This window comes from Angustibacter sp. McL0619 (assembly GCF_049994355.1).
Classification (GTDB): Bacteria; Actinomycetota; Actinomycetes; order Actinomycetales; family Angustibacteraceae; genus Angustibacter.
Map to the genome: position 1 here is coordinate 3,804,054 of NZ_CP188257.1, position 224,033 is coordinate 4,028,086.

General features: G+C 71.3%; 225 protein-coding genes (2 of these 225 cut by a window edge). 116 read left to right on the forward strand and 109 right to left on the reverse strand.

Going from position 1 to position 224,033, the window contains the following annotated elements; translation table 11 throughout:
* Positions 1-964, reverse strand: partial view of a hypothetical protein gene (locus ACPPVT_RS17645; RefSeq protein WP_426562527.1) — the 5' portion only. Its footprint begins 56 nt before the window's first position; only the first 964 of its 1,020 coding nucleotides appear in the window; the start codon lies at positions 962-964; the stop codon falls past the left edge of the window.
* Positions 965-1,237: 273 nt separating this feature from the next.
* The gene (locus ACPPVT_RS17650) at positions 1,238-1,816 is read right to left on the reverse strand and encodes a hypothetical protein (protein WP_426562529.1); all 579 of its coding nucleotides are present in this window, start codon (positions 1,814-1,816) and stop codon (positions 1,238-1,240) included.
* Between the two features lie 251 nt (positions 1,817-2,067).
* On the opposite strand from ACPPVT_RS17650, the gene ACPPVT_RS17655 reads away from it, so the two are divergent.
* The 4 genes from ACPPVT_RS17655 (at position 2,068) to ACPPVT_RS17670 (ending at position 5,642) form a co-directional block, all read left to right on the forward strand.
* Entirely contained in the window at positions 2,068-2,778 is a 711-nt protein-coding gene (locus ACPPVT_RS17655; RefSeq protein ID WP_426562531.1) for a response regulator transcription factor, read from the forward strand.
* A 200-nt stretch (positions 2,779-2,978) separates the two neighbouring features.
* Positions 2,979-3,359 carry a cupin domain-containing protein gene (locus ACPPVT_RS17660; RefSeq protein WP_426562533.1) on the forward strand — a complete coding sequence of 127 codons (381 nt, stop codon included), beginning with the start codon at positions 2,979-2,981 and terminating at the stop codon, positions 3,357-3,359.
* Entirely contained in the window at positions 3,356-3,769 is a 414-nt protein-coding gene (locus ACPPVT_RS17665) for a hypothetical protein (RefSeq protein WP_426562535.1), read from the forward strand. Before ACPPVT_RS17660 ends, ACPPVT_RS17665 begins: the two co-directional genes overlap by 4 nt.
* Before the next feature lie 49 nt (positions 3,770-3,818).
* Positions 3,819-5,642: a hypothetical protein gene (locus ACPPVT_RS17670; protein ID WP_426562537.1), complete on the forward strand. Its 1,824-nt coding sequence runs from the start codon at positions 3,819-3,821 to the stop codon at positions 5,640-5,642.
* Positions 5,643-5,931: 289 nt separating this feature from the next.
* On the opposite strand, the gene ACPPVT_RS17675 is transcribed toward ACPPVT_RS17670, so the two are convergent.
* A complete protein-coding gene (locus ACPPVT_RS17675) occupies positions 5,932-7,482 on the reverse strand; it encodes an acyl-CoA carboxylase subunit beta (protein WP_426562539.1) in 1,551 nt (516 codons plus the stop codon).
* Positions 7,479-8,669, reverse strand: a complete 1,191-nt coding sequence (locus ACPPVT_RS17680) for an acyl-CoA dehydrogenase family protein (protein WP_426562541.1) — start codon at positions 8,667-8,669, stop codon at positions 7,479-7,481. Before ACPPVT_RS17680 ends, ACPPVT_RS17675 begins: the two co-directional genes overlap by 4 nt.
* Before the next feature lie 58 nt (positions 8,670-8,727).
* Between ACPPVT_RS17680 and ACPPVT_RS17685 the strand changes: the two genes are divergently transcribed.
* Positions 8,728-9,120, forward strand: coding sequence for a MerR family transcriptional regulator (locus ACPPVT_RS17685; RefSeq protein WP_426562543.1), 393 nt, complete (start codon positions 8,728-8,730; stop codon positions 9,118-9,120).
* Positions 9,121-9,163: 43 nt separating this feature from the next.
* Positions 9,164-10,987 (forward strand): acetyl/propionyl/methylcrotonyl-CoA carboxylase subunit alpha, encoded by a 1,824-nt coding sequence (locus tag ACPPVT_RS17690; RefSeq protein ID WP_426562545.1) that lies wholly within the window; start codon positions 9,164-9,166, stop codon positions 10,985-10,987.
* Between the two features lie 23 nt (positions 10,988-11,010).
* Here ACPPVT_RS17690 and ACPPVT_RS17695 read toward each other — a convergent pair whose 3' ends face one another.
* Positions 11,011-12,087, reverse strand: a complete 1,077-nt coding sequence (locus tag ACPPVT_RS17695) for a histone deacetylase family protein (protein ID WP_426562547.1) — start codon at positions 12,085-12,087, stop codon at positions 11,011-11,013.
* Positions 12,088-12,134: 47 nt separating this feature from the next.
* Here ACPPVT_RS17695 and ACPPVT_RS17700 point away from each other — a divergent pair, with 47 nt between their 5' ends.
* Complete coding sequence (locus tag ACPPVT_RS17700) at positions 12,135-13,223, forward strand: P1 family peptidase (RefSeq protein WP_426562549.1); 1,089 nt, start codon at positions 12,135-12,137, stop codon at positions 13,221-13,223.
* On the forward strand, positions 13,210-15,138 hold the full coding sequence (locus tag ACPPVT_RS17705; RefSeq protein ID WP_426562551.1) for a CocE/NonD family hydrolase: 1,929 nt from the start codon (positions 13,210-13,212) through the stop codon (positions 15,136-15,138). The genes ACPPVT_RS17700 and ACPPVT_RS17705 overlap by 14 nt, the downstream gene beginning before the upstream one ends.
* Positions 15,139-15,173: 35 nt before the next feature.
* Here ACPPVT_RS17705 and ACPPVT_RS17710 read toward each other — a convergent pair whose 3' ends face one another.
* Positions 15,174-17,099 (reverse strand): alpha/beta hydrolase, encoded by a 1,926-nt coding sequence (locus tag ACPPVT_RS17710; RefSeq protein ID WP_426562553.1) that lies wholly within the window; start codon positions 17,097-17,099, stop codon positions 15,174-15,176.
* 2 nt (positions 17,100-17,101) lie between these two features.
* Positions 17,102-18,280 carry an aromatic ring-hydroxylating oxygenase subunit alpha gene (locus ACPPVT_RS17715; protein ID WP_426562555.1) on the reverse strand — a complete coding sequence of 393 codons (1,179 nt, stop codon included), beginning with the start codon at positions 18,278-18,280 and terminating at the stop codon, positions 17,102-17,104.
* Between the two features lie 50 nt (positions 18,281-18,330).
* Here ACPPVT_RS17715 and ACPPVT_RS17720 point away from each other — a divergent pair, with 50 nt between their 5' ends.
* Complete coding sequence (locus tag ACPPVT_RS17720; protein WP_426562557.1) at positions 18,331-18,936, forward strand: TetR/AcrR family transcriptional regulator; 606 nt, start codon at positions 18,331-18,333, stop codon at positions 18,934-18,936.
* A 7-nt stretch (positions 18,937-18,943) separates the two neighbouring features.
* Here ACPPVT_RS17720 and solA read toward each other — a convergent pair whose 3' ends face one another.
* Both solA and ACPPVT_RS17730 read right to left on the reverse strand, forming a co-directional pair.
* Positions 18,944-20,107: an N-methyl-L-tryptophan oxidase gene (gene solA, locus ACPPVT_RS17725; protein WP_426562559.1), complete on the reverse strand. Its 1,164-nt coding sequence runs from the start codon at positions 20,105-20,107 to the stop codon at positions 18,944-18,946.
* Positions 20,104-21,225, reverse strand: a complete 1,122-nt coding sequence (locus ACPPVT_RS17730) for an aromatic ring-hydroxylating oxygenase subunit alpha (protein WP_426562561.1) — start codon at positions 21,223-21,225, stop codon at positions 20,104-20,106. Before ACPPVT_RS17730 ends, solA begins: the two co-directional genes overlap by 4 nt.
* Positions 21,226-21,527: 302 nt before the next feature.
* Here ACPPVT_RS17730 and ACPPVT_RS17735 point away from each other — a divergent pair, with 302 nt between their 5' ends.
* Entirely contained in the window at positions 21,528-23,468 is a 1,941-nt protein-coding gene (locus tag ACPPVT_RS17735) for a hypothetical protein (RefSeq protein WP_426562563.1), read from the forward strand.
* Between the two features lie 114 nt (positions 23,469-23,582).
* Here the strand turns inward: ACPPVT_RS17735 and ACPPVT_RS17740 are convergent, their stop codons facing one another.
* Genes ACPPVT_RS17740 through ACPPVT_RS17760 form a run of 5 tightly spaced genes read right to left on the reverse strand, consistent with a single transcriptional unit; the run spans position 23,583 to position 29,323 of the window.
* Complete coding sequence (locus tag ACPPVT_RS17740; protein WP_426562565.1) at positions 23,583-24,620, reverse strand: ABC transporter ATP-binding protein; 1,038 nt, start codon at positions 24,618-24,620, stop codon at positions 23,583-23,585.
* Entirely contained in the window at positions 24,617-25,585 is a 969-nt protein-coding gene (locus ACPPVT_RS17745) for an ABC transporter ATP-binding protein (protein ID WP_426562567.1), read from the reverse strand. The genes ACPPVT_RS17740 and ACPPVT_RS17745 overlap by 4 nt, the downstream gene beginning before the upstream one ends.
* Complete coding sequence (locus ACPPVT_RS17750) at positions 25,585-26,505, reverse strand: ABC transporter permease (RefSeq protein WP_426562569.1); 921 nt, start codon at positions 26,503-26,505, stop codon at positions 25,585-25,587. The genes ACPPVT_RS17745 and ACPPVT_RS17750 overlap by 1 nt, the downstream gene beginning before the upstream one ends.
* Positions 26,502-27,530, reverse strand: a complete 1,029-nt coding sequence (locus ACPPVT_RS17755) for an ABC transporter permease (RefSeq protein ID WP_426562571.1) — start codon at positions 27,528-27,530, stop codon at positions 26,502-26,504. Before ACPPVT_RS17755 ends, ACPPVT_RS17750 begins: the two co-directional genes overlap by 4 nt.
* Complete coding sequence (locus tag ACPPVT_RS17760; RefSeq protein ID WP_426567197.1) at positions 27,527-29,323, reverse strand: ABC transporter substrate-binding protein; 1,797 nt, start codon at positions 29,321-29,323, stop codon at positions 27,527-27,529. The genes ACPPVT_RS17755 and ACPPVT_RS17760 overlap by 4 nt, the downstream gene beginning before the upstream one ends.
* A 75-nt stretch (positions 29,324-29,398) precedes the next feature.
* Here ACPPVT_RS17760 and ACPPVT_RS17765 point away from each other — a divergent pair, with 75 nt between their 5' ends.
* From ACPPVT_RS17765 to ACPPVT_RS17785, 5 genes are all read left to right on the forward strand, one after another.
* On the forward strand, positions 29,399-31,567 hold the full coding sequence (locus ACPPVT_RS17765; RefSeq protein ID WP_426562573.1) for a S9 family peptidase: 2,169 nt from the start codon (positions 29,399-29,401) through the stop codon (positions 31,565-31,567).
* 4 nt (positions 31,568-31,571) lie between these two features.
* Positions 31,572-32,792: an aminomethyltransferase family protein gene (locus ACPPVT_RS17770; protein ID WP_426562575.1), complete on the forward strand. Its 1,221-nt coding sequence runs from the start codon at positions 31,572-31,574 to the stop codon at positions 32,790-32,792.
* Entirely contained in the window at positions 32,789-34,411 is a 1,623-nt protein-coding gene (locus tag ACPPVT_RS17775) for a phytoene desaturase family protein (RefSeq protein WP_426562577.1), read from the forward strand. The genes ACPPVT_RS17770 and ACPPVT_RS17775 overlap by 4 nt, the downstream gene beginning before the upstream one ends.
* Positions 34,412-34,486: 75 nt before the next feature.
* Positions 34,487-34,987, forward strand: coding sequence for a RipA family octameric membrane protein (locus ACPPVT_RS17780; protein WP_426562579.1), 501 nt, complete (start codon positions 34,487-34,489; stop codon positions 34,985-34,987).
* 13 nt (positions 34,988-35,000) lie between these two features.
* On the forward strand, positions 35,001-36,056 hold the full coding sequence (locus tag ACPPVT_RS17785; protein ID WP_426562581.1) for a toll/interleukin-1 receptor domain-containing protein: 1,056 nt from the start codon (positions 35,001-35,003) through the stop codon (positions 36,054-36,056).
* Between the two features lie 15 nt (positions 36,057-36,071).
* On the opposite strand, the gene ACPPVT_RS17790 is transcribed toward ACPPVT_RS17785, so the two are convergent.
* From ACPPVT_RS17790 to ACPPVT_RS17810, 5 genes are all read right to left on the reverse strand, one after another.
* A complete protein-coding gene (locus ACPPVT_RS17790; protein ID WP_426562583.1) occupies positions 36,072-37,616 on the reverse strand; it encodes an alpha/beta hydrolase in 1,545 nt (514 codons plus the stop codon).
* 83 nt (positions 37,617-37,699) lie between these two features.
* Positions 37,700-38,125 (reverse strand): DUF1810 domain-containing protein, encoded by a 426-nt coding sequence (locus ACPPVT_RS17795; RefSeq protein WP_426562585.1) that lies wholly within the window; start codon positions 38,123-38,125, stop codon positions 37,700-37,702.
* Positions 38,126-38,149: 24 nt separating this feature from the next.
* Positions 38,150-38,644 carry a hypothetical protein gene (locus ACPPVT_RS17800; protein ID WP_426562587.1) on the reverse strand — a complete coding sequence of 165 codons (495 nt, stop codon included), beginning with the start codon at positions 38,642-38,644 and terminating at the stop codon, positions 38,150-38,152.
* A gap of 113 nt (positions 38,645-38,757) precedes the next feature.
* The gene (locus tag ACPPVT_RS17805; RefSeq protein WP_426562589.1) at positions 38,758-39,579 is read right to left on the reverse strand and encodes an IclR family transcriptional regulator domain-containing protein; all 822 of its coding nucleotides are present in this window, start codon (positions 39,577-39,579) and stop codon (positions 38,758-38,760) included.
* Positions 39,580-39,587: 8 nt separating this feature from the next.
* Positions 39,588-41,009 carry an amidohydrolase family protein gene (locus tag ACPPVT_RS17810; protein ID WP_426567198.1) on the reverse strand — a complete coding sequence of 474 codons (1,422 nt, stop codon included), beginning with the start codon at positions 41,007-41,009 and terminating at the stop codon, positions 39,588-39,590.
* A gap of 345 nt (positions 41,010-41,354) precedes the next feature.
* Here ACPPVT_RS17810 and ACPPVT_RS17815 point away from each other — a divergent pair, with 345 nt between their 5' ends.
* From ACPPVT_RS17815 to ACPPVT_RS17840, 6 genes are all read left to right on the forward strand, one after another.
* Positions 41,355-42,548 (forward strand): CaiB/BaiF CoA transferase family protein, encoded by a 1,194-nt coding sequence (locus tag ACPPVT_RS17815; protein ID WP_426562591.1) that lies wholly within the window; start codon positions 41,355-41,357, stop codon positions 42,546-42,548.
* Positions 42,541-43,380, forward strand: a complete 840-nt coding sequence (locus tag ACPPVT_RS17820) for a citryl-CoA lyase (RefSeq protein ID WP_426562593.1) — start codon at positions 42,541-42,543, stop codon at positions 43,378-43,380. Before ACPPVT_RS17815 ends, ACPPVT_RS17820 begins: the two co-directional genes overlap by 8 nt.
* Positions 43,380-44,243 (forward strand): extradiol ring-cleavage dioxygenase, encoded by an 864-nt coding sequence (locus ACPPVT_RS17825; RefSeq protein WP_426562595.1) that lies wholly within the window; start codon positions 43,380-43,382, stop codon positions 44,241-44,243. Before ACPPVT_RS17820 ends, ACPPVT_RS17825 begins: the two co-directional genes overlap by 1 nt.
* Positions 44,240-44,602: a hypothetical protein gene (locus ACPPVT_RS17830; protein ID WP_426562596.1), complete on the forward strand. Its 363-nt coding sequence runs from the start codon at positions 44,240-44,242 to the stop codon at positions 44,600-44,602. The genes ACPPVT_RS17825 and ACPPVT_RS17830 overlap by 4 nt, the downstream gene beginning before the upstream one ends.
* Before the next feature lie 2 nt (positions 44,603-44,604).
* The gene (locus tag ACPPVT_RS17835) at positions 44,605-45,564 is read left to right on the forward strand and encodes a zinc-binding dehydrogenase (protein ID WP_426562598.1); all 960 of its coding nucleotides are present in this window, start codon (positions 44,605-44,607) and stop codon (positions 45,562-45,564) included.
* Positions 45,565-45,636: 72 nt separating this feature from the next.
* Positions 45,637-47,271: an alpha/beta fold hydrolase gene (locus ACPPVT_RS17840; RefSeq protein ID WP_426562600.1), complete on the forward strand. Its 1,635-nt coding sequence runs from the start codon at positions 45,637-45,639 to the stop codon at positions 47,269-47,271.
* Here the strand turns inward: ACPPVT_RS17840 and ACPPVT_RS17845 are convergent.
* From ACPPVT_RS17845 to ACPPVT_RS17855, 3 genes are read right to left on the reverse strand one after another with little or no spacing between them, the layout of a single operon-like run.
* Positions 47,243-49,042, reverse strand: a complete 1,800-nt coding sequence (locus ACPPVT_RS17845) for an SLC13 family permease (RefSeq protein ID WP_426562602.1) — start codon at positions 49,040-49,042, stop codon at positions 47,243-47,245. The genes ACPPVT_RS17840 and ACPPVT_RS17845 overlap by 29 nt on opposite strands.
* Before the next feature lie 9 nt (positions 49,043-49,051).
* Positions 49,052-50,713: an AbgT family transporter gene (locus ACPPVT_RS17850; RefSeq protein WP_426562604.1), complete on the reverse strand. Its 1,662-nt coding sequence runs from the start codon at positions 50,711-50,713 to the stop codon at positions 49,052-49,054.
* Complete coding sequence (locus tag ACPPVT_RS17855; protein WP_426562606.1) at positions 50,713-52,230, reverse strand: leucyl aminopeptidase family protein; 1,518 nt, start codon at positions 52,228-52,230, stop codon at positions 50,713-50,715. Before ACPPVT_RS17855 ends, ACPPVT_RS17850 begins: the two co-directional genes overlap by 1 nt.
* Before the next feature lie 167 nt (positions 52,231-52,397).
* Here ACPPVT_RS17855 and ACPPVT_RS17860 point away from each other — a divergent pair, with 167 nt between their 5' ends.
* The 3 genes from ACPPVT_RS17860 (at position 52,398) to ACPPVT_RS17870 (ending at position 54,952) form a co-directional block, all read left to right on the forward strand.
* The gene (locus ACPPVT_RS17860; protein ID WP_426562608.1) at positions 52,398-53,075 is read left to right on the forward strand and encodes a hypothetical protein; all 678 of its coding nucleotides are present in this window, start codon (positions 52,398-52,400) and stop codon (positions 53,073-53,075) included.
* Positions 53,072-53,611 (forward strand): RDD family protein, encoded by a 540-nt coding sequence (locus ACPPVT_RS17865; protein ID WP_426562609.1) that lies wholly within the window; start codon positions 53,072-53,074, stop codon positions 53,609-53,611. Before ACPPVT_RS17860 ends, ACPPVT_RS17865 begins: the two co-directional genes overlap by 4 nt.
* A gap of 285 nt (positions 53,612-53,896) precedes the next feature.
* Positions 53,897-54,952 (forward strand): zinc-dependent alcohol dehydrogenase family protein, encoded by a 1,056-nt coding sequence (locus tag ACPPVT_RS17870; RefSeq protein ID WP_426562611.1) that lies wholly within the window; start codon positions 53,897-53,899, stop codon positions 54,950-54,952.
* A gap of 76 nt (positions 54,953-55,028) precedes the next feature.
* Here ACPPVT_RS17870 and ACPPVT_RS17875 read toward each other — a convergent pair whose 3' ends face one another.
* The 3 genes from ACPPVT_RS17875 to ACPPVT_RS17885 form a co-directional block, all read right to left on the reverse strand.
* On the reverse strand, positions 55,029-55,397 hold the full coding sequence (locus ACPPVT_RS17875) for a VOC family protein (protein WP_426562613.1): 369 nt from the start codon (positions 55,395-55,397) through the stop codon (positions 55,029-55,031).
* Positions 55,398-55,489: 92 nt separating this feature from the next.
* The gene (locus ACPPVT_RS17880) at positions 55,490-56,065 is read right to left on the reverse strand and encodes a hypothetical protein (protein WP_426562615.1); all 576 of its coding nucleotides are present in this window, start codon (positions 56,063-56,065) and stop codon (positions 55,490-55,492) included.
* A gap of 106 nt (positions 56,066-56,171) precedes the next feature.
* Positions 56,172-57,602: an NAD(P)H-quinone dehydrogenase gene (locus ACPPVT_RS17885; protein WP_426562617.1), complete on the reverse strand. Its 1,431-nt coding sequence runs from the start codon at positions 57,600-57,602 to the stop codon at positions 56,172-56,174.
* A 31-nt stretch (positions 57,603-57,633) separates the two neighbouring features.
* Between ACPPVT_RS17885 and ACPPVT_RS17890 the strand changes: the two genes are divergently transcribed.
* The gene (locus ACPPVT_RS17890; RefSeq protein WP_426562619.1) at positions 57,634-58,083 is read left to right on the forward strand and encodes a gamma-glutamylcyclotransferase family protein; all 450 of its coding nucleotides are present in this window, start codon (positions 57,634-57,636) and stop codon (positions 58,081-58,083) included.
* A gap of 21 nt (positions 58,084-58,104) precedes the next feature.
* Here ACPPVT_RS17890 and ACPPVT_RS17895 read toward each other — a convergent pair whose 3' ends face one another.
* The 3 genes from ACPPVT_RS17895 to ACPPVT_RS17905 are packed head-to-tail and all read right to left on the reverse strand — an operon-like array spanning position 58,105 to position 60,729.
* On the reverse strand, positions 58,105-59,142 hold the full coding sequence (locus ACPPVT_RS17895) for an NAD(P)/FAD-dependent oxidoreductase (RefSeq protein WP_426562621.1): 1,038 nt from the start codon (positions 59,140-59,142) through the stop codon (positions 58,105-58,107).
* On the reverse strand, positions 59,139-59,657 hold the full coding sequence (locus ACPPVT_RS17900) for an isoprenylcysteine carboxyl methyltransferase family protein (protein ID WP_426562623.1): 519 nt from the start codon (positions 59,655-59,657) through the stop codon (positions 59,139-59,141). Before ACPPVT_RS17900 ends, ACPPVT_RS17895 begins: the two co-directional genes overlap by 4 nt.
* A gap of 7 nt (positions 59,658-59,664) precedes the next feature.
* Positions 59,665-60,729: a type III polyketide synthase gene (locus tag ACPPVT_RS17905; RefSeq protein ID WP_426562625.1), complete on the reverse strand. Its 1,065-nt coding sequence runs from the start codon at positions 60,727-60,729 to the stop codon at positions 59,665-59,667.
* A 36-nt stretch (positions 60,730-60,765) separates the two neighbouring features.
* Between ACPPVT_RS17905 and ACPPVT_RS17910 the strand changes: the two genes are divergently transcribed.
* The 11 genes from ACPPVT_RS17910 (at position 60,766) to ACPPVT_RS17960 (ending at position 71,957) form a co-directional block, all read left to right on the forward strand.
* A complete protein-coding gene (locus ACPPVT_RS17910) occupies positions 60,766-61,596 on the forward strand; it encodes a UbiA family prenyltransferase (protein ID WP_426562627.1) in 831 nt (276 codons plus the stop codon).
* A gap of 53 nt (positions 61,597-61,649) precedes the next feature.
* A complete protein-coding gene (locus tag ACPPVT_RS17915; RefSeq protein WP_426562629.1) occupies positions 61,650-64,289 on the forward strand; it encodes an AAA family ATPase in 2,640 nt (879 codons plus the stop codon).
* A 76-nt stretch (positions 64,290-64,365) separates the two neighbouring features.
* Positions 64,366-64,623, forward strand: a complete 258-nt coding sequence (locus tag ACPPVT_RS17920) for a DUF4242 domain-containing protein (protein WP_426562631.1) — start codon at positions 64,366-64,368, stop codon at positions 64,621-64,623.
* Positions 64,620-64,916, forward strand: a complete 297-nt coding sequence (locus ACPPVT_RS17925; protein ID WP_426562633.1) for a hypothetical protein — start codon at positions 64,620-64,622, stop codon at positions 64,914-64,916. Before ACPPVT_RS17920 ends, ACPPVT_RS17925 begins: the two co-directional genes overlap by 4 nt.
* 133 nt (positions 64,917-65,049) lie before the next feature.
* Complete coding sequence (locus tag ACPPVT_RS17930) at positions 65,050-66,165, forward strand: ABC transporter substrate-binding protein (RefSeq protein ID WP_426567199.1); 1,116 nt, start codon at positions 65,050-65,052, stop codon at positions 66,163-66,165.
* 53 nt (positions 66,166-66,218) lie between these two features.
* Complete coding sequence (locus ACPPVT_RS17935) at positions 66,219-67,016, forward strand: ABC transporter permease (protein ID WP_426562634.1); 798 nt, start codon at positions 66,219-66,221, stop codon at positions 67,014-67,016.
* A complete protein-coding gene (locus ACPPVT_RS17940; RefSeq protein ID WP_426562636.1) occupies positions 67,013-67,828 on the forward strand; it encodes an ABC transporter permease in 816 nt (271 codons plus the stop codon). Before ACPPVT_RS17935 ends, ACPPVT_RS17940 begins: the two co-directional genes overlap by 4 nt.
* Complete coding sequence (locus tag ACPPVT_RS17945) at positions 67,825-68,883, forward strand: ABC transporter ATP-binding protein (RefSeq protein ID WP_426562638.1); 1,059 nt, start codon at positions 67,825-67,827, stop codon at positions 68,881-68,883. The genes ACPPVT_RS17940 and ACPPVT_RS17945 overlap by 4 nt, the downstream gene beginning before the upstream one ends.
* A 19-nt stretch (positions 68,884-68,902) precedes the next feature.
* Complete coding sequence (locus tag ACPPVT_RS17950; protein ID WP_426562640.1) at positions 68,903-69,736, forward strand: purine-nucleoside phosphorylase; 834 nt, start codon at positions 68,903-68,905, stop codon at positions 69,734-69,736.
* Entirely contained in the window at positions 69,736-71,430 is a 1,695-nt protein-coding gene (locus tag ACPPVT_RS17955; protein WP_426562642.1) for a phospho-sugar mutase, read from the forward strand. Before ACPPVT_RS17950 ends, ACPPVT_RS17955 begins: the two co-directional genes overlap by 1 nt.
* Positions 71,427-71,957 (forward strand): GNAT family N-acetyltransferase, encoded by a 531-nt coding sequence (locus tag ACPPVT_RS17960; RefSeq protein WP_426562644.1) that lies wholly within the window; start codon positions 71,427-71,429, stop codon positions 71,955-71,957. Before ACPPVT_RS17955 ends, ACPPVT_RS17960 begins: the two co-directional genes overlap by 4 nt.
* Positions 71,958-71,983: 26 nt before the next feature.
* On the opposite strand, the gene ACPPVT_RS17965 is transcribed toward ACPPVT_RS17960, so the two are convergent.
* Together ACPPVT_RS17965 and ACPPVT_RS17970 are read right to left on the reverse strand one after the other, a co-directional pair.
* Positions 71,984-72,385 carry a TA system VapC family ribonuclease toxin gene (locus ACPPVT_RS17965; RefSeq protein ID WP_426562646.1) on the reverse strand — a complete coding sequence of 134 codons (402 nt, stop codon included), beginning with the start codon at positions 72,383-72,385 and terminating at the stop codon, positions 71,984-71,986.
* On the reverse strand, positions 72,382-72,612 hold the full coding sequence (locus ACPPVT_RS17970; RefSeq protein WP_426562648.1) for an antitoxin: 231 nt from the start codon (positions 72,610-72,612) through the stop codon (positions 72,382-72,384). Before ACPPVT_RS17970 ends, ACPPVT_RS17965 begins: the two co-directional genes overlap by 4 nt.
* Positions 72,613-72,724: 112 nt before the next feature.
* On the opposite strand from ACPPVT_RS17970, the gene deoC reads away from it, so the two are divergent.
* From deoC to ACPPVT_RS18005, 7 genes are all read left to right on the forward strand, one after another.
* Positions 72,725-73,699, forward strand: a complete 975-nt coding sequence (gene deoC, locus ACPPVT_RS17975) for a deoxyribose-phosphate aldolase (protein ID WP_426562650.1) — start codon at positions 72,725-72,727, stop codon at positions 73,697-73,699.
* Positions 73,700-73,704: 5 nt separating this feature from the next.
* On the forward strand, positions 73,705-75,141 hold the full coding sequence (locus ACPPVT_RS17980) for an aldehyde dehydrogenase family protein (RefSeq protein WP_426562652.1): 1,437 nt from the start codon (positions 73,705-73,707) through the stop codon (positions 75,139-75,141).
* Positions 75,131-76,030: an aldehyde dehydrogenase family protein gene (locus ACPPVT_RS17985; RefSeq protein WP_426562654.1), complete on the forward strand. Its 900-nt coding sequence runs from the start codon at positions 75,131-75,133 to the stop codon at positions 76,028-76,030. The genes ACPPVT_RS17980 and ACPPVT_RS17985 overlap by 11 nt, the downstream gene beginning before the upstream one ends.
* Positions 76,009-76,779: a GNAT family N-acetyltransferase gene (locus ACPPVT_RS17990; RefSeq protein ID WP_426562656.1), complete on the forward strand. Its 771-nt coding sequence runs from the start codon at positions 76,009-76,011 to the stop codon at positions 76,777-76,779. The genes ACPPVT_RS17985 and ACPPVT_RS17990 overlap by 22 nt, the downstream gene beginning before the upstream one ends.
* Entirely contained in the window at positions 76,776-77,567 is a 792-nt protein-coding gene (locus ACPPVT_RS17995) for a DUF1684 domain-containing protein (protein ID WP_426562658.1), read from the forward strand. The genes ACPPVT_RS17990 and ACPPVT_RS17995 overlap by 4 nt, the downstream gene beginning before the upstream one ends.
* A gap of 85 nt (positions 77,568-77,652) precedes the next feature.
* The gene (locus tag ACPPVT_RS18000; RefSeq protein WP_426562660.1) at positions 77,653-78,993 is read left to right on the forward strand and encodes a DUF222 domain-containing protein; all 1,341 of its coding nucleotides are present in this window, start codon (positions 77,653-77,655) and stop codon (positions 78,991-78,993) included.
* Positions 78,994-79,020: 27 nt separating this feature from the next.
* On the forward strand, positions 79,021-79,425 hold the full coding sequence (locus ACPPVT_RS18005) for a VOC family protein (RefSeq protein ID WP_426562662.1): 405 nt from the start codon (positions 79,021-79,023) through the stop codon (positions 79,423-79,425).
* A 21-nt stretch (positions 79,426-79,446) separates the two neighbouring features.
* On the opposite strand, the gene ACPPVT_RS18010 is transcribed toward ACPPVT_RS18005, so the two are convergent.
* Entirely contained in the window at positions 79,447-80,409 is a 963-nt protein-coding gene (locus ACPPVT_RS18010) for a PrsW family intramembrane metalloprotease (RefSeq protein ID WP_426562664.1), read from the reverse strand.
* Positions 80,410-80,647: 238 nt separating this feature from the next.
* Here ACPPVT_RS18010 and ACPPVT_RS18015 point away from each other — a divergent pair, with 238 nt between their 5' ends.
* The 6 genes from ACPPVT_RS18015 (at position 80,648) to ACPPVT_RS18040 (ending at position 85,620) form a co-directional block, all read left to right on the forward strand.
* Positions 80,648-80,755 carry a putative leader peptide gene (locus ACPPVT_RS18015; protein WP_426562666.1) on the forward strand — a complete coding sequence of 36 codons (108 nt, stop codon included), beginning with the start codon at positions 80,648-80,650 and terminating at the stop codon, positions 80,753-80,755.
* Positions 80,756-80,876: 121 nt separating this feature from the next.
* A complete protein-coding gene (gene ssuE, locus ACPPVT_RS18020; RefSeq protein ID WP_426562668.1) occupies positions 80,877-81,461 on the forward strand; it encodes an NADPH-dependent FMN reductase in 585 nt (194 codons plus the stop codon).
* Positions 81,461-82,528: an ABC transporter substrate-binding protein gene (locus ACPPVT_RS18025; RefSeq protein WP_426562670.1), complete on the forward strand. Its 1,068-nt coding sequence runs from the start codon at positions 81,461-81,463 to the stop codon at positions 82,526-82,528. Before ssuE ends, ACPPVT_RS18025 begins: the two co-directional genes overlap by 1 nt.
* Entirely contained in the window at positions 82,525-83,346 is an 822-nt protein-coding gene (locus tag ACPPVT_RS18030) for an ABC transporter ATP-binding protein (protein ID WP_426562672.1), read from the forward strand. Before ACPPVT_RS18025 ends, ACPPVT_RS18030 begins: the two co-directional genes overlap by 4 nt.
* On the forward strand, positions 83,346-84,227 hold the full coding sequence (locus ACPPVT_RS18035) for an ABC transporter permease (RefSeq protein ID WP_426562674.1): 882 nt from the start codon (positions 83,346-83,348) through the stop codon (positions 84,225-84,227). The genes ACPPVT_RS18030 and ACPPVT_RS18035 overlap by 1 nt, the downstream gene beginning before the upstream one ends.
* Before the next feature lie 40 nt (positions 84,228-84,267).
* Positions 84,268-85,620, forward strand: coding sequence for an LLM class flavin-dependent oxidoreductase (locus ACPPVT_RS18040; protein WP_426562675.1), 1,353 nt, complete (start codon positions 84,268-84,270; stop codon positions 85,618-85,620).
* A 10-nt stretch (positions 85,621-85,630) separates the two neighbouring features.
* Here ACPPVT_RS18040 and ACPPVT_RS18045 read toward each other — a convergent pair whose 3' ends face one another.
* On the reverse strand, positions 85,631-86,857 hold the full coding sequence (locus ACPPVT_RS18045) for an MFS transporter (RefSeq protein ID WP_426562677.1): 1,227 nt from the start codon (positions 86,855-86,857) through the stop codon (positions 85,631-85,633).
* Positions 86,858-86,969: 112 nt separating this feature from the next.
* Between ACPPVT_RS18045 and ACPPVT_RS18050 the strand changes: the two genes are divergently transcribed.
* Both ACPPVT_RS18050 and bfr read left to right on the forward strand, forming a co-directional pair.
* Complete coding sequence (locus ACPPVT_RS18050) at positions 86,970-87,182, forward strand: (2Fe-2S)-binding protein (protein ID WP_426562679.1); 213 nt, start codon at positions 86,970-86,972, stop codon at positions 87,180-87,182.
* The gene (bfr, locus tag ACPPVT_RS18055) at positions 87,169-87,657 is read left to right on the forward strand and encodes a bacterioferritin (RefSeq protein ID WP_426562681.1); all 489 of its coding nucleotides are present in this window, start codon (positions 87,169-87,171) and stop codon (positions 87,655-87,657) included. The genes ACPPVT_RS18050 and bfr overlap by 14 nt, the downstream gene beginning before the upstream one ends.
* Positions 87,658-87,673: 16 nt before the next feature.
* On the opposite strand, the gene ACPPVT_RS18060 is transcribed toward bfr, so the two are convergent.
* Both ACPPVT_RS18060 and ACPPVT_RS18065 read right to left on the reverse strand, forming a co-directional pair.
* A complete protein-coding gene (locus ACPPVT_RS18060; protein ID WP_426562683.1) occupies positions 87,674-88,573 on the reverse strand; it encodes an LLM class F420-dependent oxidoreductase in 900 nt (299 codons plus the stop codon).
* 34 nt (positions 88,574-88,607) lie between these two features.
* Positions 88,608-88,955, reverse strand: a complete 348-nt coding sequence (locus ACPPVT_RS18065) for a hypothetical protein (protein ID WP_426562685.1) — start codon at positions 88,953-88,955, stop codon at positions 88,608-88,610.
* A gap of 93 nt (positions 88,956-89,048) precedes the next feature.
* Here ACPPVT_RS18065 and ACPPVT_RS18070 point away from each other — a divergent pair, with 93 nt between their 5' ends.
* Positions 89,049-89,645 (forward strand): uridine kinase family protein, encoded by a 597-nt coding sequence (locus ACPPVT_RS18070; protein WP_426562687.1) that lies wholly within the window; start codon positions 89,049-89,051, stop codon positions 89,643-89,645.
* On the opposite strand, the gene ACPPVT_RS18075 is transcribed toward ACPPVT_RS18070, so the two are convergent.
* From ACPPVT_RS18075 to ACPPVT_RS18135, 13 genes are all read right to left on the reverse strand, one after another.
* Entirely contained in the window at positions 89,620-90,777 is a 1,158-nt protein-coding gene (locus tag ACPPVT_RS18075; protein WP_426567200.1) for an NAD(P)/FAD-dependent oxidoreductase, read from the reverse strand. The two genes, ACPPVT_RS18070 and ACPPVT_RS18075, sit on opposite strands and share 26 nt — an antisense overlap.
* A 16-nt stretch (positions 90,778-90,793) precedes the next feature.
* Positions 90,794-91,930 (reverse strand): adenosine deaminase, encoded by a 1,137-nt coding sequence (locus tag ACPPVT_RS18080; RefSeq protein ID WP_426562689.1) that lies wholly within the window; start codon positions 91,928-91,930, stop codon positions 90,794-90,796.
* Entirely contained in the window at positions 91,917-92,234 is a 318-nt protein-coding gene (locus ACPPVT_RS18085; RefSeq protein ID WP_426567201.1) for a DUF202 domain-containing protein, read from the reverse strand. Before ACPPVT_RS18085 ends, ACPPVT_RS18080 begins: the two co-directional genes overlap by 14 nt.
* An 18-nt stretch (positions 92,235-92,252) precedes the next feature.
* Positions 92,253-92,624, reverse strand: coding sequence for a YidH family protein (locus tag ACPPVT_RS18090; protein ID WP_426562691.1), 372 nt, complete (start codon positions 92,622-92,624; stop codon positions 92,253-92,255).
* Positions 92,617-92,973 (reverse strand): cupin domain-containing protein, encoded by a 357-nt coding sequence (locus tag ACPPVT_RS18095; RefSeq protein WP_426562693.1) that lies wholly within the window; start codon positions 92,971-92,973, stop codon positions 92,617-92,619. The genes ACPPVT_RS18090 and ACPPVT_RS18095 overlap by 8 nt, the downstream gene beginning before the upstream one ends.
* A 40-nt stretch (positions 92,974-93,013) precedes the next feature.
* A complete protein-coding gene (locus ACPPVT_RS18100) occupies positions 93,014-94,309 on the reverse strand; it encodes a thymidine phosphorylase (protein ID WP_426562695.1) in 1,296 nt (431 codons plus the stop codon).
* 163 nt (positions 94,310-94,472) lie between these two features.
* Positions 94,473-94,865, reverse strand: coding sequence for a cytidine deaminase (locus ACPPVT_RS18105; protein ID WP_426562697.1), 393 nt, complete (start codon positions 94,863-94,865; stop codon positions 94,473-94,475).
* 1 nt (position 94,866) lies between these two features.
* Positions 94,867-96,144, reverse strand: coding sequence for an ABC transporter permease (locus ACPPVT_RS18110; protein WP_426562699.1), 1,278 nt, complete (start codon positions 96,142-96,144; stop codon positions 94,867-94,869).
* Positions 96,141-97,262 carry an ABC transporter permease gene (locus tag ACPPVT_RS18115; protein ID WP_426562700.1) on the reverse strand — a complete coding sequence of 374 codons (1,122 nt, stop codon included), beginning with the start codon at positions 97,260-97,262 and terminating at the stop codon, positions 96,141-96,143. The genes ACPPVT_RS18110 and ACPPVT_RS18115 overlap by 4 nt, the downstream gene beginning before the upstream one ends.
* Positions 97,259-98,806, reverse strand: coding sequence for an ABC transporter ATP-binding protein (locus tag ACPPVT_RS18120; RefSeq protein WP_426567202.1), 1,548 nt, complete (start codon positions 98,804-98,806; stop codon positions 97,259-97,261). Before ACPPVT_RS18120 ends, ACPPVT_RS18115 begins: the two co-directional genes overlap by 4 nt.
* 157 nt (positions 98,807-98,963) lie before the next feature.
* Entirely contained in the window at positions 98,964-100,013 is a 1,050-nt protein-coding gene (locus ACPPVT_RS18125) for a BMP family lipoprotein (protein ID WP_426562701.1), read from the reverse strand.
* Between the two features lie 214 nt (positions 100,014-100,227).
* Positions 100,228-101,424, reverse strand: coding sequence for an amidohydrolase (locus tag ACPPVT_RS18130; protein WP_426562702.1), 1,197 nt, complete (start codon positions 101,422-101,424; stop codon positions 100,228-100,230).
* Positions 101,425-101,459: 35 nt separating this feature from the next.
* The gene (locus ACPPVT_RS18135) at positions 101,460-103,043 is read right to left on the reverse strand and encodes an acyl-CoA mutase large subunit family protein (RefSeq protein ID WP_426562704.1); all 1,584 of its coding nucleotides are present in this window, start codon (positions 103,041-103,043) and stop codon (positions 101,460-101,462) included.
* Positions 103,044-103,487: 444 nt separating this feature from the next.
* Between ACPPVT_RS18135 and ACPPVT_RS18140 the strand changes: the two genes are divergently transcribed.
* Complete coding sequence (locus tag ACPPVT_RS18140) at positions 103,488-103,688, forward strand: hypothetical protein (RefSeq protein ID WP_426562706.1); 201 nt, start codon at positions 103,488-103,490, stop codon at positions 103,686-103,688.
* Positions 103,689-103,864: 176 nt separating this feature from the next.
* On the opposite strand, the gene ACPPVT_RS18145 is transcribed toward ACPPVT_RS18140, so the two are convergent.
* The gene (locus ACPPVT_RS18145; RefSeq protein ID WP_426567203.1) at positions 103,865-104,944 is read right to left on the reverse strand and encodes a mannose-1-phosphate guanylyltransferase; all 1,080 of its coding nucleotides are present in this window, start codon (positions 104,942-104,944) and stop codon (positions 103,865-103,867) included.
* A gap of 212 nt (positions 104,945-105,156) precedes the next feature.
* On the opposite strand from ACPPVT_RS18145, the gene sdhC reads away from it, so the two are divergent.
* From sdhC to ACPPVT_RS18170, 5 genes are read left to right on the forward strand one after another with little or no spacing between them, the layout of a single operon-like run.
* Positions 105,157-105,531 (forward strand): succinate dehydrogenase, cytochrome b556 subunit, encoded by a 375-nt coding sequence (gene sdhC, locus ACPPVT_RS18150; RefSeq protein ID WP_426562707.1) that lies wholly within the window; start codon positions 105,157-105,159, stop codon positions 105,529-105,531.
* Positions 105,532-105,541: 10 nt separating this feature from the next.
* Complete coding sequence (locus ACPPVT_RS18155) at positions 105,542-105,985, forward strand: succinate dehydrogenase hydrophobic membrane anchor subunit (protein ID WP_426562709.1); 444 nt, start codon at positions 105,542-105,544, stop codon at positions 105,983-105,985.
* An 11-nt stretch (positions 105,986-105,996) separates the two neighbouring features.
* Positions 105,997-107,748, forward strand: a complete 1,752-nt coding sequence (gene sdhA / locus ACPPVT_RS18160) for a succinate dehydrogenase flavoprotein subunit (RefSeq protein WP_426562711.1) — start codon at positions 105,997-105,999, stop codon at positions 107,746-107,748.
* Positions 107,748-108,503 carry a succinate dehydrogenase iron-sulfur subunit gene (locus ACPPVT_RS18165; RefSeq protein WP_426562713.1) on the forward strand — a complete coding sequence of 252 codons (756 nt, stop codon included), beginning with the start codon at positions 107,748-107,750 and terminating at the stop codon, positions 108,501-108,503. The genes sdhA and ACPPVT_RS18165 overlap by 1 nt, the downstream gene beginning before the upstream one ends.
* Before the next feature lie 2 nt (positions 108,504-108,505).
* Positions 108,506-109,711 carry a D-alanyl-D-alanine carboxypeptidase family protein gene (locus ACPPVT_RS18170; RefSeq protein WP_426562715.1) on the forward strand — a complete coding sequence of 402 codons (1,206 nt, stop codon included), beginning with the start codon at positions 108,506-108,508 and terminating at the stop codon, positions 109,709-109,711.
* Here the strand turns inward: ACPPVT_RS18170 and ACPPVT_RS18175 are convergent.
* From ACPPVT_RS18175 to ACPPVT_RS18205, 7 genes are all read right to left on the reverse strand, one after another.
* Complete coding sequence (locus ACPPVT_RS18175; protein ID WP_426562717.1) at positions 109,638-110,702, reverse strand: YihY/virulence factor BrkB family protein; 1,065 nt, start codon at positions 110,700-110,702, stop codon at positions 109,638-109,640. The genes ACPPVT_RS18170 and ACPPVT_RS18175 overlap by 74 nt on opposite strands.
* A complete protein-coding gene (locus ACPPVT_RS18180) occupies positions 110,699-111,253 on the reverse strand; it encodes a 2'-5' RNA ligase family protein (RefSeq protein WP_426562719.1) in 555 nt (184 codons plus the stop codon). The genes ACPPVT_RS18175 and ACPPVT_RS18180 overlap by 4 nt, the downstream gene beginning before the upstream one ends.
* Positions 111,254-111,299: 46 nt before the next feature.
* Complete coding sequence (gene trpS, locus ACPPVT_RS18185) at positions 111,300-112,319, reverse strand: tryptophan--tRNA ligase (RefSeq protein ID WP_426562721.1); 1,020 nt, start codon at positions 112,317-112,319, stop codon at positions 111,300-111,302.
* Positions 112,320-112,476: 157 nt separating this feature from the next.
* Positions 112,477-114,669, reverse strand: coding sequence for an alpha-galactosidase (locus ACPPVT_RS18190; protein ID WP_426562723.1), 2,193 nt, complete (start codon positions 114,667-114,669; stop codon positions 112,477-112,479).
* Positions 114,666-115,592 carry a carbohydrate ABC transporter permease gene (locus ACPPVT_RS18195; protein WP_426562725.1) on the reverse strand — a complete coding sequence of 309 codons (927 nt, stop codon included), beginning with the start codon at positions 115,590-115,592 and terminating at the stop codon, positions 114,666-114,668. The genes ACPPVT_RS18190 and ACPPVT_RS18195 overlap by 4 nt, the downstream gene beginning before the upstream one ends.
* Positions 115,589-116,527, reverse strand: a complete 939-nt coding sequence (locus ACPPVT_RS18200; protein ID WP_426562727.1) for a carbohydrate ABC transporter permease — start codon at positions 116,525-116,527, stop codon at positions 115,589-115,591. The genes ACPPVT_RS18195 and ACPPVT_RS18200 overlap by 4 nt, the downstream gene beginning before the upstream one ends.
* 18 nt (positions 116,528-116,545) lie before the next feature.
* Positions 116,546-117,898 carry an ABC transporter substrate-binding protein gene (locus ACPPVT_RS18205; RefSeq protein ID WP_426562729.1) on the reverse strand — a complete coding sequence of 451 codons (1,353 nt, stop codon included), beginning with the start codon at positions 117,896-117,898 and terminating at the stop codon, positions 116,546-116,548.
* A gap of 213 nt (positions 117,899-118,111) precedes the next feature.
* Here ACPPVT_RS18205 and ACPPVT_RS18210 point away from each other — a divergent pair, with 213 nt between their 5' ends.
* From ACPPVT_RS18210 to galK, 4 genes are read left to right on the forward strand one after another with little or no spacing between them, the layout of a single operon-like run.
* A complete protein-coding gene (locus ACPPVT_RS18210; RefSeq protein WP_426562731.1) occupies positions 118,112-120,103 on the forward strand; it encodes a beta-galactosidase in 1,992 nt (663 codons plus the stop codon).
* The gene (locus ACPPVT_RS18215; protein ID WP_426562733.1) at positions 120,103-120,882 is read left to right on the forward strand and encodes a DeoR/GlpR family DNA-binding transcription regulator; all 780 of its coding nucleotides are present in this window, start codon (positions 120,103-120,105) and stop codon (positions 120,880-120,882) included. Before ACPPVT_RS18210 ends, ACPPVT_RS18215 begins: the two co-directional genes overlap by 1 nt.
* Positions 120,879-122,024 (forward strand): galactose-1-phosphate uridylyltransferase, encoded by a 1,146-nt coding sequence (gene galT, locus ACPPVT_RS18220; protein WP_426562735.1) that lies wholly within the window; start codon positions 120,879-120,881, stop codon positions 122,022-122,024. The genes ACPPVT_RS18215 and galT overlap by 4 nt, the downstream gene beginning before the upstream one ends.
* Positions 122,021-123,235, forward strand: a complete 1,215-nt coding sequence (galK, locus tag ACPPVT_RS18225) for a galactokinase (RefSeq protein ID WP_426562737.1) — start codon at positions 122,021-122,023, stop codon at positions 123,233-123,235. Before galT ends, galK begins: the two co-directional genes overlap by 4 nt.
* Before the next feature lie 215 nt (positions 123,236-123,450).
* Here the strand turns inward: galK and ACPPVT_RS18230 are convergent, their stop codons facing one another.
* The 5 genes from ACPPVT_RS18230 to ACPPVT_RS18250 form a co-directional block, all read right to left on the reverse strand.
* Positions 123,451-123,813 (reverse strand): DUF1304 domain-containing protein, encoded by a 363-nt coding sequence (locus ACPPVT_RS18230; protein ID WP_426562739.1) that lies wholly within the window; start codon positions 123,811-123,813, stop codon positions 123,451-123,453.
* Positions 123,814-123,822: 9 nt separating this feature from the next.
* A complete protein-coding gene (locus tag ACPPVT_RS18235) occupies positions 123,823-125,022 on the reverse strand; it encodes an MFS transporter (protein ID WP_426562741.1) in 1,200 nt (399 codons plus the stop codon).
* A 105-nt stretch (positions 125,023-125,127) separates the two neighbouring features.
* Positions 125,128-125,382, reverse strand: coding sequence for an SHOCT domain-containing protein (locus ACPPVT_RS18240; RefSeq protein WP_426562743.1), 255 nt, complete (start codon positions 125,380-125,382; stop codon positions 125,128-125,130).
* A gap of 141 nt (positions 125,383-125,523) precedes the next feature.
* A complete protein-coding gene (locus ACPPVT_RS18245; RefSeq protein ID WP_426562744.1) occupies positions 125,524-126,192 on the reverse strand; it encodes a response regulator in 669 nt (222 codons plus the stop codon).
* Complete coding sequence (locus tag ACPPVT_RS18250) at positions 126,189-127,394, reverse strand: sensor histidine kinase (protein WP_426562746.1); 1,206 nt, start codon at positions 127,392-127,394, stop codon at positions 126,189-126,191. Before ACPPVT_RS18250 ends, ACPPVT_RS18245 begins: the two co-directional genes overlap by 4 nt.
* Before the next feature lie 85 nt (positions 127,395-127,479).
* Between ACPPVT_RS18250 and ACPPVT_RS18255 the strand changes: the two genes are divergently transcribed.
* Together ACPPVT_RS18255 and ACPPVT_RS18260 are read left to right on the forward strand one after the other, a co-directional pair.
* On the forward strand, positions 127,480-127,806 hold the full coding sequence (locus ACPPVT_RS18255; protein WP_426562748.1) for a YbjQ family protein: 327 nt from the start codon (positions 127,480-127,482) through the stop codon (positions 127,804-127,806).
* Positions 127,807-127,911: 105 nt separating this feature from the next.
* The gene (locus tag ACPPVT_RS18260; RefSeq protein ID WP_426562750.1) at positions 127,912-128,964 is read left to right on the forward strand and encodes a hypothetical protein; all 1,053 of its coding nucleotides are present in this window, start codon (positions 127,912-127,914) and stop codon (positions 128,962-128,964) included.
* An 82-nt stretch (positions 128,965-129,046) separates the two neighbouring features.
* Here ACPPVT_RS18260 and ACPPVT_RS18265 read toward each other — a convergent pair whose 3' ends face one another.
* On the reverse strand, positions 129,047-129,631 hold the full coding sequence (locus tag ACPPVT_RS18265; RefSeq protein ID WP_426562752.1) for a hypothetical protein: 585 nt from the start codon (positions 129,629-129,631) through the stop codon (positions 129,047-129,049).
* A gap of 124 nt (positions 129,632-129,755) precedes the next feature.
* On the opposite strand from ACPPVT_RS18265, the gene ACPPVT_RS18270 reads away from it, so the two are divergent.
* Positions 129,756-130,952, forward strand: a complete 1,197-nt coding sequence (locus ACPPVT_RS18270) for a serine hydrolase domain-containing protein (RefSeq protein WP_426562754.1) — start codon at positions 129,756-129,758, stop codon at positions 130,950-130,952.
* Positions 130,953-130,960: 8 nt separating this feature from the next.
* On the opposite strand, the gene ACPPVT_RS18275 is transcribed toward ACPPVT_RS18270, so the two are convergent.
* From ACPPVT_RS18275 to ACPPVT_RS18295, 5 genes are all read right to left on the reverse strand, one after another.
* Complete coding sequence (locus tag ACPPVT_RS18275; RefSeq protein WP_426562756.1) at positions 130,961-131,671, reverse strand: hypothetical protein; 711 nt, start codon at positions 131,669-131,671, stop codon at positions 130,961-130,963.
* Between the two features lie 107 nt (positions 131,672-131,778).
* A complete protein-coding gene (locus tag ACPPVT_RS18280) occupies positions 131,779-132,426 on the reverse strand; it encodes a DUF4203 domain-containing protein (RefSeq protein ID WP_426562758.1) in 648 nt (215 codons plus the stop codon).
* A 63-nt stretch (positions 132,427-132,489) separates the two neighbouring features.
* Entirely contained in the window at positions 132,490-133,299 is an 810-nt protein-coding gene (locus tag ACPPVT_RS18285) for an exodeoxyribonuclease III (RefSeq protein WP_426562760.1), read from the reverse strand.
* Positions 133,300-133,349: 50 nt separating this feature from the next.
* Complete coding sequence (locus ACPPVT_RS18290) at positions 133,350-133,805, reverse strand: CAP domain-containing protein (protein WP_426562762.1); 456 nt, start codon at positions 133,803-133,805, stop codon at positions 133,350-133,352.
* Positions 133,806-133,965: 160 nt separating this feature from the next.
* Positions 133,966-135,183, reverse strand: coding sequence for an NADP-dependent isocitrate dehydrogenase (locus ACPPVT_RS18295; RefSeq protein WP_426562764.1), 1,218 nt, complete (start codon positions 135,181-135,183; stop codon positions 133,966-133,968).
* A 95-nt stretch (positions 135,184-135,278) separates the two neighbouring features.
* Between ACPPVT_RS18295 and ACPPVT_RS18300 the strand changes: the two genes are divergently transcribed.
* The gene (locus ACPPVT_RS18300; protein WP_426562766.1) at positions 135,279-136,157 is read left to right on the forward strand and encodes a class I SAM-dependent methyltransferase; all 879 of its coding nucleotides are present in this window, start codon (positions 135,279-135,281) and stop codon (positions 136,155-136,157) included.
* Here ACPPVT_RS18300 and ACPPVT_RS18305 read toward each other — a convergent pair.
* Positions 136,150-137,112, reverse strand: coding sequence for an RluA family pseudouridine synthase (locus ACPPVT_RS18305; protein WP_426562768.1), 963 nt, complete (start codon positions 137,110-137,112; stop codon positions 136,150-136,152). The two genes, ACPPVT_RS18300 and ACPPVT_RS18305, sit on opposite strands and share 8 nt — an antisense overlap.
* 86 nt (positions 137,113-137,198) lie before the next feature.
* Here ACPPVT_RS18305 and ACPPVT_RS18310 point away from each other — a divergent pair, with 86 nt between their 5' ends.
* Positions 137,199-137,531, forward strand: coding sequence for a hypothetical protein (locus tag ACPPVT_RS18310; RefSeq protein ID WP_426562770.1), 333 nt, complete (start codon positions 137,199-137,201; stop codon positions 137,529-137,531).
* Here ACPPVT_RS18310 and ACPPVT_RS18315 read toward each other — a convergent pair.
* On the reverse strand, positions 137,528-138,367 hold the full coding sequence (locus ACPPVT_RS18315; protein ID WP_426562772.1) for an MOSC domain-containing protein: 840 nt from the start codon (positions 138,365-138,367) through the stop codon (positions 137,528-137,530). The genes ACPPVT_RS18310 and ACPPVT_RS18315 overlap by 4 nt on opposite strands.
* Before the next feature lie 65 nt (positions 138,368-138,432).
* On the opposite strand from ACPPVT_RS18315, the gene ACPPVT_RS18320 reads away from it, so the two are divergent.
* Positions 138,433-139,425, forward strand: a complete 993-nt coding sequence (locus tag ACPPVT_RS18320) for a malate dehydrogenase (protein ID WP_426562774.1) — start codon at positions 138,433-138,435, stop codon at positions 139,423-139,425.
* Positions 139,426-139,453: 28 nt separating this feature from the next.
* On the opposite strand, the gene ACPPVT_RS18325 is transcribed toward ACPPVT_RS18320, so the two are convergent.
* Entirely contained in the window at positions 139,454-139,720 is a 267-nt protein-coding gene (locus ACPPVT_RS18325) for a DUF3017 domain-containing protein (protein WP_426562776.1), read from the reverse strand.
* Positions 139,717-140,589, reverse strand: coding sequence for a bifunctional methylenetetrahydrofolate dehydrogenase/methenyltetrahydrofolate cyclohydrolase (locus ACPPVT_RS18330; RefSeq protein ID WP_426562778.1), 873 nt, complete (start codon positions 140,587-140,589; stop codon positions 139,717-139,719). The genes ACPPVT_RS18325 and ACPPVT_RS18330 overlap by 4 nt, the downstream gene beginning before the upstream one ends.
* A gap of 93 nt (positions 140,590-140,682) precedes the next feature.
* Between ACPPVT_RS18330 and ACPPVT_RS18335 the strand changes: the two genes are divergently transcribed.
* The gene (locus tag ACPPVT_RS18335) at positions 140,683-141,576 is read left to right on the forward strand and encodes a hypothetical protein (RefSeq protein WP_426562780.1); all 894 of its coding nucleotides are present in this window, start codon (positions 140,683-140,685) and stop codon (positions 141,574-141,576) included.
* 30 nt (positions 141,577-141,606) lie between these two features.
* Here the strand turns inward: ACPPVT_RS18335 and purH are convergent, their stop codons facing one another.
* Genes purH through ACPPVT_RS18350 form a run of 3 tightly spaced genes read right to left on the reverse strand, consistent with a single transcriptional unit; the run spans position 141,607 to position 145,231 of the window.
* The gene (purH, locus tag ACPPVT_RS18340; RefSeq protein WP_426562782.1) at positions 141,607-143,211 is read right to left on the reverse strand and encodes a bifunctional phosphoribosylaminoimidazolecarboxamide formyltransferase/IMP cyclohydrolase; all 1,605 of its coding nucleotides are present in this window, start codon (positions 143,209-143,211) and stop codon (positions 141,607-141,609) included.
* Positions 143,208-143,837, reverse strand: a complete 630-nt coding sequence (purN, locus tag ACPPVT_RS18345; protein ID WP_426562784.1) for a phosphoribosylglycinamide formyltransferase — start codon at positions 143,835-143,837, stop codon at positions 143,208-143,210. Before purN ends, purH begins: the two co-directional genes overlap by 4 nt.
* Positions 143,838-143,866: 29 nt before the next feature.
* The gene (locus ACPPVT_RS18350) at positions 143,867-145,231 is read right to left on the reverse strand and encodes a DUF6350 family protein (RefSeq protein WP_426562786.1); all 1,365 of its coding nucleotides are present in this window, start codon (positions 145,229-145,231) and stop codon (positions 143,867-143,869) included.
* A 24-nt stretch (positions 145,232-145,255) separates the two neighbouring features.
* Between ACPPVT_RS18350 and ACPPVT_RS18355 the strand changes: the two genes are divergently transcribed.
* Genes ACPPVT_RS18355 through ACPPVT_RS18365 form a run of 3 tightly spaced genes read left to right on the forward strand, consistent with a single transcriptional unit; the run spans position 145,256 to position 148,195 of the window.
* Positions 145,256-145,792: a SigE family RNA polymerase sigma factor gene (locus tag ACPPVT_RS18355; RefSeq protein WP_426562788.1), complete on the forward strand. Its 537-nt coding sequence runs from the start codon at positions 145,256-145,258 to the stop codon at positions 145,790-145,792.
* Positions 145,782-146,729 carry a hypothetical protein gene (locus tag ACPPVT_RS18360; RefSeq protein ID WP_426562790.1) on the forward strand — a complete coding sequence of 316 codons (948 nt, stop codon included), beginning with the start codon at positions 145,782-145,784 and terminating at the stop codon, positions 146,727-146,729. The genes ACPPVT_RS18355 and ACPPVT_RS18360 overlap by 11 nt, the downstream gene beginning before the upstream one ends.
* A gap of 17 nt (positions 146,730-146,746) precedes the next feature.
* Positions 146,747-148,195 carry an MFS transporter gene (locus ACPPVT_RS18365; protein ID WP_426562792.1) on the forward strand — a complete coding sequence of 483 codons (1,449 nt, stop codon included), beginning with the start codon at positions 146,747-146,749 and terminating at the stop codon, positions 148,193-148,195.
* A gap of 6 nt (positions 148,196-148,201) precedes the next feature.
* Here the strand turns inward: ACPPVT_RS18365 and sucD are convergent, their stop codons facing one another.
* The 3 genes from sucD to ACPPVT_RS18380 all read right to left on the reverse strand — a co-directional run bounded on the left by sucD (position 148,202) and on the right by ACPPVT_RS18380 (position 150,979).
* Positions 148,202-149,116 (reverse strand): succinate--CoA ligase subunit alpha, encoded by a 915-nt coding sequence (sucD, locus tag ACPPVT_RS18370; RefSeq protein ID WP_426562794.1) that lies wholly within the window; start codon positions 149,114-149,116, stop codon positions 148,202-148,204.
* Between the two features lie 16 nt (positions 149,117-149,132).
* Complete coding sequence (gene sucC, locus ACPPVT_RS18375) at positions 149,133-150,317, reverse strand: ADP-forming succinate--CoA ligase subunit beta (protein ID WP_426562796.1); 1,185 nt, start codon at positions 150,315-150,317, stop codon at positions 149,133-149,135.
* A gap of 257 nt (positions 150,318-150,574) precedes the next feature.
* A complete protein-coding gene (locus ACPPVT_RS18380) occupies positions 150,575-150,979 on the reverse strand; it encodes a cobalamin B12-binding domain-containing protein (RefSeq protein WP_426562798.1) in 405 nt (134 codons plus the stop codon).
* A 138-nt stretch (positions 150,980-151,117) separates the two neighbouring features.
* Here ACPPVT_RS18380 and ACPPVT_RS18385 point away from each other — a divergent pair, with 138 nt between their 5' ends.
* The 22 genes from ACPPVT_RS18385 (at position 151,118) to ACPPVT_RS18490 (ending at position 170,131) form a co-directional block, all read left to right on the forward strand.
* A complete protein-coding gene (locus tag ACPPVT_RS18385; RefSeq protein ID WP_426562800.1) occupies positions 151,118-152,158 on the forward strand; it encodes an alpha/beta fold hydrolase in 1,041 nt (346 codons plus the stop codon).
* Between the two features lie 52 nt (positions 152,159-152,210).
* The gene (locus ACPPVT_RS18390; RefSeq protein ID WP_426562802.1) at positions 152,211-152,969 is read left to right on the forward strand and encodes a M23 family metallopeptidase; all 759 of its coding nucleotides are present in this window, start codon (positions 152,211-152,213) and stop codon (positions 152,967-152,969) included.
* A gap of 9 nt (positions 152,970-152,978) precedes the next feature.
* Positions 152,979-153,350 (forward strand): DUF192 domain-containing protein, encoded by a 372-nt coding sequence (locus tag ACPPVT_RS18395; RefSeq protein ID WP_426562804.1) that lies wholly within the window; start codon positions 152,979-152,981, stop codon positions 153,348-153,350.
* 72 nt (positions 153,351-153,422) lie between these two features.
* Complete coding sequence (locus ACPPVT_RS18400; RefSeq protein ID WP_426562806.1) at positions 153,423-155,162, forward strand: glycosyltransferase family 2 protein; 1,740 nt, start codon at positions 153,423-153,425, stop codon at positions 155,160-155,162.
* 151 nt (positions 155,163-155,313) lie between these two features.
* A complete protein-coding gene (locus ACPPVT_RS18405) occupies positions 155,314-156,795 on the forward strand; it encodes a hypothetical protein (protein ID WP_426562808.1) in 1,482 nt (493 codons plus the stop codon).
* Positions 156,796-156,800: 5 nt separating this feature from the next.
* Entirely contained in the window at positions 156,801-157,220 is a 420-nt protein-coding gene (locus ACPPVT_RS18410) for a hypothetical protein (RefSeq protein WP_426562810.1), read from the forward strand.
* Positions 157,217-157,708, forward strand: coding sequence for a hypothetical protein (locus ACPPVT_RS18415; RefSeq protein WP_426562812.1), 492 nt, complete (start codon positions 157,217-157,219; stop codon positions 157,706-157,708). The genes ACPPVT_RS18410 and ACPPVT_RS18415 overlap by 4 nt, the downstream gene beginning before the upstream one ends.
* Positions 157,709-157,743: 35 nt before the next feature.
* The gene (locus ACPPVT_RS18420; protein WP_426562814.1) at positions 157,744-158,463 is read left to right on the forward strand and encodes a hypothetical protein; all 720 of its coding nucleotides are present in this window, start codon (positions 157,744-157,746) and stop codon (positions 158,461-158,463) included.
* Complete coding sequence (locus ACPPVT_RS18425) at positions 158,460-159,296, forward strand: hypothetical protein (RefSeq protein WP_426562816.1); 837 nt, start codon at positions 158,460-158,462, stop codon at positions 159,294-159,296. Before ACPPVT_RS18420 ends, ACPPVT_RS18425 begins: the two co-directional genes overlap by 4 nt.
* Positions 159,293-159,997: a Flp pilus assembly protein CpaB gene (cpaB, locus tag ACPPVT_RS18430; protein ID WP_426562818.1), complete on the forward strand. Its 705-nt coding sequence runs from the start codon at positions 159,293-159,295 to the stop codon at positions 159,995-159,997. The genes ACPPVT_RS18425 and cpaB overlap by 4 nt, the downstream gene beginning before the upstream one ends.
* Positions 159,994-161,574, forward strand: coding sequence for an AAA family ATPase (locus ACPPVT_RS18435; protein WP_426562820.1), 1,581 nt, complete (start codon positions 159,994-159,996; stop codon positions 161,572-161,574). The genes cpaB and ACPPVT_RS18435 overlap by 4 nt, the downstream gene beginning before the upstream one ends.
* The gene (locus tag ACPPVT_RS18440; RefSeq protein WP_426562822.1) at positions 161,571-161,957 is read left to right on the forward strand and encodes a TadE/TadG family type IV pilus assembly protein; all 387 of its coding nucleotides are present in this window, start codon (positions 161,571-161,573) and stop codon (positions 161,955-161,957) included. Before ACPPVT_RS18435 ends, ACPPVT_RS18440 begins: the two co-directional genes overlap by 4 nt.
* Entirely contained in the window at positions 161,948-163,285 is a 1,338-nt protein-coding gene (locus ACPPVT_RS18445; protein ID WP_426562824.1) for a CpaF family protein, read from the forward strand. Before ACPPVT_RS18440 ends, ACPPVT_RS18445 begins: the two co-directional genes overlap by 10 nt.
* Positions 163,282-164,214, forward strand: coding sequence for a type II secretion system F family protein (locus ACPPVT_RS18450; protein ID WP_426562826.1), 933 nt, complete (start codon positions 163,282-163,284; stop codon positions 164,212-164,214). Before ACPPVT_RS18445 ends, ACPPVT_RS18450 begins: the two co-directional genes overlap by 4 nt.
* Positions 164,214-165,107, forward strand: coding sequence for a type II secretion system F family protein (locus tag ACPPVT_RS18455; protein WP_426562828.1), 894 nt, complete (start codon positions 164,214-164,216; stop codon positions 165,105-165,107). The genes ACPPVT_RS18450 and ACPPVT_RS18455 overlap by 1 nt, the downstream gene beginning before the upstream one ends.
* Entirely contained in the window at positions 165,100-166,308 is a 1,209-nt protein-coding gene (locus ACPPVT_RS18460) for a sensor histidine kinase (RefSeq protein ID WP_426562830.1), read from the forward strand. Before ACPPVT_RS18455 ends, ACPPVT_RS18460 begins: the two co-directional genes overlap by 8 nt.
* Entirely contained in the window at positions 166,305-166,928 is a 624-nt protein-coding gene (locus ACPPVT_RS18465) for a response regulator (RefSeq protein WP_426562832.1), read from the forward strand. The genes ACPPVT_RS18460 and ACPPVT_RS18465 overlap by 4 nt, the downstream gene beginning before the upstream one ends.
* Positions 166,929-167,115: 187 nt before the next feature.
* Positions 167,116-167,352, forward strand: a complete 237-nt coding sequence (locus ACPPVT_RS18470; protein WP_426562834.1) for a hypothetical protein — start codon at positions 167,116-167,118, stop codon at positions 167,350-167,352.
* 83 nt (positions 167,353-167,435) lie between these two features.
* Positions 167,436-168,107, forward strand: a complete 672-nt coding sequence (locus ACPPVT_RS18475; protein WP_426562836.1) for a hypothetical protein — start codon at positions 167,436-167,438, stop codon at positions 168,105-168,107.
* An 89-nt stretch (positions 168,108-168,196) separates the two neighbouring features.
* A complete protein-coding gene (locus tag ACPPVT_RS18480; protein ID WP_426562838.1) occupies positions 168,197-168,790 on the forward strand; it encodes a hypothetical protein in 594 nt (197 codons plus the stop codon).
* Positions 168,787-169,725 (forward strand): OmpA family protein, encoded by a 939-nt coding sequence (locus tag ACPPVT_RS18485; protein ID WP_426562840.1) that lies wholly within the window; start codon positions 168,787-168,789, stop codon positions 169,723-169,725. The genes ACPPVT_RS18480 and ACPPVT_RS18485 overlap by 4 nt, the downstream gene beginning before the upstream one ends.
* A gap of 247 nt (positions 169,726-169,972) precedes the next feature.
* Entirely contained in the window at positions 169,973-170,131 is a 159-nt protein-coding gene (locus ACPPVT_RS18490; protein WP_426562842.1) for a hypothetical protein, read from the forward strand.
* A gap of 30 nt (positions 170,132-170,161) precedes the next feature.
* On the opposite strand, the gene ACPPVT_RS18495 is transcribed toward ACPPVT_RS18490, so the two are convergent.
* From ACPPVT_RS18495 to pcrA, 5 genes are all read right to left on the reverse strand, one after another.
* The gene (locus ACPPVT_RS18495) at positions 170,162-170,548 is read right to left on the reverse strand and encodes a hypothetical protein (protein WP_426562844.1); all 387 of its coding nucleotides are present in this window, start codon (positions 170,546-170,548) and stop codon (positions 170,162-170,164) included.
* A 5-nt stretch (positions 170,549-170,553) separates the two neighbouring features.
* On the reverse strand, positions 170,554-171,357 hold the full coding sequence (locus ACPPVT_RS18500; RefSeq protein ID WP_426562846.1) for an alpha/beta hydrolase family protein: 804 nt from the start codon (positions 171,355-171,357) through the stop codon (positions 170,554-170,556).
* Between the two features lie 236 nt (positions 171,358-171,593).
* Entirely contained in the window at positions 171,594-172,163 is a 570-nt protein-coding gene (locus ACPPVT_RS18505) for a dihydrofolate reductase family protein (protein ID WP_426562848.1), read from the reverse strand.
* Between the two features lie 137 nt (positions 172,164-172,300).
* Positions 172,301-173,425 (reverse strand): hypothetical protein, encoded by a 1,125-nt coding sequence (locus ACPPVT_RS18510; protein WP_426562850.1) that lies wholly within the window; start codon positions 173,423-173,425, stop codon positions 172,301-172,303.
* A 195-nt stretch (positions 173,426-173,620) separates the two neighbouring features.
* Positions 173,621-175,969 (reverse strand): DNA helicase PcrA, encoded by a 2,349-nt coding sequence (gene pcrA / locus ACPPVT_RS18515; RefSeq protein ID WP_426562852.1) that lies wholly within the window; start codon positions 175,967-175,969, stop codon positions 173,621-173,623.
* 50 nt (positions 175,970-176,019) lie between these two features.
* Between pcrA and ACPPVT_RS18520 the strand changes: the two genes are divergently transcribed.
* The 3 genes from ACPPVT_RS18520 to ACPPVT_RS18530 are packed head-to-tail and all read left to right on the forward strand — an operon-like array spanning position 176,020 to position 178,491.
* Entirely contained in the window at positions 176,020-176,952 is a 933-nt protein-coding gene (locus tag ACPPVT_RS18520; RefSeq protein ID WP_426562854.1) for a cation diffusion facilitator family transporter, read from the forward strand.
* Positions 176,953-176,990: 38 nt separating this feature from the next.
* Complete coding sequence (locus tag ACPPVT_RS18525; RefSeq protein ID WP_426562856.1) at positions 176,991-177,716, forward strand: PIG-L deacetylase family protein; 726 nt, start codon at positions 176,991-176,993, stop codon at positions 177,714-177,716.
* A gap of 52 nt (positions 177,717-177,768) precedes the next feature.
* A complete protein-coding gene (locus tag ACPPVT_RS18530) occupies positions 177,769-178,491 on the forward strand; it encodes a VOC family protein (RefSeq protein ID WP_426562858.1) in 723 nt (240 codons plus the stop codon).
* A 5-nt stretch (positions 178,492-178,496) separates the two neighbouring features.
* Here ACPPVT_RS18530 and ACPPVT_RS18535 read toward each other — a convergent pair whose 3' ends face one another.
* The 4 genes from ACPPVT_RS18535 to ACPPVT_RS18550 form a co-directional block, all read right to left on the reverse strand.
* On the reverse strand, positions 178,497-178,778 hold the full coding sequence (locus ACPPVT_RS18535) for an ASCH domain-containing protein (protein WP_426567204.1): 282 nt from the start codon (positions 178,776-178,778) through the stop codon (positions 178,497-178,499).
* A gap of 31 nt (positions 178,779-178,809) precedes the next feature.
* Entirely contained in the window at positions 178,810-180,258 is a 1,449-nt protein-coding gene (locus ACPPVT_RS18540; protein ID WP_426562860.1) for an MATE family efflux transporter, read from the reverse strand.
* Between the two features lie 95 nt (positions 180,259-180,353).
* On the reverse strand, positions 180,354-180,800 hold the full coding sequence (locus tag ACPPVT_RS18545; RefSeq protein WP_426562862.1) for a MarR family winged helix-turn-helix transcriptional regulator: 447 nt from the start codon (positions 180,798-180,800) through the stop codon (positions 180,354-180,356).
* Positions 180,801-180,867: 67 nt separating this feature from the next.
* Complete coding sequence (locus ACPPVT_RS18550; protein ID WP_426562864.1) at positions 180,868-182,130, reverse strand: P1 family peptidase; 1,263 nt, start codon at positions 182,128-182,130, stop codon at positions 180,868-180,870.
* Positions 182,131-182,304: 174 nt separating this feature from the next.
* Between ACPPVT_RS18550 and ACPPVT_RS18555 the strand changes: the two genes are divergently transcribed.
* Positions 182,305-182,976: a VOC family protein gene (locus ACPPVT_RS18555; protein ID WP_426562866.1), complete on the forward strand. Its 672-nt coding sequence runs from the start codon at positions 182,305-182,307 to the stop codon at positions 182,974-182,976.
* 14 nt (positions 182,977-182,990) lie between these two features.
* On the opposite strand, the gene ACPPVT_RS18560 is transcribed toward ACPPVT_RS18555, so the two are convergent.
* The 4 genes from ACPPVT_RS18560 to ACPPVT_RS18575 form a co-directional block, all read right to left on the reverse strand.
* The gene (locus ACPPVT_RS18560; RefSeq protein ID WP_426562868.1) at positions 182,991-184,229 is read right to left on the reverse strand and encodes an RNA polymerase sigma factor; all 1,239 of its coding nucleotides are present in this window, start codon (positions 184,227-184,229) and stop codon (positions 182,991-182,993) included.
* A complete protein-coding gene (locus ACPPVT_RS18565; RefSeq protein ID WP_426562870.1) occupies positions 184,226-184,585 on the reverse strand; it encodes a YciI family protein in 360 nt (119 codons plus the stop codon). The genes ACPPVT_RS18560 and ACPPVT_RS18565 overlap by 4 nt, the downstream gene beginning before the upstream one ends.
* A 95-nt stretch (positions 184,586-184,680) precedes the next feature.
* The gene (locus tag ACPPVT_RS18570) at positions 184,681-185,034 is read right to left on the reverse strand and encodes a hypothetical protein (RefSeq protein WP_426562872.1); all 354 of its coding nucleotides are present in this window, start codon (positions 185,032-185,034) and stop codon (positions 184,681-184,683) included.
* 16 nt (positions 185,035-185,050) lie between these two features.
* Positions 185,051-185,566 carry a DinB family protein gene (locus ACPPVT_RS18575; RefSeq protein WP_426562874.1) on the reverse strand — a complete coding sequence of 172 codons (516 nt, stop codon included), beginning with the start codon at positions 185,564-185,566 and terminating at the stop codon, positions 185,051-185,053.
* 104 nt (positions 185,567-185,670) lie between these two features.
* On the opposite strand from ACPPVT_RS18575, the gene ACPPVT_RS18580 reads away from it, so the two are divergent.
* Together ACPPVT_RS18580 and ACPPVT_RS18585 are read left to right on the forward strand one after the other, a co-directional pair.
* Positions 185,671-186,879, forward strand: coding sequence for an amidohydrolase family protein (locus tag ACPPVT_RS18580; protein ID WP_426562876.1), 1,209 nt, complete (start codon positions 185,671-185,673; stop codon positions 186,877-186,879).
* A 25-nt stretch (positions 186,880-186,904) separates the two neighbouring features.
* Positions 186,905-187,873, forward strand: coding sequence for a GNAT family N-acetyltransferase (locus ACPPVT_RS18585; RefSeq protein ID WP_426562878.1), 969 nt, complete (start codon positions 186,905-186,907; stop codon positions 187,871-187,873).
* 29 nt (positions 187,874-187,902) lie between these two features.
* On the opposite strand, the gene ACPPVT_RS18590 is transcribed toward ACPPVT_RS18585, so the two are convergent.
* From ACPPVT_RS18590 to ACPPVT_RS18600, 3 genes are all read right to left on the reverse strand, one after another.
* Complete coding sequence (locus ACPPVT_RS18590) at positions 187,903-188,937, reverse strand: glycerophosphodiester phosphodiesterase (RefSeq protein ID WP_426562880.1); 1,035 nt, start codon at positions 188,935-188,937, stop codon at positions 187,903-187,905.
* Positions 188,938-189,055: 118 nt separating this feature from the next.
* Positions 189,056-189,655: a LuxR C-terminal-related transcriptional regulator gene (locus ACPPVT_RS18595; RefSeq protein WP_426567205.1), complete on the reverse strand. Its 600-nt coding sequence runs from the start codon at positions 189,653-189,655 to the stop codon at positions 189,056-189,058.
* Positions 189,656-189,705: 50 nt separating this feature from the next.
* The gene (locus ACPPVT_RS18600; protein WP_426562882.1) at positions 189,706-190,995 is read right to left on the reverse strand and encodes a PspC domain-containing protein; all 1,290 of its coding nucleotides are present in this window, start codon (positions 190,993-190,995) and stop codon (positions 189,706-189,708) included.
* Between the two features lie 142 nt (positions 190,996-191,137).
* Between ACPPVT_RS18600 and ACPPVT_RS18605 the strand changes: the two genes are divergently transcribed.
* Both ACPPVT_RS18605 and ACPPVT_RS18610 read left to right on the forward strand, forming a co-directional pair.
* A complete protein-coding gene (locus tag ACPPVT_RS18605) occupies positions 191,138-192,562 on the forward strand; it encodes a PspC domain-containing protein (RefSeq protein WP_426562884.1) in 1,425 nt (474 codons plus the stop codon).
* Positions 192,549-192,917, forward strand: coding sequence for a hypothetical protein (locus tag ACPPVT_RS18610; RefSeq protein ID WP_426562886.1), 369 nt, complete (start codon positions 192,549-192,551; stop codon positions 192,915-192,917). Before ACPPVT_RS18605 ends, ACPPVT_RS18610 begins: the two co-directional genes overlap by 14 nt.
* 80 nt (positions 192,918-192,997) lie before the next feature.
* Here the strand turns inward: ACPPVT_RS18610 and ACPPVT_RS18615 are convergent, their stop codons facing one another.
* Positions 192,998-193,954, reverse strand: coding sequence for a glutathione S-transferase family protein (locus ACPPVT_RS18615; RefSeq protein ID WP_426562888.1), 957 nt, complete (start codon positions 193,952-193,954; stop codon positions 192,998-193,000).
* 112 nt (positions 193,955-194,066) lie between these two features.
* Between ACPPVT_RS18615 and ACPPVT_RS18620 the strand changes: the two genes are divergently transcribed.
* Positions 194,067-194,327, forward strand: a complete 261-nt coding sequence (locus ACPPVT_RS18620) for a PspC domain-containing protein (RefSeq protein ID WP_426562890.1) — start codon at positions 194,067-194,069, stop codon at positions 194,325-194,327.
* On the opposite strand, the gene ACPPVT_RS18625 is transcribed toward ACPPVT_RS18620, so the two are convergent.
* Positions 194,305-196,425, reverse strand: a complete 2,121-nt coding sequence (locus ACPPVT_RS18625) for an N-6 DNA methylase (protein WP_426562892.1) — start codon at positions 196,423-196,425, stop codon at positions 194,305-194,307. The two genes, ACPPVT_RS18620 and ACPPVT_RS18625, sit on opposite strands and share 23 nt — an antisense overlap.
* Positions 196,426-196,433: 8 nt before the next feature.
* On the reverse strand, positions 196,434-196,925 hold the full coding sequence (locus ACPPVT_RS18630; protein ID WP_426562894.1) for an NUDIX hydrolase: 492 nt from the start codon (positions 196,923-196,925) through the stop codon (positions 196,434-196,436).
* Between the two features lie 33 nt (positions 196,926-196,958).
* Here ACPPVT_RS18630 and ACPPVT_RS18635 point away from each other — a divergent pair, with 33 nt between their 5' ends.
* Both ACPPVT_RS18635 and ACPPVT_RS18640 read left to right on the forward strand, forming a co-directional pair.
* Positions 196,959-197,471 (forward strand): NUDIX hydrolase, encoded by a 513-nt coding sequence (locus tag ACPPVT_RS18635; RefSeq protein WP_426562896.1) that lies wholly within the window; start codon positions 196,959-196,961, stop codon positions 197,469-197,471.
* Entirely contained in the window at positions 197,468-198,280 is an 813-nt protein-coding gene (locus ACPPVT_RS18640; RefSeq protein WP_426562898.1) for a sugar phosphate nucleotidyltransferase, read from the forward strand. Before ACPPVT_RS18635 ends, ACPPVT_RS18640 begins: the two co-directional genes overlap by 4 nt.
* Here the strand turns inward: ACPPVT_RS18640 and ACPPVT_RS18645 are convergent.
* Positions 198,277-198,519 carry a hypothetical protein gene (locus tag ACPPVT_RS18645; protein WP_426562900.1) on the reverse strand — a complete coding sequence of 81 codons (243 nt, stop codon included), beginning with the start codon at positions 198,517-198,519 and terminating at the stop codon, positions 198,277-198,279. The two genes, ACPPVT_RS18640 and ACPPVT_RS18645, sit on opposite strands and share 4 nt — an antisense overlap.
* Before the next feature lie 7 nt (positions 198,520-198,526).
* Here ACPPVT_RS18645 and ACPPVT_RS18650 point away from each other — a divergent pair, with 7 nt between their 5' ends.
* Positions 198,527-199,543 (forward strand): CapA family protein, encoded by a 1,017-nt coding sequence (locus ACPPVT_RS18650; protein ID WP_426562902.1) that lies wholly within the window; start codon positions 198,527-198,529, stop codon positions 199,541-199,543.
* Between the two features lie 85 nt (positions 199,544-199,628).
* On the opposite strand, the gene ACPPVT_RS18655 is transcribed toward ACPPVT_RS18650, so the two are convergent.
* The 3 genes from ACPPVT_RS18655 to ACPPVT_RS18665 are packed head-to-tail and all read right to left on the reverse strand — an operon-like array spanning position 199,629 to position 201,936.
* Positions 199,629-200,621, reverse strand: a complete 993-nt coding sequence (locus ACPPVT_RS18655; RefSeq protein WP_426562904.1) for an ABC transporter permease subunit — start codon at positions 200,619-200,621, stop codon at positions 199,629-199,631.
* Positions 200,618-201,502: an ABC transporter ATP-binding protein gene (locus tag ACPPVT_RS18660; protein WP_426562906.1), complete on the reverse strand. Its 885-nt coding sequence runs from the start codon at positions 201,500-201,502 to the stop codon at positions 200,618-200,620. The genes ACPPVT_RS18655 and ACPPVT_RS18660 overlap by 4 nt, the downstream gene beginning before the upstream one ends.
* Before the next feature lie 26 nt (positions 201,503-201,528).
* On the reverse strand, positions 201,529-201,936 hold the full coding sequence (locus ACPPVT_RS18665) for a GntR family transcriptional regulator (protein ID WP_426562908.1): 408 nt from the start codon (positions 201,934-201,936) through the stop codon (positions 201,529-201,531).
* A 105-nt stretch (positions 201,937-202,041) separates the two neighbouring features.
* Here ACPPVT_RS18665 and ACPPVT_RS18670 point away from each other — a divergent pair, with 105 nt between their 5' ends.
* The gene (locus ACPPVT_RS18670) at positions 202,042-202,467 is read left to right on the forward strand and encodes an EVE domain-containing protein (protein ID WP_426562910.1); all 426 of its coding nucleotides are present in this window, start codon (positions 202,042-202,044) and stop codon (positions 202,465-202,467) included.
* 18 nt (positions 202,468-202,485) lie between these two features.
* On the opposite strand, the gene ACPPVT_RS18675 is transcribed toward ACPPVT_RS18670, so the two are convergent.
* Positions 202,486-203,862, reverse strand: a complete 1,377-nt coding sequence (locus ACPPVT_RS18675) for a TrpB-like pyridoxal phosphate-dependent enzyme (protein ID WP_426562912.1) — start codon at positions 203,860-203,862, stop codon at positions 202,486-202,488.
* Positions 203,863-203,970: 108 nt separating this feature from the next.
* Between ACPPVT_RS18675 and ACPPVT_RS18680 the strand changes: the two genes are divergently transcribed.
* A complete protein-coding gene (locus ACPPVT_RS18680; protein WP_426562913.1) occupies positions 203,971-204,735 on the forward strand; it encodes an isocitrate lyase/PEP mutase family protein in 765 nt (254 codons plus the stop codon).
* 7 nt (positions 204,736-204,742) lie between these two features.
* On the opposite strand, the gene ACPPVT_RS18685 is transcribed toward ACPPVT_RS18680, so the two are convergent.
* The gene (locus ACPPVT_RS18685) at positions 204,743-205,255 is read right to left on the reverse strand and encodes a methylated-DNA--[protein]-cysteine S-methyltransferase (RefSeq protein ID WP_426562915.1); all 513 of its coding nucleotides are present in this window, start codon (positions 205,253-205,255) and stop codon (positions 204,743-204,745) included.
* Positions 205,256-205,382: 127 nt separating this feature from the next.
* Between ACPPVT_RS18685 and ACPPVT_RS18690 the strand changes: the two genes are divergently transcribed.
* Positions 205,383-205,649, forward strand: a complete 267-nt coding sequence (locus ACPPVT_RS18690) for an Ada metal-binding domain-containing protein (RefSeq protein WP_426562917.1) — start codon at positions 205,383-205,385, stop codon at positions 205,647-205,649.
* Positions 205,650-205,658: 9 nt separating this feature from the next.
* On the opposite strand, the gene ACPPVT_RS18695 is transcribed toward ACPPVT_RS18690, so the two are convergent.
* Positions 205,659-206,729 carry an NAD(P)/FAD-dependent oxidoreductase gene (locus ACPPVT_RS18695; protein ID WP_426562919.1) on the reverse strand — a complete coding sequence of 357 codons (1,071 nt, stop codon included), beginning with the start codon at positions 206,727-206,729 and terminating at the stop codon, positions 205,659-205,661.
* A 73-nt stretch (positions 206,730-206,802) separates the two neighbouring features.
* Here ACPPVT_RS18695 and ACPPVT_RS18700 point away from each other — a divergent pair, with 73 nt between their 5' ends.
* The 4 genes from ACPPVT_RS18700 (at position 206,803) to ACPPVT_RS18715 (ending at position 211,272) form a co-directional block, all read left to right on the forward strand.
* A complete protein-coding gene (locus ACPPVT_RS18700; protein ID WP_426562921.1) occupies positions 206,803-209,169 on the forward strand; it encodes an aminotransferase class III-fold pyridoxal phosphate-dependent enzyme in 2,367 nt (788 codons plus the stop codon).
* Between the two features lie 94 nt (positions 209,170-209,263).
* Complete coding sequence (locus ACPPVT_RS18705) at positions 209,264-209,932, forward strand: hypothetical protein (RefSeq protein ID WP_426562923.1); 669 nt, start codon at positions 209,264-209,266, stop codon at positions 209,930-209,932.
* Positions 209,933-210,178: 246 nt separating this feature from the next.
* Positions 210,179-210,886: a thermonuclease family protein gene (locus tag ACPPVT_RS18710; RefSeq protein ID WP_426562925.1), complete on the forward strand. Its 708-nt coding sequence runs from the start codon at positions 210,179-210,181 to the stop codon at positions 210,884-210,886.
* 2 nt (positions 210,887-210,888) lie between these two features.
* A complete protein-coding gene (locus ACPPVT_RS18715; RefSeq protein ID WP_426562927.1) occupies positions 210,889-211,272 on the forward strand; it encodes a hypothetical protein in 384 nt (127 codons plus the stop codon).
* Between the two features lie 29 nt (positions 211,273-211,301).
* Here ACPPVT_RS18715 and guaA read toward each other — a convergent pair whose 3' ends face one another.
* The 3 genes from guaA to ACPPVT_RS18730 all read right to left on the reverse strand — a co-directional run bounded on the left by guaA (position 211,302) and on the right by ACPPVT_RS18730 (position 214,107).
* Entirely contained in the window at positions 211,302-212,885 is a 1,584-nt protein-coding gene (gene guaA / locus ACPPVT_RS18720) for a glutamine-hydrolyzing GMP synthase (RefSeq protein WP_426562929.1), read from the reverse strand.
* A 128-nt stretch (positions 212,886-213,013) separates the two neighbouring features.
* A complete protein-coding gene (locus ACPPVT_RS18725; RefSeq protein WP_426562931.1) occupies positions 213,014-213,349 on the reverse strand; it encodes a DUF3817 domain-containing protein in 336 nt (111 codons plus the stop codon).
* Complete coding sequence (locus tag ACPPVT_RS18730) at positions 213,346-214,107, reverse strand: SURF1 family protein (RefSeq protein WP_426562933.1); 762 nt, start codon at positions 214,105-214,107, stop codon at positions 213,346-213,348. The genes ACPPVT_RS18725 and ACPPVT_RS18730 overlap by 4 nt, the downstream gene beginning before the upstream one ends.
* 62 nt (positions 214,108-214,169) lie before the next feature.
* Here ACPPVT_RS18730 and ACPPVT_RS18735 point away from each other — a divergent pair, with 62 nt between their 5' ends.
* From ACPPVT_RS18735 to ACPPVT_RS18745, 3 genes are all read left to right on the forward strand, one after another.
* A complete protein-coding gene (locus ACPPVT_RS18735) occupies positions 214,170-215,888 on the forward strand; it encodes an ABC transporter ATP-binding protein (RefSeq protein WP_426562935.1) in 1,719 nt (572 codons plus the stop codon).
* The gene (locus tag ACPPVT_RS18740) at positions 215,885-217,732 is read left to right on the forward strand and encodes an ABC transporter ATP-binding protein (RefSeq protein ID WP_426562937.1); all 1,848 of its coding nucleotides are present in this window, start codon (positions 215,885-215,887) and stop codon (positions 217,730-217,732) included. Before ACPPVT_RS18735 ends, ACPPVT_RS18740 begins: the two co-directional genes overlap by 4 nt.
* 121 nt (positions 217,733-217,853) lie before the next feature.
* A complete protein-coding gene (locus tag ACPPVT_RS18745; protein ID WP_426562939.1) occupies positions 217,854-218,759 on the forward strand; it encodes an alpha/beta hydrolase-fold protein in 906 nt (301 codons plus the stop codon).
* 7 nt (positions 218,760-218,766) lie between these two features.
* On the opposite strand, the gene ACPPVT_RS18750 is transcribed toward ACPPVT_RS18745, so the two are convergent.
* The 4 genes from ACPPVT_RS18750 to ACPPVT_RS18765 form a co-directional block, all read right to left on the reverse strand.
* Positions 218,767-219,687, reverse strand: coding sequence for an oxidoreductase (locus ACPPVT_RS18750; protein ID WP_426562941.1), 921 nt, complete (start codon positions 219,685-219,687; stop codon positions 218,767-218,769).
* Positions 219,684-221,507 carry a GMC oxidoreductase gene (locus ACPPVT_RS18755; protein WP_426562943.1) on the reverse strand — a complete coding sequence of 608 codons (1,824 nt, stop codon included), beginning with the start codon at positions 221,505-221,507 and terminating at the stop codon, positions 219,684-219,686. The genes ACPPVT_RS18750 and ACPPVT_RS18755 overlap by 4 nt, the downstream gene beginning before the upstream one ends.
* Positions 221,504-223,093, reverse strand: coding sequence for a succinic semialdehyde dehydrogenase (locus ACPPVT_RS18760; RefSeq protein ID WP_426562945.1), 1,590 nt, complete (start codon positions 223,091-223,093; stop codon positions 221,504-221,506). Before ACPPVT_RS18760 ends, ACPPVT_RS18755 begins: the two co-directional genes overlap by 4 nt.
* 62 nt (positions 223,094-223,155) lie before the next feature.
* Positions 223,156-224,033, reverse strand: the 3' portion of a protein-coding gene (locus tag ACPPVT_RS18765) for a GuaB3 family IMP dehydrogenase-related protein (protein WP_426562947.1). Its footprint extends 244 nt past the window's final position; 878 of the gene's 1,122 nt are visible here — the last part of the coding sequence; its start codon lies off the right edge, out of view; the stop codon is at positions 223,156-223,158.

Here is a 224,033-nt window from a genome sequence, read left to right on the forward strand (position 1 = left end):
GGGCGTCCATACGCTCCATTTCATCCTTACCGAGTGCGACGGTGGTCGCGCCGACATCCATCCGGAATGAAATGCCTGGAGGGCCTGGCTTACGGAGCGCGAGCGGTAGCGGGGCACTCTTGAGGGGCACCGCCACTGGCGTTTGGAGCAACCGGCCACGAGCGATTGCCTTGAGCCAATCAAGGATCTCGGCGGTTGTAAGCACGTCGGCAATCAGTTCGATGGGATCCAGGGCGCGGTGCCACCACGACAACTTCTCAACCTTGCTCCCGTCCCTCTTCATGACCTCGTACTCGAGGGTGTGCAGGACGGGACCGTCCATCAGTGCATGGGCGGTTGCGGTCTCGTCCAATGGTTCAGGAATGAAGGCGATCTGAGTAGGCGGAGCGGTTGCAGCAAGGCCGTGCTTGAAAGCGTTGTATGGGTTCTTCCACGACTCCAGTCGGCGGACGTGATGCCGAGTCCACTGCCGGAGGAAGCTCCGATGGCCATCGACTTCATCGTCGGACATGCCTTCTCGCACTTCGTGCGGCAGAAAGGCGAAGTCGACAACTGAGTCCAGTTGCTCATTGGTCCCGATGACCTGCGCCAAGGCTTGAGAGAAGCTCCGGCCCGTAGGCGTGCTCTTCAGGGCAAGCGCCGGCGAGGTGCGCGGGCCAGCGCCGTGTAGGACCGCCAAGAGTTGCCGGCAGTAGGTCTCGGAGGCGTGGTAAGCCATGGCGAAGGCATCGAGGGCGAGCTGGTCCGGGGTCGATTTCGACGGCAGGATACGTGCGCCCGCACCAGCGTGCCCAAGCCGTTCGACCAGCTTCTCCGGGAGTTCAACCTCAATGCCAGCGTGCAGTGAGAGCCATCCGTGCGCCCGCCCTCGGAAATAGTCTCCAAGGCTCGCGGAAACGTAGAACTCGTTGAGGCGACGGAGTACCTCAGCCGGGCGCTCGTCGGTTGGTCCATGGTTCTCCATGCCAGGACCCTAGAAGCAGGGCCTGACACATCCGCTCGGTTCGGCTCATCCTGCCCGCGTCATTCCGTCGCGATCGACGGGGCTCGCGAACCTGAACCCGCACCGATGAGCGGATGCCAGAGTGACTCGCTCGCATGATCGCTCCGCGGCGGCCGCCCAGCTCCGTTCAGCCCTCCCGGTCTATGCGCGCGTGGCGCCAGGCAAGCGGCCATACCAGTGTTCGACTCGCGGGTGCTGGGCCAGCACGGGTACGCAGTGGCTGCGCGACCTGGATCAGCTGAGCATGGCGCAGACGTCCCTGCGCGTGCCATACGACCTGAACGACGTGACGACGAAGTCGGCGTCCGACACGACGACGAAGTATCCGGTGAAGAGGTAGAAGCGGCCGATTCGGTTGTCGCCGGGGCCTGCGTCTCCGGGGTAGAGCACGAACGCGGTGGTGCCGACGGCGCGGAGGACCGATCCGCCGTCCGCGGTGGGTACCTCGCTGACGACGCCGTTCAGGTCGAGCGTGATCGCCTTGCCGGTGTCGAGGTTGGTGATCCGGTCGATGTGGCGGCCGGTGGCGAGGAACCGGCCGTCGTCGAAGAACGTGAGGATCTGGTTGCCGCCGATGAGCTTCCCTTCGGCGTTGAAGGAGCATGCGGTGCCGGCGGGGTATGGGGTGACGTTTCCGATCGGTGCGGGGATGCTGACCGGCGGGTCCGCGGACGCCCCGGGGGCGAGCGCTACAGCGCACGCCAGCATCAACGTCAGGGCGCCGACGAGGACTCCACTGCGTCGCCGGAGATGAGCGAGCCGGCGGTGCCTCGAGGCGGCGGCCAGTGTGATGCTTCGAGTCTCCATTGTCATCCTTCGTCGTCGTGGCCACAGGTCAGTTCCGCACTCAGGGTGCGACGGTCCTGCCTCGCCTCGGCTACTAACAGCCCTGCTCGGCAGTCTGAGCGGCCTGTCACGGCGTCGCCATATGACGTTCTGGATACGCGCCCAGCGACCGAGTAGCGTACTGAGGACGAGCGGAAGGTTCGCCATGGCGGCTGCGCCGAATGTCAGGGACAGGGATCTGCGCGCCCTCGCGGACATCGTGAAAGCAGACCGCCCCGATGTACCCCCCCGAAGGGCTGCCACCGTCCCTGTTGGGAGATCTGGCTCGCCAGATCCGCTGTGACGCCATCGCGTTCGGAGGCCTCGACTTTACGAAGCAGCGGACGGATTCAGCGCAACTCATGGCGGACGGCGATCAGTCGGTGGCCACGGCTTCCTTTCCGGTCAACTGGCAGCACTACTGGCATTGTCTGCTTTGCAGCTACCCCGACCGAACAAAGGATCTTCGCAGCGTCGTCAAGACCACGGACTTCTACTCGACGCGGCAGTGGCATGGCATCGGCACTCGCTGCGGCATCAACCAACCAATGGGGTTCGAGCATGCCTTGATGCTCACCCTGCCTGCGCAACGCCATCCCCTGGCGGCAAGCGGTCGAACGGTGCGGCTGTTCTTCTTCCGCGGGCCAGGGATGGACTTCTCCGAGCGTGACCGCGCCGCGCTCACCCTCCTACGCCCGCACCTCCACAAAGCGTTCCTCGAGGCTGAAAGTCAGCGCCATCCGATCCCACGGTTGACACCGAGGCAAGAGGAGCTGCTTCGCCATGTAGCCGCCGGACAGACCAACGCGAAGATCGCGCGCCAGCTGGGCATCACCGAGGGAACCGTTCACATCCACCTGGAGCACATCTACGCGAGGCTAGGTGCCTCCAGCCGTATCGACGCCGTGAACCGCGCGTTCCCGGCCGCCCTTGCGCGCCTGGCCGAGTAGAGAGCGGCAGGAGGACTCGAACCCTGACCCCCTGCCGGCCACGCAGGTTCAGGAGACGCCCAGTGAACGTCGGCCGATCGAATGTGCACGGTTGGGGAATCGTTGTGCTGACCCAGTTCCGTGACGAGGGTCATCACGATGTTCCGGGTGTTGTCACGCCTGTGGTGCATCAAGTCCCTTCCAGTCATTTGGAGCGCATCATGCCCAGTGCCAACCGCCTGTCGACGCCGGTGGCGGTCGACGAGCCCGAGATCGAGGGGCGTTACGCGCCGCTCGATGAGTACACCGTCAGCTTCGAGTCCTTCCACCAGGACGTGGAGCCCGCGCCCTACTTCGTCGGCCTGCCCGGCGACCGGTGCCAGTGCGTGCACTGGGGAGTCGTGACCGATGGTCAGATCACCTTCCGGTGGACGGACCACGAGGAGACCTACGTGGCCGGCGACGCCTACTACGCCCTGCCTGGGCACCTGCCGCTGATCACGGCCGGCACCGCGATCGTGGAGTTCAGCCCCACGGCGGACCTGGAGGCGACCATGGCCGTGGTGCAGCGCAACCTCGCCGCCGCGGGAGCGTCGTCATGACGACCCAGGCCGCGACGGACACCAGCGTCGCGGTGGCCCGGCTGATCTCGTTCCTGGAGACCGGCTCGGTGCCGGACGGGCTGTTCGCACCGGACGTCTTCGCCGACTTGTCGCTGCCGCACTGGCGGATCCAGACCGACACCGCGAGCGACATCATCGCCGAGCGGTTCGCCGGCCACCCGATCCCCGGCGAGGTGCGGGTGGAGCGAGTCGAGCAGACCGGGCACGGGTTCACGATCGAGTTCGAGGAGCGGTGGGTCCACGAGGGCCAGCACTGGTACTGCCGGGAGATGATCCGGGCGGACGTCGTCCGCGACACGATCGTGGAGCTGTCGATCTACTGCACGGGCGACTGGGACGAGGCCAAGCAGCGCGAGCACGGTCAGGCCGTGCGGCTGATTCGACCCTGAGCTGCAGAGCGTGCGCTCCGGCTGGTGCGGCCGAACCCTACGATGAGTCATGGTCATCCGGGCGACGACGGTCACGGATCTCCTCGACCGGGCCGATGCGGAGCGCACGGCAGGCAAGGGGGAGAGCGCGGCTGCGCTCTACGACCAGGCCGCCGGGACGGCCCGCGCCGAGGGCGACCTGGCGGGCTGGACCCGGGCAGTGCTCGGCGCAGCGTCGGTGTACGTCTTCGGCGCCGAGCCGGGCAGGCTGCCCGCCCAGCTCTACGACGTCCTGGTCCGGACCGAGGACGTCGCCGACCGCGCCCGCCTGGCCGCCGCGCTGGCCCGCTGCTGGGCGTACGCCGGTCACCCGGAGCGGGGCGCGCCGTTCGCGGCGGAGGCGATCGAGCGCGCCGAGCGGGTCGGTGCTGCGGATATGCTGGCGGACTGCCTGGACGCCGCCCTGGCTGTGCACTGGGGGCCGGACGAGCTCGAGGTCCGACAGGCGATGGTCCGGCGACTCGACGAGGTGGCCGCACACGTCCTGGACCCGGACGCACGTCTGCAGGCCCACCTGTGGGCGTTGCAGGTGGCGTGCGAGGTCCTGGACGTCCAGGCGATCCACCGCCAGATGCGGGCCCTGGAACGGCTCGGGGAGGAGTCCGCCCGCGCCCTGTTCTTCGCGGCCTCGCGCCGGCTGATGCTCGACCTGCTGCGTGGCCGCACCGACACCGCCGAGCAGCTGATGGCCGTGGCCGCGGACGCCGGCGACCGGGCGGGGCTGGCCGACGCGTGGCTGGTGTTGAAGGCGATGGACGCGTACTCGGCGGCCCAGTCCGGCAACACCCGCGCCGTCGCCGAGGCAGCCGAGCAGGGCGAGGCGTTCGCCCTCGCCGAGGGCGTGCCCGCGGTGTGCGCCGAGATGTCCTACCTCTGGGTCTGCGCCGACCGCCTCGACCGGGCTCGGGCGCTGGTGCACACCTTCCGCGGGAGCGTCCTGGCGGAGCTGCCGCGTGACGTGAACTGGCTCTTGACCTTGCAGTGCATCCTGGAGGCCGCACTGGCGGTCGGCGACGACGAGGTCATCGAGACCGCGGCCAGCCTGCTCGCTCCCTACGAGGGACGAGCGGTGATGAACGCCGGGGCCGTCATGTTCCACGGCCTCACCGACGACACCCTGGCCAGGGCTGCCGCGCACCGCGGCGACCACGAGAGCGCGGATCGGCTGCGGGCCAGCGCCCTCGCCACCTACGACCGGGTCGGCGCCCAGTGGTGGCGCGACCGGCTCGCATCCTGGCGGCCACCTGCGCGGAAGATGCCGGTCGCGGGCGTCAGATCCGTGCACCTGCACCCGCTGCGCGGCGGCCTATGGCAGATCGGACCGGACGAAGACGCCGTCACGCTGCGTTCGCTGCGCGGGTTCGGTTACCTGCGCGAGCTGGTCCGTCGTCCGCACCAACCGCTGTCCGCGCTGGACCTGGTGGGCTCGGGAACCGGGGTCGTGCTGGAGGCCGGGCTCGGCGAGCTCGCCGACCCGCAGGCGCTGGCCGCCTACCGCCAACGGTTGCGCGAGCTCGAGGTCGAGCTCGCCGAGGCCACAGACTGGTCGGACCTCGGCCGGGCCGAGACGGCTCGAACGGAACGGGACGCCCTGCTCGACGAGGTCGCACGCTCCACCGGACTGCACGGCCGTCCACGGACGACCGGCTCGAGCCAGGAACGGGCCAGGGTTGCCGTGCAGAAGGCGATCGCCGGTGCCGTCGACCGCATCGGCACCGTTGACGAGCGCCTCGGTCAGCACCTGCGCACCCGCATCCGTACCGGGCTCCAGTGCACGTACGAACCAACTGCCGACGACCGCCTCGAGTGGATCCTCGACTCACCGCCCGCCTGAAGCCGGGCTACGGAGGTCGCACGCGGCATTTGACTTGGTGCGATCCACGAGGGTGAACGACCCGCCTCGTTCCGCCGAGCTGTCGGTGCGGTCACGGTTCACTCTCGTGCCGAGATCCGGTTGTCCGCTTGGACCCGAGATGCGAGGCCTAATGCGAGCGAGGTGGTCGTGATCGCGGCCACTTCGATCGCACCCCGGACGTCATCCGGACATAGCGGCGGTGAGGGCGCGCGTCTCTCCGCCGCCACCGGACGCAGCTCGCGGCGCACGGCCAGAGCCAAGTAACAGTTCAGACCGGTGGGATGCCCCGGCGACGGCTGGTGAACGAGCGGTCCCGGCCGGCCGCGTAGAGCAGCCGCTGACGCAGCTCCTCGCGCAGGTCCTCGGGCTCGACCACCCCGTCCAGCACGAGGTCGGCGACCAGGCGCTCCAGGTCGACGTCCTCCTCGTACTCGCGACGGCGGTCGGCCACGAACTGCGCGCGCTCGTCCTCGTCCGCGATCGCCGCGATCTTGTTGGCGTACACCGCGTTCACCGCGGCGTCCGGCCCCATCACGGCGATCCGGGCGGTCGGCAGCGCGATGCACGCGTCGGGTGCGAAGCCCGGGCCGGCCATCGCGTAGAGCCCGGCGCCGTAGGCCTTGCGGACGACGACGCTCACCTGTGGCACGGTCGCCTCGGACACCGCGCTGACCATCTTGGCGCCGTGCCGGATGATCCCGCCGCGCTCGACCTCGGAGCCGATCATGAACCCCGGCACGTCGGCCAGGTAGACCAGCGGCACGTTGAACGCGTCGCACCACCAGATGAACCGGGCCGCCTTGTCGGCGCTGTCCGCGAACAGCACGCCGCCCTTGACCATCGAGTTGTTCGCCACGACGCCGACGCTCTCACCGTCGATCCGGCCGAAGCCGGTGACCAGCTCGGCCGCGAACAGCGGCTTGACCTCGAAGAACGAGTCCTCGTCGACGATCCCGTCGATCACGTCGTGGATGTCGAATGGCTGGCTCTCGACCTCCGGCACGACGGTGTCGTCCAGCCGGGACGACGGTGAGTCCGGCGCGTACGAGGGCGGCTTGTCGCGCCAGCTGGACGGCAGGTAGCTGAACAGCAGCCGGGCCTGCTCGATCGCGTCGGCGTCGTCCTCGGCTAGCAGGTCCCCGCAACCCGAGACGGTGCAGTGCATCCGCGCGCCGCCCATCTCCTCCAACGACACCTTCTCGCCGACCACCATCTCGGCCATCCGCGGGCTGCCCAGGTACATGGAGGCGTTGCCCTCCACCATGATCACGCAGTCGGTGAAGGACGGGATGTAGGCGCCACCCGCCGCCGACGGGCCGAACAGGCAGCAGATCTGCGGCACCCGGCCGGACAGCGCCACCTGGTTGTGGAAGATCCGCCCGGCACCGCGACGTCCGGGGAACAGGTCGACCTGGTCGGTGATCCGGGCACCTGCGGAGTCCACGAACCAGAACACCGGAAGCTCTTCTCGCAGAGCGGCTTCGGTGGCCCGGACGATCTTCTCCACGGTGCGGGCGCCCCACGAGCCGGCCTTCACGGTCGGGTCGTTGGCGACCACGATCGCCGGCCGCCCGTCCACCAGACCGCGGCCGGTGACGACGCCGTCCGCGGGCAGGCCCTCGGCCATCGCGTTGGCGTACCGGCCGTCCTCGACGAAGGAGCCCTCGTCGAAGAGCAGCGCGATCCGGTCGCGGACGTAGAGCTTGTTCTGCCCGGCGAGCTTCTCCGCCGCTTTGGGGGTCGGCGTCGCGGAGGCCTCGCGCGCGGCGGCGAGCCGCTTGCGGACCTCGCCGACCCTGGGGTCGGAGGGGTAGCTCACGACGGCAGCCCTAGACCGCGCGAGATGACCATCCGCTGCACCTCGCTGGTGCCCTCGCCGATCTCCAGGATCTTGGCGTCCCGGTAGAAGCGCGCCACCGGGTACTCCTCCATGAAGCCGTTGCCGCCGAAGATCTGGGTGGCGATGCGGGTGGCGGACACCGCTGCCTCGGTGGAGTACAGCTTGGCGATAGCGGCCGCCTGCTTGACGTCGGCCACACTGCGCTTGCCCTCGTGGTGCAGGTCCTTGAGCCAGGCCGCCTTGTAGGTGAGCATGCGAGCAGCCTCGACGGAGACGGCCAGGTCGGCGACCTGGAACGAGACGCCCTGGTTGACCCCGATCGGCCGACCGAACGCCACCCGAGTCTTGGCGTACTCGGTGCTCGCCTCCAGGCAGGCCTGGGCCAGCCCGACGGCCAGCGCCGAGATCGCGATGCGGCCGTCGTCCAGCGTCTTGAGGAACTGCTTGAAGCCTGAGCCGCGAGCGCCCAACAGGTGGTCGGCCGGCACCCGGGCGCCGTCGAAGCTCAGCCCGTGGGTGTCGCTGGCGTGCCAGCCGAGCTTGTTGTAGGCGGGCTCCACGGTGAAACCCGGTGTGCCGGAAGGCACCAGGATCGCCGAGATCTCCGGCCGGCCGTCGTCCAGCGTGCCGGTGCGGGCGGTCACCGTGACCACGCTGGTGATGTCGGTGCCGGAGTTGGTGATGAACGCCTTTGCGCCGTCCACGACCCACTGCGCGTCGTCCCCCTCGCCGTCCAGCCGGGCCTTGGTGCGCGAGGCACCCGCGTCCGACCCGGCGTCCGGCTCGGTGAGGCCGAAGGCCGCGAGCGCGCGGCCGGCGACGAGGTCGGGTAGCCAGCGCTGCTTCTGCTCGTCGGTTCCGTAGCTCAGGATCGGGTTGATGCCCAGGCCGACGCCGGCGGACAGCGTGATGCCGATCGACTGGTCGACCCGGCCGAGCTCCTCGATGGCCACGCAGAGCGAGGTGAAGTCGCCACCGGCACCGCCGTACTCCTCCGGCACGACGAGGCCGAAGAGCCCGAGGTCACCCATCTGCGGCACCAGCTCGACCGGGAACCGGTGCTCGCGGTCCCACTGGTCGGCGTGCGGGGCGACCTGCTCGGTCGCGAACTCGCGCACGACCGCGCGGAAGTCCTCGTGCTCCTTGGACAGTTCGAAGGCGGTCATGCGGGATCTCCTCGGGCGGTTCTTGACGTTAACGTAAACGTAAAGCACGATGGCCTGCATGTCCACCCGTCTGTCCAACCGCACCTGGACCATCGCGCAGATCGCCGAGGAGTTCGGGATCACCCACCGCACGGTCCGGTACTACGAGGACGTCGGCCTCGTCTCCCCCGAGCGGCGCGGCACCGTGCGCGTGTTCCACCCCCGGGACCGGATCCGCCTCCAGCTGGTGCTGCGCGGCAAGCGGCTGGGGTTCCCGCTCGAGGAGATCCGCACCATCGTCGACATGTACGACCAGCAACCCGGTGAGGCCGGACAGCTGCGCTACCTCCTCGGCCAGATCGGCGACCGGCGGGCCGAGCTCGACGAGCGTCGGCGGGACGTCGAGGCGGCCCTGGCCGAGCTGGACGACCTCGAGCGTCGGTGCCAGGACGACCTCGGCGCGCTCACGTGAGCGCCACGTTGGATAGGCTCGCGCCCGGCTGGAGGGAGCGACGATGACGACGACGGACGGAGCGCAGGACATGGGACGACACGGCAACCGGATGATCACCAAGGTGCTCATCGCGAACCGGGGCGAGATCGCCGTCCGGATCGCCCGTGCGTGCGCCGACTCGGGAATCGCGTCGGTCGCCGTGTACGCCGACCCGGACCGGGACGCGCTGCACGTCAAGGTCGCCGACGAGGCCTACGCGCTTGGTGGCTCCACCCCTGGCGACTCCTACCTGGTCCAGGACAAGCTGCTGGACATCGCCCGCCAGTCCGGCGCGGACGCCGTCCACCCCGGCTACGGGTTCCTCGCCGAGAACGCCTCCTTCGCCCAGGCCGTGCTGGACGCCGACCTGGTCTGGATCGGCCCCTCCCCCGAGGCCATCGACGCGCTCGGCGACAAGGTCAAGGCCCGGCACATCGCCGAGCGGGCCGGCGCGCCCCTGGTGGCCGGCACGCACGACCCGGTGTCCGGCGCCGACGAGGTCATCGCCTTCGCCGACGAGTTCGGGCTGCCGGTGGCCATCAAGGCCGCCTACGGCGGCGGCGGCCGCGGCCTGAAGGTCGCCCGCGAGCGCGACGAGATCGCCGAGCTGTTCGACTCCGCGGTGCGCGAGGCGGTTTCGGCCTTCGGCCGCGGCGAGTGCTTCGTGGAGAAGTACCTGGACAAGCCCCGCCACGTCGAGACCCAGTGCCTGGCCGACACCCACGGCAACGTGGTGGTCGTGTCCACCCGCGACTGCTCGTTGCAGCGCCGGCACCAGAAGCTCGTCGAGGAGGCGCCGGCGCCGTACCTGTCCGACGAGCAGAACGCCGAGCTGTACCGCGCGTCCAAGGCGATCCTGCGCGAGGCCGGCTACACCGGTGCCGGCACCTGCGAGTTCCTGGTCGGCCAGGACGGCACCATCTCGTTCCTCGAGGTCAACACCCGCCTGCAGGTCGAGCACCCGGTCACCGAGGAGGTCACCGGTATCGACCTGGTGCGTGAACAGCTGCGGATCGCCGCCGGCGAGGAGCTCGGCTATGACGACCCGCCGCTGCGCGGGCACGCCTTCGAGTTCCGGATCAACGGCGAGGACGCCGGCCGCGGCTTCCTGCCTGCTCCGGGCACCGTGTCGCTGTTCGCCCCGCCGTCCGGGCCCGGCGTCCGGCTCGACTCCGGCGTGGTCTCCGGCGACGTGATCAGCGGGGCGTTCGACTCGATGCTGGCCAAGCTCGTGGTCAGCGGCGCGACCCGCGAGCAGGCGCTGGAGCGCTCACGCCGTGCGCTGGACGAGTTCGTCATCGAGGGCATGCCGACCGTGCTGCCCTTCCACCGCGCCGTGGTGCGCGACGAAGCGTTCGCGCCGTCCGAGGCGTCGACGCCGTTCTCGGTGCACACCCGCTGGATCGAGACCGAGTTCGACAACACCATCGAGGCCTTCGCCGGCCCGGTCGGCGCGGCCGCCGAGGACGGCGAGCGCCAGCGGGTGGTCGTCGAGGTCGGCGGAAAGCGGCTCGAGGTCGTGCTGCCCGCCGGGTTCAGCGCGGGCGGTGGTGGTGGTGGTGCTGGCGCCGCAAAGGCCAAGGCGCCCAAGCGATCCCGCGGGGCGTCGGCCGGGGCTGCGGCCTCTGGCGACGCGCTCACCGCGCCGATGCAGGGCACCATCGTCAAGATCGCCGTCGAGGAGGGTCAGAGCGTCGAGGCCGGTGAGCTCGTGGTGGTGCTCGAGGCGATGAAGATGGAGCAGCCGATCACCGCGCACAAGGCCGGGGTGGTGACCGGCCTGGCAGCGGAGATCGGCCAGACCGTGACCAGCGGCGCCGTCCTGCTCGAGCTCAAGGACGCCTGAGGGACGCTCGATCTCTGCCTGACCTACGCGCGCGCCGCGGCGTGCCCCTCGAGGTAGGCGGCGACCAGTCCGCCCAGGCTCGGTAGGTGGTACCCGCCCTCCTGGACGACGACGGAGGGCAGGCCGGTCGACCCGAGCAGCGCCCCGGCCCCGCGGTACCCCTGGTCGCTCACCAGCAGCGGGCTCTCCGGGTCCAACGCCGCGGCGTCCACGCCCAGCGAGACCACCAGGGCGGTGCAGCCGACGGCGGCCGCCCACTGGGCCAGGTCGGCCACGGCGTCCAACCAGGGCTCGTCGCCGGTGCCCTCGGCCAGCGGGAGGTTGCGGGTGGCACCGACGCCGTCGCCGGTGCCGGTCTCGTCGGCGTACCCGACCACGTGCGGGAACCAGCCGGCGCCCGGGTCGACGTGTACCGAGCCGTACAGCACGTCGGCGCGGTCGTAGAAGATCGCCGCGGTGCCGTTGCCGTGGTGGGCATCCAGGTCGATCACGGCGACCCGCTCGTGGCCGGCGTCCCGCAGCGCCTCGGCGGCGACCGCCGCGTTGTTCAGGTAGCAGGACCCGCCGAACCCGGCCGGCGTCGCGTGGTGCCCGGGCGGGCGGCACAGCGCGTAGGCCAGCCGCTCGCCACCGACCACCAGCGCCGCGGCGTCGATGGCGCAGTCCACGGCGGCACGGGCCGCCTGCCAGGTGCCCGGCCCGACCAGTGTCATGGTGTCGTAGGCGAACCGGCCGGCGTCCGCGTGCACGGCGACCGCCGGACGGGTGGGCAGGCCGGCGGTCATCGCCGGGGTCGGGAACAGGTACGGCACGACGCGGTCCTGGCCGACCAGTGCCTCGTACTCCCCTGCGGCCCAACGGCTCGCGGCGGTGCGCAGGAAGTGCAGCAGGTCCGGGTCGTGCACCCGGCCGAGCAGCTCGTCGTCGTGCGGTCCGGCCTGCACCAGCCGGTGGCCGGCGTCCTGCAACGCGGTGCGGATCGCCTCGACCCGGGCCGCGACCTCGGTGCCCGGCGTGGCCACCCCGACCCACACCTCGTGCCGCGGGTCGTGCCGGCTGGTGTCGGGCGACCACACCACCGGAACCGATAACTGACTCATGAGTCAGGATCACACCACATCCGCGGGCCATGCGGCAGGATGACGCCATGTTGCGCGCCAGGCAGATCGGCCTCGAGGTCGGAATACTGCCGACCGGCCCCACCAACTCCGTGCTTGACGTGGCCGGCGTCGGCCTGGGGCACGCCACCGTGGTCCGGGACGAACCGGACCCGCCGCTCGGCCGCGGCACCGCCCGGACCGGCGTGACGACCCTGGTGCTGGCCCAGGACGCCTACCTGCGCCCGCTCGCCGCCGGCGGCTCGGTGCTCAACGGAGCCGGTGAGTGCACCGGGTTCCTGACCGCCGGCGAGTGGGGTGCCATCGAGACCCCGGTGTACCTGACCTCCACCATGCAGCTCGGCCGGGTCTACGACGCCGCCTGCGAGATCGCCCTGGAGCAGAACGTCGGGGTGGCCGACGACGTGGTGATCCCGGTGGTCGGTGAGTGCGACGACTCCTTCCTCAACGACTGCCGCCGGATGCAGGTCGAGGCGGCGGACGTGCGGGCCGCCTACGACGCGGCGCTGGCTTCGCGCGGTGCGACCGAGCCACCGGCTGAGGGCGCGGTCGGCGCCGGGACCGGCATGTCCTGTCTGGGATTCAAGGGCGGCATCGGCACGGCGTCGCGGGTGACACCGAGCGGGTACACGGTGGCCGTGCTGCTGCTGACGAACTTCGGCGAGCGCAGGCGGCTGACCGTGGATGGCGTCCCCGTGGGTCGGCTGCTGCCCGGGACGGCGGACGCACCGGACAAGCCGGCAGGCTCCTGCATCGGGGTCGTGGTGACCGATGCGCCGGTCGACTCGGCCGGCTGCGCCCGGCTGGCCCGCCGGATCGGGCTGGGACTGGCCCGCACCGGCTCGACCGCGCACCACGGCAGTGGCGAGATCTTCCTGGCCGCCTCCACGACCTGCCGGACCGACCGGGACGGCACTGCGTTCGAGGGTGCCCGGGTCAGCGGGCGCGGGCTGGACGAGCTGTTCGAGGCCGTGGTGGATGCCGCCGAGGAGTCGGTGCTCAACTCGATGCTGACCGCGCCGACCACGGTGGGTCGCAGCGGCAACACCAGCGAGGGCCTGGACCCGGTGCGGCTCGGCGACCTGCTGAAGGGCGGTGGCTACCGTGCCCGGCACTGAGCGCGAGGTCCGCATCCCGATGGCGGACGGGGTCGAGCTGGCCGCCACGCTCTACCTGCCACCAGAGTCCGAAGGCCCGCAGCCTTGCCTGCTGGAAGCGTTGCCGTACCGCAAGGACGACCAGACCTCGTCGTACGCCGAGAGCTACCTGACGCTGCGCGACGAGCACCGCTACGCGGTGTGCCGCGTTGACGTGCGCGGCACCGGCTCGTCCGGCGGGGACGCCACCGACGAGTACCCGGCCGCCGAGCAGAGCGACCTGGTCGAGGTCATCGGCTGGCTGGCCGACCAGCCGTGGTGCAGCGGCAACGTGGGCATGTGGGGCACCTCCTACTCGGGGTTCAACTCGCTGCAGATCGCCTGCGAGCGGCCGCCGGCGCTCAAGGCCGTCTGCGCGATCTACGCCAGCGACGACCGGTGGACGGACGACGTGCACTGGCGCGGCGGGGCGCTGCGGCTGGTCGACCTGATCGACTACAACCACTACATGACGCCGATGTGCGTCCTGCCGCCGGTGCCCGCGGTCTGGGGCGAGGGGTGGCGCGAGGAGTGGCTGCGCAGGCTTGCGGTCAACGAGCCGTGGGCGCTGACCTGGCTGCGGGAGACCCGGGACGGCGACTACTGGCGGCACGGCTCGGTGCGCGCCGATGCCGCCGGCGGCGGCTACGACCGGATCGAGGCCGCCGTGATGATCGTCGCCGGCTGGGCCGACGGCTACCGCAACAACACCTTCCGCACGGTCGCTGCGCTGCGCGAAGCCGGTGTGCCGCACCGGCTGCTGGCCGGCCCGTGGGCGCACGCCGACCCGGCGAACGCGATCCCCGGGCCGAGGATCGACCTGGTGCCCGAGATGGTCGCCTGGTGGGACCGCTGGCTGCGCGAGGACGGCTCGGCGCACACCGACCGCGCGGACGTGTTCGTCCGCACCGCAACGCGCCCCGAGCCGGACCTCGAGCTGCACGAGGGCTACTGGGTAGCCGACGAGTGGCCGTCGCCGTCCACGGCCTGGCAGACCCGCCACCTGCCCGGGCCGCGTTCGCTGGCCGTCGCCGCGGACGTCGGCACCGCCGCGTGGATCGACTGCGCCGGACACCTGCCCTGGGGCCTGTCCGGAGACCAGAGCGAGGACGACGCGCGGTCCCTGGTCTGGGACTGGACGGCGGACGGCGAGGTCGTGCTGGGTCAGCCGCGGATCCGCTTGCGGGTCAGCGCCGACGCACCGGCGGCGTCCGTGTCGGTCAAGCTCTGCGACGTGTTCGACGACGGGACGTCGGCGCTGGTCACCCGGGGCAGCCTGGACCTCACGTACCGGGCCGGCGTGCACGCCGCGACCCCGCCGCAGCCGCTGGTGCCGGGCGAGCCCTACGACGTGGAGCTCGAGCTGGACGCCTGCGCCTACGAGTTCTCGCCGGGCCAGCTGCTGCGGGTGTCGGTGGCGGGCACCGACTGGCCGAACACCCTCGCCCCTCCGGCGCCGGTGACGCTCACCGTGCACTCGGCGTCGCTGCACCTGCCGCTGTGGCACGGCTCGCAGCTCCCGGTCGCCGAGTTCGCACCCGGATCGGAGCACTCGTCCGAGGAGGCCGACGGCATCTCGTGGACCATCTCGCGCGACGTCCTGAAGCGGACGACGACCTGTGCGGTGGAGCACGGGTCGGACTACGAGATCCCGCACGGGGGCACCGCGTCCGAGCAGTACGCGGGCGAGGTCGTGGTGGACCGGCGCACCTTCGCCCAGCACGCGTTCGCGGACTGCAGGTTCCGGCTGACCTGGCCGGGCATCGACGTCCGGGTCACCTCCACGATGCGGGTGGACGTCGGTGCCGACGGCTACACCGTGGCGATCGACACGAAGGCCTACGACGGCGACGAGCTGGTCTCGAGCCGGTCGTGGTCGGAGAGCATCCCGCGCTGACCGCGCCCGCGCCGGGTCGGCGCCGGGTCCGCGCGCTACGGAGCGGGGAACCTCAGCCTGACCGGGTGCCCGTGCAGGGTCCCGGTCAGTACCGCGTCGGCGCCGACCGTGCGGGTGTCCCAGGCGCCGACAAGATGCCCGGTGCCTGCCGCACCGGACAGCCGCAGGTCGACGTCCATGGTGTGCGCGAAGCGGTTCCAGACCGCCTGGCCGCTCACCGCGACGCCGGGCACGTACTCGACCTGCTTCAGGGTGAACTTCACCCGCGGCTCGCCGGTGTACTTCCAGGTGCCACCGCGCAGACCGAACCCGTTGCCGGAGTAGTTGTTCCACCAGCGGTCCGTCAGGTCGGCCACCGTCGCCGCCGCGGCCGGCCCGGCCCCCAGGCCGGTCACCGACCGTGGGAACGTTCCCAGCGCGCGCACCGGACCGACGTCCGCGGCGCACCCCTGGACGGCGGTCTGCGAACCGGGGGTGGCGACGAACGCCCGCAGGATCCGCTCCGCGCAGTGGTCGACGTCCTCGACCGCGGTGACGTGGAAGCTGTTGCGCAGCAGCACCTGGGTGGCACCGGGGAACTGGTCGGCGACGATCCGCCCCTCCGCCGCTGTGGTGATCGAGTCCAGCTCGCCGCTCAGCACCAGCACCGGCACATTCGGGTACGCCCCGGTGGCCGGAGTCGGCGGCGCAGCGGGGTTGTCCGCAGGTGCCGCCGGCCAGCGGCTGCACCAGTCCAGGGACTGCCAGTCCGAGGCCGCGTACTCGTCGACCGTGAACGGGGCGTAGGTGTTCGGCGCGGAGGCCGTCCGGTCGGCCAGCGCCTGCGCGTACTGCCGGGTCCGCACCGCGGGCGAGGCGGCCATGTCGTAGAGCTGCGGGTAGTCGTGGCAGGCCACCGCAGCGTCCAGCCCCTCGCTGTAGTCCGCGACGGGTCCGGCGTTCGTCCCCCCGCCGGTGGCCTCGGCCACCAGCCGCAGCAACGGTGCGTGGTCGCCGGCCAACCCGGAGCGCAGGGCTGCGGTCAGCTCCCGGTAGAACGACGGACCGTAGGTCGCACCGAAGGCCACCGCCGCGAGGTTCTGCGCGTTCACCGCGACCTGCATCCGCCGGCCGTCGGCGTCGTGCGAGACGCCCTGCCAGGGGTGCACCCGGACGACGTCGAGGACCTGGCGCAGCGTCACACCGAATGGCTCACCCGCTGTGCGGCAGGCGTTGACGCGCCGGCAGACCAGCTCGAACGCCGAGTTCATCGCAGGGGTCTGGGTCGGGTACCAGGCGGTCTCGCCGTACGTCGGGTAGGCGCTGTCCAGCACCACGGTGCGGACCAGGTCCGGGTGGCGGCCGGCGAAGACCTGGGTGAAGAACGTGCCGTAGGAGTCGCCGTACACGTCGACCCGACCCAGACCGAGCGCGGCCACCACCGCGGCCAGGTCGTCGGCGGACAGTGCGCTGGTGTAGTCGCTGGAGTGCTCGCCGAGCGAACGACCGCACCGGCCGGCGGCCACGTTGTAGGCGATCTTCAGGTTCTGCAAGGCGGGGCAGCGCAACGGCTCTGAGCGCCCGGTGCCACGCTGGTCGACCAGTAGCAGGTTGCGCCGAGCCAGCAGCGGGCCGTACATGGCGGCGTAGTCGGACCCGGTTCCGGTGGTGCTGTAGCCCGGGCCGCCCTCGTGCGGGACGAGGGTGCCGAGCGCGGGTCGGGAGGCGTCCTTGGCCGGGGCGAAGGCGAATCCGACGGTGACCTTGCCCTGGTCGGGGTGCAGCGGGTCCCACAGCCGCTTGATCGACCCGCACAGCGCCCTTGCCACGACGTCGCACGGCCGCAGGGTCAGGGTGCCGACCCGCCTGGCACTGCGGGCATCGGCGGGCGCGGCGGAGGCGGCGGGCAGCGCAGTCAGGCTCGCACCCGCGAGGCAGACCAAAACGACGACTGCACTGCGGATCCGGCGGGACGGCGCCATGGCTACTCCTCGAGTCGTCCTGCACGGTAGGCCCTGCCGACCATCGCCACCAGCTGCGCGACGGCGTCCTCGTTGGGCGCGAACGGTCCTGGGCGGAAGTGCGGGCTGGCCAACCCCCGCTGCACCGACTCGCAGGCCCCCCAGTCCTGCTTGTTGGTGATGTCCCAGAACTCCACGGCGGCGGCGGCCTGCGGCACCGAGCCGTCAGTCGGCGCGGCCACCAGCCAGGAGCACTCGACCCACGTGCGGTCCGGGCTCAGCGGCACCATCCGGTGCGTCATCACGTAGTCCGGGTGCGCCGAGACCAGCAGGTTCGGCAGCAGGTGTAGGTACTCCACCCTGGCCGGGTCGACGCCCGGCAGCGGCGTGGCGGACAGCTCACCGGTCAGCGACATGGTGGCCATGCCGTCCCGCAGGTCCATCGAGCCACCCACCCAGGCACCGGGCAGGTCGTAGTTCTCGCCGGACGTTGGCGGGCTGACCTGGCACAGCTCGGGGTGGATCAGCGGGCAGTGGTAGCACTCGTGGTAGTTCTCGGCGATGACCTTCCAGTTCGCCGCGACCTCGTAGGTGTGCCGGTCGGCGATCACCAGCCGACCCGGCGCATAGGGCGCGACGATGCCCGCCATCGCGCCGAGGTGTTCCTCGAACGGCGGGACGTCGGGGTCGCCCGCCGGGTGCAGGGCGTGGCCGAATACCCAGCCCTGCCAGACCGCCGCGGTCAGCTCGACCAACCCGTTGTCGGAGAGGTCGAACTGCTCGTCCTCGCGGAAGCCGGGGGCGCCGAGCAGCGCACCCGCCGAGTCGTACGTCCAGGCGTGGTACGGGCACTGCAAGGTACGGCGGGTGGAGACCTCACCATCGGCCAGCAGCTCGTGGCCGCGGTGGCGGCAGGTGTTGGCGAACATGCGCACGCCGGTGCCGGTCTCCACGAGCAGGCACGAGACGTCGCCGACCCGGACGGCCCGCTGAGAGACCGGCCGGCCCTCGCCGCAGCTCGGCAGCAGGTCGTCCAGCCGGCCGAGGCAGGTCCAGCCGCCCGCGAACAGGTGCCGCAGCTCCCAGTCGAGCACGTCGGTCGACGTGTAGGCCTCGGCGGCCATCATCCGGGCCGGGACGTCGGACTGCCCGGCCAGTCGGCCGAACGGCTGAGCCGGCTGGGCGTTGGTCGCGCTGGTCACGACACCTCCTGGGGGCTTGGCCATATGCTGCGGCGCATGGGAAAGCGGCTGTGAAGCGGGGACGGCGCAGCGTCGACGTCCGGCGCGAGGAGATCCTGACGGCGACGGTCGACCTGGTCGACCGGATCGGGCTGGCAACGGTCCGGGTGGCGGACGTCGCCGCGGAGCTGGGGGTCAGCCCCGGCCTGGTCTTCTACCACTTCGGCACCAAGGACGCGCTCGTCGTCGAGGCGTTCGCGCATGCCGTCGAGCGCGACCTGGCCCGGCTCGACGCGGCCGTCGAGCGCGGCGGCGACCCACTGGACCGGTTGCGGCGCGTCGTCCGGCTGTACGGGCCGACCGGTGCGGCGAAAGGCTGGCGCCTGTGGATCGACGCGTGGGCACTGGCCCAGCGCGAGCCCGTGATCCGCAAGACGTTGCGCCGCATGGACCAGCGCTGGTGCACGGTGCTGCGCGAGGTGGTCGAGGACGGGGTCGCCGACGGCACGTTCAGCTGCACCGACCCGACCGCGTCGGTCGCTCGGGTGTCGGCGCTGCTGGACGGCCTTTCGGTCGCCACGCTGGTCTACCGCACGGTGACCCGCGCCGAGCTTCGTCGCTGGGTGGCCGAGACGGTCGCCCGCGAGCTCGGGCTCGACACGGAGCAGCTGGGGTGAGGTCACCTCACACCAGCCAGTGGGCCTGGTAGTCGGGGTCGGTCAGAGCGGGCCGGTCCAGCCGGAACGACGTCAGGTCGGTGCTGGTGGCGCCCTGCACCGCCAGGTCCGCCAGCAGCCGTCCGAATGTCGGCGCGAACTTGAACCCGTGTGCCGCACCCAGCCCGACGACCACCGACTCGTGCCCGGGCACCGCCGAGATGACGAAGTCCCGGTCCGGGGTCAAGGTGTACTGGCAGCGCAGCGAACGCACCGGATCACCGGCGCCCGGCATCATGGCCTGCACGTGCTCGGCGAGCCGGCGCTGCATGTCCGGGTCCGGCTCCGAGGTGTGCCGGTCCGGGTGGACCACCGGACCGCCGCAGTCCTGCGCCGCCTTGACCAGCGGTTCGCCGTAGCAGGGGAACCCGTAGTACGACGGGTCGTCCATCCAGATCCACAGCGGCATCCGGCTCGGGTCGAAGTCGGCGGGTGAGGGCGGGCGGAAGTAGGTGACCTGCTCCAGCGTCACCTCGACCGGGACCTGCACGCCCAGGTCACCGAGGACGTCGTTGACCCAGGCGTCGGCACAGACCACGAGCCCCTGGCAGCGCACGGGTCCGTGGGTGGTGGCGACCTCGATCCCGCGCTCGCCCAGGTCGTGCACGGCCAGGACCGCGGTCCGCTCGCGAAGGTCGGCACCGTGTCGGCGGGCCTGGTCCTGCATCACCGCGGTGCCGCGCCCGGCGGGCACGATGGCGGAGTCGGCCTGGTAGAGAGTGAACGTGCCGTCCGGCAGCCGCAGCTGAGGCCAGCGCTTGGCCACCGAGTCGACGTCCAGCACCTCGTAGGCGATGCCGACCTCGTACAGGGCGTCGGTATAGTCCACCGGGCTGATGGCCGGCTCCGGCGGGAACAGGTCGACGCCCCCGACCACGGTGACCAGGCTGGTGTCGCTGTCGCGCTCGAGCCGGGCCCAGTCGGCATAGGCCTGCTGGGTCAGCCGCACGTACTCGGGTGTGTGGTAGCTGTGCCGCAGGATTCGGCTGGTGTCGTGGCTGGCGCCGCGGCTGTGGCCGAGCTCGAACCGCTCCAGACCGATCACCGTGTGACCGCGACGGGCCAGCTCCATGGCCGTGGCGCTGCCGAGCGCACCCAGGCCGACGACGACGTAGTCCGCGTGGCTGCTCATGGCTGGCTTCCGTTGGCGCGCAGGCGCGGCAGCACCCAGCGGCGGATGTCCAGGCTGTCATCCTCCATCGGCGCGAACCACCCGTGCCGGTAGCTGCGCGAGGACATCCCGCGCTGCACGGACTCGCAGATCGCCCAGTCCTGGCGGTTCACCAGGTCCCACAGGTTCGCCGCGTCGCTGGGGTCGAAGGCGTCGTCGGCGGCGGCGTCGCTGGCGAACAGCAGGGTGCACACCACCTCGGTGCGGTCGACCGCACGGGGCACCAGCACGAACGCGGCGACGTGGTCCGCAGAGGCCGAGATCATCAGGTTCGGGTAGACCAGGTCGCCCTTGTGTCGGGTGCGCTCAGCCTCGTCGAGCCCGGGCAGCGGCGCCCTGGTGGTCGTACCGGTCGTGGTGAACGTCCAGGCGCCTTCCCGGTGCGGGATCCCGTTGTCCCAGTCCAGGTCGGTGCCGCCACCGGCGAACGCCGGCACCAGCCGGGACAGCTCGGGGTGGACCGGCCCGCAGTGGTAGCACTCGTTGTAGTTCTCCAGCAGCACCTTGTAGTTCGCGGCCACGTCGTAGGTCAGCGTCTTGCCGGTGACCAGGTCGGCCAGGCCGTAGTTGGCCAGCGTCAGCCCGGCCTTCTCGACCGCATCGTGCAGCGGGGCCGCCCGCTCGGGCGTCAGGTGCACGAACACGAACCCCTCCCAGCGCTGCACCGCCACGGGGTTCAGGGCGAACGGTCTGTGGTCGTCCAGGTCGGCGTGTGGCGCCTTGAGCAGCCGTCCGTCCAGGCCGTAGGTCCACGAGTGGTACGGGCAGCGCAGCGCCGAGGCGGCGCAGGCCACCGGTGGCCCGGCAGGAGCCTCGGTCACCGGCTGGATCTGTGAACCCCGGTGCCGGCAGACGTTGTAGGCACCGTGCAGGTCGCCCTGCTCGTCGGTGGTCACTAGGACGGACTCCCCGGCGACGTCGACCGCGACCACCCGAGAGGCCTCGTCCAGCCCGAGGTCGTCCAGCCGGCCGATGCAGTACCACTCGGCGAACAGCAGCGCGTCCCGCTCTACCCGCCAGGATGCCTCGTCCACATACATCTCACGAGGCAGGGCCGCCATCAGCTGGTCCGTCGACACCACCGCTCCTTCGGCTCTTACTGACTCATGACTCAGTAACGGGTAAATGCTCTCACGCCGCGCTGGCCGCCGCCAGGAAGACCGCCCGGATGGAGGCAGGGTCGTCGCCGCTCGGACCGACGCACGCTGATTCGGAAATGCGACGGGGCGAGGCGAAGAATTCCGTTTTGTCGCGAGGTCACCCACGGTACGAAAGAGGTGACGCTATTCGCACTAGTAGTGGGTGCCGGCGAGGAGTACTTTCAGCCCGAGCGTGCGTCCCGGGGTGGGGGCCGCGGCCACATTTCCGAAGGGACCGCGTCATGCATCGAGCCCTATTGCACACCCAGAAAATGAGTCGGCGAATTGCCATCACCGTTCCGCTCGCGGCATTGGCCGCAGTGGCACTGCCGGGCGCCGCCGTCTGGGCATCGGCGAGCACTGCCACGATCTCCTCGGCGGGTCCGCTGACCTCCATCGCGATCACCAGCGACCTGAACTGCGCGGTCAACCACACCGGAGACGTGGACGGAGAGTGGTTCGGGAACACGGCGTGCGGCACCTTGCTCGCCGTTGGTGGAACTCTGTACGGCCCGGCGAGCATTCCGGCCGGGGGCTCCGCCGCGCCTCGAACGACGTGGACCGAGGTGAGCCAGTCCGCAGTGGCCGGCGCCGGAACAAATGCCAGTCCATATCGCATAACGACCGTCGTGGCCGCAGGTGCGAGCGGTATTACCTTGACCCAGCGGGACAGTTATGTCGTCGGCGAGGAGTCGTACACGACGGACATTTCGCTGAATAACGGCTCGGCTACGCCGAAAGGGGTTGTTGTTTACCGCGCCGGTGACTGTTTCCTGCAGAACTCGGACTTCGGATTCGGCATTCACGACCCAGCCACCGGGGCCATCACCTGCACCACGAGCCTCGCCCCGGGCAGCCGCATCGAGCAGATGCTGCCGCTGACAACCGGCAGCAGCTACCTCGAGGACTTCTTCGCCACGGTGTGGGGCGCCGTCGGCTCACAGGCCTCGCTCCCGAACACCTGCCAGTGCAGCAGCGACATCGACAACGGGCTGGGGCTGTCCTGGAGCACCACGCTGGCGGCCGGCGCGACGGCGACGTACTCGTCCTTGGTGACGTTCTCGCCACTGGGCCGCCAGCCGTTGACCCTGACCAAGACCGCGGATGCGGCGTCGGTGACCGCCGGCGGTCAGGACGGATACACCATCACGGTGTCCAACCCGAACAGCGCCGCGGTGACGGTGGGCTCGGTCGTCGACACCCTGCCGGCGGGCTTCACGTACCGGGCCGGCACCACATCGGGTGCCACCACGGCTGACCCCTCGATCTCGGGCCAGAGCCTGACCTGGGGTCCCATCACCGCCCCGGCCGGCGGAAGCGCGAGCATCCACTTCGGGGTCGACGTCTCGACGACCCCGGGCACGTACACCAACAGCGTCGACGGCGCGGCCACCGGCTACACCGTCGCCGCCACCGGACCCACGGCTCCGATCACCGTCACACCCGGTGCCGTGAAGTCCCCGATCGGCGTGACCAAGACGGCTGACGCGAGCACAGCCACGGCCGGATCTCAGGACGGGTACACCGTCACCCTCACGAACCCCAACAGCTCCGGCGTGTCGGTGAGCACCCTGACCGACGCACTGCCGGCGGGATTCACCTACGTGACGGGCTCGACCACAGGTGCCACGACGGCCAACCCAGGCATCGTCGGGCAGAACCTCACCTGGGGCCCGCTCTCGGTGCCGGCCTCCGGTACGGCGAGCATCCACTTCTCGGTGCACGTCTCAACCACGCCGGGCACGTACACCAACAACGTCACCGGGACCGCGGCCGACGGCTACACGGTCACTCCCAGCGGGGCGGTGGCACCGATCACCGTGACCCCGGTGGCCGTCAACCACGCCATCACCGGTGACGGCACGCTGCGCCCGGCATCGGGTGGCAACCTCACGACGTTCCGGTTCTCGGTCACCAAGACGGGCACCGTCGTGAGCGGGTCGGCGACCGTGATCTCGCCCAAGGGCACCTTCACGAGCACCTCGGCCACCACGCTGACCGTCTCCGGCCACGTGGGGACGGCGACCCTGAACGGCACGTGGAAGGGGCTGCCCGGTTACGTCCTGACCATCAAGGCGACAGACGGTTCACCGGACGTGCTGACGCTGAGGGTCAAGAAGGGCTCGACCAAGACGTTCGCGGTGAACAACGAACTGACGTCCGGAAGCCTGACGGTCTCGTAGCCGCACTGCGAGAGAACGACGAAGCCGGTCGGGCTGCAGGAGTTCTGCAGCCCGACCGGCTCGCGTTCGCCCGGCCCGCTGCTCAGTTGCTCAGTCGGTCAGTTGGCCAGCTGGTCAGCGACCGTCGCTCTGGAGACTGAGCACGGCGTCGAGATGGCACGCGACGGCATGCTCGCTGCCCGAGCCGAGCACCGGCAGCGGCACGTTCAGGCAGTTCTCGACCACCCCCGCCCGGGCCGCTGTCCCGTCCGCCACCATCGGGCAGCGCGGGTGGAACCGGCAGCCCGCCGGGATGTGCGTCGGGTCCGGGATGTCGCCGCGCAGCACGACCGGCTCCACATCGTCGATCTCCGGCACCACCGACAGCAAAGCCTTGGTGTACGGGTGCCGGGGCGCCTCGAGCACCTGCTCGGTCGTCCCGAACTCGACCACCCGGCCGAGGTACATCACCGCGATCCGGTCCGCGATGTTCCAGGCCAGGCCCAGGTCGTGGGTGACGACGACGATCCCGACGCCGAGCTCCTCGCGCAGCTTCAGCAGCAGCGCCAGGATCTCGCCGCGGATGGAGGCGTCCAGCGACGACACCGGCTCGTCGGCGATCAGCAGCTCGGGGCGCAGCGCCAGCGCGCCCGCGATCAGCACCCGCTGCTTCTGCCCGCCGGACAGCTCGTGCGGGTAGCGCAGGAACAGCCGCTCCGGCGGCCGCAGCCCCGACTCTGACAGCGCCGCGGCGACCAGCTCCGGCTCGGTACGACCCGGCGCGTCGGAGGACCGCTTGTGCAGCCTGATGCCCTCAGCGACCGACTCGTAGACGGTCTGGCGCGGGTTCAGCGACCCGGAGGCGTCCTGCAGCACCATCTGCACGCGGCTGCGGAACTTGCGCAGGCCCCGCCCGGAGTAGTCCAGCGGCTGACCGTCCACCAGGACCTGCCCGGCGCTGGGTCGCTGCAGCCCGACCAGGGTGCGGGCCAGCGTCGTCTTGCCCGACCCGGACTCCCCGACCAACGCGATGATCTCGCCGTGGCCGATGGCGAGGTCCACGCCGTCCAGCGCGCGGGCGACGGCGCCCGCGCGGGTGCCGAAGTCCACCCGGACGCCGCGTGCCTCCAGCAGCGGCGCCTTCGGCTGGCCCTGGCCCAGTGACTGGCTCACGACTCACCCACCCGGATGCACGCGGCCGCACGGTCCCCCGCGAACTCGAGCAGCAACGGTTCGGCCTGCGTGCAGGCGTCCTTCGCGCGCGGGCAGCGGGGCTCGAACGGGCAGCCCGGCGGTAGGTCCCGAGGGTCCGGCGGGTCGCCCGCCAACCCGGCCGGCGTGTAGCGCGCCGCCGGGTCGCCGACCCGCGGGAACGCGTCAGAGAGGGCCTTGGAGTAGGGATGCAGCGGCGCGGCGAACACCTCGTCCGCCGTACCGCGCTCGACCACCTTGCCGGCATACATCACGGCCACCCGGTCGCAGACCGACGCGAGCACCGACAGGTCGTGGCTGATGATCAGCAGCCCGACGCCCAGATCGCGGACCAGCTCAGAGAGCAGGTCGAGGATCTGGGCCTGGACCATCACGTCCAGCGCGGTGGTGGGCTCGTCCGCCACGATCAGGCTCGGCCGGCAGGCCAGCGCCATTGCGATCATCACCCGCTGGCGCTGACCGCCGGACAGCTGGTGCGGGTACGCGCGGCGCCGGGTCGCCGGCAGGCCGACCTGGGCCAGCAGCTCCTCGACGCGCTCCTGCGTCTCCTGCACGGACAGGCCGGGCTCGTGCACCTGGATCGGCTCGGCGATCTGGTCGCCGACCCGGTGCACCGGGTTCAGCGAGTGCAACGCGCCCTGGAACACGATGGACGCCTCGCCCCAGCGCACCGCACGGAGGTCGCCCCAGGCCATGGTCAGCACGTCGGCGCCGGAGACCCGCACCTCACCGCTGACCTCGGCGTCCTTGGGCTGCAACCGAAGTACCGTGCTGACCAGCGTCGACTTGCCGCAGCCCGACTCGCCCGCGACGCCGACGACCTCACCAGCCCGCACGGTCAGCGCGATGCCGCGGACCGCAGGGAGCAGCCCCTCCTCGGTCCGGTAGGCGACCGCCAGGTCGCTGATCTCGAGCAGGTCGCTCATCAGCGGCTCCGCAGTCGTGGGTTGAAGACCTCTTCGAGGGCCTGGCCGATCAGGGTGAAGGCCAGCACCACCAGCACCACGCAGACACCGGGCGGCACGATGTACCACCAGGCACCGGTGGTGATCGCACCGACGGAGAACGCCGCCTCGAGCATCGAGCCCCAGGACACCCGGGTCGGGTCGCCCAGGCCGAGGAAGCTGAGAGTCGTCTCGGACAGGATCGCGATCGCGACGGTCAGCGTCGTGTTCGCGAACACCATCGGCATCACGTTCGGCAGGATGTGCCGGGACATCTGCCGCCAGCGTCCGGCGCCGAGCACGCGGGCGCGCTCGAGGTACGGGCGTTCCTTGACCGACAGCGCCTGGCTGCGGATCAGCATCGCCGTCCCCGGCCAGCTGGTCACGCCGATCACGATGGCGATGTTCAGCAGCGAACGGCCCAGCACGCTGGCCAGCACCAGTGCCAGCGGCAGGAACGGCAGCACCACGAACCACTCGGTGAGCCGGAACAGCATTGCGGCCGGCCAGCCCTCGAAGAAGCCGGACATCAGGCCGACCAGCGTTCCGATCACCATGGAGATGAGCGTCGCGGTCAGCCCGACCGCGAGCGAGACGCGAGCGCCCCAGATCAGCAGCGTGAGGATGGACCGCCCGTTCTCGTCGGTACCCAGCGGGTAGCCGGCGGACGGCGGCTGCAGGACCCCACCGGTGGCCTGCGTCACCGACAGCCCGCTCTCCGGCGCGAGCACCGGGGCGAGGATGGCGACCAGCACGAAGATGGTCAGGACGATCAGACCCAGCATCCCAGAACGACTGTGGCGGAAGGTGTTCCACGCCCGGCGCCAGGACTGCGCGCGACGGCGTCGGGCGAGCCGTCGGGCGCTCACCCGCGGGGCCTGGGTCTCCTGGACGGCGCTCACGTGCGCACCCGCGGGTCCAGCAGGCCGTACATGAGGTTGACCACGAGGTTGGCCAGGATGACGGCGCCGGACGCGATCAGGAAGGTGCCCTGCAGCACCCAGAAGTCGGGGATGGTCAGCGCCTCGCTGGTCAGCAGGCCGAGGCCGGGGATGGAGAAGATCGTCTCGATCGTGATGGCACCCGAGACGATGAAGCCGATGTTCAGCGCCGAGATGGTCAGCGTCGGCAGCAGCGCGTTGCGCACCGCGTGCCGGCGGCGCACCTGGACGTCGCGCAGACCCTTCGCCCGCGCGGTGACCAGGTAGTCCTCGCCGATCTCGTCCAGCAACGAGGAGCGCATGACCAGCGAGTAGTCGGCCAGGTAGGCCAGGGTCAGTGTGATCACCGGCAGGGTCAGGTGCCACGCGGTGTCCAGCACACCCTTGAGGCTGTTCGGGTCCACCCCGATCGTGTGCAGGCCACCGGTCGGGAACAGTCCCGGGATCGGTCCGACTCCCACCGCGAAGACGGCGATCAGCAGCAGCCCGAGCCACCACTCGGGCATCGAATAAAGGGTCAGGGTCGAGCCGGTCGTCGACCGGTCGAAGAAGCTGCCGCGGTTCCACCCGCCCTTGATCCCGATCCAGACGCCGATGATGATCGCGAAGATCGTCGAGCTGCCGACCAGCAGCACCGTGGGCCACATCCGGTCCATGATCAGGTTGGACACCGGCACCCGGTAGCGCAGCGACGTGCCCAGCTGGCCGGTGAACGTGTTTTTCAGGAAGGTCACGAACTGCTGGGGCAGCGACTGGTCCAGACCGTAGGTGTGCCGGAACGCCGCCATCTGCTCCGGCGTCTTGAACCGCTCCCGGCCCAGCGTGCGTGCCGGGTCACCGGGCAGCACGCGGAACAGGAAGAAGTTCACCAGTAGGACGAAGAACAGGCTGCCCAGCGAACCGAGCACCTTCGACCCGACGTAGCGGCCGTAGCTGCGTCGGCGGACGACCGGGGTCGGCGCGACCCCGGAGTCGAGAAGGGTCACTCGCGCTCGCCTGCCGTGGAGCGCCTCCGGAGCGCCACGACCGTCCCGCCTCCGAGCAGCAGCAGGACCACGACGCCGATGCCGATCCAGACGCCGGTGTTGCTGCTGCTCGCTGAGTCGCCGCTGGTGGCCGACGGGTTGGCCCCGATGGCCGACGTCACGCCGTCGCAGTCGCCGGCCTGGGCGGCCGGGCGCAGCGAGCTGTAGTTGTGCGCGCCGTACTGGACGAGCATGACGCCGCCCGGGTCGGGCTGCGGCTGGAAGCAGGCGAACCGGTCGGTCCGCACGGCCTCGCCGATCGTCGTGTACGCGGTCACCAGGTACGGTGACTCGTTGAACAGCAGCTCCTGCATCTGCTTGACGATCGCGGTCCGCTTGGTCTTGTCCATCTCCCGGTTCTGCTGCTTGTACATGTCGTCGTACTGCTGGTTGCAGTACCAGGAGTCGGAGGATCCACCGCGCTGGTCGCAGGTCATGTCGGACAGGATCGAGTCCGGGTCGGGCTCGACGTACCAGTCCCACTGGAAGGCGTCGTAGTCGCCGGACAGGATCACGTCACCGAGCTTGCCGGTGTCCATCGCGGTCACCTCGGCCTTGATGCCGACCTGGCCGAGCCACTCCTTGAAGAAGTCCATGGTGTTGACCGACGCCTGCGAGGAGCTGCGGGCGAACAGCCGCATGGTCTTGAGCGGCTTGCCCTGCGGGTCGGTCCGCTGACCGTCCGCGCCCTTCTTGTAGCCGGCCTGGTCGAGCTCCTGGCCGGCCTTGGCGAGGTCGAAGGTGAATGCCTGCGACGCCGGGACGTCCCAGTGGTAGTTGTCGTAGGCGGTCGGGATGATCGTGTCGCCCGGCAGCGCCGCACCCTGGTAGGCATTCTGCACGATGCGCTTGGTGTCCACCGCGTAGCCCAGCGCGTGCCGGAACTTGGGGTCCTTCAGCGCCGCCATGCCGTCGCCGATCGGCTTCTTGGTGTCGGTGTCGATCGCCCCGGTGTTGAAGCCGATCTCCTCGAACAGCGGTGAGATGCCGTTGCGCGCGGTGATCCCCGGCTTGCCCTGCAGCGCCTTGATCTGCAGCGGCGGGATGTCTTCGACGAAGTCCACCTCGCCCTTGATCAGTGCCTGCACGGCCGGGTCGTCCGTCTTGAACACCCGGTAGTCGACCTCGTCGACGTGCGGCGTGCCGTTCCAGTAGTCGGGGTTCTTGGTGAACCGGAAGGTCGAGCCGCCCGCCGTGCCCTCGATCAGCCGGAAGGGTCCAGAGCCGATGACCGGCTTTCCCGGCTTCGGCTCGGCCGGGTAGGTAGCCATCTGCTTCTCGGTGATGTCCTTCCAGATGTGCTCGGGCACGATCGGGATCGGCAGCAGCGGCAGGACGGCGTTGGGCTGGGACAGCTTCAGCACGACGGTCTGCGGCTCCGGTGCGGTCGCCGAGGTCACCGAGCTCAGGTACGAGGACCAGTTGGTCGACTCGGTCTCACCCTTGAGCACCCGGGTGAACGTGAACGCGACGTCGGCCGCGGTCAGCGGCTGACCGTCCGACCACTTCACGCCGTCCCGCACGTGGAAGGTCCAGGTCAGGCCGTCGGCGGAGGTGTCCCAGGACTTCGCCAGGCCCGGTTCGGGCGACATGTCCTTCATCGAGTAGTTGACCAGGTAGTCGTAGGTCAGTGCCCACATCTCGTAGGAGTTCGCCTCCACGCCGAGGAACGGGTTCAGCGAGTCCACGTCGCCGGTGAGGGCCACGGTGAACGTCGACTTGGCCGGCGTGGTGGCCCCGGCGGCCGGCTGCATCGCGGCCGGTACGAGCAACGCGCCGGCCACCAGAGCGAGGGCAGAGGCCGCTCGCACGGGGGTACGGTGCGCGCTGTGACCAGTCCCCCGCAGCCGCGCCGGCAGCCGCACGAGCACACCGAGCACGCGGTCGAACGCCCGGATCCGTACCACTGGATGCGCGACCTCGACTCTGCCGAGGTGCTGGCTCACCTCGGTGCCGAGCTCGCTTGGTACGAACTTGCTACCGGACATCTGGGCTCCCTCGTGGAGACGCTGCGCTCGGAGATGGTGCGTCGGGTACCCGCTACTGACCGGTCGGTCAATTGGAGGTATCGAGGGACTTCCTACTACACGGTCCTGCCTGCGGGAAGGGAGTACACGCAACTGATGCGCGATTTCAACACCACGGGTGCAGGGGAACTGTCGGAGTCGCCGGTCCAGGAGCAGGAACTCGACGAAATCCACGGCTCTGGGGAGGTCCTGCTGGACGCCAACCTGCTGGCCGAGGAGGCCGGGTCGGGGTACGTCGAGCTCGGGCTCACCCTGGTCAGCCCGGACGGCGGCCTGCTGGCCTACTCGGTCGACACAGACGGCGACGAGGTGTACCAGCTGCGCTTCCGCGACCTGAGCACGGGCGAGGACCTGGCCGACCGGGTTCCCCGCTCCTACTACGGCGGGGCCTGGAGCGCTGACTCGGCCGCGTTCCTTTACACCGTGCACGACGAGGCCTACCGGCCCTACGAGGTGCGCCGGCACGTCATCGGCACGGCGGCCGAGCAGGACACCCTGGTCCTGGCCGAGCCGGACCCACGGTTCGAGATCAACGTGCGGACCTGCCGAAGCGGGCGCCTCGTGGTGCTCTGGTCGGCCAGCCGGGACACGAGCGAGGTCTGGGTGCTGGACGTCGACGCCACCGACGCCGTCCCGCGTTCGGTCGGCGGTCGCCGTCCGGGCGTGGAGTACCACGCCGAGCACGCCGTGCTGCCGGACGGCGAGGCCCTGCTGCTGGTCACCAATGACGGGGCCAGCGAGTTCCGGCTGGCCCGCTGCCCGGTGCCGCGCGAGGCCGACCAGGACCACCAGGACTGGCAACCCGTGCTGGCCGAGGACCCGGCCACCCGGCTGGAGCGGGTGGACGCGTTCGCCACGCACGTGGTGCTCAGCCTGCGCACCGCCGGCGAGCACCGGCTGCGCGTCCTGCCGGTCGACTCGCTGCCTGCCGGAGCGAGCGCGGGCGCCGGCCGTGACGTCGTCCCGCAGTTCGCGGCCGGCACGGTCACGCTCGGTCACAACCAGGAGTTCACCGCCTCCGCGTTCGCCGTGGTCGACCAGTCCTACGTGCACCCGCCGGTCTCGTCGGACGTCGACCTGGCCACCGGCGAGCGGGTCGAGCGGCACCGCCAGCAGGCCCCGGGCCACGACCCGGAGCAATACGTGAGCGAGACCCGCGCGTTCGCGTCCGCGGACGGCACCGACGTCCCGGTGACGATCGTGCACCACCGGGACACGTCGTTGGACGGCACCGCCCCGGCGCTGCTGTACGCCTACGGCGCGTACGAGTACACCTTCGAGCCGGACTGGGACCCCGCACTGCCGAGCCTGCTGGACCGCGGCGTGGTGTTCGCCCACGCGCACGTCCGGGGCGGCGGTGAGGGCGGGCGCAAGTGGTGGCTGGACGGCCGGCTGGGCAACAAGCAGCACACCTTCGACGACCACGTCGCGGTGGCCGACGGACTGGCCGGGCTGGTGGACGGCGACCGGCTGGCCACCCGCGGACTGAGCGCCGGCGGGCTGCTGCAGGGCGTCGTCTTCAGCCAGCGGCCGCAGCGCTGGCGGGCCGTGGTGGCCGAGGTGCCGTTCGTCGACGTGGTCAGCACGATGTTCGACGCGGACATCCCGCTGACCGTGAACGAGTGGGACGAGTGGGGTGACCCGCGCCGCAAGGACGAGTTCGACTGGCTGCTGGCCTACTCGCCGTACGACAACCTGCCGCCGGCGGGCAACCGTCCGGACCTGCTGGTCACCGGCGCCCTGCACGACCCGAGGGTGATGGTGTGGGAGCCCGCCAAGTGGGTGGCCGCCCTGCGGCACGGCGACCCCGCCTGGGGGCCGCGCTGCCTGTTCCGCTGCCAGACCGGTGCGGGTGCGCACGCCGGGCCGTCCGGGCGGTTCGCGCATCTCGGCTACGAGGCCGAGGTGTACTCCTGGGTGCTCGATCGGCTGCAGGTTACTGACGCGCTGGTCAGTAAGAGCCTAGGCTGACCCGGTGATCAGGACCACGCCGTTCCACCCGCGGCTCAGCCAGCTCAACACGCAGGGGCTGTACACGCACTGGCAGGGCTACCTGTCGGCCATGCGGTACAGCCACGCGCCCAAGCACGAGTACTTCGCCGTGCGCAACGGGGTCGGGCTGTTCGACACCTCCCCGCTGTTCAAGTACCGGATCTACGGCCCGGACGCCGAGCGCCTGCTGGCGGGGCTGCTCGTGCGCGACATCCGCACCTGCCGACCGGGCCGCGCGCAGTACACCCTGTGGTGCGACGAGCGCGGGTTCGTGATGGAGGACGGCGTCGTGTTCCGGCACTCGGACAACGACTTCCTGCTCACTGCCGCCCGGCCCAACCTGGGCTGGCTCGCCGGGCACGCCAGCGGCCTGCGGGTCGGCTTCGAGGACGTCTCGGACGCCTACGGCGTGCTGGCCGTCCAAGGCCCGCGCTCCCGGGCGGCGCTGGCCGCGCTGCTGCCGGCGGTGGACTCGCTCGCCTTCATGGAGCACACGCCGGCCAAGGTCGCCTCGGCCGCCGTCACGTTGTCCCGCACCGGCTACACCGGCGACCTCGGCTTCGAGGTGACCGTCGGCGCGGACGACGCCCTGGACGTCCTGGACGCCGTGCTCGAGGCCGGCAAGGCGCACAGCCTGCGCCCGTATGGCGAGGAGGCGATGACGATGCTGCGGATCGAGGCCGGCCTGCCGCTGGTCGACGTCGAGTGGCACAACAGCCGCCTCGCCTTCACCGACCACGAGCGGGTCACGCCGACCGAGCTGGGCATGGGGTGGATGCTGCGCGGGCTGCAGGACGACGACCGCTCGTTCATCGGCGGCGCGGCGATCCGTCGCGAGCTGGCCGGACGCACCTCGCGATGGGCCGCTGTCTCGGTCGTCGTCGACTGGCAGGAGTGGGACTCGCTGTACCGCGACGCCGGCCTGCTGCCGCCGAAGAACGAGAACCCACTGCCGTACGAGTCGATGCTGTACGACGACGACGGCGGCGCACAGGTCGGCTACGTCACCAGCTTCATGTACTCGCCGGTGCTGCAGCGCCACATCGGACTGGCCCGGGTGCGCCCGCACCTGGCGCCCAGCGCCGGCTCGCCCGGCGGGTCCGTACGGATGGAGCTGGCGATCCAGCACCACAACACCACCGTCGCGGCGCGCACGGCGAAGATGCCCCTGTTCAACCCCCCGAGGAAGACGGCCAAGCCATGACGACCGCCAGCTCGACGACCGCCGGCCCGAGCGGCGACCGCTCGACCTACGACGCCATCGTGGTCGGTGGCGGCCACAACGGGCTGGTCAACGCCGGCTACCTGGCCAAGGCCGGTCTGCGCACGCTGGTGCTGGAGCGCCGCGGCCTGGTCGGTGGCGCGGCGATCACCGAGGAGCTGGTGCCGGGCTTCTCCTTCACCACGTTCTCCTACGCGCTGAGCCTGCTGCGCCCGCAGATCATCGCCGAGCTCGACCTCGTGCAGCACGGGTTCATGCCACTGATGATGCCGTCCTCGTTCCACCCCACCGGGGACGGCGACTACCTGCTGTTCGGCGACGACCACGGCCAGAACATCCAGGAGATCCGTCGGCACTCACCGCGGGACGCCGACAGCTACGACCGCTACCACCACGACCTGGACCGCGTCGTCCAGGCGGTGCGACCGCTGTTCGACAACCCCCCGCCCAACCTGTTCGGCAAGGACCCGCAGGATCAGGCCGACGTCGGCTGGCTGCTGGACCACCTCGGCGGCATCGAGCAGAAGGTGGTCCACGACGTGGTGCGGCTGCTCACCGGTAGCGCCTCGGACTGGCTCGAGGACTACTTCGTGCACGAGGCGGTCAAGGGTTACCACGCGTCGTCCAGCGTGATCGGCTCGAAGGTCGGCCCGATGTCACCGGGGTCCGGGCTCGTGCTGCTGTTCCACAAGATGGGCGAGCACGACGGGCACCTCGGCTCGTGGGCCTTCCACAAGGGCGGCAACGGCGGCTTCACCCAGGTGCTGGCCCGGGCGGCCGAGTCGTTCGGCGCGGAGATCCGGGTCGATGCACCGGTCAGCTCGGTGCTCACCCACGAGGGGCGCGCTGTCGGGGTCGCCCTCGAGGACGGCACCGAGCTGCGGGCGCCGGTCGTGGTGTCCGCGCTCGACCCGCGCCGCACGTTCCTCGAGCTGGTCAACCCGCGCGAGCTGCCGGCGGACCTGGTGGACAACATCGAGCGGATGAAGTTCCGCGGCGTGTCTGCGAAGGTCAACTTCGCCCTCGACGGACTGCCGGTCTTCCCCGCCCTGCGGGACACCACCGATCACTACGGCGGCTTCCTGAACCTCGGCCCGACCATCGAGTACGTCGAGCGCGCCTTCGACGCCAGCAAGTACGGCTGGTACAGCGAGCGGCCCTACATCGACGCCTCGATCCAGTCGATGGTCGACCCGGACATGGCCCCGCCCGGCAAGCACGTCATGTCGTGCTTCGTGCAGTACGCGCCGTACGAGCTCAAGGGCAGCGACTGGGACACCGAGCGCGAACCCTTCGCGGACAAGGCGCAGGCGGTGCTGGAGTCGCACTTCCCGGGCTTCGGCGACCTGGTGCTGCACCGCGAGGTCGTCACGCCTCTGGACATCGAGCGGGTCACCGGGCTCACCGAGGGCAACATCTTCGCCGGCGAGTTCCTGGCGCCACAGATGTACTTCTTCCGGCCCGCCCCGGGGTGGAGCCAGTACGCCACGCCGATCGACGGCTACTACCAGTGCGGCTCGGGCACTCACCCCGGTGGCTGCGTGATCGGGGCACCCGGCAAGCTCGCCAGCCAGCGGATTCTGCGCGACCTGCGCGAGTAAGCCTGGAACACTCGGACCATCGCGACCTGCAGCACGACCTTCGTGCGGCCGTTCGCGAGGTCGGGAGGGGGTCCGATGGCGCTGGAGGATCGGCTCTGGAACGAGGACGCCCTGGCGCGCTACGGCGGTGACCGGGCGGCCCAGCAGGGCGCGTTGCTCGAGCAGTACAAGCTGTACGTCGAGATGGCCGACCGGGTCAGCCAGCGACGAGGGCTGACCAACACGTTCTTCCTCACCCTGAACACCGCGATCTTCGCCCTGGTCGCCGCTCTGCGGTCCGGCCGACCCGAACAGCCCTGGTGGCTGGCGTTCCCGCTGACCGCGTTGCTCGGCCAGTGCCTCGCCTGGTTCTGGCTCGTCCGTTCGTACCGGCTGCTCAACACGGCCAAGTACGAGGTGGTGAGGCTGCTCGAGACCCGGCTGCCGGCGTCCCCCTACGCGCGAGGCGAGTGGCGTGCCCTCGATGAGGGCAAGGGTCTGCGGCGGTACTGGCCGCTCACGTACATCGAGACCTGTATCCCGATCCTGTTCGCGCTGACCTACCTGGCGGCCTTCGTGGCTGTGCTGTCCGCGTAGGCAGGGGGCGAACGTGAAGCGCCGGGCTCTGACGGTGTTCGTCAGCTACCGCCGCAGCGACGTCAGCGGCTATGCCGGCCGGATCACCGACGCCTTGGGGGCGGCGCTGGGCAGGGCGAACGTGTTCCAGGACGTCGCGACGATCGTCCCGGGGGTCGACTTCCCCGAGGAGGTGGACGGCTGGCTGGCTCGCTCGGACGCACTGCTGGCGATCATCGGACCCGGCTGGCTCGGTGCTCTCACCGCGGAGGGTGAGCGCCGGCTTTTCCAGGCGGACGACCTGGTCCGGATGGAGGTCGCGCACGGGCTGCGCTCGGACGTCCGGGTCGTGCCGGTGCTGGTCGGCGGAGCCGCCCTGCCCAGCGCCGCGGAGCTGCCGCAGGACCTGAAGGAGCTGGCGACCCGGCAGGCCATCACGCTGCGGGACGACACTTTCCACCAGGACGTCGAGCGGCTGCTGCGGTCGTTGCGCGGCGAGCCGAGCCTTGCACCACAGGGGCTGCGCGGCCGTCGCGCCCGGCTCGGCGTCGCGGCCGGGCTCGTCGCGCTCGCCCTCGCCGCCGGTGGGAGCGCCTGGTGGTACGTGCAGAACCAGCGCGACGACGGATCGAACGCCGACCCGGGCGGCTGCCCCTCGACGTCCGGCACCGACTGGCACGACATCGACGTCGTCGCAGACCGGACCGTGGACCTGTCCGACGGCACGGCCGGCTCGCTAGCCTTCTCGGCCAGATCAGCGCGCTGGCGACCGGCCACGGACGGGCAGTGGCTCGTCGTCTTGGACACGCAGATGCTCAACAACACCAACGACTCCCACGCTCACGCGTACTACTACTACGAGAACCTTCGGGTGGCCCGTCACCCCTTCAAGGTCTACTGCTTCGACAAGCCGTCGACCGACGCGGGAAAGCAGGAGGCCGTCGATGCGCGGGTCGGCTTCTACGTGACCTGCCAACCGGTTGGCCTGATGGAGGTCGTGCTGCAGAACGAGCAGGTGGACAGCGAGGTGCTCGCCTTCACCAGCTCCACTGAGCCGGCGGAGTGCCAGGCGGCCAGTCCCGCGGGCTGAACCCGGGCGGGTGAGCTAGTTCTGGTAGACGGTTCCGGGTGGCGGTGTCCTCCCGGTCACGAGGTAGCGGTCGATCGCGTCGCGGGTGCGGCTGGGTCCGTGCGTCAGGTACGTCGTGTGACCGTCGCCGGCCCGAGTCACCAGCACGCTGGTGCGCAGCTCCGTGGCCATCTGCTGGGCCCACACGTACTGCGTCGACGGGTCGTGGGTGGCGTTGACCAGCAGGATCGGCGGCGTGCCGGTGACCTCGATCGGCGCGGGCGGGTTGGTCGCGGGAGCCGGCCAGCCGAGGCAGCCGGCCAGGATGGTCCAGGACTGGCTGGCGCCGCGCAGCCGCGGCGACAGCAGCTGCCCGAAAGCCTCGTAGCGCTGCATGTCGGCGAACGTGTGGATCGGGTCGGGCCAGTCCAGGCACTCGACGGCCAGACCCCCGGCGTTCATCGCGCCGTCGTCCGGCGCCGAGGCCAGGGGCATCGAGAACCCGCTGGCATCCCCGGCCGCGGCCTGGGCCAGCGCCACCGCGAGGTCGTTCCAGCCGTCGGGGGCGATGAACGGGATCGGGGTCTTGAACAGCAGCAACCCCTGCGTGTTGAACCGGATGTCGTCCCCGGTGACCTCGGGGCGGCAGCCGTTGGTTGCGCAGCCCGAGGCCGGGATCGGGTGCTGGTCCGCGGTGGCGACGACCCGGTCGAACAGCGGCAGCACGGGACGCCCGTGCAGGGCGCAGCTCGCCGTCTGGTCGCACCAGCGCGCGAAGCGCTTCAGCTCGATGTCGTAGCCCGTCTCCTCGTCGGCGAACAGCGTGGTGGCAGGCAGCGAGTGCACCAGCGCACCGTCCAGCGCCATGGTGCGGATGCGGTGCGGGTACAGGTCGGCGTAGGTCTCACCGAGCTGGGTGCCGTACGAGAGGCCGAGGTAGTTGAGCTTGCCTTCACCGAGCGCTTGCCGCAGGGCCTCGATGTCCTTGGCCGCGCTCAGGGTGTCCACGTGCTCCAGCAGCGGACCGGTCAGCCGTCGGCAGCTCTCGCCGAACGCCCGGTTGTGCGCCACCAGCCGGCGGAACCCAGCCTCGGTCTTCGGGAAGAGCGAAACCCGCGCGTTGAACACGGCCGGGTCGCACTTGACCGGGTTGCTGAGCCCGACCCCGCGCGGGTCGAGGCCGATCAGGTCGAAGTGCCGACGGACCCCTGCGGAGAAGAACCCGGCGCCGATCGACTCGCCGTAGACGATCTCGGTGCCGGACCCACCCGGGCCGCCTGGGTTGAACACCAGGCTGCCCACCCGCGGTCCGCCGACGGCGGGCAGCCGGTCGACCGTGACGACCGTCTTGGCGCCGCCCGGGTGGGCGTAGTCAAGCGGCACCGCGACGGACGCGCACTGCAGCTCGGCCGGTGCGTCCGGGAACGGGCACGGCGTCCAGTGCAGCTGTTGGGCTGCAACAGGTGCGGAGCGAGCGGCCGCGGCCGGTCCTGCTCCGGTGGTGACCACCGAGGCGATCGCCAGCACAAGAGCCAACCCGACCGCCACGGCCGTCGGGACAGCTGGCCGGTACGTCCGCATTCTGCGCTGCTGTGGCATCGTCTGTTCCCCCGTCGTGAGACCGTTGCCGAGCCTTCGCCGGTATGCCCGGTTTGTCAACGCCCTCACAGGCGCGCGGTCGTGGCCGCGTCGGGTCGACCGTCGTAGTACTGCTCGAGCACCAGGTCGAACACCGGTTGCTGCGCAGCCACCGCGGCGAACAAGGTCATCGACGAGCGGACCTTCAGCGCGTCGATGCCCCCCAGGACGGCCACGGGGTCGTGGCCCGGCAGGGCGGTCAGCGCCCGAGCGCACTCCAGCAGCCGCGGCCCGAGCACCGGGTGGTCCAGGTACGCGGCGGCCTCCGGGGAGCCGCTGATCGCATACTCCTGCGCCATCGGGCTGTGGCCCAGGCCGGCGATCTGGGGGAAGACGAACCAGACCCAGTGCGAGCGCTTGCCGCCCGCACGCAGCTCGCGCAGCGCCTGGTCATAGGTGCCGCCGCCATCCTGGGCGTCGACGAAACGCTGCAGCCTGAATGGATCTGCCACGGTGGCCCCTCCAGGCGCGCTGCCTCAGCGCTCCACCCGATCGTCCATCGCCCGAGCGTCCATCGCCCGAGCGTCCATCGCCCGCTCGTCAGTCACCCGATCGTCGGTCACCCGATCGTCGGTCACCCGATCGTCGGTCACCCGCTCGTCGGTCACCCGCTCGTCGGTCACCGTGGCCGGGTCGACCTCGTCCGCCCGGCGCAGCTGCTCCTCCTGCTCCCCACGGGCCGAAGCGGCCTCCTCCTGTCGTGACTGCGCGTCCGCCTGCAGCTGAGCCGCCTGGGCCGCCTTGACGTCCGCCTCCGCCTGGGCCTGACGGGCCCGCGCGTCGACCTCGGCCGCTGCGGCCTCACGGCGCTGCACCTCGACCTCATGAGCCTGCGCCTGCTCGCGCAGCGCCTGCGCCTCCCGGCTTCGCCGGACTGCCTGGCGTCGACGCGACATCGCGAGGAACACCGCGACGACCACCGCGACCACCACGACCGCGATGACGATCCAAAGAACGGTCGACCCGTCCATCACTGCTCTCCTGACCTAGCCGGTCCCCTGCTTGTCTCGATGGAAGCGGCAGCAGGGGGTTTCGGCAACTCGGGGCCGGACGGGCCAGCTCGGAACGGACTCCAGCGGCGCCCTCACGCGCGCTGCTGGCTGCCGGGCTTGACCTCGACGTGCGGACGGGACTGCCACAGCGCCCACTCCGCGCTGACCTCCCCCGCCGTGTGCAGCAGCTTGGGCAGGTGCTCACGCAGCAGCAGCTGGGTGGAGGTCTCGGCGGCGTGCACCGTCACGTTCATGGCCGCCCGGACGACGCCCGCGCCGTCCCGCACCGGAACGGCGATCGACCGGACGCCGGGTGCGAGCTCCTCGTCGGCCAGCGCCCACCCCCTGGCCCGCACCTGGATCAGCTCCTCGTGCAGGTGCTGCGACGACCGGCCGATGTAGGGCGGCAGCGCGGACCGGCTGGGCACGGCGAGGGCGACGGCCAGCTCGTCCGGCGGCAGCGCAGCCAACAGCACCTTGCCCTGGGACGTCGGGACCGCTGGGAAGCGGGTGCCGATCTCGACCCGCAGCGCGATCAGCTTCGGCACCGAGACCCGGGCGACGTAGACGATGTCCGAACCGTCGAGCTGGGCCATCGACGACGACTCGCCGGTGCTGGCGACCAGCTCCTGCAGGTGCGGGCGAGCGATGTCCCACATGCCCTGCGAGGCGATGTAGGCCATCCCGAGTGAGAGCACCCGCGGGGTCGGCTCGAACGCGCCGTCCACCGAGCGGACGAAACCCAGCTCCTCCAACGTCTTCAGCAGCCGGCGAGCCGTCGGGCGAGCCAGGCCGGCGTTCGCCGCGACCTCGCTCAGGGACAACCGACGGTGGTCCACGTCGAAGCAGGCCAGGATGTCCAGCCCGCGGGCCAGCGCCTCGACGAAGTCAGGACCCGTCCCCCGTCCCGCCATCTGACGGCTCAGCTCCCGTCGTCCGCGGTCAGGCCGAACACGCTGCCGCGCGCCTGGTGCGTGCTGTCGGACTTGTAGGCCGTGTATTGGTAGGGGTTGTCCAGCACCTCGTCGTGCGGTAGGTCGGGGTTCATGCCGCCGGCCCAGGCGTCCGCACCGAGGGTGGAACGCAGGTACTCGACCGTGTCCTGCACCTGCCCGCGCACGGCGGCCAGGTCGGCACCGACGAGCCGGTGCTGGTACTTGACCACCCGGCCGTCCACCAGCACCGTGTGCACGTCGCCGCGCTGCGCCTGGAAGGCGATGTGGCCGTAGGGGTTCAGCAGCGGGAACGACACCGGCGAGGCGTCGTTCTTGATCAGCACGACGTCCGCCTTCTTGCCTGGCTGCAGGCTGCCCAGGTCGTCGCGACCGAGCGCGGCAGCGCCGCCGCGGGTGGCCCACTGCACGACGTGCTCGGCGCGCAGGTGCACGTTGGTCACCGTGTCGCCCTTGATGTGCGCCTCCAGGTGCTCGCGCGAGCGGTCCGCGCCGAGCGTGGTCCGCATGGCAGAGAACAGATCTCCACTCCACCAGACGCTGGTGTCCATCGAGAGCGACACCGGGATGTCGTGCCGGCGGACCTGCCAGGTGGGCGGGTAGCCCTGGCCGGCGCTCTGCTCGGACTCGGTGGACACCGAGATGCTGCCACCGGTCGCGGCGATGCGGTGGTAGGAGTCGGGCTCCAGGGTCGCCGCGTGCACATAGACGTTCTCCGGTGTCATGAATCCGTTCTCGTGCATCAGCTTGATGCCCGCGTCGTTGGTCGCACCCCAGACGCCGGCGTGGGTCGTGACCGGCAGGCCGAGCTCGCGGGCCACCTCGAAGGCGGCACGCTCGGGGAACTCCGGGTCGCCCGTGACGTCGAAGGCGAGCTGGAAGCCGAGCATGTCGCCGGCCCCGGTGCGCCGCCGCTCCAGGAAGGACTGCACGGACTTGTCCGCGGTCCACTCCCACGGAGCGGCCTGGATGTTGCCGTAGGCCAGCACGAACCGGCCCGGCACCGCCTGCAGCGCGTCGACGGCCGCCTCGGCGTGGTCCACGCTCTGCAAGCCGTGCGACCAGTCGACCGTGGTGGTGACCCCGGCCTCCAGCGCGTCCCAGGCCGAGACCAGGTTGCCGGCGTGCACGTCCTGCGGGCGGAACACCTTGCCGTGCTCGAGGTAGTACCAGACGAAGTACTGGGTCAGCGTCCAGTCCGCGCCGTAGCCGCGCATCGCGGTCTGCCACATGTGCCGGTGGGTGTCGATCATGCCTGGCATGACGATGCCGCCGGTCGCGTCGATCTCGAAGGTGCCGTCCGGGACGTCGAGGGCCGCGCCGACCGCAGCCACCCGGTCGTCCACCACCAGCACGTCGGCGTTCTCGAGCACCGTGCCCGCGTCGTCCATGGTCAGGACCGTCCCGCCGCGCAGCACGACCGGGCGACCCGGCTCGGGCGACGACACCTCGATGTGCACGTTCGACACAGCTTCCTCCGTTGGCAGCTCGGCGCATCGGACGACTGTCCGCTCAGCGGTCGCACTCACCATGATCCCGGGCCGAGACGCTGTCAACCCCCTCCCCACTTGTGGCGAGGTATCGGGGTCTCGGAGCCTGCTGAGGCACCGATACCTCGCCACAAGTGGGGATGTGCGGTGGGGGTTCTCCGGCCTTGACAGTGGGAGGAGCGCCAACGCAGACTCGAGAGCGATTGACGGACGAGTGTCCGCATCGCGGCGAAGGGATGCGACCGAATGGCCAGGCAGGCGATTGGTGGCACGCACCCGGCGGCGACCGGACCGTTGGCCGGGCTGCTGGTCGCCGACTTCTCCCGGATCCTGGCCGGTCCCTACGCGACGATGCTGCTCGCCGACCTCGGGGCCGACGTGATCAAGGTCGAGGGGCCGGCCGGCGACGACACCCGCGGGTGGGTGCCGCCGGTGCGCGACGGCGTCTCCACCTACTTCCTCGGCGTCAACCGCGGCAAGCGCTCCATCGCCCTGGACCTGCGCGACGAGCAGGACGCCCGGCTGGCCCGCGAGCTGGCCAGGCGGGCCGACATCCTGATCGAGAACTTCAAGCCGGGCGGCCTGGCGAAGTACGGCCTGGACTACCCATCGGTGCGCCAGAGCAACCCCGCAGTGGTCTACAGCTCGATCAGCGGGTTCGGTTCCGGTGCAGGGCGCGAGGTGCCCGGCTACGACCTGATGGTGCAGGCCATGAGCGGGCTGATGAGTCTGACCGGCGACCCGAGCGGGCCACCGTACCGGGCCGGCATCTCGGTGTTCGACGTGATGGCCGGCAACCACGCCGTCATCGGGATCCTCGCAGCGCTGCGACACCGGGAGGCCACGGGTGAGGGGCAGCTGGTCGAGGTGAACCTGCTGTCCTCGGCGCTGACCGGGCTGGTCAACCACAGCTCCGCCTACGTCGCCGGCGGCGTGGTGCCGTTCCGGATGGGCAACGCCCACCCCAGCGTCTTCCCGTACGAGCCGCTGCCCACCGCGGACGACGACCTGATCATCGCCGCGGCCAACGACGGCCAGTTCCGCAAGCTCTGCGCGGTGCTCGGTATCCCGGACGTCGCGGAGGACCCGCGCTACGCACGGAACGCGGAGCGCACCACCAACCGCGACGAGCTGCGCACCGTGCTGGTCGAGCAGCTCAAGAGGCGGCCGGCCCTGGAGTGGTTCGACCTGCTGGTCGAGGCGGGTGTGCCGAGCGGCCCGATCCAGACCATCGACGGCGGCTTCGCGATGGCTGAGCGGTTCGAGCTCGACCCGGTGGTGCAGGTCGGCGAGGGCGAGCGGGCCATGCCCACCACCCGGCACCCGGTGCGCCTCTCGCTCACCCCGGCCAGCTACCGGCTGCCGCCGCCCGAGCTGGACGAGCACGGCGAGGAGCTGCGGCAGTGGCTGAGCGCGCCGCCGGACGGCGTCGATGACTGAGCCGCACCCGACGGCGCCCAGCTACCCGACGGCCCTGGGCGCCTCCAGCCGGGACGCCATCACCCTGCTCGGCCAGGACCTGGCGGCCGACGTGATGGGAACGGTCGGCTTCGGTGAGCTGGCTTTCTGGCTGGCCACCCAACGCCGGCCGAGCACCGGAGAGGTCCGGGTGTTCGAGGCAGTGCTCGCCGCCCTGGCCGACCACGGCTTCACCCCGACCGCGATCGTCACCCGGCTCACCTACCTGTCCGCACCGGACTCCGTGCAGGGTGCGCTGGCCGCCGGCCTGCTCGGTGGCGGGTCGCGCTTCCTCGGGGTCACCGAGGACACCGGGCGCTTCCTGCACGACGTGCTGACCGGCCGGGAGGGCACGGCGCCGCAGGACGAGTCCGGCTGGGACGCACTGGCGCTGGAAACCGTTGCAGCGCAACGAGCCACAGGTCGGTTCGTGCCCGGCCTCGGCCACCACGTGCACAAGGACGCCGACCCGCGCACGCCCCGGCTGATGCAGATCGCCCGCGAGGAGGACCTGTTCGGCCCGCACCTGGCCCTGTTCGAGGCGATCGGACGGGTGCACCCGCAGGTGCTGGGTCGCACCCTGCCGCTGAACGGCGCCGGGGTCTGCGGGGCGGCGCTGGCCGACCTCGGACTGCCGCTGGAGCTGCTGCGTGGGTTCGCCCTGCTGGCCCGCACCGCCGGCCTGATCGGCCAGCTGGCCGAGGAGCTGCGCCGGCCCGTGGCGAACGAGATCTTCCTGTCCGTGGACCTGAACAACCGTTCCGTCCCACCGGAGCCGTACGAGCCCGCCGTCGAGAGTGCAGGAGGTTCCTGATGGCCGAGCTGGTCGCCGTCATCGCGTCCACCCACCACCCGTTCTACCTGCGGGCGAGCACCTCGAGCGGGGACGAGCGACCGCCGTTCGCGGACGAGTGGGTGCGCAAGGTCGAGGCCTTCCGCGAGACGCTGACCAAGGCTGAGCCGGACGTCCTGCTGATGATCGGGTCGGACCACTTCCACCAGCTGTGGCTGGACAACATGCCGCAGTTCCTGGTCGGGCACGCCGAGCAGTACGACGCCAACTGGTACAACGAGGAACGCGAGTTCGGCCTGCCGCGGATGCACATGAAGGGCGACCGCGACCTGTCCGGGTACCTGCTGCGCGAGGGTCTGGACGCCGGCTTCGACCTCGCGTTCAGCAACGAGCTGCGGATCGACCACAGCGTGACCTGCCCGATCATCACTTTGCGCCCGCAGAACGACCTGCCGATCGTGCCGATCTACACCAACATCTTCGCCCCGCCGCTGCCGCAGCCGAAGCGCTTCGTGCAGCTCGGGCAGGCGATCCGGCAGATGGTCGAGGCGTGGCCGAGCGACAAGCGGGTGGCGATCATCGGCACCGGTCATCTCTCCCTCGAGCTCGGCGGACCACGCCAGTTCGGCCCGCACGGCCCGGACCCGGAGTTCGACGCCAGGGCCGTCGAGTGGATCGCCTCCGGTGACCTCGAAGGCTGCCTGTCCGAGGTGAGCCTGGACAGCCTGCACGCGCCGGGCAACGCCACCCACGGGTTCATGGACTTCATGCTGATGATGGGAGTCGCCGGCGAGGGCCGCAAGGCCGACTACGTCGACACGCTCGACTTGTTCCACACCATGGAGGCCTACTTCACTTGGTACCCGAACGGAGCGCCGCGATGAGCAAGTACCTGGTGAACAAGTTCCTGTTCACCATCGACCGCGACCCCGAGCTGGTGGAGCGCTACCGCGAGGACCCGCGCGGCACTGTGCAGTGGTGGGAGACCGAGCGGGCCAACCACCTGCTGAGCTGCACCTCCGGCGAGGCGTCCACCTGGCTGGCCTTCGATGCCGCCGAGCGCGAAGCACTCGCCAGCCACGACCACGTCGCCCTGTTCGAGATGGGCGCACACCCGTTCCTGACCCTGACGCTGTTCATCGCGATGTTCGAGCGGGACTTCGACGAGCCCCTGGGCTACCAGCTGCGGTACGGCGAGGCGCTCAAGCACTTCAGCCTGCCCTACACCGACATCACCACCTGAGCATGCGCGGCGCCCAGATCCGCGAGCCAGGCCAGCCACCGACAGTCGGCCACCTGGCTGCACTCGAAGCCGGACCCGACGAGGTGCTGATCGAGGTGATCGCCGCACCCATCACCCCGCTGGACCTGTTGTGCGCCAGCGGGAGGTCGTACTTCGGGGTGCCGCGCACGCCGTACGTGCCGGGCGTGCAAGGGGTCGGCGTAGCCGATGGCCGACTGGTCTGGTTCCCCACCGATGCAGGGATGCGTCCGGTGGACGGAAGCATGTCCGCGTTCGCCGTGGCCCAACGGTCCCAGCTCGTCGCGCTGCCGGCCGGGGCGAACCCGACAACCGTTGCGGCACTGGGACTGTCGGCCGTCGCGGCCTGGATGGCTCTGCGCTGGCGCGGCGGCCTGGCCGTAGGTGAGCAGGTGCTGGTGCTCGGCGCCGGTGGCGCGGTCGGCCAGGCCGCGGTGCAGATCGCCAGGCACGCGGGAGCGCGACGGGTGGTCGCCGCCGCCCGCTCGCTCGAGGCGCAGGCGCGCGCGGCCCAGGCGGGCGCCGACGCCGTCGTGGCGCTGGACACCGACGACGTCGCCGTGCTGGCCGACCGTCTGGCCGAGGCCTGCGAGGGTCCGCTCGACCTGGTCCTGGACCCGCTGTTCGGCCCGGCGGCGGCCGCCGCGACTCGGGTGCTCGGGCCGGGTGGGCGCCTGGTTCACCTCGGCGGGTCGGCGTCGGAGACCGCTCCGATCGACTCCTCGACGCTGCGCAGCAAATCGTTGCGGCTGCTGGGCTATACGAACAATGAGCTCACCGACGACCAGCGCCGCGAGGCGCTCACGGCCGTCGTCGACCTCTCCCTGGCCGGCGGCCTGGAGGTGGTGCACGAGGTGGTCGCGCTGGACGACGTCGCAGACGCCTGGCAGCGGCAGGCCAGCGGGACCAGACACGCGCGTGTCGTGCTGACCCCGCTGACCTGATCGCCAGGGTCTTGCGGGCCGAAGCAGTCAGGAGTAGGCAGTCCCTCGTAACGGCCGAGGAAGGGCAAGCCCATGAAGCGAACCATCGCCGTCGTCGCCGCCGTAGCCATCGCTGCGGGTGCACTGGTCACCGCCGGTTCCGCCGACGCGGCACCGTCAGCTGCTCGGACGACGGCCACGGCCGCCGCGCGGAGCGTGCCCGTGACGCCGTCCAGCATCGACTGGGGACCGTGCGACGACCCGACGCTTCAGGAGGTCGGCGCCGTCTGCGGGATGCTCGCCGTCCCCCTCGACTACGCCAAGCCGCATGGCCGCAAGATCCACCTCGCGGTCTCGATGGTCCGCCACACCGTCCCGGACAGCCAGTACCAAGGAATCATGCTGGTCAACCCGGGAGGCCCGGGCGGCTCGGGGCTCGTCCTCTCCTTCCTCGGCGAGTTCGTGCCGAACGGCGCCGGTGACTACTACGACTGGATCGGCTTCGATCCCCGCGGTGTCGGCGCCAGCACGCCGTCCCTGTCCTGCATCCCGGACTACAACCAGGGGCCACGCCCGAACTACACGCCGGTCAACCAGCACGTGGAACGCGCCTGGCTCAAGCGTTCTGCCGCGTACGGCAAGGCCTGCGAGCGTGACGGCGGGGCTCTGCTGAACCACGTCACCACCGCGGACAGCGCTCGCGACATGAACAGCATCCGGATCGCGATGGGCCAGCAGAAGCTCAACTACTTCGGCTTCTCCTACGGCACCTACCTCGGCTCGGTCTTCGGCACGATGTTCCCGAACCGGCTGCGCCGCGCGGTGTTCGACTCCACCGTCGACCCGACCCACGCCTGGTACCAGGCGAACCTCGATCAGGACGTCGCGTTCGAGCGAAACATCAAGGTCTGGTTCGCGTGGGTGGCCAAGTACGACAGCGTTTACCACCTGGGCAAGACCGAGGCCAAGGTGGAGGCGCTGTACTACAAGACGCAGTCCCAGCTGTTCAAGCACCCCGCCGGCGGCGTGGTCGGCGGCGATGAATGGGCGGACATCCTGCTCGGAGCGGGCTACTTCCAAGCGACCTGGCTGGACCTCGGGGACCTGTTCTCCGCCTGGGTGAACAACCACGACACGGCCCGTCTGGTCGAGGAGTACGAGGCCACCGAGAGCATCGGCGACGACAACAACTACGCGATGTACCTGGCCACTGAGTGCAGCGACGCCCCGTGGCCGCAGAACTACGCCAAGATCAAGCGCGACAACCTCGCGGTCGCCCGCAACCACCCGTTCGTCACGTGGGCGAACGCCTGGTTCAACGGTCCGTGCCTGGGCTGGCCGGGTGAGGCCCGCAAGGCTGCAGTGAAGGTCGACGGCAGTGCGGTCCAGAGCCTGCTGATGATCGACGAGAAGCTCGACGCGGCAACGCCCTATTCGGGCAGTCTGGTGGTGCGCAAGCTGTTCCCGAACGCCAGCCTGATCGCGCTGCCCGGCGGCACGTCGCATGCGAACTCGCTTTTCGGCGATGCCTGCGAGGACGACCAGATCGCGGCCTACCTCGCCGACGGCACGCTGCCGGCACGTAGGCCGGGCAACCGGGCCGACGCGTACTGCGCACCGCTGCCGGTGCCGGACCCGACTGCCGCGGCGGCGGCTCGCACCCTCAAGCAGTCCGCAGTGGCCGCCGAGCTCGTCAGGCTCAGGTTGGCGGCCACACGAGCGGGATGACGGTGATCGAGACGACGAACCACCAGAGCATCACCGGGAGTCCGAGCTTCCAGTAGTCGCCGAACCGGTAGCCGCCGGGAGACATGATCATCATGTTTCCCGGCGTGGCGATCGGGGTCAGCAGCGCCGCGCACCCCGCGACCGCGACGAGCATCAGGACCGGCTGGACGGAGGTGCCGGTGGCCTGAGCCGCAGCGATCGCGATGGGGGTGACCACCAGCACGGTGGCCGTGTTGCTGACCACCTGGCCGAGCGCCGCGGTCAGCACGAACAGCGCGACCAGCAGGAGGTACGGGCTGCCGTCGCCGACGAGGTCGATGATCAGCGCCGAGACCCGGTCCGCGGCACCGCTGCTCTCGATCGCGGTCGACAGCGGGATCATCGCGCCGACCAGCACCACCGTCTGCCATGAGATCGCCCGGTAGGCCTGCGGGACCGTGACGACCTGGCCCAGCACCATCGCGAGGGCCGCGACCAGCCCGGCGATGGCCGGCGGCACCTGTCCGGACGCCAGCATCACCACCAGCCCGGCGAGCACGACCACCGCGCGCGTCGCCTTCGGCCCCCAGGGCACTGCCTGACGGCGGACGACCTCCGGCGAGTCGACGAGCAGCACGTCACGGTCCCGGTTGAGCCGGTCGAGCGCCGACCAGCGCCCGTGCAACAGGATCGCGTCGCCCTCGGCGAGCTCCATCGGTCCTTCGCCCAGGTCCTTGCCGAGGCGCTGCACCGCCAGGATGACCAGCTCGTGCTCACGTTGCATGCCCGGGTAGACGGTCTCGCCGACCAGCCGGGAGCGCGGCGGGACCACCACCTCGGCCACCCCGGCCTCCCGGGTCAGCAGGTCCGCCGCCGCGGCCGAACCGGTCAGGTGGACCGCCAGCCCCTGGGACAGCGCGAAGTGCGTGACCTCGGAACCAGGACCGGTCACCACCAGGACGTCGTCGTCGTGGACCTCACCGAGGACGGACGCACCGGCGCCGTCCTCGACCGCGATGAGCTGCACGCCAGGGAACTCCGCCAGGTCGACGTCCGCCGGCGCCGCCCCGATCAGCGGTGAGCGCGAACGCACCCGTAACCGGTAGAACCCGTCGGTGAGCTCGTAGTGCGCCTCGATGGTCTCCGCATGCTGACCGAGGTCCGGTGGAGTGTGCTCCGGCGTCGTGTCGGGCAGCAACCGGTGACCGAGCAGCACGCAGATGGTGACGGTGCCGACCAGCAGCGGGACGCCGACGAGGGCGAAGGAGAAGAACGGGAACGCCGGCGCCCCGGCGTCCTGCGCGGCCTCGGAGACGATGATGTTGATCGGGCTGCTCATCAGCATCAGCAGGCCACCGCAGCTGCCGGCGAACACGACCGGCATCAGCAGCTGCGACGGCGTCTGCCGGATCCGTTGCGCCAGCAGGACGACGAGCGGCAGCAGGGCCGCGACGGCACCGTTGAGCGTGATGAAAGAGGCGAGCAGCGCGGACAGCAGGCAGACCGCGACCAGCACGCGGCGGTGAGCCGTGCCGGCCCGGCCAAGTAGCGCCTGACCGGCCCAGGTCGTCACGCCGGTGGAGTCGATGCCTTCGCTGACCACGAAGAGCGTCGCGATGAAGATGACCACGGGGTCGCCGAAGCCACCCACCGCCTGTGCCGTGGTGACCAGGCCGGTCGCCCAGAGCAGCAGCGCTGCGATGATCGCCACCGAGCCCACGGGGAGCCGGTTCCAGATGAACAGGACGACGACGACGCCGAGGACGACCAGCGCCGTGGTGGAGTCATCCATCGGCGAGCATCAAGGCAGATGGACCGGCGCGCCGGGGCCCCAGTCGATACCGAGCAGGTACCATCCGACGAAGAACAGCGTCCAGGCCACCAGCACGATGACCGTGTACGGCAGCATCATCGAGACCACGGTGCCCATGCCCGAGTTGGCGCGGTACCGCTGGCACACCAGGATGATGAAGGGCAGGTAGACCATCAGCGGGGTGATGACGTTCACCGGACCGTCGCCCACCCGGTAGGCGGCGATCACGGTCTGCGGCGCGATGCCCAGGTTGTAGAACAGCGGGACGAAGATCGGCGCGATGATGGCCCACTTGGGGATCACGCCCGGCATGATGATGTCGATCACGAACACCAGGATGATGAACCCGACCAGCAGCGGCAGCGCGCCGATGTCGGCCCGACCGAGCAGGTCGGCCAGGCCCGTCGCGGCCAGGCGAGACATGTTGGAGTAGTTGAAGAACGCGATGAACTGGGCGATCAGCAGCATCAGGAAGATCAGGCCACCCAGACCGTTGAACGTCTTGGTGATCGCGTTGACGACGTTGGTGCTGCCGGTCAGCGTGGACGCGCCACGGCCGTAGCCCAGCCCAGCGGCCAGGAACAGCATCGAGATGATGAAGAGCAGGCTGCTCATGAACGGTGAATTCCCGAAGATCTCGCCGGTCTCGGGATTGCGCAGCGGAGCGTTCGGCAGGAACGTCAGCAACGAGACGATCGCCGCCGCCCCCAGGGTGTACAGCCCGGCCAGCTTCAGCCCGCGAGACTCATGGGACAGCTCGTCGCCGGTCGGGACGTGGTCGATCGGTGCGTCGGCCGGCCGCTCCGACGCGTCCCACTTGCCCAGCCGCGGCTCGACGTACTTCTCGGTCAGGACGGTCATCACCAGCGCGCAGAAGATCGTCGAGCCGATGGAGAAGAACAGGTTCTGGGTCACGTTCAGCGGCGGCGCGTTCGGCGCCACCCCGCTGATGATCTCGTTGCTGACCTCGGTGATGATCCCGTCGGCCGGCGTGATCAGGATGTTGACGAAGAACGCCGCGCTGACCCCCGCGTAGGCCGCGGCGATACCGGCGAGCGGGTGCCGGCCCATACTGACGAAAGCCGCCGCCCCCAACGGGATCAGCACCAGGTAGCCGGCGTCCGAGGCGACGCTGGAGATGCCGCCGAGCAGCACGATGATGAACGTGATCGCCGAGGCGGGCGCCACCTGCACCATCTTGCGGATCAGGGCCGCGATCAGTCCGGCCTCCTCCGCCACGCCGACCCCGATCATCGCCACGAGGATGACGGCGACCACACCGAAGTCGTTGAAGTTCTGCACCACGGTGGTGAACATGTGGCGGATGCCGTCGGCGCTGAGCAGGCTCTTGGCCTTGATCGTCTCGGTCTCGATGTCGTAGTCCGGAACGGCCTGCTCCGGCGGCCGCTCGACCGAGGGGTACGTGGAGCCAGCGTCCGTGTCGGTCTGCACCACCGCGGTGGGCTTCGGCTCGGCCACCTCGGTCGTCACGCTGACCCCGGCCCAGGCCAGGATCGCGGACAGGATGATGACGCCGAAGATGAGGCCGAGGAAGATCATCGCCGGGTGCGGGATCTTGTTGCCGATCCGCTCGATCCAGCCAAGGAATCCGCGTCCCCCGCTGTCCGCCTGCACAGCGTCTGCACTCATCAGTCGTCCCCTTCTGGAACCTCGAAACGCATGGCGAGCTCGATCAGGAGCTTGGCACCGAAGCCGCTGGCGCCCTTGTTGCGCCAGGTCCGGACCGCAGGTTGCTGCGCCGTTCCGGCGATGTCGATGTGCGCCCAGGGGTGCGCGTCGACGAACTCCTCCAGGAAGAGCGCGGCGGTGATCGACCCCGCGTTCACCCCGCCCATGTTCGTCAGGTCGGCGATCGAGGAGTCGAGCTGCTTGCGGTACGGCCGGTAGAGCGGCAGCTCCCAGACCGGCTCGTCGGCGATCCCGCCCGCCTCCTCGACCTGTCCGATCAGGTGGGAGCTGTTGCCCATCACGCCAGCCACCTCGACGCCGAGGGTGCGCAGGCAGGCGCCGGTGAGGGTCGCGATGTCCACCACGGCGTCCACCGGCTCCTCGGTGGCCAGGCAGAGCCCGTCGGCCATCACCAGCCGGCCCTCGGCGTCGGTGTTCAGCACCTCGACGGTCTTGCCGTTGCGCATCGTCAGGACGTCGCCGAGCTTCATCGCCGACCCCGAGGGCATGTTGTCGGTGCAGCACAGATAGGCGGTGACCGCGGCGCTGCAACCGAGCTCGCCCAACGCGGTCATCGCGCCCATGATCGCCGCCGCGCCCGTCATGTCGTTCTTCATCTGGGCGTGCGACTCGTCGGCCGGCTTCAGGCTGATCCCGCCGGAGTCGTACATGACCCCCTTGCCGATCAGCGCCAGCCGGCCGGTCGGGTCCGGCGGGGAGTACCGCAGTCGGATCAGCCGTGGCTCGTCGACGCTGCCCAGGTTGACGCCCAGGATCCCGCCGCAGCCCATCTCGATCAGCTGGTCCTCGGCGAAGACCTCCACCTCAAGGCCGGCCCCCGGCGCGAGCTCCTGGGCCACCTCGGCCATCCGGGCCGCCGTCAGCGTCGTGGCCGGGCAGTTCGACAGGTCGCGGCTGATCGCCGCGGCCCGGGCCACGACCTCGCCGCGCCGGGCTCCCTCGCGGACGTCGTCCGCCACCGCCGCCGGGGCGACCAGGGTCAGCGACGTCAGAGTCGGCTCGTCCCCGCCCTTGCCGACGAAGTACCGCCAGCGGGCGAGCAGCACGCCCTCGACGACGACCTGGGCGAAGTCGGCCGCTGAGATCGCGAGGTCGCCGACAGGCAGCTCGACGGCGAGGGTCTTGTGCTGCGGGACCGCCCGCGCGAAGTCCGCTGCCAGGTCGCGCACGGTGGCCAGGTCGATCGTGTCGCCGCTGCCGATGCCGAGCGCCACCAGTGCCCGGCCGTCGGCGCCGGGGACGACGAGGGTCTGGCTGGACTTCCCGGCGAAGCCCGCGACCTCGAGCTGGGCCGCGTCGACACCGAGGTCGGCCGGTGGCTGCCCACCCTCGGAGACCGGCACGGCGAGGGCCGCGGCCTCGGCCACTGGCGGCAGCTGCGTCGCGACGCGGACGGTGGGTCGACCTCGGGTGGACGGGATGGGGTCGAACGTCCCGCGCGCCGGATTGCCGCTCATCTGGTGCCTCCCCGCTGCTGGTGATCACCGTCCTCGATGCTCCCGCATGCGCCGCACCAAAGCGAGACCCCGGGCCACACCCGTGGAAGTCGACGAACGGCGGCGAACCGGTGACTAGACTCGGCCGCAGATGGACTGCGAACCGAGACAGGGCGTGGTGCAACGGCATGAGCGCGGCGGACGACGTGATCGGCGAACTGGTGGCGAGACCACCGGCTGAGCCGCTCCCGGACGCCCTCGGGGTGCTCGGTGACACCGCCCTCGTCGCCGCGGTCGGTGCCTTCCGGGTCGGTCGCCGGGGGTTCCGGATGGCCGCAGCGGTGGTGCGGGCCGTGCCCGTCCCGCGTCCTTCGTCCACCACCCGCGCCGGCCGCGCCTTGGACGACGTCACCACCCGGGCCGCCGACACCCGCCGCTCGCTCGAGCGGACCGCCGCCGGCATCCTCGACCGCGTCGTGCCCTTCGCGCTCGGGGCTGTGCTCGACCGGACCGACCTCACGATGGTGGTCCAGCAGCGGGTGGACCTGGACCAGCTCGTCGCGGTCGTCGACATCGACGCGGTGGCCGCCCGGATCGACCTGGACGCGATCGTCAAGCGACTCGACCTCGACGCGACCGTCCGGCAGATGGACCTCGTCGCGCTGACCCAGGAGATCATGGGCGCCCTGGACATCCCGGAGATCATCCGGGAGTCCACCACGTCTGTGGCCTCCGGCAGCGTCACGGAGGTCCGACTGCAGAGTATCTCCGCCGACGAGGCACTCGCGCGCGTCGTCGACCGCTTCCGGCTGCGGCGGCGCTCGCCCACCGCCAACGGCCCCGCCGTCCCTCCCCCGCCGTCGTGACGGCGGGCGCGATCTCGCCCATCCCCAAGGAGGCGAGACCCTTTCAGGGGCAACGAGCCGGGCTGGTCACGCGGCTGATCGCCAACACCGTGGACGGCGTGGTCGTCGCCCTCGTGGCGCTGGGGATCTGGGCCGGCGCGGCGGTGACGCGGTTCCTGCTGCACCCGCGCAGCTTCACCATCCCGAAGGCGTCCCTGCTGCTGCAGACCACGGTGGTGCTGTTCCTGCTCGTTGTGTACCTGTGCGTCGGGTGGGCGACCACCGGACGCACGTACGGCGCGCACGTGATGGGGCTTCGGGTGGTGAACTTCCGAGGTGGCCGGCTGCGACCGCTCACCGCGCTGGTGCGTTCGGCGTTCTGCGTGTTCTTCCCGATCGGGCTGTTCTGGGTGCCGGCCAGCCGCAGCAACCGCTCGCTGCAGGACACCGTGCTGCGGTCGTCGGTGATCTACGACTGGAACCGGCGTGCCCCGTGGCTGCACGTCCCGGAGGTTCCGGTGGCACCGAGCGCTCCCGACGCCGAGACGTTCGAGTGATGGTGCCGGCGGGTCGACTCGAGGCCTGCCGCGAAGGGCGTCGTGTCCGAGGGCGGCGTCCGCGAGGATTCACCGGGCACTGGGGCGCAAGGGACTACGCAGCGCCACGAAGGCCCAGCCGTTCTACGTGAGCGGCACCGACGGCCCGCTGCTGCGCGGCGAGATCGAGCGCGCACGGGTAGCGACAGGAGGCCTTTGGTCACAGGTCCGGTTGCTCCGGCGGCCATAGACCTGAGGGGAGAGGGCGGACGGCCGGTCCGCCACCTGACATCGCCGGAGGCGGTCATGAAGGCACTCGTTTACCACGGTCCGGGCAGCAAGAGCTGGGACGACGTCCCCGACCCGGTGATCCTCGAATCCGGTGACGCGATCGTCAGGGTGGACACCACTACGATCTGCGGCACCGACCTGCACATCCTCAAGGGCGACGTACCGACCGTGGCCGAAGGACGGATCCTCGGCCACGAGGGCGTAGGAACCGTCCTGGAGGTCGGCTCCTCGGTCCGCAACGTCAAGGTCGGCGACCGCGTCATCATCGCCTGTATCAGCTCCTGCGGCGTGTGCACCTACTGCCGCAGCGCAAACCCCTCGCACTGCCTCGCGGACGAGGGGGCCAGCGGCATCGGCTGGATCCTGGGCCACCTGATCGACGGCACCCAGGCGGAGATGGTCCGCATCCCGTTCGCGGACAACTCGCTCTACACGCTGCCCGAGGGAGTGCCGGACGACGCGGCGATGCTGCTGTCCGACATCTTCCCGACCGGCTTCGAGATGGGGATCGAGTACGGCAGGGTGAAGCCCGGTGACACGGTCGCCGTGGTCGGCGCCGGCCCGGTCGGGCTCGCGGCGATCGCCACGGCTGGGCTGCACGGCGCAGCCCAGGTCATCGCCATCGACTACGACGAGAACCGGCTCGGCGTGGCCAAGCAGGTCGGCGCGACGCACTGCCTCAACGCCGGTGACCCGGACGTCGTCGCACAGGTCATGGCGCACACCGACGGGTTCGGCGTGGACGTGGCCGTGGAGGCCGTCGGCGTCCCGGCGACGTTCCTGATGTGTGTCGACCTGGTCCGGCCGGGCGGCAACGTCGCCAACGTCGGGGTGCACGGCAAGGCGGTCGAGCTGGACCTGCAGAAGCTGTGGATCCAGAACATCACGATCAGCATGGGGCTGGTCAACACGACCACGCTGGCGATGCTGCTCAAGCTGGTGGCGCAGCACAAGCTGCCGGCGTCCGAGCTGGTCACCCACCGGTTCTCGCTGCAGGACATCGAGACTGCCTACGAGACCTTCGGCAACGCCGCGCAGACACATGCACTGAAGGTGCTGATGGCTCGCTGACCCATCGAGACCAGAGAAGTGGGCCACCCCGGTCCTCCCGGGTGGCCCACTTCTCTGGTCTCGGCGGCCTGGGTACCTAGGGTGAGAACGGGGTGATGCAGAACGGGTGCCCGGCCGGGTCGAGCAGCACCCGCCAGCGCGGGTCGGGTTGGGGCTGCGCCAGCCGGGCGCCGAGCGAGACAGCGCGGTCCGCGAGCTCGTCGAGCTCGCCGTCACCGTTCAGGTCGAGATGCACGATCGACGCGCCGGGCCAGGTCGGCTCGCGGTAGTCCGAGCACTGCTGCGTGACCAGCACGAAACCACCACACCGCACCGCGGACGCGCTCTCGTGGGTCCACAGCAGCTCGCCGTCCAGCAGCCGACGGTAGAACGCGGCCAGCGCGTGGTGATCGGCGCAGTCGAGGGAGACGGCCACGACGCGCGCAGCGGCTCTCGGTTCACCCACGTCCTTGATCCTAGGGAACGCTGGCGCCGGAGCGCAGACACGAAGCGGGGCGCCCGGCCCGGGTGCCCCGCTCGCGTGCGTGGAATCTGTTCTCAGACGGTGACTTCCTGCCGCGTCGGTGGTGCCGGCTCGGTGTCGGCGATCTGCCGGGCGTGGATCAGGCCGAGCACCGACAGCACGATCATCAGTCCGCCGCCGATGAAGGCGACGATCCCGCCGATCAGGGCGACCGTGGCCATCGTGTCGAACGCGTAGGCGTTCAGCAGCAGGCCGCGCAGGGTCTCGCCGCGGAACATCGTCTGCACCTGGCCGGCCAGCTGGGCGTCGTTCGGGTTGGCCAGCGACTTGCCGGAGAGCTGGGCGTAGGTCTGGCCGCCCGCCATCTCCTTCAGGTGCACCGCGATGAAGTGGTTCGCGTACGCCTCGGCCTGCTTGCCGTTCACCAGCTGCTGTCCGGCGTACTGGTTCAGGTAGGGCCCGATGTCCGGGCTCTTCAGCGCGTCACTTCCGTTGGCCGGGAAGAAGATCTGCTGTGCGGACAGCTGGTCCCGCACCTGGTTGTGGACATAGGAGTGAGCCCATACCAGCATTCCGCCGGCGATGAGCAGGACTGCCGCCACGACGAGTCCAGCGGCGGACAGCAGTCGGTCGAGCGTCTTGCGTCGCATGGCCGTTCCTCAAGTTGATTCCAAGTTCTGACAGGAACGACATTGCTACGTGCAGCAGCCGTGGATCAGGGCCGAAGGTCCCGTCCCGTCGAGAGCGGTCGGCTCGTCAGGAGGGACGCGCGTGCAGCTGGCGTGCGGCCTCGGCGATCGAGCCGGACATCGACGGGTAGACCGTGAAGGACGCCGCGACCTGGTCGACAGTGAGCTTGGTCTGCACCGCGAGCGCGACCGGGAAGATCAGCTCGGAGGCCCACGGTGCCACCACGACACCGCCGAGCACCACGCCGGAACCGCTGCGGGAGAACAGCTTCACGAAGCCGTCCCGAACGTTCTGCATCTTGGCCCGTGGGTTTGTCGCCAGCGGCAACATGATCGCCTCGTAGCCGATCCCGGCCTCGTCCAGCGCCGGCGCGGACCAGCCGACCGTGGCGATCTCCGGGTCGGTGAAGATGTTCGCCGCGACCGCGCGCAGGTTCAGCGGGGCAACCGCGTCGCCCAGAGCGTGCGAGATCGCCGTCCGCCCCTGCATGGCCGCCACCGACGCCAGCGGCAGCACCCCGGTGCAGTCACCCGCCGCGTACACCCCGCGTGCCGTCGTCCGGGACACCGCATCGACCCGGATGTGCCCGGACGACGTCAGGTCCACCCCGGCGCTATCCAGTCCGACGTCCTCGGTGTTCGGCACGGACCCGACGGCCATCACGCAGTGCGAGGCGGACACGGTGCGCCCGTCGGTCAGCGTGACCAGCACACCCTCGCCGTCGCGCACCACGGACTCGGCCCGCGAGCGCCCCAGCACGTTCATCCCGCGGCGCCGGAACACGTCCTCGATGACCAGCGCGGCGTCCGGGTCCTCCCCCGGCAGCACCCGGTCGCGGGACGACACGAGCGTGACGTCGCAGCCCAGAGCGAGGTAGGCGTGCGCGAACTCCGCGCCGGTCACCCCGGAACCGACCACGACGACGTGTTCAGGCAGCTCCGGCACGTCGTAGACCTGCTGCCAGGTCAGGATCCGCTCGCCGTCCGGCGCAGCGCTGGCCAGCTCGCGCGGCCGGGCGCCGGTCGAGACCAGGACGACGTCGGCATTCAGGGTGCTGGCCGACCCGTCGACCCCCTCGACGACGACCCGCTCGGGTCCGTCCAGCCGGCCGGTGCCGCGCACCACCGTGACGCCGTCCCGCTCGAGCCGGGCCGCGATGTCGGCGCTCTGCGCCTCGGCCAGCGCCTTGATCCGCTTGTTCAGGGTCGGCATGTCGGCGCGGGCCACCTCGCCGGGCTCGGGTGACTCGGCGAGCTTCACGCCCAGCCCGGCCGCGGCGAAGAAGCGGCTCATGAAGTCGGCGGTGGAGATCAGGGTCTTGCTCGGCACGCAGTCGGTGAGCACGGCAGCGCCGCCTACGCCGTCCCGGTCGACGACCGTGACCTCAGCGCCGAGGTGGGCTGCGACCAAGGCGCTCTCGTAGCCGCCGGGGCCACCGCCGACGATGACGACACGCTGCGCGGCACGACCGACGACCTCACTGCTCACGTCGTCCATCCAACCATCTCGACCGTCTAGCCTGATGGCCGTGCCCTTGTACGCCGCCTACGGCAGTAACCTCGACTCGCGCCAGATGCAGCGCCGCGCTCCGCACTCGCCGCCGTGCGGGACGGGCTGGCTGACCGGGTGGCGGCTGACCTTCGGCGGCGAGGACCTCAGCTGGCAGGGGGCCCTGGCCACGATCGTCGAGGACCCGACCATGGAGGTCTACGTCGCGCTCTACGACGTGACGCCGGGCGACGAGGCGCTGCTGGACGACTGGGAGGGCGCCGGGCTGGGCGTCTACCGCAAGGTGCGGGTGCGGGTGCACACCCTGGACGGCGAGGACCTGGCCTGGGTGTACGTCGTCGACGGTTACGAGGGCGGGCTGCCGACGGCGCCGTACCTGGGCGAGCTCGCCGAGGCGGCGCAGGCGGCGGGTGCGCCGGACGACTACGTGGCAGCGCTGCGGGCCCGGCCGTGCCGGTCCATCGGCTGAGCGTCTGCGGGCGAGGCCCGCTCAGCGGGCGAGCTGGTTGACCGCACTGCGGAACACCGGCGGCAGCGCGCGCGCGGCCGGCACGATCGCCGAGCGCAGCACCGGACGCCGGGACGCCGCCAGCAGCGTCCCGGTGATCCACCGGTAGCGCCGGGACGCCGCGCGCCAGGCTCGGGCGTAGTCGTCCGGCCGGCCCGCCACCAGGCAGGACACCGCGGCGCGTGCCGCCGCGAACGAGACCGCGATGCCCTCGCCGGTCAGCGCGTCCACGTACCCGGCGGCGTCCCCGACCAGCAGCACCCGGCCGGCCATCGGGGACGACGCGACCTGGCGCAGCGGCCCGGCGCCGCGCACCGTGGTGATCGGCTCGGCACCGTCCAGCCGCTCGCGCAGCGCGGGGAACCAGGCCAGCTGCTCGGCGTACGGCAGCCGGTGCGAGGTCAGGACGGCGATCCCCACCTCCGCCGGGCCGACCGGGGTCACGTAGGCCTCGGCGCGGGAGCTCCAGTGCACCTCGACCAGGTCGGTCCACGGCGCGACCTGGAAGTGCTGGCGCAGACCGAAGCGGGCCGGTCCGCCACCGCGCACCGGTCGGTTGAGTCCGAGCTCCTCGCGTACCGGGGAGTGCAGCCCGTCGGCGGCCACGGCGTATCGCGCGCGCAGCCCACCGACGCGTACGCCCTCGTCGTCCTGGGTCAGTCCGTCGGCGCGGTGCGCGTGCATCTGGATCCCGGCCGCCTGCACGGCCTGCAGCAGGGCTGCATGCAGCGTGGTCCGCCGGACCCCGCGCCCCGGGCCGGCCCGGAACGGAGCGCGCGCGACCCGGCCGGCGCCGTCCAGGTACGCGATGCCGGCGATGTCGACACCGGCCACCTCGCCGGCCAGCTCGCGCACGGCGGCCAGCGCTCCCGGCATCAGGCCCTCGCCGCAGGCCTTGTCCACCGGGCCGACCCGCGGCTCCAGCAGCGCAACGGAAAGCCCGGCCCGGGCGGCGAACAGCGCGGTTGCCGTGCCCGCCGGCCCCGCGCCGACCACGACCAGGTCGAGCGGGTCGCTCACGGGTTCGGTACCAGCGCGGACAGGGCCAGGTTCTCGGTGCGGATCCGCACGGTCAGCACCGCGGCGTTGGCGGTCGTGAAAAGCACCGCGGTGACCCACGCGGTGTGCACCAGCGGCAGCGCGATCCCCTCGACGACCACTGCCAGGTAGTTCGGGTGCGCGAGCCAGCGGTACGGCCCGCCGGTCACCCGCGGCGCCCCCGGCACCACGATCACCCGGGTGTTCCACTGCCGCCCCAGGGTCGCGATGCACCACCAGCGCAGCGCCTGGGTGGCCAGCACGACGGCCACCATCGGCCAGCCCAGCCAGGGCAGGAACGGCCGGTCGGCCACAGCCACCTCGACCAGCGCACCGACCAGCAGCCCGGCGTGCACCACCACCATCACCGGGTACAGCGAGCGCCCGACCTCGTACCCGCCGCGGGCCAGGCTCCAGTCGGTGTTGCGCTTGGCGATGACCAGCTCGGCCAGCCGCTCCAGGCCGACCGCCAGCACGAAGAGCGTGAACCAGACCATCAGCGCCTCACCACCGCAGCAGCACCAGCTCGGAGCAGAATCCCGGACCCATGGCCAGCAGCACGCCGGGCTGACCGGGCTCCGGCGAGCGCTTGGCCATCGTGTCGTGCAGCACGTGCAGCACCGAGGACGAGGAGAGGTTGCCGACCTCGGCCAGCGAGCGCCAGGTCAGCTCGAGCGCCTCGACCGGCAGGTCCAGCGCCGCCTGGATCGCCTCGATCACCTTCGGGCCACCGGGGTGCGAGATCCAGGTCGCGACGTTCGGCACGGTGAGCCCGTGGTCGGCCAGCAGCCCGCGCACGTCGTCGCCGAGGTACTCAGCGACCAGGTCGGGCACCTCGCTGCCCAGCACGATCTTCAGCCCGCCGGCACCCACGTCCCAGCCCATCGCCCGCTCCGTGCCGGGGTACAGGTGGCTGCGCGAGTCGACGATCCGCGGGCCGTGGGTCTCGCCGGCCGGCTCGCGCTCGTCGCCGACCAGGACGACGGCCGCCGCGCCGTCCCCGAACAAGCCGCTGGCCACCAGGTTGGCCACGGACGGGTCGTCGCGCTGCAGGGTGAGCGAGCAGAGCTCGACTGACACCAGCACCGCGACGTCGCGCGGGTGCCCGAGCAGGTAGTCGTGGGCGCGGGCCAGCCCACCGGCACCGCCCATGCAGCCCAGGCCGAGCAGCGGCATCCGCCGCACGTCCGGCCGCATCCCGATTCGGGCCGCGATCCGGGCCTCGATCGACGGGACGGCGATGCCGGTGACCGTGGTGGAGACCACCAGGTCGACGTCGGACGGCGCGAGGCCGGCCGCATCGAGGGCGCCGAGCACCGCCGTCGAGCCCAGGTCGGTGGCCGCCGCGATGAACTCGTCGTTGCTGGTACCGAAGTCGCCGAGGTCGCGGTAGCGCTCGATCGGCAGGGCGAGGTTGCGGCTGCCCACCTGGGCGCTGTCGTGCAAGCGGCGCAGGAGCTGTTGGCGCGCGCCGGGTTCGAGGCACACCTCGGCGAACAGCCGGGTGAGCTCCTGCTGTGGGTACCGGTGCTGCGGGAGCACCGGCTGGACGGCCGAGATTCGGCTCATCCGCGAAGCATAGGTACTGCGCCCTATGCTCGCCGGATGGCCGGCCCGCTGGCGTTGCTCGGCGCTGCCCACCCGGCGCCGGCGTTCGTCGTGACCGCCCTGGCCACGGTGCTGGCCGTTGCCGTCGGCGCGGACGCCGCGACGACCGTCGGGGTGTGCCTGGCGTTCGCCGCCGGACAGCTCTCGATCGGCTGGAGCAACGACTGGCGCGACGCCGAGCGCGACGCCGCCTCAGGTCGCACGGACAAGCCCGCGGCGAACGGCCGGATCAGCCGGACCACCGTCGGCCGCGCTGCCGCGGTGGCCGCGGTCGCCACCGTGCCGCTGTCGCTGGCCATGGGCTGGCGGGCCGGGATCGCGCACCTGGTCGCGGTGGCCGCCGCGTGGTCCTACAACTTCTGGCTGAAGTCGACCGCGCTGTCCTGGTTGCCGTTCGCGCTGGCGTTCGGGCTGCTGCCGGCCGTGGTCACGCTGGCCCTGGACCCGCCGCTGAGGCCACCGGCCTGGCTGGTGGGTGCGTCCGCCCTGCTCGGCGTGGGAGCACATCTGGTGAACGTGCTGCCGGACCTGGAGGACGACCGGGCAACCGGCGTGAACGGCTTCGCGCACCGGATCGGGCGCCGCGCCACGGCAGTGCTGGCACCGGCCGTCCTGGTCGCCGCGAGCGTGCTGGTCGTGTTCGGTCCGGACGACGCCCCGGGGCCGGCCGAGTGGCTCGGCCTCACTGTCGCGGTCGCCGCGGCCGCGGTAGCCGCGATCGCTGGAGCCTCGACGCCACCGCGGCGGCTGCTGGCGCTGCTGGGCACGGCGTTCGTCGCCGCCACCGACGTCGCGCTGCTGGTCTTCTCGGGGAGCACGCTGCACTGACGCCGTCCCATACCCCCTGGACTGGCACCGGACACCGACGGACACTGGCAGACGTGCCGCTCCTGGAACGCTCGACGCAGCTGCGGGCCCTGCACGGCTATGCCGGTGAAGCCGCCCTCGGGAACGGGCGGTTGGTCTTGGTGGCCGGTGAGGCCGGCGTCGGCAAGTCCAGCCTGGTCGAGGAGCTCGAGATCGAGCTTGCTCAGGACCCGGGCGAGGGCTCGCGCGCGGTGCAGTGGGCCTCCGGTTCCTGCGACGGGCTCTTCACACCTCGGCCGCTCGGCCCGCTGGTCGACATCGCCGGCCAGCTGGGTGGCGAGCTGGAGGCGCTCTGCCAGGCCGGCGCCCCCCGTGACGACCTCTTCTCGGCGCTGCTCAGTCGGGCACGCGAACCGGGACCGATGCTCGTGCTGGTGGTCGAGGACGTGCACTGGGCCGACGAGGCCAGCTTGGACATGCTCCGTTTCCTCGGACGCCGGCTGCGTGACCTGCGCCTGCTGCTGCTGGTCACGTACCGGGACGACGGGCTGGCCGCTGACGACTCGCTGCGGATCGCGCTGGGCGAGCTCGCCACGCAGCGCACGACACGTCGGGTGGAGCTGCCGACGCTCACCGCGAATGCGGTCGCCTCGCTGGCGCAGGGCTCCGGGCTGGCCACCGACGAGCTGCTCCGGCTGACCGGCGGAAACCCGTTCTACCTCAACGAGATCCTGCGCCATGGAGCCGGTGAGCTGCCCACGTCCGCTCGTGACGCGGTGCTGGCGCACGTGGCACGGCTCAGCGACCCGGCGCGGCGTGTCGTCGAAGCCGCGGCGCTGATCGGCTCGCGCGTCGAACCGCGGTTGCTGCTGGCCGCGACCCAGGCGTCGTCGTCCACGCTGGACGAGCTCGTCGAGCGTGGAATCCTGGTCGAGGACGGCGCGCGCCTGAGGTTCCGGCACGAGATCGCCCGGCTGGCGGTGGAGCAGTCCACGGCCGCCCACCGCCGTACCAGCGTGCACCGAGCCGTGCTGGACGCTCTGCTGGCCGAAGGGTGCGACGACGACGCCCAGCTGGCGTTCCACGCCGAGGGTGCCGGCGACGCCGAGCGCGTCCTGCGGCACGCTCCGGCGGCCGCCCGCCGGGCCCGCGAGCTCGACTCCCACCGCGAGGCGCTGGCGCAGTTCGAGCGCGCGCTGCGGCACGCGTCGGGACTCGCCCCTCGCGAGCGCGCCGGGCTGTACGACGATCTGGCCACCGAGGCTTCGCTGGTGGACCGCTGGAGCGAGGCCGCGGCAGCCAGGCAGAGCGCACTGACGCTCTGGCGTGAGCTGGGGGAGCGCAGCCGCGAGGGAGTCACCCTGCTCTGGCTGTCCCGGGCCCTGTGGCGGCTGTGTCGAGGCGCGCAGGCGCACCGGGCGGTCGACGAGGCCATCGCCGTGCTCGAGCCGCTGGGTCCCAGCCCCGAGCTCGCCTGGGGCTACGCCCACCTGGCCGACACCCGGATGACCGAGACCAGGTCCCGCGAGGCGCTGGAGATCGCCACCAGAGCCCAGCGGCTTGCTGAGCAGCTTGGCCTTCCTCGGGTGCTCAGCGACGCGCTGAACACCGCGGGGTGCGCCCTGGCCGACCTGGGCGAGCCGTGGCAGGAGCCGCTGGAGCAGGCGCTCGACGTGGCGCTGCGCGGTGGCCTGCAACAGGAAGCAGGCCGCGCCTACGCGAACCTTTACGCCCTGCACTGCACCTGGCTGACCCTCCCCGACGGTGACCGGTACTTCCACGAAGGTGTGGCCTACTGCGACGAGCACGACATCGCCACCTTCGGGACCTGTCTGCGTGGCCAACGCGCGTTGGCGCTGGCTCGCAGCGCTTCCTGGGACGACGCGCTGCGCCTGGGCCGCAGCCTGCTCGCCCGCGCCGGGCTGCCCAGCGTCAACCGGCTCAATCCGCTGCTGAGCCTCGGCACGGTCCTGGCCCGGACGGGCCGACCCGGCGCCTGGGCCCATCTCGACGAGGTCGCCGACCTGGCCGACGGTCTCGACGAGCCGGTGTGGATCGTGCTCGCCCGGACGGCGCGCGCGGAGGCCCGCTGGCTCGAGGGCGACGGCGAGGCAGCCGCTGCGGAGATCGCCCTGGCGGAGCGCCGGGCCGACGGCCTGGACCCGCTGGCACGCGGTGACGTGGCTCTCTGGCGCCGGCGAATCAGCGGTTCGACCGAGGTCGGGTTCGTCCCGCACGGGCCGCACGCCGCGCAGCTCGCCGGTGACGCCCCGGGCGCCGCCACTGCGTGGGACGATCTGGGCTGCCCGTACGACGCGGCCCTGGCCAGGCTCGACGCCGGCGACGAAGCATCGGTTCGCTCGGCGCTGGCGGGTTTCGACGAGCTCGGCGCCGAACCCGCTGCCAGGCTCGCGCGCCGGGCGCTGCGCCGGCTGGGTGCCCGCTCGGTACCGGCCGGAGCCAGGGCCAGCACCCGCGAGCACCCGGCGGGGCTGACCCTGCGCGAGCGCGAGGTGCTGGAGCTGATCTGCGCCGGCGCGACGAACGAGCAGATCTCGAAGCGGCTGGTCATCTCGGTCAAGACCGTGGACCACCACGTGTCCGCGGTGCTGGCCAAGCTGGACGTCGGGTCGCGCCGCGAGGTGGCCGAGGCGGCAGCTCGCCTCGGGATCGACGTCCGCCAACATGGGGAGCCGATCGCCGAACCTGGGTAGTCGTTCCCGATCCGGCACCAGGCCCGGCCTTCGTACGGTCGCAGGACAACAGTTCGAGCGACCGAAGGAGGCGGCGATGCCGCTCTACATGGACATCCACACGATAGGCGACGGGTCCGGCATCACGTTCGATGACGTGGCCAAGGCGCACATGGCCGACCTGCAGACCCAGGACCGGTACGACGTCCGCTACCTGCGCTACTGGGTGAACGAGACCCACGGCAAGGTCTTCTGCCTCGTCGAGGCGCCATCGGTGGACGCGGCCAACGCCGTGCACCGCGAAGCGCACGGGCTTGTGGCGGACGAGGTCATCGAAGTCCAGGAGGGCTCGTGATGCGGCATCGCCTGCTCGCTGCGCTGGCCGCCGCGGCGTTCGTGGTCTCGACCCAGGCTGTGGTCGCCGCGGCTCGCCCGGAGCCGCTGCCCACCCCGCACCAGGTGGCACCCGAAGACGACCGGCCGGTGCCGTCGGATCCGAGCACGCTGCACCTGTCGGCCGTCGAGTACGTCGCCATCGCGCGCCTGGTGGACGCCGCACATGCCAAACCGACACAGGTCCTGGCCTGGACGTTCGACCCCGGTGACAAGCTCACCGCGATCGAGCCGCAGCAGCTCTGCAGTCCCTGATGCGCTCTCAAAAGCGCGCTGCCCCTTGTTGAGCAGATTCTGGTGATGTGCCGGATACGGGGCTAGCCTGCGGCTGGGGATCCCGGGGGCAACCGGGCCCCAGCCGACCGAGGAGGTCCCCGTGTCACCTGCCCTGCGCAGCACCGCCGCCCTGGCGCTCGTCGCGAGCGCTGTCGCCCTGGTGGCCTGCTCGCCACCGGAGAAGGAGGCGTCCAAGGAGACCAAGACGGCCGCCTCCGCGACCAGCGCGGCGGACCTGGGCGGCATGGACGCTCTGGTCGCCGCCGCCAAGAAGGAGGGGACGCTCAACGTCATCGCGCTGCCACCGGACTGGGCGAACTACGGCGAGGTGATCAAGGGCTTCACCGCGAAGTACGGCCTCAAGGTGAACTCGGCCCAGCCGGATGCGGACAGCGCCACTGAGATCTCCACCGCGAAGAACCTCAAGGGGCAGTCCACCGCACCTGACGTCTTCGACCTCGGACAGGCGGTGGCGCTGGCCAACACCGACGTGTACACGCCGTACAAGGTCGCCGCGTTCGACAAGCTCCCGACCGCCCTGAAGGACGCGAACGGCTTGTGGGTCAACGACTACGGCGGGTTCATCTCGATCGGGTACGACGCCAAGAAGGTCCCCGCACCGACCAGCTTCGACGACCTGCTCAAGCCGGAGTACAAGGGCAAGGTCGCGGTGAACGGCAACCCGACCAAGGCCGGCGCCGCGTTCTCCGGCGTCGTCGCGGCCAGCCTGGGCAACGGCGGCTCGGCCGACGACATCGCACCCGGCGTCGCGTACTTCAAGAAGCTCAAGGACGCCGGCAACCTGGTGCCCGTCGACCCCACCCCGGCGACGATCCAGTCCGGCCAGACCGCCGTGGTCATCGACTGGGACTACAACAACGCGGGTCAGACGAAGGCGCTGGCCGGCAAGGTGGACTGGAAGTCGGTGATCCCGAAGGGCGCCGTGACCGGTGCCTACTACGTGCAGGCCATCAACAAGGACGCCCCGCACCCGGCCGCCGCTCGACTGTGGGAGGAGTACCTCTACACCGACGAGGGCCAGAACCTGTGGCTGCACGGCGGCGCGCGTCCAGTGCTGGCCGACGAGATGGTCAAGGCCGGCACGATCGACAAGGCCGCGAACGACGCGCTGCCGCCGGTCGACGGTACCCCGGTGTTCATCACCGAGGCGCAGCGCGCCAAGGCCACCGACTACCTGAACGCCAACTGGCAGAAGGAGATGGGCTGAACCGGCAGAAGACGGCGCGCGCCTCGCTGGGCACTGCGCCGTTCTTCGCCTTCGTGGCGGTCTTCCTCGTCGTGCCGACCGTCGTCGTCGTCGTGCAGGCGTTCCGGACCGACGACGGCGCACCCACTCTGGCCAACGTCCGCGAGCTGGGCAACGCCGACATCCGGCACGCCCTGCTGAACAGCGTGCTGCTGTCCGGGGTCACCGCGCTCGTCGGCGCGGCGATCGGCGCGGTCGTCGCGTACGCGGTGGTGACCGCTGCGCCGCAAGGCATCCTGCGCCGGGTGGTGACCGCGGCGAGCGGGGTGCTCGCCCAGTTCGGCGGCGTCATGCTGGCCTTCGCCTGGATCGCCACCCTCGGGCTGTCCGGCCTGGTGCCGACCCTGCTGCGCGACCACCTGGGCACCGACGTCGACACCTCGTGGCTGTACGGCATGCGCGGCTTCATGCTGGTCTACCTGTACTTCCAGATCCCGTTGATGGTGATCGTGTTCCTGCCGTCGCTGGACGGCATCCGGCCGCAGTGGCGGGAGGCGACGGAGAGCCTGGGCGGGTCGACCTGGCAGTACTGGCGCCGGATCGCCGGGCCGCTGCTGGCCCCGGCGTTCTTCAGCTCGACGCTGCTGCTGTTCGCGAACGCCCTGTCCGCCTATGCCACGGCGGCTGCGCTGAACGCGCAGAGCACCTTCATCCTGCCGCTGCAGATCGGCAACGCGATCGGCAGCGAGGTCGTGCTGGGCCGGCAGAACGTCGCCAAGGCCCTCGCGCTGCAGATGGTGGTGATCGTCGCGATCATCATGGTCGCGTACACGTACATGCAGCGCCGGGCCGACCGGTGGCTGAGCCCGTGAGCGCCACCGGACGTCGGCGGGCGCGCTTCCATCGCCGGCTGCGCTGGCTTGTGCTGGGCCTGGCGACCGTCTTCTTCGTGACCCCGCTGTGGGCGATGGCGGTCTTCAGCACGTCGTCCCCGACCGGCGTCACGTTCGACACCTGGCGCCAGCTCCTGCACGTCGGCCAGCTGTCCCGCGACTACCCGAGCTTCGTGGACGGCGTGCGGCTGTCAGCGATCCTGGTGGTGCTCACCGTCGTGCTGATGCTGGCGCTGCTGGTGCCCACCATGACCTGGGTGCGGCTGCGACTGCCCGCGCTGCGCCGTCCGATGGAGTTCCTCTGCCTGCTGCCGCTGACCATCCCAGCGATCGTGCTGGTCGTCGGACTGTCCCCGGTGTACGCCTGGGTCACCTACTTCGTCGGCCCGTCCAGCGTCTGGCTGTGCTTCGCCTACGTCATCCTGGTGCTGCCGTACGCCTACCGCGCGATCGACGCCGGGCTGTCCGCGATCGACGTCCGGACCCTGTCCGAGGCCGCGCGCGGGCTCGGTGCGAGCTGGCCACGGGTGTTCTGGTCCATCATCACGCCGAACATCCGCACCGCGCTGGTCTCCGCGTCGTTCCTGTGCGTGGCCCTGGTGCTGGGCGAGTACACGATCGCCTCGCTGATGAGCCGCAACAACCTTCAGGTCGGCATCCTGCAGCTCAGCCAGCGCACCCCGGCCATCTCGGTCGCCGTCTCGCTGGCCGCGCTGGTGCTCTGCTTCCTGCTGCTGATCGTGCTGACCCTGGCCACCGGCCAACGACGCAAGGGAACGGAGACCGGGTGAGCGCGACCGCGACGACCCGCACCGGGGTGCCGGTGCGGCTGACCGGGCTGCACCGCAACTACGGCGCCGTGCACGCCCTGGACGGACTGGACCTCGAGCTCGCACCGGGCGAGCTGGTCGCCCTGCTCGGCCCTTCCGGCTGCGGCAAGACGACCGCGCTGCGGCTGCTGGCCGGCCTGGAGGACGCCGACGCCGGGCAGATCGTGGTGGGCGAGCAGGACGTGACCTCGCTACCCGCCAGCAAGCGCGACATGGGCATGGTCTTCCAGGCGTACAGCCTGTTCCCGCACCTGACGGCGATGGACAACGTCGCGTTCGGGCTGCAGCTGCGCGGCGCCTCGGGCAGCGAGCGCCGGGCCCGGGCCGGCGAGATGCTCGAGCTCGTCGGCCTGTCCGCCCAGGCCGGCCGCTACGCGCACCAGATGTCCGGCGGCCAGCAGCAGCGGGTGGCGCTGGCCCGGGCGCTGGCGATCCAGCCCCGGGTGCTGCTGCTCGACGAGCCGCTGTCCGCCCTGGACGCCAAGGTGCGGGTGCAGCTGCGCGACGAGATCCGGCGGATCCAGCTGGAGGTGGGGACGACCACCCTGTTCGTCACCCACGACCAGGAGGAGGCGCTGGCGGTCGCCGACCGGGTCGGCGTGATGCAGGCCGGCCGGCTGGAGCAGATCGGCCCACCCGACGAGGTCTACTCCCGGCCGACCAGCGAGTTCGTGGCCGACTTCGTGGGGCTGACCAACCGGGTGGACGGCGAGGCCGCCGGCGGCGCGGCCCAGGTGCTGGGCACCGCCGTGCCGCTGCTGCCCGGCTCCCCGACGTCCGGGCCGGTGACCGTACTGGTGCGGCCCGAGGCGCTGGCCGTCGAGGTCGTGCCGGACGGCGACGCCGAGGTCGTCGCGACGAGCTTCCTCGGCGCCCACGGCCGGGTCCAGGTCCGCACCGTGGACGGCGGGCTGGTGTTCGCCCAGGTGCCGACCAGCGACGTGGAACGGCTCGCACCGGGCACCCGGGTCTCGCTGACCGCGCGCCCGTCACCGGCGCTCGCGGTCCCCGGCTGAGCGCGTATCGTCCTGCCTCGTGACGACGCCGACACCTGACCTCGCCGACCCCACGACGGACCCCTTCGAGGTCGCGACCGCAGCCGCGGCCAGACTCGCGGAGCTGACCGGCGTCGAGCAGCACCACGTCGCCCTGGTGCTCGGGTCCGGCTGGGCGCCGGCCGGCGACCTGCTGGGCGAGACGGTGACCGAGATCGCCACCACGGACCTGCCGGGCTTCAACGCCGCCGCCGTCGCCGGGCACCAGGGCGTGATCCGGTCGGTCCGGATCGGCGACACCGACCGCCGCGCGCTGGTCTTCGGCACCCGCACCCACTACTACGAGGGCAAGGGGGTGCGCGCCGTCGTGCACGGCGTCCGGACCGCCGCCAAGGCCGGCTGCTCGACGGTGGTGCTGACCAACGGCTGCGGCGGGCTCAACCCGGCCTGGACGCCCGGCACCCCGGTGCTGATCCGGGACCACCTCAACCTGACCGCGACCTCCCCGCTCGAGGGCGCGACCTTCGTGGACCTCACCGACCTCTACAGCAGCCGGTTGCGTGCGCTCTGCCGCAAGATCGAGCCGGACCTCGACGAAGGCGTGTACGTGCAGTTCCCCGGGCCGCACTACGAGACGCCCGCCGAGGTGCAGATGGCCAAGGTGATCGGCGGGGACCTGGTCGGCATGTCCACCACGCTGGAGGCGATCGCGGCCCGGCACGCCGGCCTGGAGGTGCTGGGCATCTCGCTGGTGACGAACCTGGCGGCCGGGATCAGCGACCAGCCGCTGGACCACGCCGAGGTGCTCGAGGCCGGCCGGGCCGCTGCCGCGCGCTGCGGTCGGATGCTCGCCGACGTCGTCCGGAGGATCTGATGGACGACGCGCTGCTGGACATCGCGCGGTCCTGGCGGGACGACGACCCCGACCCGCGCACGCGGGCCGAGCTGGAGGTCGTGCTGGACGCCGCGACCAGCGGCGACGCGACCGCGCTGGCCGACCTTGCGGACCGGTTCGACGGCACCCTGGAGTTCGGCACCGCCGGCCTGCGCGGTGCGGTCGGTGCCGGCTCGAACCGGATGAACCGCTCGGTGGTGATCCGCGCGGCCGCTGGGCTGACCGCCTACCTGCAGCACGACCTGAGCGAGCCTCGGCCGGAGCCGCGGGTGGTGATCGGCTTCGACGCCCGGCACCGCAGCGACGACTTCGCCCGGGACACCGCGGCCGTGGTCACCGCGGCCGGCGGCGAGGCGTTCGTGCTGCCGCGCCCACTGCCGACCCCGGTGCTCGCCTTCGCCATCCGCTACCTCGGCGTGGACGCCGGGGTGATGGTCACGGCCAGCCACAACCCGCCGCAGGACAACGGCTACAAGGTGTACCTCGGCGACGGCAGCCAGATCGTGCCGCCGGCCGACGCGCAGATCGCCGCCCGTATCGCGGCGGTCGCTGCGGTGTCCGACGTCCCACTGGCCGACGACGGCTGGGTGGCCCTCGGCGACGACGTCCTGGACGCTTACCTCGAGGCGGCCGCGGCGGTCGTCGGGCCGCACTCCCCGCGCGACCTCAGCGTCGTGCACACCCCGCTGCACGGGGTCGGTCGCGACGTCCTGGTCGCCGCGCTGGAGCGGGCCGGCTTCCCGGCGCCGTACGTGGTCACCAGCCAGGGCGACCCCGACCCGGACTTCCCGACCGTCGCCTTCCCGAACCCCGAGGAGCCGGGCGCGATCGACGCGGCATTGGACGCCGCCCGCGAACGCGGCGCGGACATCGTGCTGGCCAACGACCCGGACGCCGACCGCTGCGCGGTGGCGGTGCCGGACCCGGCCGCTGCAGGTGGCTGGCGGATGCTCACCGGGGACGAGGTGGGCGTGCTGCTCGGGGCGTGGCTGGTGCACGGCTGGTCGAAGGGGGCCGGCATCCCGGACGACGCGGTGATGGCCTGCTCCATCGTGTCCGGCCGCCAGCTGGCCGCGGTGTGCGCGGTGCACGGGCTGCGGCACGTCGAGACGCTCACCGGCTTCAAGTGGATCAGCCGGGTGCCCGGTCTGAGCTACGGCTACGAGGAGGCGCTCGGCTACTGCGTCGACCCGCAGGCGGTGCGCGACAAGGACGGCGTGAGCGCGGCGCTGCTGATGGCCGAGCTGGCCGCCACGCTGAAGGCCCACGGCCGCACCGTGCTGGACGAGCTGGACGACATCGCCCGCGAGACCGGCGTGCACCTGACCGGGCAGCACTCAGTACGGGTGGCTGACCTGTCGCTGATCGCGGACGCGATGGCCCGGCTCCGCGCCGAGCCACTGGCCGAGCTCGCCGGGTCGGCCGTGGACCGGGTGGACGACCTGTCGGCCGGCGTCGGCGACCTGCCACCCACCGACGGCCTGCGCTACTACCTGGCCGACGGCAGTCGGGTGATCGTGCGCCCGAGCGGCACGGAGCCGAAGCTCAAGGCATACCTGGAGGTCGTCGAGCCGGTGGCCGCCGGCGACGACGCCGTGAGGGTGGCCAGATCCGTTGCCGCTGGGCGACTTTCGGCGCTGAGCAGTGCCGTCGCCGAGGTGATCGGGCTGTGACCTCGGCTGCTCGACGATTGGCCCTGCGGCCGCTCACGCCCGACGACGAGACGGTGTGCCTGGCTGCCCACGAGCAGCTGCTGGCCGACGACTTCACGTTCCTGCTCAACTGGGAGCCGGGCCTGGACTGGGCCGAGTACCTGGGCCGGCTCGAGCGGATCCGCGGCGGTGACGACCTCGGCGAGGGCATGGTGCCCGCCGACTTCCTGCTGGCCGAGGTGGACGGCGAGCTGGTCGGCCGGGTGTCGATCCGGCACCGGCTCAACGAGTTTCTCTCGGAGCACGGCGGGCACATCGGCTACGGCGTGCTGCCCGCATTCCGGCGGCGCGGCTACGCCACCGAGATCCTGCGCCAGGCGCTGGACGTCGCCCGGTTGCACGAGTTGGACCGGGTGCTCATCACGACCGACCCGGGCAACGTCGGCTCGGCGGCGGTCATCGAGCGCTGCGGCGGTGTCTTCGAGCGGATCGCTCCCGGCGACGACAAGAACACGGCGGTCAAACGCTTCTGGGTCGATCTGACCTGATCGCGCCTCGCCGCGGCCGACCAGCCTCACGTGGTCGCGATCGCCTCGGCGACGTCGGGGTGCAGGGCGGCGAGACCGGCATCTAGCGTCGCCAGTCGGGCGTCGTGCCGACGGGCGAGCTCAGCCAGATAGGCGTCGGTGACCTGCCGGTGTCCGAGCACCCCAGCAAACCTGACCTCGGAGTACGGCAGGTCGTCGCTCCAGAACTCGTGGGTCGGCTGCGCGCAGAAGCCCTTGAGGACGCGGAGCGCTTCGCTGACGTCCGGCCGCTCGCGCATCATCAGTCGGACGAGCGTGCCCTGCGTGATCGGGCAGGTGGCGAAGCGCCAGGCAGGCACACTGCGCCGCCACCTGTGTGCTGCCTCGTGATGGATGTGCCGTGGCAGAGCGAGCGCGATCAGGCCGTTGCCGTCCAGCAGGTAGGTCACTCGTCGTCGTCCAGCGCGCGCACGTCCTCGGACGTGATCACCCGGTCGGTGTGGAACAGGGGGAACCCATCGCGCTGGGCCGCCGGTGCAGCGCTCGGTTGCTGCGGAACGGCCAAGCCACGCCGCATGATCTCCGCGACGGTCCGGCTGAGCGACTGGTGCCGGTCGTGGGCGAGCGCCAAGGCCGCCCGGTGCAGGTCGTCAGGAAGGTCGATGGTTGTGCGCATCACTGCATCATAGCATCAGCGCATCAACTCGCCTCGACCTCACAGAATGCGACGACCGGCATGGGCGGATTGCGCCGCCGCCCGAGTCCACCGCCTGGACTAGCCTGTAACAGTGAGTGCACCGACCCTGTCCGGCTACGACGTCCCCGACCTCGCGAGCGTGAGCGACACGTCGCTGCGGCGCTTCCTGCACGGCCTGCCCGGCGTCGACGCCGTCGGCCTGGAGGCCCGCGCTGCCGCCCTCGGCACCCGGTCGATCAAGACGACGTCCAAGGCGTGGGCGATCGACACCGCGATCTCGATGATCGACCTGACCACGCTCGAGGGTTCGGACACCCACGGCAAGGTCCGCACGCTCTGCGCCAAGGCCGCGCACCCGGACCCGAGTGACCCGTCCTGCCCCAGGGTCGCCGCGGTCTGCGTCTACAACGACCTGGTGGATGTCGCGGTCGACGCGCTGCGCGGCACCGGCATCCACGTCGCCGCCGTCGCCACGGCCTTCCCCAGCGGCCGGGCCAGCCGCGCCGTCAAGCTCGCCGACACCCAGGACGCCGTCGAGGCCGGCGCCGACGAGGTCGACATGGTGATCGACCGCGGCGCGTTCCTGTCCGGCCGGTACCTGCAGGTCTTCGAGGAGATCGCCGCGACCAAGGCCGCGTGCCGGGCGTCCGACGGCCGCGAGGCGCATCTGAAGGTGATCCTGGAGACCGGCGAGCTGACCACCTACGACAACGTCCGGCGCGCCTCCTGGCTGGCCATGCTGGCCGGCGGGGACTTCATCAAGACCAGCACCGGCAAGATCCAGCCCGCCGCGACCCTGCCGGTCACCCTGCTGATGCTCGAGGCGGTCCGCGACTTCCAGCTCGCCGGCGGCCGCCAGGTCGGCGTGAAGCCGGCCGGCGGCATCCGCACCAGCAAGGACGCGCTGAAATATCTGGTCACCGTCAGTGAGACCGCGGGCGACGACTGGCTCGACCCGGACTGGTTCCGGTTCGGCGCCTCCACGCTGCTCAACGACCTGCTGCTGCAACGGCAGAAGCTCGCCACCGGCCGGTACAGCGGCCCCGACTACGTCACCCTGGACTGATTGACATGCCGAAGTTCGAGTACGCACCGGCACCCGAGTCGCGGTCCGTCGTCGACCTGCAGCCCTCGTACGGGCTGTTCATCGACGGCGAGTTCGCCGACCCCGCCAGCGGGCAGTCGTTCAAGACCGTCAGCCCGAGCACCGAGGAGGTGCTGGCCGAGGTCGCCGAGGGCGACGCCGCGGACGTCGACCGCGCCGTCCGCGCCGCCCGCCGGGCCTACGAGCGGGTCTGGTCCAAGATGTCCGGCGCCGAGCGCGGCAAGTACCTGTTCCGGATCGCCCGGATTCTGCAGGAACGCTCGCGCGAGCTAGCCGTCCTGGAGTCGCTGGACAACGGCAAGCCGATCAAGGAGAGCCGCGACGTCGACGTCCCCCAGGCGGCGGCCTGGTTCTTCTACTACGCGGGGTGGGCCGACAAGCTCGACCACGCAGGGCTGGGGCCGAACCCGCGGGCGCTCGGTGTCGCCGGCCAGGTCATCCCGTGGAACTTCCCGCTGCTCATGCTGGCCTGGAAGATCGCGCCCGCGCTGGCCTGCGGCAACACCGTCGTGCTCAAGCCGGCCGAGACCACGCCGCTGACCGCGTTGCTGTTCGCCGAGATCTGCCAGCAGGCCGACCTGCCGCCCGGCGTGGTCAACATCGTGACCGGTGCCGGCGCGACCGGGCAGGCCGTCGTCGAGCACCCGGACGTCGACAAGGTCGCGTTCACCGGCTCCACCGAGGTGGGCAAGCGGATAGCCCGGGCAGTGGCCGGGTCGCGCAAGAAGGTCACCCTCGAGCTGGGCGGCAAGGGCGCCAACATCGTGTACGACGACGCTCCGATCGACCAGGCCGTCGAAGGCATCGTCACCGGGATCTTCTTCAACCAGGGCCACGTCTGCTGCGCGGGCTCGCGCCTGCTGGTGCAGGAGAGCATCGCGGACGACGTGGTCGAGCGGCTCAAGCGGCGACTGGCCACCTTGCGCGTCGGCGACCCGCTGGACAAGAACACCGATGTCGGCGCGATCAACTCCGCCGAACAGCTGGCCCGGATCACCGAGCTCGCCCAGGTCGGCGAGGACGAGGGAGCCCAGCGCTGGTCCCCCGCTTGCGACCTGCCCGGCAACGGTTTCTGGTTCGCCCCAACGGTTTTCACCGGCGTCTCGAACACCCATCGGATCGCCCAGGAGGAGGTGTTCGGGCCGGTGCTGTCGGTGCTCACCTTCCGGACCCCCGACGAGGCGGTGGCCAAGGCCAACAACACCCCGTACGGGCTGTCGGCCGGCATCTGGACCGACAAGGGCTCGCGCATCCTGTGGACCGCGGACCGGCTGCGGGCCGGCGTCGTCTGGGCCAACACGTTCAACAAGTTCGACCCGAGCTCGCCGTTCGGCGGCTACAAGGAGTCCGGATACGGCCGCGAGGGCGGTCGCCACGGCCTGGAGGCCTACCTTGCCCACTGACACCTCCGCGCGCTCGTCCGACCGGATCGAGGTCCGCAAGACCTACAAGCTGTACGTCGGCGGCAAGTTCCCGCGCAGCGAGTCCGGCCGTTCGTACGAGGTCACCGACTCGCGCGGCCGGTTCCTGGCGAACGCCGCCCAGGGCTCGCGCAAGGACGCCCGGGACGCAGTCGTCGCGGCTCGGGCGGCGGTGAAGGGCTGGTCCGGCGCGACCGCCTACAACCGCGGTCAGGTGCTCTACCGGGTGGCCGAGCTGCTGGAGGGTCGGCGCGGGCAGTTCGTCGACGAGGTGTCCCAGGGCGAGGGCGTGGCGCGGCCGCGGGCCGAGAAGGCCGTGGACGCCGCGATCGACCGCTGGGTCTGGTACGCGGGCTGGTCGGACAAGATCGCCCAGGTGCTCGGTGGTCTGAACCCGGTGGCCGGCCCGTACTTCGACATCAGCGCACCGGAGCCCACCGGAGTGGTGGCGGTCCTTGCACCGCAACGGTCCTCGCTTCTCGGCCTGGTCTCGGTGCTCGCCCCGGCGATCGTCAGCGGCAACACCGTCGTCCTGCTGGCCAGCGAGCGGCGCCCGCTGCCGGCGGTGACGCTGAGCGAGGTGCTCGCGACGTCCGACGTCCCGGGTGGTGTGGTGAACGTGCTGACCGGCCGGACCGCCGAGGTCGCGCCGTGGCTGGCCTCGCACATGGACGTCAACGCGATCGACCTGGCCGGCGCGGTGGACGCCGAGAGCGTGACCTGGGCGGACCTCGAGGTCGCGGCGGCCGACAACCTCAAGCGGGTCGTCCGGCCGCCGGACAGCGAGCCGGACTGGCGGGCCGTTCCCGGACTGGACCGGATCAAGCCGTTCCTGGAGACCAAGACGGTATGGCACCCGAAGGGGACCTGAACGCTCCCGACTTCGTCGTCGAGCTCAGCCGACGCGAGTCCACCAGGACCTGGGACGTCACCGGTGGCATCGCCGTCGCCAACCCCACCTACGCGCACTCCCACGAGCAGAACCGGCTGCTGCTCACCGAGCCGACCCCGTGGACTGTGGCCGTGGCCGATGCCGAGCGGGTCCAGGCCGAGGCGGGTCTCGAGCACCGACGGATCGACTGGCTCCGTGGCGCACCGCTCGACGTTCCTGACGACCCGCCTGACGGGTGGGCGCTGTCGCACGACGTCGTGATGGAGCTGACCGGTGACCTGGTCGGCGAGCCGGGCGACGCGCAGCTGCTGACCTACGAGCAGGTGCGCTCGGCCCTGTGGACGGACTGGCGCGAGCACCTGCCGCAGGTGTCGGACGAGGTCATCGAGCACCTGGCCGGTCGGCGACGCGCGACCGAGAAGGCGTGCGACGTGACCTGGCACGCGGTGCTGCTGGACGGCGCCGTGGTCTCGTTCTGCGACCTGCGGATCATGGCGGTCAGGGGCGAGCTGCTGGCGCAGATCGAGGACGTCGTCACGCTGCAGGCGCATCGCGGCCACGGGTACGCGCGCAACATCGTGGCCCACGCGGTCCAGGCCGCCCGGGAGGCCGGTGCGGATCGGATCTGGCTCGTGGCGGACCGGGACGACTGGCCGCGGGAGCTTTACTCCCGCATGGGTTTCACCTTGACCGGCGGCGGTTCGGTCGTCGCCATGAGGCAGCTGTGACCAGCGAGGTCGACGACTGGACTGCCTGGCGCGAGGCGCGGCACCAGCGCCTACTCGGGCCGCGCAGCCCGCTCGCGCTGACCGGCACGCACTGGTTCGAGGACACTCTGCAGCTGGACGGCGTCCCCGGACAGTGGCGGGCGACCGGGGCGACCGCGGTCCTGACCGCGACCGCGGACGACGGCGTGCTGGTGGACGGTGTCCTGCTGAACGGTGCCGCCGTCGTGCGCAGCGACCTGGAGCTCGAGCCGACGCACGTGGCCGTCGGGGAGCTGCGGCTGCTCCTGATCGACCGGGACGGTGCGCTCGCCGTTCGCGTCTACGACCCGGCGGGGCCGGCCCGCAGCGGCTTCAGCGGGCTGGACCTGTTCGACTTCGATGCCAGCTGGGTGCTGCCGGCGACCTTCACGCCGTTCGACGAGACCCGCCAGGTGGTGGTGCCTAACGCGGACGGCGTGGCGCGGCCGCTGCCGCTCGGCGGAACGGTGACGTTCTCCCGCAACGATATCGACGTCGCGTTGCAGGTCGAGATGGACGAAGAGCACGGCGACCTGCAGGCGGTCTTCTCGGACGCGACCGCCCAGTCCGCCGACCCGGCGCGGCGCGCGTACCGGTTCCGGTTCGTGAACTTCCCACCGCCGGACTCGGACGGCGTGACGGTGGCGGACCTCAACCAGGCCTTCCTGCCGCCATGCGCGTTCAACGAGTTCTTCGTCTGCCCGTTCCCGCCGCCGGGCAACACGCTCGACCTCGCGATCGAGGCCGGTGAGCGCGCCGCCCGCTGGTGAGTGACCATTCGAGTCCTGAATGATTGCTCCCGCAACCCGTTGCAGGCCAAGGGTTCTGTCGGTGCCACCAACTAGCGTTCTCGGCATGACCTCAGCGACCGACGACCCGCCCGACGCGCCCACCGGCGTGTTCGCGCGCGCAGTGCGCGAGGTCGATGTCGCGGGTCGCCGTCCGGTGTGGCAGCTGTCCGACGACGCCGTGGCCGAGGCCGTGACGGAGCTCGACGGGCTGATCCGGCTGGCCCAGGCTCAGCAGCTGCGACTGGTGGCCGAGGCGAGCACCCGCGGCCTGCCCGGCCAACAGGGGCACGCGCGGCTGGAGCACTGGATCCGCGCTCAGACGCCGACGACCTCACCGCGCGTCGCGGCAGCGCAGGCTCGCCGGGCCGAACTGCTGTTCACCAGCGCCGTCGCAGCCGAGCTCGAGCCGACCCGCGAGGCGCTGCTCGCCGGCCAGGTCTGGGTCGAGCAGGCGGACGTCGTCGGGCGCACGGTGGCGGCCCTCGTGCCACCGACCGTCCCTGCTGGGGCCGTGCCCGAGCACGCCGTCGTCGAGGCCCAAGCCTTCCTGCTCGGCGAGGCCCGGGCCTTCGACGCGACCCAGCTGAGCCGCCTCGCCGACCACCTCCGGCACCGGCTCGACCCCGATGCCGACGACCGGCTGGCGGGCAGCGAGCAGGCCCAGCAGCAGGCACGCTCGCTGACCCTGGCCTCGACGGGCGGCGGCATGGTGCATGTCGAAGGGCTGCTCAGCCCTGCCTGCGGGGCCGCACTGCGCACGGCGATCGACGCCTGGTCCGCGCCGCAACCCGCATCGGATGGCACCCCCGACGCGCGGACGGCGGCCCAGCGCCGCCACGACGGGCTGCAGCGGCTGGCCGAGAAGGCCGTCGCTGCGCAGGACTTCCTGCCCTCGACCCACGGCAGTCCCTACCGCGTCGTCGTCACGGTCAGTCAGCGCGACCTGGTGGAGGGTCTGGGAGCGGCGTTGCCCGACGGCACCCGCGTCAGCTCCGCCGCAGCGGCGGCCTTGCTCTGCGAGGCCGAGATCGTGCCCGTCCTGATCGACGGCGACGCAAACCCCTTGGACGTCGGCCGCACCCAACGCGCATTCACCCCCAGGCAGCGGACCGCACTCGCAGTCCGCGACCGCCGGTGCACCTGGCCCGGCTGCGGTGCGCCGCCGGAATGGACGGACGCCCACCACCTCACACCGTGGCAGCACGGCGGCCCATCCGACCTCGACAACGCGGCGCTGCTGTGCAGCCACCATCACCATCATGTGCACCGAGCAGGGATCGGCGGGCGAGTGGCCGACGGCGAGGTCGTCTGGGACACCGTTCCGCCGGGTCGACGTCCAGTACTCACCATCACCCGCGCACTGCGGCTCCTCGACGACCTGGTGCGACGCTGGCGCCTGCCCTGAGAGTGACCATCGACGAGAGGGAGTGACATGGAGATCCAGCTGAGCATGCTCGGGGTCGTCGTGAGCGACATGGCGGCCGCACTGCGCTTCTACCGTCTGCTGGGGCTCGAGATCCCGCCTGGTGATGACGAGAAGCCCTTCGTCCTGCACCGCATGGGTAGCGGGGTGACGATCTTCTTCGACACCGTGTTCGCTGACCGGTACGACCCGGACCACGTCATGCCCGCAGGCGCCGGCTACCGGACGTTGTTCGAGTTCTACCTCGGCGAGGACGCCGCGGTCGACGCAAAGTACGCCCAGCTGACCGCGGCCGGCTACCACGGCCGGATGGCGCCCGAGCGCACGTCGGGACCCTACGCAGCGATGGTCGAGGATCCCGACGGCAACGTCGTCCTGCTCACCTCCGACGACGCGCTGGGGGCAGCCGACTGACCGGGCCACCGTCGCGGAGTGCTACCTGTGCGCACCGCCGGGGCTTGCGGCAGCCGCGGCGGCGCGCTCGGCGGCGAGGCGCTTGTAGCGGTGCCAGCGTCGCCAGACCCAGCTGGCACCAACCAGAGCGTTGATGATCAGCAAGACGCCGTAGACGATCTGGAAGACCACCAGGTCGTGGCTCGTCGGCGAGCCGATCCACGCCTCGGTGTTCGGCCACTCCAGCGTCCAGCCGTCGCCGCCCAGTCCGTAGGTGATCAGGATCGCCCAGCCGTAGGACTGGTCCCACAGGGCGTGCAGGGTGACCACACCGATCGACGTCCAGATGAGGTTGGCGTTCACCCGCAGCCGGCCGTCCGCGCGGCTGGCGGCGAACAGCGCCCCGCCGAACAGTGCCGTCCAGGTGATGTGGCCGAACGGCGCCAGCACGGCACGGTTGATCTCGGTCTGCAGGATGTTCAGCACAGGGTGGTCCTGCTGGTGCTGGATCAGGGCGCTGAGTGCGTAGCCCGCGCTCTCGAACGCCGCAAAACCAGCCCCGATCGTCGCGCCGAAGACCATGCCGTCCCGCGGACGCCGAGTGCTCACCCTGGTGGCGACGAAGATGACCAGCAGCGCCTTGGTGGCCTCCTCGATCAGCCCCACCGCGATGAAGGTGCCGGTCGCCGTCGGCAGCAGGTAGGTCTCGACGAGCGCGGCGAACACCACACCGACGGAGCCGCCGAGGATGAACGACATCATGAGCCAGTCCTCGGAGAGCTGGTCCTCACCCTCACGGGTCAGCGCGAAGACCACCATGGTCACGGGCACCAGGAAGCTGCCCATCAGGATCAGGGTGGGGACGAGGATGTCGTCGCCGGTGATCGCGGTGACTACCGCCCCGACCAACCACACGAACGAGCCCAGCACCAGCACCCAGACGAACGCGTACCGGTGCACCCGCTTCGGGGGGGTCACCAAATGTGCAGCGACGTTGTCGGTCATCACAGCGATGATGGCGGACCGCCGGGGGCTGCGCGTCACCCAAACAGGGTGATCCGGCTGGGTCTCAGATGTCGAGAATCTCCGTCACCACCTCCCGACGGACTTTGCGGTCTGGCTAGTTTCGTTGGCAGGCAACGAGTTCCGGCACCAAGGCCGGCTGCGACAGGCGCGCGGGAAGCGCGAGACACGACACGACACGACACGGCACGACACGACACGACAGGACAGGGTGGGCGACATGAGGCGTCAGGATGCCGTAGCGGCTCCGACCGCTGCCTCCTGCCGACACACCGAACGCCGCCACGTGGACCTCCTGCGAGTGTCCAGCGCGCTGTGTCGTGACTGAGCAGCACTGACCCCGCCGCCGCGCGAGCCGTCGGTCCTACGACATCTGTAGCCCTGCACCGGATCTGACTCTGTGTCCGACCCGGCGACACCTCCTGCCCGAAACGTCCGAAAGGAACCTCATGGCTGTCATCGCCACCGTCTCCAGCAGCCCCTCGTCATCGTCCAGAACCGACGCGGTACTGGCCGACGTCACCCAACGCGTCCAACGCGCCGGGCACGTCGTCGTCCCGATCGTGCTGCGCGACCTGCCGGCCCAGCCGCTGCTGCACGGTCACGCCGACGACCCGGACGTCGCGGCCGCGGTCAGCGCGCTCGACGTCGCCGACGCCGTGGTCGTGACCACCCCGGTCTACAAGGCGGCCTACAGCGGTCTGCTGAAGACGTTCCTCGACCTGCTCCCCCAGTTCGCGCTGCAGGGCAAGGTCGTGCTCCCGCTGGCCACCGGCGGTTCGCCGGCCCACGTGCTAGCGGTCGACTACGCGCTACGCCCGGTGCTCGCCAGCCTCGCCCCTAGCGCGATCACCCCCGGCTGGTTCGTGCTCGCCTCCCAGGTCAGCCTGTTCGACACCGGCGAGGCCGTGATCGACGAGCCTGCAGCCGAGGCGCTGCGCGAGGTCACCGACGTGTTCCTGGACGCGATCGCCGGCGCCTTCCTGCTCACCGCACCGGCCCGGGCCGCTGCCGGCAGCCAGGCGGTGGCGTGATGCGGCGCCCCCGGTCCACCGCGACCACCCTCGCCGCCGCGACCGTCCTCGTCACCGCGACCGCCCTCGTCACCGCGACCATCGCGGCGGTCGCCACGGTGGCCGGCTGCGCCCTGCCGACCAGTCAGGCGAGCGACAAGACCGGCCCGGTGACCATCCGGTACCAAGGCAGCGCCAACACCGTCAGCCTGCCCGAGCTCGCCCAGGACCTGGGCTACTACCCGAGCATCCGGCTCAAGTGGGTCGGGAACACCATCAGCGGCCCCCAGGACATCCAGTCCGCGGCCACCGGGCAGACCGACGTGGGCGGCGCCTTCGCCGGCGCGGTGGTCAAGCTCATCCAGGCCGGTGCCCCGGTGCAGGCGGTGGTGAACTACTACGGCGAGGATGCCAAGTCCTACATCGGGTTCTTCGTCCGCGACAGCAGCCCGATCCACTCCGCCCGTGACCTCATCGGCAAGAAGGTGGCGGTCAACGCCCTCGGCGCCCACTCCGAGGCGGTGATCGATACCTACCTGCAGAAGAACAGCCTCACCCCGGCCGAGATCCGGCAGGTGCAGCTCGTCGTCCTGCCGCCGAACGACACCGAGCAGGCACTGCGGCGCGGCCAGGTGGACGTCGCCTCGCTCGGCGGGGTGCTGCAGGACCACGCCGTCGCCGCCGGCGGGCTGCGGTCGCTGTTCAGCGACTACCAGCTGTTCGGCGCCTTCGACGGCGGGCAGTACGTGCTGCGCAAGGACTTCATCGCCGCGCACCCGGCCGCCGCCAGGAAGTTCGTGACCGGGGTCGCCAAGGCGATCGAGTGGGAGCGCAGCACCCCGCGCGAGCAGGTGATCGCCCGGTTCGCCGACATCATCACCAGGCGCGGCCGCAACGAGAGCACCGACAACCTGAAGTACTGGAAGAGCGTCGCGATCCCCTCTCACGGCGGCCAGATCACCGATGCCGACTTCACCCGGCGGCAGCCCTGGCTGGAGGCCACCGGGGTCGTCGGCAAGGGCCAGCTCAAGCCCACCACGCTGTACTCCAACGAGCTCAACGCGCTCGCCACGGGTGGTGGCTCGTGACCACGCCCAAGATCTCGGTCCGCGCCGTCACGAAGGACTTCGCGGTCCGCGCCGGCAAGGGCGGCGCGCAGGGCCCCAGCGTGCTGAGGGCGTTGCAGGACATCACCTTCGACGTCCCCGACGGTCAGTTCCTGACCCTGGTCGGCCCGAGCGGGTCCGGCAAGACGACCCTGCTGGACCTGCTCGGCGGGCTGAGCGCACCGACGTCCGGGCGGGTGCTGGTCGACGGTCACCTGGTGCAGGGCCCTGGCCTGGACCGTGGCATCGTCTTCCAGCAGTACGCGCTGTTCCCGTGGCGAACCGCCCTGGCCAACGTCGAGTTCGGCCTGGAGCAGCACCTACCGCGGCGCGAGCGCCGCGAACGGGCCCGCGAGCACCTCGACCTGGTGGGGCTCTCCGGCTTCGCGGACCGCTACCCGCACGAGCTGTCCGGCGGCATGAAGCAGCGGGTCGCGATCGCCCGCAGCCTGGCCCACCGCCCAGGCGTGCTGCTGATGGACGAGCCGTTCGCCGCCCTGGACGCGCAGACCCGCGAGCTGCTCCAGGACGAGCTGCTGCGGATCTGGCGCAGCACGGGGACGACTGTCGTCTTCATCACTCACGGCATCGAAGAGGCCGTCTACCTCGGTCAGCGGGTCGCAGTGCTCAGCTCACGACCCGGCCGGCTCAAGGCGTTCGTGGACGTCGACCTCGGCGACCGGCTCACCGACTCGGACGACGCCGCCGACCTGCGCTCGGACCCCCGGTTCGTCGAGTACCGGCACCAGGTGTGGTCGCTGCTGCGCGACGAGGTTCGGCGCACCGAGAGGGCAGCCTGATGAGCACCGTCACGCTGCCCGAGCAGGCGACGGGAACCGTTGCACCGCAGGGCGCCGCGGGCTTTGCGCCAGCCTGCGGGAGCACCCCGCCGACCTGGGTGCGGGTTGCTCGGCAGGCCCGGCGGGTCGCCTGGCGGTCGGCCGCCGTCGTGGCCTTCCTGCTGCTCTGGGAGCTCGGGCCGCGCTACCTGATGGACCCGGCCCGCCGGGTGTTCCTGCCGCCGCTGCACCAGGTGCTGCAGGCCGGCTGGGGTCTGATCGAGTCCGGCCAGCTGCAGCAGCACCTGACCGCCAGCCTGACCCGCTCGGCGCTCGGTTTCGGCACCGCGGTCGTGCTGGGCATCAGCACCGGTCTGCTGGTCGCCTGGTACGCCCCGTTGCGCGAGCTGCTCACACCGTTGCTCGAGCTGTTCCGCAACACTGCGGCGCTGGCCCTGCTCCCGGTGTTCGTCCTCCTGCTCGGGATCGGCGAGCTGAGCAAGGTGGCGATCGTCGCCTACGCCAGCTTCTTCCCGGTGCTGCTCAACACGATCGCGGGGGTCCGCACGGTTGACCCGCTGCTGCTGCGGGCGGCCCGCTCGCTCGGCCTGTCCAGCGTGCAGCTGTTCCGCAAGGTGATCCTGCCCTCCGCGGTGCCGACGATCTTCACCGGGATCCGGATGGCCGGCACCGCCTCCATCCTGGTGCTCATCGCGGCGGAGATGGTCGGGGCGAAGGCCGGCTTGGGCTACCTGATCGTCAACGCGCAGAGCAGCTTCCAGATCCCCCAGATGTACGCCGGCATCCTCACCGTCTCGGTGTTCGGGCTGCTGGTGAACGCCTTGCTCGTCCGGCTCGAGCGCCACTTCTCCCGCTGGCGCCCCGACGCCGGCGGCCGCTGACCACCACCCCGGACCACCACCCCGAAGGGACCAGAACTCCATGACCACCAACGACAGCAGCCCTCGGCAGCTGCACCTGAATGCCTTCATCATGGCCACCGGCCACCACGAGGCCGCGTGGCGCCACCCGCACGTCGACCCGCGGGCGGCACTGACCCTGCAGCACTACGTCGAGATCGCCCGGACCGCCGAGCGCGGGCGGCTGGACTCGATCTTCCTGGCCGACGGCGTCGCCCTGCACGGCAACGTGAAGCACAACACGCACAGCGCGTTCGAGCCGCTGACCCTGCTGTCCGCGCTGGCGGCGACCACCGAGCACGTCGGGCTGATCGCCACCGCCTCGACTACGTACAACCACCCCTACACGCTGGCCCGGGCCTTCGCCTCGCTGGACCATCTCAGCGGCGGCCGGGCCGGCTGGAACATCGTGACCTCAGCCGGACAGGACGAGGCCCGCAACTTCGGCCTGCCGTCGCGGCCGGACCACGACGACCGGTACGCCAGGGCGACCGAGTTCGTCCAGGTCGCGAGGGCCCTGTGGGACAGCTTCGACGACGAGGCCGTGCTGGCCGACAAGGCCAGCGGGATCTACGCCGACACCGAGCGGATCTCGGCGATCGGCCACGTGGGTGAGCACTTCTCGATCCGCGGACCACTCAACATCCGGCGGCCGGTGCAGGGGCACCCGCTGCTAGTGCAGGCTGGTTCGTCCGAGGCCGGCAGGGAGTACGCCGCGCGGTTCGCCGAGGCGGTGTTCACCGCACAGCAGACCCTGCAGGACGGCCAGGAGTTCTACGCCGACCTCAAGCGCCGGCTTGCCACCTACGGACGCCGACCCGACGAGCTGCTCGTGCTGCCCGGGATCAGCCCGGTGATCGGCCGCACCGAGAGCGAGGCCCGGGACCGGGAGGCCGAGCTCACCGCCCTGATCAGTCCGGCACACGGGCTGGCCCAGCTGTCCGCGATGCTCGACACCCGGCTGAGCGAGGCCGACCTGGACGGGCCGCTGCCGGACGTCGGCACGGCCACCGAGGGCAACCAGAGCCGGTTCACCCTGGTCACCGAGCTGGCCCGGCGTGAGTCGCTGACGGTACGTCAGCTGATCGAGCGGTTGGCCGGTGGCCGCGGGCACCGGGTGTTCGCAGGGACGCCGGCCCAGGTGGCCGACGAGATCCAGGAGTGGTTCGAGGACGGCGCCGCCGACGGCTTCAACGTGATGCCGCCGACCCTGCCGGGCGGCCTGGACGACTTCGTGGACCTCGTCGTCCCCGAGCTGCAGCGGCGCGGTTTGTTCCGCACCGAGTACGAGGGCAGCACCCTGCGCGAGAACTACGGACTGGCCCGACCGGCCAGCCGCCGAACCGCCACCTACCCGAAGGGGAACGCAGCCTGACCGCTTCTGCCTACGCTGGGCCGGCGGACCGCGCCATCCGCCGGCCCAGCGCCGGCCCCAGCGCAGCGGCCGCTGCGGCGGAGACCAATGAGACCACCAGCGCGCCGCCCCAGACCGTCCACCGCCCGGCCTGCAGTGCGTGCGCGCCCAGGATCGGCCCGATGAACGCGCTGCCGCCGTAGGCCAGCCCGATCACGCCGTTGTAGCGCCCGCGAAGCCGGTCCGGGGAGATGGCGTTGATGATCGACGGTGCGACTGCGTTGAAGCCGATCTCGCCGATGGTCCACACGCCGACGGTGAGCGCGTACGCCGCCGTGCTGTGTGCGAAGCCGGTCAGGAAGAAACCCGTGCCGAGCACAAGGATCGAACCGACGTACAGCGGCACCGGGGGCAGCAGCCGCAGCGCCGGGAAGGTCAGCGGCTGGACGGCGATGATGAGCACCGGGTTGACCGCGTAGGCCAGGCCGTACCTGGCGGGTGACAGCCCGTCCGCGCGCATCGCCAGCGGAAGCGCGACGTAGGCCTGGATGTAGACGCAGGCACCGGCGAGCGTCACGGCCGCCAGCACCAGCAGCAGCCGGTCGCGCAGCACCTCGCCGTACCCGCTGGTGTCCTGCTCACTGCGCGGGGCGCGAGACTCGGGCACCCCGCGGGCGACCAGCACAGCGAAGACCAGGCAGGTCAGGGCGTCCAGCACGAAGAGCAGCCACCACCCGCGCTCGGCCAGCAGGCCACCGAGCACGCCGCTGATCGACACCCCGATGTTGACCGCCCAGTAGATGAGGCCGAACGCCCGCGGCCGGTCGGCCGGGTCGACGATCTCGGCCACCGCTGCGCCGATCGCCGGCCGGTAGACGTCCATCGCCACGCCCAGGGCGAACGCGCAGACCGCGATCGTCCACAGCTGGTCGGCCAGCCCGAGGGCCGCCAGCCCCGCCGCGGTCGCCACCAGGCCCCAGATCAGGGTCGGACGACGTCCGAACCGGTCGGCCAGCCAGCCACCGAGCAGCGGGGACACGAACAGGCCGGCGCCGAAGCACGAGACGAGGGTGCCCGCCGTGGCCACCGACAGGTCGCGGCCGCCGACCAGGTACAGCGACAGGAACGGCTGCACGAACTGGCCGACCCGGTTGACGATGGTGCCGGCGAACAGCACCCAGAACGGGCGCGGCAGGCCGCTGAACGAGCGCCCCCACCAGCCGCGCACGCCGGCAGAAGCCACCAGGTTCTCGGACACGCGGCAACCCTAGGACGCACCTCCGACAGCGAGTTGACTTCGGACGCGGGTTAGGTCAGGCTTACCTAAGCCATCAGCAGCGCCACTGACACCGCAGGAGGGCACGACCAGCGTGATCGTCTGCCACTGCAAGGTCGTCAGCGACCGGGACGTCGCCGCGGCCATCGCGGACGGCGCGCGCACGGTGCGCCAGATCTGCGGCGCCAGCGGTGCCGGCAGGGACTGCGGCGGCTGCGTCTTCTCCCTCAAGCGGCTGCTGTGCGAGCATGGGGCGGTCCTGGGTGCCGTCTCTCCCGTGCCGGAGGCCGAAGGTGCAGCCTGTTGACCCACGCGTCGTCGATTTGCTGAACGAAGCACTCACGCTCGAGCTGACAGTCACGAACACGTACTTCCTGCATGCCCGCATGCTCGACAACTGGGGCCTGAGCCGCCTCGGCAAGGTCTTCTACGACCTGTCCATCGACGAGATGCGCGACGCGGACGACCTGATCAATCGGATCCTGATGTTCGACGGGCATCCGAACGTCCAGCGGCTGAACGCGATCACCGTCGGCGAGGACGCGGAGGAGATGCTGCGCCTGGCCCTGGACAGCGAGAAAGGCGCCGTCGCACAGTTCAACTCCGCCGCCAAGGAGTGCCACGCCCTCGGCGACCACGGCAGCGCCGCGGTCTTCGAGGAGATGGTCCGCGACGAGGAGAAGCACGCCGACTGGTTCGAGAGCCAGCTGGACGCCATCGCGCGGGTCGGCGCCGCCCAGTACCTGGCACAGCAGATCGCGGCCGGCGAAGGCCCGGGCTAGCGTCCGGCCGAGCCCGTCAGCGTCCGGCCGGCACCAGCGGCTCGACCCCGGCGACGACCTGCGCCAGCTGCTCGAACACCCCCTCCTGCGACACGTTGGGCATGTTCACGATGGCCTCGTCGATACCGAGCTCGGCGAGCCCGGCCAGCTGCTCGGTGGCCTCCTGGACGCTCTGACCGTCCGAGCCGTCCACCGACAGGTTCACGTGTCCGAGCGTCGTCCGGGTGATCTCGTCGTAGTCCCGCCCGACGTCGGCACAGTGCCCGCGCAGCACCTCGAGCTTGTGCCGGATGCTGTCCGGCCCGGCGGAGAACAGGTTGCAGGCGTCCGCGTACTGCGCGACCAGCCGCAGCGTCTTCTTCTCTCCCGACCCGCCGACCATGATCGGCGGGTGCGGCTTCGACAGCGCCTGCGGCGAGTTCAGCGGCCGCTCCAGCCGGTAGTGCCCGCCCTCGTACGCCGACTCGTCCCCGGCCCACATCTGCTTGGCGATCCGCAGCGTCTCCTCGAGCCGCTCGAAGCGTTCCGAGGTCGACGGGAACGTGACGCCCAGCCCGCGGTGCTCCTCCTCGTTCCAGGCCGCGCCGATGCCCAGCCACGCCCGGCCGCCGGACAGCACGTCCAACGTGGTCACGGTCTTCACCAGCAGGCCCGGGTGCCGGTAGGTGACCCCGGTGACCAGCGTGCCCAGCCGGACTCGTTCGGTCACTGCCGCCAGGTGCGAGAGCGTCGTGTAGCCCTCGAGCATGTCCTGCTCCGGCGGTCCCATCATCGAGATCTGGAAGAAGTGGTCCATCACGAAGATGCTGGACACTCCTGCCTGCTCGGCCTCCCGCGCGATGCGTCGCAGGGTCGGGCCGAGCGCAGCCGGGCCCTCGGGGTAGGTGAACCAGGGGATCTGCAGTCCGAGTCGCATACCCCGAGTCTGCTACCGAAACCTCAGCGGCGCGCTACCAGTCGACGCCGGCCGCGGCCAGCCCGGCCTCGACCTCGAGCCGGGCGATCGCGCTGTACGGCGCCGGGCCCGGCGGGTGGACGCCGACCGCCTGGCAGGCGTCGCAGAGCACCCAGTCGTAGGCCAGGGTCGCGGACTGCAGGCGGTAGAACAGCGCCGGAGTGCGCTTGTCGCTGACCCGCAGCCGGGCGATCTCGCTGTCCAGCCGGTGCAGCGCCGCGCACAACGACTCCAGCGGCGGACGAACCGGATCAGGAGGCGGCAGCACCCTGACCCCGGCCGCGCGCAGCGCGGCCTGGCCGATTCGTGCGAAGAGCTGCCCGGAACGGGCACCGATGCCCATGACCATCATTTTGCTCCTGCGAGGCCCCCTGGGGCCACCCTGTTCGGGTGACCCTGTGGGTTCAACGTCCACGGTCTGCCAGAATCTTCCCTCGTGCAGGCCAACCCGATCCGCCTCGTCGTGCTGGCGGGGCCCTCGGGCAGCGGCAAGTCCCACCTGGCGGCCAGGCTCGGACTGCCCGTGCTGCGGCTGGACGACTTCTACCGCGACGGCGACGACGCCGACCTGCCCCGCGCCTTCGGCATCGTGGACTGGGACGACCCGGCGTCCTGGGACTGTGACGCGGCGGTCCGCTGCGCGACGCAGCTGTGCGCGACCGGACGGGCCGACGTCCCGCGCTACGACATCCCGACCTCGCGCGTCGTCGGGCACGTGGTGCTCGACTGCGGCGGGTCCCCGCTGGTGGTCGCCGAAGGCATCTTCGCGGCCGAGGCGATCGGCCCGTTTCGGGACGCCGGGCTGCTGGCCGATGCCATCTGCCTGAGCCACCGGCCGGTCATCACGTTCGTGCGTCGGCTGGCCCGGGACCTCTCCGAGCGCCGCAAGCCACCGCTCACGCTGGTCCGGCGCGGCTGGGGACTGCTGCGGGCCGAGCCGGCGATCGTGGCCCGGCAGGTCGCACTGGGCGCCGAGCCGTGCACGCCGAAGCAGGCCGAGCAGCGGATCAGGCGGCTGCTGGCCGAGTCCTGAGCCGCCCAGCCGCTGCACCGCCGAGCCGCAGCACCGTGCGGCCGAGCACCCGGGGGGTCAGGCCGCCGTCCGCCAGCCCGAAGAGGATCAGGTCGTCGAACACCTGCCGGTCGCTCGCCGACGCCCGGACGCCCGCGTCCAGCACCGCCGGCCAGCGGTTGAGGCGTTGCAGCGCAGCGGCATCGCGCAGGTGCCGGCCGAGACGGTGGTCCAGGACCCGGCGGTAGGCGGCCCCTGGGTCGGTGGCAGCGGTGACCGCCGCCCGGCCAGCCAGCGCCCCGGAGACCACGGCCTGCATGATGCCCTCGCCGGACAGCGGGTTGACCAGGCCCAGCGCGTCCCCGACCAGCAGCACCCGCCCGTCCTGCACCGCAGCCCGACCCGGCGAGAGCGGCAGGTGCGCGGCCCGCAGCGCCTCGACCGGCCCGACGTCGGGCAGCAACCGGTGCAGCGCGGCCACCAGGTGCTCGCGGGACAACGGGCCCTGTCGCAGCAGCTGCCCGTACCCGACGTTGGCCCGGCCGTCGCCGATCGGGAAGGACCACGCGTACGCCGGCCAGGACTCCCGGGTCATCACGATGACCTGCGTCCCCGGGTGCCGCACGTCCGCCGCCGCGTACCCGCGGATCGCGATGGCCGCCTGCCCTGGTCCGGCCGGCGCGATGCCGAGCGCGCGACGCACCACCGAGCCCACCCCGTCGGCGCCGACCACCACCCGAGCCTGCAGGTCGTCGTCCAGGCTGACCTCGTCTCCGTCCACCGCGAGCGACCGCACCCGCTGCGTGCGCAGCTCGACGCCGAGCCGAACCGCCTCGGCGACCAGCCGCGCGTCGAACACCTCGCGCGGGATGACGTGCACCGGCCGACGCATCGACCCCTGGGTCAGCGACCCGCCCGGTGAGGTGAGACGGATCCGTTGCAGCACAGGGAATCCAGCCGTGACCCTGGACACGTCGACGCCGACTGCGGCCAGCTCGTCCAGCACCTCGGCGGCGATCCCGTCACCACAGGCCTTGTCCCGCGGGAACCGCGCCCGGTCCAGCAGCAGCACCGACGCGCCCGCCTGCCGCGCAGCCGCGGCAGCCGCCACCCCCGCCGGACCGGCACCGACGACGGCGACGTCCCAGACCAGACTCACCCAAGCCCGCTCATACCAGCTCGGCGTACCCCGGCTTGATCACGGCCTCGATCAGCGCCAGCCGCTGGTCGAACGGCAGGAACGCGCTCTTCATCGCGTTCACGCTGACCCAGCGCAGGTCGTCCAGCCCCCAGCCGACGTCGTTCACCAGCAGCTGCATCTCGCGGCTCATGGACGTGCCGCTCATCAGCCGGTTGTCGGTGTTCACCGTGACCCGGAAGCGCAGCCGGGCCAGCAGCCCGATCGGGTGCGCGGCGATGGACGGCGCGGCGCCGGTCTGCACGTTGGACGACGGCGCCATCTCCAGCGGGATGCGCATGTCGCGCACGTAGGCCGCGAGCAGCCCGAGGGTGACGTCCTCGACCCGCGCCACGGCGTCCGCCTCGGGGTCCGCGCCGTAGGGCCGCGAGCCGATCCGCAGATCGTCCACGATGCGCACCCCGTGGCCCAGGCGGTCGGCGCCGCACCACTGGATGGCCTCCCAGATGCTGGGCAGCCCGAAGGCCTCGCCGGCGTGGATGGTGAAGTGCGCGTTCTCTCGGCGCAGGTACTCGAACGCGTCCAGGTGCCGGGTGGGCGGGAACCCGGCCTCGGCGCCGGCGATGTCGAAGCCGCAGACCCCCAGGTCCCGGTACTGGACGGCCAGCCGGGCGATCTCGCGGCTGTTCGCGGCGTGCCGCATCGCGGTGACAAGTGTGCCGACCTTGATCCGGTGCCCGCGCGCAGCGGCCGCGTGCTCGCCCTCCCGGAAGCCCTCCAGCACGGCCTCGACGACCTCGGTCAGGCTCAGCCCGGCGACCAGGTGCTGCTCGGGCGCGAAGCGCACCTCCGCATACACCACGCCGTCCGCGGCCAGGTCCAGGGCGCACTCGCGGGCGACCCTGGTCAGCGCCGCGCGGGTCTGCATCACCCCGACCGTGTGCGCGAACGTCTCCAGGTAGCGCACCAGTGAGCCCGAGTCGGCGGCCGCACGGAACCAGGCACCCAGCTCCTCGGAATCGGTGATCGGCAGCGCGTCGTAGCCGTTCTCCGCGGCCAGCTCGACGATCGTGGCCGGCCGCAGCCCGCCGTCCAGGTGGTCGTGCAGCAGCACCTTCGGGGCGCGGGCGACGAGCTCGGATATGACGACGTGGTCAGCGGTGGGCACCCGCAGAGAGTAGCGCCGTCACGCTGCCGGCGAGCGCGAGCAGGAACGTCACCACGACCACCGCGACCAGCCGCCACCACGGCGAGGACCCGACAGCCCCCAGGTGCCGCACCGAGCTCGGGACGACGAACGCGGCCGCCCCGGCGGCGACCGCGGCGCAGCACAGCGCGATGGTGAGCACGACAGGCTGTTTCTGGTGCAGGGCCAGTGCGATCAGCCCCATCGCGAGCACCACGGCGGCCAGCGCGGTGCGTTGCCAGGCCAGGCCCGTCCGCTGGGGCTGCAGCCCGGGGTCAGCGGACATCGGCACGGCGCGCGGCTCTCAGCCGAGCTGCGCGGCCGCGTAACCGGCCAGCAGCAGCGCCATCGCGACCACGATGAGCGCGAGCACCCCGAGCGCGCGCGGCGGCGGCAGGTGGGTGCCCACCCGCAGGGAGCGCTCCACCCGCGCCCAACCCACCGCGGCGCGCACCGCGATCAGCCCGCCGACCAGGCAGGCGCAGGCGGCCACGACGTCCAGCAGCCGTGGCAGGTCGGCCAGGGTGGCCAACGAGGTCAGCGCCACGCCACCGGCGACCATCGCCAGCGCGGTGCGCACCCAGGCCAGCGCCGTCCGCTCGTTGGACAGCGAGAAGCGGGGGTCCGGGTCGTCGCCCACCCCGTACACCCAGCGAGGACGGCGCTGCTCACTCATCGTCGCGGTGCGCGAGCCCCGGCTCGAAGGCGGGCAGGCACACGGCGATGTACTCGGCGCCGGAGTCACCAACCAGATAGCGCACCCGCTCGCCGGCCCTGGTCACCAGCGCCTGGCCGGGGCCGACGTCGGTCGCGCCGCCGTCGTGCTCGACGGTGACAGTGCCGCGAAGCACCACGGTCACCTCGTCGAACTCCGGGGTCTGCGCCGGCTCCTGCCAGCCCGGCGGCGCCTGCATGTGCGCGACCGACACGGCGGACTCGCCGCTGGTCACCCGGCCGACGTACTCGTCAATGACCTTGCCGCCCGGCACCGGGATGCGGGTCGGCGCGCTGATCAGCTCCGGCATGTCGCCGAGCCTAGCCCTGCGGCCGCAACGTGGGCTGCACTCAGTCGGCGGCGATCCGCTCGGCGACCAGCGGCAGCAGGTCCGGCCGCGAGCCCTCGGGGGCGATGAAGTAGCTGCCCTGCAACGCCTCCAGGGCACGCTCGAAGCGCTCCGGGGTGTCGGTGTGCAGCGTCATCAGGGGCTCGCCGCCGCGCACCTCCGCCCCCGGCTTGACGTGCAGCTCGACCCCCGCGCCGGCCTGGACGACGTCCTCCTTGCGCGCGCGTCCGGCGCCGAGGCGCCAGGCGGCCACCCCGACCGCGAGGGCGTCCAGCTGGGTCAGCACGCCGTCGGCCGGCGCCGTGACGACCTGCGTCTCGCGGGCCCGCGGCAGCTCGGCGTCCGGGTCGCCGCCCTGGGCCGCGACCATCGCCCGCCAGACGTCCATCGCGGACCCGTCCCGCAGCCGGTCCGCGGGGTCGACGTCGCCCCGTCCGGCCGCCGCCAGCATCTCGCGTGCCAGTGCAAGGGTCAGCTCGACCACGTCGTCCGGGCCGCTGCCGGCCAGCACCTCGACGGACTCGCGCACCTCGAGCGCGTTGCCGGCGGTCAGCCCGAGCGGGGTCTGCATGTTCGTCAGCAGCGCGACCGTCGTCACGCCCGCGTCCGTGCCCAGGTCGACCATCGTGCGGGCCAGCTCGCGGGCGTCGTCCAGGTTCTTCATGAAGGCACCGGAGCCGACCTTGACGTCCAGCACCAGCGCGCCGGTGCCCTCGGCGACCTTCTTGCTCATGATCGAGCTGGCGATCAGCGGGATGGCCTCGACGGTGCCGGTGACGTCGCGCAACGCGTAGAGCTTCTTGTCGGCCGGGGCCAGACCGTCGCCGGCCGCACAGATCACCGCCCCGACCTCCTCGAGCTGGCTGAACATCTCGGCGTTGGTCAGGTTCGCGCGCCAGCCCGGGATCGCCTCGAGCTTGTCCAGCGTGCCGCCGGTGTGCCCGAGCCCGCGGCCGGACAGCTGCGGCACCGCAACGCCGCAGGCCGCCACCAGCGGGGCCAGCGGCAGGGTGATCTTGTCCCCCACACCGCCGGTGGAGTGCTTGTCGGCGGTCGGGCGGGACAGCGTGGAGAAGTCCATCCGCTCCCCGCTCGCGATCATCGCGGCCGTCCAGCGGCTGATCTCGCGCCGGTCCATCCCGTTGAGCAGGATCGCCATGGCCAGCGCGGCCATCTGCTCGTCCGCCACGGCGCCGCGGGTGTAGGCGTCCACCACCCAGTCGATCTGCGCGTCGTCCAGGCCGTGCCCGTCCCGCTTGGCCCGGATCACGTCGACGGCGTCGAAGGCTTCGCTCATGGGTCGATCCTCTCGGTTCGGTCCGGTCCTGGCCACGTCCGTTCGCCCCCGGCGTACTGCCGCGGCTCCGGCCGCTGTTGACCACGTTAGGTTGGCCGCGGTCCGCTTCTCGAGGCGTCGAACCCACGTGAAGCAGGCCTTGGACCACATAACGTGGTCAAAGTCAGCGGGCGAGGTTCTCGGGGCCGAACGCGTCGGGCAGGATCTCGCTCATTGTCCGGACGCCGGACGGCGTGTCGACCAGGCAGTCCGGGCCGCCGTTCTCCCAGAGCAGCTGACGACAGCGGCCGCAGGCCATCAGGGGGGCGCCGGACCCGTCAACGCAGGCCACCGCGACCAGCCGGCCGCCACCGGTGACGTGCAGCTGGCTGACCATGCCGCACTCGGCGCACAGCGCCACCCCGTAGGCCGCGTTCTCGACGTTGCAGCCGACCACGACCCGGCCGTCGTCCACCAGACCGGCGACTCCGACCGCGAAGCCCGAGTACGGCGCGTAGGCGTGCCGCATCGCCTCGACCGCCGCCGCCCGCAGCGCCGGCCAGTCGACCTCGGCCACCTCAGCCGCCCTCGCCGCGCCGGTACGGCAACCCGTCCGCCGCCGGCATCCGCAGCCGCTGCGCCGACAGGCTCAGCACGAGCAGGGTGGCGACGTAGGGGGTCATGCCGGTGAAGTCGTCCGGCACGGCCTCGGTCGAGGCGTACCAGACGAACAGAGCGGCCGCACAGGCCGCGGCGACCAGCGTGGTGGCGACGTTCGACCGGCGCAGGATCCGCCACACGACGATGCCCAGCAGGATGAGTGCCAGCACCAGGAGCAGTGCGTGCACGCTCTCACCGCCACGGCGCAGCTGCAGCGCGTCGGTGTAGCCGAACAGCGCCGAGCCGGCCAGCAGCCCACCCGGACGCCAGTTGCCGAAGATCATCGCGGCCAGACCGATATAGCCTCGCCCCCCGGTCTGCCCGTCCCGGTAGATGCTCGCCGCGACCTCCGCGAGGTACACGCCGCCGAGGCCGGCGAACGCCCCCGAGGCCACCACTGCCGCGTACTTGTAGCGATAGACGTTGACGCCGAGCGACTCGGCCGCCACCGGGCTCTCGCCGCAGCTGCGCAGCCGCAGACCGAACGACGTCCGCCACAGGACGAAGTACGTCCCGACGACGAGCAGCAGGCACACGATGGTCAGCACCGACAGGCCGGTGGTCAGTCCGCGCAGGAGCCCCGCGACGTCCGAGACCACGAACCAGTGTTTCTTCTCGATGGTCCCCAGGTTGTCGGACAGCCAGTGGACCGTGATCGTCGGCAGCTCGGCGATCTGCGGCGACTGGGTCTTCCCGCCGCCGGGCTTACCGGTGAAGGCCAGGCCGGACAGGTACCTCACCAGCCCGGCCGCGAGCAGGTTCAGCGCGACGCCCGAGACGATGTGGTCGACGGTGAAGGTCACCGTCGCGACGGCGTGCAGCAGCCCACCGAGGGCGCCGAACGCGACGCCGCATAGCAATCCGACCCACGGCCCCCACTGGTAGCCACCGAACCCGGCGCCCCACGTGCCGAAGATCATCATGCCCTCGAGGCCGATGTTCACCACACCCGCGCGCTCGGCCCAGAGGCCACCCAGCCCGGCCATCGCGATCGGGACGGCGAGCACGAGGGTCGCGGCGACGGTGCCGCTGGAGTCGATGTCGTTCGCCCCAGTGATGATGCGCGCCAGCGACATCAGGACGATGCCGCCACCGACCACCAGCAGCCAGCCGGAGTAGGTCAGTCCGCGGCGCCCACGACCGGAGACCAGCCCAGGAACCGGCGCGCCGGCCGCCTCGGCGATGTCGACGCTCATGCCGTCACCTCCTGGACGTCGCCGGGCCTGGATACCAAGGCCTGGGCCACCTTCCGTTGTTCGGTGGCCACGCTGTAGCGCCGGACCAGCTCGTAGGCCACCACCACCGCGAACGTGATGATGCCCTGCATCACCAGCACGATCTCCGGAGCCACGCCCGCGATGATCTGCAGCGGGTTGCTGGCGACGTTGAGGTAGGCGAAGAACAGCGCCGCTACGCCGACGCCGATCGGGGAGTTGCGGCCGATCAACGCGATCGCGATCCCGGTGAAGCCGAGACCGGCCGGGAACGACAGGTCGTACGAGTACGTCTTGCCGAGCAGCTCGGGCAGTCCGACCAGTCCGGCGATGGCGCCGCTGAGCGCCATGGAGATCAGCACCATGCGCTTGACGTTGACACCGCTGGCCACCGCCGCGGTCGCCGAGCGGCCGGTCGCGCGCAGGTCGAAGCCGAACCGGGTGCGCCCCAGCAGGTACCAGTAGCCGATCCCGACCAGGATCGCGATGAACACGAACCCGTAGGTCTGCACCGGGACGTCGGGCACCAGGGTCAGGCCGGGCATCCGACCGGACACCGGGATCTCCTTGGTGGAGATGTTGTTGCTGGCCGGGCCGGAGGCGACCTTGCGTAGCAGGAAGGCGAGCAGGTTCGCCGCGATGTAGTTCAGCATGATCGTCGAGATGACTTCGCTGACGCCGCGGGTCACCTTGAGGATCGCGGCGATCGAGGCCCAGCAGGCACCGACCACCATGGCCACCGCGATGATCACCAGGATGTGCAGCGGGCGGGGCAGGTGCAGCTGGGCGCCGACCACCGCGGCCGCGAACACGGCCATCCGGTACTGGCCGTCGACACCGATGTTGAACAGGTTCATCCGGAAGCCGATGGCCACTGCGATGGCCGACAGGTAGTACGTCGTGGCCAGGTTCACCGTGGACAGCGCGTTGCGGGTCATCGCGTTCGGCAGACCTCCGCCGGTGAGCAGGGTCTTCCAGGTCAGCCAGACCGGGTCCCCGGCGATCAGCAGCATCACGCTGATCACCAGCACGGAGAACGCCACAGCCAGCAAGGGCGCGGCCAGAGCGAGCCCGATGCGCTTCGGGTCGAGCCTTCTCATGCGCCCTCCTCCTGGCTGTCGGCGCCGGTCATGGCCGACCCGAGCTGCTCGGGTGTCACCTGCGCCGGGTCGAACTGGCCGACGAACTTGCCGCGCAGGATGACCTGGATCGTGTCCGACAGCCCGATCAGCTCGTCCAGGTCGGCGGAGATCAGCAGCACGGCCAGCCCGGCCGAACGGGCGTTGCGGATGTGCTCCCAGATGGCAGCCTGCGCACCCACGTCCACCCCGCGGGTGGGGTGGGCCGCCAGCAGCACGATCGGCTCCCCGGACAGCTCGCGGCCGACGATCAGCTTCTGCTGGTTGCCGCCGGACAGCGCGTGCGCCGCGACGTCGATGCTCGGCGTCCGGACGTCGAACTCGCTCACGATGCGCTCGGTGTCCGCCCGGGCGCCGGAGCGGTTGATCAGCGGACCCCTGGACGACGGCGGCTGGGTCTGGTGGCCCAGGATGCGGTTCTCCCACAACGGAGCGTCCAGCATCAGGCCCTGACGCTGCCGGTCCTCGGGGATGAAACCGATTCCTGCCTCGCGGCGGCGCCGGGTGGACCACTGGGTGATGTCGACCTCCCCGAGCGTGATCACGCCCAGGTCGGGGATGCGCAGGCCCATCAGGGCGTCCACCAGCTCGCCCTGGCCGTTGCCCTCGACCCCCGCGATGCCCAGCACCTCACCACGGTGGATGGTGAAGTCGATGGCCTCCAGCACGGCCCGCTCGCCCGAGCGCAGCGTCAGGTCGCGCACCGTGAGCATCGCGACGTCCGTCACGGTGGACTCGCGGGTCTCGGGGCTGGGCAGCTCGCTGCCGACCATCAGCTCGGCGAGCTGACGGGACGTCGTGTGGCCCGGGTCGACGGTGGCCACCGTCTCGCCACGACGCACCACGGTGATGTCGTCCGCGACCGCGAGCACCTCGTCCAGCTTGTGCGAGATGAAGATGACGGTGAGCCCCTCGGACTTCAGGTCGCGCAGGTTGCCGAACAGCTCGTCGACCTCCTGCGGCACCAGCACCGCGGTCGGCTCGTCCAGGATGAGCGTGTTCGCGCCTCGGTAGAGGACCTTGAGGATCTCGACGCGCTGGCGGTCGCCGACGCCGAGGTCCTCGACGAGCGTGTCCGGCTCGACGTCCAGGCCGTAGGCGTCGCTGAGCCGGCGGATCTTCGCCCGGGCCCTGTCCCCGATGCCGAACAGCCGCTCCGCGCCGAGGGCGACGTTCTCCAGCACGGTGAGGTTGTCGGCCAGCATGAAGTGCTGGTAGACCATGCCGATCCCGTGACCGATCGCGTCGCTGGGCGAGTGGAAGCTCACCACCTCGCCGCCCACCTCGATGGTCCCCTCGTCCGGCCGCTGGACGCCGTACAGGATCTTCATCAGCGTGGACTTGCCCGCGCCGTTCTCGCCGACGATCGCGTGCACCGTGCCCTTGCGGACCTCGATGTTCACGTCGTGGTTGGCGACCACTCCGGGGAACCGCTTGGTGATCCCGGTCAGCCGGACTGCGAGCTCGCCGGTGGCGGCGCGCGGTGTGTCGGTGTCGGTGGACAGGACGTCCTCCTCGAGATGACGGCGCCGGCCCGTCGACGTTGACGGAGGCGCGTGGGCGCGGGGTGAAACAGGTCCGGGGCGACGCTACCGCGCCGCCCCGGACCGTTGTCAGGCGTTGAGCACGAGCACGTCTTGCGACGAGCCCGCGACGATCAGGTCACGGAGTGGTGGGAACCGTGATCTTGCCGTCGATGATGTCCTGCTTGGCCTTGTCGACGTCGGCCTTGATGTCGTCCACGTGACCACCGGTGGTCGCGTAGTCGACGCCACCCTTCTTGAGGTCGTAGATCTGGTCGCCGCCCTGGACGGTGCCGTCCTGGTTCGCCTTGATGAAGTCGAACACCGCGACGTCGACCTTCTTGAGCATCGACGAGATGATGACGTCGCGCACGCTCGCGTCTGCGGTCAGGGCCTGGTCGGAGTCGACACCGATCGCCGAGGCGCCGGCAGCCTTGCACGCCTCGAACACGCCACCACCCGAGCCGCCAGCGGCGGCGTAGATGATGTCAGCGCCGGCGTCGAGCATGCCCTGCGCAGCCGTCTTGCCCTTGGCCGGGTCGCTGAAGCCGGAGAAGTCCGGCGGCTGGGTCAGGTACTTGATCTGGATCTTGATGCTCGGGTTGACCGACTTCGCACCGGCGACGTAGCCGGCCTCGAACTTCTGGATCAGCGGCACCTGGACGCCACCGATGAAGCCGATGTTGCCGGACTTCGACTTCTTCGCGGCGATGACGCCGACGAGGTACGAGCCCTCGTTCTCGGCGAACAGCAGGCTGGTGACGTTGGTCGGGGTCTTGGGACCCTTGGCGCTGTCCACGATCGCGAACTTGCTGTCGGGGAACTCGGCCGCGACCTTGTCGACCGCACCGGCGTAGGCGAAGCCGACCGCGACGACGGGGTTGTAACCGGCCTGGGCGAGCGTGCGCAGGCGGTCCTCCTTGGCGGACTCCGACTCACCGGTGGTCGCCTCGGCCTCCTGGGCGGTGACGCCCAGGTCGGACTTGGCCTTGTCCAGACCGGCTGCGGCGGCGTCGTTGAACGACTGGTCGCCACGGCCGCCGATGTCGTACGCGAGACCGACCTTGAGGGCCTTCTTCGTGCTCGAGCTGGTGCTGCTGCTCGAGCTGTTGTCGTCGCTGCTGCCGCACGCGGCCAGAGCGAGGGCAGCCACCGAGGTGACGGCCACGATCTTCATCACCCGACGCAAGGGTGTCTCCTTAGTTCGATGCCTCGTGGAGATACCACGGGAGGCTGATGGCAACCGAGACCCATGCTGTTGGCCGGGCTCGAGTTCGCCTGGACTTTACCCGCGCTGGCTGGGCGTTGTGACCACCGCAGGGCGCAGTATCCGAACCGTTACCGGGTAGTCACATCGTCAACTGTTGACGTGGACCGGTCGGACCATGTCGAACCGGTGCAGGTCAGGACACCAGCGCCTGGAGCGCCACCTGGGCCAGCAGCTTGCTGCCCACCGGCACGCTCGCATCGTCCACCCGCAGGTTGCCCTGGTGCAGGTCGAACGTCGGACCGCCCGGCGTCCGGGTGCCCAGCCGGGCCATCGCACCCGGGACCGACTCGAGGTACCAGGCGAAGTCCTCGCCGCCCAGGCTCTGCTCGGTGCCGACCAATGAGCCCACCCCGACCATCTGGCCGGCGGCGGCAGCCAGATGACCCGCGGCCCAGGGCTCGTTGACCACCGGCGGGACGCCTCGCACGTGCTCGACCTCGGCGCTCACCCCGTACGGCGCGACGACGGCGCGGACGACCTCGTCGACGATCTGCTGGGCCTGCGCCCAGGCGCGGATGTCCAGCACCCGCAGGGTGCCGGCGACCTCGCCGTAGGCGGGGATGACGTTGGCCGCCGAGCCGGCGCCGATCCGGCCCCAGACCAGGCTGGCGCCGGCCCGCGGGTCCAGCCGGCGCGACAGGGCGCCGGGGACGTCCGTGACGAGCTTGGCGAGGGCGAACGTGAGGTCCTGGGTCAGGTGCGGGCGCGAGGTGTGCCCGCCCTTGCCGCGCAGCCGGACGGTGACCGAGTCGGTGGCCGCGGTGATCGGGCCCTCCCGCAGGCCGATCGTGCCGGCGTCGATGGACGGGTCGCAGTGCAGGGCGAAGATGCTGGTGACGTCCTCGAGCACGCCGGCGGCGATGAGGTCCAGCGCCCCGCCGGGCATGACCTCCTCGGCCGGCTGGAACAGCAGCCGCACCCGCCCCGGCAGCGGGCTCGCCCGGTGGTGCTCGGCCAGGGCCAGCCCGGCGCCCAGCAGCGAGGCGGTGTGCACGTCGTGACCGCAGGCGTGCGCCACGCCGTCCACCGTCGAGCGCCAGGGGTCCGTCGTCTCGTCGACCAGCGGCAGGGCGTCCAGGTCGGCGCGCAGCGCGACGACCGGTCCGGCGTCCGGGTCACCGACCTCGGCGACCAGCCCGCTGCGCGGCAGTCCCTGGACGGCGATCCCGGCCTTCTCCAGCCGGGCGGCGACCACGTCGCAGGTGCGCAGCTCTTGCCACGAGGGCTCGGGGTGGGCGTGCAGGTCACGCCGAACGTCGATGAGCTCAGGTTCGAGGTCGGCCACGATCTGGGACGTCGCGTACGCGAGGTCTCGGGCGTCGGTAGTCACGGTCAGTCCAGGTTATCCGTCAGAAGGCTTATCCGTCAGAAGGCGTCGCGCGGGACGTAGGTGCCCCACACCTCCCGCAGCGCGTGGCAGACCTCGCCCACGGTGGCGCGGGCGGCCAAGGCCGAGCGCAACGGGTACAACACGTTCTCGGCGCCTCGGGCGGCTTCCTGAACCGCGGCGAGCGCCCGGTCCACCTCGGCCTGGTCGCGCTCGGCCCGCAGCGTGGCCAGCCGGGCGGCCTGCTCGGCCTCGATGGCGGGGTCGACCCGCAGCGGCTCGTACGGGTCCTCGACGTCCACCGTGAACCGGTTGACGCCGACGATCACGCGGTCGCCGGCGTCGATCTCCTGGGCCACCTGGTACGCCGAGCGCTCGATCTCGGCCTTCTGGAAGCCCTCCTCGATCGCGGACACCGCGCCGCCGCGGTCCTCGACGGCCCGGATCAGCTCGCGGGCGGCGGCCTCGATCTCGTCGGTCATGGTCTCGACCAGGTAGGAGCCGGCGAACGGGTCGACCGTCTTGGTCACGTCCGTCTCGTACGCGATCACCTGCTGGGTGCGCAGGGCGAGCCGGGCCGCCTTGGCGGTGGGCAGCGCGATCGCCTCGTCGTAGGAGTTGGTGTGCAGGCTCTGGGTGCCGCCGAGCACCGCGCCGAGCCCCTGCAGCGCGACCCGCACGAGGTTGACCTCAGGCTGCTGGGCGGTGAGCTGCACCCCGGCCGTCTGGGTGTGGAAGCGCAGCATCAGCGACTTGGGGTCCTTGGCGCCGAACTCGTCGCGCATGATCTGCGCCCAGATGCGGCGGGCGGCCCGGAACTTGGCGACCTCCTCCAGGAACGTCGTCCGGGCCACGAAGAAGAAGGACAGCCGGGGCGCGAAGTCGTCGACGGACAGGCCGGCGTCCAGCGCCGCCTGCACGTACGCCTTGGCATTGGCCAGGGTGAACGCGATCTCCTGCACGGGCGTGGCACCGGCCTCGGCCATGTGGTACCCGCTGATCGAGATCGTGTTCCAGCGCGGCAGCTCCTTGCGGCAGTACGCGAAGGTGTCCGCGATCAGCCGCAGCGACTCGGCCGGCGGGAAGATGTACGTGCCGCGCGCGATGTACTCCTTGAGCACGTCGTTCTGGATCGTGCCGGTCAGCTGGCCACCCTCGACGCCGTGCTCCTCCGCGACCAGCTGGTACAGCAGCAGCAGCACCGAGCCGGGGGCGTTGATCGTCATGGACGTCGACACCTCCTCCAGCGGGATGCCGTCGAAGAGCAGGCGCATGTCGTCGATCGAGTCGATGGCGACGCCGACCTTGCCGACCTCGCCGTGCGCGATCGGGTCGTCGGAGTCGTAGCCCATCTGGGTCGGCAGGTCGAACGCCACGCTCAGCCCGCCGGTGCCAGCCGCGACGAGCTGGTGGTAGCGCTCGTTGGACTCCTTGGCGGTGCCGAACCCGGCGTACTGGCGCATGGTCCAGGGCCGGCCGGTGTACATGCTCGGGTACACCCCGCGGGTGAACGGGTACTGCCCCGGCTCACCCAGCTGCTGCTCGGCGTCCCAACCGTCCAGCTCCTGCGGCCCGTAGACGGTGTGCAGCTCAAGACCCGACTCGGTGTGCGATTCACTCACCCGGGAAGGGTATCGACGCGGCGGGCATCCGCGCCCCGCCCGTGTCCGACCTCACAGGGGACCCGTGCCGTGCAGCTACCACCGTCCCTGACCAGGACCGCCCACGAGCAGCGCGGCCTGGTGAGCACCCGTCAGCTGCTCGTCGCCGGCGTCAGCCGGGCGGCGATCCGGTGGAACGTCGCGCCGGGAGGGCTTCGCCGTACGCCGTCGCACCTACCCCGACCCAGCGGCCTGGCGGGTGGGCCCGCTCGTGATCTGCTCGCCCGCCCGCGCGGCCGTCGACACGGCGCGCGAGCTCGGACCGCAGGACGCGCGGGCCCTGCTGATCAGCGTCGTCCAGCGAAGGCTCCTGCGGCCGGAGGACCTGCAGGCCGAGGTCGCCGCGGGGCCCGTGCGGGGACGGGCTCCGCTTCGACGTGCGCTGGAGGATGTGGCACTGGGCGCGTGTCGTTGCCGGAGGCGCAGGTGCTACGCGAGCTCGCCCTCAGCAAGGTGCTGCCCGCGGTCGTCGCCAACCCGTGCCTGGTCGCTGCCGACGGCACACGTCTGCCCACTCCGGACTTCTGGCTGGACGACGTCCGGCTCGCCGGGCAGGAGCACTCGCGGGCGCACCACGTCCGGGTCGCGACTGGGAGCAGACCGTAGCCGCAGACACCCGTCTGGGCGAGTACGGCGTCCTGGTCCTGGCCGTGACGCCGACCGGGTTCCGCCGTGACCCGGCGGCGTTCCGGCGTCGGGTCGAGCAGGCCTACCTCGCGGCCCGTGCGACCGGGCGGCGACCCGACGTCCGCATGGTCCCGCGGTGATCAGGGGGCAGGAGCTCAGAGGAGGTCGGTGCGGTCGGCGGCGGCGAGCCGGTCGACGATGCTCTTGACCTGCTGGACGTGCGAGCGCGCCGCCACCAGCACGGCGTCCGGGGTGTCCACCACCACCACGTCCTGCAGCCCGAGCAGCGCGACCACCCGCCCGGGCGAGGTCACCACCAGACCGCTCGCGTCCACCGACAGCAGCTCGCCGCCGCCCAGCACCGACAGGCGCTCGTCCGGTAGCACCGACTGCAGCGAGCCGAAGTCGCCGACGTCGTCCCAGCCGAACTCCCCCGGAACGACCGCGACCCGCCCGGCGGCCGCGGCCGGCTCGGCGACGGCGTAGTCGATGGCCACCTTCTCAAGCGTCGGCCACACCTCATCGAGCACCTGCTGGCGCTGCGGGGTGTCCCATGCCGCGCCGATCGCCCGCAGGCCGGCCGCCAGCTGCGGGCGGTACCCGTCCAGCAGCTCCAGCAGGACCGCGGCCCGCGCCACGAACATGCCCGCGTTCCACCGGTATCCCTGCTTCAGGTAGCGCTCGGCGGTCGCGGCGTCCGGCTTCTCGACGAACTCATCCACCGCCAGCGCGGACGGCGCGCCGACCACTCCCAGCGGGTCGCCCGGTCGGATGTAGCCGAACCCGGTGGCGGGGCGGGTCGCCGTGATGCCGATGGTCACCAACCGCCCGGTGCGCGCGACGGCGACCGCCTCTTCGACCGCGGCGGCGAACAGCGAGGCATCGGCGATCACGTGGTCCGCGGCGAAGGAGCCGACCACCGCCTGGGGGTTCCGGGCGTGCACGACAGCAGCAGCCAGGCCGATCGCCGCGGCCGAGTCGCGCGGCGAGGGCTCGGCCAGCAGGTCGTCCAGGTCGAGGCCGGGCAGTTGGCGGGCGACCGCGCCCGCGTGGGCGGCACCGGTCACCACGCAGACCCGGCCGGCCACGCCGTCCAGCCGGTCCCAGGTCTGCTGCAGCAGCGTGCGCCCTGTCCCGGTGAGGTCCAGCAGGAACTTCGGCTCGGCGCGTCGCGACAGGGGCCACAGTCGCGTCCCGGCTCCGCCGGCGGGCACCACGGCGGTCAGATCGGTGATCACGGCGGTGACGTTACCGAAGGCAGCCAGCCGAATGACCCTTCCGGCGATCGTGCGTGAGGGGTTGGTCACACCCGCCGTGCCCGGTGCAGCGGTCGGCGCCCGACCTCACTAAAGTGACCACGTCGTGGACGTCGCCGTCCCCCGCCCCCCTGCACCACCGCAGCCTGTCGGGTCGACGCGTCTTCCCCCGTCAGGCGAAAGGGAACGTCGTGCCCAAGGCACCCGCAGGCACCCTGTACCGGGGCCGCGAGGGGATGTGGTCGTGGGTCGCGCACCGGGTGACCGGCGTGCTGATCTTCTTCTTCCTCTTCGCGCACGTGCTGGACACCGCGCTGGTGCGCGTCTCCCCGCACGCCTACAACGAGGTGATCGGGACCTACAAGAACCCGATCGTCGGGCTCGGCGAGGCCGGGCTGGTCGCCGCGATCATCTTCCACGCGTTCAACGGTGTGCGGATCATGCTGGTCGACTTCTGGTCCAAGGGACCGCGCTACCAGAGGCAGATGCTCTGGGTCGTCATGGCGCTGTGGGTGCTGCTCTTCGCACCGTTCGCCGTCCGCCACCTGATGCACGTCTTCGGCTGAGGGAGCTGACATGACCACCATCGAGGCTCCGCGGGCACCGTTCCGCCGCAGCCGGGCGACCCGCAGCAACTTCGAGCTCTACTCGTGGCTGTTCATGCGCGGCTCCGGCGTGGTGCTGATCGCACTCGTGTTCGGCCACCTGTTCGTCAACCTGGTCAGCGGCCAGGGCATCAAGGCGATCGACTTCGCCTTCGTCGGCGGCAAGTGGTCCAGCCCGTTCTGGCAGACCTGGGACCTGCTGATGCTGTGGCTGGCCGAGCTGCACGGGGTCAACGGCGTGCGCACCGTGATCAACGACTACGCCGAGAAGGACAGCACCCGCATCGTGCTCAAGACCCTGTTGCTGCTGAGCGCCGCGCTGATCCTGGTGCTCGGCACGCTGGTCATCTTCACCTTCGACCCGTGCCCGGTGGGCGAGCCCGCCAACCTGCTCCCGTCGTTCTGCACCAAGTAGGGATGTCACTCATGCAGACGCACACCTATGACGTGGTCATCGTCGGTGCCGGCGGTGCCGGCATGCGCGCGGCCCTGGAGTCCAGCAAGCGGGTCCGGACGGCGGTGCTGACCAAGCTCTACCCGACCCGCTCGCACACCGGCGCGGCTCAGGGCGGCATGTGCGCCGCGCTGGCCAACGTCGAGGAGGACAACTGGGAGTGGCACACCTTCGACACGGTCAAGGGCGGCGACTACCTCGTCGACCAGGACGCCGCCGAGGTGATGTGCAAGGAGGCCATCGACGCCGTCCTCGACCTGGAGAGGATGGGCCTGCCGTTCAACCGGACGCCCGAGGGCAAGATCGACCAGCGTCGCTTCGGTGGGCACACCCGCAACCACGGTGAGGCCGCCGTCCGGCGCTCCTGCTTCGCCGCGGACCGCACCGGCCACATGATCCTGCAGACGCTGTACCAGAACTGCGTCAAGCAGGACGTCGAGTTCTTCAACGAGTACTACGTGCTCGACCTGATCACCACCGGCAGCGGCGAGACGCTGCGCACCGCCGGCGTGGTGGCCTACGAGCTGTCCACCGGCGAGATCCACATCTTCCGCGCCAAGTCGGTGGTGCTGGCCACCGGCGGCGTCGGCAAGGTCTACAAGACGACGTCCAACGCGCACACCCTGACCGGTGACGGCATGGGCATCGCGTTCCGCAAGGGCCTGCCGCTGGAGGACATGGAGTTCTTCCAGTTCCACCCCACCGGCCTGGCCGGGCTCGGCATCCTGCTGTCCGAGGCCGCGCGCGGCGAGGGCGGCATCCTGCGCAACAGCGAGGGCGAGCGCTTCATGGAGCGCTACGCCCCGACGATCAAGGACCTCGCGCCGCGCGACATCGTCGCCCGCTCGATGGCCAACGAGGTGCGCGAGGGCCGCGGCTGCGGGCCGAACAAGGACTATGTGCTGCTCGACCTGACCCACCTCGAGCCCGCGCACATCGACGCGAAGCTGCCGGACATCACCGAGTTCGCCCGCACCTACCTCGGGGTCGAGCCCTACACCGAGCCGGTGCCGGTCTACCCGACCGCCCACTACGCGATGGGCGGCGTGCCGACCAACGTCGAGGCGGAAGTGCTGCGGGACAACACCCACGTCGTCCCCGGCCTGTACGCCGCCGGCGAGGTCGCCTGCGTGTCCGTGCACGGCTCGAACCGGCTGGGTACCAACTCGCTGCTGGACATCAACGTGTTCGGCCGCCGAGCGGGCATCGCGGCCGCCGAGTTCGCCGCCACCGCACCGCTGGTCGACCTGCCCGACACGCCCGAGGCGGGGACCGTCGAGCTGCTGGAGTCGATGCGCTCGCGGCAGGACGGCGAGCGCGTGGCGGTCGTCCGCAAGGCTCTGCAGGAGACCATGGACCGCAACGCCCAGGTGTTCCGCACCGAAGGCTCGCTGAAGCAGGCGCTGTCCGACATCGAGGGCCTGAAAGACCGCTACCGCAACGTTTCCGTGCAGGACAAGGGCAAGCGGTTCAACACCGACCTGCTCGAGGCCGTCGAGCTCGGGTTCCTGCTCGACCTGGCCGAGGTCATCGTGCTCGGTGCGCTGGAGCGCAAGGAGTCGCGCGGCGGCCACTTCCGTGAGGACTATGCGCTGCGCGACGACGTGAACTTCATGCGGCACACGATGGCCTACCGTGAAGAGGGCGCCGACTCCACGAGCGTGCGCCTCGACTACAAGCCGGTCGTGCAGACCCGCTACGAGCCGATGGAGCGCAAGTACTGATGACGACCACGCAGGAGACTCGCCCCGCCGAGGTGGGCGCGGTCCCGAGCTTCGACGTCACCCTGCGGATCCGCCGGTTCAACCCCGAGGCGGACGCCGAGCCGCACTGGGAGGACTACCGGGTCACGGTGCACGCGACCGACCGTTTGCTGGACGCGCTGCACACCATCAAGTGGGAGCAGGACGGTTCGCTGACCTTCCGCCGCTCCTGCGCGCACGGCGTCTGCGGCTCGGACGCGATGCGGATCAACGGCAAGAACCGGCTCGCCTGCAAGACGCTGCTCAAGGACCTCAACCCGAAGAAGCCGATCACGGTCGAGCCGATCAAGGGCCTGACGGTCGAGAAGGACCTCGTGGTCGACATGGACCCGTTCTTCGCGGCCTACCGCGAGGTGATGCCGTTCCTGGTGACCAGCGGGAACGAGCCGTCCCGAGAGCGCATCCAGAGCCAGGAGCAGCGCGACCGGTTCGACGACACCACCAAGTGCATCCTGTGCGCCGCGTGCACGTCGTCCTGCCCGGTGTTCTGGGGCGACGGCCAGTACTTCGGCCCGGCGGCGATCGTCAACGCGCACCGGTTCATCTTCGACAGCCGCGACGAGGGCAGCGACCAGCGGCTGGAGATCCTGAACGACAAGGAAGGCGTGTGGCGCTGCCGCACCACGTTCAACTGCACGGACGCGTGCCCGCGGGGCATCGAGGTCACCAAAGCGATCCAGGAGGTCAAGCGTGCCCTCCTGACCCGCAAGGTCTGACCGTGCGGTTTCCGACATTGCCAGCTGCGGCCGTCGCCGCCGCGTCTGCCGCCCTGCTGCTGGCCGGACCGTCGTCCGCCGTCGCGACCACCACCACGACCAACCCCCGCCCGGTGGTCGGTGGGGAGCGGCTCGCCGCCAAGACCGTGGTCACCGACCTGCCGGACGGCGTCCCCGCCCCGCCGAAGTTCAGCGCCGGCGGCTGGGTGCTGGCCGACCTGGACACCGGCGAAGTGATCGCGGCCCGCAACGCGCACGGCCGCTACCTGCCGGCGTCCACGCTCAAGACGCTCACGGTGCTGACCACGATGCCGCAGCTGGACCCGGGCGCCCTGGTGCAGGCGGCCAACGAGGACCTCGTCGAGGGCACCCAGGTCGGGCTCGACCCGCACTCGAAGTACACGGTCCAGCAGCTCCTGCTCGGCACGATGCTGTCCTCCGGCAACGACACCGCGACGGCCCTGGCCAGGGTGGCCGGTGGCGCCGGCGGCGTGCGGGCCACCGTGGCGGCCATGCAGGCCAACGCCCAGCGCCTCGGCGCCTTCGACACCGTGGTGCACAACCCGAGCGGGCTGGACGCGCCCGGGCAGCTGTCCAGCGCGTACGACCTGGCGCTGGTCGCCCGGGCCGCGATGGCGCTGCCGCAGCTGCGCGCCCTGGTCGCCACCAAGCACGCGCAGTTCCCGGGCAAGCAGCTGCCCGGCAAGAAGCGCAAGAGCTACCAGATCTCCAACCACAACACGTTCCTGTTCAACTACGACGGCGCGACCGGCGTGAAGAACGGCTACACCGTCGCTGCGCGATGGACGGCGATCGCGGCCGCCACCCGCGGCGGGCACACCTACGTGCTGACCGCCCTGCGCCGCGGCGAGAGCAGCTGGCGACCTCAGGCGGCACTGTTCGACTGGGCCTTCAGGTACGGCGGGCTGGCCCGGCCGGTCGGCTCCCTGGTCACCCCCGAGCAGGCGGCCGAGCTGCAGGCCGCCGCGCCCGCCACCGCCTCGCCCGCGCCCGTCGCGGCTGCCGGCTCGGCGGTGGCGCTGGCCCGGTCCTCGGCCGGCGACCGCAGCACGCTGGTGCTGGTCGCGACGGCAGCCGGCATCGCGGTGCTGCTGGTCGGTTCGTTGCTCGGGCTCAGCGCCCGCGCACGGCGCCGACAGCTGCACGCAGCCCGTGTCGCACGCTCCGCGCGACAACCAGTGCGCTGACCCCGAGCACGGCGCCCGCAGCCAGGGACGTCCGGTCGGCCGAGCGCTGACCGAAGCTCGGCAGCATGGCCTCGCGCGGCCCGGCCCGGCGCGGCAGGGGTTCGACCGGGGTCCCGGTGCCGAGCCGCCCACGGTCCTGCAGGCCGGTCGCCGCCCAGGCGGCCGACAGCAGCACGACGCGGCTGATCAGGTTGATCAGCAGGAGCAACCCGATGATCACCGCGAAGCTGGCCAGCACCGGCTTGCGGGACGCACTGGCCAGCAGCAGCCCGCTGCCGAGCTTGAGCACACCCATGCCGACCGCGCCGATCAAGGCGCCCTGACCGACGTCCCTGCGGGAGAGCGTGAGCCCGCTCATCAGCCGCAGGATGATCACCATCAGGATGAAGTCGGCGACCAGGACGACGAGCACCCCGAGCACCCGGACCAGCACCTGGGCGCTGGTGGAGCCGGAGTCGACGCCGACCCGGTCCATCGCCCAGGACGTCGCGCCGGTGACCACCAGTGACAGCACGCCGGAGGCGAGCACCGGAACGCCCAGCAGGGCCAGCAGGCCGAGGTCGCGCATCTTGCGAAAGGCGATGTTGCCGGTCTGCCGGGGCTGGTCGAACATCGCCCGGGTGCCCTCCCGGATCGCGTTCACCCAGCCCAGTCCGGCGAATACCAGCGTGACCACGCTGACCAGGCCCGCAATAGTCAGCAGGTCCGGGGTCGGGGGGTTGGTGGCGTCCAGCAGGCCCTCGGGGTGCTCGGCGTCCTTGACGATGCCCGGCAGGGTGTCCGAGATGTAGGCAACGACCCGGTCGAAGAGCTGCGGGTGGTCTCGCAGCACGAACCCGAAGACACTGAAGGCCAGGATCAGCACCGGGATCACCGAGAAGAACCCGACGAACGTGACCCCGCCGGCCAGCAGGTTGCCGCGCGCGTTGCCGTACCGGGTCCAGGACCGGTACGGGTGGCTGGCCTGTAGGCGCGCGAGCAGCTCCTTCACCGGCTGCTCGCGGCGTCCGCCGTCCCCGCGACCGGGAACGGGAACCAGCCCTGGGCCCGCCAGACCTCGTCCTGGCCGTGCTCGTAGAGGTGGAATCCCTCCACGGTGAAGCGGCATTCGAAGTCGGACAGCTCGCGGGCCGCGCGGTCCAGCGCGTCGTCCGAGAGGTGGTGAGCCACAGTGACGTGCGGGTGGTAGTAGAACTGGATCTCACGGCCCAGCGGGCCCTGGCGCACGGCCTGCTCGAGCAGCTCGCAGTCCGCGATGCCCTGCACGAGCGGGACGAAGACCACCGGCGAGACCGGCCGGAAGGTGGACGTCCCGCGCAGGTGGATCTCGAACGAGCGGGACTTGGCGGCCACCCGGGCCAGGTGTTCGGTGACCACGTCCGCCGGCAGGTCGAGCTCGGTCGGCGGGAGCAGCGTCACGTGCGTCGGGATGGACGAGGCCAGCGCGTCACCGAACGAGGCGCGGTAGGCGCGCAGCTCCTCGCCGTAGGGAGACGGGATGGAGATGGCCACTCCGATGGTTCGCTGCACCCCGTTGGTCACCGTCCGATCTTGCCCTAACTTGCGGTCCACGACACTCATCGGGCGCTCACGGCCGCGCCTGCAGGAAGCCGACCCGGTCGTAGACCCGAGCCAGTGTGCGGGACGCGACCTCGCGGGCCTTGGCCGCGCCGGTGGCCAGCACGTCGTCCAGCGCGTCTGTGTCGTCCAGGTATGCCAGAGCGCGGTCGCGGAACGGGCCCAGTTCTGCGGCGGCCAGGTCGGCCAGGTCGCCCTTGAGGTCGCCGTACCCCTTGCCCGAGTAGTCCTTCTCCAGCGACTCGACCGGCCGGCCAGACAACGCCGAGTGGATGCTCAGCAGGTTGGACACGCCCGGCTTGTCGGCCACGTCGTAGCGGATCTCGCGCTCGGCGTCGGTCACGGCAGAGCGGATCTTCTTCGCGGTGACCTTGGGCTCGTCCAGCAGGTCGATCACGCCGGAGAGGCTGGCAGCCGACTTGCTCATCTTGGCGGTCGGCTCCTGCAGGTCGTAGATCTTCGCCGTCTCCTTGACGATGTAGGGCTCCGGGACGGTGAACGTCTCGCCGAACCTGGTGTTGAACCGGATCGCCAGGTCGCGGGTCAGCTCGAGATGCTGGCGCTGGTCCTCGCCGACCGGGACGGCGTCCGCGGCGTAGAGCAGGATGTCGGCGGCCATCAGCACCGGGTAGGTGAACAGCCCGACCGTCGTGCGGTCGGTGCCGGCCTTGCCGGCCTTGTCCTTGAACTGCGTCATCCGGCCCGCCTCGCCGAAACCCGTGATGCAGCCCAGCACCCAGGCCAGCTCGGCGTGCTGCGGCACGTGGCTCTGCACGAACAGCGTGGAGTGCTGCGGGTCGACGCCGCCGGCCAGGTACTGCGCCGCTGTCCGCCGGGTCCGGTCGCGCAGGGTCCTGGGGTCGACCTCGACGGTGATCGCGTGCAGGTCGACCACACAGTAGAACGCGTCGTGCGTCTCCTGCAGGGCGACCCACTGGACCAGCGCGCCCAGGTAGTTGCCCAGGTGCAGGGAGTCGCTGGTCGGCTGCATCCCGGACAGGACGCGCGGACGGGAGTCGGTCACGGACATGGCCGACAGTCTTTCAGGTCAGCGGCTGCTCCCGGGCAGCGCTACCCCGCATCCCGGGCGACAAGGAGCAGCCCGGTCAGCCCGTTGGCGTACTCCTGTGACTCTGCGTGCGCCTCGTCTCACGACATAAGCGCGGATTGCCCGTTTCGCCAAGAGGTCAGGCGACCCGATCGAGCGCGACGAGGTGCAGCACCAGCGCCGCACCTGGGGCGAGCACGGGCATGGTCAGTCCCACCTCGCCGAGCACCGCGCCGGACAGCCGCAGACCCGCACCCGACGTCATCCAGCCTGGCGCGGCCACCTGCACCACGGCCGGCTCGCCGACGTCCCGTCGGACCCGGACGTCGTACTGCCGCAACGGGTCCAGCCCGGGCAGGCGGACCCGTCCAGGATGGGCGGACGGCGCGGTGCTGAGCCGCACGTAGGCGAGAACTGCCGCAGCTCCGTCGTGCGCCACCACACCGTGCAGCAGCGCATCCTCGCCCGGCAGGTCGCCGCGAACCACCCTGCCGCCGTGCAGCAGGCCGCGCAGCTCGCGGTACGCCGCGATCCAGCCGGAGACCTGCGCCAGCTCCGGCGGCGACAGCGTGGTCAGGTCCCACTCCAGGCCGGCATGCCCGAACAGCGCTGTCGCGCAACGCATCTGCAGGTCTACGTGACGGTGGGTGGTGTGGGCGACCGGCGGCCCGACGTGCGCGCCGACCAGCTCGGGGGCCAGCACCTGCGTCGTCCAGCGCTGAATCTGCTGGCGCTCCAGCGCGTCGTTGCAGTCGGAGGCCCAGACCCGGTCCGTGTGCGCGAGGATGCCCAGGTCCACCCGGGCCCCGCCGGAGGAGCAGGACTCGACCTCCAGGCGCGGGTGGCGCGTCCGCAGCGCGTCCAGCAGCGCGTACAGCCGAAGCGTCTGCGCGTGCACCACCGGGCCGTGGCCTGGCTGCGCGCCACCGGCCGACCCCGCGGCGTGCAGGTCGCGGTTGTGGTCCCACTTGAGGTAGTCGATCCGGTACTCGCCGACCAGGTCGTCCAGCCGCTCGAGCAGGTACGCCCAGGCCAGCGGGTTCGTCAGGTCGAGCACCTGCTGGTTGCGCCAGCTCGGCGGCACCTGCCCGCCGTTCGGGCTGAGCACCCAGTCCGGGTGCGCCCGGACCAGGTCGGAGTCGAGGTTGACCATCTCCGGCTCCACCCACAGGCCGACCTGCATGCCGAGGCCGCGCACGTGGTCCACCAGGGGATGCAGTCCCTGTGGCCAGACGTCGGAGTCGACGTACCAGTCCCCCAGCCCGGCGGTGTCATCGCGCCGCCCGCGGAACCAGCCGTCGTCCAGCACGAAGCGCTCGACGCCGATCGAGGCCGCCACGTCCGCCAGCGCGGTGAGCCGAGCGAGGTCGTGGTCGAAGTAGACCGCCTCCCAGGTGTTCAGCACGACCGGGCGAGGTGAGCGCGGGTGGCCGGGCCGGGCCCGCTGCCAGGCGTGCCAGCGGGCGGCGACGCCGTCCAGGCCGTCCGCCGACCAGGCGAACAGCGCGGTCGGCGACCGGTAGGACTCGCCGGGCTCGAGCCGGACCTCGCCGGCGCGCAGCAGCTCCGCCGCGACCAGGGTCGAGGCGTGCGGGCCGGCACCCTCCGGCAGCCGCTCGACGAGGTACTCACTGTCCCCGCTCCAGGCCAGGTGGACGGCCCACACCTCGCCCCGCCCGAACCCGAAGCCCTCGCTGCCGGCGGCCATCAACAGCGGTCCCTCGTGCCCGGTCCGTCCTCGGCGCGACGCGCGGGACCAGGTACCGAACCGGATGTCCTGACGCTGCGGGCTGCCCTCCCGGCACCACCGGCCGGTGGTGTCCAGCAGCTCGGCGGCCTCGGCCGGCAGCGGCAGCACCGGGCGGACGGCGGCGACGTCGTACCTACCGTCGCCGGTGTTCGTGACCGCGGCGTCGGCGGCCAGCACACCGTCCGGGGTCAGGGTGAGGGTGACCTGGACGTCGATCCCGCAGCTGGGGTCGCCGGCCCAGGCGGTGACCGTCCCGCCCTGACCGGGAGCGGCGACGTCGACCTGCACCGGACGGGACAACCGCAGCACCGGATGGGCCTGCCGGCCGTCCCGGTGGCCGGCGACGCCCGGCGTCCCGGACCAGCCGTCGGACTCGACGGGCAGCACGGTGAAGGTCATCGGCTCGTCGAGGGCGCTGCGCGGCACAGCGGACGTCAGCGCCGCTAGCAGGCCGGCAGCAGCGGTTCCTTCGAGGGGGCCCAGATCCGCACCCCAGTGCAGGACGCGAGGCAGTGCTGGGCCGTCGACGTCCAGCAGGACGCACGTGCCGGCCGCGCGCAGCAGCACCAGCTGGATCGTCATCCCTTGTTGGCGCCGAGCGTCAGGCCCGAGACGAACTGCTTCTGCAGGATGACGAACACCACGATCGTCGGGATGGCGACCATCACCGAACCTGCTGAGAGCAGGTTGTAGTCGGTGAAGAACTGGCCACGCAGGTTCTGCAGCGACGAAGTGATCGGGAACTTGTCACCTTGGCTCATGAAGGCGATCGCCCAGAAGAAGTCGTTGTAGATCCAGGTGACCAGCAGCGTCGCCAGCGCGGCCAGCGGGGGGCGGCACAGCGGCATGATGACCTGCCAGAACTGGCGCAGGACGCCGGCGCCGTCCACCAGGGCGGCCTCGGTCAGCTCACCGGGCAACGTCTTCATGTAGTTGCTCAGCACGAACGTGCAGAAGCCGGTCTGGAACGCGATGTGGGTGATGATCACCGACCAGTAGCTGTTGTAGAGCGTCCCGGAGTCGCTGAGCCAGAAGGGCACCTGCACGTCGTTGTAAAGCCGGAAGAGCGGCACCAGCATCGCCTGCTGCGGCAGCAGGTTTCCGGCGGTGAACACGATCAACAGCGGCAGGTTGAACCAGAAGCTGAATCGGGACAGTACGAAGGCCGCGCACGACGCCAGCAGCAGCGTCATCACCAGGGCGGGCACGGTGATGATCACCGAGTTCAGGAAGTGTCGGCCGAAGTCGCCCTGCTGCCAGGCATGCACGTAGTTGTCCAGCGTGTAGCCGCCCAGCGAGACGTAGCCGTGCGTCGACGTGTAGTCGTAGTCCCGGAACGAGTTCAGCAACGCCCAGGCGATGGGGAACAGCCAGAGCAGTCCCATCGCCGTCAGGAACCCGTAGATCAACAGGTGCCGAGGCTTGCGCGGTGTGGAGGGTGAGCCCGTGGACTGCTTGGGCGCGCGGGAGCCCGTGGCCCGGGTGGCTCCGGTCGCGGCGGTCATCGCTTCTCCTCCCGCATGATCGCGATCATGTAGAACACGATGAACACCACGGAGATCACTAGCATGATCGTGGCCAGCGCGGACCCGAAGGGGATCCGTTGCCCCTCGCCGACGATGTTGCTGAACACCAGGGCACCGATCAGCTCCAGCCCGTTGCGGCCCTTGTTGATCACCCAGACCAGGTCGAACGCTCGGAGCGACTCGATCACCGTGACCACCAGGACGATGATGTTGATCGGCCGCATCACCGGGAAGACCACACTGAAGAACGTGCGCGTCTGGGAGGCGCCGTCCATGGCCGCAGCCTCGCGCAGCGAGGGGTCCACCGCCTTCAGACCCGCCAGGTAGAGCAGCATGATGTAGCCGGTGTGCCGCCAGCTCGACGCGACCAGGACGGCCCACAGGTTAACGCGCGCGTCGCCGTACCAGTCGATCGCGCGGTCCCCGTGCAGTCCCAGGACGGCGTTCAGCAGCCCCTGGTCGCGGGAGTAGATGAGTTGCCAGATGAAGCCCACCAACGCCAGCGACAGCACGACGGGCAGGAAGAACGCACTCTGGTAGAGGCGGGTGAACCGCAGCTCACGGTCCAGCAGCACGGCGATGAACATGCCCAGGATCGTCGGGATGGCGAACGTCACGAACAGCCAGATCAGGTTGTGCTGCAATGCCGGCCAGAACGGCGGGTAGTTGGTCGCGACCTGTCGGAAGTTGTCCAGCCCGACGAACTTCGCGTCGCCCAACGGCTCGAAGCCGTCCCAGTTGGTCGCGGACAGTGCCACGGTTCCCAGGGCCGGCAGCCACACCAGCCCGACGACCACCAGTGCGGGAACCCCCAGCAGCACGGTCAGCCAGATCCGGTCCGAGCGGGTCAGTCGAGTTGACCGCTTCCGGGGCTTGCGTACACGAGGGGGTTTTGCCGCGCTGGTGGTCGTCATGGGTCCGATGATCCTCGGTCAGCCGTCGGTAGCGAAGATGGACTGCTTCTGCTTCTCGATGCTGTTCACCAGACCGTCGATGTCCTTCGGGTTCTTGATGAAGGTCTGGATCGCCGGGATCATCACGTTGCTGGCGAAGTCCGGACGGGTGTCGCGATCGAGGAACTGCGAGATGTTCTTCGCGTTGCCCACGAACTCCACGGCCTTCTTCTGTAGGGCCGAGTACGCGCTGGTGTCGGCGCCGCTGTTGACCGCGATGACCGTCGGGTCGGCGGCGACCGAGACGCCCTCCGCCTCGGGTGTGCCAAGGTATTTCAGGAACGCCTTCGCACCGGCCTCGTTCTTGGGGCGCTTGGACATCATGAAGCCGTCGATCGGTGCCTCGATGGCGTCCGCGCCGATGGCCGGGTCGATCTCCGGGAACGGGAAGAAGTCCAGGTCGTCCTGTTCGGCACCCTTGGGGAACTGCTGCCCGACGAACATGCCCAGCACGTACATGCCGGACTTCTTCTGCTGCAGCGACTGCGCTGCCTCCTGCCAGGTGCGACCGAGCGAGGCGTCCTGGTGGTAGGGCAGCAGGCCCGCCCAGGTGTCGAACACCTTCTTGACCTCGGGGCCGTTCCAGGGCTTCTTGCCGGCCATCAGGTCGACGTGGAACTGGAAGCCGTTGATCCGCATGTTCAGCTGGTCGAAGGTGCCCATCGCGGGCCAGCCGTCCTTGTCGCCGAACGCGATCGGGGACAGGCCGTCCTTCTGCATCTGCTTGGACAGCGCGGTGAGGTCGTCGAGGGTCTTCGGGATCTGGTAGCCCTTGTCCGCAAACACGCTCTTGCGGTAGAAGATCGCCCACGGGTAGTTGGTGAACGGCACGAAGTACTGCTTGCCGTCGTCGCCGGTGGACGCGGTCTTGAGGGCGTCCGAGAAGCCCTTCATCTCCGGCCAGATGTCGCTGATGTCGCCAGCCAGCCCCTTGGCCGCGAAGAAGCGCATCCGGAAGCCGGAGAACCAGGTGAACACGTCGTCCGGGCTGCCCTGCAGGTAGCTGGTGATCTGCTCCTGGAAGGTGTTGTGGTCGACGGTGTTGGTCTTGACGGTCAGCTTCGGGTTTGCCGTGTGGAACTGGTCCGTGACCTTGGCGTAAGCAGCCTTCGGAACCGCGTCGGACTGGTTCGAACCGAAGGTCACGGTGCCGGTGGCGGACTTGGTGTCCGTGGCAGAGTCGCCGCTGTCGCCGCCACAGGCGGCCAGCGATCCGGCGGCCGCGACGCCGAGCGCGCCGCGGAAGAGGGCCCTGCGACCGAACTGCGTGCCGGCCACCGACGGCGGCAGGAGCGACGCGAGGTACTCGGCTTGGGACTGGGGGCGGGACATCGCGTCTCCTTTGACGAAACTTCAGCCGACACGGTCAATCATGATCAGACAAATTCGATCACGTTGATGGCGCTTACCATCGTCACCAACCCGTCTGTTGTCAAGAGTTCGCCCAAAGTTGGCGCGGCGGCGTGTCTCTCGTGGCCGCTGTGTTCGACTCGGGCCTGTTGGTTATTGTTGACTTATCGAGCTGTTCGGTCCAAGGTCTCTCACATGCGGAGCTGGCCGACGAGGTCCCTGGCCCTGGGGGGCGACTACAACCCCGAGCAGTGGCCCGAGCACGTGTGGGCGCAGGACGGGCAGCTGATGCGCGAGGCCGGCGTCACCTTCGCCACCGTCGGCGTGTTCTCCTGGTCGCTGCTCGAGCCCGAGCCTGGCCGGTTCGACACCGGCTGGCTGGACCGGGTGCTGGATCTGCTGCAGGGCAACGACATCGCCGTCGACCTGGCGACCGCCACCGCGTCCCCACCACCGTGGATGTATCACCAGGACGGCGACCTGCTGCCTGAGCGGGCCGACGGCACGAGGCTGTGGCCCGGCGGTCGCCAGCACTACTGCCCGAGCAACCCGACCTACCGCGAGCGCGCCGTCCAGCTGGTCGAGCACCTGGCGACCCGGTACCACGACCACCCTGCGGTGGCCATGTGGCACGTAGGCAACGAGTACGCCTGCCACAACACCCCCTGCTTCTGCGATCGGTGCGGTGTGCGGTTCCGGGCCTGGCTGGAGCGCCGGTACGGCGACGTCGCCGCGATGAACGAGGCCTGGGGCACAGCTTTCTGGAGCCAGCGCTACACCTCGTTCGACCAGGTGCTGCCGCCGCGCACCGCGCCTACCGCGGTCAACCCCACCCAGGCACTGGACTTCCGCCGGTTCAGCTCGGACAACGTGCTCGAGCTGTTCGTCGCCGAGCGTGACGTGCTGCACCGACTCTCCCCCGGCGTCCCGGTCACCACGAACTTCATGACCCTCAACCACTTCCGGCACCTGGACTACTTCACCTGGGGGCCCGCGCAGGACGTCGTGAGCACCGACCACTACCTGGTCGCCGCCGAACCCGACCAGGAGGCCGAGCTCGCGTTCAGCGGCGACCTGACCCGCGGCATCGCCGGCGGCGAGCCGTGGATGCTGATGGAGCACTCCACCAGCGCGGTGAACTGGCAGCCGGTCAACCAGGCCAAGGCGCCGGGGCAGCTGCTGCGCAACAGCCTCGCGCACGTCGCGCACGGCGCGGACACCCTCGGCTTCTTCCAGTGGCGGGCCGCCAAGGCGGGCGCCGAGAAGTTCCACTCGGCCTTCGTCCCGCACGCCGGCACCGACACCCGGCTGTGGCGCGAGGTAGTCCAGCTCGGCCAGGTCTGCGAGCGGCTGGCCGAGGTCGTCGGCAGCACCGTCCAGGCCGAGGTCGCGCTGCTGTGGGACTACGCCGCGGGCTGGGCCTGCGACCAGGACTCGCACCCCAGCTCGCTGCTCCGCTACGGCGACGACGCGCACGCCATCCACCGCCAGCTGCTGCTCGGCGGCATCGCGGTCGACGTCGTGCACCCCGGCGCGGACCTGTCCGGGTACAAGCTGGTGGTAGTGCCGACGCTGTACTCGTGTGACGACGCGGTGGCGAGCTCGCTGCGCGCGACCGCGGAGCGCGGGGCCAGCGTGCTCGTCACGTTCTTCTCCGGCATCGTCGACCCCAACCTGCACGTCCGCCTGGGCGGCTACCCCGGAGCGTTCCGCGACCTGCTCGGCGTGTGCACCGAGGAGTTCGCCCCGCTGCTGCCTGACCAGGAGGTGCGGCTGGACGGGGGCGGCACGGCCACGGTCTGGACCGAGCACCTGCACCTGCGCGGCGCGCAGGCGGTGGCCTCCTACCTGGACGGCCCGCTGCCCGGCGTCCCCGCGGTGACCCGCAACGAGGTCGGGGCGGGCGCCGCCTGGTACCTGGCCACCCGGCTGGACGGCGACGGGCTGGAGGCGCTGGTCGGCCAGCTCGTCGCCGAGGCCGGGGTCAGCCCGGCCGCCGCCGCCCCGCCGGGCGTGGAGCTCGTCCGTCGCGCCACGACCGATCGCTCGTACCTCTTCGCGATCAACCACACCGGTGGCCCGGTCGCGGTGCAGGTCAGCGGCCACGACCTGGTCGCCGACACCGCCGTGGACGGCGAGCTCACCCTCGCACCCGGCGCCGTGGCCGTTGTCCGAGAGCAGCGCTGATGCTGGCTCGCCAGCGCCAGGAGCGCATCCTCACCGAGGTCCGCCGGCACGGCGGGGCGCGGGTCTCCGATCTGGTCGACCTGCTGGGCGTGTCCGACATGACGGTGCGCCGCGACATCGAGACGTTGGCCCGGGCGGACCTCGTGCTGCGGGTGCACGGCGGCGCGACCGCGATCGACTCGCGCAGCAGCGACGAGCCCGGGTTCGCCGCCAAGTCGGTGCTGGCGCTGGCCGAGAAGTCGGCCATCGCCGCGTCGGTGGCCGCCCTGATCAGCCCCGGCGCCTCGATCGCGCTGTCCGCCGGGACCACCACCTATGCGGTGGCCCAGCAGCTGGTGGACGTCGAGGACCTGACCGTGGTGACCAACTCGCCGCCGGTTGCCGACCTGCTGCACGAGCGCCCGGCACCCGGCCGCACGGTGGTGCTGACCGGCGGAACCCGGACGCCGTCCAACGCGCTGGTGGGCCCGGTGGCGGTGCGCGCACTGGCGGAGCTGCACGTGGACACCCTGGTGCTCGGCGTGCACGGCTTCGACGAGCGAGCCGGGGTGACCACGCCGAACCTCGTGGAGGCGGAGACGAACCAGGCGCTGGTGGCCAGTGCCCGGCGGGTTATCGTGGCGGCCGATCACTCCAAGTGGAACGTCGTGGGCCTGGCCGCCATCGCACCGCTGGAACGGGTCGACATCCTGGTCACCGACTCCGGGCTGCCGCGCAAGGTCCGGCGCACCCTGGCGGGTCTGGTCGGCGAGCTGATCGTGGCGGAGACCCTGCCATGAGCGATACGGCGGCCGTGCGGCGCACCCGTGCCCACCTGCACGACGGCCGGGAGATCGTCTACTACGACGACAGCCCGCCGTACGTCGACGGCACCGCGACTCGCAACCTGCACGACTCGCGTCCGCCGCTCTCGCCCGAGCGTGCCGGTCAGATGCGCTTCGACCCGCTCAGCGGGTCCTGGGTCACCATCGCGGCGCACCGGATGGACCGCGCGTTCATGCCTTCGGCCGACGAGTGCCCGCTGTGCCCGACCGGCCGCGGCACGGTCCCCTCCGAGATCCCGGCCGACGACTACGACGTCGTGGTCTTCGAGAACAAGTCGCCGAGCTTCTCGACGCGGGTGGACGGCGTGCCCGGCAACGTCACCTTGGTGGACGACGAGCCGCTGTGGCCGAGCCTGCCCGCAGTGGGCCGCTGCGAGGTGCTCTGCTTCACCAGCGACCACGACTCCACGTTCGCGGACCTCACTGTCGCCCGCGCCCGCACCGTGGTGGAGGCCTGGGTGGACCGCACCCGCGAGCTCGCCGCCGTCGAGGGTGTGCAGCAGGTGTTCTGCTTCGAGAACCGCGGCGCCGAGATCGGGGTCACGCTGACCCATCCGCACGGCCAGATCTACGGCTACCCGTGGGTGACGCCGCGCACCCGGCGCATCCTGACCCTCGCGGAGGAGCACCGCGAGCGCACCGGCGGCAACCTGCTACGCGACGTCCTGGAGGCAGAGCTGCGCAGCGGGCAGCGGGTCGTGGTCTCCGGCCGCTACTGGGCCGCGTACGTGCCGGCCGCCGCGCGATGGCCGGTCGAGGTGCACCTGGCGCCGCTGCGCGACGTCCCCGACCTGCCCGCACTGGACGGCGCCGAGCGCGACGAGCTCGCCGAGATCTACCTGGACCTGCTGCGCCGGCTGGACCGGTTCCACCCGTCCCCGGACGGCGGTTCGGTGCGGCTGCCGTACATCGCCGGCTGGCACCAGGCGCCGGTCAGCACCGGCCGGGACCTGGCCCGGCTGCACCTGCAGATCACCTCGGTGCTGCGGGCCCCCGGCAAGCTGAAGTACCTTGCGGGCTCGGAGACCGGGATGGGGGCGTGGGTGAACGACGCCACCCCGGAGCAGATCGCGGCGAGGTTGCGGGAGGTCGGGTGACGGGCGCGCCGTACTGGTACCCGGTGCCGGACGTCGACGCTCGAGCCGCGCAGGTGGCGGACTCGTTCGAGCAGGTCCACAGCGCGCCGGCAGCGGGCGTCTGGGCCGCCCCCGGCCGGGTCAACCTGATCGGCGAGCACACTGACTACAACGGCGGCCTCTGCCTGCCGATCGCGTTGCCGCACAGCACTTTCGTGGCGGCATCGAGCAACTCGAGCAACGAGCTGGTGGCCCACTCGGTGCAGCGTCCTGACGAGCCGCTGCGCATCGCGTTGAACGACATCGGGCCGGGCCGGCCAGCTGGTTGGGGCGGCTACGTCGCCGGCGCGGTGGCGATGCTGCGCGCGGCCTCGGACGGGCCGCGGGTCGCCGGGCTGACCGCGGTGGTCGACAGCGACGTCCCGGTGGGCGCGGGGTTGTCGTCCTCGGCCGCGCTGTCCTGCTCGATGGTGCTGGCCGCGGCCGAGCTGGCCGGCCTGAACTGGGCGGACGACGACGCCGGGCGGGCCCGGCTGGTGCAGGTCAGCGTGCGCGGCGAGAACGAGATCGCCCAGGTACCCTCCGGTGGCCTGGACCAGGCGGCGGCGCTGCAGTGCGAGCCCGGGCACGCCCTGCTGCTGGACTGCGCCGACCACTCGCTGGCCCAGGTGCCGTTCGACGTCCGCGTGCACGGGTTGGCGCTGCTGGTCATCGACACCCGGGCCGAGCACACCCATTCGGGCAACGAGTACGCGGCTCGTCGAGCGGCCTGCGAGGAGGCGGCCCGCGAGCTGCGGGTGACGTTCCTGCGCGAGGTGGCGGACGACCCGCTGGAGCAGACGCTCGCGGCGCTCGACGAACGCGAGCTGCGCCCGCTGGTCCGGCACGTGGTCAGCGAGATCGCTCGGGTGCAGCAGGTCTGCGAGCTGCTCGACGCCGGTCGGCTGCCCGAGATCGGCCCGCTGATGGACGCCTCGCACGTGTCCTTGCGCGACGACTACCGGGTGTCGGCACCGCAGCTCGACGTCGCGGTCGAGGTGGCCCGCACCACCGGCGCGCTCGGCGCCCGGATGACCGGCGGCGGGTTCGGCGGCTCGGCCATCGCGTTGCTGCCCCTCGACGCGGTCGACGCCGTGTCGGAGGCGGTGCACGAGGCGTTCGCGCGCCGGCACTGGACGTCGCCCGCCTTCCTGCTCGCCGAGCCCTCGCCGTCCGGACGCCGCATCCGCTGACGCTCCCTCCCCCACTCCCCCACTCCCCTGCCCCTCCCCCCTCCCCCACTCCCCCACTTGTGATGGGTTGTGGGTGTCTCACGTGCCCCTGAGACACCCACAACCCATCCCAGGTGGTGAGGGCGAGGGGGTGGCGAGGGCGAGGGGGTGGCGAGGGCGAGGGGGTGGTGAGGGCGAGGGGGTGGCGAGGGCGAGGGGGTGGGGAGGGGGTGGGGTCAGCGGGCGAGGAGTACCGCGGCCAGCGCGAGCACTGCGGGCACCGTCTGCACCAGCAGGATCCGCCGGCTGACGGTCAGCGCGCCGTAGAGGCCGGCGATGGCGACGCAGACCAGGAAGAACGTCTGCACCTGCCACTGGATCGGGTCGGCGGCGAGCAGGCCCCAGACCAGCCCGGCCACCAGGAAGCCGTTGTAGAGGCCTTGGTTGCCGGCGAGCGCCTTGGTCTGCTCGGCGAACTCCTTGGTGGTGCCGAACGCCGCTCGCCCACGCGGCGTCGTCCAGAGCACCATCTCGAGCAGCACGACGTAGACGTGGATCAGCGCGACGACCGCGACGAGCACCTGCGCGACTGCGTGCACGCGGCGAGCCTAGTGCGTCAAGGACTCCCGCCCGGGGTGCGACGCGAGCCGCTTGCCGAGCCGGGTCAGGAACGGGACGGCGAGCAGCGTGACCACCGCCAGCAGCAGGAACGACAGCGTCGACTCGTCGACCGTGAAGCTCACCACGCCGGCGACGATGAGCCCGCCGAGGTTGCCGATCGCCCAGACCAGCCCGGAGGCCACCCCCTCGAGGTCGCCGGCGTGGCTCTCGATCAGCTCGAGCACCACCGCGAGCATCGGCAGCAGCAGGAAGCCGGCCAGCGCGAGCGCGACCAGGGCGACGACGAAGCCGGGGGCAATGGCCATCGCGACGCAGCCCGCCGCGGTCACTGCGACGCCGACCAGGCCGATCTGTGCCTCCATGCGGTGCTTGGCCGCCCAGACCGGCAGGGTCGCGGTGCCGACGACGCCCGCCACGATGTTGACGATCAGGATGATGCCGACCTGGTCCACGCCGACCCCGGCCGGCTTGAGCAACGCCTCGGTCCAGGTGGTCAGCGCGATGAACGTGCCGAACGGGATGAACGCCACGCAGCACAGCACCCGGACGAGCGGGTCGCCCCAGGCCTGCCGGACGTCGCGCAGGCTCGACGCCACGTCACCGACCGGCTGCCCGCCGGCGAACGGCGCGGGCGCGCGCAGCGCCACCAGCAGCACGACCGCGGCGAGCACGGCGTACCCGGCCTGGGCCACCAGCAGCGCGGGCATCTGCGAGGTCGTGGAGAACACGGTGCCGAGCGCGAACGCGGCGATGAAACCGGCCCACGTGCTGGCCGTCGCCAACGCGATGCCCTTGGCCCGGTCGGCGGGCGCCAGGTAGCCCCGGGTGAGGCCGGCGATCCCGGTGAGCATGATCGGCTGCCCGAGGGCGGCCACCAGCCCACCGATGAGCAGCCAGGTGTAGTCGTCGCCGACGAGCCGCAGCGCGGCGCCGACCGCGGTGAGCACCCCACCCAGGGCGAGCGCCGGCCGTAGCCAACGGTCCAGCAGCAGCCCGGCCGGGATGGCCAGCAGCACGAAGGCGAGCACGAAGACATTGGCCAGCCACCCGATCGCGGACACCGAGACGCCGTACCGCTCGGCGGCGACGCTGGTCACCGGTGCGAAGGTCAGCCAGACCATCTGGGTCGACGCGCCCACCAGGGAGAACGCCGCGATCACGGACCAGCGGCTACGGCTCTGGGTCATCCACGTCCTCAGCTCTGCTGTCACGACCTGCAAGCCAGGTCGGCGTGACCATAGTGGCTGACCGCGCGGCGCAGGACGCACTCCGCCGCGCGGCCCCCGACCGGATCAGCGCTGCGAGCGCAGCACCTCGAGCCGGGCGCGGTACTCCTCCTCGGTGACCTCACCCCGGGCGTAGCGCTCGGCCAGCACGGCCTCGGCCGAGCCCGCGGGCGACCAGCCCGGTCCCCAGCCACGCCGGCGCCAGGCCCACGGCCGGACGACGAACAGGACCAGGATCCAGAAGCTGAAGAAGAAGATGGGGATCAGCGGGAACCAGAAGAACCCGGGGTGCCCCGTGGTGCAGATCGTGTCAGCCAACATCGGGGCCGACCTCCCTCGTGTCGTGCGACGGTCTCGTCGCGCCGGTCAGCTCTGACCGGTGACACCAGGCTCCGCGAGGCACGGCTGCTACGTCGTCCGTCGGGCGGGGGCACCTTGCGTGCGCCCGCGGGAGTACGCCGCTCAGCCGAGCCAGCCGGGGCGGACCAGCCCGGACTCGTAGGCGAGCACGACGAGCTGGGCGCGGTCCCGGACGCCGAGCTTGACCATCGCCCGGCTGACGTGGGTCTTGGCGGTCGCCGGGCTGACCACCAGCCGGTCGGCGATCTCGGCGTTGCTCAGCCCCTCGCCGACCAGCGTGACGATCTCGCGCTCCCGTTCGGTCAGCCGGGCGATGTCCGGACGCTCGTGCGGCAGCGGCTTCGCACCGACGGCGACGTGCTCGATCAGCCGCCGGGTCACGGACGGCGAGAGCTGGGCGTCGCCGGCCGCCACCGCCCGCACGGCCTTGACCAGGTCGGCCGGCTCGGTGTCCTTGACCAGGAAGCCGCTGGCACCGACCCGCAGCGCCTCGAACACGTACTCGTCGAGCTCGAAGGTGGTCAGCACCAGGATGCGGGTGCTCGCGGTCTGCGGGTCGGCCACGATCTGGCGGGTCGCCTCCAGACCGTCCACGTCAGGCATCCGGATGTCCATCAGCACGACGTGCGGGTGCAGGGCACGCACCAGCTCGACCGCGGCCGCGCCGTCGCCTGCCTCGCCGACCACCCGGACCCCGTCCTCGGCCTCGAGGAGCGCACGGAACCCGGCGCGCACGAGCGCCTGGTCGTCAGCCACCACGACGTCGATCACCGGGACTCCTCATCGGTTCCGGGACGCTGCGCTGCCGGCTCGAGCGGGAACCGGACGGCGACCCGGAACCCACGTGCGGGCAGCGGCCCGACGTCCACCGTGCCACCGAGGGCGCGAGCGCGCTCGCGCATCCCGAGCAGCCCGCGACCCTCCTCGAAGACCGCGCCGGACGCGCCGTCGTCCACGACCTCGACCTCCAGGTGGTCCGGCTCGCGCCGCACGGTGACGCTCGCCGCCGTGGCCCGGGCGTGCCGGACGACGTTCGTCAGCGCCTCCTGGACCACTCGATAGGCGGCGGCATCGACGTTCGCCGGCAGGTCGAAGGCACTCTCGCGCAACGACTTCGGCTGACTCGTCACCCGGAGGCCGCCGACCCGGGCCTGCTCGAGGAGCTCGTCGGCGCGGCCCAGCGTCGGTGCCGGGGCACGGGGCACGTCCTCGTCCGCCCGCAGCACCGCCAGCACGGCCCGGACCTCGTCCAGCGCGTCCTTGCTGGCGTCCCGGATCGCGGTCAGGGCCGGCCTGGCCTGCTCCGGGTGCTCGTCCAGGAGGTGCAGCGCGACGCCGGCCTGCACGGCGATCAGGGACAGCGAGTGCCCGATGGTGTCGTGCAGGTCGCGGGCAAGGACCAGCCGTTCCTCCCCCACCGCCGCCTCGCGCTCGGCCGCCCGGGCGCGACGGGCGGTGGCGAACTGCTCCGCGCGACGACGGGGCAGCTCGCCGAGCAGCAGCAGCACGACGACCCAGGCGGCGTAGGCGACCGAGGTGCCCAGCCCGACCGGGTAGCCGGTCAGCCGCCCGAGCAGCACCGTTGCCGCGAAGCCGGCGGCGCCGACCACCCACGCACCCAGCCGCGAGCCGCCTGCGACCGCGAGGACGAGGCTCAGCCCCGCGCTCGCCACCACCGGGCCTCGCGGGTAGCCGGCGCCGAGGTAGACGGCCGCCGCACCGACCGCGACGGCGCAGGTCAGCACGCGCCGGCGGGACAGCACGAGCAGGGCGAGCGGTCCGAGCACGAGCAGGAGGTAGCCGAACGCGTCCAGCGGCCGCGCGTCGGGCTGGTGCCGGCTGGCGGCGGTCGAGCCGCCGAGCTGGACGAACAGCAGCACGACCGCCACCACCGACAGGACCATCCGGCCCGGACGCCGACCCGCAGCCCACGGCGGGCCCCACTGCCCCGCCCACGGCGGCTCGTCACGCATCTCGCGAAACTAGCGCGGCCGACGTCCGATCGGCATCAGCCGCGAGTCGGCCAGTGCCGTACGCCCGGCGTCGTACAGTGCGCGCATGCTGATCTCCACGATGAACGACCTGCCCGGCTACGAGGTGACCGAGGTGATCGGTGAGGTGTTCGGCCTCACCGTCCGCTCGCGACACATCGGTTCCCAGATCGGCGCCGGCCTGAAGTCGCTGGTCGGCGGCGAGCTCGCTGGTCAGACCAAGATGCTCATCGAGAGCCGCCAGCAGGCGCAGGAGCGACTGGTCGCAGAGGCCACGGCGCGCGGTGCGGACGCCATCTTGGCCATGCGCTTCGACGCCTCCGAGATCGGCGGCGGCTGGCAGGAGATCTGCGCCTACGGGACCGCGGTGAAGACCCGTCCGCTGACCAGATAGTTCTCAGATCAAGGACCGCCGTGCCGTATTTTCTTGGCGGCCCTCCCACTCTCTGTCACTACGAACCGCGGCAGGGGGCCGCGGTACGCATTGGGAGGACCAGGCATGCGCATCTCCAAGAAAACGACGCTCGTAGCGTGTATCACCGCGGCTGCAGCCGCGGCAGCGCTGGGGGCGAGCGCCGTGCAGGCACAGGCGGCGTCGACCACGAAGGACACGACCGGCGCGAGCCACCTGAAGCAGGCGCTGCCTGACTCGGCTTCGCCGGACCACAAGGCCGCGGCCGCGTTGCGGGTGGTCTCGACTCCCGCCTCGAAGCAGGCGGTCTCGACGGTTCAGGCGCGGGTCGCCGCGTACGTGACCAAGCACGGTACGAAGTACACGTTCGGCACGTACGCCGATCCGGCAACCGGCGCCGTGGTGATGGACACCGACGCCCCGGCCAGCGTGGTCGCCTCGCTGACCAACCTGAAGACGAGCAAGACCACAGCTGGCGTCAAGGTGAAGGTCAACAAGCAGAAGACGACGGACACGTTCAGCCGTCGTGACGACACGCCGGCCTTCTACGGCGGCGGCGGGCTGTCGGCCCAGGGCTTCCTCTGCTCGACCGGCTACGCCGTGCAGAGCTCCACGGGTGCCCGGTGGATGGTCACCGCGGGTCACTGCTTCTCCAACGGCGCGTCCGTCAACACCGAGTCCGGTGCGAACAATGAAGGCGTCGTGACCGCCCGCACCCTGGCCTCGCTGGGTGGCGGCCCGATCGACGTCGAGTTCCTGGCCGGCAGGTCCTACGCCGGTCGCATCTTCACCGGCGGCGTGAACAGCTCCTCGAGCATCCCGGTGGTGGGTTCCGGCTCCGCGGTCGTCGGCTTCAACAACTACTGCCACAGCGGTCGGACGACCGGTGAGCAGTGTGGCCACACTGCGACCAGCATTACCGCGCAGGTCTGCACCGCGACCGGTTGCAAGTCCCCGGTCATCGCCTACACCGGCGGCACCATCCAGGCTGGTGGCGACTCCGGTGGCACGTTCTACGCCAAGACCGCTACCCAGGCGTGGATCCGCGGTCACGTGATCGCGGGCAACTCGGTCACCGGCTACATCGAGCCGTACACCGAGATCACCAAGCGCTGGGCAGTGACCGCCTCGCTCGGCTGATCGATCCAGGCACCACCGCGAACGCCCAGGGGCCTGCGCCCCTGGGCGTTCCGCATGCAGGCGTTCCGCGTGCAGCAGCTGGTCAGCTCAGCTCGACCGGCCAGGGGCCACCGAGCACGTCTCGGCTGGTCCCGTCCTCGTCGTTGAGGACGACGCGCACGTAGATCTCGTAGCTGCCGGCGGGCAACGAGGTGGCGTCGCTGCCGCAGGGCGTGAGCGTGGCCAGCGCGGGCAGCTTCTCGACCTCGCTCGCGGAGAGCAGCAGCCGCTTGCCCGCGAGGTCCTGCGGCGCCGGCATGGTCACCACCACGCCGTCGCGGGTCAGGAACGTGTCGGCCTGCGGAGCGATGACCGCGTGCACCCCCGCGGAGCCGGCGGTCAGCTCGACCGCGCCGACCAGCTGGCCCTGGTCGGCGCGCGCGGTGCTGGGGAACCGACCGGTGAGCATCCGGTCGCCCGGCACCCGGGTCTCGAAGCGCTGACCACACACCGGAACGGTCGTCTCGCTCGGGGAGCTTGGCGCGGGCGGGTCCATGGCGCTCTCCTCGGGGCTCGGCGTCGTCCCTGCTGAGCCTGCCGTGACCGCGGTCTGCGCGCACCCGCTGAGCAGCAGCAGCGTCAGTACGGCGACGGACGTCGCTTTCCGGTTGTGTCGATCCTGTGCCATGCGATCCCCCCTGGGTTCGATGTCGACTCCTTCTTGGACGCGGCGCCACGCCCTCCCGTTCCCGATGAGTTCGTGGCGCACGGGCAGTCTTGACTGCGAACCCACGCTCGACAAGGTAGGAGCCATGGCGAACCTGCATGACACTCTTCAAGCGCACGTCGGCGGCGCTGCGGCGCCCGGCGCGGTGGCGTTGGTGGCCCGCGGCGACGAGGTCGAGGTGCAGGCGGTCGGCACGTCGGACGTCGAGGGCACCCGGCCGATGTCGCGCGACAGCATCTTCCGGATCGCCTCGATCACCAAGCCGATCGTTGCGGCCGCGGTGATGATGCTCGTGGACGACGGGCTGATGGCCCTGGACGACCCGATCGAGCGGTGGCTGCCCGAGCTCGCTTCCTTGAGCGTCGTGCGCGCCCCGTCCAGTCCTGTCGACGACGTGGTCCCAGCGGTGCGCTCGATCACCGTTTCCGACCTGCTGACCTTCCGGGCGGGATGGGGTTTCCCGTCGGACTTCTCGTTTCCTGCGGTCGCGTTGCTGTTCAACGACCTGCTGCAGGGCCTGCCGGAGCCTGCGCGGGTCGCCGCGCCGGACGAGTGGATAGCTGCGCTGGCGAGGATCCCACTGCTGCACCAGCCGGGCGATGCCTGGCTGTACAACACCTGCTCCGACATCCAGGGCGTGCTGCTGGCCCGGGCCACCGGCCGCTCGCTGGACGAGCTGCTCGGCGAGCGGGTGTTCGAGCCGCTCGGCATGGTCGACACCGCGTTCGAGGTGCCGCCCGGCAAGCGCAACCGGTTCACCAGCTTCTACCGCGCCGGCACCGAGGGTGCTCTGGAGCTGGTCGATGCGCCGGAGGGCCAGTGGGGCGCCTTGCCGCGGTTCCCCTCGGGTGCCGGTGGTCTGGTGTCCACGGTGGACGACTGGCTCGCCTTCGCTCGCCTGCTGCTGTCGGACGGGCAGGTCGGAGACCGGCGGCTGCTGTCCAAGGAGTCGGTGCGGCTGATGACGACCGACCACCTGACCCCGGCACAGCGCGATGCCGCGGCCTCGTTCCTGGAGGGTCAGGGCTGGGGCTACGGCGGCTCGGTGGACGTCGCGCCCGGCGACCCGTGGAACGTGCCCGGACGCTACGGCTGGGTCGGTGGCACCGGAACCTCGGCGTACATCACGCCGTCCACCGGCGCCGTGAGCATCCTGATGACCCAGCTCGAGCTCGCCGGCCCGACGCCGCCCGGCGTCATGCGCGCCTTCTGGACGCACGCCGCGGCGGCGGAAGCGCAGCCGTCGTCGTCGACGACCGGATCACCGGCCGCTCGGTCCTGACGCTCGGTTCACTTCTTGCCCTGCACCCCGCGGACCAGGGTGTACACCAGTCCCGCCGCCGCGATCGCCGCGACCGTCCAGAGCGCAATGAGCAGCCGGTCGTGCGGGTCGGCCTCCACCAGCGGTGCGACGCCGGCCACGAGGACGGCGACCGACACGAGAAAGGCGAAGAAGAGACCACGGGTCTCGCTGAGCAGCTGGCGCTGCTGATGCTCGAGTTGTTGCTGCTGGAGCGACGCGATCCGCTCGAGCATGTCGAGGGTGTCGGAGCTCTGTTCGACCTCCTCCAGCAGGGTCCCCGGCGAGATGGACTCGTCGTGCACCTCCTCGGTGACCGTCGAGACATCGGGCTCGTTCTCGGGTTCGGGCAACGCGTCGAGCGCCAGCTCGGGAAGGTACTCCCGGGCGCGCCCGGCCTGCTCGGCGAGCCGCCGTTGCGTGCGCTGGTACGAGCGACGCATCGCCGGATCGAGGTTGCCGGGACCACCCCGGCGCGCCCGCTGCAGGGACTCGTTGACCACGTTGGTCGTCCCGCGCACCACCCCAGCCAGAGCCTCGTCGAACTGCTGCTGCTCCTGCCGGTCCAGTACCCCGTTGTCCGGCTGGGAGAGCCGGCGCAGCGTGCGGAAGTCCAGCTGTCGCAGCGTCTCGGCGGTGAACTCAGCAGGCAGGTCCTCCCGGCTGAGCGGCCGGCGAGCGGAGGGTTCGGGTCGGGGCACGCAGCCATCTTGCCGGGCATCGGTCACCGACGAGCTGCCTGCGGCCCCATTTCCTCACCGGAGGGCGTGGGGAACCCGTCCCGGGTGGCCTCGCAGGGACGCGTACCTCAAGACGAGGAGGGGCTTTCGGCGTACCAGGTCTCGCGAACGGCGCGGCGCATGACGGCCCGCTGCCGGGCCTGGTTGAGGATTCCGGCGAGCGCCAGCACCAGCAGCAGCAAGGACCAGGCCCAGCCGTTGTCGATGGTGTCGGTGAAGTCACCCCTGCTGAAGTCGGCGGAGTTCAGCGAGCCCACGAGCAGCATCAGGCCACCGACCACGCCGACGGCGCCGGCGAAGGAGCTGAAGACGACGAGGACGATCATCGGCACGTTGGCGACGATCGACACGATGCCGAGGACCAATCCGACGACCGCCCCCACCAGCACGGCCACCCAGTTCCAGTCGATACCGAGCGCGACGACCACCCCGGAGCCGATCGCGAAGCCGAACGCCCCCATCGCGAGGACGATGGCGATGTAGTAGAAGAGATAGGCGAGGAGCGCGAAGACCAACGCGAAGACCAGGCCCAGCACCCAGCCGAGGACGGTCCCGAGGAAGCGCTCGTCAGCCAGCTCGGCGACGAGCCCGGCGCCGAAGGCGAACCCGGCGAAGAAACCCCAGATGGGGATCACGAGCCGCAGCACGAACTGGCCCGCGAGGAGCATGGCGCCACCGGCAACGATCGCAAGGAGGCCCAGGATGATGTCTGCCATGCATGCAATGTAGGGCCGACGAGCCTCCTGACCCGGGCGACACGATGGGGACCGCTTGCTGGATCACGGCACGTCGTAGTCGACGACGACCGCGGCGTGGTCGCTCCACCGCTCGGCGTAGGTCGCTGCGCGCCCCGCCTCGGCCTTGACCGCGCGGCTAGCGAGCTCGGTGGTAGCGAGCTGGTAGTCGATCCGCCAGCCGGCATCGTTGTCGAAGGCCTGCCCCCGCCAGGACCACCAGGTGTACGGCCCCGGACCTTCGCCGGCCAGCGCCCGGTGCACGTCCACGTAGCCACCGCGGGACGACGTCCACCGGTCCAGCTGGGCGCGCTCGGACGGCAGACAGCCGGCCTTGCCCCGGTTGCCCTTCCAGTTCTTCAGGTCGGCGTCGGTGTGCGCGACGTTCAGGTCGCCGGTCACCACGACGTGAGAACCGGTGCGCCGCAACGCACTCATCCGGCGTCCGACCGCGGCAAGGAAGCGCTCCTTGGTGGCCTGTCGTTCGGTGCCCGCGTGGCCGGTGTGCACATAGGTGGACGCCACAGTGAGCGGGCCGGCCGCGGTGGCTAGGTCGACCTCGACCCAGCGTCCGGTGCCGACGAACTCGCGGCGACCCACCCCGTACCGGACGGCAAGGGCCGGCTCACGGGTCAGCACCGCGACCCCGGCGTGGCCGGGCCGGGTCGACTCGTCGTGCGCAACCTGCCAGTCCGCGAAGGCAGAGCCGGTGAGCGCCTCGTGCAGCAGCGCCTCGCCGGCCCGCACCTCCTGCAGGCAGACGACGTCGGGCTGCTGGGCCGCGATCCAGTCCAGGCCACCGCGTCGCGCGGCGGCCCGGACCCCGTTGACGTTGGCAGACAGCACGCGCAGCACGCGCCCATCCTGCCTGGTGCGTCAGTCAGTCCCGCGCTCGGGACCTGCGGTCACTGCCGGATGAAGTCGGTCACAGTGGTGCACGAGGATGAGCACTGGGTGCCGACGCCGATGCGGTTGAACCTCGGGTCGAGGATGTTGCGCCGGTGCTCCGGCGAGTGCATCCACAGCTGTACCAGCCGCTTGGCCGAGTAGCCGCGGGCGCGGGCGATGTTCTCGCCGGCCCGGGAGGCGTCGCAACGTCGCAGCATCGGGTACAGCGACTGGTGCCTCATGCTCTTGGTGCGCAGCCTCGTCGCCAGCGACTCGGCGAAGTGGTCCGGACACCCGGTGTAGTGCAGCGCCCTGAGACCGCGCAGGTGCCGCTGCACGTTGATCTCGTGGACCACCTGACGCTCGTAGGAGGTGTGCGAGCTCGAGCTGGCCTGCGCGGGAGCAGCGGTGAGCACGGTCGCCGCGAGGGCGGTGACGGCCAGAACGAGCACCGTCGACGCGCGCGATATCACCCTAGGTAGATGAGACATGAGCCCAGAGTAGGGGGACTAGATCAGAATGACTAGACCCAATTTCACTCAAGGTGGCTAACCGACTACAGAACGCGAACGGCGCGCCCACGAGGGATGCCGCGCCGTCCTGCGGTCGGACCGAACCGGTCCCGGAAATGCCTCAGCCCTGCGCGGCCGACAGGTTCTCGTCGAGCGCCGCGAGGAACTCCTCGGTGGTCAGGAACGGCTGCTCCTTGCTGACCAGGAGCGCGAGGTCCTTGGTCATCTTGCCGCTCTCGACGGTCTCGATGCAGACCCGCTCGAGCCCCTCCGCGAAGCCCGTCACCTCGGGTGTGCCGTCGAGCTTGCCGCGGTGCTTGAGGCCACCGGTCCAGGCGAAGATCGAGGCGATCGGGTTGGTGGACGTCGGCTTGCCGGCCTGGTGCTGGCGGTAGTGCCGGGTCACCGTGCCGTGCGCCGCCTCGGCCTCGACGGTCTTGCCGTCCGGGGTCATCAGCACCGACGTCATCAGGCCGAGCGAGCCGAAGCCCTGGGCCACCGTGTCGGACTGCACGTCGCCGTCGTAGTTCTTGCACGCCCAGACGTAGCCGCCCTCCCACTTCATCGCGGCGGCGACCATGTCGTCGATCAGCCGGTGCTCGTAGGTCAGGCCGGCCGCCTCGAAGTCCGCCTTGAACTCGGCGTCGAAGATGTCCTGGAAGATGTCCTTGAACTGCCCGTCGTACGCCTTCAGGATCGTGTTCTTGGTGGACAGGTAGACCGGGTAGCCGCGCTGCAGGCCATAGCTGAACGAGGCCCGCGCGAAGTCGGCGATCGAGTTGTTGAAGTTGTACATCCCCATCGCCACGCCACCCTCGGCCGGGTAGTTCGCCACGACGTGCTGGATCGGCTCGCTGCCGTCCTCGGGGGTGAACGTGATGGTCAGCTCACCGGCACCGGGCACCTTGAAGTTGGTGGCCTTGTACTGGTCGCCGTGCGCGTGACGGCCGATGATGATCGGCTTCGTCCAGCCCGGCACCAGCCGCGGGATGTTGCTGATGATGATCGGCTCGCGGAAGACGACCCCGCCGAGGATGTTGCGGATCGTGCCGTTCGGCGAGACCCACATCTTCTTCAGGCCGAACTCCTCCACCCGGGCCTCGTCCGGCGTGATCGTCGCGCACTTGACCCCGACGCCGAACTGCTTGATGGCGTTCGCCGCGTCGATCGTGACCTGGTCGTCGGTCGCGTCCCGGTGCTCGATGCCGAGGTCGTAGTACTTCAGGTCGACGTCGAGGTAGGGGTGGATCAGGCGGTCCTTGATGAACTGCCAGATGATCCGAGTCATCTCGTCGCCGTCCAGCTCGACGACCGGCTGGGCGACCTTGATCTTGGCCATGGGTGTGCCTCTCCTCTGAACTGATTGCTTGACGTCAAGATATCTGCAACGACGCCGACGTGCCAGTGCCGGGTGTCGGGCGTGAAGATAGCGGGATGAAACAGGCATCGACAGCCAGCCGGACGGCGGTACTGGTCTGCCAGGGGCGAGCGGCCGCGCACGGGAGACTGGTCCCGGACCGCTTCACCGATCCGGTCGCCGAGCGCTTCCTCACGCCGGACGAGGTTCGGGTCGTCGAGCAGGTCCGCCGAGCCGACCCTCCGAGCGACTGGCGGCAGCGGACGGCGTACGAACAGGTCCGGGCGTGCGCCGACGTGGTGGTGCCGCGCACCGTCGCCATCGACGACGCGGTTCGCGGGCGCCCGCACGACCAGGTCGTCGACCTCGGCGCCGGGCTGGACACCCGCGCGTGGCGGATGCCCGAACTGTCCCGCGCCACCCTCTTCGAGGTCGACCACCCGGCGTCCCAGAGTGACAAGCGCGAGCGGGCCGGCGACGCGCCCGTCCTGGCCGGACGCCTCGAGCTCGTGCCGGTCGACTTCACCCACGACGACCTGGACGCCGCGCTGCACGGGGCCGGGCACAACGGGGCGGCACCGACCACCTGGGTGTGGGAGGGCGTCGTCCCGTACCTGACCCGGGCCGAGGTCACCGCCACCGCGGACGTGCTGGCCCGGCGGTCGGCCGCCGGCAGCCGCCTGGTGGTGAACTACCAGGAGCCGGGCGTCGGCGCGGCCCTCGGTCGACTCCTGTTGCGTGCCGTGTCCCGACTGGCCGGCAGCCCCGATCCCCTTGCAGGAGAACCCCGTCGCTCGTCCTGGTCGGCGCAGACCATGGCGAGGCTGCTGGCCGACCACGGCCTCGTCGTCCGACGGGACGACGACCTGCTGACGCTCGCCGAGCAGCTGGCCATGCCGGTCACCCAGCGCGGCTCGCTGCGCAACGGACGGGTGGCGGTGGCCGACGTCAGCTGAGTGCGCCGGACCCCACCTCGGGCACCGCGCCGAGCCACTCGCCGTACGCCGTCCACGCCTGCAGCGACCGCCGGCTCTCGAACCGGCGGGCCTGTCCGCTGAGCGGGTCGGTGAACTCCAGCGAGCGGGCCAGCAGCTGCAGCGGACGCGACCAGTCGTCCACCGCCCGGTCCAGCACCACCGGGTACAGCGGGTCGCCGAGGATGGGCAGGCCGAGCGCGCACAGGTGCAGCCGCAGCTGGTGGGTGCGCCCGGTCACCGGCAGCAGCCGGTACCGTCCCAGCTCGCCGCGCTGCTCGACGAGCTCGATCCGGGTGCTGCTGTTCGGCTCGCCGGGCAGCTCCTGCGCCGCGAAGACCCCGCGCTCCTTGACGATCCGGCTGACCCGCTCGACCGGCAGCTCGACGGCCGGGTCGAACGGCGCGACCGCCTCGTAGACCTTGCGCACCGACCGGTGCTCGAACAGCGACTGGTACGCGCCGCGCAGCTCGGGCCGGACGACGAACAGCACCACTCCGGCGGTGATCCGGTCCAGCCGGTGCGCCGGGCTGAGGGCCGGCAGGTCGAGCTCGGTGCGCAGCCGGACCAGCGCGGTCTGCAGCACGTGCCGTCCGCGCGGGATCGTGGCCAGGAAGTGCGGCTTGTCCACCACCAGGAGGTCGTCGTCGCGGTACAGCACGTCGATCTCGAATGGCACCGGCGCCTCGTCCGGCAGGTCGCGGTGGAACCAGATCGAGGTCCCCGGCCGGTACGGGGTGTGCCGCCCGAGCGGTCCGTCGCGGTCGACCACCTCGCCGTCGTCCAGCATCGCCTCCAGCCGACCGGGCTGCGCCCAGGGCAAGCGCGCGCGCAGGTAGTCCAGCAGGGTCGGCCACTGGCCGTCGTCCGGCAGCCGCAGCTCGGCGGGCTCCAGCCCGTGCCGGCGCGGCAGCGGAGAAGGTAGGGCACGGCGCATGGTCGTCCCAGGGTAGGCGCGCCCGCTCTGGCGTGCGGACCTCTGGTGGGGGCAGACTCGGCTGCACCGCGACCCTGGGAGCTTCCGTGCTGGAGAACGCCGCCGACCCCGACCTGCTGCGGCAGTCCCTGCAGACGCACCGCGCCCTGCTGATGGCCGCGCCCGCGCAGAACGACGGATCGCGTCCGGACATCGGCAAGGTGACCAGCCTGGACGTCCGCCTGGACGCCCTGCTGGACCGCTGGCAGGACCTGGACGACGCCGACCAGCGCGACCTCACCCAGGTCGTGTACTACGTCGTCCGGGTGCCGGACGAGCAAGACGACCTGGCCCATCGCGACGGCCTGGACGACGACGCCGAGCGCGTCGACGAGCTGTTCGCCCGGCTGAACGACCGGCTGAACAACCGGCAGACCTAGGCGATCGGCTCCACCGCGTCGCCCACCGCCAGCCATCCCTGCGCCAGCGGGATGAGGCGGACGCCGAACCAGACCTTGTGGTCCCACCGGCGGTAGCGGGCCAGGGTGCGCAGCGGCTCCTTCCCGCCCTGCTGCGTCGACGGGTCGAGGGTGGTCATCACGCAGCGGTCGCAGTGCTCGGCGAAGCGGTACTCGAGGTCGCCGATCCGCACCCGCTGCCAGCGGTCCTCGACGAAGGGCTCGAGGTCGCCGTCCACCACCACGTTCGGCCGGAACCGGAGCATCGTCAACGGGTCGGACGCCGGCTCGCCCCGCTCCGCGCGCTCGGCCGCCACCCAGCTGTTCAGCTGGCGCAGCGACGCCGTGGTGGTCAGCAACAGCGGACCGGCGTCGGCCAGGGTGAGCGGGTCGGTGCCCGAACCACCGTGGTTGGTGCCGACGGGACGCCGGGCCGGGTCGTCCAGCCACACCAGCCGCGCGGGCTCGCCGAGCAGGTCGCTGACCCAGGCGTCGGCCCGCGGCCCGGCGGACGTCGCGCGGTCCAGCCGGGACAGTCCCACCTCGACGTCGGGCGGTCCGGCGGGCTCAGCGACCACGATCGGCTCGCGGCCGTCGGCGGTCAGGGTGAGGCCGTCCGTGGTGGCGCTTGCGGTGATCGAGAGCAGCACGTGCCATTCGCGGGCGGTCACCACCTCGCCGTGCGGGTCGACGACCATCCACCGCCGGTCGTGGCGCAGCCCGGCGAGCTCGACCCGTGCTCGCTCGACCGCGCCGCCGCCCAGCGACTTCACCGGATAGACGTGCACGGCGCTGACCGCCGCAGGCTCGACCCTCACGGGGCCTGACGCTATCGAGCCGACTAGGCTCGACGCGCCAGAACCGTCGTCCTGAGGAGCCTGTCGTGAGCCCCACCCCCGTCAAGGTCGCCGTCACCGGAGCCGCCGGCCAGATCGGCTACAGCCTGCTGTTCCGCATCGCGAGCGGTGCGCTGCTAGGCCCCGACACCCCGGTCGAGCTGAGGCTGCTGGAGATCACCCCTGCGCTCGGCGCGCTCGAGGGCGTCGTCATGGAGCTGGACGACTGCGCGTTCCCGCTACTGTCCAAGGTCGAGATCGGCGACGACGCCGAGACCATCTTCGACGGCGTGAACCTCGCCCTGCTGGTCGGCGCCCGCCCGCGCACCAAGGGCATGGAGCGTGGCGACCTGCTCGAGGCCAACGGCGCGATCTTCACCGCCCAGGGCAAGGCGCTGAACAAGGTGGCGGCAGACGACGTCCGGGTCGGCGTCACCGGCAACCCGGCCAACACCAACGCCCTGATCGCGATGAGCAACGCCCCCGACATCCCCCGCGAGCGCTTCTCCGCACTGACTCGGCTGGACCACAACCGGGGCCTGTCCCAGCTGGCCAAGAAGGCCGGCGTCACGGTCAGCGAGATCAAGAAGCTGACCATCTGGGGCAACCACTCGGCGACCCAGTACACCGATATCTTCCACGCGCAGATCAACGGCCAGAACGCCGCCGAGGTGGTCAACGACCAGGCCTGGATCGCCGACACGTTCATCCCGACCGTCGCCAAGCGCGGCGCCGCGATCATCGAGGCCCGCGGGTCCTCGTCCGCCGCGTCCGCCGCGTCGGCCACGATCGACGCCGGTCGCGACTGGCTCAAGGGCTCGCCGGAAGGCGACTGGGTGTCGATGGCCGTCGTCTCCGACGGCTCCTACGGCGTGCCCGAGGGCCTGATCTACTCCTACCCCGTGGTCACGAAGAACGGTGACTGGGAGATCGTCCAGGGCCTGGAGATCGACGACTTCTCGCGCGCCAAGATGGACGCGACCGCGGCCGAGCTGGTCGAGGAGCGCGACGCCGTCAAGGCGCTCGGCCTGATCGGCTGAGGCTCGGTTCGGCTCGGCTCAGCTCGGCTCAGGCGATGAGCTTGATCGTGGCGGCCAGCGCGGCCGCCGCGAACGCCACGCACACCAGCATCAGGACGTCGGCGGGGCGGGAGCGAACGACCAGCGCTCCCGCCGCCCGCGCCGGCAGCACCACCCGCAGCAGGGCGACGGCGCCGAGCGTGGCGGCCAGCAGGTAGCCGCCGGCCCGCAGCTGGTCAGCGACCACGGCTGCTACGGCCGCGGCCACTCCGAACGGGAGCAGCAGCCACGGCCCGAGCAGCCGCGGCGTCCTCACGAGGTGGACTCCTTGGCGGCTCGCTCGGCCGCGTCGACCACGTTGGACAGCAGCATCGCGCGGGTCATCGGCCCGACCCCGCCGGGGTTCGGGCTGACCCAGCCCGCGACGTCCGCGACGTCGGCGGCGACGTCCCCGGCCACCCTCGAGCGGCCGTCCGGGCCCTCGACGCGGCTCACGCCGACGTCCAGGACAGCGGCACCGGGCTTGATCATGTCGGCGGTGACCAGGTCGGGCACTCCGGCCGCAGCGACCACGATGTCAGCGCGGCGCAGCGCGCCGGCGAGGTCGCGGGTTCCGGTGTGGCACAACGTGACCGTGGCGTTCTCGCTGCGCCGGGTCAGCATCAGCCCGAGCGGGCGGCCGACGGTGATCCCGCGGCCGACCACCACGACCTCGGCGCCGGCGATCTGCACGCCGTGCCGACGGAGCAGCTCGATGATGCCGGTCGGCGTGCAGGGCGTGGGCGCGGCCTTGCCGAGGGCGAGCCAGCCGAGGTTCATCGGGTGCAGCCCGTCCACGTCCTTGACCGGGTCGACCCGGGCCAGGATGGCGAACTCGTCCAGCCCGGTCGGCTGCTGCACCAGGAACGCGGTGCAGTCCGGGTCGGCGTTCAGCTCGTCGACCACCGCCTCGACCTCGGCCTGGGTGGCGCTGGCGGGCAGCTCGCGCTGGATGCTGGCGATGCCGATCTCGGCGCAGTCGCGGTGCTTGGCGTTCACGTACCAGCGGCTGCCGGGGTCGTCGCCGACCAGCACGGTGCCCAGCCCGGGCACCACCCCGCGGGCCCGCAGGTCGTCCACGCGGACCCTCAGCTCGCCCTTGATCTGAGCCAGGGTCGCCTTACCGTCGAGCACACGCGCCACCATGGCCGCATCCTTTCACGCAACTGTTTGCCGTCTGTGCGGGCCTGCTCGACGCTCTGCGCTCAAGCCGGATCGGCAGACCGCCGATGGGGGGGAATGGTGGACTGCCCCGCGGTACCCGCGCCGGACGAGTCGCCCTGCTGGGCCGGCGTCTGGCACCGGGTCCGGCCGCTGGACGAGCTGTGGGCCCAGGCCAGCCTGCTGCGCACCGTCGCGACGCTGCCCCGGCTGCACCCGTGGCGGCTCGGCGACGCCAAGGGCGCGGCCCGCCAGCTGCAGTGGGTCGGACGGCTGAGCGGCTCGCCGGACGACGTCGCGCCGCTGGGACTGCTGTCCGTCACGTCGGCCGAACCGTCGCTGGACCGCGGGGACGGCGCCGCGGTCAACCAGGACGCCGTCACGATGCTGGCCGGCTGGGCGCTCGGGTCGCTGGCCACGATCGGGCGGCAGCCCGACCGTCCGCGCTGGGCCGGAGCGCTGGTGCGGATGCCGGGCACCGCCCTGCCGCCGATGGCCTGGCTGCCGCGCTCGCTGCGCGGCGCCGACGACCCCGGGACGGCCTGGCCCACCGAGTCGGTCGACGTGGCCCGCCGCTACACGCTGCACGGGTCAGACCTGCGCGCCACCGCCGCCCTGCTCACCCCCGCCGTGATGGCGCTGGCGCTGGACGCCGTGCCGGCCGACAGTGCCGTGACGATCAGCGGCGACGCCCTGCACGTGTGGTGGCCGTACACCGGCAACGCGCTGCACCAGGTCGGCCGGGTCGCTCGAGCCGGGCGTGCTGCGCGGCTGCTGGTCGACGCGTTCCCCAACTTCGTGCTGAGCGACTTCCCGGACCTCAGCGAGCAGGTCGAGTCGACCCTGGCCGAGAGGCACGCGGACGCCGCCGCATACCGGGCGAACCGGCGCCCAGGCGCATCGGCCGACCCGGTGATGCAGCGGATCTACCAGCAGGCGCAGGCCGACTACCGGGCCGCCCACCCCGACTGACCCGCGGCCGCACCGGCGCTGCGAGCGCGCTCAGTGTGCGAAGTGCCGGGTGCCGGTCAGGTAGACCGTGACCCCGGCAGCGTTGGCCGCCTCGATCACCTCGCCGTCGCGGATCGAGCCACCGGGCTGCACGATCGCCTGCACACCGGCGTCGATCAGCACCTGCGGTCCGTCCGCGAACGGGAAGAACGCGTCGGACGCCGCAACCGCACCGCGGGCCCGGTCGGCTCCGGCCCGCTCCACCGCCAGCCGGCAGGAGTCGACCCGGTTGACCTGCCCCATGCCCACGCCCACGCTCGCGCCGTCCGCAGCCAGCAGGATCGCGTTTGACTTCACCGCGCGCACCGCACGCCAGGCGAACGCGAGGTCGGCCAGCACGGCCTCGTCCGCCGCCGGACCGGCGGCTAGCGTCCAGGACGACGGGTCGTCCCCGCCGGTGGGCGCGCCGTCCTCGCCGGTGAGCACTGCGTCGATCCGGTCGCTGGTCTGCACCAGGACGCCGCCGCTGACCTGGCGCAGCTCGACGCTGTCGCGGCCGTAGCCGTCCGGCAACTCGAGCAGCCGCACGTTCTTCTTCCGGGTGAGCAGCTCGTAGGCGTCGGCGTCGAAGGACGGTGCGACGACCACCTCGGTGAAGACGTCGGCCAGCTGCTCGGCCATTGCCAGCGACACCGGACGGTTCGCCGCCACCACGCCGCCGTAGGCCGACACCGGGTCGCAGGCGTGCGCCTTGCGGTGCGCCTGCGCGATGTCGTCGCCGACCGCGATGCCACAGGGGTTGGCGTGCTTGATGATCGCCACCGCCGGCTGGTCGAAGTCGAAGGCCGACCTGAGCGCGGCGTCGGCGTCCACGTAGTTGTTGTACGACATCTCCTTGCCGTGCAACGGGGTCGCCTGCGCGATCCCCGGCGCGGCGTCGGCGTCCACGTACAGCGCGGCCCTCTGGTGCGGGTTCTCGCCGTAGCGCAGGGTCGCCGCACGCTCCAGCGCCAGCCCGGCGTACGACGGCCACCACTGCGGGTCGTCGACCAGCTCCTGGGCGCACCACTGCGCGACGGCCTTGTCGTAGGACGCGGTGTGCGCGAAGGCCCGCGCGGCCAGCCGGCGGCGCGCCGCGAGGTCGAAACCGCCGTCCTGCAACGCCTGCACCACCTGCGGGTAGTCGGCGGGATCGGTGACGATGGCGACGCTGGCGTGGTTCTTCGCGGCCGCCCGCACCATCGACGGCCCGCCGATGTCGATCTGCTCGACCACGTCGTCCATCCCGGCACCGGAGGCCACGGTCTGCCGGAACGGGTACAGGTTGCTGACCACCAGGTCGAACGGCTCGATGCCCAGCTCGTCCAGCTGGCGCTCGTGGTCGGCGTTGCGCCGGTCGGCGAGGATGCCCGCATGCACCTTGGGGTGCAACGTCTTCACCCGTCCGTCCAGGCACTCGGGAAAGCCGGTGAGCTGCTCGACCTGGGTCACCGGGACGCCGGTCGAGGCGATCCGGGCCGCCGTCGAGCCGGTCGAGACGATGGCGACGCCGGCCGCGTGCAGCGCCACCGCGAGCTCCTCGAGGCCGGTCTTGTCGTACACCGAGACCAGGGCGCGGCGGATCTCACGCCGGCCGTTCTGGGTGGGCTCGCTCACGGGATGGTGACCCTTCTGTCGCGGACGGTCCAGCCGTCGCGGGCCATCCGGCCCACGACGTCGACGAGCATGGCGCGCTCGACTTTCTTGATGCGTTCGTGCAGGGACTCGACGTCGTCGTCGTCCGCGACCTCGACCGCGCGCTGGGCGATGATCGCCCCGGTGTCGACACCGTCGTCCACCAGGAACAGCGTCGCACCGGTCACCTTGACCCCGTGCGCGAGGGCGTCGGCGGCGCCGTGCATGCCGGGGAACGAGGGCAGCAGCGCCGGGTGGGTGTTGACGTAGCGGCCGCCGAAGCGGGCCAGGAACGCCGGCCCGGCCAGCTTCATGAAGCCGGCCGAGACGACCAGGTCCGGCTCGTGAGCGTCGACGAGGTCGGTGATCTCGGCGTCCCAGGTGGACCGGTCCTCGGCGTCCGCGACCCGTCGCACGAACGTCGGCACGCCGGCGCGCTCGGCGCGGGCCAGGCCCTCGATGCCGGGCCGGTCCGCGCCGACGGCGACCACCTGGGCGCCGTACGCCGGGTCCTGGCAGGCGTCCAGCAGTGCCTGAAGGTTTGTGCCTGCGCCCGAGACGAGCACCACGAGCCGTGCTGGGCCGCGTGGGTCGAGATCCGAGGTCACGGACGACGAGAGTATCCGGCGGCGAGGACTCACCCTCGACGGGACGTCACCCAGGCACCGAGCGCGGCACCTGCGCCGAGCTCGCCGGCCAGCGCCAGGCCGACCCGCCAGGCCGATGGCCCGACGTCCGAGAGCACCCCGGGCCCGGCCGATCCACCGCTCAGCCACATCAGCACGGTCAGCGTCGCAGCGGCCAGCAGTGCGGCTGACAGGGCGTCGACGACCCGAGCCGCCGAGCCCAGGCGCCGGTCCAGCCCGGGGCCACGAGCTGCCACCCACCAGCCGAGCAGGATGCCGACGACGACCGGCACCAGCACCACGGCCCACAGCGCGGCAGGGAACGGACCAGGTGCCGGGACGGCACCCAGCACCGGCACCAGCGGCAGCAGACCCAGGCTGGACCCGCCGGCGGAGACCAGCGTCGAGGTGCCGAGCGACACCCCCGGCCCGGCCAGGAACGCCACGCACCACAAAGCTCCGTTCGGCATCAGCGCGACCTCGCCGAGCGTCAGCACACCGCCACCGACGGTGCCCGGGTCCAGCGCGTGATGCAGCGCGATCACCCGGTCCAGGTGCACGGCCACGGTCGCGGTCAGCAGCAGCGCACCGCAGGCCACCAGCGCGGCCGCCGCCATCGCCGCGCCCCGCAGCAGGGTCACGAACCGGTCCGGCAGCCGTAGGGCGACCGCGAGCAGGTCGACCAGCGGCTCCCCCAGCCCCCGGTAGGCGCCGAGCCCGCCGCTGACCAGCGCCAGCACGAACCCGGCTGCGAGCGCCCAGCCCAGGTGCGGACGCAGCTCGGCGGACCGGGCGGCGAGCGCTCCCAGCCCCAGCACCACGGCGTACCCCACAGCCAGGCCGACGACCGACGTCCGCACCGACGGCGGCGGCGCGTCCTTGCCCCGCGGCGCGCGGGCCGCTGCGCTCGCCCCGAGCCGACGGCCGGCCACCCAGCACAGCCAGACCGGCACCAGGGTCAGCCCCAGCGGAGCCAGCGCGAACGAACCACCCGGGACGTCGACCGGGACCCGGTGCACCCCCAGCCACAGGTCGGTGGCCACCCGGACGGCCTGGCCCCAGGAGGCGCTGGCCTGAGCGGACGTCGCCCAGGCCAGCAGCACGGGCAGCGCGACCACCAGCCAGGACACGGCCGCGGTACCGACCCCGGTCGCGAACCCGATGGTCAGCACGGTGACCTGTTCGGCACGGGCGTCGGCACCGCGCGGCGATCGGGTGGGCACGGTGTCGGGGCGCAGGCGGTCCAGGAGGCTCATGTCCGGACCATCGTCGCTGGCCAGGCAGCCGCTTCGTCGGACCAGCAGGGATGTCGGGGTGTCGCAGCCGAACGGCGTCGAATGCAACCATCCGCCGTGCCCGCGCGTGATGATGGGCATGGACGAACCGGACGGAGGTACCACGTGGGCGCGGACCGGGCCCAGGAGTCGTTCGACGACTTCTACCGGACGACGAGCCGTCGCGTGGTGCACCACGTGTACGCGATGACCGGCAACCTGGCCGAGGCGCAGGACTGCGCCCAGGAGGCCTATGCCCGCGCGTGGCAGCGCTGGTCCAGGGTGGCGGACCTGGACGACCCGGAGGGCTGGGTCCGCACGGTCGCCCGGCGGATCGCGGTGTCCCGCTGGCGGCGCACCGTGGTCAGTGCGCGGCACCTGCTGCGCCAACGCGGCGAGCCGGTCACCGACGCCCCCAGCGAGAACCACCCGCTGCTAATCGGCGCGCTCCGCCGGATCCCGCAGGCCCAGCGCGAGGCCGTGGTGCTGTACCACCTCGTCGGGCTGTCCGTCGCGCAGGTCGCGGTCGAGACCGGCGCCCCCGAGGGCACCGTCAAGGCGCGGCTGCACCGCGGCCGCGCCGCGCTGGCCGAGGTGATCGGCCCGCTCGACGTTGCCGCCGACCCGGCCGTCGACGTCCGGGAGTCCGAACATGGTTCCTGACCGACTGCACGACGCCCTGGACTCGCTGCGCGACGACGTCGAGCAGGTCGGGCTGCCCGGCGCGGGCGCGGCCCGGACGCGCGGCGACCGGCGCCAGCGCCGACGGACGGCGGCCGGTGCGGTGACCGCGGTGGCCGCCGTCGCCGTCCTCGCGGTCGGTGTCGGGCTGGCCCAGGGCCCGGGACGCCCGCGGACCACCCCGCTGGCCACCAGCAGCACGGCGTCGCAGGCGGCGACCACTGCGAACCCGACACCGAGCGCGCCGACGTCCGGCTCGCCGTCCCCGATCGCCACCGCACGACCGGTCATCACGGTCCGGCCGAGCGGCGTCGGCCACGTCCCGGCGGCGTACTTCCTGCCCGGACAGCTGTGGCGCGGCCCGGACCTCGACCACGGTCGGCCGATCGAGTCGATCGCACTGAAGGAGCAGGAGGGCACCACCCAGTACTTCGACTGCGACCCGGACGTGCAGCTCACCGGGGACGTTGCGGTCGTCCAGGCGCAGGAGCGGGCCGGACTGTTCGTCGGGACGCAGAAGGTCCGGCTGCTCCGCTCGCCCGCCGCGGCCAAGACCTTTGCCATGCAGCTCGCCGCCGACCTGCCCGGCTGCCAGGGCCGGATGCGGTCCGCCGCCCGGACCCAGGCCGGGACGCTGCCGGCCGGCGAGACCGCGCCGGTACCCAACGCGAGCGTCGTCGAGGACCACGACGGCCGCGTGGACGACGCCACCGGCTCGGTGCGGGTGTACCGGACGACGACCGACTTCGGGACGCCGAGCAGCTCGAAGTCGATCGAGTGGGTCGTGCTGGCCCGCGAGGGCGACGCCGTCAGCTCGATCGCGCTGCGCAAGCTCGAGGGCTCGCAGGTCAGCTTCGCGACGATGCGCCGGCTCGGCGGCGAGGCCCGCGAGCAGCTGCGCTGGGCGGCCGAGCAGTAGAGCGGCAGACTGGCCGCATGACGCCTGCCGCCCCGAACCGGTGGCGGGCGCTGGCTGTCTGCCAGCTCGCGCTCTTCGCCACGCTGATCGACGTCAGCGTGACGAACGTGGCGCTGCCGTCGATCGGCCGGGCGACCAACGCGTCGTCGTCCCAGCTGCAGTGGATCGTCACCGGCTACGTGCTGGCGTTCAGCCTGGTGCCGGTGCTCGGCGGGCGGCTCGGCGACGACCGCGGACGCCGGCGGATGTTCCTGGTCGGCGTCGGCGGCTTCGTGGTGACCAGCGCGGTCGTCGGGATCTCACCGGACCCGACCCTGCTCATCGTGGCTCGCGTCGTGCAGGGCCTGTTCGGCGGCCTGATCAACCCTCAGGTCTCCGGGATCGTGCAGCAGCTGTTCAGCGGGGCCGAGCGAGGGCGGGCCTTCGGTGCGATCGGCGCCACCGTGGGCACCGCGACCGCGATCGGGCCGCTGGTCGGCGGGCTGCTGATCGGCATCGGCGGGCCACAGCTGGGCTGGCGGCTGGTCTTCTTCATCAACGTGCCGATCGGACTGACCGCGATGGTGCTGGCCCGTCGCTGGCTGCCGGCACGGGACGCCCGGCACGGACCCCCGCCGCGCCTGGACATCCTCGGCGCGGCGCTGCTCGGGCTCACCACGCTGTGCGTGCTGTTCCCCACGGTGCAATACGACACGGTGCGCGATGCCCGGCTGTTCTGGCTGCTGGTCCCGGCCGTGCCGCTGGCGGCGGCCTTCCTGCGCCGCGAGTGGCGACTGACCCGGACGCGCAGTGACCCGCTGGTCGACCTTCGGCTGTTCCGTCGTCCGTCGTACACGGTCGGCGTGCTGCTGGCCCTGCTGTTCTTCGCCGGCTTCACCGGCCTGCCCCTGGTGCTCGCGCTGTACTTCCAGCTCGGGCTGGGCTTCACGGCCCTGCAGTCCGGGCTGGCCGTGACAGCCTTCGCCGTCGGGTCCGCGACGGCGGCGCCACTGGCCGGGCGGCTGGTGCCGCGGTTCGGCCGGCCGCTGGTCATCGTGGCGCTCGGCTTCTTCGCGGCCGGGGCGTTGGCGATCGCGCTGGTGGTCTCGTCCGCCGCGCCGTCCGCCGACCCGCTCCAGGTCTCGTTGGAGCTCGCGCTGCCGCTGCTGCTGCTCGGCATCGGCGCGGGCGGCATCATCACCCCCAACCAGGCGCTCTCCCTCGCGGACGTCGACCCGCGGATGGGCGGCGCCGCCGGGGGCGTCCTGCAGACCTCGCAGCGGATCGGGTCAGCCGTTGGACAGGCGGTGATCGGTTCGGTGTTCTTCGCCGTGCTGGCCGGCGGCGGCAGCTACCCGTCCGCGCTGACGACCTCCGTGGTGGTGACGCTGGGCTTCATCGCGGCCACCCTCGTCCTCGGGCTGACCGACCTGGGGCTGACCCGCCGCCGGCGGCTGGCCGCACCGACCGACCCCACGTACACGTGAGGGTGGTCAGCTGGCCGGCGTCAACGAGGCCATGATCTCCCGCATCAGCTGGGCGGTCTCGGACGGCGTCTTGCCGACCTTCACGCCAGCGGCCTCGAGGGCCTCCTTCTTGGCCTGCGCAGTGCCTGACGAGCCGGACACGATGGCGCCGGCGTGGCCCATCGTCTTGCCCTCGGGGGCGGTGAAGCCCGCGACGTAGCCGACCACCGGCTTGGTCACGTGCTCCTTGATGTAGGCGGCCGCGCGCTCCTCGGCGTCGCCGCCGATCTCACCGATCATCACGATGGCATCGGTCTCGGGGTCGTTCTCGAAGGCTTCGAGCGCGTCGATGTGCGTCGTGCCGATGATCGGGTCCCCGCCGATGCCGACCGCGGACGAGAAGCCGAAGTCCCGCAGCTCGTACATCATCTGGTAGGTCAGCGTGCCCGACTTGGAGACCAGGCCGACCCGGCCGGGGCCGCTGATGTCGGCCGGGATGATGCCCGCGTTGGACTTGCCGGGGCTGATCAGCCCAGGGCAGTTCGGCCCGATCAGCCGGGTCTTGCCGGAGCGCTGGGCGTAGGTGAAGAACTCCGCGGTGTCCTTGACCGCGACGCCCTCGGTGATGCACACGGCGAGCGGGATGCCGGCGTCCACGGCCTCGACGACCGCGGCCTTGGTGAACTTGGCCGGCACGAAGATGACGGTCACGTCGGCGCCCGTGGCCTCGACGGCCTCGCCGACGGAGCCGAACACCGGGACCTGGACGCCGCCGTCGGCTCCGTCGATCGAGAACGTGACGCTCTCGCCGCCCTTGCCGGGGGTGACGCCGCCGACGATGTTGGTGCCGCTGGCCAGCATCCGCTGGGTGTGCTTGCGCCCCTCGGACCCGGTCATGCCCTGCACGATGACCTTGCTGTTCTCGGTCAGGAAGATTGCCATGAGTGTGGTCCGTCCCTTACTTCGCGGCCGCGAGCTCGGCCGCCTTGCGGGCGGCGCCGTCCATGGTGTCGACCAGCGTGACGAGCGGGTGGTTCGCCTCGCTGAGGATGCGCCGTCCTTCGACGACGTTGTTGCCGTCGAGCCGGACGACGAGGGGCTTGGTCGCCTCGTCGCCGAGGATCTGCAAGGCGTGCACGATGCCGTCGGCCACCGCGTCGCAGGCCGTGATGCCGCCGAAAACGTTGACGAAGACGCTCTTGACCTGCGGGTCGCCCAGGATGATGTGCAGCCCGTTGGCCATCACCTCGGCGGAGGCGCCACCGCCGATGTCAAGGAAGTTGGCCGGCTTGACGCTACCGCCTGAGTCCGACGACAGCGCCTCACCGGCATAGGCGACGACGTCCAGCGTGCTCATCACGAGCCCGGCACCGTTGCCGATGATGCCGACCTCGCCGTCCAGCTTCACGTAGTTCAGGCCCTTGGCCTTGGCCTGCGCCTCCAGCGGGTCGGCGGCCGCGGTGTCCTCGAGGGCCTCGTGCGCGGGATGGCGGAAGTCGGCGTTCTCGTCGAGCGAGACCTTGCCGTCCAGGGCGATGATCTTGCCGTCCTCAGTCTTGACCAGCGGGTTGACCTCGACGAGCGTCGCGTCCTCCTCGCGGTAGACCAGCCACAGCCTCTGGATGACGTCGGCGATCGCGTCCTTGACGTCATCGTCGAAGCCGGCGGCGTCGACGATCTCGCGGGCCTTGGCCTCGTCGATGCCATCGATCGGGTCGACCGCGACCCGGGCCAGCGCCTCGGGGCGCTCGACCGCCAGCACCTCGATCTCCATGCCGCCCTCCTTGCTCGCCATCGCGAGCAAAGAGCGGTTGGCGCGGTCCAGCAGGACGGAGAAGTAGTACTCCTCGGCGATCTTGGCGCCCTGGGCGATCATCACGGTGTTGACCGTGTGCCCCTTGATGTCCATGCCGAGGATCTCGGCGGCCTTCTCGGCCGCCTCGTCCGGGCTGTGCGCGAGCTTGACGCCACCGGCCTTGCCGCGGCCACCGGTCTTGACCTGAGCCTTGACGACGACGGTGCCGCCGCCGATCCGCTCGGCGCCCGCGCGGGCGTCCTCAGGGGTGTCGGCAACCGCTGCATCGAGCACGGGAACCCCGTGCTGAGCGAACATGTCGCGCGCCTGGTACTCGAACAGGTCCACGGGTCTCTCGCCTTCCGGTGACGTCGTCGTCGGGTCTTTGCGGCCGCGGACACACCCCACCAGGGCGGCCGACAGGGCCGCTGGCGAGCCTAGCCCTGTGCCGGGCAGCCGCACGACGGCGGTCCCCCACCGTCGTCCCGCACCCGCGTCCTCCACTTGGGATGGGTTGTCGGGGCCTCACGGGCCCCGGAGACCCCGACAACCCATCCCAAGTGGAGAACTGGGGGGCGGGGGGTGGGTGGGGGTGGGTGGGGCGGTCAGTCGGTGGGGACGTTCTCCCGGACCCAGGTGACGATCGACTCCATGGTCGCGCCGGGGGTGAACACCTTCGCCACCCCGAGCTTCTCCAGCTCGGGGATGTCGGCCTCGGGGATGATCCCGCCGCCGAAGACCACGATGTCCTCCGCGTCGCGCTCCTTGAGCAGCGCGATCACCTTGGCGAACAGCGTCATGTGCGCGCCGGACAGCACCGACAGGCCGACCACGTCGGCGTCCTCGGCGATCGCCGCTTCGACGATCTGCTCCGGCGTCTGGTGCAGGCCGGTGTAGACGACCTCCATGCCCGCGTCACGCAGCGCTCGCGCGACGACCTTCGCTCCACGGTCGTGGCCGTCCAGTCCGGGCTTGGCGACGACGACGCGGACCGGTGCGCTGCTGCTCATTGCGACGAGACCTCCTGGGTCACGGGGCTGGCCGGCGCCATCGCCGGGCTGCGCTGGGAAGCCTAGCCCGACAACGATTCGGTCATGACCGACGCGTCGGCCTGCGGCGGGCACTACCTGCGGGTAACGTCCCGCCCCGTGAGCAGTGCCGCCGCCGCAACGCCATCCCCGTCGGGCCGGGACGCCGCGTGCCGCAGCACCGTACGCCGGGCCCGCGCGACCTCGGCCATGGTTTCGCTGGGAGCGCGCACCCTGCTCTCGCCGTCCGGCGTGCGCGGTGCGGTCATCGAGGGGGCCTGGCTGGCCACCCACCTGGCGCTGTACCCGCTCGGGGTGCTCTCGCCGTCCGAACGCAGCGACCCCGAGCACCGCCAGTACGGCGTCGGCCACCTGCCGCCGGTGCAGCGTGGCCTGCTGATCGGTGACGTCGAGGCCGCCGGCACGCCGATCCTGCTGGTGCACGGCCTGGTCGACAACCGCTCCATCTTCACGCTGCTGCGCCGCGGCCTGCTGCGCCGCGGCTTCGGCCGCGTGCACTCCATCAACTACTCGCCGCTGACCACCGATATCCGCACGGCCGCACGGCGGCTGGCCGAGGCGGTGGAGCAGATCACAGGCGAGACCGGCTACGAGCGGATCCACGTGGTCGGGCACAGCCTGGGCGGGCTGATCGCCCGGTACTACGTGCAACGGCTGGACGGCGACCAGCGGGTGCACACGCTGGTGACCCTGGGCTCGCCGCACGCCGGGACCAAAGCGGCGTACCTGCTGCCGGCCCGGCTCGGGCGCCAGCTGCGCCCTGGCAGCGACGTCCTCGCCGAGCTCGACGAGCCGAGTCCCGGCTGCCGGACCCGGTTCGTCGCCTACTGGTCGGACCTGGACCAGCTGATCGTCCCGCAGCGCAACGCCAGGCTGGTCCACCCGGACCTCTCGGCGCGCAACGAGCTGGTCCGGCGGGTCGGCCACATGTCGCTGCCGATCGACCTGCGGGTCGTGCACGGCGTCTGCACCGAGCTCGCGCAGCTGGACGTCGACGGCAGCACCTTGCAGGCCGGCGTCTCCCCACTGCCGGCCCGCCGCGCGGGCACCGGTGACGGTGCGCAGCGCCGCGCGGCGTCCGATGGTCCTCGCGAGCGCTCGTCCGTGCTAGTTGATCATGGACTTGATCACGCGCGGTAACCAACGTATGGTCGTGAGGCCCCTGCTCCGCGCCACGACACGAGGTCCCGCTTTGCCCAAACGATCCCGATACGCCGGTCGGCACCGTGGCCGACACCGCGCCGAGGTCAAGCCTCGCTCCGCCGCCGTGCCCGGCGCCGCTGCGGCCGCGCTGACCCTGACCGCGACCGGCGCAGCCGTGATCCCCGGCCTGGCCGGGTCGGCGACGGCCAACGCGAACGACTCGGGCCCGCTCACGCACGCGCAGGGCAGCGACAGCGCCACCGGCAGCCAGCAGGTCGTCGGGCTGCGCGAGCGCGAGGCGCAGTCGGTCATGCTCGCCCAGGCCCGCGAGGCGCGCACCGAGGCAGCCGCCCGGACCAGCCGCGCCGAGGCCCGCCAGGCGATCGAGGCCAAGCGTCGCAAGGCGCTCGCGATGGCGCACCGCTGGGTCATGCCGGTGCAGGACTTCCGTTTCACCTCCGACTTCGGTGCGCGCTGGGGCAAGCTGCACGCGGGGGACGACCTGGCCGCACCGATCGGCAGCCGGATCGGCGCGCTGTCGTCCGGCACGGTGGTCTTCGCCGGACAGCAGAGCGGCTACGGCAACAAGGTCGAGATCCGGCACTGGGACGGCACGGTCAGCTGGTACGGCCACATGTTCCAGATCGACGTCAAGGTCGGCCAGAAGGTCGACCCCGGTGAGAAGATCGGCGAGGTCGGCAATACCGGCCACTCCACCGGCCCGCACCTGCACCTCGAGATCCACCCGGACGGCGGCGGCCCCGTCGACCCGCAGCCCTGGCTCGCCAAGCACGGCCTGAAGATCTGACCCCGAGCCGTGGCCGGCGCTGAGCTGCCCGTGTTCGGGCCGGGGCAGGACGTCCTGCTCGTCGACGGCACGCCGGTCGCCGCCCTCGCCGTGGCCCGGACCGCCGCCGAGCGCCGCAAGGGCCTGCTCAAGACCTCCGCCGTCGAGGGCGCGCTGTGGATCACCAAGTGCCCGAGCGTGCACATGGTCGGCATGCGCTACCCCATCGACGTCGCCGTCCTGGACCGCGACGGCGTCGTCCTGCACGTCGCCACCCTGCGCCCCACCTGGGGGATGACCCGGATTCGACTGCGTGCCCGCGACACGGTCGAGACCGGCGCCGGCCGGCTGGCCGAGTGGGGCGTGCGAGTCGGGTGCCGACTCAAGATCGCACCCGGCTAGCTGCCGGAGTGGCACTCTGAGCACTGGGCCGGCGCCGGCTGGTCCGCAGGCGAGCAGGGTCGCGAGGTTTCGATGCGAGGGCAGCAGCTGAGCTGGCAGCGACGGGCCTCGAGGCTGGGCTGGGTGACCGCCGGCCTGCTGCTCCTGTCTGCCGTGCTGCTGCTCCTCGCCGGGTGGGCGTTGGCCTCCGACCAGCCGCCCGTCGTCCCGGAGCCGCCACTGCGCGCGGGTCAGGCGCTCCTGCCGGTCGACGTGCAGATCCGGGCGCCGAACCCGGTGGCCGCGCTCGGTCTGGGTCTGGCGCTGTCCGCGTACTTCGTGGGGCTGGCCGCACTGCAGACGGCGACCGCGATGCGAGTGCTCGCCCGCGACCGCCGGATTCCTGACCCGCTGCCGGCCCGGGCGGCCCGGATGCGCCGACGCGTCCTGGGCCAGTCCCTGGTGCGGGCCCTGCAGATCAACCTGCCGCCGCCCTGGCCGGAGTCGGGCATCCCCGCCACGGCCGAGGCGCAGACCACCCTGCGGTGCACGGTGCTCGTCCCGGCGCACGACGAGGAGGCGGTCCTGGCCCAGACGCTGATCTCCCTGGCACGGCAGACCAGGCCGCCGGACCGCGTCGTCGTCATCGCCGACAACTGCACGGACGGGACGGTGCGGATCGCGCGGGAGCACGGCGTCGAGGTGGTCGAGACGGTCGACAACACCCAGAAGAAGGCCGGCGCCCTGAACCAGGTGCTCGCCACGCTGCTGCCGGACACGGATGCCGGTGACGTCGTCATGGTGATGGACGCCGACTCCACCATCAGTGCGGACTTCCTGGCGACCGGGCTCGCGAAGCTGGAGGACGACCCCGACCTGATGGCGGTCGGCGGCCTGTTCGGCGGTGAGGACGGCGGCGGGGTGATCGGGCAGCTGCAGCGCAACGAGTACGCCCGCTACCAGCGCGTCATCGGTCGCCGGGAAGGCCGCGTCTTCGTGATGACCGGCACCGGGTCGCTGTTTCGCGGGTATGCGTTGCGGGCGGTGGCGGACAACCGCGGCAGCCTGATCCCCGGAACGCCGGGCCAGGTCTACGACACCCTCGCCCTGACCGAGGACAACGAGCTCACGCTGGCCCTGAAGACCCTGGGTGCCCGGATGGTCTCGCCGCGACCGTGCCTGGTCACCACCGAGGTGATGCCGACCTGGCGCGACCTGTGGCGCCAGCGGCTGCGCTGGCAACGCGGCGCGCTGGAGAACGTCGGCGCGTACGGGCTGACCCGGACCACCTCGCTCTACTGGGGGCAGCAGCTCGCGCTCGGCTACGGCGTCATCGCGCTCAACTCCTACCTGGCGCTGATGACCATCGCCCTGCTGGCCGCGGACGGCTTCCGCTGGTCGATCCTCTGGGTAGGGATCGGTCTGCTGTTCCTGGTGGAGCGGGTGGTCACCGCGTGGCGGGCCGGCTGGCGCGGCCGGGCGATCGCGGTTCCGCTCGTCATCGAGGTCGGGTACTCGCTGTTCCTGCAGGCGACCTTCGTGACCTCGTTGCTGCAGATCGCCTCCGGGCGCAAGGCCGGCTGGAACTACGTGCCCCGACCGGCACCAGTCGCAGCAGCCGCAGTGCCCCTGCTCGCGTTGACCGCGATCGGCGCCCGGTGGAATCCGCTGCCGTCCTCGGTGCTGCAGACCACGTGGTTCGAGGCGCTGAGCCTTTTCGTCGGCCTGAACACGCTGGTGTTCGCCGTGCTCGCCCTCTTCCAGCTGTTGCCTCCCATCGGCCGAACCTGGCACCGGATCCAGGCTGGACGATCGCAGGGTCTTTCGACCTAGTCGGCCGACCCGTCAGGGACCGCGCGCCCGGACCGATTTCGAGGTCCGAGAAGGGGCCCTGAGACCCTCCACGCCTCGCCGCCTGGCCGAAAGGATCGTGGCCGAGCGATGACCCGCCCACGGGTTCAGTGGGCTTGGCGAGGGGGGACCGATGAGGCTTCGCAGGGGGGACGACGGCGCCGCCACCGTCGAGTACGCCGGGGTCATCTTCGTCGTCGTCGCCCTGCTGCTGACCTTCGTCACCCTGGTCAGCCCGGTCGGCTACGCGATCATGGCGAAGATCTGCGAGGCCATGGGCGGCAGCTGCGCGAACCTCGGCCCGGACGCCCGCGCCAAGGACCTCAAGATTCCCTGTGTCTTCAAGCAGACCGACCGCACGCTGGGCTACAACGTCAACGTGGAGTTCGTGCGCGGCGAGCGCAAGGACACCGACCAGATCAAGACCAACGCCGATGGCACGGCGAGTGTGACCCTCACCCAAGGCAGCGGGATCGGCCTGGAGGCCGCGAAGTCCACCACGGGCAAGGGCGCGGACGCCAAGGCTCGGATCACCGCCAACGGCGACCTCGGCTACGTCTACAACTTCCCTGCCGGCTACGGCGGCAAGCACGCGGCCCAGGGCTTCCTGGACGACCGCCGCGACGGCGCGAACCAGGCGATCGACATCGTCGTCCCCGGCGCGCAGACCATCCGCGAGGGTGCGAACCAGGCCGGCAACGCGATCAGCGACGGCTGGGACTGGGCCACCGGCGAGCTGGGCTTCGGCCCCTCGGACGAGGAGAAGGCCGCCAAGGAGCGGGCCCAGGCGGCCGGTACGCCGGACGCCGTGCAGGTCTCGCTGAGCCTGCAGGGCAACGCCGGCGTCACCCTGGACGGCGGGATCGTCAAGGCGAACGGCGAGGTCAACGGCCAGGTCAAGGGCACTGCGGTGGTCTCGCTCAACCAGGACGGCCCGGACAAGTCGAGCAGCAGCTTCATGGGCTCGGCCCAGTTCGACCTCAAGGGCGACGTCACCCTGGGCATCCCGGGCGACCCCCGACAGGGCACCCCCGACATCCCGCCGATCCTGAACCTGAACGGCGCCTACGGTCAGACCGTGAGCTACCAGGTCGTGTTCGACGAGAACGGGGATCCGAAGATGCTCGTGCTCTCGCACGAGACCCGCACCAAGGCGGGGATCGGCGTGAACCCGCCGAAGATCGGCGGCACGGTCAAGGGCGGCGGCAAGGCGACCGCGGACAGCGGCACGATCACGCTGGAGACGACGACCCTGGACCTGCGCGACGCCGACAACCGCGCCGCGTTCGACAGCTTCTTCATCACCTACGGCATCGACGCCGGCAGCGTGCACGCCAAGGTGGCCGACATCCCCTTGGACGGTGGGATCAGCGGGTTGACCGACCGGTGGGCGCCGCTGCAGGCGCGGCTGGACGCCGATGGCTTCGAAGCGACCTACGTCTACGACACGACAGGAGACGCGTTGAGCGCCAACGCCGGGGAGAACTCGTTCAAGGCCGGCGGCTGGGGCGTCGGCGGGGAGAACACGACGAGCGGGCGCGAGCTGGTCTCCGCCGTCGCCCGCGACAACCGGTTCGGCGGCGCCGAGGTGCCGCTGGCCACCTGCGGGAAGTGACGCCGGTGCACCAGCCGTTCGCCGTCTACCTCGTCGGGGCCATCCTGCTCGGCGGGGTGCTGGTCGCCATCTCACGTGGGTTGCGCCGGCGGCGCTGGGTCGAGGGCGAGGCCCTGGTCACCGACGTCCGGTTCGACCGGAACGCCTTCGACGAGGGCGCCCCGGGCAACCAGCTGTTCGTCGTCCGAGGCGAGGTGCTCACCCCGGACGGCGAGCGGCACGTCGGCCAGGCGCAGGACTTCTACCACGACGACGCGAAGGCGTGGCAGGGCCAGCGCCGGCCGGCCTGGTACGACCCGAGGCGCCCGAGCCACTTCACCCTGACCCCGCCGCTGCGCGAGCGCGGCCTGAGCGGGGACGACGTGTTCGTCTACGCGGTGATGGCACTGATCGCCGCGGTCGTGCTGGCGGTGGTGCTGCTGTGACCGGTGGGCGTGGGTGGACGGTCTCGTGGGCCGGCGTCGTGGCCGGCGCGGTCAGCGGCGTGCTGCTAACCCTGCTGTTCGTCACGGCGATGACTGACGCCTTATCGCCCGCTCTGGCCCTGATGCCCGAGTTCGTGGGGTACGGTCTGATGCTGCTGCTTGTGGGGTGTCTGCGTGCTGTGTGCGGTATGTGGGCTGCCTCATGGCATCGGCGTCGGTATGAGGTGGAGTCGCGCACCGAGTTCATCCCGACCGCCGCGCTCGCCGGGGTGCTCGGCTGGGCCGGTTGGTTCGTGCTGAACGGGGTCGCGGCGCACACCGTGGGTGGGGACTGGGTGACCGTCCGGAGTCTGGCCGAAGTGCTCCGGTGGGTCGCCGAGATGGTGGTGGGCTCGCTCCTCTTGAGCCCGCAGGGTCCGGTCGAGGCGAGGGGACGTTCCCTTCCACGGCAGGCGGGTTCGGTCGGAAGGACGTCACGCGGATGGTGATCGTGGGTGTTGGTGCAGCGGAGGAGGTGCCAGGCATGTCGAGGTGGACGCGGCGAGGGCCTGGCGTCGCCCGGCGTCGTCCTCTCCTGCCCGGGCTGGTCGGGCTGTTCGCGGTGGCGGTCACGATGAGCACGGCGGGGTGCGGCTCCTCCTCCGACAGCGCGCCGCAGGCCCTGACGACCGCGACCGTCCCGGCCGACGAGGCCAGCGCTCCGGCCGGCTGGCAGACCCGGCAGGGGCCGGGCTTCAGCGTCGCGCTGCCGCCGCAGTGGCAGAACCGGCCGGACGACCAGCGGGCTGCCCCGTCGGCCGCGCTCGAGGTGGGCGTCCCCTACGCCGCGCAGACCGTCCCGCCGCCACTGCTGCTCGCGTTCGTCGGGCGCGATCTGGTCGGGCCGCTGCCGATCCGCGAGAAGGTGCTGCGCGCCCAGCTCGAGGCGGGCCTGCCGGACGACACGACGCTGGGTGCGAGCACGCACGTCAAGGTGGCCGGCTCGACCGACGCCGTCACCTTCGACGTCACCTACCGCACCAAGGGCGGCACGTCGGTGACCGGCGTCCGGCTGGCGCCGACCACGGTCCGCCAGCGCGAGCTGATCGTGGAGACGGCCGGCCTGCCCAAGTACGGCTTCCGGTACGCGGCCGCGCAGGACGACTTCGACCAGGGCACCTGGAACCAGATCCTCGGCTCGATCGTGGTCCGGGCGGGCGACCAGGGCACCGAGGCGCCGTCCACCGACGGGCAGGACTCGTGACCCTCGTCGGGCTCGGCCTGCCTCAGGTCGCGGTCGAGCACGCCCGGCTGGCCGCGGCCGGCGCCGACGCGACCGAGCTGCAGTCCCTGCTGGGCGCGCCGGACGACGACCGGTCCGGGGTGCTGCTGCTGACCTGCGACGAGCCGGGCGAGGAGCGGCAGTCCCACCGGGCCGGGGTCGTCCGGGCACTCAGCGAGCGCGCGGACGTCGCCGTGCTGGCCCTGAGCGAGCCGCCGAGCCGGATCGCGCTGCTGATGCGCTGCCTGGACTTCGTCAGCCCCTACCTGCCGGTGGCCGACCTGCACGCGGTCGCGCCGGCGGTGAACGGCGCGCTGCGCACGCTCGCGCTGGTGGACGGGGTCTCCGGCCTGCGGCGGCCGGCGCCCAGCGTCGTCCAGCACGGGCTGGGCCTGGTGCCGGGCAGCCGGTTCGCTGTCGACCTGGAGGCCGGCACGGTCGGCGCGCCGAACACGCTCGACGCCGTCACGAAGAGCCTGCCGGCGAACCCGGTCGCGACGTCCGCGGTCGTCGTCGCCGCCGACACCTGGTACCCGCTGCTGCCGGGCGCACCGGCCGAGCCGACAGTGATGCTGCGTGACGTGCCGCCGCGCACGTTCTGGGGGGCCAGGCGGTGGGCGGAGCTCACCGTGCTGACCGAGCCACTCGAGACCGTCGTCGAGCGCGCGTTGCAACAGCCGGCCAGACCCTGCACCGGCTGCGCGCGCCAGGTCCGCCAGGCGACCTGCCCGTTCTGCGGCGTCGTCCCCGGCCAGCCGGGCCCGCATGTCTCCACGTCCCCGCTGCCCAACCACGACGAGGTGCCTGCCCTGTGAATCCCCGCCAGCGACGTGGCGTGCTGCTCCTGGCTGTCGCCGCCCTCGGCGCGCTCGCCGTCTTCGTCTCCGTGCTGTCCTTCGTGTCCAGCGTGAACGCCAAGGCCGGCGACTTCGTCCCGGTCGTCGCCTTGGCGAACGACCTGAAGGCCTACCAGCCGGTCACGCCCGAGGACGTCGAGCTGCGCCAGGTGCCGGCCAAGTGGCTGTCCACCGGCGCGATCCAGGACGCCCGCGACGTGGTCGGCCTGGTCCCGGTGAACGCCTACGCGAAGGGCACCTTCGCCGAGCGCGGCATGTTCATCGACCGCCCGGGGATCCAGCAGGGCAACCGCGAGGTCGCGATCCTGGTCGACGCCGAGACCGGGGTGGCGGGCAAGGTCCGCTCCGGCGACCGGGTGGACATCATCGCGACCTTCAAGGGCGAGGACGGCAAGCAGAGCACGTCCAGCATCTGGGCGCAGAACGCGCTGGTGATCGACGTCGGACTGCCGGAGCAGGTCGAGCGGCAGGGCGATGGCCAGGCTTTCAGCGAGGGCAAGGCGGTGCCGGTCACGTTCGCGCTGCCGACCCAGACGGCGCTGCGAGTCGCCTACGCGGAGAGCTTCGCGGTGAAGGTGCGGCTGGCGCTGCGAGCCCGCAACGACGACTCGCAGGTGCACCCGGGCGACCTGATCTTCCCCGCCGGGAACGGCTCGTGAGCGCCTCGATCGTCCTGGTCAGCCAGGACGAGGACGTCCGCAGCTCGGTCCGCTCGATCGCCGGCGAGGCCACCGAGGTCGACCTGGTCGGCGTGCTGTCCACCACCGCCGAGCTGGTCGCGGCGCTGGACGACGGTGAGGTGGACGTCGTCCTGGTCGACGACGGCCTGACCGAGATGCCCGCGCTCGACCTGGTGCGCAACCTCGGACAGTCCCGGCCGATGCTCGCGGTGCTGGTGCTCAGCCGCGACCCCGACCCGTTCACGCTCAGCGCGGTGATCGAGGCCGGCGCCCGCGGGATGATCGCGCTGCCTCTGTCGCTGCAAGACCTGCAGGCCCGGGTCGACAACGCCGCGTCCTGGAGCCGCACGCTGCGCAACCACGTCACCGGCCAGGGCGGCTTCGCCGCCGGCCGCGGTCGGGTGGTGGCGATCGCCGGCGCCAAGGGCGGTGTCGGGACGACGACGCTGAGCGTGCTGCTGGCCCAGCAGAGCGTGCTGCCCAGCCGCACTCTGTGTCTGGTGGACCTCGACCTGCGCAAGGGGGACGTCGCCTACTACTGCGGGGTCACCCCGCGCCGGTCCATCGCCGACCTCGCAGACGTGGCGAGCGAGATCACCGGCCGGAGCATCCGCGAGGTCGTGCAGGACGTGCCGGCCGGGTTCGCGGTGCTCACCGCCCCGGTCGAGGCCGAGCGCGCCGAGGACGTGACCGCGCTGGTCACCCGGCAGGTGCTCAACCAGCTGCGGATGCAGTTCGAGCTCATCCTGGTCGACGTCGGTGCGACCCTGGACGACGCGTCGGCCACGGTGCTGGAGATGGCCGACGACGCGCTGCTCGTGGTCACGGCGGACGTGGTCAGCCTGCGTTCGGCCCGGCGCAGCCTGGTCGCCTGGGAGCGGCTCGCGATCCGCCAGCCCGACGACGTCCGGCTGGTCGTCAACATGGTCAGCCGACGACGCGAGGTGCAGCCCGACTTCGCGCAGCGCGTCGTCCAGATCCCGCTGGCCGGCGCCGTCCCCGAGGTGTTCGCCGAGCTCGAACCGGCTGTCAACACGGGCACCCTGGCCACGGCCCGCCCGGGCGTCGCCGCACGCGCGGTCTGCGCGGTGGGCCGGTCACTGGGCCTGCGCGAGCAGCTGTCGCCCCCCGAGGCAGCCGGCCTGCAGGTCGAGGTCGAGCCGCTGACCCGCACGTCCGGCCGCCGCCGGCGCGGACGACGCGTCGTCGGGGACAACGGGCAGTCGATGGTGGAGCTGCCCGTGGTGGTCGGGCTGTTCGTCGCGGTCTTCCTGCTCTGCCTGCAGGGCGTGGTGTTCGGCGTCACCCAGATCCTGGCCCACCACGCGGCGCAGGAGGTGGCGCGCGAGGCCTCGGTGCGAGCGGACCCCGCCACCGTGAACGCGGCCGCGCACCACGCGCTGCCGCTGTCCTTCGGGGACGGCTCGTCGGTCAGCATCGACCAGGGCGCCAGCACGGTCGCGGTGCGGGTGCACACCCCGCGGGTCATCCCGCTGCCCAGCCCCATCGACCTGGACGTCGTCGCCCGGGCCGAGTTCCAGCCGGAGCCCTCGTGATCGGCGCGACCAGGAGCTGCGGCGAGGACGGCAGCATCGCCGTCGAGCTGGTGGCGAGCGTGCCGATCCTGGTCGTGCTCACGATGGGCATGGTCCAGGGGCTCTACGCGGTGACCGCCGTCGAGGCGGCCAGCCGGGCGGCCCGTGACGCTGCCCGGGCCGCCTCGCCGGCCAGCGCCACCACGCCGTACTCCGCCGCCCAGTCCGCGCTGCCGGGCTGGGTGCGGGTCCGGCAGGTGAGCGTCGGCTCCGGCGGCGGCTGCGCGGGCGAGTGCTCGACCGTGCAGGTCGAGGTGCCGTTCGGCGTCCCCGGGGTGCTCACCGCCGGGTCGTTCACGGTGACCAAGCACGCCGATCTGCCGAGGGTTGACGCATGGGGCTGAAGGACAGGGTCGCGGCCGACGAGCGAGGCTCCGGCGAGGAGATCAACCTCGTCGGCGCCTACCTCGAGCGGCTGCTGGAGGAGCTGGACCGCGACGAGCTGCGCGGGCTCAGCGAGGTGCAGCGCCGGGCGCGGCTGGAGCGCCGGCTCGGCGACCTGCTGAGCATCGAAGGCCCGGTGATGAGCAACCGGGAACGCGCCGCCTTCATCCGCCGGGTGGTCGACGAGGCGCTCGGGCTGGGCGTGCTCGAGCCGCTGCTGGCCGACGAGTCGATCACCGAGATCATGGTCAACGGCCCGGACAACGTCTTCGTCGAGCGACGCGGCCGGGTGGAGCGCCACCCCACGGTCTTCTCCTCGCAGGCCCAGCTGATGCAGACCATCGACCGGATCGTGTCGCGGGTCAACCGACGGGTGGACGAGTCCAGCCCGATGGTGGACGCCCGGCTGGCCACCGGCGAGCGGGTCAACGTGATCATCCCGCCGCTCGCGCTGGACGGTCCGACGCTGACCATCCGGCGCTTCCCCCGGCCGTTCCGGCTGCACGAGCTGGTCGAGCGGGACACCGTCAGCCCCGAGGTGGTGGCCCTGCTGTCGGCCTGCGTGCGGGCCAAGTTCAACATCGTCATCTCCGGCGGCACCGGCTCGGGCAAGACGACCTTCCTGAACGCGCTGTCCGGCCTGATCCCGGACCACGAGCGGATCATCACCGTCGAGGACGCCGCCGAGCTCACGCTGCAGCAACCGCACGTCGTCCGGCTCGAGTCGCGCCCGTCCAACGTGGAGGGACGCGGCGAGGTGACCATCCGCGACCTGGTGCGCAACAGCCTGCGGATGCGGCCGGACCGGATCGTGGTCGGCGAGGTCCGCGGCGGCGAGACGCTGGACATGCTGCAGGCGATGAACACCGGCCACGAGGGGTCGTTGGCCACCGTGCACGCCAACAGCGCGGACGACGCCCTCAGCCGGCTGGAGACGCTGGCCTCGATGAGCGAGCTCGGACTGCCGGTGGACGTCCTGCGCGACCAGCTGAACGGTGCCATCGACATCGTCGTCCAGCTCGCCCGGCAGAGCGACGGTTCGCGCAAGGTGGTCGAGGTGGCCGCCCTGGTGTCCCGTCGCCGCGAGGACTACCGGATCGAGCCGCTGGCCCACTACGAGGCGAACCCGCTGGTGCCCGGTGACCGGGTCACCGGTCGCTACCGGCACCACGCGTTGCCCTCGACGATGTCCGCCCGACTGGTCGGGATGGGCGAGAGCGTCCCCGGCGCCTTCACCGGCCTGGGGTCCGCCCCCGACCAGGACGCCACCTCCTGGGGGCGCGCGTGACGGCGTCCCCCGCGACCATCGCGGCGCTGCTGCTAGTCACCCTGGTGGTGACCGTGCTCGGGCTCGCCGCGTTCCGGGACAGCTACCAGCGCGACCGGGCGATCCGGGAGAGCGCGGCGGGTCTGGCCAGCGGTGACCAGGTGGGCCGGCTGCGGCGACGCTGGAACTCGCGGGTCCGGCGTACGGACTACGGGCACCGGCTCGACCGCCGCCTGGCCGGTGCGACGCTGAGCGTCGGCCCGGGCGACTACGTGCTGCTGGTCGGGGTCTCGGCACTGCTGCTCGCACTGATCAGCCGGCCGCTGCTGGGCAACATCGGTGCGGTCGTCATCGCGCTCGCCGTCGTGGTGAGTGCGAGCAGGTGGCTGGACCGCAGGCGCCGCAAGCGCGTCGAGGCGTTCGTCGCGCAGCTGCCCGACCTCGCTCGGGTGCTGTCCAACGCGGCGTCCGCGGGGCTGGCGCTGCGCACGGCCATCGACCTGGCGGCCCGTGAGATGCCGGCTCCGGCGGCCGAGGAGTTCGGCGAGGTCGCTCGCCAGCTCGCGCTCGGGCAGAGCCTGGACGACGCGCTGGAGGACCTGCGCGAGCGCCTGCCCTCGCGCGAGCTGGCCGTGCTGGTGCAGACGCTGGTGATCCAGAGCCGGGCCGGCGGGGCCCTGGTCTCGGCGCTGGTGAACATCGCCGCAACGCTGGAGACCCGCAAGGAGCTGCGCCGCGAGATCCGGACTGCGGTTTCCGGTGCGCTGTTCGGCGGCTACACGGTCGTCGGCATCGGCGTCGCCTCGGTGCTGATCATGAACCTGATCACCCCCGGCGCGCTGGACCAGCTCAGCCAGACCCTGATCGGCCAGGGCGTGATGCTGGTGTCCGGTGTGCTGTTCCTGGTCGGGTTCCTGCTCATCCGCAAGATCACGGACATCGAGATCTGATGGCCGTCCTGCTCATCCCGCTCGCGACCACCGCCGTGGTCGGGCTGGCCGTGATCGGGTGGCGGATGGCGCGCAGCACCGGCCTCGAGCTCGTCGAGGGCACCTTCGACCTGGGGGTGGACGCGGACGCCACACCCCCGTTGGTCGCGCGGCTGATCGACGGCCTCGGCGTGCGCTTCCAGCGCTTCCTGCTCGCCGCCTACGGCACCCGCCGGCTGGCCGCCCTGGACCGCCGGCTGGCCCGGGCCGGCCGCCCGGAGGGCATGGCGACCCGTGACTTCGTCCGCCGGCAGGCCGGTTTCGCGGTGATCGGCGTGGTCGCGGCGCTCTTCCTGCTGCTGGCTGGGCAGGCCCTGATCGGGCTCATCGTCTTCCTGCTGTTCGCCGGCTGGATGGACTTCTGGCTGCGCGGGCTGGCCAACCGCCGCCAGGCCCAGATCGCGCGCGAGCTGCCGGACTTCCTGGACGTGCTGGCTGTCACCGTGACGGCCGGCCTGTCGTTGCAGGCCGCGCTGGAGCGGGTCTCGTCGGTCGAGCAGACCCCGCTGTCGGACGAGGTGCGCCGCGTGCTGGACGACATGCGGCTCGGCCTGGCCCGACGGCAGGCGTTCGAGCAGTTGCGCGAGCGCAACGACACGCCGTCCCTAGGCTCGTGGGTGACCGCGATGCTGCAGGCCGAGGAGCTCGGCACGCCGCTGTCCCAGGCGCTGAACGACATCGCCGGCGAGGTGCGCCGCGAGGCCGCGCAGGTGGCTCGGCGGGCGGCGGCGAAGGCCACCCCCAAGGTCAGCCTGGTGGTGACGCTGGTCATCGTGCCGGGGGCGATCCTGCTGATCATGTCGGCGCTGGTGCTCAGCCAGATCGCCAACCTGAAGGGCATCTTCGGTGGCTAGCGCGCGCGGGCTCAGCGAGCTGGTCAAGATCCTGTGCGACCTGCGACTGGCCGCGCTGGCCCTGCTGGTGGTCACCGAGGGCCTGGCCGACGCGCCGCTGTGGACCCTGCTGGTGGCGATCCTGGTGCTGCCGCTCAGCTTCCTGCCGGTGCGCTGGTGGGACGGAGTCGGCCAGCGGATGCTGTCCGCGCCGTGGTACCCGGTGGTCGACACCGTGGCGACGGTGCTGGTGCTCGTGCTGTTCGGGGTCGGCAGCTCGGCGCTGGTCTACGTGGGCGCGTCGCTGGCCCTGCTCGGCGCGGCCTGCCGGCTGCGCGGGGTCGTGCTGGCGGTCAGCGCAGTGGTCGGGCTGCACGTGCTGGCCGTCGTCCCGCTGGCCCACGACGGGGACCAAGTGGCGGCCGAGATCGGCGGCATGCTGGGCCGGCTGCTGCTGCTGTGCGCCTGCGCGCTGCTCGGCCGGCGGCTCAGCAACCTGCTGACCTCGCGGGACGCGCTCTACCGCCGGGTGCACGCCAGCGAGCTGAGCCGGGCGCACGCCGAGGAGCGCACCCGGCTGGCCCAGGAGATGCACGACAGCCTGAGCAAGACCCTGCACGGCCTGCACCTGCTGGCCACCAGCCTGACCCGTCGGCTCGAGCAGGACAGCAGCAGCCGCGCCGCCGATGCCCGCGCGCTGATGGCCGCCAGCGAGCTGGCCCGAAACGACTCGCGCCGGCTGCTCGCCGACCTGCGACACGCACCGGAGGAGCTGACTCCTGCGCTGCGCGACGTCGCCGAGCGCTGGCGCGCGCAGCACCCGGACGTCGTGGTCGACGTCCGGGTGGCTGAGCGCGACCTCGACCTCGGCCCCGGCGCTCGCTACGAGGTGGTGCGCAGCGTGTCCGAGCTGTTGGAGAACGTGGCCCGGCACGCTGACGCGCGGCGAGTCCGGCTGAGCGCCGGCGAGGACGACGGCTGGGTGCTCGTGGAGGTCACTGACGACGGCCGGGGCATGCCCGAGCCGGACCTGGCGACGCTGCACACCGACGGCCACTACGGCCTGGTCGGCGTGCACGAGCGGATGCGCCGGGTCAACGGGACGACGGAGGTCAGCACGGCGCCGGGGGCCGGCACGACCGTCCGGATGCGCCTTCCCGGCGCGCTGCTTGAACGACAGGACGACGACCTGGCGGTCGCGGCCGGAAGCGAGGGGGCATGAAGGTACTGGTGGTGGACGACAACCCGGTGGTCCGGCTAGGCCTGACGGCGATGCTGTCGGACGTCGGGCTGGTCGAGCAGGTGCAGGAGGCCGCGAACGGCGTCCAGGCACTGGAGCTGCTGGGTAGTGAGCGCTTCGACGTGGTGTTCCTGGACGTGCGGATGCCGGTGCTGGACGGGCTCGGGGTGCTCGAGCAGCTCGACGGCACCGTGCCGGCCGTCATGCTCACCCACTCCGAGGAGCCGGACGTGATCGCCGAGGCGCTGCGCCGTGGCGCCCGCGGCTACCTGGTGCACGGCGCGTTCGGCGAGGGCGAGCTGGTCTCGGCCCTGACCACCTGCGTGAACGGCGGGATGGTACTCAGCCCGGCGGCTGTCGAGGTAGCCGTGCACGGGGGCTCGGCGGGCCGCGCGCAGACCGCGCCCGCACGTCCGGACTTCGGGCTGACCGGCCGCGAGTGCGAGCTGCTGGACGCGCTGTCCGAGGGGCTGAGCAACGCCGCCATCGCCAGCAAGCTCTTCGTGTCGGAGAAGACGGTCAAGAACCACCTCAACCGGATCTATCCCAAGCTCGCGGTGACCAGCCGCAGCGAGGCGATCGTGCGCTGGCTGGGTCGTTGACGGGTCGTCGATGGGTCGTGGATGGGTCGTGGATGGGTCGTGGATGGGGCGCCGGACCCGCCGCAGGTTGGGCCCTGGATGGGGCCTTTCGCCTCTCCTGCGCCCGATGCCCGGCTCATAGCGTTCTCGGTGTCAGGACAGCACGCAAACACCGGACCACAGCGCAACACCACCCAAGGAGCTTGAGATGGACACCATGACGCGCAACCTCGTCGCCGCCCAGATCGCGGTCACCGGCTACGTGGCCGGCGCCCTGGAGTCGCTGCGCAAGGACGACCGCGGCCAGGCCTCGACCGAGTACGCCGGCGTGATCTTCGTGGTCGTCGCCCTGGTCGGCGTGGTCATCGTCGCCGCGAAGGCCACCGACATCGGCACCACCCTGATGAACAAGATCAAGGAAGCGGTGGGCACGCTGGGCGGCTGAGCACGACGCTCGTCGAGAGGTGGCCGGGAACCCCGGCCACCTTTCGGCGTCCAGCGATGAACACCAGCGACCGGAAGGGCGAGATGAGCGGCAGGCGAGGGGACGACGGGCAGACGTCGCTGTTGCTCATCCCCGCGGTGGCCGGCCTGCTGGCCGCCGTCCTGCTGGTGATCACCATGCTGGGGGACGGGGTACAGAAGCGGACCCAGACCCGCACCTCCGCGGACGCCGCGGCGCTGGCCGCCGCCGAGGCGTGGCGGGAGGCCGTGGACGACCTCTACGAGCAGGCGCTGGAGGGCAGCTTCCCAGCCAGGGTCCGGCTGCTGCACGCGCTGCTGGACGGCGACCCCACGGATCTGGACGGCGGCGCCGCCCGCTCGCAGGCCGAGCGGTTCGCCAGCAGCAACGGAGCGGAGCTGACGGGGTTCGACGTCCGGGTCGGCCCTCGCGGGGTCGAGTACCTGGCCACCACCCGCAGCCTGACGGACGTGCACGACACGCAGACCAAGCCCGAGGCGCGGGCGGTCGCGCGGGCCGAGCCGCGCAGCGGGCTGTGCGCGGACGGCGGCCGGCTCGGCATCGTCGTCGGGGGGCACTGCCTGACCGGCTCCGGGGCGTTTCCCACCCCCGAAGCCACCCCGACGTCGACCCCGACGGGCACGCCTAGCGGGACGGCGACCCCCACTCCGACGCCGACGCCGACGCCGACCCTTGATCTCGAGCCGCTGCGCTGGCGGGTGGGGCTGGTCGAATAGGGCGGAGGTAGTCCGTTCCGATACGGTGCTACCGATTTATGCACTCGGCTACCCCACCCCGGCGGTGGGCGACGGAGGGACTGCTCAGGATGAGGCGCACGGGTTTCGCGATGGTGCTGGCGGGCGCCCTGGCCGTGACGGCCCTGGCCGCCTGCTCGGGCGACGACAAGCCGTCCGCAGGCTCCAGCCCGTCCGGGTCGTCCTCGCCGGCCGCAAACCCTGGCACCGCCTACCCGGTCGGGCCGACCGCAACGCCCAGCGCCGAGCCGGCACTGGGCACCAAGCAGGCCCGTGACGGGTGGGTGTTCACGCTGACCGGCGTGCGACGGGTGGCCGACGACCGGATCGTCGTCGAAGGGTCGCTGGACGGCTCCAAGGCCACCACGAACTTCAGCGTGTGGACCGAGCCGGGCTACCAGACCCTCAAGGACGCGAACGGCGCCGTCTCCTCCCCTATCAACGGTGAGTTCTCGGCGGTCCAGCTGACCACCGCCGGCGACGCGTCGGTCTACCTGCCGGTACGGGACAAGAACAACATCTGCCTATGCACCCGGCTGGGAGCCGCGGGTGGCAGCGCGTCGATGCCGGTCTACGTGACGATGAGCGCCCCGAAGGGCACCGACCAGGTCACCGTGAACGTCACGGGAGCGGGCACGTTCGCCAACCAGAAGGTCACCCAGTGAGGCTGTTCGGCACGCGTCGACGCGCGCTGGCCCTGGCCGGTGTGCCGGCCCTCGGGGTGGCCGCGATCGCCCTGAGCGCGCCCGCGGCGCTGGCCGACCCGGCCGGCACGGCGGTCCGTGCGCCGAAGGGCTTCGTGCTGCGGGTCGAGCGGGCCGAGCGGCCGTCGGCGGGAGTCGTCCGGCTCACGGTCGAGCTGTCGGCCCGCGGCGATGAGGGCGCGTCGCTGGCGCTGCTCAACGGCGACGCGCCCGGCTTCGGTCAGGCCACCGGCCTGGCCGGCCTGCGGGTGGCCGCGGCCGGCACGGGCACCGTGGGGACGGCGCTGACCAAGGGCAGCGACTGCGTGTGCACCAGGATCGCTGTGCCGGCGAAGGGCCAGGCCGTGCTGGCCACGGTCGACCTGGCCGACCCGGGCGGTAGCGCGCTCGACGTGTACCCGGTCGCGGCTCAGCCGGTGCTGGGTCTCGCGGTGTCCGGGACGCCGTCCCCGGCCGCCGACCTCGACCAGTTCGACCTGCGCACCACCGAGGCGTTCACCCGGTCCCGGACCGCCGCGGCGACGGTCAACAAGGGCAAGGCGGTGCGGGTCGACCTCGACACCGCCGTGCTGTTCAAGCTCGACTCCGCAGCGCTGACGCCGAGGGCCAACGCGTCGCTGGACGCGGCCGCCAAGGCTCTGAAGCAGCAGTCCGGCCGCAAGCTTGGGATCTACGGTCACACCGACTCGCAGGGCACGACGGCGCACAACCTCGTGCTGTCGCAGCAGCGCGCCGTGGCCGTCCGGGACGCTCTGGCGACCAGGCTCGGGGCCGGCTGGACGTTCGACGTCCGCGGGTACGGCGAGTCCAAGCCGCTGGTCCCCGAGACGGGGTCGGCATCCGACGTCCGACAGGCGCAGGCGAAGAACCGCCGCGTCGAGGTGCAGGTGCTCTGACCGGCGCGTGTTTCCACGCCTGGTCCGCGTCTGGTGAGAGCCCTCACTGGGTGTCCCTATGGACGGTCGCGCTGGTCAGGCAGTCGTTACCGGAACTGCCGCGTAACAGACGGGCGAGTTGTTCGTGCCGAGCCAGCCGACCGCCGCTCCTGCCGCAGGGACACCGAGTTGGCCTCCCGGTGGTCTTGACGGCGCACTGGGCGCAGCGGATGGTGAGTCGCGGGCCGAGGATCGGAGCCGAGCCGTGATGAAGCGAGCGCTGTGCATGGTCGCCGGCCACAACTGGAAGCGGGTGCGCTACCCAGGCAGCCCCGACGGGTACTTCCTGAAGTGCCTGCGGTGCGCCAAGGTGCGCGACGAGCCACCGGGCTCGGGTGACACCAGCTACATGGCCGCCCCGATGTGATGACTGGAATCCGCTTACGTCCGGTCCGACTCACTCTTGGGGGCCATCTCCCGTTCGAGCCAAGCGCTCGCGACTCAGATACCGAACCGGCTTGCCGAGCGACTCCGCGTAGGCAATCTCCCGTCGGGTTGACTCACCTACATAGCCTCCCGGATCCACCATGTACACCTCGTCAGCCATGCGAATCTTCTGGAAGTGCATGGCGCCGAGCCGCCCCTTCAGGTCCGAGCAGTCGGCTGTCCAGTCGTAGTCCGGCAGGTCGGGGAGGCGGAACATTCCGAGGCTGATCACGACGCAACCATCCAACGTGAGCCGCTCGTTGACCTCCGCGAACTCGGCCTCAAACTTGGTCGAGCCGCAGAGCGTGATGACCTTCGCCTCACCCTCGGCCGACTGCGGTGTCTGCTGGTTCTCCACAAGGTTCATTGTCGGTGAACGGCAGTACCAGTCCAATCGCCGCCCGGATCTGGCACGCGCACCAACACGTCGGCCAGGAAGCTGTAGGCGAGCTCACGCTCTGGCTGCCGGAACTCGTGGTCGCCGGGCACTGAGTGGACGCGGACGTCCCGCACGCCCAGTTGGCGCAGTCGCCGGTGGAGCTCGTCGGTCCCTCGACTCCACACGTCCTCCTGGGCGGCGATGACCAGGACCTTGCACCTGGTCGAATGGGCGAGCACGTCCGCGACGTCGAACCGTGCGGCGAAGCCGGGTACGACGAAGTCGGCCTGGAAGCCGGCGTCACGGGAGAAGGACTCGCGGTAGGAGATGCACCCGCAGTTCGACACACTGGCCCGGATGCGCTCGTCCCAGGCAGGCGCCCACATCGCCATCCGGCCACCGAAAGAGTGCCCGATGAAGCCGACGCGGGCCGGGTCCACTTCGGCCAAGGTGCTCGCGTAGTCGATGGCCAACGACACCTCCTGAAGCTCGTCAGCCAGCAGGGTGCGCCCCAGCACGACTCGCGAGGACAGCTCGAACCAGCCGACGTTCGACCCGTCGGCCCAGTTACGGTCCTCAAACCCGATGGAGTCCGGGGCGATGGTGACAAAGCCGCGCTGAGCCAGCTCGGCCGCGTACGCCTGGTCAGGGTTGCCGCGCAGCCCGCACACCTCGCTCTTGCCGAGATCGAACTCACCAGCGTGCTGGTGGTGGCAGAACACCAGCGGTGCCGTCCCCTCCAGCTGGTCGGGGATGCATACGAACGCCGAGGCACGACCTGAAGGCACGTCGTAGGAGACCAGGCGGCGCGCGTAACCATCACACTGGACCTCCTCGTGGATCTCAGACTCGAGTGCACCTGCCTCAGGCACAGGTCCAAGCAGGCGGAGCAACTCCTGACGGGTCAGGACTTCGCCTGCAGGGACGGCTACTTCAGCTGCGCGCCTCGACATGGAACCCATCGTGCCGCGAGAACTGTCGTTCCGTCGTCGAGGCAGCGGCCAACGTGCCAGGACACATCGCGTCAAGCCGTTACTCGCGCGGGCCGGTATCGCAGGGCGACCGCCCCCGACCGGAACTCATGGCGATCCACGAGCTCGAGCTGGATGCGCTCGCGCAGACCGGCGAGCAACGTCGGCCCCTGTCCGGCAACGACCGGCTGCACAAGGAACCCGTACTCGTCGATCAGTCCCAGATCTGCCAACGCCAGGGGGAGCGTCACGCCACCCACGAAGAGGCCCTCGCCTGGCTCCTGCTTGAGCCGCTGAACCGCTTGCCCCAAGTCGCCTCGCACCAGCTCGGCATTCCAATCCACCCCGCTCAGCGTGCTCGACACGACGTACTTCTTCGTCCGGTCGATGGTCTCGGCGAACGGGATCTCCCACTCATCCATCCAGTCAGGCCACGTGCTCGTGGCCGGCTGCCGCCACGCCGCCTCCATCATCTCGTAGGTCACCCGGCCGAATAGCAGGGCATCGGCTCGTCTCATCTCAGCGGTCCAGTAGCGCATCGACTCCTCGTCGGGCGGGAGCCCCGCCTCGTGATGGCAGCAGCCGTCGAGTGTGACGTTGATCGAGTATCGAAGTGGTCTCATCTCGTTGCTCTCCCTTGGTGCGCGCAGCGCGTTTTCACCGGACCGCACTCAGACCACCGTCGGCGCCATTTCTCATCGGCGGCCGATCCCAGCGGTTACATGGTCCGGCTGGTGCGTGATCGAGCAGTCATAGCCGATCAAGACGCCTTGCTCGCGTTGCCGGAGTGGGCGGACGCGTCGTACCAGCGCAGCACCCGCAGCGCCCTCAAGGTGTTCCACCGGCTAGGCGTCCCGTCGGGTTCCTCGAACCGGAAGTGGACCGCGCCTGAGTGGCTGTTCTCGAGCAGCCAACGCCCGTCGGGTCGGCGCTTCGCGCGGACGCGTTCGATCGCTTCGGTCAGCCGCGGATCCGGAGTGCCCCCACGACGGGCGAAGTACTCCGTGGCCTTGAGCAGGTCGTAGTGCCAGCGTGGGGGGTAGGAGAACAGCGCCCACTGCGGGTTGACCACCTCGCCCGTGCGCAACGACCGGAAGAGGTTGCGCCGGAGCAGGTACTCCTCTCCGTTCCGGCGAACCCGGCGTACCTCCTCTGATCCGCCGGTATGGCGCTCCCACCTCAGCAGCGCGTCGATCACGTCCAGGGTGCTTGCGAAGGATGCCGGCGCTGGGCGCGTCTCGGCCCAGCAGTTCCAGCCACCATCCGGCATCTGGTCTGCCACGAGCCGCCGCACCACCGGGTCGACGTCGACGCCCAGGTAGGCACCGATCAGGATCGTGCCGGCGTTGATGCAGCAGTCCACTTCGCCGGCGAAGAACGGCAGGCCGTCGTACTCCCAGCGGCAGTTGCGGGCCACCAGGTGTGCGGTCTCTTGCATCACCGGACTGTCCGGGGGTACGCCCAGGTGGCACAGGTCGAGCAGGGCCGGGTACGTCGCGGTCCACGGCTGGCCCGGCTCGGCACTCGACTCGTCGGTCGGCGCCTCGGCCGGTTCCGCGTCGGGCGACGGGAAAGGAGGCGGTGGCTCACCGGCAGCCAGAGCCCGCGCAGTGGCCGCTGCGAACGCCGCGGTACGCGGAAAGCAGGCTCCGTTCGCCCACAGGCCATCAGGAGCCCGCAGCGCCAGCAGCCGAGCACCCCAGCCCTCGTGCTCCACCCGCGCTCGCTCGGTCGCCACCTCGGTCTCCGTGGCGTTGACGAGGTCGCGCAGCACCTGCCAGCGGATCGCCGGATCGCCCTGCAGCAGCCACTGCACAACCGGATCGTCCTCGGCCATCGGCGGCGTTCGTGGCTGGTAGGGGCCTTGACTCTCCGTCGGCTCCATCCATGAACCCTAATCGGAAGAAGTGCACGCATCTAGCCGCGTTGAGCCCGATGCCTTCGCGGCGTCGTGCACGTCGCATTGCTCGACAACGTTGCCCATGCGGCAATAAGGCTGTTCGAAGAGCAACGCCAGGAACTGGGCCGCCACAGAGCCAACATCCCGGAATCCTTGGGCGTGCGGCTGGGGCATACCCGGTCAGAGCTTCTCGACAGGCGCGTAGCGCAGCAACAGCCGCTTGACTCCGTCGTCGCCGAAGTCGACGTGGGCCATGCTCTTGTCGCCGGAGCCCTCCATCTGTACGACGGTGCCGAGACCGAACGTGTCGTGGGTGACCCGGTCCCCCGGCTCCAGGTGCAGGATCTCGCGGTTGCCGGGCGAGCGCACCCCTGGCTGCTGCGACAACCTGGCGACCGCCGGGGCGGACGCCCCGCGCACCCCGGTGGTCTCGAGCCGCCGCCAGTCGACGACGTCGGCCGGCAGCTCATCGAGGAAGCGGGACGGCGGGTTGTACGACGGCGCACCCCACGCGCTGCGCACCGCGGCCCGGGACAGGTACAGCCGCTCCATCGCCCTGGTGATGCCCACGTAGGCGAGCCGGCGCTCCTCGGCGAGCTCGGTGGCGTCCCCGAGTGCGCGCAGGTGCGGGAAGACGCCGTCCTCCATGCCGGTCAGGAACACCACGGGGAACTCCAGGCCCTTGGCGGTGTGCAGGGTCATCAGGGTCACCACGCCGACGTCCTCGGCCTCGGCGTCCGGGATGTCGTCGGTGTCGGCGACCAGCGAGACCCGCTCGAGGAAGTCGGTCAGTGAGCCGCCGGGCTCGGTCTCCTCGAACTCGCGGGCCACCTGGACGAGCTCGGCGAGGTTCTCCAGCCGCGTCTCGTCCTGCGGGTCCTGGCTGGCCTGCAGCTCGCTCACGTAGCCGGTCTGCTCCAGGATGGCCTCCAGCACGGTCGCCGGCCCGGCGCCGCCGTCCACGATCGTGCGCAGAGCCTCGAGCAGCGCGGTGAAGGCGCGGATGCAGGCCAGCGAGCGGGTCGCGATGCCGGGGGCCTCGTCGGCCCTGGCCAGCGCCTCGGCGAACGAGATGCGCTCGCGGTCGGCGAGCACCGCGACGACGGCCTCGGCGCGGTCCCCGATGCCGCGCTTGGGCACGTTGAGGATGCGCCGCAGGTTGACCGTGTCGGCGCCGTTGGCGAGCACCCGCAGGTAGGCCAGGGCGTCCTTGACCTCACGACGCTCGTAGAACCGGGTGCCGCCGACGAGCTTGTAGGGCAGCCCGACCCGGACGAGAACCTCCTCCACCGCGCGGGACTGGGCGTTCGTCCGGTAGAACACGGCCACATCCCGCGGCTTGACGCCCTCGGTGTCGGAGAGTCGGTCGATCTCCTGAGCCACGAAGGACGCTTCGTCCCACTCGTTGTCGGCGACGTAGCCGACGATCTTGGGGCCGCCGTCGTGCGCCGTCCAGAGGTTCTTGGGACGGCGGTCCGGGTTGCGCGAGATCACCGCGTTGGCGGCCGTCAGGATGGTCTGGGTGGAGCGGTAGTTCTGTTCGAGCGTGATCGTGCGGGCGTCGGGGTAGTCGGTCTCGAACTCGACGATGTTGCGCATCGAGGCGCCGCGGAACGCGTAGATCGACTGGTCCTGGTCGCCGACCACGGTCAGCTCGCCGGGCGGCACCTCGACCTTCTCGACGGCGTCGTCGGCACCCCGCCTGGCCTCGGACGTCGAACCGCCGACCAGCTCGCGGACCAGCACGTACTGCGCGTGGTTGGTGTCCTGGTACTCGTCGACCAGCACGTGCCGAAACCGCCGCCGGTAGTGCTCGGCGACGTCCGGGAAGGCCTGCAGCACATTCACCGTGGTCATGATCAGGTCGTCGAAGTCCAGCGCGTTGGCCTGGCGCAGCCGCTGCTGGTACATCCGGTAGGCCTCGGCGAGGTTCTGCTCGGCCGGGTTGCCGCCCTCGCCGCGGGCGCGCTCGGCGAACGTCTCCTCGTCGATCAGCTCGTTCTTCAGGTTGGACACCTGGGCGCAGAACGCGCGCGGCGGGTAGCGCTTGGGGTCGAGGTCGAGGTCGCGGCAGACCAGGGCCATCAGCCGCTGGCTGTCCGCCGCGTCGTAGATCGAGAACGTCGACTTCAAACCGACGTGGGTGGCCTCGCGGCGCAGGATCCGCACGCAGGCGCTGTGGAAGGTGGACACCCACATGGACGCCGCCCGCGGACCCACCAGCCCGGCCACCCGCTCCTTCATCTCGCCGGCGGCCTTGTTGGTGAACGTGATGGCCAGCACCTGACCCGGCCGAGCGCCTCGGGCGGCCAGCAGGTACGCGACGCGGTGGGTGAGCACCCGGGTCTTGCCCGAACCGGCCCCCGCCACGATGAGCAGCGGCGAGCCCTCGTGCAGGACGGCCTCGCGCTGCGGCGGGTTGAGCCCGTCCAGCAGCGCCTCCGGGGAGCGCGCCGACCCCCCGGACGGGTCGTCGGAGGATTCGGGCCCGAAGCCCGGGACGGGGAGGTCGTCGAACAGTGTGGTCATCGCGGACCAGCCTACGTCCGGCCACCGACGACGCCCGTAGGCTGACGGTGATGAGCTCGCACAGTCACAGTCACGGTCCGGCCCTGGACGTCGGCGCGGGCGCCGGCGAGCACCGCGGCCGGCTCGCCGCGGTGCTCGCCATCTCGGTCACGATCCTGGTCGTCGAGGTGGTCGGCTCCGTCGTGTCCGGCAGCCTCGCGCTGTTCGCCGACGCCGGTCACGTGCTCACCGACGTCGCCGGCCTCACGCTGGCGCTGATCGCGGCCACCCTGGCCCGGCGCCCGGCGTCCGACCGTCGCACGTGGGGCTACCGGCGCGCCGAGGTGCTGTCCGCCGCCGCGCAGGCGGCGGTGCTGCTCGCGGTGGGTGGCTTCGTCATCGTGGAAGGCGTGCGACGGCTGATCGATCCGCCGGACGTCGAGGCCACCGCGATGCTCTTCTTCGGAGTCGTCGGACTGGCCGGCAACATCGTCGGCGTCGTCGTGCTGCTCAGCGCCCGGCACGCGAACCTCAACCTACGCGCGGCGTTCCTGGAGGTGCTGAACGACGCCCTCGGCTCGCTGGCCGTCGTGGTGGCCGCGGTGCTGATCGCGACCGCCGGCTGGCTGCGGGCGGACGCGGTGGCCTCGCTGCTGATCGGCGCGCTGATCCTGCCGCGGACCTGGCGGCTGCTGCGCGAGAGCGTGGACGTGCTGTTGGAGTCGACCCCACCCGGACTCGACCTCGCAACCGTCCGCGAGCACCTGCTCGGCGTCCCGCACGTTCTGGAGGTGCACGACCTGCACGCCTCCCAGGTGGCAACCGGGCTGCCCACGCTGTCCGCGCACGTCGTGGTCGAGGACGCATGCTTCCACGACGGTCACCTGCCAGGCATGCTGGACCGGCTGCAGGACTGCCTCGCCGGGCACTTCGACGTCGAGCACTCCACACTGCAGTTCGAGGCGCGCCGGCATGGCGCGCACGAGCCCGCAGCGCACGCCTGATAGTTCCGCCCGACCTTTCCGCCGCCGAGGAGAACCGAATGCCGTTGCCGGACAGCGAGATCGAGCGCGTGCTGGCCGTCGCCGCGCACCCTGACGACATCGACTTCGGCTCGGCCGCGACGATGGCGGGCTTCGTCGCGGCGGGGATCGAGGTCACCTACCTGCTGTGCACGTACGGCGACCAGGGCGGCTTCGACGACACCCCGCGCGAGCAGATGCCGGTGATCCGCGAGGCCGAGCAGCGGGCTGCGGCGGCTGCGGTCGGCGTGCAGGACGTCCGCTTCCTGAGCGGGTACCGCGACGGCTGGCTGGAGCCGACGTTCGAACTGCAGCGCGACATCTGCCGGGTGATCCGCCAGGTCCGTCCGCAGCGGGTGCTGACTGCCAGCCCGGACCGGTTCTGGGACCGGATCGGCGCCAGCCACCCGGACCACCTGGCGGCGGGCGAGGCGACCGTCCGGGCGGTCTACCCGGCGGCGCGCAACCCGTTCTCCTGGCCGGAGCTGATCGACGAAGAGGGCCTGCAGCCGTGGACCGTGCAGGAGATCTGGCTGTCCGCACACCCCGAGGCGAACCACTGGGTCGACACCACCGACCACTTCGCGAAAAAGGTGTCGGCACTGAAGGCGCACGTCAGCCAGACTGGCCAGCTTGGTGACGAGCTCGAGGCACGGCTGCGGCAGTGGGGAACCCTGACCGCCGCAGCCGGCGGGCTGGACGACGGACGGCTGGCCGAGGCGTTCCGGGTAATCGCGACCGGCTGACCGCCTCACCCGGCAGTCCTTGGGGCCGACTGCAACAGAGAGGCGGATCGAGATGACCTCCCAGCTCTTCGCGCTGTCCTTCGACGCGAACGACCCAGCCCGGCTGGCCGACTTCTGGGGCGGCGTCCTGGGCTGGCAGCAGGCCGACGACCCGGACGGCGGCGTCGCACTCGTGCCGAGCGACGACACCGGGTTCCGGCTGCGGTTCCTCGCCAGCAGGGAGCAGAAGGTCGTGCAGAACCTGATGCACTTCGACCTGACGAGTGCGTCACTGGAGCAGCAGCAGGAGACGGTCGCGAAGGCGCTCGCGCTCGGTGGCCGGCACATAGACGTCGGCCAGCTGCCGGAGGAGGAGCACGTCGTGCTCGCGGACCCCGAGGGCAACGAGTTCTGCGTGATCGAGCCGGGCAACAACTTCCTGGCTGACTGCGGCTTCATCGGAGCCCTGGCATCCGACGGCACCCAGCAGCTCGGCTACTTCTGGAGCGAGGCGCTGGGCTGGCCGCTGGTCTGGGACCAGGACCAGGAGACCGCCATCCGCTCGCCGCACGGCGGTCCGAAGCTCACCTGGGGCGGACCCCCGCTGATGCCGAGGGCGCAGCGGAACCGGCTGCATTTCGATCTGGCACCACCCATCGGCGGCGACCAGCAGGCGGAGGTGGACCGGCTGGTCTCCCTCGGGGCGAAGCGGATCGACATCGGCCAGGGCGAGGGGACCTGGGTGGTGATGGCCGACCCGGACGGCAACGAGTTCTGCGTGCTGACCCCCCGCTGACGTGGTCAGACGATGTGGAACTCGATCCGGTAGACCAGAGTGTCGTCGTGGATCGGACCTGCGTGAGCAGCCCGATCCCGTAGTGCCTCCCGATCAGTCTCGCCAGAGGCGAGTACGTCGTCCTCGGTCACGGCCGAGAAGGGCAGGAGCTCGACCTCGTCGATCTCGATGAGGACGCCGCAGGTCGGGTAGCGGCCACCGACCTTGACCTGCAAGCGGCTCCAGAGCCGGATCGAGACGGTGATCTCGCCGCGGGCCACCGCGTCACGAAGATCTCGGCTGAACATCACCTCCGACACGTTACGGCTCGGCGAGCAGTCACGCTGCGGCCGGCTCGAGCACCTCCTCGGCGCGCTCCAGGCTGCCCTGGGCGAGGCCGCGGTCCATCGCCGAACGGGATACGAGCCACATCACCAGGCCCACGAGGAACACCAGGGCCTCGGTGACGGTCAGCGCCCAGATGACGCCCGCGAGGCCGAACCACAGGTTGCCGAGAACCACGATCGGGATGAACAGGACTCCCTGGGACACCGACATCACGATGGCCGGCACCGACCGTCCGGTGGCCTGGAACAGCGACGTGATCAGGCCCGCGAAGCCGTTCGCGATCATCGCCACGAGCTGCGCCGTCAGGATCGTCACGCCGATCGCGAGAACCGACTGGTCCGCCACGAAGGCGGAGAACAGCTGCTCGCGGAACAGGAACACGGCCACCGAGAAGATGAGGCTGATGCCGCCGACGGCGATCGCGGAGGCGCGCAGTGCCGACCTCAGTCGCCTGCGGTCCCCCTTGCCGTACGAGTAGGCGAGGAGCGGGAGCACGCCCAGCGTGACGCCCATCACCAGGAACTCCGGCACCTGCGCGATGCGGACCGCAACACCCATGGCCGCGAGCGGGCCGTCGCCGTAGGCGGCTGCAAGGTTGTTGAGCACCAGGGACGTGACGATCAGGAAGCCGGACTGGAGCAGCTCGCCGACGCCCACCCCGAAGACGGGCTTCAACACGGCGGGCGAGAGCGTGAACCAGCGCGGCGCGAGGCTGATGTGCGTGCTGTGCCGGTGCAGCCAGCTGACGAAGTACGCGACGACGGCGAGGTTCGCGAGGCCCATCGACAGCGCAGCGCCCGCCACGCCCCAGTGCAGTACGAGGATGAACAGGAGGTCGAGCACCAGGTTCGCGACCGTGGAGGCGATCAATCCGATCATCACCTGGCGCGCGGCGCCCTCGGCCCGCACGAGCTGTTCGAGGCAGAACGCCGCGGCGAGCACCGGGACGAAGACGAGCATCACGGCGACGTAGGCGCTCGTCGCCGGCATGGCGGCAGGATCGGCGCCCAGCAACGAGACGAGCGGGTGCAGCAGCAGCAGCCCGAGGCCGCCGAACAGCACCCCAGCGATCACCGAGCCCCAGACGGCGAATGCGGCGACGTGCTTGATCTCGCCTGCCTTCGCGGGCTCGCGCTCGGCGGCACCGAGCAGCCGCGAGATCAGTGCGCCGCCGCCGACGCCGAACACGCCGCCGACCGCCATGACCAGTCCGAGCACGGGTGCGCCGAGCGTGATCGCCGCAAGGAGTGCGGTGTCGTGCAACGAGCCGATGAAGCCGGCGTTGATGAGGTTGTAGACGGCGCCGACGATCATCGCGGCGGCCATCGGCACGCAGAGGTGCACGAGGGCGCGGACGATCGGTGCCGCGGACAGGTACCAGCGGTTGGTGCCGAGGGCGTCGCGTCCGGCCAGGTTGGGTTCGAGGTTCGTGGTGCTCATGGCTGCTCCTTCTCCGGGCAGGTTCGAGCGCGCGCCCGACGGAAGCCGGCGCGGCGAGGGTTGTCTAGATGCGCGGCTGGGCCGCGTGCTCCCGGTTACGACCGGGTCGGTTGCGGCAGTTCCGCGGTGATCTTCAGGAGCAGGGCCTGGAGGGTGGCACGCTCGGCCTGGCCCAACGGGGCGAGGATCGTCTCGTCGGCGGCAGCCATCGCAGACTCGAACCCGGCGATGAGGTCACTGCCGGTCTTCGTCGCGTAGACGCGCTTGCTCCGCTCGTTGCCGCCCTCCGTGCGGCGCTCCACCAGGCCGCGGCGCTCGAGCCCCTGGAGGAGGCTCGAGACGCTCGCCGCGCTCGTCCGGCTCATCTGCGCGATGTCGCGCTGGATCGCTCCGGGGTTCTGCGCCAGATAGCCGAGCACGAATGCCTGCTCGTGGCTGAGCTCGCGGGCCCGGATCCAGTCCTCGCCGGCCTTGCGCTGAGCCCAGCCGATCCAGCGGACCAGCTCGAGGCTGCTGGCGAGGTCTCTCTTCGGCGCGTCCATGGTCAGAACTCTAACTGTTAGAGTCCTAACTGTCAAGGCTCGAACTGACTCGAGTGCGCCACCAGCGCTATCCGGAGAAGCCCGGCCCGTACAGCTGGTGCTCCTGGACGATCTCCACGAGGCGGTCCAGTGGCAGCTCGTACAAGGTGGTCTGGAAGCCGGCGAGCGTTCGTGCCTTGGTCGCCGAGTTGTGTGCCGCCTCCTGGAACGCCTCGGACACCGCGTGCATGAACGGCGTGATCTCCGCGTCCGGGATCGACGTCGCCGGGTAGTAGTCCGGGACGACGTCCTGCCGCACGTCGTTGGCCGTCGAGAACGCCAGGTACATGTCGCCGGAGTTGTTGTCGGCGATGCCCCCGGTCGCTCCTAGGCCAATCCCGGCCCGCATGGCGAGGCGCTTGCACTGTGCGGGCAGGAAGGGCGCGTCGGTGGCGATGATGGCGATGCACGAGTGGTGACCGGCGGGAGGGCCGGAGCGCGGCACCTCGTCGTAGGTGATCTCCTTGCCGACCGGAGCGCCGTTCACCCGGTAGTACTCGCGTTGACGGCTGCCGTAGTTGGTCTGCACGAACACCCCGACCGTGTAGTCCTTGCCGGCGTAGCTGACGATCCGCGACGACGTACCGCTGCCGCCCTTGAAGTCGAAGTAGTGCATGCCGGTGCCACCGCCGACGTTGCCTTCGCGCACCGGGCCGCCCTTGGCACTGGCGTAGGCGTGCCGCACGTGCTCGTCCTTGATCCAGGACCCGGACAGGTCGTTCATCGACCCGTCGTACGTCTCGGCCACGACGGGCAGCAAGAACTCCAGGTCCGGCAGCGTCTCGAGCCCGATCTTGATCAGCGCGTCCCGGACGACGCCGACCTGGCTGGTGGTGGTGATCCCGATGACCGACGTGAGCATCCCGGTCTCGTCGATCCAGTGCGTGCCTGTCATCTCGCCGTTGCCGTTGTGCGAGAACCAGCCCGCGTGGCACCAGTTGTTCTGCATCGGCTCGGTGCGGGGCTTGATGATCGTCACGCCGGTGCGGGCGATACCGGGCCGGTCGAAAATCAGCGTGGTGTAGCCGACCTGGACGCCTGGGACGTCGGTGATGGCGTTGTGCTTGCCCGTGGGCAGAGTGCCGATGATGATTCCCAGCTCGCGCAGGCGAAGGCGCTCGCCCTTCTTGATCCGGTCCAGCACCTGCGGCGACAGCGGCGTCGTGCTGACCGCTGCGTGCGCAGCCCCGGCACCGGCCAGCGAGGTGCCCGCAAGCGCAGCGGCAGCAGCGGAGTAGCCCAAGACGTTGCGGCGGGAGACCCCGCCCGGACGAAGGTTTTCGCTCGACATGGCGCCGCCCTTTCCAGCGACCGGCGGCGGACCCCGTTGTCCGCGCAGGGGTCGATCGCGAGGATCGTTCACCGTACCCCGCCCCGGATCAATTCCGGCATCGAACCGGGTGGCCACGCATGCGCGGCTGTTGGAGGGTTCGTTGCTGCAATACCGTCTGTCGCGGAGGCGAGCATGAGCGAGCAGGGTTGGAAGGACTTCCTGGCCGCCGAGGGCGTGGACGACTGGGTGGTGCTGCACGGCGGCGCGAGTGCGGTGTTCCGTGTCGCGTCCCTCGCCGAGGCAACCCGGCTGGCCGACGTGGTGGCGCGTGTCCCTGGCGTTGCCGGGGCGGGAGTCCTGCTGACGCTTGGCGACGACCGACTCAGTGTGCGGCTGACGCGCGATCTGTGGTGGCTGGAGAGGCGGCACGTCGACCTCGCGCGAGAGATCTCGACGCGGCTAGGCGCACACGGAGCGGTGGCCGACCGCGGGCTGGTGCAGGAGGTCCAGCTGGCGATCGCGGCGAAGCCCGAGGCGCTCGATGTCGACTTCTGGCGCGCCGTCCTGGGGTATGCGGCGATGTCCGACGACAACGCGGTCGACTCGCTCGGCCACAGTTCGACGGTCTGGATGCAGGAGCTTGAACCGGCCAAGCCGCTCGAGCACGCGATGCACGTCGACGTGTCCGTCGCTCGCGAGCACATCGAGGGCCGCCTGGCTGCGGCGCTGGCCGCGGGCGGTCGCATCGTCGTCGACTCCAACGCGCCTGCGGGCTGGATCCTCGCCGACCGGGCTGGCAACCGGGTGTGTATCGCCGCCTGGCCCGACGGGGCGACGGAGTCCGCGGCTGCTGACCAGCTGTAGCTTGCGACCCCAGCTCAGCTAGGCCCGAGCTGGTCGCGGCGACGGGTGATGTACGCGACCTCGGCACTGTTGGTGGCCAGCTCGAGCGCCTTCTCGTACGCGGCGCGGGCATCCGACGAGCGCCCGAGCCGGCGGAGCAGGTCGGCCCGGGTGGCGTGGTAGGCGTGGTAGCCGTCCAGAGGCAGCCGGTCGACCAGCGCCAGCGCCACCTCCGGCCCGTCGAGCTCGGCGAGGGCGACGGCCCGGTTGAGCGCGACGATCGGTGACGGGTCGATCCGCGCGAGCTGGTCGTAGAGCGCGACGACCTGCGGCCAGTCAGTGTCGCGTCCGCCCCTGGCAGAGGTGTGCACCGCATTGATGGCGGCCAGGATCTGGTAGCGGCCGGCGCGTCCCTGGCCCGCTGCGACAGCGGAGATCCGCTCCCGCACAAGGGCCCGCCCCTCGGCGATCAGTGCGGCATCCCAGGCGCCGCGGTCCTGCTCGTCCAGGGTGACCAGCTCGCCGGACGCCGAGACCCGGGCCGTGCGGCGAGCCTCGGTGAGCAGCATCAGCGCCAGCAGGCCGGCCACCTCGCCATCGGAGGGCATCAGAGCATGCAGCAGCCGGGCCAGCCGGATCGACTCGAGGGTGAGGTCGCTTCGGACGGCCTCCTTCTCGGGATCCGAGCTGAGGTACCCCTCGTTGTAGACCAGGAACAGGACCGCCAGGACGCCGGAGACGCGGGCGGGCAGGTCCTCGGTGGAAGGCACCCGGTACGGGATCCTGGCTGTCTTGATCTTGCCCTTCGCGCGGGTGATCCGTTGGCCGATGGTGCTCTCCTGCACGAGGAAGGCGCGGGCGATCTCTGGGGTGGTCAGCCCCCCGACCATGCGCAGCGTCAGCGCGACCCGAGCCTCCATCGACAGGGCCGGGTGGCAGCAGGTGAAGATCAGCCGGAGCCGGTCGTCGTCGATCGCGCCGAGCGACTCAGAAGGCGGCCCGTCGTACAGCATCTGCGCCTCCTGATGCTTGTCGTCCCGCCGGGACTCCCGGCGCAGCCGGTCGATGGCGCGCCGGTTGGCTGTCGTGGTGATCCAGCCGCCGGGGTTCGCGGGTACGCCGTCGATTGGCCAGCGCTCGACCGCCACCGCGAACGCCTCGGCTGCCATCTCCTCGGCGAGGTCCAGGTCGCCGAAGCGCCTGGTGAGCCCGGCAACCACCCGGGCCCACTCCTCGCGGTGGACCCGGGTGACCGCCTCAGCGACGTCCCTCACATGCTCGCGAACGGGCGTACCTCGACCTTGCCGCGGCAGGCCTTCGACCCCTCGGCGGCCAGCTTCAGCGCCACGTCAAGGTCGGGGGCCTCGATGATCCAGAAGCCGCCGAGATACTCCTTCGACTCCAGGTAGGGGCCGTCGGTGAACACCGGCTCGGCGCCCTGCCCGTCGACGACGGTCGCGGTCGTGGCCGGACCCAGGCCGTTGGCGTAGACCCAGTAGCCCTGTTCCTGCAGACGCTCGTTGAAGGCGCCGGTGTCCGCCATCGCTTCGTTCATCGCCTCCTCGGAGGGGTAGCTGCCGTAGTCGGTGCGCTCGGCCGGCCCAAAGACCGACATCAGGTACTGCGTCATCTCTGGCTCCTTGGGTGTCGTGGACCGGTGCGGTCCGCTTCTTACCCTTGCTACGAAGGCGTCCGGCCCGATCCGACACTCTGGCCCAGGCTTCTTCAGCGCCAGATCGCCGCGACCATCACGTTGACGATGGCCAGTCCGCCGACCAGGTGCGCGAGCAAGGTGGTGTCCTTGCCCTCCTTGTCGCGCCTCGCGCCGACGATCGCCAGTGCGAGGACGACGATCGCGACCACGAGCTTGACCGCCATCTTCGCGTGGTTCAGGTCCTTGTCGACCGCATCCGACTCGGCCAGCCCCACCAGCACGATGCCGGCCAGCAGTGCGGTACCGGCGCCGTCCCGCATGATGCCCAGCACGCGCGGCTTGCGCAGCACGGTCAGGTAACCACCGACGACGGCCGCCATCCCGAGCAGGTGGATGACCACGACCAGGTTGTAGACGACGTCCATGTCGCGATCCTAGGGCTCAGTAGTAGCCCTTCCTGCCGTCCAGCAGCTCACGGACCGTGTCGAGGTGGCCGGCGTGCCGGGCGGTCTCCTCGACCATGTGGATGACCATCCAGCGAAGCGACGCCGACCCGCTGCCGACCTCCTGGTGGGCGCCGACGTCATCCAGCGAGTGCGCGGTGATCGTCTCGTTCGAGCGGGCGCACTGCTGCTCGTACTCGGCCAGCAGCTGGGCCAGGGGGACGTCGTCAACCATCCAGTCGAGGTCCTCGGGCTCCTGCACGAACTGCGGGTTCTCGGACTGCCCGCGGTCGAGGAACACGACCTCGAACCAGCAGTGCTCGGTCCAGCGCAGGTGCGACACGATGCCGGCGACGGTCATCAGCGGCGAGGTCGGCAGGACGGCGCGGTGGGCGTCTGCTTCGGACAGGCCCTCGCACTTGAACGCGACGATGGCTCGCTGCAGGTCGAACCAGCCGATCAGCTGGGTGCGTTCGTCGGCGACGAGGGGTGGGCGGACGCGCTGGATGGGCATGCCCGCGGACGCTACCCCCTGTGGTCGCGGACGCGCACCCCGTCTGCCTGGGCAGTCGCGTCAGCCCCTTGCCTCGGCTCGTCACTCGGGAGTACGACGGGTGGGTGCAGGCGATCCGAGCCGCTCAGGTGTTCGACGGCGAGTCGTTCCTGGACGGCGGCGCGACCGTTCTCGTCCAGGACGGACGGATCGTCGGGGTCGAGGGCCACGACGCCGACGTCCCGCACGAGTGCGACGTGACGGAGCACCCGGGCACCCTGCTGCCTGGGCTCATCGACGCGCACACCCACCTGGTGACCGACAGCGGACCCAACGCACTCGGCCGGGTGGCCGGCTACTCGGACGACGAGATCGACGAAGTCATCACCAAGGCGCTCGCCGACCAGCTCGCCGCCGGCGTGACCACCGTGCGCGACCTCGGCGACCGCGACTTCTGCGTGGTGCGCCGCCGCGACCGGCAACGAGCGGGCCAGCAGTTCGAGCCGACGATCGTCGCCTCCGGGCCGCCGATCACCACCACCGGCGGGCACTGCCATTACCTCGGCGGCGAGGTCGACGGCGCCACGGGCATCGCCCGAGCCATCGCCGACCGGGCGGCGGAGCGGGTCGATGTTGTCAAGGTGATGGCCTCCGGCGGCGTGAACACCCCGGGCACCGACGTGATGCAGACCCAGTTCACCAACGACGAGCTGCGGTCGCTGGTCGAGCTCGCCCACGCCGCCGGGCTCGCGATCACCGCTCACGCCCACGGCACCCCCGCCGTCGAGCAGGCCGTCACAGCCGGGGTGGATGGCATCGAGCACTGCACCTGCGTGACCGAACGTGGGTTCGGCCAGGCCAGCGACGAGCTCGTGGAGTCGTTGGCGCGCAGCGGGATCATCGTCTGCCCGACCCTCGGGGTGGACCGCGAGATGATGCGGACGCCGCCGCCGCCGCTGCAGGTGATCCTCGACCGGTTCGGCATGACCTTCGACGAGATGATGCGCGGCCGCGGGCAGTTCGTCGCGCGCCTGCACCGAGCCGGGGTCCGGCTGATCTCCGGCGTCGACTCCGGCATCGAGCCGGGCAAGCGTCACGGGCTGCTGCCGCATGCCGTCCGGGAGCTGGTCGAGGCTGGCCTGACCTGCGCCGAGGCACTCGCCACCGGAACCTCGCTCGCCGCGGCCGGCTGCGGAGTGGGTGACCGGAAGGGTCGGATCCGACCGGGCTGGGACGCCGACCTGCTGCTGGTCGAGGGAGCCCTGAACGACGGCCTGGATGCCCTGCGGGGCCCGCACGCCGTGCTGCTCGGCGGTAATCGCGTGCCGGTCTAGCGATCTGTCGCCCTACGATCGCCCGGTGGGCATCACACTGCGCGGGCTCAGCCACGTCGACATCCCTGCCTGGGCGGTGCTGCTCAACGCGGCTGAGAAGGTCGACCACACCGGCGAGCACTACACCGAGGGCGATCTCGCGGAGGAGCTGTCCAACCCGGAGATCGAGCTCGGCAAGGACCTGATGGGCGCCTTCCACGGCGCGGACCTGATCGGCTACTTCGGTGTCCTGCCGCGCGGCGCGGCCGACGGCCGTTTCACGATGCACCTGCAGGGGTCGGTGCTGCCGGCTCGGCGAGGTCAGGGAGTCGGCACCGGGCTGGTCGACGCCATGATCGACCGGGCCAAGCAGGCGCACCGCGACCGGCGACCTGACCTGGCACTGAAGCTCAAGATCGACGGCAGCACCGCGAACGAGTCCCAGCGCGAGCTCTTCGACGCATTCGGGCTGCTCCCGCGACGCTGGAGCTTCGTCATGCGCAACGCGCTGGACGGCGTCCCGGCGGCGGCGCAGCCGGCCGACGGCTACCAGGTCCGCACCTACGAGGACTCGATGGACGAGCCGTTGCGGGCCGCACACAACGAGGCGTTCCTTGACCACCCTGACTTCGTCCCGTGGACGACCGCCCTGTGGCGGCAGTTCACCACTGGCTCGCGCGCTTTCCGACCAGAGCTGACCTTCGTCGTCACCTCGGTTGGCTCGTCCCAGATCGCGGCGTACCTGACGTCATCTGAGTACGACGGCTACTTCGAGGCGACCGGACGTCGTGAGGCGTACGTCGGCAAGCTCGGCACGCTGCCCGCTCACCGCGGCGCCGGACTGGCCTCGACGCTGCTCGCGCACGCGCTGGTCGCGTACCGGGACGCCGGCTACGACGAGGCAGCCCTGGACGTCGACTCCGAGAACCCGACCGGCGCGCTCGGCATCTACCGCCGCGCCGGCTTCGAGGTCGAGACCCAGTCGACGAACTACTCGCTGGTCATCGATCCCTGACCCCCGCCGGCCGGTGCAGCCCAACGGCCTCACGCGGCCGGCCGGCGGCCTCGCTCGATGGACAGGCTGCGGGCCAGCACGCCGATGTCGGCCTGGTCGGTGAACAACCCGTCGATCCCGGTGCGCAGGAACGCGATCTGCTCGTCGATGGCGCGACCGGACGCGTTCGGGTCGGTGCCGACCCGCAGGTCCGCAGGCAGGAACTGGTTCTCCGCGCGGAACGTGTACGGGTGGACGACGAGCCCGGCCTCGTGCGCATCGCGGACCAGCGACGTGACCTCACCGAGCGAACCGTCCGCTCGATGTCCGATGACCTGGGTCTTGTCCGGGCCGAGCCCGTCGATCCCCTTGCGGCGCAGCTGCTTCAGCCCCTCGGCGGTGATCAGGTCCCGGTAGGTGCGCGGGTCGCCCGCGGCGACCAGGTCGTACGGTGCCCCGTCGGCCGCGGTAAGGAAGACCGAGCGTGCGCGCAGCCCCAGCTCGGCGTTCAGCCGCACCAGGTTCGACAGCTCGAACGACTGCACGAAGACCGGCGCCTGCGCCGAGTTCAGCCCTGCGCGTGTCAGCGAGCGCACCAGCTCGGTCTCCGGCGCCAGGCCGATGGACCGGAAGTAGGTGGGGTGCTTGGTCTCCGGGTAGATCCCGATGGTGCGGCCCCACTCGCGGGTCAGCCGTCCGCGCAACGCGAGCACCTCGTCGAACGTCGGGACGTCGAAGAACCCGTCGTACACGGTGTTCTCCGGTCGCACCAACGGCAGGCGCTCCTTGGCGCGCAACGTCTTCAGCTCGGCCAACGTGAAGTCCTCGGTGAACCAACCGGTGACCGGCAGCCCGTCCACCACCTTCGTCGTCCGGCGCGTGGCGAACTCGGCGCGGTCCGGCACGTCCGTGGTGCCGCCGATCTCGTTCTCGTGCCGCGCGACCAGCACACCGTCCTTGGTGCACACCAGGTCCGGCTCGATGAAGTCGGCACCCATCCGGGCCGCCAGCTCGTACGAGGCCAGCGTGTGCTCGGGCCGATAGCCGGCCGCGCCACGATGCCCGATCACCAGCGAGCGGGTCACGGCTCCTCCTCGTGCGGCCCACCCGGCCGGTCGGCGTCACGAGAAAGTCCAGCGGCTCAGCCGAAGCAGACGGCGAGCACGGAACGAACCACAGGTGAACTCCTGCGGTCCAACGAGGTCAGAGCAACCGGCGGTCCGCGGCCCACTTGGTGAGCTCGTGCCGGCTGGACAGCTGCAGCTTGCGCAGCACCGCCGACACGTGGGTCTCCACCGTCTTCACCGAGATGAACAGCTCCTTGGCGACCTCCTTGTAGGCGTAGCCGCGGGCGATCAGCCTCATCACCTCGCGCTCGCGGGCGGACAGCCGATCCAGCTCGGGGTCCACCGACGGCGCCTCACCGGTGGCGAAGGCGTCCAGCACGAAACCGGCCAGCCGTGGGCTGAACACGGCGTCCCCGTCGGCCACCCGCTCGATGGCCTGCACCAGCTCGGGCCCGGTGATCGTCTTGGTCACGTACCCGCGCGCACCGGCCCGGATCACCCCGATCACGTCCTGCGCGGCATCGCTGACCGACAGCGCGAGGAACCGGGACGGCGAGCCCTGGGCCGCGGCCTGGGTGAGCACCTCGACACCCCCACCCCCGGGCAGGTGCACGTCCAGCAGCACGACGTCTGGCACCTCACGCAGCACCGCGGCGAGCGCGGTCGCGACGTCGTCGGCCTCCGCGACGACGTCCACGGCGTCCCCGAGCTCGGCGCGCACGCCGCTGCGGAACATCGCGTGGTCGTCGACCACGACGACCCGCACCCTGCGGCTGGTCTGCTCGCTCACTGGTCCTCCTCAGCCGTCGCCGGCTCCGGCTCGTTCGCTGCTGCCTTGCCCATCATGAGGGCCACCTCGGTGCCCTCACCGGGAGCCGAACGGATCCGCGCCGTCCCGCCGTGGCGCTCCATCCGCCCGGTCACCGATCCCCGCAGCCCCATCCGGTCCTCGGGGACGTCCGCCGGGTCGAATCCCTTGCCGCGATCGCGAACGAACACCTCGACCGTGTCGTCGGAGCACTCGGCGAACACGTCCACGGAGGCCGCACCGGAGTGCCGGGCCGCGTTGACCATGGCTTCGCGGGCCGCGCGCACCATGGCGTGCAGGCCGTCGTCCAGCGGCCGGTCGCCGACCACGACGACCTCGACCGGCACGCCGTGCGCCTGCTCGACCTCGGCGGCCGCCTCGTCCAGCGCGGTCCGCATCGTGCCCTCGGTCTCGGCCGCGTTCTCGAACAGCCAGCCGCGCAGGTCCCGCTCCTGCGCACGGGCCAGCGTCATCACCGCCCGGGGGTCGTCGGCCTTGCGCTGGATCAGCGCGAGAGTCTGCAGCACCGAGTCGTGCAGGTGCGCCGCCATGTCCGCCTGCTGCTGCTGGAGCACCCGCTCGCGACGCTCGTCGTCCAGCTGGCGCAGCAGGCGCCAGACAAGTGGTCCGGCGATCAGCCCCAGCCCGAGCGCCACCACCACGAACAGCAGCACCGTGTTGCCGATCTGGGTCGGTCGGCCGCTGCCCACCAGGAAGGTCAACACCGCGACGACCACCAGGACCACGCCGCCGACGATCCGCACCACGGTCACCCAGGGGCGCTCGCCACTGCCCAGCGCGCCGGTGAGACCGCTGCCGCCGAACCAGGCGCTCTCGCTCACGTCGGCCTGCGTCCAGAGCAGGGCCAGCCCCGCCCCCGCGATCAGCACCGGCACCGTGACGGTCAGCGGGAACCCCCAACCGGTGCGGTTGAGCAGCAGCAGCAGACCCACAGCGAGTGCGCCGAGCGCCACCAGCTGGCCGAGGTCGTCGCGGCGCACGATCCGGAGCGGACGTCGTCCGCCGCGGCCGGCGGACGCGAGCCCGGCCGGTTCGCCGTCCCGTCCTTCGGTAGGCACGAAGATCCACAGTGCGCCGTACAGCACCAGCCCGAAGCCACCCAGGGCGGTCAGCACGACGAACGCGACCCGGACCTGGATCACCTGCACGTGCAGGTGCTCGGCCAGACCCGCGGCGACACCGCTGAGCAGGCGCCCGTCGACCGGGCGCACCAGATGGGGCGGCGAGTCGCCGGCAGAGCTAGGCACGCACTGATCCTCTCGCGCCCGTGCGACCAGGACCACCAGGCAGGGCCCCCATTCGCCCGGCCGACCCCGACCCCGCAGGTCAGGGGTCGCTCAGGGTGGTCACCGATGGTTCGGCGGGCGCCGGGCGCCGAGGATGGATGACATGGAAGAGACCGAGCGTCCAGCCGACGCGACACAACAGCCAGAGCCCGGACCGGGCACGGGCCAGACCGGCCCAACCGGTTCGACCGCTTCAACCGGTTCGACCGGCGACCAGATGCTGCACCAGCTGCGCGGCCTGCGCCGCAGCACCGACGACAAGGTGATCGCCGGGGTGGCCGGCGGGGTGGGCCGCAGCCTGGGCATCGACCCACTGCTGCTGCGCGTCGTGCTCGCGGTGCTCGTGCTCTTCGGCGGGACCGGCATCGTGCTGTACGCCCTGGGCTGGCTGCTGATGCCGCAGGACGACGGCACCGCCTCGGTCGGCCAGCAGGCGCTGGACCGGCCGAGGTTCAGGCCCACCGGGTCGACCGTCGGGCTGGCCGTCCTGCTGGTGATCGCGGTCAGCATCGGCGTGATCGGTGCGTTCGCGCAGTGGCACGGACCGGTGCTGCTGTCGCTGGCCGTCGTCGCGATCCTGGTGCTGCTGCTCCGCCAGGACAACGTTGGGCCGCGGGCGGCCGGACCCGCGCCGACGCCCAACGTGCCGCCGGCATACCCCCAGCCGACCGCGCCGCAGACCGCACAGCCGACCGCACGGCCGACCCAGACGTACGTCGCACCCGCCGTCGCCGCGCCGCCGAGCTCGGGATCGGTCACGACTGCGCTGCCGACCAGCGCGCTGCCGACCAGCGCGCCGGCGACCAGCGCGCCGCCGACCCCAGAGGCGCCGACCGCAGGGGCCACCGTGCCGCCGCAGCCGCCGATGTGGGTCCCGCCCGTGCAGGCTGCTCCGCTGCCACCCCGGCCCCCGAAGCCACGCTCGCACCTTTTCGGGGTGACGTTCAGCCTCGCGCTGATCGCCCTGGGCGCGCTCGGCGTCGTCGACCTGTACGGCACGGACGTCCCGGCCGGCGCCTACCCGGCGCTCGCCATCGGAATCATGGGTGTCGGGCTCCTGGTCGGCGCCTGGTTCGGTCGGGCCCGCGGCCTGATCTTCTGGGGCATCGTCCTGGTGCCGGTCCTCGCCGTCGCCACGATCGCTGGCCAGGCCAGCAGCATCTCCCACCGGGCGGTCGACAGGACGGTCGCCATCAGCCAGGTGAGCGAGCTGCCGACGGACGCCCGGTACGGCGCCGGCCAGGTCACCTACGACCTGCGCCAGCTGGACACGAGCGGTCTCGAATCGAATATGAAGGCGCAGATCGGGTTCGGCGAGATCGTGGTGATCGTCCCGCGCGACATGGACGTGCGACTGTCGGCCAAGGTCGGCGTCGGTGGATTGACGCTCTTCGGACAAGAGACCGGCGGAGTCAACGAGCACGTGGCTCGGACCGACTTCGGACCGGACGGCGCGAACGACGGCGGCCTCGACCTCGACCTGTATGCGGGATTCGGACACCTGGAGGTGCGTCGTGCGACGTCATGACACCGATGTGACCAGCCTGGTCTTCGGCCTGATCTTCGTCGGGATCGTGGGGCTGTGGGCACTGATCGCGAGCGACACCATGGGTCTGCCCGACCTGACCGTGCTCGGCCCGGCGCTGCTCGTGGTGGCCGGCTTCATCGGCCTGGCCGCGACGCTCGGCACCTCGAGCCGGCAGCGGGCCCGCGCCGCGGCGGTCAGCCAGGCGCAGCCCGGCCCAGCTCAGCCCGCTCAGCCCGCTCAGCCCGCTCACCCCGACGAGCCCACGTTGATCGACGAGCTGGCGCCGGACAGCACGCCGGCGAAGGACGTCGAGCCGCCCTCCGATCCCCAGGAGGGCAAGAGCTCGACCAGCTAGCCACCCCCCCGGTGGCTACCCGCGATGGTCACCTTGTTCTGGTCGTGATCACGACCAGGACAAGGTGACCATCGCGGTGTTCAGGCGGTCCAGATTGACGGGTCCGGACCCTTGGGCACGATCCCCGTTGGGTTGATGGCATCGTGCGTGACGTAGTAGTGCCGCTTGATGTGGTCGAAGTCCACCGTCTCGCCGAACCCCTTCTGCGCGAACAGGTCCCGGGCGTAGCGCCACAGGCTCGGCTGCTCGGTCAGCTTCACCAGGTTGCACTTGAAGTGCCCGTGATAGACGGCGTCGAAGCGCACCAGCGTGGTGAACAGCCGGATGTCGACCTCGCGTACCTGCTCGCCCATCAGGTAGCGCCGGTCCACCAGCCGCGACTCGAGCTCGGCGAGCCGGGCGAACAGCCGGTCGTAGGCCGCCTCGTACGCGTCCTGCGTGGTGGCGAAGCCGCAGCGGTACACGCCGTTGTTCACGTCGGCGAAGATCTGCTGGATCAGCTCGTCCATCTCGGTGCGCTCGTCCACGGGATACAGCTCGGGCGCACCGTCACGATGATGTGCGCTCCACTCGGTCGACAGGTCGAGGGTGATCTGCGGGTAGTCGTTCGTGACGACCAGACCCGTTGCGGTGTCGACGATGCAGGGCACCGTGACCCGGCCGGTGTAGTCCGGGTCGGTCGCCAGATACGCCTCGCTCAGGTACTCGATGCCAAGCACCGGGTCGCGCCGTCCGTCGTCCAGCCAGAACCGCCAGCCCCGCTCGTCGCGCAAGGGGTCGACGACGGCCAGCGAGATCGCGTCCGTCAGCCCGAGCAGCTCGCGCACGATGATCGAGCGGTGCGCCCAGGGGCAGGCCAGCGAGACCACGAGCCGGTAGCGCCCGGGTTCGACCGGCCAGCGGCCGTGCGCGTCCGGCCCCTCGCCGGGCGCACTGTCGCTGTCCGCGGTGATCCGGTCGGTGAACCGGTTCGACTGCCGCCGGAACTCCCCGCGGGAACCGGTCTCGGTGGTGAACTGTCCGGTCGTCGTGGCCATACTCCGACCGTACGTCGAACGGGCGACCCCGGCGAGGTCTCAGGGGCTGCCCAGGGTCGGCTGCGGGCGCTCCCCGATTCCGGACGACGCCCGATCCCGGGACGCTGGAGGCATGACACAGAACGCAGAGAACACCCAGGACCAGCAGCCCACCTTCAACCAGCCCGGCGGGCAGCAGTTCGCCGGAGCACAGCCCAGACGCCTGACCCGCCCGCGCGAGGGACGCATGCTCGGTGGCGTCTGCGCCGGCGTCGCCCAGTACACCGGCGTTGACGTCACGGTCGTCCGGCTGCTCGCTGTCGCCTCATGCCTGTTCGGGCTGGCCGGCGTCGTGGTCTACCTGGCCGGCGTCATCCTGATGCCGCAGGAGTGAGCCGCTCGTACGCTACGAGCACCCGGTCGCGGGTCACGAACCGTCCGTGCCGCGCCTCGTCTCGAGCCTGCAGGGCCGAGAAGGTGCCCAGCACGTGCTCGAGGTCGGACGTCGTCCAGCCGAGCAGGTGCGCATGCAGGGCATCCAGGTCGGCCAGTGCGTCGGCGCGATCAGTGGCCACCGCCGGCGCCGGGACGTCGTCAAGACCGATCTCCCGGGCCAGCGGCGCCAGCGGCTCGCACCAGGCGATCGCCACTGCGAGCCGCCCGATCGCCCACTCGCGCAACGTCTGTCCGCCCGTCCCCGGCCATCTGGCCTCGTAGCACGACGGGTCCGGTACGGGCAGCTGCTCGACCTTGAACAGGCTGAGGTTGTGGCCGCCGGACTTCGCCCGGCTCACGTAGTCCAGCGGCAGCGAGGCGAGCGCCGCCAGCAACAGGGGCAGGTCAGGGGCCTGGATCAGGGCCAGTGAGTTCGCGTACGCCCCGGCGGGCAGCGCCACCGGCAGCAGCGTTCGCGGAGTGCGACTCGTCGAGACCACGCGATAGCCGCCGATCCAGCCGCGGGCCAGCAGGTCGCCGTACCGGGCCTGGACCAGGTCCTCGGGCACCCACCAACGGGTTTGGGGCAACCACGACGGATCGGCCAGCTCGGCCGCCTGAGGCAGCCGCACCCGCGGACCGTCCCAGGTGGTAGCCCGGGGATCGAGCAGCCCGGCCAGCTTGGCCTCGCCCAGAGGGAGGGTGCCGACCCCGGGCGCCGTGCGAACGTGGCGCGCTTCCCTACTGAGGTGGATCGGCGTCCGGGCCCGGAATCCCCAGGGGTCCTGGACGGCCTCGCCAGAGCCGTTGCGGCACAGGAGCACCTCGAAGCGTTCGTGCGCCGCGGCCACCAGGCCGGCGTCGCTTCCGGTGCGGAACAGCACGGCGGTGCCGGAGCCCGGGTTGACGGTGCGCACCAGGTCCGCCGTGAGCTGCCACTGGCGCCCGCGCTCGGCATCGAGGTCGCACGGGTCGCGGACGCCGGTCAGCACCGTGGCCGCCTCAGGAGCCTCAGATACCTTGCGGTGCAACGTGATCAGCGCCGCTCGCACGCCTGGCGCCCCGACGAAGCCAGCCGTGTCGGCAAGGGTGTGCACGGACTCCAGGGCCCCCGAGTCGAGCAGCGTCAGGACCAGCTGACCCGCCTGTCGGTCGGTGACCGCGCCCTCCGGGACCAGCAGGGCCGCCCGCCCCAGCGGCGCGAGCAGCCGCCAGCACGTCTCGACGAACGGCAGGTGGGCATTCAGGTCGCCGGACCCGGTGAGCGGGTGCCGGCCACCCTCGCGCACCGCGCTGACCCGGGCCCGGACGACGGCCCGGTCGGCCTCGAGGTCGTAACCCTCGTGCTCGGACCGAGCCAGCTTCAGCCGCTCCCACGGCGGGTTCGCCAGCACCGCGTCGAAGCCGCCGCTCCAACCGGTCACCGGGTCGACGTCGCCGGGCCGACCAAGCACCGCCGCGAATGTCTTCCGCCAGCTCATCTGCTCGGTATCGACAAGTGCGTCGCCCACCACCACCTGGGCTGCGACGGCGTCGCGCAGGCCGGACGTGTCCGCACCGGCCGAGCTCGCCCGGGCGACCAGCGCGGCCCGGGCCAGCTCGACCGCGGTCGGGTCGACGTCCACGCCATGCAGGCACCGCACCGCCAGGGCGGCGGGCACTCCGGCCGCCAGCAACCGGTCGAAGGCCACCTGGAGCAGGGCCCCGGCCCCGCAGGCCGGGTCCAACACCGTCGGCGCCCTGCCCGCCAGCGTCGGCACCAGGGCGAGGTCCGCGAGCGCCGCGGCCAGGTTCGGCGGGGTGGCGAAGGCCCCGAGCCGGCGGCGTCCGTGCCGGGCGGCACGCTGCCAGCGGACGTCGCTCCCATCTCGGACCGGCGTCAGGCCGAGCAGCTGGTCATAGCGTCGGGCGAGCTCCAGCACGGCCTCCGGTTCGTTGCGGCGGGCCCGGTCCAGCTCGTCCAGCACGCACGCTCGGCGCCAGGCGTCACCATCCAGCCCGGCCGGCTCCAGTCGCACGGCGGCGACCTGCAACCGGGCCAGCACCGCGTCGTCCACCGCCGTCCTCACACGGGGTCGAGCCCGAGCAGCTGCTCGATCCAGAACTTGGAACGGTCCCCGAGGTCGAGTGAGGACAGGTCGTCGAGGTCCACCCACCGGGCGGCCGAGGTGCTGCCGCCGACGTCCACGACCCGCGGTTCCAGGACCCGCTCGACCTGCCCGGAGTACACGACCTGGATGCCGTGGAAGTCCTCCAGCCGGCCACCGGGAGCGCGTCCGGTGAAGTGGTGCGAGCCGACGTCCAGCAACCGCACGTCGAGCAGGCGGTGTCCGGTCTCCTCGTAGACCTCGCGGACGACCGCGTCCAGCGGCGCCTCGCCGTGGTCCACGCCGCCGCCAGGCAGGACCCATCGTCCGGGCGCCGGGGTGTCCTCGGACAGCTGGGTCAGCAGCAGCCGACCGGCGGCCAGCACGATCGCGTAGGCGGCGACCCGCTGCACCGGGACCGCCGGCTGCTCTGGATCCGCACTGTGACGTGCGCCATCACCACCGCTCACCCAGGCGACCCTAGCCCTACGTAGGCTGGGGGGATGGCTGCCCCTCCGGTGCACTCGCGCCCGCTCTACCTGCTGGCGCTGCGGATCTTCCGCCGCCTGCCGGCCCCGGTGCGCCGCAGCCTGGTGCGCGCCGGGACGCCGGGCTTCACCGTGGGCGCCGTCTGCCTGCTCGAGCGCGACGACCGGTTGCTGATGCTGCGCCAGCCGCACCGGGTGGGTTGGAGCCTGCCGGGTGGGCTGCTGGACCGGGGCGAGTCCGCTGCCGATGCGGTGGTCCGCGAGGTGAGCGAGGAGCTCGGCCTGCGGATCGAGGTGGGCCGTCCGGTGACAGTGGTGGTCGACTCGCCGCTGCGCCGAGTGGACGTGATCTTCCGCGTTCAGGTCGAGGGCGAGGTCAGTGAGCGGGTCGGTGGCGAGGCGACCACCGCCCGCTGGCTGCGTGCGGACGAGGTGGACGAGATGGACGGTCCCACCATGCAGATCCTGGCCGCCGCGCGGGACGTCCAGGACGCTGCCGGGTACGTCGGCCGGGTCGTCCGCGAATGACCGGTCCGCTGGCCGGGGTCGCGCTGGCCGCAGGGCGGGGCGAGCGGATGCGGCCGCTGACCGACACGCTGCCCAAGGGGCTGATGCCGTTGGCTGACAGCACTTTGCTCGACCTCGCCCTCGACCGGCTTGCTGCGCACGTCGCGGGCGGCTCGGCCACGTCCGCGGTGAACGCGCACTACCTGGCCGACCTCGTGCGCGAGCGGGTGGCGTTGCGGGCCACGGTGTCGCAGGAGGAGCCACAGGCGCTGGGCACTGCCGGTGCGCTGGGCCGACTGCGGCCCTGGCTGGACGGTCGGGACGTCCTGCTGACCAACGCCGACGTCTACCAGCCTGGCGACCTGGGGGTGCTGGTGGACGGTTGGGACGGCGAGCGCTGCCGGCTGCTCGTCGGCGACACGCTGCCGGGACGCCGCACCGACTTCTGGACGTCGGAGGGCGCACCCGTCCGGTACGTCGGCTCCTGCCTGCTGCCCTGGTCGGCGGTGCGTGACCTCGAGGCGGCGCCCAGCGGCCTGTACGAGGTGCTGTGGCGAGCTCTGGACTCTCGGGGCGAACTCGATCTGGTGCGGCTGGCGGCGGGCCGGATGTCGATCGACTGCGGCACCCCGGCCGACTACCTGGCCGCGAACCTGCACGCCTCCGGCGGGGCCAGCGTGATCGGCGTGGGCGCCGTCGTCGAGGGCGCGGTCGAACGGTGCGTGGTCTGGCCGGGCGGCTACGTGGGGCCGGACGAGACGCTGCGCGAGGTGGTCCGGGCCGGCTCACGCGAACGGCCGCTCACGGTCGACGCGCGACAGGTCACCTAGTCTGTGCGCGTGCCAGCAACCCGACGTCCCTTCGCGGTGGCCGTCGCCGGCGTGTTGGCGCTCGCCCTGGCCGGCTGCTCGGGCGCCGCCCAGCCGTCCGCCGGGCCGAGCAGCAGCGCCTCGCCGACCCCCAGCGGCACCCCGTCCAGCACGCCGTCCAGCACGCCGTCCAGCACGCCGTCCGCCGCCTCGTCCGGCACGTCGTCCGGCCAGCCGTGCCCGGGGACTGCCTGCGTCACGCTGGTGATGACCGGGGACGTCCTGCTGCACCCGCCGCTGTGGGACCAGGCCAAGGCGGACGCCAAGGCAGACGGATCGTCGTCCGACTTCGACTTCACACCGCTGCTGGCAGGCCAGAAGGCCATCGTGTCCGGCGCGGACGTCGCGCTCTGCCACCTGGAGACGCCGTTGGCCGCACAGGGCGGTCCGTTCCACGGTTACCCGAGCTTCGCGGTGCCGCCGGAGATCGGGCCCGCGCTGGTCGCGACCGGGTACGACGCCTGCAGCACTGCGAGCAACCACACGATGGACGCCGGCGTCGCCGGGATCGACCGCACGCTGGACACCCTGGACGCCGACGGGTTGCGGCACACCGGGTCCGCGCGCTCGGCGGCCGAGGCGCACAAGGTGCTGACGTTCGACGTGCGCGGCACGAAGGTGGCCATGCTGTCCTACGCCTACGGGCTCAACGGTCGCAGCAACCCGTCCGGTGAACCGTGGCACGTGAACATCATCGATCCGGCGAAGATCCTGGCCGATGCCAAGCGAGCCAAGTCCGGTGGTGCGGACGTCGTGGTCGTGGCGCTGCACTGGGGCACCGAGTACGTGCACCCGCCGACCGCCATGCAGCGCTCGCTGGCCGAGCGGCTGACGGCCAGCCCGGACATCGACCTGGTCTACGGCCACCACGCCCACGTCGTCCAGCCGGTGCAGAAGGTGAACGGCAAGTGGGTGGTCTACGGGCTGGGCAACACCGTTGCGGCACACAACGTGCCGAAGCTCGACAACCGCGAAGGGCTGCTGGTGCGGGTGCAGCTCGTGCGGGAGGCCTCGGGCCGGTGGCGCAGCGGCCGGCTGGACTGGGTGCCGTCGTTCATGACCGCCTCGCCATATCGGTGGGTGGACCTCGGCTCGGCCCTGAAGGCAGGTGGCCTGTCGGCGGCCACCAAGGCGACGTACGCGAACTCCGAGCAGCGGATCGAGAAGGTCGTCGAGTCACTGGGCGCCGCCGACCAGGGCGCGCACCAGCTGACCTCCCCCTGACCTTGCTCCACCCCACCCGCCTTACTCACTCCAGACCGCCCTTCTGCCCCCAGCGGGCGGTCTGAAGTGAGCAAGGCTCGCCGGGTCAAGCGATCCGACGGATCTGGCGGACGGCGAGGAAGAGCAGCAGCGCCGAAATCGCCAGGAAGATGCCCGTCTCGATGCTCTGGAAGAGCCAGTACCGGTCGGCCGGCTGGAAGAGTGTCCAGTTGTAGGCACCGCGTCCGAAACCCAGGTTGGCTCCGCAATCCCCGCCGCCGGGGTCGCCGACCCCCGGCGGGCAGCCGATCGAGGCGTTGGGGGCCACCATGTGCCCAGCCGCATTCCGGATGCCGCGCTTGAGCACCCAGCCACCGAGCGTGGCTGCGGACTGCCCCGGGTCCCCTCCGCTGAAGGCCGTCTTCAGCGCGCGGGCCGGCACGTAGTGCGGCCTGGCCAGTACGGTCATCACGATGCGCAGCAGCGCGAAGCCGACCAGGGTGAACGCCATCGCGGGCAGGACCTTGCGCGAGACGGTGCCGACGAAGATGCCCAAGGCCACCGCGAACAGCGTGTAGCCGATCGGCACCAGGCCCGCCATGTCGAAGAAGAAGACGCTGAAGCGGGACTGCTCGCCGATGTGCGTCAGCGGCCAGATCCACCACGACATCCCCAGTCCGTAGACGACCCCCACGACCACTGCCACTGCGCCCACCAGGCCGAACTTGACCAGGGCCCAGTGCAGACGGCTGACGCCTTGCGTCCAGACCAGGCGGTGAGTGCCGTGCTCGACCTCACGGGCCACCAGCGGAGCGCCCCAGAAGAGGCCGACCAGCAGCGGCAGGATCAGGAACAGGATTCCGAGCGACAGCCACGGGTTGTACTGGTTGCTGAACTGACTGAGCGCGTTGTGGCACTGGTCGGTGAACGCGGGGCCCTCCCCGCTACCGAGCTTCGTGACGCACTTGGCCAACCCCTTGTCGGAGTAAGTGTTGTGCATCGCGATCCCGCTCGGGATCATCAGCGCGGCCAGCACCACCAGCGCGACAGCGGTGAACAGGGCTTGCTTGCGGTGCTGGCGCCAGGCGAGCCAGATCATGCCGTCACCCCCCACGCCTCGTGGCTGCCTTGGGTCTCGCCCTCGGCAAGGTAGGTCAGGATCAGGTCCTCGAGAGTGACCTCGTGCACGGTCCACGCCGGGTCCGTGATCGGGCCGTCGGTACGCACCAGCAAGGTGGACTGCCGGTCGGTGTGGCTGGCCCGGACGATGGCGGCGACGCCGGCGATCGGCTCGCCGTCGTGGCGAGGGCCGACCAGCCGGCAGTGCTCGGCCACCAGGTCGTCGACCGGGCCGACGAGCTGCACCTGCGCCGAGTTCAGCACGATCAGGTAGTCGCAGACCCGCTCCAGGTCGGCCAGCAGGTGCGAGGACAGCAGCACCGTGGTGCCGCTGTCGGCCACGCTGCCCATCAGCGCCTGCAGGAACTCCCTGCGCGCCAACGGGTCCAGGCTGGCCACCGGCTCGTCGAGCAGCAGCAGGCGTGGGCGCTTGGCCAGAGCCAGGGCGAGTGCCACCTGGGCCCGTTGGCCGCCGGACAGCTTGCCGACCGGTTTGTCCGGCGGGATGCCGAGCTGGGCCAGCCGGGTGCGGGCCAGGGCGTCGTCCCAGACCTTGTTCAGCTTGCCGCCCATCGTGATCAGCTCGGCGGCCGTGAAGTCCGGGTAGAGCGGTGTGTCCTGCGCGACGAAGCCGATGTCGGCGAGCACCGCAGTGTCGTCGTACGGGCTGCGCCCGAACACGCTGGCCGCTCCGGCGTCTGGGCGAAGCAGACCGACGGCCATGTGCAGCAGCGTCGTCTTGCCGGCCCCGTTCGGCCCGACCAGCGCGGCGATCCGACCCTCGGGCAGGTGCAGCGAGCAGTCCCGCAGCGCCCAGGTGTCCCCGTAGCGCTTGCCCAGCTGGTCGGTCTCCAACGCCATGCTTGTCTGTGGTTCTGCTGAGCCGTTCACGCGTCCTCCTGGTGCCGCGGGCCCTCGGTGAGAGTGGCCCGGATCGTGGTGTCGATCAGCGCGACGACGTCCTCGTGGGCGAGGCCCGCCACTTGCGCCTTGCCGAGCCAGGCGACGAGGTCCTCGCGCAGCTCGGCCTGGTTGCCCAAGGACGGCCCGGCCAGGGTGCGGCGGACGAACGTGCCCACCCCCGGTCTTCCCTCGGCCAGTCCCTCGAGCTCGAGCTCGCGGTAGGCCTTCAGGACCGTGTTCGGGTTGATCGCCAGCGACTGCGCGACGTCCCGGACCTTGGGCAGCTGGTCACCCGGCTCGATCAGACCCACGCGTAGGGCCTGCTTCACCTGCTGAACCAGCTGCATGTACGTGTTGACCTTGGACCGGCCATCCAGCACGAACTCGATCACCGGTCACCTCCCTGTTGTCTTACGACAATAAGACAGGATTCTCGGGACGTCGTCAAGTACCTCGTTCGGACTACGGCTGTCGGTGCCCTCTGGTGTGCTCGGCGCATGCGTAGGTACTGGGTCAACACGGTCAGTCGCGAGCACGTCCTGATCGGCACGGCGGGTGGGTTCACCCAGGCCGACCACGGCCGCCCTGACCGGCTGCGCCGCCTCGGCCGGTGCGACGTCCTGGTCTTCTACTCCTCGCGGACGGCAATGCGCGGCGGCGAACCGCTGCAGCGCTTCACCGCGATCGCGGTGATCGCGGACGACGAGCCGTACCAGGTGCAGATGACGCAGACGTTCCACCCGTGGCGACGTCGGCTCGACGTGCTGCAGTCCAGCGAGGCGGCGGCCAAGCCGCTGGTCGAGCGGCTCGGCTTCGTGAAGGACCCGCAGCGCTGGGGCCTGCCGTTCCGCCGCGGGCTGTTCGAGGTGACCGCGGCGGATCTGCAGGTGATCGCCGACGCCATGGGCGCGACCGTGCCCTGACGTCCCGCCTCAGTCGAGCTACGACAGCGCCGGCAGCTTGGTCAGCGCCTCCGCGACAGCCGCCTGGTCGGCGTCGGTCCAGTCGCGGTCGGAGATCTCGCCGCGCAGGTACGCGTCGTAGGCCGCGAGGTCTAGGTGGCCGTGCCCGCACAGCGCGGTGAGGATCACCTTCTCCTCACCGGACTCCTTGCAGCGCAAGGCTTCCTCGACCGCAGCGGCCAGCGCATGCGTCGGCTCAGGAGCAGGAACGATGCCCTCGGTGCGCGCGAACAGCACCCCGGCCGCGAAGCACTCGGACTGCGACTTGGCGACGGCCTCGAGCTGCCCCTCCTCGTAGAGGTGGCTGATCAGCGGGCTCATCCCGTGGTACCGCAGGCCGCCGGCGTGGATCGGGTCGGGGACGAAGTCGTGGCCGAGCGTGTGCATCTTCATCAGCGGGGTCATCCCGGCCGTGTCGCCGAAGTCGTAGGCGTACGTGCCCTGGGTCAGCGAGGGGCAGGCAGCCGGCTCGACGGCCCGCACCACCGGGCTCATCCGACCGGCCCACTTCTCGCGCAGGAAGGGGAACGCGAGACCGCCAAAGTTGGAGCCGCCACCGGTGCAGCCGACCAGGAGGTCCGGCGTCTCACCGACCTTCGCCAGTTGCAGCAGCGCCTCCTCGCCGATGATGGTCTGGTGCATCAGCACGTGGTTCAGCACGCTGCCCAACGCGTAGTTGGTGTCGGCACTCTGCGCCGCGACCTCGACGGCCTCGCTGATCGCGATGCCCAGCGAGCCGGTCGAGTCGGGATGTTCGGCCAGGATGGCGCGGCCCGCGTTCGTGAGGTCGGAAGGGCTCGGGTGGACCGTGCCACCGAACGTCTCGATCATCATGCGGCGGTAGGGCTTCTGGTCGTATGACGCCCGCACCTGCCAGATCTCGCACTCCATGTCGAACTGCGCGCAGGCGAACGCCAGCGCCGTCCCCCACTGGCCCGCGCCGGTCTCGGTCGTGAGCTTGCGGATTCCGGCCTTGCGGTTGTAGAACGCCTGCGGCACAGCGGTGTTGGGCTTGTGCGAGCCGGCCGGGGAGACGCCTTCGTACTTGTAGTAGATCCGGGCCGGCGTGCCGAGCGCCTTCTCCAGGCGGTGCGCGCGGAACAACGGGCTCGGCCGCCAGAGCCGGTAGACGTCCAGCACCTCGTCCGGGATGTCGATGTACTGGTCGGTCGAGACCTCTTGCAGGATCAGGTCCATCGGGAACAGCGGGGCGAGGTCGTCCGGCCCGACCGGCTGACCCGTGCCCGGGTGCAGCACCGGCGGCGGTGGCGTCGGCAGGTCGTGCAGGATGTTGTACCAGCGGGTCGGCATCTCGTCCTCGGACAGCAAGACCTTGTGCTGCAGCGGTTCTGCCATGATGCGCGCCCCGTTCCCGTTCGCCTCGGCCCCGGCCGCCAGCGGGCCGGATGCGGGAAGGCTACTCCCGTCGCCGACCGGGCAGGGCCGGGCGGCTAGCGTCGAGCCATGAGCTTCGCCGAACTGCACCACGCCGACCTGCCGTTGCTGCTGCCCAACGCCTGGGACGTGCCGTCCGCGCTGGCCTTCCTGGACGCCGGCTTCGAGGCCATCGGCACGAGCAGCCTCGGCGTCGCGTCGTCGCTGGGCAGGCCGGACGGCGACCGGGCGACCCGCGATGCGAATCTCCGGCTCGCACGCCAGCTGTCCGTCCTGGGCTGCTATGTGACTCTGGACATCGAGGACGGCTACTCCGAGGACGCCGACGAGGTCGCTGCGTACGTCGCCGACCTGCCGGTCGACGGCATCAACCTCGAGGACAGCATCGAGGGCCGGCTCGTCCCGCCCGAAGTGCTCGCCGCGAAGATCTCGGCCGTCAAGGGGCGGCGGCCCGAGCTGTTCGTCAACGCCCGGATCGACACCTACTGGTTCCGCGAGCTGGCCACCGTCGAGGAGACGCTCCATCGAGCCGAGCAGTACGTCGCGGCCGGAGCGGACGGCGTCTTCGTCCCAGGGGCGAGCGAGCCCGACCTGCTGCGCCAGCTGACCAGCCGGATCCCGGTACCGCTCAACGTGCTCGCCAGCCCCGGCACGTCCCTGCTCGACCTCGCCGCGCTCGGTGTCCGTCGGGTCAGCACCGGGTCGCTGCCCTACCGCGCCGCGATCCAAGCCGCGACGGACGTCGCGACCGGCGTCCGTGACACCGGCACGCTGCCATCCTCAGTCGGCTACGACGTCCTTCAGGCCCGACTCGTGGACTACTCCAGACGCTGAGCGCCGCTCAGAACAAGCGGTCCGCTCCGACCGGCGCCAGTCCCTCGAGGTCGAGCAGGAAGTGCTTGCGCTCCAAGCCACCTGCGTAGCCGGTGAGCTTGCCGTCCTTGCCGACCACCCGATGGCACGGCACCACGACCGACAGCGGGTTATGGCCGACCGCACGGCCGACCATCCGTGCCAGGTTCCGGTCCCCCAGGGACTCGGCGATCTCGCCGTACGACGTGGTCTCGCCGTACGGGATCTGCTCGAGCATCTCCCAGACCCGGTGCTCGAACGCGCTACCGCTCGCGGCGGTCGGCAGGTCGAACGACTGGCGCTCACCGGCGAGGTACTCGCCCAGCTGCAGACGAACCCTCGTCAGCAACGCGTCGTCGTCGGGGTCCACCTGCGGCCCGAACGCGGTGCGGTCGGGGTTGGTCCAGTGCTGCGGGAAGTACAGACCGACGACCGCGTCGCCGTCCGCGACGACGGTGACGTCGCCGATCAGGGTGCCTACGACCGCGTGCCTGGTGCTCATGCTGGTGACCTCCGTCGTCCGTCATTGTCCGTCACCTGGAGAACGCACCGGGGCGCGGGTCTGTGAGGTTCGGACCGGACGACGTGCAGGGACCTCACATCCGGGTCGGCTCGCGCGTTCACCTGATATGCCAGGAAAGCAATACACCCTGCTGGACGCCGATCGGCGGCCTTACCTGAGCGCGACGCCGGGCGCGCTCGGCGGCCACCGCAGGTCCAGGATCTACGGCCGGCTGGACTGCCCCGGGGCGCTGCGGCACATCGCCGCGGGTGGTTACGTCACCAACCGTGTCTTCTTCGCGGACGTCGAGACCGCGGTCGCCGCCGGCTACCGGCCATGTGCGGTGTGCCTGCGCGTCGAGTACCGAGCCTGGAAGGCGCAGCAGCGGGGCTGAAGGCTGGACTCAACCCAGCATGGTGCGCAGGTTCGGTGCGTGCTGCGTCGCGAACCGGTAGCCGTCCAGCGTCGTCTCGTCCCGGGCCGCGGAGTACGTCGACTCCGCAGTGCCCGGGTCGGCGACGAAGGCCGAGGCGAAGGCCTCGGCCTGCCGTGCGGCCGTGTCCATGCCGTGTCCGGCCCACGGGTCCTGGCCGGTTCCGGCGTCACCCACCAGCGCCCACCCAGGGCCACCGGCCGCTCGCAGGTAGGAGTCCGCGGGCAGGCCGGTGAACTGCCCGCCGACCCAGGCCGCGACGTCCGCTCCCGGCCCGATCGAAGGGTGCGCGCGCAGCCGGTCCTCGAAGAACTCGGCCGGGTCACGGCGCGCGGCCGCGTACCCGTCGGCGGGCGTGCTCAGCGCGACGCAGGCCAGGCCGGCGTCGCTGGGAAACACGTAGGCGAACTCGTTGTCCACCAACGAGAACTGAGGGCCGACGCCATCCGGCAGCTGCGGCCAGTCGCGCGCGTACCGGTAGAACATGGTTCGGGCACCGGGCTCGCGCTCGGCGTCCGCTGCTTCGACCAGGCGGGCCACCGTGGAGCGGCGTCCGTCGGCGCCGACCACGACCCTGGCGTGGTGCGAGGTGCCGCCGTCGTCGACGACACCACCGACGCGGCCCTCTTCGCGCACCAGCCCCGCCACCCGCCGTCCGAACCGGACGTCGACCCCGAGCTCGACCGCGCGCCGGACCAGGATCGCGTCCAGCGCGATCCGTCGGACGGACAGGCAGTACCCGAGCTCGCCGGGGTCCTGCGCAGGCCCGACCGCGGCCGGGCCCTCGTCCAGCGCGAAGTACTCGCAGACCAGCTGAGGTGCACCCGTGGCCAGCACCTCGTCGATCACACCGGTCTCGGCCAGCGAGCGCACCAGACCGTCGCCGCGGAAGAAGTGCGTGGACAAGGTGTCGCTCGGCAGCGTGTGCGCCTCGAGCAGCCGCACCCTCGCGCCGGACGTCGCCAGCCGGATCGCGGTCAGCGAGCCGGCGATCCGTCCGCCGACGACCACCACGTCGACGCCTGGCTCGGTTGCGCTCATGCGCGAACAGTAGACGCTTCCCTCAGGTTCTGGACGAGAACTTCTCGCCTAGTGCCGCATGTAGGTTGAGCGCATGAGTGGCGCTGCGGGTGGAGCGGGTTCGGGGATCGACGCGGTGCTGCTGGCCAAGCCGCCGGCGTTCAGCGAGCAGTCCGCCGCCGCGATGGGTGAGGCGGCCTTCGGCATCGCGGCCGCAGGTGCCCGGAACCTTGGCAGCGAACGCGACCAGACCTTCATGCTGCTCGGCGACGACGGGACCGGGCTGGCGATCCTCAAGGTCTCGAACCCGGCCGAGGACCCCGCGACCTTGGACATGGAGGCTCTGGTCGCCTTCCACGCGGTGCGGGCCGATCCTGCGCTGGCCGTCGCCCAGCCGCGTCGCTCCCCCGCCGCCCTACCGGACGCCGGAGCCGCGGGCTTCCGGGTCCGCTGGGATCACGATGGCGACGTGCACTGGCTGCGCGTCTACGACCTGCTCCCGGGCCGAGCGCGGCTCGATCCGCGCACCCTGGCGGACCCCGCGCTGGTGGCCTGGGGGCACACGACGGCGCGGCTGGGGCGGGCGCTGCGCAGCTTCATCCACCCGAACGCGATCCGCACCCTGCCCTGGGACGTCCAGCACGCCTCGACGGTGCGCCCGATGCTCGCGTCCATCGCGGACAGGTCGACCCGTGAAGCCGTCGAGGCGGTGCTCGACCGCTTCGAGCGGACGGTGCTTCCGCGATGGTCCGGGTTGCGCGCGCAGGTCATCCACACCGACCTCACGGCCGACAACGTGCTCGCCGACGACGACGGCCTGATCACCGGGATCATCGACTTCGGCGACCTGAGCCACACCGCCCTGGTGGTCGACCTGGCCTCCGTCCTGGACTCGATGGCCCTGGGCCGCCCTGGCGAGGAGATGTTCCGGGTGGCCCGTCTCGTGCTGGACGGCTACGAACATGTCGTCCCGCTCGAACCGCTCGAACGCGAGGTGATGGGCGAGATCTGGGCCGCCCGAGCGGCCGTCGGCGTGGCAATCGGGTCGTGGCGGGCCGCCGAGGGCCTCGAGGAGCCCGGGTTCGCGGAGCGGCTGAACGAGACCGCGCTGGTGATGATGGACCACATGCTCACCACTGGGTGGGAGCGTACGGCGCTGGCCCTCGGCGCGCGGGACGACTCCCGCGGCGGGTCGGGCACCGCCGTCCTGTCCGGACGTCGGGACGCCGTGTTCGGGCCGGCAATGGAGCCGCTGAGCTACGACGAGCCCGTCGAGATGGCCTCGGCGAGCGGGGTCTGGATGCAGGACACCGAGGGCCGGCGCTACCTGGACGCCTACAACAACGTGGTCTGCGTCGGGCACAGCCACCCTCGCGTGACGTCTGCGGTCGCGCGGCAGTGGCGGGTGCTGAACACCAACATGCGCTACCTGCACCACGCCGCCATCGAGCTCGGCGAGCGCCTCGTGCAGAGCTGCCCGCCCGAGCTGGACACCGTGCTGTTCGTGAACTCAGGCTCCGAGGCGAACGACCTCGCGTGGCGGATCGCCAAGTACCACACCGGGAACCAGGGCGGGCTGTGCACCGACTTCGCTTACCACGGCATCACCGAGTCGATGGCGGACCTCTCGCCGGAGGTGCTGCCTGCCGGAGTGTCCGGGGCCCAGCACGTCGAGACGTGGCTGCCACCGGACGCCTACCGCGGGCTGCACCCGTCGTCCGACGAGTTCGCCGCAGCGCTCGCGCGACTGGCGGCGCGCGACGTGGCGCCCGCCGCGGTGATCCTGGACGGCGTGCTGCAGAGCGACGGGGTGCTGGACCTCGAGCCCGCCTACGTGCAGGAGCTGGTCCGGCTGACTCACGAGTCAGGTGGTCTGTGGATCGCCGACGAGGTGCAGGGCGGTCACGGGCGCACCGGCTCGGCCATGTGGTCCTTCGAGCGGTTCGGGATCGTGCCCGACTTCGTCACCCTCGGCAAGCCGATGGGCAACGGTCAGCCGGTCGGTGCGGTCATCCTGCGGCGCGAGCTGGCCGAACGGTTCGCTCGGGACACCGTGTTCTTCTCCACCTTCGCCGGCAACCAGGTCTCGATGGTCGCCTCCCACGCGGTGCTCGACGTCCTGGCGGACGAGCGGGTCCTGCCCCGCGTCGAGGCCACCGGCGACGCGCTGCGAAAGGCGGTCCGGGAGGCGACCGCCGGCCACGACCGGGTCGGCGACGTGCGCGGTGTGGGTCTGGCCAACGGAATCGAGATCGTCACCGACCGGACGTCGCGCCGACCCGACCCGGAGGCGGCCGCCGCTGTGAAGAACGGGATGCGCGCCCGCGGCGTCCTCGTCGGAACCACGGGCCGTGCCGTCAACACGCTCAAGGTGCGGCCGCCGCTGGCCTTCACCGAAGTGCACATCCCGACCTTCGTCGCGGCGCTGACCGGCGCGCTGGACGAACTGCCGAGCAGCTAGGCGCGAGGAGAACGCGGGACCTAAGTCCCGTCAGCATCCCGGGTGACCTGCCGATGGGTAGTGGCACACCACCCTTGAAAGAGAGAGCCACCTCGTGAAGAACAAGCGCACCTTCGGCGTTGCCATCGGCGCCCTGACTGCTGGAATCGTCCTGGTCCCGGTCGCGGCCTCCGCCTCCAATGGCCAGGCCTGGCTGCTCGGCCGGGCCAACGCCGAGACCACGGCCACCACAGTGACCAACTCGGCGGGCACCCCGCTGTCCCTGAAGGCCAAGAGCGGCTACGCCCCGCTCGCCGTCAACTCCACCAAGACGGTGACCAACCTGTCCGCCGACCGGCTGGACGGGCTGGACAGCACGTCCTTGGCCAAGACGTCCGGCCGGACCGGCACCATTGTGCACGATGGTGACTACGACGCCCTCGGTGCGAAGTGCCCGGTGGGCACGGTGTTCGTCTCCGGCGGTGGCTACGCCAAGTACGGCGCGGGGATCCGCTACTCCGGTCCGGACTGGAACGCCGACACCGGCGCGATCATCCCGAACTCGTGGATCGTGCTGGACGAGTCCGACTACCCCGGGGTGAGCAACGTGACCTGCTACTCCCCGTCGGGGGCAGCGATCCCCGGCGCGGCGACCACCCTCGACCAGCTGAGCAGCGGCGGCGCCAACGTCTCAGAGTCGACGTCCGGCCCGTCGTGGCCGTCCGCTCGGGTCATCGCCAAGGCCGAGAGCTTCCAGGCCGCTCAGGTCCAGCCCAAGCGCTGATCCGCTGAACCGGTCCCGGTCGGACGGCTAGGCACGTCCGGCCGGGACCACCGCTTCATTAGCAGCCGACTGTTCAACCGGACTGGGGCCCTGTTGGAGGAGATGTGGCACACATCGGGACCAAAGTCCCTAAGCCAAACGGGTGACGTGCCGATAAGTCGTAGTAACGCGCGCCAGCAGGTGGGCTGACCAAGGCCGAACGAAACGTCGCCCTGGGTCACTGATCGACGAACTCAGAGAGACATAATGAGCAAGATCATCACCCGCGCCCTGGTGGGCGTGCTGGCGGCCGGAGTGCTCGTGCCGCTGGCCGGAGGCGCCGCTCAGGCTGCCTCGCACTCGACCAAGGTCACCTGGACCCATGCGCGGGTTGTCCGCTGGGTGGACGGCGACACGGTGGTCACCTCGCGCGGCACGGTCCGGCTGATCGGGGTGGACACCCCGGAGCGCGGTCGGAACGGGGCGAGCGCTGCGACCAAGTGGGCCAAGCACCTGGCCCCGGTCGGCAGCACGGTGAGCCTCGGCGACCCGGCCAGCGTGAAGAACACCGACCGGTACGGGCGGCACCTGCGCTACGTGGTGCGCAACCGCGTGGACATCGACCGCAGCCAGATCAACCACGGGGCTAAGGCCCGGTACGACTCGCTGGACGGTTACCAGTGGCACCCGCGTCAGCGTGCCTACCGGGCCGCCGACAAGCGGCACCCGAACTACCGGGGTGGCTGGTCCTCGTCCCCGAGTTCGTCCGCGCCTGCCGCGCCGGCCTGGAACTACCCGTACGGCGGCGGCGGCGATGCCCACCCGTGCCCGAAGGGCTACCCGGTCAAGGGCAACGACAACTCCGGCATCTACCACGTGCCGGGCAACGCGTCCTACAACGCCACCAACAACCGGAACTGCTTCCGCCGTGAGATCGACGCGATCGCGGCCGGGTACCGCGCAGCCAAGATCTGAACATGACTGCCGACTACGACTTTTACGCCGCCCGGCCATCCACCTCGCCGACACCACCCACACCGCCCACTCCGATGGAGCCCGAGCCTGGCCCCCGGCCGGTCCCGCTGGCCGGTGCCAAGGTGCCCGAGTCCGCCTCACTGATCGTCTGGGGCATCGTGCTCCAGGTGTTCGGCTCGGCGCTGTGGTACATCGGCATCCGCAAGGGTCTGGGTGCGCTGTTCGCCGAGTCCGGCATGTCCGAGGCCCACGGCTACCAGTACGCCGGTCAACTGGCCATCCTGGGTGGCTTCGCCCTGATGCTGCTGGGCATCTACCGGGTGGCCCACAACGTGGACGAGACCCGCAAGGCCGTGCAGATCCTGGTCGAGCAAAGGCAGCCGTGAGCACCGAGCCCTGATCTGCCCGGGGTGTCCTACTCCCACTCGATGGTCCCCGGCGGCTTGCTGGTGATGTCCAGCACGACCCGGTTCACCTCGGCCACCTCGTTGGTGATCCGGGTCGAGATCCTGGCCAGCACGTCGTAGGGCAGCCGGCTCCAGTCCGCCGTCATCGCGTCCTCGCTGGACACCGGACGCAGCACGATCGGGTGTCCGTAACTGCGACCGTCCCCTTGCACCCCAACGGATCGGACGTCGGCCAGCAGTACCACGGGGCACTGCCAGATGGCGGAGTCCAGCTCGGCGGCGGTGAGCTCCTCGCGCACGATCAGGTCGGCGGCGCGCAGCGTCTCCAGCCGCTCGGCCGTCACCTCGCCGACGATCCGGATGCCCAGGCCGGGCCCGGGGAACGGCTGGCGTGCCACGATCGGCTCGGGCACCCCAAGCTCGCGACCGACTGCGCGGACCTCATCCTTGAACAGCGTGCGCAGCGGCTCGACCAGCGAGAACTGCAGGTCGTCCGGCAGGCCGCCGACGTTGTGGTGGCTCTTGATGTTCGCCGCACCCTCGCCGCCGCCGGACTCCACGACGTCCGGGTAGAGCGTGCCCTGCACCAGGAACTTCACCGGGTGCCCGTCCGACTCGGCCTCGCCGACGACCTCGCGCGCCGCCTGCTCGAAGACGCGGATGAACTCGCGGCCGATCGCCTTGCGCTTGTCCTCCGGGTCGGTCAGGCCGGCGAGCGCGTCCAGGAACTGTTTGCTGGCGTCGACCACCTTCAGGTCGACGCCGGTGGCCTCGACGAAGTCGCGCTCGACCTGCTCGGCCTCGCCGGCGCGCAGCAGCCCGTGGTCGACGAAGACGCAGGTGAGCTGGTCGCCGACGGCCCTCTGCACCAGCGCCGCGGCCACGGACGAGTCGACCCCGCCGGACAGCCCGCAGATCACGTGCGCGTCGCCGATCTGCTCGCGCACCCGCTCGACCAGCTCCTCGGCGACGCCCTCCGTCGTCCAGGTCGGCTCGAGGCTGGCGCCGCGGGTCAGGAAGTTCTCGATCACCCGCTGGCCGAAGGTGGAGTGCACGACCTCGGGATGCCACTGCAGGCCGTACAGCCGGCGCTCGTCGCTCTCGAAAGCCGCGACCGGCGTCCCCACCGTCTCGCCGGTGACCACGAAACCCTCGGGCGCGGCCTGCACGGAGTCGCCGTGGCTCATCCAGACGGACTGGTCCTCCACCTGCCCGTAGAACAGCGTCGAGCTCTCGGCTCGCACCGAGGCCATCGTGCCGCCGTACTCGCGCGAGCCCGTGTGCGCGACCTCCCCGCCGAGGGCCAGCGCCATCGCCTGGAAGCCGTAGCAGATGCCCAGCACGGGTACGCCGGCCTCGAACAGCGCCGGGTCCACGCTCGGTGCCTCGTCGGCGTAGACGCTGCTCGGGCCGCCGGACAGCACGATCGCCGAGGGTGACTTCTCCAGCATCCGCTGCACCGACATGGTGTGCGGCACGACCTCGCTGTACCGGCCGGCCTCGCGCACCCGGCGGGCGATCAGCTGGGCGTACTGGGCGCCGAAGTCGACGACCAGGACCGGGTGGGCCTCGAGATCGGGGGTGTCAGTCACCCCGCCAGCGTATCGGCGGCCGAGGCCCGGCTTCGCTCGGCGCCCCCGTGCATGGCTGCAGCCGTGGTTGCAGCGTCGCGGGGGCAATCACCCCCACCTGCCTGCAACCACGCCTGCACCCACGGCGATCAGGCGGCAGGGGTCCCGACCGCCGAGCCCTCGACCTCGCGGGCCACCTTGCGCTCCATCACGAACGAGAAGAACGGGACGACGCCGGCCAGCATCACGCCGATCATCTTCGGCAGCGACCACTTCACCCGGAAGCCCAGGTCGGCCACGCTGATGACGTAGAGCAGGTACAGGAAGCCGTGGATCTGGCTCCACCACAGCAGCGAGTCGTTGTCGAAGCCGTAGTGCAGCACGACCTCGGCGACCAGCAGCAGCAGGCCGATGCCGACGATCACGGCCATGATCTTGAAGCGGGTCAGGGACGACTTGATCTTGGGGCTCAGCTCGCTGCTCACGCGCCGACCTTCTCACGGTCCGCCTCGGCCCGTTCACGCTGGTCCTGGCGGACCATCTTCCACCACAGCACCAGTGCGAAGCCGGCGAACACCCACCATTGGACGGCGTAGGCCGCGTTGCGCCACGCGATGCCGTGCGGCTGCGGCCTGGGCGCGCTCGCCCGTTCCGGCTGGGCGCCGACCCCGGCCGGCTGCTCCGAAGCGGCCACCAGGTAGCCGTTGTAGATCGGCGAGCCCCACCGGTTCACCAGCTCTGCGGCGTCCAGCGCCGCAAGCTGACCGTCGGGCAGCGCCGCAGCGCCATCCCCCGGTGCATCATCTGGCTGAAGTACGCCCGTGACTTCGACCACACCGGAGGGCGCGTGCGAGGGGTCCGCGGCGGGATCCTGCGGGCTCGGCACCCAGCCCCGGACGACGGGGAGCCACCCGCCGGACGACGTCCGCAGGGCTGCGACGACCCACCAGCCGCTGCGTCCGTGCTGCAGGCGCTCGGCCACCAGGACCTGCCGGGTGGGGTCGTAAGTGCCGCTCGCATGCACCGCGCGGGCGTCCGCGGACGTCGGGAACGGCTGCTGCGCAACGAGGACGTCGTCCAGCGCAGCCGGTGGCCGGGCGGCGACCTGCTCGGCGGCCTTGCGCGCACCCTTGTCGCGGGCGACGCCGAGCTGCCACGACCCGAGCCAGCCGAACGCCACGCACAGCACCACCACCAGCGCCAGCAGGGCCAGCCATCGGGGCTGCAGCGCGGTCCTCAGCACGCCCTGACCGTACGCGAAAACGATTGGGGGACTGTCGGGGGTACGTCGTACCGTTGACACTCGTGCGCACCCTCCCCTATGCCGACCCCGGCACCCCGAACATCGACGGCCCCTGGCACCTGCTCGGGTGGATCGCGCGCGGGCAGAAGCTGACCCTGACGATCGGCATGCTGTGGGGCTGCGCGTGGATGTGCGCGCAGGCCCTCATCCCGGTCGCGGTCGGCCGCGGGATCAACCAAGGCGTCGTCGTGCACGACGGCAGCGCGCTGCTGCTGTGGTCCGGTGCCGTGCTCGCTCTGGCGTGCGTCCAGGCCATCTCCGGCGTGCTGCGCCACCGCGCCGCCGTGAGCAACTGGCTGCAGGCCAGCTTCCGGGTCGCCCAGCTGCTCGGTCACAAGGCGGCCGACACCGGCGAGGCGCTGCCGCGCACCGTGCCGACCGGTGAGGTGGTGGCCACGGTCACCAACGACGCCATGCGCCTGGGCGGGGCGTACGACGTGAGCGCCCGCTTCTCCGGCGCCATCCTCAGCTACGTCGTGGTCGCGATCATCCTGCTGCGCACCTCGGTCTCGCTCGGCCTGCTGGTGCTACTCGGCGTGCCGTTGCTGACCGCCGTGCTCGGGCTGCTGATCAAGCCGCTGCAGAAGCGCCAGGCAGAGCAGCGCGAGCAGTCCGGCAAGCTCACCACCCTCGGCGCCGACACCGTCGCGGGGCTGCGTGTGCTGCGCGGGATCGGGGGCGAGCAGACGTTCGTCACCCGGTACCGCAAGCGCTCCCAGATCGTCCGCGAGACGGGTGTCCGGGTAGCCGGTGTGCAGGCCGTGCTCGACGCCGCCCAGATCCTGCTGCCCGGCATCTTCGTCGTGCTGGTCACCTGGCTCGGCGCGCGCCTCGTCGTCCAGGGCGAGATCGGGGTCGGCGACCTCGTCATGTTCTACGGGCTGTCCGCCTTCCTGGTCACGCCGCTGCGCACCGCGACCGAGATGGTCGACCGGCTGACCCGTGCGCACATCGGGGCTCGCCGGATCATCAACGTCCTGCGGGTCAGCCCCTACGTGCTCGACCGCACGCCGGGGCGCCGGGTCGAGCTGTCCGACGAGCTCCCGCTGTTCGACCCGACCTCGGGTGCGACGTTGCCGGCCGGCAAGCTCACGGCCGTCGTGTCCAGCCGGCCCGAGGAGTCCGCCGCGCTCGCCGACCGGCTCGGTCGGTTCAGCGAGGTCCCAGGGGCCCCGGTGCTGCTCGGTGACGAGCGGATCGACCTGCTGCCGCTGGCCGAGACCCGGCACCAGGTCGTGGTGAGTGAGAGCGATCCCAGACTGTTCACCGGGTCGCTGCGGGCCCAGCTCGTCGGTCCGTCCGGGGCCGACGACGACGAGGTGGCGCGGGCGATCCACACCGCCGCGGCGCACGACGTCCTGGACGCGCTGCCGCACGGCATCGAGAGCGACGTCGAGGAGCGCGGTCGATCGTTCAGCGGCGGCCAGCGCCAGCGGCTCTCGCTGGCCCGCGCGTTGCTCACCGACGCGCCGACGCTGGTGCTCGTCGAGCCGACCAGCGCGGTCGATGCGCACACCGAGGCGAGGATCGCGTCCCGGCTGCGCCAGCACCGGGCAGGGCGCACGACCGTCGTGATGACCGCGAGCCCGCTGCTGCTGGACCACGCCGACCACGTGCTGTTCCTGGAGGGCGGCGAGGTCGTCGCCGAGGGAACGCACCGCGAGCTGCTGGCCGGCACACCGGCCTACCGACACACCGTGATCCGAGGGGAGGACGAATGAGCACCACGACCCCGACGGCGAGCTCGACCAAGCTCCCTGTCGCCGGACCGGACAGCGTGCGCCGCGAGGCCAAGCTGCTCGCCCGCGAGTACCGGACGGGCCTCAGCGTCGTCCTCGGCCTGCACGGGCTCGCGGCCATCGCCGGGCTGGCCGGTCCGGCCCTGATCGGCCGCATGGTCGACCAGGTGACCGACGGCGCCGGCCTGAGCGTGGTCAACAAGCTGTCGGCCTTCCTGGCCGCAGCGATCGTGGTGCAGACGGTGTTCATGTACCTCGCCCGCAGGCAGTCCTTCGTGCTGGGCGAGACGGTCTTCGCACAGCTGCGCGAGCAGTTCATGGACCGCGTCGTCGCCCTTCCGCTGTCGACGGTCGAGCGGGCCGGCACCGGCGACCTCGTCACCCGAACCACGCGGGACGTGGACGCCCTCTCGCACACGGTGCGCTTCGCGGTGCCGTCCGTGCTGGTCGCGATCGTCGCCACCGTGCTGACTACCATCGCGACGTTCGCGGCCGGCTGGAAGGTCGCGCTGCCGGTGCTCGTCGCCGTACCGATCCTGTGGACCGGCACCCGCTGGTACCTCAAGCGCGCTCCCGCCGGCTACCTGCGCGAGGGCGCGACGTACGCGGTGCTCAACGGCACCGTGACCGAGACCGTGGACGGCGCACGCACCGTCGAGGCACTGGGACTCGGCAGCGAGCGGCGCCGAGCCGTCGACCGCGACCTGGCCGGCTGCTACAAGGCGGAGCGCTACACGCTGTTCCTGCGCTCGGTGTGGTTCCCGAGTGTCGAGTTCGGCTACTTCCTTCCCGTCGCCGCGACGCTGCTGTGGGGTGGCTGGCTGGCCGGAGAGGGTCAGGCCACGGTCGGCCAGGTCACCGCCGTCACCCTCTACGTGCTGCAGCTGATGGGTCCGGTGGACGAGCTCTTGTCCTGGCTGGACGAGATCCAGGTCGGCGCCGCCTCCTTCGCGCGCATCATCGGTATCGGCGACGTGCCCAACGACCGGACCGCGAGCGGCGAGCAGCCGAGCGGCACCGAGATCACCGCCCAGGACGTGCGCTACGCGTACCGCGAGGGCCACGACGTGCTGGACGGCATCAGCATCGACCTCGCACCGGGCGAGCGGCTCGCGGTGGTCGGACCCTCCGGCGCCGGCAAGTCGACCCTGGGCCGCCTGCTGGCCGGGATCCATGGCCCACGCACAGGTTCGGTCAACGTCGGCGGCGTTCCGCTGGTCGAGCTGGAGCTGGACGACCTTCGCGGTCACGTGGCGCTGGTCACCCAGGAGCACCACGTGTTCGTCGGGTCGCTGGCCGACAACCTGCGGCTGGCCCGCCCCGGGGCGAGCGACGACGAGCTGCGCGAGGCGATGTCCGCCGTCGACGCCCTCGGCTGGGCCGAGCGCCTGCCGCAGGGCATGGACACCGAGGTCGGCTCCGGCGGGGTCGAGCTGACGCCGCCGCAGGCGCAGCAGCTCGCGCTGGCCCGGCTGGTGCTGAACGACCCGCACACGCTGGTGCTGGACGAGGCCACGTCGCTGCTCGACCCGCGGGCGGCTCGCCACCTCGAGCGGTCGCTGTCCGCCGTCCTGGACGGTCGCACCGTGGTCGCCATCGCGCACCGGCTGCACACCGCGCACGACGCGGACCGGGTCGCCGTGGTCGAGGACGGCAGGGTCAGCGAGATCGGCACGCACCACGAGCTGGTGAACGCCGGTGGCCCGTACGCCGCACTGTGGGAGTCCTGGACGGACGCGCCGTCGGCCGGCTCAGGCGCCTCAGGCGGCTCAGGCGGCTCAAGCGGCTCGTCTGCGTCCTCCACGGTTTCTACCGAACAGCCGTAACCTCCCGGCACCCGAGTCGTTGAGCGGGGTGACGCGGGGTCGGCCGTCCACCCCCGGTGCCGGCCCCGCGTCACCAGCCGGTGCGGCACGAGCGGCCGCGGCCCATGGCAGAGTTCGCGCCATGACCGGCAGACCCTCCCGACGCACCGTGCTGATCGGCGGCGCCGCCGGCCTGGTGTGCCTGGCGGCCGCAGCCGTCGGCGGCGTCGAGGCCGGCCTGCTGCCCGGACGGCCGGGCCTCGACCACGCGCTCGGACTGGACGACGTCGACGGCGACCGACCGTCGACCGAGCCGGGTCCGGTCGACTACCACTCGTTCGACTCCACGGCACGCGGACGGCGGGTCAGCTGGGGACTGTTCCGCCCGGACGACCGTCCAGCGAAGGGTCTGCCCGTCGTCCTGTCCCTGCACGGGCGCGGCGGCGACGCCCGCAGCACGCACGACGTCCTGCTTGCCGACGCCTACCTGGCCGACCACGTCCGCCGCGGTGGCGCACCGCTGGTGATCGTGTCGGTGGACGGCGCAGACACCTACTGGCACCCACGGCGGGACGGCGACGACCCGCTCGCGATGATCCTCGACGAGCTGCTCCCCCGGGTCGGCGACCTGGGCGCCAGGGTCGACCGGGTCGGGGTCGTCGGCTACTCGATGGGCGGCTACGCCGGCCTGATGCTGGCCCGGGAGAGCGAGGCGGACCGCCTGGGCGGGCTGCGGGTGGCAGCAGCGGCCGCGTCCAGCCCGGCCCTTTTCGCGTCCGCTGCGGCCAGCTCGCCAGGCGCGTTCGACGGGCCGGCGGACTGGCACCGCTGGGGAGACCTGGCGGCTCATCCACAGGTCGCGCGCACCCCGTTGCACGTGGACTGCGGAACCAGCGACCCGTTCGCGGAGCAGACCCGGCGCTACCGCAGGAACTGCGCGAGGACTCCCGCCGGCGGGTTCAGCAAGGGCGGCCACCACCCGGACTACTGGCGCTCGGTGCTGCCGGACCAGCTCACGTTCCTCAGCCAGCAGCTGTCCGGCGGCTGATCCAGACTCACAGGTCGTAGTGCACGCCGGTCGCCTCGGCCGACCACAGCCACAGGGCCGCGGCGAGGTCCGGGTCGTACGCGGCTGCCATCGCGGTGAGCCGGACCGGGTGCCCGCGCCAACCGCCCCAGCCACCCGGGCCGATGAACTCGGTCGCCCGGACGTCCGGATCGGTCGCCGCGAACAGCAGGGGCCAGGCACCGTGCGCGGCCGGCTGACCGAGCGCCGCGGAGCCGGCGGTCATCAGCCGTCCGGTCCAGCCCGCACCCGCCGGCCCGTTGCTGACCAGCTGGGTCGCCGCCCAGCCAGGGTGCGCCGCGACGCTGACCAGGTCGAGCCCGGCGGCCTGGGCGACCCGGTGCAGCTGCATGGTGAACAGCAGGTTCGCCAGCTTGCTCTGGCCGTAGGCCCGCCACGGCTTGTAGGACTGCTCGCCGTCCAGGTCGTCGAAGTCGATCCGACCCATCCGGTGCGCCGGGCTGCTCACGGTGACCACCCGCGCCGCCCCCAGTCCGCCCAGCAGCAACCCGGTCAGCGCGAAGTGCCCCAGGTGGTTGGTCGCCAGCTGCAGCTCGTGCCCATCGGCTGACAGGGCGCGCTCGGACGGCGCCATCACCCCGGCGTTGTTGACCAGCACGTCGATCCGCGGCCGGGCGTCGAGCAGTTCCGCCGCGAAGCGCCGCACCGACGCCAGGTCCGCCAGGTCCAGCTGACGCAGCTCGACGCTCGCCGCCGACACCCGAGCCCGCAGCCCGCGCAGGGCCTCGTCACCACGTTCGGCGTTGCGGCAGGCCAGCACCACGTGCGCGCCGTGCCGGGCCAGCTCGACGCTGGCCTCGAACCCGACCCCGCTGTTCGCGCCGGTGACGACCGCCACCTGGCCGGACAGGTCGCCGATGTCGCTGGACGTCCACCTCGACGAGCTCACCGGGCGCCTTCGACCTCGCCGGCGGCCCAGCGCAGCGCACCGGGAGCGGACTCGGGGACGGCCGGACGGCGCGGCGGCACCGGCTCGACCCGACGGTAGGGCTGACCGACCTCCGGCCGCGGGTCGGCCTCATCCACGTTGGGCCACAACGACATCGCCCGCTCGGCCTGCGCCGTGATGGTAAGCGACGGGTTGACCCCGAGGTTCGCGGACACCGCGGACCCGTCGACCACGTGCAGCCCCGGGTATCCATGCACCCGCAGGTACGGGTCGAGGACGCCCTGCTCCGCCGTCCGGCCGATCACGCAGCCACCGAGGAAGTGCGCGGTCAGCGGGACGTTGGCCAGGTCACCCAGCGTCCCACCGGGCTCGGTGCGCACCCCGGTCCGCTCCGCAAGCCTGCTCGACAGCCGCCGGACGGCCTTGTGCCCCAACGGAATCCACGTCGGGTTGGGCTGGCCGTGCCCCTGTCGCGAGGTGAGCCCGACCGGCGAGAAGCCGAGCCGGCCGAGCAGCCGGTGCCGACGCGGCGAGACGGTCAGCGAGTTGTCCAGGGACTGCATCACCAGGCCGATCACGGCCCGCTCGCTGAACCGGCGCACCGACAGCGAGCGCGCGAACACGTCCGGATGACGCACCACCTGGCCGAGGAACCGGACGCCGCGCGGCACCCGCCCGCCGCCGTCCACGAGCATCCCGGCCAGCAGTCCCATCGCGTTGGAACCCTTGCCGTACCGGACGTTCTCGACGTGGGTGTCCGCGTCGGGATGGAACGAGGAGGTGATCGCCACCCCGCGAGTCAGGTCGACGTCGTCCGGCACCCGCTCGGTCATCGCGCCGAGCAGCGCCTCGGAGTTGGTGCGGGTCAGCACGCCGAGCCGCGCCGACAGCCCGGGCAGCCGCCCGGCGTCGCGCATCCGGTGCAGCAGCCGCTGGGTGCCCCACGTCCCGGCGGCCAGCACCACCTGCCGGGCGGTCGTCGTCCGCCGGTCCTTGCGAACCCAGGCGCCGGTGCGTTCGGTGGTCACCCGGTAGCCGGCGCCCGGGTCACCGGCGTCGACCGGCACGACGTCCACGACCGTGCGCATCGGCACCACCTGGACGCCGATGGACTCGGCCAGGGCCAGGTAGTTCTTGACCAGGGTGTTCTTCGCGCCGACCCGGCAGCCGACCATGCAGTTGCCGCACTCGGTGCAGCCGGTGCGTTCGGGTCCGGCGCCGCCGAAGTACGGGTCAGGGACCCGGACGCCGGGCTCGCGGGTCGGTGCACCGTCCGGGCCGGGCCGGCCGAAGAAGACTCCCACCGGGGTCTTGCGGAAGGTATGGCCGACGCCCATCTCGTCGGCGACCGCGTGCATGATCTCCTCGACCGGACCGTCGCACGGGTTGGTCACCACGCCGAGCATCCGTGCGGCCTGGTCGTAGTGCGGGGTCAGCTCGTCCGCCCAGTCGGTGATGGCGGCCCACTGCGGGTCGTCGAAGAAGGCCTTGGGCGGCACGTACAGCGTGTTCGCGTAGTTCAGTGAGCCTCCGCCGACCCCAGCGCCGGCCAGCAGCATGACGTCCGGCAGCCGGTGGATGCGCTGCACGCCGAAGCACCCCAGCCGGGGCGCCCACAGGAAGCGCCGCAGGTCCCACGACGTACGGGCCAGCTCGTCGTCCGCGAAACGGCGTCCCGACTCCACGACCTGGACGCGGTATCCCTTCTCCCGCAACCGGAGTGCGGCCACCGACCCCCCGAAGCCCGAGCCCACGACGAGCACGTCGAGCACGTCGACATCGACGTCCGTCCCAGCCCCCGGCGCGGAGGGGGAGGTCACCGGACGCCGACCCGCTTCATGACCTTCATCGCGAAGGTCAGCGTCCGCGTCCACTGTGAGTGGCTCATCCCGAACGGCGCACCGAAGCCGAGCAGCCGCTGCACCGTGACGTTCTGCGCCTCGGTGTACTTGGTGATGCCCTCGGCGCCGTGCCGACGTCCCAGGCCGCTGGACCGCATGCCACCCATCGGCGCGCCCATGCTGCCCCAGGCGGCGGCGTAGGCCTCGTTGATGTTCACCGTCCCGGCCTTGATCCGAGCGGCGAGCCGGCGACCGCGCGTGACGTCGCGGGTCCAGATGCTCGCGTTGAGGCCGTAGTCGCCCTCGTTGGCGAACCGGACCGCCTCGTCGTCCCCGCCGACCCGGTAGACCGACACGACCGGGCCGAACGTCTCCTCGGCGTAGCAGGTCATCCCGGGCTGCACGCCCTCCAGGATGGTGGGCTCGTAGAACAGCGGGCCCAGGTCCGGGCGGGCCTTTCCGCCGGCCAGCACCCGCGCCCCGCCTGCCACGGCGTCGTCCACGTGCCGGGTGACCGTCTCCAGCTGCTGGGCCGAGATCAGCGAGCCGACGTCGACACTGAAGTCCATCGCCGGACCCATCCGCAGCGCGCGGACCCGGGCGACGAACTGGTCCAGGAACGCGTCCGCGATCTCCTCGTGCAGCAGCATCCGCTCGACCGAGATGCACAGCTGCCCGGTGCTGGAGAAGCATGCGCGCACCGCGCCCTCCGCCGCCCGGTCCAGGTCGGCGTCCTGCGCGACGTACATGGCGTTCTTGCCGCCCAGCTCGAGGCTGGCGCCGACCAGCCGGCGGCCGGCCTGCTCGGCGACCAGTCGGCCGGTGCGGGTCGAGCCGGTGAAGCACACGTAGTCCGCGTGCTCGACGATCGCCGTGCCGACCACCGGACCGTCGCCGACCACGACGCGGACCAGTCCCTCGGGGATGCCGGCATCGGCGAGCAGCTCGAGCGCCCGCAGCGCGGTCAGGGCGGTCTGCGAGTCGGGCTTGAGGACGACGGCGTTGCCGGCCAGCAGGGCGGGCAGGGTGTCCGAGACCGCCAGGGTGAGCGGGTAGTTCCAGGGCGCGATGATGCCGACCACGCCCTTGGGCAACCGCTGCTCGACCGCCTGGGAGAGCAGCGGGAACGCGCCCTGGCGCTTGCGCGGCCGCAGGTAGGACGACGCCCGCCGGCCGTAGTGCCGGGCGACGATCGCGACGTCGAGGATCTCCTCGAACGCGTGCGCGCGGGACTTGCCGTTCTCGATCTGGATGAGGTCCAGCAGGTCGTCCTGAGCAGCCAGCACGAGGTCGTGCAGCCGCAGCAGGCAGCGCGCGCGGTCGGCGAGGTCGCGCTGGGCCCACGCGCGCTGCGCAGCGCGGGCGCCTTCGATGGCGACCTCGACGTCGCCCGGGGTGGACACCGGCAGCATCGCGATCGGTGCTCCGGTGAACGGCGCGTACGCGGTCCTGGTCTGCGCCCGAGGGCTGGCCACGATCCGGCGGGCGAGGCGACGGGCCAGGGCCGGGTCCACGGCGTAGGTGGCAGCGGCGTCCGTCTCGGGGTCGGCGATCAGGTCGGACATGCCCTCACCCTAAGCCCCGGCTCACGGCGTCGCTACCAATCAGTAACTCCCGCGATTCCAGGTCAGGCGGGGTTGTACGGGGCAACGACGACCTCGACCCGCTGGAACTCCTTGAGGTCGGAGTAGCCCGAGGTGGCCATGGCCCGGCGCAGCGCCCCGATCAGGTTGGTCTTGCCGTCGGCGAAGCGTCCCGGACCCTCGAGGATCTCGCTCAGCGAGCCCAGCGTGCCGACCGCGACCCGCTCGCCGCGCGGTAGCTCGGGATGATGCGCCTCCGGACCCCAGTGCCAGCCGCGACCCGGCGCCTCGACGGCGCGGGCCAGGGCGGCACCGAGCATCACGGCGTCCGCGCCGCAGGCGATGGCCTTGACCAGCTCGCCGGAGCGGCCCATCCCGCCGTCCGCGATCACGTGCACGTAGCGACCGCCGGACTCGTCCATGTAGTCCCGCCGCGCCGCGGCGACGTCCGCCACCGCGCTGGCCATCGGGACGTGGATGCCCAGCGTCGTCCGGGTGGTGTGCGCCGCCCCGCCGCCGAAGCCGACGAGCACGCCGGCCGCGCCGGTGCGCATCAGGTGCAGCGCCGCCGTGTACGTCGCGCAGCCACCGACGATCACCGGCACGTCCAGCTCGTAGATGAACCGCTTGAGGTTCAACGGCTCCGCGCGTCCGGACACGTGCTCGGCGCTCACCGTGGTGCCGCGGATGACGAACAGGTCGACGCCGGCGTCCACCACGGTCTTCCACAGCTGCTGGGTGCGCTGCGGGGTGAGCGCGCCCGCCACCGTGACGCCGGAGTCGCGCACCTGGCGCAGCCGCTCGGTGACCAGGTCGGGGTTGATCGGCGCGTCGTAGATCTCTTGCATGCGGCGGGTTGCGGTCGCCTCGTCCAGCCCGGCGATCTCGGCGAGCAGCGGCTCGGGGTCGTCGTATCGCGTCC

What these genes read in the sequence shown, in the direction of transcription:
- ACPPVT_RS17760 (WP_426567197.1), bottom strand. Translation starts at nt 29,323, where the DNA reads ATGCAGCCGGCCGCCGGGGCCACCACGCCGGCCAAGTCGACGTTCACC.
- ACPPVT_RS18700 (WP_426562921.1), top strand. Translation starts at nt 206,803, where the DNA reads ATGAGTGGCGCTGCGGGTGGAGCGGGTTCGGGGATCGACGCGGTGCTG.
- ACPPVT_RS18675 (WP_426562912.1), bottom strand. Translation starts at nt 203,862, where the DNA reads ATGGCAGAACCGCTGCAGCACAAGGTCTTGCTGTCCGAGGACGAGATG.
- ACPPVT_RS17815 (WP_426562591.1), top strand. Translation starts at nt 41,355, where the DNA reads ATGGCCAGGCAGGCGATTGGTGGCACGCACCCGGCGGCGACCGGACCG.
- ACPPVT_RS18300 (WP_426562766.1), top strand. Translation starts at nt 135,279, where the DNA reads ATGAAACAGGCATCGACAGCCAGCCGGACGGCGGTACTGGTCTGCCAG.
- ACPPVT_RS18090 (WP_426562691.1), bottom strand. Translation starts at nt 92,624, where the DNA reads ATGAGTGAGCAGCGCCGTCCTCGCTGGGTGTACGGGGTGGGCGACGAC.
- sucD (WP_426562794.1), bottom strand. Translation starts at nt 149,116, where the DNA reads ATGGCAATCTTCCTGACCGAGAACAGCAAGGTCATCGTGCAGGGCATG.
- ACPPVT_RS18005 (WP_426562662.1), top strand. Translation starts at nt 79,021, where the DNA reads ATGGAGATCCAGCTGAGCATGCTCGGGGTCGTCGTGAGCGACATGGCG.
- ACPPVT_RS17780 (WP_426562579.1), top strand. Translation starts at nt 34,487, where the DNA reads ATGGCGCTGGAGGATCGGCTCTGGAACGAGGACGCCCTGGCGCGCTAC.
- ACPPVT_RS18445 (WP_426562824.1), top strand. Translation starts at nt 161,948, where the DNA reads ATGGGGCTGAAGGACAGGGTCGCGGCCGACGAGCGAGGCTCCGGCGAG.
- ACPPVT_RS18280 (WP_426562758.1), bottom strand. Translation starts at nt 132,426, where the DNA reads ATGGCAGACATCATCCTGGGCCTCCTTGCGATCGTTGCCGGTGGCGCC.
- ACPPVT_RS17870 (WP_426562611.1), top strand. Translation starts at nt 53,897, where the DNA reads ATGAAGGCACTCGTTTACCACGGTCCGGGCAGCAAGAGCTGGGACGAC.
- ACPPVT_RS18115 (WP_426562700.1), bottom strand. Translation starts at nt 97,262, where the DNA reads ATGAGAAGGCTCGACCCGAAGCGCATCGGGCTCGCTCTGGCCGCGCCC.
- ACPPVT_RS18380 (WP_426562798.1), bottom strand. Translation starts at nt 150,979, where the DNA reads ATGAGCAGCAGCGCACCGGTCCGCGTCGTCGTCGCCAAGCCCGGACTG.
- ACPPVT_RS18465 (WP_426562832.1), top strand. Translation starts at nt 166,305, where the DNA reads ATGAAGGTACTGGTGGTGGACGACAACCCGGTGGTCCGGCTAGGCCTG.
- ACPPVT_RS18265 (WP_426562752.1), bottom strand. Translation starts at nt 129,631, where the DNA reads ATGGCACAGGATCGACACAACCGGAAAGCGACGTCCGTCGCCGTACTG.
- ACPPVT_RS17970 (WP_426562648.1), bottom strand. Translation starts at nt 72,612, where the DNA reads ATGCGCACAACCATCGACCTTCCTGACGACCTGCACCGGGCGGCCTTG.
- ACPPVT_RS18295 (WP_426562764.1), bottom strand. Translation starts at nt 135,183, where the DNA reads ATGGCCAAGATCAAGGTCGCCCAGCCGGTCGTCGAGCTGGACGGCGAC.
- ACPPVT_RS18025 (WP_426562670.1), top strand. Translation starts at nt 81,461, where the DNA reads ATGCGGCGCCCCCGGTCCACCGCGACCACCCTCGCCGCCGCGACCGTC.
- ACPPVT_RS18525 (WP_426562856.1), top strand. Translation starts at nt 176,991, where the DNA reads ATGCCGTTGCCGGACAGCGAGATCGAGCGCGTGCTGGCCGTCGCCGCG.
- ACPPVT_RS18575 (WP_426562874.1), bottom strand. Translation starts at nt 185,566, where the DNA reads ATGCCCATCCAGCGCGTCCGCCCACCCCTCGTCGCCGACGAACGCACC.
- ACPPVT_RS18570 (WP_426562872.1), bottom strand. Translation starts at nt 185,034, where the DNA reads ATGGACGTCGTCTACAACCTGGTCGTGGTCATCCACCTGCTCGGGATG.
- ACPPVT_RS18710 (WP_426562925.1), top strand. Translation starts at nt 210,179, where the DNA reads ATGAGCAAGATCATCACCCGCGCCCTGGTGGGCGTGCTGGCGGCCGGA.
- ACPPVT_RS17825 (WP_426562595.1), top strand. Translation starts at nt 43,380, where the DNA reads ATGGCCGAGCTGGTCGCCGTCATCGCGTCCACCCACCACCCGTTCTAC.
- ACPPVT_RS18690 (WP_426562917.1), top strand. Translation starts at nt 205,383, where the DNA reads ATGCCAGGAAAGCAATACACCCTGCTGGACGCCGATCGGCGGCCTTAC.
- ACPPVT_RS17680 (WP_426562541.1), bottom strand. Translation starts at nt 8,669, where the DNA reads ATGACCGCCTTCGAACTGTCCAAGGAGCACGAGGACTTCCGCGCGGTC.
- ACPPVT_RS18545 (WP_426562862.1), bottom strand. Translation starts at nt 180,800, where the DNA reads ATGGACGCGCCGAAGAGAGACCTCGCCAGCAGCCTCGAGCTGGTCCGC.
- ACPPVT_RS18655 (WP_426562904.1), bottom strand. Translation starts at nt 200,621, where the DNA reads ATGATCTGGCTCGCCTGGCGCCAGCACCGCAAGCAAGCCCTGTTCACC.
- ACPPVT_RS18740 (WP_426562937.1), top strand. Translation starts at nt 215,885, where the DNA reads ATGAGCACCACGACCCCGACGGCGAGCTCGACCAAGCTCCCTGTCGCC.
- ACPPVT_RS18405 (WP_426562808.1), top strand. Translation starts at nt 155,314, where the DNA reads ATGAGGCTTCGCAGGGGGGACGACGGCGCCGCCACCGTCGAGTACGCC.
- ACPPVT_RS17955 (WP_426562642.1), top strand. Translation starts at nt 69,736, where the DNA reads ATGGACGACGCGCTGCTGGACATCGCGCGGTCCTGGCGGGACGACGAC.
- ACPPVT_RS17655 (WP_426562531.1), top strand. Translation starts at nt 2,068, where the DNA reads ATGTACCCCCCCGAAGGGCTGCCACCGTCCCTGTTGGGAGATCTGGCT.
- ACPPVT_RS18035 (WP_426562674.1), top strand. Translation starts at nt 83,346, where the DNA reads ATGAGCACCGTCACGCTGCCCGAGCAGGCGACGGGAACCGTTGCACCG.
- ACPPVT_RS17820 (WP_426562593.1), top strand. Translation starts at nt 42,541, where the DNA reads ATGACTGAGCCGCACCCGACGGCGCCCAGCTACCCGACGGCCCTGGGC.
- ACPPVT_RS18200 (WP_426562727.1), bottom strand. Translation starts at nt 116,527, where the DNA reads ATGACGACCACCAGCGCGGCAAAACCCCCTCGTGTACGCAAGCCCCGG.
- ACPPVT_RS18555 (WP_426562866.1), top strand. Translation starts at nt 182,305, where the DNA reads ATGAGCGAGCAGGGTTGGAAGGACTTCCTGGCCGCCGAGGGCGTGGAC.
- galT (WP_426562735.1), top strand. Translation starts at nt 120,879, where the DNA reads ATGAGCGATACGGCGGCCGTGCGGCGCACCCGTGCCCACCTGCACGAC.
- ACPPVT_RS18565 (WP_426562870.1), bottom strand. Translation starts at nt 184,585, where the DNA reads ATGACGCAGTACCTGATGTCGGTCTTTGGGCCGGCCGAGCGCACCGAC.
- ACPPVT_RS18215 (WP_426562733.1), top strand. Translation starts at nt 120,103, where the DNA reads ATGCTGGCTCGCCAGCGCCAGGAGCGCATCCTCACCGAGGTCCGCCGG.
- ACPPVT_RS18685 (WP_426562915.1), bottom strand. Translation starts at nt 205,255, where the DNA reads ATGAGCACCAGGCACGCGGTCGTAGGCACCCTGATCGGCGACGTCACC.
- ACPPVT_RS18715 (WP_426562927.1), top strand. Translation starts at nt 210,889, where the DNA reads ATGACTGCCGACTACGACTTTTACGCCGCCCGGCCATCCACCTCGCCG.
- ACPPVT_RS17860 (WP_426562608.1), top strand. Translation starts at nt 52,398, where the DNA reads ATGAGCGCGGCGGACGACGTGATCGGCGAACTGGTGGCGAGACCACCG.
- ACPPVT_RS17810 (WP_426567198.1), bottom strand. Translation starts at nt 41,009, where the DNA reads ATGGACGACGCGGGCACGGTGCTCGAGAACGCCGACGTGCTGGTGGTG.
- ACPPVT_RS17790 (WP_426562583.1), bottom strand. Translation starts at nt 37,616, where the DNA reads ATGCGGACGTACCGGCCAGCTGTCCCGACGGCCGTGGCGGTCGGGTTG.
- ACPPVT_RS17980 (WP_426562652.1), top strand. Translation starts at nt 73,705, where the DNA reads ATGCCGAAGTTCGAGTACGCACCGGCACCCGAGTCGCGGTCCGTCGTC.
- trpS (WP_426562721.1), bottom strand. Translation starts at nt 112,319, where the DNA reads ATGTCCGTGACCGACTCCCGTCCGCGCGTCCTGTCCGGGATGCAGCCG.
- ACPPVT_RS18250 (WP_426562746.1), bottom strand. Translation starts at nt 127,394, where the DNA reads ATGCGTGACGAGCCGCCGTGGGCGGGGCAGTGGGGCCCGCCGTGGGCT.
- ACPPVT_RS17905 (WP_426562625.1), bottom strand. Translation starts at nt 60,729, where the DNA reads ATGAGCCGAATCTCGGCCGTCCAGCCGGTGCTCCCGCAGCACCGGTAC.
- ACPPVT_RS17660 (WP_426562533.1), top strand. Translation starts at nt 2,979, where the DNA reads ATGCCCAGTGCCAACCGCCTGTCGACGCCGGTGGCGGTCGACGAGCCC.
- ACPPVT_RS17735 (WP_426562563.1), top strand. Translation starts at nt 21,528, where the DNA reads ATGCATCGAGCCCTATTGCACACCCAGAAAATGAGTCGGCGAATTGCC.
- ACPPVT_RS18635 (WP_426562896.1), top strand. Translation starts at nt 196,959, where the DNA reads ATGGCTGCCCCTCCGGTGCACTCGCGCCCGCTCTACCTGCTGGCGCTG.
- ACPPVT_RS18235 (WP_426562741.1), bottom strand. Translation starts at nt 125,022, where the DNA reads ATGACCCAGAGCCGTAGCCGCTGGTCCGTGATCGCGGCGTTCTCCCTG.
- ACPPVT_RS18110 (WP_426562699.1), bottom strand. Translation starts at nt 96,144, where the DNA reads ATGAGCGTCGACATCGCCGAGGCGGCCGGCGCGCCGGTTCCTGGGCTG.
- ACPPVT_RS17885 (WP_426562617.1), bottom strand. Translation starts at nt 57,602, where the DNA reads ATGGACGACGTGAGCAGTGAGGTCGTCGGTCGTGCCGCGCAGCGTGTC.
- ACPPVT_RS18695 (WP_426562919.1), bottom strand. Translation starts at nt 206,729, where the DNA reads ATGAGCGCAACCGAGCCAGGCGTCGACGTGGTGGTCGTCGGCGGACGG.
- ACPPVT_RS18480 (WP_426562838.1), top strand. Translation starts at nt 168,197, where the DNA reads ATGAGGCGCACGGGTTTCGCGATGGTGCTGGCGGGCGCCCTGGCCGTG.
- solA (WP_426562559.1), bottom strand. Translation starts at nt 20,107, where the DNA reads ATGAGCAGCCACGCGGACTACGTCGTCGTCGGCCTGGGTGCGCTCGGC.
- ACPPVT_RS18040 (WP_426562675.1), top strand. Translation starts at nt 84,268, where the DNA reads ATGACCACCAACGACAGCAGCCCTCGGCAGCTGCACCTGAATGCCTTC.
- ACPPVT_RS18550 (WP_426562864.1), bottom strand. Translation starts at nt 182,130, where the DNA reads ATGTCGAGCGAAAACCTTCGTCCGGGCGGGGTCTCCCGCCGCAACGTC.
- ACPPVT_RS17665 (WP_426562535.1), top strand. Translation starts at nt 3,356, where the DNA reads ATGACGACCCAGGCCGCGACGGACACCAGCGTCGCGGTGGCCCGGCTG.
- ACPPVT_RS17830 (WP_426562596.1), top strand. Translation starts at nt 44,240, where the DNA reads ATGAGCAAGTACCTGGTGAACAAGTTCCTGTTCACCATCGACCGCGAC.
- ACPPVT_RS18335 (WP_426562780.1), top strand. Translation starts at nt 140,683, where the DNA reads ATGGTGGACTGCCCCGCGGTACCCGCGCCGGACGAGTCGCCCTGCTGG.
- ACPPVT_RS18010 (WP_426562664.1), bottom strand. Translation starts at nt 80,409, where the DNA reads ATGACCGACAACGTCGCTGCACATTTGGTGACCCCCCCGAAGCGGGTG.
- ACPPVT_RS18670 (WP_426562910.1), top strand. Translation starts at nt 202,042, where the DNA reads ATGCGTAGGTACTGGGTCAACACGGTCAGTCGCGAGCACGTCCTGATC.
- ACPPVT_RS17650 (WP_426562529.1), bottom strand. Translation starts at nt 1,816, where the DNA reads ATGACAATGGAGACTCGAAGCATCACACTGGCCGCCGCCTCGAGGCAC.
- ACPPVT_RS18520 (WP_426562854.1), top strand. Translation starts at nt 176,020, where the DNA reads ATGAGCTCGCACAGTCACAGTCACGGTCCGGCCCTGGACGTCGGCGCG.
- sdhA (WP_426562711.1), top strand. Translation starts at nt 105,997, where the DNA reads ATGCAGACGCACACCTATGACGTGGTCATCGTCGGTGCCGGCGGTGCC.
- ACPPVT_RS17695 (WP_426562547.1), bottom strand. Translation starts at nt 12,087, where the DNA reads ATGAGTCAGTTATCGGTTCCGGTGGTGTGGTCGCCCGACACCAGCCGG.
- ACPPVT_RS18420 (WP_426562814.1), top strand. Translation starts at nt 157,744, where the DNA reads ATGTCGAGGTGGACGCGGCGAGGGCCTGGCGTCGCCCGGCGTCGTCCT.
- ACPPVT_RS18210 (WP_426562731.1), top strand. Translation starts at nt 118,112, where the DNA reads ATGCGGAGCTGGCCGACGAGGTCCCTGGCCCTGGGGGGCGACTACAAC.
- ACPPVT_RS18015 (WP_426562666.1), top strand. Translation starts at nt 80,648, where the DNA reads ATGAGGCGTCAGGATGCCGTAGCGGCTCCGACCGCTGCCTCCTGCCGA.
- ACPPVT_RS18095 (WP_426562693.1), bottom strand. Translation starts at nt 92,973, where the DNA reads ATGCCGGAGCTGATCAGCGCGCCGACCCGCATCCCGGTGCCGGGCGGC.
- ACPPVT_RS18745 (WP_426562939.1), top strand. Translation starts at nt 217,854, where the DNA reads ATGACCGGCAGACCCTCCCGACGCACCGTGCTGATCGGCGGCGCCGCC.
- ACPPVT_RS18190 (WP_426562723.1), bottom strand. Translation starts at nt 114,669, where the DNA reads ATGACGATCCAGCTGGTGCTGCTGCGCGCGGCCGGCACGTGCGTCCTG.
- ACPPVT_RS18615 (WP_426562888.1), bottom strand. Translation starts at nt 193,954, where the DNA reads ATGGCCACGACGACCGGACAGTTCACCACCGAGACCGGTTCCCGCGGG.
- ACPPVT_RS18640 (WP_426562898.1), top strand. Translation starts at nt 197,468, where the DNA reads ATGACCGGTCCGCTGGCCGGGGTCGCGCTGGCCGCAGGGCGGGGCGAG.
- ACPPVT_RS17910 (WP_426562627.1), top strand. Translation starts at nt 60,766, where the DNA reads ATGGCCGGCCCGCTGGCGTTGCTCGGCGCTGCCCACCCGGCGCCGGCG.
- ACPPVT_RS18060 (WP_426562683.1), bottom strand. Translation starts at nt 88,573, where the DNA reads ATGCGACTCGGACTGCAGATCCCCTGGTTCACCTACCCCGAGGGCCCG.
- ACPPVT_RS18065 (WP_426562685.1), bottom strand. Translation starts at nt 88,955, where the DNA reads ATGGGCATCGGTGCCCGTTCCGGGCAGCTCTTCGCACGAATCGGCCAG.
- ACPPVT_RS17990 (WP_426562656.1), top strand. Translation starts at nt 76,009, where the DNA reads ATGGCACCCGAAGGGGACCTGAACGCTCCCGACTTCGTCGTCGAGCTC.
- ACPPVT_RS17800 (WP_426562587.1), bottom strand. Translation starts at nt 38,644, where the DNA reads ATGGACGGGTCGACCGTTCTTTGGATCGTCATCGCGGTCGTGGTGGTC.
- ACPPVT_RS18680 (WP_426562913.1), top strand. Translation starts at nt 203,971, where the DNA reads ATGAGCTTCGCCGAACTGCACCACGCCGACCTGCCGTTGCTGCTGCCC.
- ACPPVT_RS18305 (WP_426562768.1), bottom strand. Translation starts at nt 137,112, where the DNA reads ATGCGCCGTGCCCTACCTTCTCCGCTGCCGCGCCGGCACGGGCTGGAG.
- ACPPVT_RS17700 (WP_426562549.1), top strand. Translation starts at nt 12,135, where the DNA reads ATGTTGCGCGCCAGGCAGATCGGCCTCGAGGTCGGAATACTGCCGACC.
- ACPPVT_RS18100 (WP_426562695.1), bottom strand. Translation starts at nt 94,309, where the DNA reads ATGAGCGAAGCCTTCGACGCCGTCGACGTGATCCGGGCCAAGCGGGAC.
- ACPPVT_RS18400 (WP_426562806.1), top strand. Translation starts at nt 153,423, where the DNA reads ATGCGAGGGCAGCAGCTGAGCTGGCAGCGACGGGCCTCGAGGCTGGGC.
- pcrA (WP_426562852.1), bottom strand. Translation starts at nt 175,969, where the DNA reads ATGACCACACTGTTCGACGACCTCCCCGTCCCGGGCTTCGGGCCCGAA.
- ACPPVT_RS18475 (WP_426562836.1), top strand. Translation starts at nt 167,436, where the DNA reads ATGAGCGGCAGGCGAGGGGACGACGGGCAGACGTCGCTGTTGCTCATC.
- ACPPVT_RS18155 (WP_426562709.1), top strand. Translation starts at nt 105,542, where the DNA reads ATGACCACCATCGAGGCTCCGCGGGCACCGTTCCGCCGCAGCCGGGCG.
- ACPPVT_RS17670 (WP_426562537.1), top strand. Translation starts at nt 3,819, where the DNA reads ATGGTCATCCGGGCGACGACGGTCACGGATCTCCTCGACCGGGCCGAT.
- ACPPVT_RS18255 (WP_426562748.1), top strand. Translation starts at nt 127,480, where the DNA reads ATGCTGATCTCCACGATGAACGACCTGCCCGGCTACGAGGTGACCGAG.
- ACPPVT_RS17745 (WP_426562567.1), bottom strand. Translation starts at nt 25,585, where the DNA reads ATGAGCGACCTGCTCGAGATCAGCGACCTGGCGGTCGCCTACCGGACC.
- ACPPVT_RS17840 (WP_426562600.1), top strand. Translation starts at nt 45,637, where the DNA reads ATGAAGCGAACCATCGCCGTCGTCGCCGCCGTAGCCATCGCTGCGGGT.
- ACPPVT_RS17805 (WP_426562589.1), bottom strand. Translation starts at nt 39,579, where the DNA reads ATGGCGGGACGGGGGACGGGTCCTGACTTCGTCGAGGCGCTGGCCCGC.
- ACPPVT_RS17845 (WP_426562602.1), bottom strand. Translation starts at nt 49,042, where the DNA reads ATGGATGACTCCACCACGGCGCTGGTCGTCCTCGGCGTCGTCGTCGTC.
- ssuE (WP_426562668.1), top strand. Translation starts at nt 80,877, where the DNA reads ATGGCTGTCATCGCCACCGTCTCCAGCAGCCCCTCGTCATCGTCCAGA.
- ACPPVT_RS17710 (WP_426562553.1), bottom strand. Translation starts at nt 17,099, where the DNA reads ATGGCGCCGTCCCGCCGGATCCGCAGTGCAGTCGTCGTTTTGGTCTGC.
- ACPPVT_RS18595 (WP_426567205.1), bottom strand. Translation starts at nt 189,655, where the DNA reads ATGTTCCGCAGCGGCGTGCGCGCCGAGCTCGGGGACGCCGTGGACGTC.
- ACPPVT_RS18620 (WP_426562890.1), top strand. Translation starts at nt 194,067, where the DNA reads ATGACACAGAACGCAGAGAACACCCAGGACCAGCAGCCCACCTTCAAC.
- ACPPVT_RS17690 (WP_426562545.1), top strand. Translation starts at nt 9,164, where the DNA reads ATGACGACGACGGACGGAGCGCAGGACATGGGACGACACGGCAACCGG.
- ACPPVT_RS18270 (WP_426562754.1), top strand. Translation starts at nt 129,756, where the DNA reads ATGGCGAACCTGCATGACACTCTTCAAGCGCACGTCGGCGGCGCTGCG.
- ACPPVT_RS18455 (WP_426562828.1), top strand. Translation starts at nt 164,214, where the DNA reads ATGGCCGTCCTGCTCATCCCGCTCGCGACCACCGCCGTGGTCGGGCTG.
- ACPPVT_RS18085 (WP_426567201.1), bottom strand. Translation starts at nt 92,234, where the DNA reads ATGTCCGCTGACCCCGGGCTGCAGCCCCAGCGGACGGGCCTGGCCTGG.
- ACPPVT_RS18490 (WP_426562842.1), top strand. Translation starts at nt 169,973, where the DNA reads ATGAAGCGAGCGCTGTGCATGGTCGCCGGCCACAACTGGAAGCGGGTG.
- ACPPVT_RS17685 (WP_426562543.1), top strand. Translation starts at nt 8,728, where the DNA reads ATGTCCACCCGTCTGTCCAACCGCACCTGGACCATCGCGCAGATCGCC.
- ACPPVT_RS17855 (WP_426562606.1), bottom strand. Translation starts at nt 52,230, where the DNA reads ATGAGCGGCAATCCGGCGCGCGGGACGTTCGACCCCATCCCGTCCACC.
- ACPPVT_RS17920 (WP_426562631.1), top strand. Translation starts at nt 64,366, where the DNA reads ATGCCGCTCTACATGGACATCCACACGATAGGCGACGGGTCCGGCATC.
- ACPPVT_RS17775 (WP_426562577.1), top strand. Translation starts at nt 32,789, where the DNA reads ATGACGACCGCCAGCTCGACGACCGCCGGCCCGAGCGGCGACCGCTCG.
- ACPPVT_RS18240 (WP_426562743.1), bottom strand. Translation starts at nt 125,382, where the DNA reads ATGTTGGCTGACACGATCTGCACCACGGGGCACCCCGGGTTCTTCTGG.
- ACPPVT_RS18505 (WP_426562848.1), bottom strand. Translation starts at nt 172,163, where the DNA reads ATGAGACCACTTCGATACTCGATCAACGTCACACTCGACGGCTGCTGC.
- ACPPVT_RS17900 (WP_426562623.1), bottom strand. Translation starts at nt 59,657, where the DNA reads ATGGTCTGGTTCACGCTCTTCGTGCTGGCGGTCGGCCTGGAGCGGCTG.
- ACPPVT_RS17850 (WP_426562604.1), bottom strand. Translation starts at nt 50,713, where the DNA reads ATGAGTGCAGACGCTGTGCAGGCGGACAGCGGGGGACGCGGATTCCTT.
- ACPPVT_RS17835 (WP_426562598.1), top strand. Translation starts at nt 44,605, where the DNA reads ATGCGCGGCGCCCAGATCCGCGAGCCAGGCCAGCCACCGACAGTCGGC.
- ACPPVT_RS17880 (WP_426562615.1), bottom strand. Translation starts at nt 56,065, where the DNA reads ATGCGACGCAAGACGCTCGACCGACTGCTGTCCGCCGCTGGACTCGTC.
- ACPPVT_RS18535 (WP_426567204.1), bottom strand. Translation starts at nt 178,778, where the DNA reads ATGTTCAGCCGAGATCTTCGTGACGCGGTGGCCCGCGGCGAGATCACC.
- ACPPVT_RS18760 (WP_426562945.1), bottom strand. Translation starts at nt 223,093, where the DNA reads ATGTCCGACCTGATCGCCGACCCCGAGACGGACGCCGCTGCCACCTAC.
- ACPPVT_RS18000 (WP_426562660.1), top strand. Translation starts at nt 77,653, where the DNA reads ATGACCTCAGCGACCGACGACCCGCCCGACGCGCCCACCGGCGTGTTC.
- ACPPVT_RS18660 (WP_426562906.1), bottom strand. Translation starts at nt 201,502, where the DNA reads ATGGCGTTGGAGACCGACCAGCTGGGCAAGCGCTACGGGGACACCTGG.
- ACPPVT_RS18350 (WP_426562786.1), bottom strand. Translation starts at nt 145,231, where the DNA reads ATGCCCATCATCACGCGCGGGCACGGCGGATGGTTGCATTCGACGCCG.
- ACPPVT_RS18360 (WP_426562790.1), top strand. Translation starts at nt 145,782, where the DNA reads ATGGTTCCTGACCGACTGCACGACGCCCTGGACTCGCTGCGCGACGAC.
- ACPPVT_RS18540 (WP_426562860.1), bottom strand. Translation starts at nt 180,258, where the DNA reads ATGAGCACCACGAACCTCGAACCCAACCTGGCCGGACGCGACGCCCTC.
- ACPPVT_RS18650 (WP_426562902.1), top strand. Translation starts at nt 198,527, where the DNA reads ATGACCGGGGACGTCCTGCTGCACCCGCCGCTGTGGGACCAGGCCAAG.
- ACPPVT_RS18165 (WP_426562713.1), top strand. Translation starts at nt 107,748, where the DNA reads ATGACGACCACGCAGGAGACTCGCCCCGCCGAGGTGGGCGCGGTCCCG.
- ACPPVT_RS18605 (WP_426562884.1), top strand. Translation starts at nt 191,138, where the DNA reads ATGGAAGAGACCGAGCGTCCAGCCGACGCGACACAACAGCCAGAGCCC.
- ACPPVT_RS18530 (WP_426562858.1), top strand. Translation starts at nt 177,769, where the DNA reads ATGACCTCCCAGCTCTTCGCGCTGTCCTTCGACGCGAACGACCCAGCC.
- ACPPVT_RS18470 (WP_426562834.1), top strand. Translation starts at nt 167,116, where the DNA reads ATGGACACCATGACGCGCAACCTCGTCGCCGCCCAGATCGCGGTCACC.
- ACPPVT_RS18510 (WP_426562850.1), bottom strand. Translation starts at nt 173,425, where the DNA reads ATGGAGCCGACGGAGAGTCAAGGCCCCTACCAGCCACGAACGCCGCCG.
- ACPPVT_RS18195 (WP_426562725.1), bottom strand. Translation starts at nt 115,592, where the DNA reads ATGACCGCCGCGACCGGAGCCACCCGGGCCACGGGCTCCCGCGCGCCC.
- ACPPVT_RS18365 (WP_426562792.1), top strand. Translation starts at nt 146,747, where the DNA reads ATGACGCCTGCCGCCCCGAACCGGTGGCGGGCGCTGGCTGTCTGCCAG.
- ACPPVT_RS18260 (WP_426562750.1), top strand. Translation starts at nt 127,912, where the DNA reads ATGCGCATCTCCAAGAAAACGACGCTCGTAGCGTGTATCACCGCGGCT.
- ACPPVT_RS18330 (WP_426562778.1), bottom strand. Translation starts at nt 140,589, where the DNA reads ATGGTGGCGCGTGTGCTCGACGGTAAGGCGACCCTGGCTCAGATCAAG.
- ACPPVT_RS18205 (WP_426562729.1), bottom strand. Translation starts at nt 117,898, where the DNA reads ATGTCCCGCCCCCAGTCCCAAGCCGAGTACCTCGCGTCGCTCCTGCCG.